Raw genomic sequence first — 230686 nt, forward strand, 5'->3', positions numbered from 1 at the left:
CTCAGAAAAGATAGGAGCCAAAGCTTTCGAGACTTCATCTTTGGACTCAGCTACCTGCGTCATTATTTCATGCGTGTGGGTGTCTATCTCAGCATTCACTGCCACTACAGATCTATTGATATTCCTCATTTGGCCAAGGATCTCTTGATTCTTGCCACTTTCGGATCCGGAAAAATGATCGGGAACATTAATGCCGTGAAGCTTCATGCCTTGGCTCTTCGTTCGCAGGAAATCAGCTGCTGCACGAAGCTTGTTTCGCTGCACCTCATCAACTATCTGCTGCGTAACGAAAATGTGAGATGCTTGTTCGGATAAAGGTGCCAGTAACTTGCGACCTTTATCTGTCCGATACAGATCCAGGTATTTGTTAGCATCAATCAGTAGCACTGCATCGATTTCTGACATCTACAATGGTGTCCTTTGCAGTAGTCCTTGTGCTTCAACAACAATTACGCAGCGCGCTTTATCATTGAAGAAATTTGACTGCGTCATTATTACTGACTTTGAACCATCAACCGCGCTGCACATCAATCAATAAAACAACAGGTTAGCCGAGCATGACTATTTCTGCCATATAATCATTCAGCGTATGCAATTTGCTCCGCCAATCACACTTGATGAAATGGCTGTGATTAGCTTGCACGCTCTGGGGGAAAGCTCTGACTCGAATGTCCGCTTTTGTTTAGCTGCTACGGTCGCAAAGCGAACATTCAGCTTGGAAGATAGCGCCAGCCTAACGGGCCGATTCGTGGAATTGCACTGGAACACTCTGGTCCAGTTGACGGACTTTTTGAACTCGGAGCATCCCTTTCGCACCATCAAGCGGCAGTTAAGTTATGCCAAAGTCCGCGATCGCAGCCTGTCGAAGAACACCAACCTGTTCTACCTGTTCGCGGCGCTCAGCAACATGCGGAGTGACAGGTTCGCCGTTTTTAAGCCATTTTATGCGTCCTTCACCGCAGTAGTTCTTGTACTCTTCCGCCACGTCGGGGCGGCGGCTGCTTCGAATGCTTCTTTGGTCTTCGTGACACGCGCATGGCCCTGTTCTTCATGGAGCATCCATTGGTCGTCGCCGTAGATAATAGGCAGGTCCATGAAGGTCTTAACCCTCCATTAACCACCTCCTAGATAGTCCGTATCCCGTCGTTTACCGCAGATTTGACCGCGCCCGAATGGACTTTACCTATGTATCGCTTGCCCTGCTCGAAAGTAGTGCTGACTGCTTTATGCTGCCTGGTTATTGCAGGCTGCAGTTCGTTGTCCACGAGAACGGACTATCTCGCTCAGGCCGATTCCGAGCGTCAGAACGTCGTCTCCAAGTTTGAGATGGAGGTTGGTCTCGAAACAGCCTACCTGAATGAGCTGGTCAACAGCCATGACCTGGACGCGCTTATTGTCGAAGCGCGCGCGGCCAATCCTGATTTCCAGCAAACACGGCTTTCACTCCAAATTCTCCGTGCTCAATACCGAGCGACTCAGGCGGATCAACTCCCCGACGTCGAGGCTGGATTCGTCGCGAATAACACTGACGGTCTAGATACTGCCTACACCGGCACCGTCAGCATCAGCTGGGAGCTGGATTTGTGGTCGAAGATTTCTGATGAGGCGTCGGCTGCCGCCAGTGACGTTGCTGAACAGCTGGCTCTCTACCAAGCTGCGCGGGATACGCTCGCAGCCGAGGTCATGCAGGGCTGGTTGAAACTGGTGAATCTGAATCGCTCCGTTGCCATCGAAAAGCAACGCGCGGAGCTATTGGAAAAAAACGAACAGTGGATTCTTCAGCGTTACCGCTCGGGACTGGGTGACCTTGAAGATCTGGACAGCGCCCAAAGCTCTGCGGCCAGTGCCAGGGCGACATTGATTGCAGTTCAGGAATCCCTGCAGCAACAGCAAAGGGCGTTGAACCTGTTGCTCGGGCGAAGCCAGGCTAGCACGGTCATTTCCGCCGACTATCCGCAGGTTCTTTTACCCCTGTCCGACCTTGCAGAGCAAACATTGCAGCGTCGCCCGGACCTTAAAGCGGCCTATATGGCTATCAGGGCAAATGATTTTCGAACGTCCGTTGCCTACAAGGACATGCTGCCATCCATCAACCTGGAAACAGCGCTTAGCGAAACAGGCACATCGCCCAGTGACGCCCTATTGCGCAACCCGGTGTGGTCATTGCTCGGTCAGCTAACGGCACCCCTGAGCCGTTTGCATGAGTTCTACTACGAATTACTGAAAGGTGAAGCCGGCCATTCATTCAGAAACGCATTTGGTGTTGGGAACGAAATCGCCCGCTCGATTGAGTTCCTGTCATCCAACCTGGACAAAACTGTCACAATTGAAGACCTGGCTGATCAGGCTGGCATGAGCCGGGCGGTGTTCCATCGCAAATTCAAACAGGCGACAAACATGTCGCCCATTCAGTTTCTGAAATCCATGCGGCTCAACAAGGCCGCGATGAAAATTGCTGAAGGCCAAAACGTCAGCGTTGCCGCCATGGACGTGGGTTACCTGAGCTCGTCTCAGTTCAGCCGGGAGTTCAAACGCCTGTATGGCCTGTCACCCAAGCAGTGGAGCCAAACTGAAAAAGCAAGCTGACGGCCGGCTCTGGTATGCCATGTCTATCGGGGTAGTTCCGTGATCGGAACGCATGGTTTGTTATACGAGCCGGTGAGTTGGAATTTACGTCAGGCAAAACCCTCCAGCACAATCTTGCCAACGGCGGTTCCTGATTCCAGTTCGGCGTGTGCGGCACGTAGATTCTCGGCGTTGATCGCTCCGAGGTGCTTCCCTGCAGTTGTGCGGATGAAGCCTTGATCTACAAGCCGTGAGACCTCATTCAACAAGTCGTGCTGAACCTGCATATCATCCGCCTGGTGCATTGAGCGGGCGAACATGAATTCAATGTGTAATGACAGACTCTTCGGCTTGATTTTCATTACGTCCAGACTTGCGGGATCGTCGATCATGGCAATCTTTCCAAACGGCCTAAGCACCGCCACATAATCGTCGAAGTATTGATCTGTGGCGTTAAGACTGGCCACATGGGTTACAGAACCAATTTTGCCAGCAGACACCAGTGTTTCGATCTGGGGCTGCAAGGGTTCACGGTGATTCAGAACAAAATCCGCACCCAATGATTCAACCCAGGCCTTCGATTCCGGGCGAGATGCCGTAGCGAGTACTTTCGCGCCTGTTAGCTGTTTGATCAATTGAACTAGAATTGAACCCACGCCTCCTGCGGCGCCAATCACAAGGACCACGTCGTCGCTTGGAGTGATGGACCCAGCCAACTGTCGCTCAAGTTGCAGGTGGTCAAACAGCATTTCCCATGCTGTTATCGTGGTCAGGGGCAACGCTGCAGCATCGGCGTCGGACAGGCTGGCAGGCTTCCGACCAACCAGACGCTCATCGACAACCTGGTATTCGGCGTTGCTGCCCTGACGGGTAACGTCACCGGCATAAAATACGGTGTCACCTTCTTTGAAGAGTGAAGCGCCCTCGCCTGTTGCCACTACCTCTCCAACGGCATCCCATCCAAGTACTTTGATCTGGCCTGGTTCCGGCTCCGCCCGCTGGCGTACCTTGAAGTCAACAGGGTTCATGCCGATGGCTTTGACTCTGACCAGCAGGTCCCGGCCTTTTGCGACGGGACGTTCCATCTCAACATTTTGCAGCGCATCAGGGTTTTCGATAGGAAGAGATTCCCGATATCCAACAGCTTTCATTATCTGTCTCCGCAATGACTTTCGAGTAGCGCACAGTATGGTCGCCGTTTACACTCGGATAAACGGGAAAATTTGTTAAACATATTCAAAGAATTTTTGAAAATGAGTCTTGATGATCTGATCGTGGTTTTGAGGGTCGCTGAATTCCGCAACATTACCGCTGCCGCCACCAGCCTTGATATGCGAGCTGCCACAGCCAGCGCCGCAGTAAAGCGCGTAGAACAGGAGCTGGGTGTAGAGTTATTCGTACGCTCCACGCGAAGGTTGCGGTTATCTGCCGCCGGCGAGAAATACTTGCCTCACTGCAAACAAGCGATTGACTTGTTGAGCCAGGCGCAACAGAACCTTCGATCTGAAGTTGACTCTGTAACAGGCGAAATCCGGCTTTCGGTTTCATCCGATCTTGGTCGTAACCGCGTTGTGCCCTGGATCGACGAATTGATGGCAACGCATCCAGGTTTGAATCTCAGAGTTCAGATTACTGACACCAACGTGGACTTTTACCGGGATTCGGTCGACATGGCGCTTCGCTACGGCGCGCCCAGTGACACCAACCTGTATGGCTTCAAAATTTGCGATGTGCCGCGCCTGCTTTGCGCATCTCCTGATTACCTTTCGCGTCATGGTCGCCCCATTCATCCTGATGACCTTGAGAACCACAACGGACTGTTCTATCAGTTGCAGGACATCCCATTTGACCTCTGGACGTTCAAACGGGGAGACGAGGAATATCGAGTCAAAATGACGGGCGATCGCGCCTCAAACGATGGCGATCTGGTTCGCCGGTGGTGCGTCGCTGGTCGCGGTCTTGCGATAAAATCGTGTCTTGATATGTCGGATGATCTGCTTGCAGGCCGTGTCACCACAATCATGCCGGACTATGCGCCGCCGGTATCCGAGCTGTGGCTGATTTGTCCTACCCGACAGTCAATAACGCCGGCAATGAGGTTGTTGAGGGATGACCTGCGTGCAAAAGTAGGCGAACTGATGAATGCAATGATTGCCGGAGGCTTTTTTCCTCCGGATCGCTTGTCCGGAGGAAAAAAAGACGCCTGAAAAACAGCGGGTGCGTTATTGATGATAAGCAATTCTCATTAACGTGCAGTACACCACTGGCAGCACCACTAACGTCAATACCGTTGCAACACCCAAACCGAACACGATAACCAGCGCCATGCTCGCGAAGAAGGCATCGCTGAACAGAGGAATCATTCCCAACATGGTGGTTACGGCCGCCATAAGCACAGGTCGTACCCGGCTTACCGCGGCCTCAACCACCGCAGTGAATGCATCATCCTGCTGTTCTAACTGAATATTGATCTCCTCAACCAGCACAATGGCATTCTTCAGTACCATACCGATCAGACTCAGAGTCCCGAGCAGCGCCATGAATGTAAAAGGCGCGCCGAGCAATACCAGTCCACCAATGATTCCAATCATCATGAGAGGAACAATCATCCAGATAGACAGAGCCTGTCGGAAGCTACCGAACAACAGCATCGAAATAATGAACATCCCCAGCAGTCCAAGAGGCAGCGAGGAGAAAAGCGAAGTCTGAGCTTCGGATGAGGTCTCGTACTCTCCACCCCACTCAATCGAATAGCCGTGGGGAAGCTCCAGCGCGTCGACCTGCGGGCGGATCCTCTCCAGCACACTCGCCGCCGTCTCCCCCGACAAAGGCATGGGTTCGGCATAAACCGCCAACATCCGCTCCCTGTTTCTGCGTTTTATCAACGGATCCCGCAGTTCCGTATTGATGGCATTGATGACGTTGCCCGCGCTGACATAGCGGCCCTGCTCTTCACTCCAGACATTGATCGAGGTAAGGTTTTCGATGTCAAAACGCTGCTCCTCTCTTAACCGCATAATGATCGGAATGAGGTCGCTCCCCTCACGGTACACTCCAACCTGCTGCCCCTGATTATTCAGCAACAACGCCTGGTGCAGTGATTCGCGAGATACGCCAAGGCGCCGGGCCTGTTCTTCGAGGAACTCCGGTACGATCACGGCTTCCCGATTACCCCAGGACAAGCGCACGCTGTCGGCCAGAGGTTCATTTTCAAAAATTGCCTGCACGCGCACACCGATTTTCCGGAGTTCTTCGGGATCTTCTCCAAAGATACGAGCTTCAAGACTGGCTTTGGCTGAGGGCCCCACCTGCAAAGCCTGCACTTTGTAATGCACGTTCGGGAAGTCTGTACGCAGTTGCTCAATGACTTCCTCCATACGGGCCTCTCTCGACGCCTTATCCCGGGTCTCTACGATCAATTGGCCAAAACTGGCGTATCGCTGCTCCGGTGAATACGTCAACGTAAAACGCTGGGCTCCGCCACCGGTGACACTGGTCACCTGAACGACCTGGTCCATGTCATTCACGCGCGATTCCAGCCGCTTTACGGTCTCTTCGGTTTGCAAGATGTCGGCGCCCTCGGGCAACCAAAGGTCAACAAAGAAGAGTGGCGTTGTGGCATTCGGGAAGAAAGCATTCTTAACCTGTCCCGAGAACGATAGAACCCCAGCCAGAAGCGCGATCGCAAGTGTTAATGTCACGAAGCGATAATGAATCGCGTAGGTCAGCAGGCGGCGGAAGACGACGAAAACAATTCCCTTATAGGGGTCGTTATCGGATGACTGCCCGACACTCTCGAGCTTGTCGGGATAGAACATATCAAAGAAAAACGGGGTCAGAGTGAGTGCCGTCAGCCAGCTCAGGAAAAGCGAGTAGCACAGAACCCAGAACAGGGAGCCAATGAATTCTCCGGTGGTGTCTGGTGAAAGGCCGATAGGAGCAAAGGCCGTAATGGCAATCACGGTAGCGCCGAGCAGCGGGTACCGGTTCTGCGAGACCACTTCTTTGGCTGCCTGCCTTTTGGACTTGCCCTTGGAAAGGCTAATCATCATGCCCTCGGTGACGACGATGGCATTATCGACCAGCATCCCCAGCGCAATGATCAGCGCACCCAATGAAATCTTCTGGAGCTGAATACCGTGTATTGCCATAAGCACGAATGTACCCATGATGGTAATCAGCAGGATCAGCCCCATGAGCAGGCCACTTCGCAGCCCCATGAACAGCAAAAGCACAATAATGACAATGCCCACCGCCTGAGCAAGGTTCATGAGAAAAGCAGATACTGCCTCCTCGACTACTTCAGGCTGGTTATACACTGTGTTCAGTGTCATGCCGATGGGTTGCTGTTTTTCCAGGCGTTTCAAAGCCTCATTGAGACTCTCACCTACATCAACAACGTTGGTGCCCTCTGCAAATGACACGCCGATGGTCAAAGCAGGCAATCCGTCAGAGTGGTAAAGCAAGGCGGGTGAGTCATTGGTCACCCTGCGAACTTCGGCCAGATCGCTGAGCCGGATAATACCCGAATCAGCGCTTCCAACTGCCAGTTGCTCAAGTGCCTGAACGGAATCAAGCTGACCGGTTGGCTGAACGGATAACGACAGCCCTTCACTGCGCAGGTGGCCAGCGTTGCCCACCGTATTCTGCGCATTCAGAAGGCTTGCCAGGTATTCTGGCGAGATGCCAAGAGCACGCATACGGTCACGGTCCAGTGACACGATCATCTGCTCGTCGACACGACCACCGATACTGACTTTTGCGACGCCCTCCAACAATCGCAGTTCTCGCTGAATGAGATCCGCATGGTCACCAAGATCTTTCAGCGAGTAGCCGTCACCACGCAACGTGAGCAGCAGGCCGAAGACATCGCCAAAGTCATCGTTCACGATGGACGTGTTCACGCCTGGTGGCAGACCAGGCTGGGCATCATTAATCTTTCGCCGAAGGATATCCCAATACTGGTCTAACTCCCCTTCTCTGACCGTCTTCTTGAGTTGGACAGTAATCTGCGACAAGCCGTCCGAGTTCACCGAAGTAATGTCATCGATGCCCGGCATCTGCTGGATCGCTTTTTCCAGAGGCAGCGTAACCTCCTCCTCGACTTCAAGAGGCGTTGCTCCGGGATATTGGGTGGTCACCAAGGCGGAACGTAACGTGAACTCCGGGAATTCAAGCTGGCCAAGACCCAGAAACGCGAACATGCCCCCAACCCCAAGCAACAGCGTGACCATCCAGCTGATGGACTTCCGATCAAGAAAATAATCGACCATCTCAGAGCCCGCCCTCTTTTTCCCAGGGACGGACCGAACGATCCCTGTTCATCCGGTGAGCGCCGGCAACCACGATTCTGTCGCCCGGGCTGAGCTCTCCCCGAACAAGCACGCCATCGTTCATTTTCTTACCCGGCTCGACATCCACCGGCTCGACGCTGCCCGTGTTATCGCCATTCTCACCATCGGCAGCAGCCACGTATCGCCAAACCACGCTAGTGCCGGGTTCTGCGTCAGGTGTTACAAGCGCCGCGGTTGGTATCAGCCACGACGGGGCGCTCTCTCCAGCCAATGTGCCGTAATCAAGCAGAACGGTCGCGCTCATCCCCGAAAGCACTGTGATGTCCTCGGGTTCAGGGAGCGTTACGGTAACCTCATAACTGAGCGACCCCTGAGAGGCATTGCTGTCATGCTCTTTGTAGCTCGCGGCGTAGCGTTTATCGGGAAGCTCGGGAAACTGTACCCACGCGATAGTGTTGCCATTGGCGCGAACGTTCCTGGATCTCTGTGGTTGAAGGCGGCGGACCTGTTGTTCAGGCATCTGGAACGAGACGTCGATAGAGCCGGGCCGTTGCAGTTCGGCAATGGCCTGCTGCGCTGATACAACCTGAAAGACATCCACCGGCACCCGTGAAATGACGCCATCAAATGGCGCTTTGAGAACGGTATAGGAAAGTTGGTCCTCCGCGCTGGCCAGTTGCGCTCTGGCAGAGAGGTACTCGGCCTCGGCCTCATCGAAACGGGCCTGACTGATGGCCTGGCGCTCCAACGATATTCGCATTCGCTCGAAGGTGGCCTGTGCCAGATTGAAATTTGACCGGGCGTTTTCCAGGCGGGTTCTTGCGTCCCGATCGTCCAGGCGGGCAACGACCTCCCCTTTTTCCACAGTGTCGCCTGCTTTAACGGCCAGCTCCGTCAGCTCTCCTCCCACTCTGAAAGAGAGTTCTGAATGGTCAGACGCCGAGACTCTGCCCGGATACTGATTGAGCGTGCCTGACTGCGCCTGCTCCAGCGTCATGAGCTTTACCGGGTAGACAGTTTGCTGTGTCAGAGGGGGCGCCTCCGCCGAACATCCCATCACCAGGAGGCTCGAAAGCATTGCAAGCGCTTGTAGGCCTCTCAAGGGCATGGCGGTACTGACTATCTTGAATTTCATAACGCGTCACTCTCCAGAAAAAATTAGGTATTCCGACGATCGGCAACCGCATCCCAAGCCATATTAAACGCTAATTCGATATGCTCATCGGTACCTTCGAACGACCCTTGCAGGCATCGTTGAACGAGGTGGTAAATCGGGCGGAACATAAACGTTTCGAGAAGTGGAAAAGGTACCGGTTTGATCAGCCCGGATTGCTTTCCCTGATCAACTGCATTCAAAAGATTTGCGGCTCGGCTTTCGTTTCGTGCCTGGATCTCGGGAGTCATCCAAGCAGAATGCGTGAACGTCTCGTGGTAGCGGAATAGTTCCGGACGCTCAAGGCCGATCCGGAACAGTGTGTGCCACTGGCGTCGCAGTCCTTCACGCAGATCTTTCCCGCGAGAAAAACTGTCCAGCGCCGCATCAATGACCTGATCGCTGACGTAATAAAATGTCGCCAATAAAAGCTGTTCTTTATCTTCGTAATAGATGTACAGCATCTTCGTAATAGATGTACAGCGTGGCTGGTGACAAACCCGCAGCCTTGGCTATCTTGCCAACCGAGGTTGCTGAAAAACCGTGATCTGCTACTTCCCTCACGGTAGCTTCCAGGAAGGCTATTCGTTTCGAGTCGTCTCTTTGCCGCATTTGTCTGCTCAACGCTTCAAATTGGTCGGCCTAAAATAAATGAACGTTCACTTATTTTCAAACCGAAAATATAGGCGTATACCGAAGTAGGTGCCCTACTGACTAAATTCCTGATCTTGCAACCTGGGGAATTGGCGCCGCGTTTGCCATCGGCTGGACACCCTGTATAGGCCCCATACTCGGGGCCATATTGGCGCTCAGCTCCACGCATGCCAATGCTGAGGCGGGCATGCTGTATCTGGCGGCGTATTCGTTGGGGTTGGCTCTTCCTTTTCTCGGAACCGCCCTGTTTATTGAACACTTTCGGCAACGAGTACGCTGGCTCAGTCGCTGGAGTAGACTGCTGAGAGCGCTTGCTGGCTTGGTGCTCGTTGTAATGGGAGTAATGGTGCTCACCGGTCGGATGACACTCTTTGCGTCGTGGATGTTGTCGACGTTTCCGGTTCTCGGAAGGCTTGGTTGAGCTTCCTACAGCCAAACTACAGGGAACGGTCCATGGCTTCATGCTCAAATACTGCGTATAAACAGGTTTCATGAACAAATGGGGCCGCTATTTCGTTAACTAATGGCTTTGCATTGCCGAACCATTGAAGCGGCTCATTGTTCTTCAGGACTGAATTAAAAACCGGTTCGCAGTGGAGGATCTTGAACGTTCGCTTTTGTTTAGGTGCTTCTGGTCGCAAAGCGAACGTTCAGGCAAATAGATTTTGGAATATGCGCAGTAGACGGGTAGGCACTCTGCGAATGATCGTGATAACCGGTAAAGACGTGATAGCAAGGTGCCAGGCCGAATCCTGGCACCTTGCTATCGGCGTTACTCACCAAGAGTTCGCTGTTTCCAGAGATAAAAGAGCACAGGAATCACCAGCAGCGCCAGAATGACAGCGGAAATCATACCGCCCACCATAGGTGCCGCAATCCGGCCCATCACCTCCGACCCTGTACCGGTGCCAATCATAATGGGCACAAGCCCCCCGATAATGGCGGCCGCCGTCATCATGATTGGCCGAACCCGCATACCGGCACCGTGTAGTACGGCATGGCGGAGGGTTTCTCGCCTTGGCGTCAGCCCTTTGTCATCACACGTTTCCAGCATTTCGTTATAAGCCTGATTCAAATACACCAGCATGATCACCCCAATCTCTACCGCTACGCCGGCCAGCGCAATGAAACCGACACCGACGGCTACCGAAAAATTATAACCAAGCAGATACATCAGCCAGATAGCACCGATCATCGCAAACGGTAGCGTGCCCATAATAATCCCCACTTCGGCAAAACGGCGGAAGTTAAGAAACAGCAGGATGACGATGATGGCCAGCGTTAACGGCACCACATAGGTCAGTTTTTCCTTCGCACGGAGCATGTACTCATACTGACCAGACCAGTTGATTGAATAACCGGGAGGTAGATCCAGCTCTTCACTCACGGTAACCATGGCCTGTTCAACATAGGTGCCTACATCGACACCCTCAATATCCACAAAGGTCCAGCCGTTCAGGCGGGCATTCTCACTCTTAATGGCCGGCGGGCCATCCTCCACGCCGATCTCCGCCACATCTGCCAGGGCAATGCGCTGGCCGGATGCGGTCACGATGGGCAGTTGCTCCAGCTTCTCGGGCGAATCCCGGTAGTCTTCCGGATAACGAAGATTAATGGGATACCGCTCAAGTCCCTCGATGGTTCTGGAAACGTTGATTCCACCAATAGCGGAGGCCACTACCTGCTGAACATCAGCGATATTCAGCCCATAACGAGCGGCACGCTCACGAACAATATCCACCTTGATGTAGCGGCCCCCAGCGACTCGCTCAGAGTAAACGGAGGCTGTACCGGGGATGTCGACCATGACTTCCTCAAGGCGTTTACCGATGTTCTGGATGACGGTAAGGTCCGGACCGGCAATCTTGATGCCCACCGGCGTTTTAATACCCGTTGCCAGCATATCGATGCGCGTGATGATCGGCATAACCCAGGCATTGGTTACCCCCGGGAACCGAATCAGAGTATTGAGCTCATGCTTCAGCTTTTCGGTGGTCATGCCTTCCCGCCATTGATCCCTCGGCTTGAGCTGGATGAAGGTCTCGATCATCGTCAATGGAGCCGGATCGGTAGCGGTATCCGCCCGCCCCACTTTGCCGAACACGGTTTCGACTTCGGGTACGGTGGCAATCAGCTTGTCCGTTTGCTGCAACAGTTCCCGAGCCTTACCAATGGAGATGCCCGGGTAGGTGGTGGGCATGTACATCAGGTCGCCTTCATCCAGTGGCGGGATGAATTCACTGCCGATTTTGGTGGCTGGCCAAAGGCCCACAGCCAATGCCAGCAACGCAACAATAACCGTCGTTTTCGGGAAGCGTAACACCAGCTTCAGCACCGGCATATAAACGCCAACCAGCAGGCGGTTCACGGGGTTCTTGTGCTCCGGCAGCACCTTGCCGCGAATGAAATAGCCCATCAGCACCGGCACCAGCGTCACCGCCAGGGCCGCACTCGCCGCCATGGCGTAGGTTTTGGTGAACGCCAGGGGAGAAAACATCCGCCCTTCCTGCGCCTCCAGGGCAAACACCGGCACAAAACTGACGGTAATGATCAGGAGCGAGAAAAACAGCGCGGGCCCGACCTCAGAGGCTGACCGTGCAACGACTTCCCATCGGTTCTCAGACGTTAACGGGGTTCGCTCCATGTGTTTGTGCATGTTCTCGATCATTACAATAGCACCATCAATCATGGCGCCGATAGCGATGGCAATCCCCCCGAGTGACATGATGTTGGCATTGATGCCTTGCCAGTGCATGACGATAAAGGCCGCCAGAATACCCACGGGAAGGCTAAGAATCGCCACCAGCGACGAGCGCACGTGGAACAGGAAGACGATGCACACCAGGCCCACCACCAGAAACTCTTCAAGCAGCTTGAAGCCGAGATTATTGACCGCCCGCTCAATCAGACCAGAGCGATCGTAAACCGTCACCACCTCGACGCCTTCAGGCAAACTGGATTTCAGGTCTTCCAGTTTCGCCTTCACGCCATTAATGGTTGCCTGAGCGTTCTCACCAAAGCGCATCACCACAACACCGCCGACGGTTTCACCTTCCCCATTCAGTTCGGCAACCCCACGCCGCATCTGCGGGCCAACTTCAACGGTGGCCACATCTTTCAGCAATATGGGGGTACCGTTGTCATCGAGTCCTAATGGAATCGACAGAAGATCCTCACGGGACTTTATATAGCCAGACGTGCGCACCATGTATTCCGCCTCGGCCATCTCGATGACGGAGGCGCCCACTTCCTGGTTGCCTCTCTTAATGGCGTTCTGGATGTGAGCCAGAGGAATTCCCAGCGCCCTGAGTTTTTCCGGGCTGACCTTGACCTGGTACTGCTTCACCATACCGCCTAGCGCAGCCACCTCAGAGACACCCGGCACCGTTTGCAGTTCGTACTTCAGGAACCAGTCCTGCAGGCTGCGCAACTGGCTTAGGTCCTGGTTCCCAGTGCGGTCTACCAGCGCATACAGGTAAACCCAGCCAACTCCGGTAGCGTCTGGCCCGAGCTGAGGCCTTGCAGAGTCTGGAAGGCTGGGCGCAACCTGGGACAGGTATTCCAGTACCCGGGAGCGGGCCCAGTACATGTCGGTGTCTTCATCGAAGATCACGTAAACATAGGAGTCACCGAAGAACGAGTATCCCCTGACCGTTTTCGCGCCCGGTACCGAGAGCATGGCTGTCGTCATCGGGTAGGTGACTTGGTCTTCCACCACCTGCGGCGCCTGGCCCGGGAAACTGGTTTTGATAATGACCTGCACATCGGACAGATCCGGCAGAGCATCCACCGGCGTTTGTTTCAGCGAATAAAGGCCGAGCCCTGTGATAAGCAACGTCGCCAGCAACACCAGGAAGCGGTTACGAATAGACCAGTGAATAATAGCGGCAATCATGACTCGCCCCCGCCATGGCTCATGGTGCTGTGATCCATGCCTTCATGATCCATCCCCTGCTCATCCATATCCTGAGGCGATGACATCCGTTGGAAGTCCGAGGTTTTGCTGGATTCCGAATCGATCAGGAACTGGGCGGATGTGACTACTGTGTCGCCCGGCGTGAGGCCATCGAGTATTTCCGCATACTTGTCGTCGACGCGCCCAACGGTCACGTTAACCGACTTGAAGGCGCCCTCGTCCATTGCCAGAACCAGTCGGTCGCTCTGCCCGGTGCGGATGACCGACTCCCGCGGCACCAGGAACTGCCGTTGTCCCCGTTCGCCCTGAACATCCAGGCGAGCGAACATACCTGGCATCAGGACACCATCAGCGTTATCAAAGCGCATCCGCACTTGCGCCGTCCGGGTTTTCGGGTTCACTTCGGGGTAGACGTAATCCACATTTCCGCGCCACTCGCGACCGGGCATGTAATCCAGTGTCATCTGCACCCGATTACCGGCCTCTACGGCGGAAAGCTGGCTTTCAAACACTTCGCCGATAACCCAGACCTCATCCAGTGCGGCAATGGATAAAACCCGGTTTCCGGGCTTGATGAACATACCCTCCCGAACATTCAGATTCTCGATCACCCCGGAACCCGGCGCGTAAACCGTCATGGTTCTCTGGACTTCGCGCTTCTGGCGCAGTTGGCTGATCAGGCTAGCCGGTACATTCAGCGCCACCAATCGCTCGGTTGCAGCATCAACCAGTCTCTGATTGCCGCGGTTCATTGCCAGAAGCAGTTCTTCCTGCGCATTTACAAGGGTGGGCGAGTACAGCGTGTACAGTGGCCTGCCTTGCTCAACAGGCTCGCCCTCGGCTTTGACATAGAGCGCTTCGATCCAGCCTTCAACACGAGGGTGCACGTGGGCCATCTCGTCTTCGTTGTACTGCACGTAGCCTACGGTAGTAATGTTGTTAGGCAGGCGCCCCTGAATCACCGGCTCCGTTCGAACCCCAAGGTTGTTGACGACCGTTGGTGAAATTCGGACCGTCCCGGCTGGATCCTCAGCTGACCCACCCTCCTCGTACACCGGGATTAGATCCATCCCCATCGGGGATTTCCCGGGTTTGTCACTTTTAAAATTGGGGTCCATCGGAGCTACCCAATACAGCGGCTCCTTTGGGCCAGAAGCTGCCATTTCAGCTGTAGGCGTCGAAGTCGCGTCAGTGTCAAGCCAGTACGTGGCCCCTGCGCCGGCGAGGCCGCCGAGCAATACAAAGCCCAAAGGGCGAGCAAAATTAGCCATGATGGTCAGTCCTGGTAACGATTCAGTGAAAAGGAAGGTATGTCGGAAGTGTCGGACGTCAGATAACGGAAACTCGCCAGATTCTTGGCCCGCTCGGCCATCATCTGTATCAATTCAACCTGGGTATCAAGCTCCGCAATTCGCGCTCGTACCGCCTCAGCGAAGTCGCCGTCATCGTTGTTGTAAGCAGTCAATGCTGCGCTTGCCTGCGCCTCCATTTGCGGCAGCAGGGTCTGTTCATAGAGCTCTATGCGGTCATCCAGTCGTTCGATCCGGGCTACGGCCGCACGGGCTTTGGCCTGAAGTCCCCGGATCTGCAAAATGCGTTCTGTTTTTACCGCCTCCAGTCGCGCCACTGATGCATTCAGTTTTCGATCCTGCCGGTTGCCCGTAAAGATCGGGAGATCAAAGCCAATGCCTACAGAAAACAGGTCGGCCCTGTCCTGACCGTTTGGTGCCCGCTCCCTGTATCCATACTGTGCAGATATTGACCATTCCGGCTTGTAGGCCTGGCGAGCCAAGTCAACGTCAACACTCTGGGCATCAATCAACTGATCAGTCGCGCGGATCGACGGATGACGGATCAGTGCCTCTGCGGATGTTTCAGCCCAGCCCAGAGGAAACACTCTCAGCAACTCGTTGGGTACATCTTTACTGACAGCCAGCTTGGCCTGGTCCGGGCCTATCCACTCTGCCAGCGCCTCGCGGTTTGATGCCTGTTGCGAATGCAGTACCGTCAGCCGGTCTTCAAGTCGAGTCAATTCTAGCGAGGCACGGATAACATCCTGCTGTCTGGAACCCATGCTTGCTGAGGCATACCCAGCCTCTGCGACATCCTCTAACTGTTGAAAAAGAGTGCGGTTATCTTCAATCAGCCCGATGCTTTGCTGGGATCGCCAGACCTCAAGCCAGAGATGGGTTACCGATTCCATGACCTGCGCCCGGCGGTTCTCGCGTCGAAAAGGCTGAACTCCTGCCATTTCCTGCTTTTTTTCACTGGCCAGCTGACGGCTATCACCTCGCGGAATTCGCTGGGTAAATCCAATGGTGGCCTGTGTCATTGCCTCCTGTCCGGTATCAAAAGTATCCGTGGGCAAATTCGCGGCACCAATCGTCATTCGGGGGTCCGGGAGTGCGCCATCGGCAACCGATTCTTCCAACAGAGCATCCTGCATCTGCACACTCTGGCGCAGCCAGGGATCGTTCTCGATGGCCGCATCAATTGCGCCCGTCAATTCAAGTCTGGGTGCCGCCCAACCGGGCAGACTGGTTAAAAGCAGAGCACCGAGGAAGGCCAGCTTTATCAGGCGAAGAAGAAGGGACAATATTATATCTCCATTGAATTATTTCTGAAACGCAATCTTATGGCGCTTGCCTGAAACCAAACTGAATTACAGAACAAAATGACTTAATTTGATTTATATCAAGATACTGTTATTGCTGAATAAAATTACTTTTTTTGAATTCTTTATCTTAATTTCAGGATCAATTCAGAAACCGGTGTTTTAATCAACTCACCAACCAATCAGGAGGTGTAAAAATGAAAACGTTACTTATATTTTCAGCAGCATTTACTCTTTCAACATCCGTGCTTGCTGGCAACATGTCAGACAGTAAGGGCATGAAGGAAATGCACAACCAAATGATGGACAAATCATCTATTGAAGAAATACTTCAGAATGAAGATATGCAACGCTTACACAGAGAAATGACACGTTATGCGATGTCTGAAGGGGGTTTTGAGGCTCGTGTACAAATGATGACAGAAGAAGGGCGTGCTTATCACAAAGCACTGGAGCAAAACCAAAAAAATACCGCAAGGTAACCCCTGCGGTAAAGCTAACTCGTGGAGACACAAGCGTCGGCTGGCTCGGGCTTCAAGCAGCCGACACCCTGATCAAGCTCAAGTAAACCACAGAAACCTGAAACTGAACTGAATTTCTTGAACGGTTCAAGGTAAATAAGGAGAGCATCATGAAAAAAATCATTATCGCTGCCGCAGCTGCCACTTTATTTTCGACCATGGCCACCGCCAATTCAGGATTGGCCGATCGGATCAATGAAGCGCGCACTTACCCAAATAAAACAGTCGAAACGAAAACCGAAATGATGACCTGCATGAAAGACATACAAGCTCACAAAGATTTTAGCGGGCCCAATGTTAATCGCCAGGAAAGAAAATCAGAAAGTAATACGCATCACAATCATAGTTAAATAAATACAGAACGTCAGAGCAAAACCCGTAGTCGACTGTCTCTTTGAAAGACAGTCGACTATTTATTATATTGATCATCCGGAATATAATTTACCTCAATTCCACGATGCCTCTTCGTTTGGCCCTCAGAGTAAACCATACAAGAAACATCCATTTTACAACCAGCACCGTTATCTGTGGCATGAAAACCCATTGGGCAAGAGGTAAACCGACAGGAAACGGGCTGGCCTTGACCAGATCGTCGTTGCTGAAGTTCCACCTCATCCTGGGTTGCCGGTCCAGTTCCCGGGTCCAGTATTCGGTTTTGATACGCATAATGAAACGGCCATGACTGCTGTCTACCGGCACAGCACCAATCAGAGCCCACTCCTTTTAGACCATGCCTCATAGATCCGCTTGTCCCATTTACTCTGAAAATAGGCAATAGCGGCTTTTTGATCGTCCTTTGAGAGCTTGCCATCAAAGGCTGGCATTTTTCCGCCCAGGGGAGCTCCTCCTTGCTTGATTGTAGCCATGAGCGTGTCGAATGAGTGGTGCCAGGCATGGCCCGTTCCGTTGAGGGGTGGCGGCGGATAAGAGCCATCCTTCAGGGCCTTTTTCCAATTAAAGGCTCCTTGAGCATTGCTGCCATGGCAGCTAGCGCAGTTGTCGTCAAAAACCACGGCACCGCGGTCAACCTGGGCCTGTGTGTACCAGCGGTCATCCACCGTCTTACCGCAGCCGCTGATTAGTGCGACCGCAAGAACGCCTACTGAGATAGTTACCACATGCATCATTCTTGTTCCTCGATTTCCTTGCGTCTCAAATTCCTCAATTGCGGAATAAAACGGGGAGTTCTGGCTGCATACGCCCGCCAATCGGAGCCGAACATTTTTTCTGTTTCACGCTCCTCATACAAAGACAGGCGCGAGTACATCCACACCAGCACCGGGAACATGGCCAGCGTCAGCAGCGTGGGCCATTGCAACAGAAAACCGAACATGATGAGCACAAAGCCGGAATATTGGGGGTGGCGAACGTGGGCATACAGGCCGGTTGTGGCCAACTGCCCTGCCTTTTGCGCGGCATACAGGGTACGCCAGCCAGCCGCAATCAGATAAAACCCGAGGCCAATAAACACTGTGCTCAAGAGATGAAACGGCCCAAAGTGTGGGGAACCCTTCCAACCAAACAGCATTTCCAGCAAGTGGCCACTGTCGTGAGCCAACCAGTTCACGTCGGGATACTGGCTCTGCAGCCAGCCGGAGAGGAAGTAGAGCGTCAGCGGGAACCCGTACATCTCGGTGAACAGTGCCACCAGAAACGCGCTGAAGGCACCAAACGAACGCCAGTCCCGGCGGGTCTTCGGTTTGAAAAAACTGAAGGCGAAGAATATGAAAATCGCCGAATTCAGCACCACTAGGCTCCAAAGGCCATAATCCGATGCACCATCAGTCATCACGCTGCTCTCCACTCTTTCCCGGTTGCTCTGCCTGGTGGTTATGTCCTCCATGCCCTCCATGCCCTCCGTGCATAAAAATATGGATCAGCGGACAAGCAAGCAGTATCAGCCAGGGCAAGGCGCCAAGCAGATGAACCTTGTGTTCTCCCCAGAGTAAAACCAGTGCGATAACGGCAAACATTGCCAAAGTAATTTTAAAGCGTCGATCCATGAGCGGTTCCTTTGCGAAAAAGCCAGTGTCAGAACAGAGTACTAATCGGCCTCAAGGGATATCTGATGGCCTATGCCGCTCAGCGCGATCTCATCCACCACATCGAGGGATTCCGGGTCGAGCACCCAAAGCTTGTTCTCTGCCCGACTGGTCACCAGTAGCTGGCCATCGTAGGGAGAGACCGCAAGATGATAGGGCGCAGGAGCCAGCGGCCTGGTGTGGCGGGCGCCGCTGGCTAGCTCAATCCGGACCACTTGGTTGCCGCCCTGGCTGGTGGCATAGAGGGTCTGGCCATCTGCGCTCAAGCCAACGCCATGGGGCGCCTCCCCAACCTCGTACCGGTTCGCCACCGCGCCTTTGGCAAGCTCAAGGACAAGAACCTGGCCGGATGCAGCATCATTCACGTAGAGCCGCTGGTTGCCGGGGGCAAGCACCATATGCTCTGGGTTGCCGCCAACCCGCAAATTGCGCTCGACGAACCAGTGCTCGGTATCCACTTCGCTGACCGTGCCATTACCGGTATTGCTGACCAGAAGGGATTGGCCGTCGTCGGTTTGCACCAGATAGTTGGGGGCCGGCCCCGTCGCCACAGTTTTGACCAACTGACCGGAATCCAGATCCACAACGCTGATACTGCCACTGGCAGGATGCGTGGAAACGGCATAGCGACCGTTGGAAGTCACCAGCACATGGTGCACAGGCCCCGGCACTTCCAGTTTGCGGTCAATCGTCTTTGTGGCCGTGTTCACCAAATAGAGCAGCCCGGTACTCCCTGCTTCCAATTCAGTAGACTTCCCGCCCCCATGATGAGCGGCGTGTTCATCTTCTGAAACGCCTTCGGGGCGACTAACCGGCTTCTGACGATCATGCGCCGACAAACTACCCACCACCAGATACCGGCCATCCGGGGTCAGTGCCGAACCGTGGGTATTCAAGGTGCCGCCAATGGACGACGTCACCTTGCGGTTTTCCAGATCAATAACGCCGACGGCATCCGCTGTGCCCATGGGAACAAATGCCCGGTTCGTGTCTGCGGCCACCATCAGCGAAAAACTCATAGCGACACTGGCCGTAATTCCAGCAATCCACTTCTTGCGCAACGAATGTTTCATAGCGTGCCCTTTTTGGTCAGAGGGTTTCAGTAAGATTTCCTCGCCCGGTAAGCAAGATCCCGAACAGGCATGGTCATTACTTGGCAGTCCATCACACCAAGCTGAAACAGGCCTGAAAACAGTTGCGAAACATGCATCCGTTTGACCAGAATCAAGGTGGAACGATTCACAATGACCATGGACGACCAATGCAAGACGTGCCCCAGGAAAACCAGCGAACAACCAAAACCCACGCCGACCAGCTCAACCGGCAGTGTTACTGCATCACCCTTGACCGAAAAGCGCTCACTGACAGCCTCCAGAAGCAGTTTTCAGAAACTGGGAACGGGGCACCGGCCACTCCCGAGATCCATCATCTCTTTTCAAACACGCCGGTTTTTGTTCCCCAGGCTGACATCGCGACGATGGAGCGGATTGTTCAGGCGATCGAATCCGCAGCCGAGCTTCCGCCCTATAAGGAAAGAGCTCTGTCCTGGGCGCCGGACATCGCCAGTTTTGATCCAGGCCCCATCGGGGCCTTCATGGGCTATGACTTTCACCTGGGCGAGAACGGGCCTCAGCTGATCGAAATCAACACCAACGCCGGCGGCGCATTTCTGAACACGGTATTGGCCCGGGCTCAACACCGATGCTGTGACCCGTCCCAGCTGACTGCTGGCACCAACCGTGCACTGGATGGGTTCGAGGACGCGGTGTTTGCCATGTTCCAGCAGGAGTGGCAACGGCAAGGTGGCGACTCGACACCCGGTTGCCTGGCCATTGTGGACGATGCCCCAGAATCCCAGTTTATGTTCCCGGAATTCCAACTGGCCCAGCAGTTATTCCAGGCCAGAGGCATTGAGACCTTGATCCTCGACCCATCGGAGCTTGAGTATGTTGATGGCGCTCTGAGCGCCCACGGCAAGCCTATTGACATGGTGTACAACCGCCTGGTGGATTTTGCCTTGGAGGCCCCGGCTCTTGGGGCGCTGAGGCGCGCCTACCTCGACGGCGCGGCGGTCGTCACGCCCAATCCACGCGCCCATGCGCTGATGGCCGACAAACGGAACCTGATCCTGCTATCTGATGCCCAAACCCTGCGCGACTGGGGCCTGAGTGAAACCGAGGCAGGATTTCTGGATAGAGCTGTACCGAAGACCCGGCTGGTTTCAGCAAGTGATGAGGCGGAGTTGTGGAGCAACCGGCGTAAACTGTTTTTCAAACCGGTAGCGGGCCATGGCAGCAAGGGCGTCTATCGGGGCGAAAAACTAACCCGCCGCGTTTTCGAAGAGATCCTGAAGGGTGATTACATCGCGCAGAACTTCGTTCCCGCCGGAGAACGCACCCTGAGAGTGGATGGCACGGTCACCACCAGAAAGGTCGATATCCGTTTGTACACCTATGCCGGGCAACATCTGCTTGCCGCTGCCCGTGTGTACCAGGGCCAGGCCACCAACTTTCGAACGCCGGGAGGTGGCTTTGCGCCCGTCTTTGAGGTGTGAAGGTGAGCCTCAATTGGAAACATTCAAAGGGATTAAGCCGTCAGCAAAAGTGCTCGGATCTCATAGATCCTGCATTCGGCCAACCTGACGAGCCAGTCTCATCGACTCATTTTCCTCCATCGCCAAAAGAGATTCGAACAGCTCTTTTGCTTCTGGAATTTCGGCTTTTCCAATCAGCGTTTTGTAGAGATCAATAATCTGATCATGAAAGTCGAACACTTCCCGGCAGATACCATCAAAATCAAGCTTCGCGTAAGGCTCGTCGCAGGTTCGATGAGTTTTGATCGGATTATGGGACAGGTAGTCGTACACCCGAGTTTCCAGTGCCTTCTTATCCCCTTGGTGCTCAAACTCGTTCACGATCCGCTCTATTTCCGATTCATGAGCTGCCAGATAATCCAAAAGCGCACGGGCCCGTTCTTCCTCGTGCTTTGTTGCGCAATGGGACAGACAGCTCGCCAGATGTGAGTGCAGATCGCGCGTCCAGTCGATCAGTTGTCCAAAAGTCTTTATATCCATATCTTTTTTCCTTTTTTCCTTTTTTCTTCTCCATAATATGACTGACATCAAATAGGTATCCCGTCGTCAAATGAGGAGTCCTATTTGCATTTCCAGTGTTCAGTTGGGCTATGCGCTCGCCTGGCTAATTCGCTAATCCATTGCAAACCGCAGGCACTGCAGCAAATCGACATCTTTGATAACTTGATCGATCGTGTATGACATAGCTACCTCCAATGATTCAGAAGTTCATTGCTTTGACCCGAGTTTCACCACCCTCAAACGCAGCGCATTCACAATCACGCTGACCGATGACAGCGACATGGCGGCCGCTGCAAAAATGGGCGACAGCAGTATCCCGAAAAACGGGTACAAAACCCCTGCCGCTATCGGAACACCGGCGGAGTTGTAAACGAAGGCGAAAAACAGGTTCTGACGGATATTGCGCATGGTCGCCAGAGACAAACGGCGCGCCTCGACAATGCCCATCAGGTCGCCGCGCAGCAGCGTAATGCCGGCGCTTTCGATGGCGACATCGGTCCCGGTGCCCATGGCCACACCGACATCCGCCGTTGCCAGTGCAGGCGCATCGTTTACGCCGTCACCCGCCATCACGACAACACGGCCTTCGTCTTTCAGGCGCTGGACGATCTTGCCCTTATCTTCCGGCAGGACTTCCGCTTCCACTTCGTCGATATGCAGTTTTCGGGCAACTGCTTCAGCTGAAGTGCGGTTATCGCCGGTCAGCATGACCACCCGGATGCCGTCTTTTTGCAGCGCGGAAATAGCGGCTTCGGTGGTTTCCTTGACCGGATCGGCAATCGCCAGCAACCCTGCGACGTTTCCGTCGACAGCAGCAAAAATCACGGTAGCACCATCTTTTCGGAGCTGGTCGGCGTCGCCGTCAAATCGCGTGGTGTCGACATTTTCCGACTCCATGAGAAGGCGGTTACCAAGTAGCACCCGCTTGCCGTCTATTCGACCGGTAACCCCTTTACCATTCGGAGAGTCAAAGTCTTCCGCATCCGGAAGCTTCAGGTCCATGCCCTTGGCTTTATCGAGTATGGCGTGAGCCAGTGGGTGCTCACTGCCTTTCTCCAGGCCACCTGCATAACGCATGAGACTACTGTCATCGAACCCGTTGGCCGCGACAAGCCGGGTGACTTGCGGCTTGCCCTCTGTCAGCGTGCCGGTTTTATCCACCACCACGGTGTCCACTTTCTCCATGCGCTCCAGTGCTTCTGCATCACGGATCAGCACACCACTCTGTGCGCCGCGCCCGACGCCAACCATAATGGACATAGGCGTTGCCAGACCTAGGGCGCAGGGGCACGCAATAATCAGCACGCTCACAGCAGCAATCAGACCGAATGCCATCGGGGGCGTCGGCCCAAGGAAGGACCAGGCAATGAAGGCGATAATGGCGATCACGATTACGGCTGGCACAAAGTATCCTGCCACCTTGTCTGCCAGCCCCTGGATGGGTGCACGGCTGCGTTGAGCGCTGGCCACCATCTGCACAATCTGGGACAGCATGGTGTCCCGACCGACCTTGTCGGCCCGCATGATAAAGCTGCCCTGCTGGTTGATACTGCCACCGATCACCTGATCGCCAGACTTTTTGCTGACGGCCAGAGGCTCCCCGGTCACCATGGACTCATCCACGTTGGAGCTGCCTTCGAGCACCTCGCCGTCCAGCGGCACCTTGTCGCCTGGGCGCACCCGTAGGCGGTCGCCGACCTTCACCTGATCCAGCGACACATCGGACTCACCGCCATCATCATCCAGTTTTCTGGCCGTTGCCGGCGCCAGATCCAACAGCGCCTTTATGGCACCGGAGGTTTTTTCCCGGGCTCGCAATTCCAGCACCTGGCCGAGCAATACCAACACCACAATGACCGCTGCCGCTTCGAAGTACACCGCCACCGATCCATCTTCCTGCCGGAAAGCGCCCGGGAATACCTGTGGAACAAGTGTGGCTACCAGGCTGTAGATCAGCGCTACGCCGGTGCCAATGGCAATCAGCGTGAACATGTTCAAATTTCGGCTAACCACGGATTTCCAGCCCCGGACGAAGAAGGGCCAGCCGCACCAAAGCACCACGGGCGTTGCCAGCACCAGTTGAATCCAGTTGGACATCTGCGGGGCTATAATGTGATCGAGTCCGGTGAGGTGCCCACCCATCTCCAGTACCAGTACAGGCAGGGCCAGCACCAGGCCGATCCAGAATCGGCGGGTCATGTCTTTGAGTTCTTCCGAAGGCCCGTCGTCCAGGCTTACCTGCTCGGGCTCTAGGGCCATGCCGCAGATTGGGCAGTCCCCTGGCCCTTGCTGCCGAGTCTCGGGGTGCATGGGACAGGTATACATAGTGCCCGGCGCTACCGGCTCTTGCTGTTTCTTTTCCCAATCGAGGTACTGCTCAGGGTCCTCGTCGAATTTGGACTGGCAACGCGACGAGCAGAAGTACCAGGTTTTACCGCCATGCTGGCTGCGGTGTTCCGCGGTATGCGGATCGACTGCCATGCCGCAAACCGGATCCTTGGCGGTGTGCCCGCCAGGTTCTTTATCGGCGTGGTGATCGTGGTCATGGGCGTGATGGTGCTCAGCCATTCTGATCTCCTGTTTTATCGGCGGGCCAGTCTGCAAATGCAATGAAATACAGCAGAACCAGATTGACGATAGGGATCAGTATCAGTACACCCATCCACCCCGGATACCCCGTGCGCTGGCAAATACGCCAGGCCGGAATGACGACCACAATGGCAATCACCAGCATCCACAGCCAGTGGCCTGCCCACATGGTGTTCCCGAACATGTTATCTCCCATCATGGCAATAGCCTCTCTTCCTGATTCAGATTAATGATGATGCGCATGACTCTCTTCCTGTTTCGCTTGCGCCGATTCCGGTGATCTTTTAAGGAAAATCTGCTCGGATACTGCAATCACGATCATGGTCACGACTGCCACGCTGATGACGAACGGGTCCGTATTAAGCTTTACCCAGACGAAGCCGCCCAGCGCCAAAAGATCCAACAAGATGGCTGTTGCTGGCACCCAGGTGTTGGCCTTAATGTCTTTGCGTAGATAACGGAGCACACCCCAGTGAATGGCAATGTCCATAATCAGATAAAACACGATACCCAACGCAGCAATGCGTGACAGGTCAAAGAAGGCGGTCAGAATCAGACCCAGGACAACGGTATACACCAGTGTGTGCTTCTGAATGCTGCCGGGCATCCCGAAATGCCGATGAGGAACCAGTTTCATCTCCGTCAGCATGGCCAACATGCGGGACACAGCAAATACACTGGCCAGAATTCCTCCCGCCGTGGCCATCATGGCAATCGCAACAGTAAACCAGACGCCGTATTCGCCGAGAGCGGGGCGTGCAGCAGCGGCGAGAGAGTAATCCTGCGTTTCGATAATTTCAGCCAGAGATAGATTGCTGGCGACCGCAAATCCCACCAGCGTGTAGATCACCACACAGGCGGCAATGGAAATCACGATGGCGCGCCCAACGTTTCGCTTTGGGTCTGTTACTTCCGAACCACTGTTGGTGATGGTCGTAAAGCCTTTGAACGCCAGAATCCCCAGTGCGGTTGCGCCCAGGAAGTTGCCCAGCGCTCCGGCTTCACCGGGCTCCGAAAAATCAACCGAGACTGAGTCGGCAATCCAGATCCCGACCAGACCGAAAATCAGTATGCCGCCGATTTTCAGGATCCCGATAAAGGAAGCCACCCCTTGAATCATCCGATTGCCCAGCAGGTTGATCAGAAAGGCCGCCAGAATGAGCGCCACGCCGAGAATGGGCACCATGCGGCCACTGTCATCCCCGCCAAAAAGTTGCATGGTGTAAGAGCCAAAGGTCCGGGCCAGGAAGCTCTGAGCGATGACCATGGAAAAATACATCAACAGGGCGTTGAAAGCCGTTGGCAGCCGGTTTCCGTAGGCCTTGTGCAGGTACATGCCGATACCGCCGGCGGAAGGGTAGGTATTGGAGATCTTGATGTAGGAATAGGCGCTGAAGCTCACAATCACCGCTGCAGCGAGAAAGGCCAGCGGGAATAGCACACCGGTCATCTGGGCCATCTGCCCGGTCAGAGCAAAAATACCGGCGCCAATCATGACGCCGGTACCCAGCATCACCGTCCCTGGCAGAGTGAGACTACCTTCCTGGTAGCGAGTGCTTCGATCTTCCTCCCTGCTCATTCAATCTCCTCTTATTTTTTCATGGGTGGAATCTTGGAACAGCAGAACGGCTCATGCTTGGCATTTGCCCGGACGTTGTCGTCGGTAAACCGGTACCAGGCCAGTTTGCGCCGGGTCCACCATCCGGTTTTCAATCGGCCACCGTAAGCCTTGATCAGTTCCAGTAATTCATCGACGGACCAGTGGGTTCCATCGTACGTCACCTGCAATGTGCCATTTGGCTTACGCTCGGCGAAATCAACGCATGGGTGGTGATTCAGATCGTGGATGAGCCCCTCCCACTGATCCTCTCCAAGCCCCTCGACGGTCATTTTTCGGCGCAACAAAAACTGCTCCTGGTTGGTTGCTTTGTGTGCTTTGGTCATGGGGTGACACCTCTCTTCCTGATGACTTCTCCCTGTATCAAAACACTTCAACCTGAACTGCGACTGAAAATGGACACATGCTTTCGGTGGATTTGAGTTACATCAAATCATAGACGAAAAAGGCCATCAGTTTCCCAATGGCCCTTCAACATCAACGTCAGAATGCAATTCGAGCGCCGATCACGGCAAACCAGTCTTCTGTGCTTCCGCCGCCGGTTTCAGCGAAATCCGCGGTATCACCGTATTTTTGTTCATGCACCACACCGACATAGGGCGAAAAGGCGCGATCAACCAAGTCATAACGCAGACGCAGCCCTGCTTCGGTGGACACCAGACCTTTGCCAACACCAATTTCACGATCCTCACTGAAGGCCACCGTTGCGTCCAGTGTCGCCGCGAGGATCCAATAATTGGTGAGCAATAATTCATACTCTGCGTCCAGCTCAGCGGACGTCTCACCTTCATCGCTCACATACAGGTTGGCATCAACCTCAAACCATTGGGGTGCAAGCCCAGCGACACCCAGTACGGCGTAAGTTCGATCCGGTCCTTCAGGGGTGTCAAAGCGAACACCCGCTTTGGCATCGAAGAATTTAGAGATGGGGATCTGGCCGACCAACTGGTTTTCCAGCGTTTCGTAGGCCTGCTCCTCTATTTCGTATTCGCCGGTTGTGAGCAACCGGACTTTAAAATCGTCGGTGCCATAAAAGGCATCCGCATTCCAGACGCCCAGTTCCTCATCATCGTCGCTGTAGCGGTATTCAAACTCCTCGAACTGAACCCCCCAAGTTGTGAGCGGCTGTTTACGAGCGGTAGTGTCAGAAATCATTTCCTGAGCTGTCACCGCCGTTGAGAAGCCAACAGAGGCAATAAGACTGACTGCGACAAGTGATCGAATACAGCTCATACCTCACCTCCATCTTCAGCAATCGCGTCTGTTTTCGCCTGGGTTGAATCCGGGCCACCTTCGACAATCACCTTACGGAACATTCCGGCCGCCGCGTGGTAGGAAAGGTGGCAATGGAACGCCCACTGCCCCGGGGCATCGACTTCGGTTTCCATGTACACAGTGGTGCCCGGATTCACGCTCACAGTGTGCTTGATGGGATTCCACTGGCCGGCGCCGACGTCCAAAATCGACCACATGCCGTGCAGGTGCATTGGATGCGTCATCATGGTTTCGTTAACAAACTTGAAGCGGACCCGCTCACCGTATTTCAGACGAATCGGATCGGCGTCTTCATACTTGACGCCATTAATGCTCCAGGTGTAACGCTCCATATTGCCGGTCAGGCGAAGCTCGATTTCCCGGGTCGGTTCGCGGTCTTCATACAACGGATCCTGAGCCTTCAGGTCGGCGTAAGACAGAAATTTACCGCCATTAGCAGCTTTGGGCATGAGGCCACTGCCCTTGGCATAGAAAGGATCGCTTTTATCTTCTTTTCCCATCGTCATGGAACCATGGTCCATACCTTCCATATTGGAATGATCCATGCTGTCCATGTTGGAGTGGTCCATTCCCTCCATTGAGGAGTGATCCATCCCGGACATATCTTCTGAGCTGCCCATATCCATGCCTCCATGATCCATCCCCGCCATGCTGCCATGGTCCATACCGGGCATACCGCTCATGTCTGCCATAGTCAGGCGCGCCGGATCACGCAGTTGCGGAACAGCCGCTTCCATACCTTCTTCGGGGGCCAACGTTGCCCTGGCATAGCCGGAACGCCCCATGGATTCAGCGAAAATGGTGTAGGCCTGCTCATCTTTCGGGTGGACGATCACATCATAGGTTTCCGCCACACCGATCCGGAACTCGTCCACGTTAACGGGCTGAACGTTGTTGCCATCGGCCTGTACAACCGTCATGTCCAGACCGGGAATCCGTATGTCGAAGTAGGTCATGGCCGAGGAGTTGATGAACCGCAGCCGGATGCGTTCGCCCGGCTCAAAAAGCCCAGTCCAGTTCTGGTCCGGCCCCTTACCGTTGATCAGACCCGTAAAGCCTTGCAGGTCCTCAACGTCCGCTTTCATCATGCGCATGTCGCCCCAGGCCATCCGGTCTCGGACCGTATTCATCAGGCCATTCTTTGACGCGTCCGAGAAAAACTCGCCCACGGTTTGCTGCTCGCGGTTGTAATAGTCCGGCATCATTTTCAGGTTGCGCATGATGCGGTCACCGGAATGGGGGTGTTTATCAGTCAGCTGTACCACGAATTCACGATCGTAGCGGAACGGCTCACGGCCCTCGGGCTCAATGACAATGGCACCATAGGCCCCGTCTGGCTCCTGAAAACCAGAGTGGCTATGAAACCAGTAGGTGCCTGCTTGCTGGATAGGGAATTCATAGGTGAACGTTTCACCCGGCTTGATGCCAGGGAAACTGATACCTGGCACACCGTCCTGATTGAAAGGCAGGATCAGACCGTGCCAGTGAATGGACGTCATCTCATCCAGGTTGTTGGTCACATTGATCTTGACGGTTTCACCTTCCTTGAAGCGCATCACCGGTCCCGGAGATGCACCGTTATAGCCAATACCTTCTTTCACGAAATCGCCGGTATCAATTTTTACCCGGTCGACCGTAAGGTCGTACTCACCGGCCAGAACCATGGCTGGCATCAGCAGGCTCAAAAGCCCTGTCAAAAAGCGTGGTTTCATCTGTGTTGCTCCGAACTACACGTCATTGAAGCCGGGCCGAGAAACGTGTCTCAGCCCCGCGCTCGCGGACCTCAGTTAAGCGAGTTACTCGAAATTGACCTCACCGTACATCCCGGCCTGATAGTGGCCCGGCACGTTGCAGGCAAATTCGATATTGCCTTTATCAGAGAACTTCCATACCACTTCTTTACTTTGGCCCGGTTCCAGCAACACGCTGTTCGGGTCGTCATGCTTCATGGAATGGCCATTCCCCATATCCATATTCATCATGTCGTGGTTCAGCTTGCCGCCCTGGATGACGCCATGCTCAACCATCATCATCATTTCCTCTTGATGAGCTTCGTGCATGTCGGGAGTGCCAACACTGAACTCATGGACGAGGTTTCCCTTGTTCTCCACCACGAAGCGAACGGTTTCACCCGGCTTTACACTGATTTCTTCGGGTTCGTAGTAGTTGTCGTACATCTCGACAGTTACGGTTCGGCTGGCCTCCGACGCTTTGCCAGGTTCACCGCTTGTAGCGCCGTGCCCGTGGCCACCATCATGGGCGCCAGCCGCAAACGCTGTTGCCGACATTGAAAGCGCCATACCCGCTACGAATAGTTTTGATGCATTCATCGTTTTATCCTCTGTAAAATATTGCTCGAAAAACACTGCCGGATTGAGCCCCAATCTTGAGCAATGTCCAGAATCGGTTGTTACCTTCTCTCACTAACCTGAATTCTTTCTGAAAAACTCGAACTATTTTCCGTTCAGGCTGAATTCAGGTTAATCAGTCACACTTTCGACCGCGGACCATACATAGAAGGAAAAACTCATGCGTTTACTGCTCGTCGAAGATGACCGCTTGCTTGCTGAGGGCCTGGTCAGGCAGTTGGGAAAAGCAGGTTTCAGCGTTGATACAACTCCCAGTGCCCGAGAAGCCGTCGTTCTGGGTGAGCAAGAGGATTACCGTGCTGTTGTTCTGGACCTGGGTCTACCTGATGCCAACGGGCTGGACGTATTGAGAAAGTGGCGAACGAATCACGTCAGCTGTCCGGTCTTGATTCTGACCGCGAGAGGCGATTGGCAGGATAAGGTTAACGGCTTAAAAGCCGGGGCAGACGATTACCTGGCAAAACCTTTTCAGACAGAAGAGCTAATCGCACGCCTCAACGCACTCGTGCGTCGAAGTGAAGGAAGGGTCCATGCTCAGGTTAAAGCCGGCCGCTTTGAACTGGACGAAAACCGCCAGAGTCTCAAGATGGACGACGGCGTGGAACATACACTTACCGGCACCGAATTCCGGCTGCTACGTTGTTTGATGAGCCGCCCTGGCCACGTCTTTTCCAAAGAACAACTAATGGAACAGCTTTACAACTTGAATGATAGCCCGAGCGAAAACGTCATTGAGGCGTATATTCGGAGGTTAAGGAAGCTAGTGGGCAGCGAAACCATCTCAACACGACGCGGCCAGGGGTACATTTTTAATGCGATTCCTTAAAAAGCCCGCCTCCGTAAAAGGAACGTTGCTTGCGCTGTTACTGCCCGCCGGGATTGGTCTGATGGGGATAGCGTGGTTGGTCCATGGTTTGCTACTCGAACGAATGTCCCGGGAATTCGTTGAAAGCCGACTGAAAGACGAAGTCGCTTTCCTGGAACACCAGATTCGCGACGCGGACGGTCAAGTTGACACTCTCCAGACGGGTGATTATTTCCAGGATGTTTTTCATCATGCCTTCGCCATACATACACCCGAACACACCATCATTTCACCGGCTGCCTGGGAGCCCCTATTGAGGCCCCTGATCGATAACCAAGAGGATGGAACTCTTCGCGTAGAGGATGCCGAAAACCCTGATACTCCCTCAGACATTCTCGCCTACCGAAAGTCTTTTCAAATCGACGAAACGCCCATCGTCGTGATCGTATCTGAGGATCTGGGTGCGCTGAAACGCAGCCAGGCAGCACTGCATGCCTGGACCGCCGTCGTATCCATTCTGTTGATCATGCTCCTGGTAGCCGTCCTCTGGTTCGGTATCACGTTATCTATGCGACCCGTTGTAACACTGAAAGCCGCATTGAAAAGACTTCAGGATGGCGAGATCTCCCGAATCAACGTTCAGTCTCCAGAGGAGTTTCACCCCCTCGTTCTTCAGCTAAATCAGTTGCTGGACTCCTTGGATCAGCGACTGGAGCGCTCACGAGAAGCTCTTGCAAATTTGTCTCATAGTGTCAAAACCCCCATCGCAGCAGTTCGGCAGATACTGGAAGATGACACCCGTCCCCTCGACACTAACCTTAGGCGCCAGATGGCGGAGCGATTAGACGATATCGACAAGCAACTAGAGGCGGAAATGCGCCGAAGCCGTTTTGCCGGGCCTCAGGTTGGGAAAAGCGCTTATCCCCTAAAGCAGGCACGGGATCTTCTGTGGATGCTCGGGCGCTTGTACCCCGAAAAGTCGTTTGAGCTATCGAGTTCCCTGCCTGATGATTGCCGCTGGCCGATAGAAGAGCATGACTTGAATGAAGTACTGGGTAATCTGCTCGACAATGCCGGAAAGTGGTCTTCACGATGCGTAGAGCTGTTGATAGAACAAGGCAGTGATTTAAAACGAATCGTTGTTACCGACGATGGTCCAGGGGTTGATGAGGACAATTTGGACAGCTTGGGCCAGCGGGGACTGCGACTTGACGAGCAAACACCCGGGCACGGTCTCGGCCTTGCTATCGTCCGGGATATAGTGACCCGCTATGAGGGCAAAATCAGCTTTACGGCGGAACCGCAACGCGGCTTGTGCGTTACGATCGAGTTTTATAGGTAATTTAGATCAACCGATATAGAAGGTTGGATGCTGGCCACTCAATTCCTTTCACGGGCACTTAACTTGAACAGAGGCTCAGGTGCTTGCTCCACTTAGCAGATTATACCTCGCGGTCTTCTGACAAAAGGTGACTGCTTGTTCTTCCAGTCGTTACAGCGCTTGCCCGGCCGGCCCCAGCCAAAATTACAAAAATCTGACATCACAAAACTCTAAGCCCGACGCAAATACCGATATCAAGGCACCGTAAAAGGTCGGCTTTGTGGTCAATTCGATCGTTTCTGAATGTTCGCCTTTGAAATTACCATACAAGCCGCTATACACAACGGGCCCCGAGGTACAAGGATATACACGGGCGTGTAAAGACATTAAGCTTACTTAAGCGATTGAAAAAGCGGAGTTTTAAGAAGGTATCAGGATGTGTGCGGGTATCGGTTTGGAGCGGGCGATGGGAATCGAACCCACGTCGTAGGCTTGGGAAGCCTCTGCTCTACCATTGAGCTACGCCCGCCTGCATAATGAGTGCCACAGCAATATAGGCCCGAACTCGCATTTCGGGCAAGTCTTTTGGTCTGGAGTCTGATGGATCCTACGCTTACCCTGATTGGTGCCCTGATGCTGGTGATCAGCATCGTTTTGAGCCCCTTGTCCAGCCGGGTCGGTATGCCGGTGCTGCTGATTTTCCTGGTGGTCGGTATGCTGATGGGGGAGGACGGCATCGGGGGCATCGAGTTCGATAACTTCGAGCTGGCGTTCCTGGTGGCCAACCTGGCCCTGGGGGTAATCCTGCTGGATGGCGGCATGCGCACCCGGGTGGAAACCTTTCGGGTGGGGTTGCGGCCCGCATTGGTGCTGGCCACCGTGGGCGTGGCCCTGACCGCAGGTGGGGCCGCCATTGTGGCCTGGTGGGTGTTCGACCTGCACTGGCTAATGGCGCTGCTGATCGGCGCGATTATCTCCTCAACCGATGCCGCTGCGGTATTCTCGTTGCTTCAGGGGCGCGGCCTGAACCTGAACGAACGGGTGAGCGCCACCCTGGAAATCGAATCGGGCAGCAACGACCCGATGGCCATCTTCCTTACCCTGATGCTGGTAACGCTTATTGCCAGCCATGAAGAACACGCCCTGCTACAGGGCCTGCTGATGCTGGTGCAACAGTTCGGTATCGGCACCGTCGCCGGGGTTATTGGCGGCTTTTTGGTGGTGCAGCTGGCCAATCGGATTCGGCTAACCCCCCCGCTGTACCCTCTGCTGGTGGCGGCTGGCGGTATCGCGGTATTCTCGGCCACCAACTTCCTCGGCGGTAGCGGCTTTCTGGCCATCTATCTGGCGGGTGTGGTGATTGGCAACCGGCGGGTAAAAATGATGCCGATGATTCTGCAGGTGCACGACGGGCTGGCCTGGCTGGCACAGCTGTGCCTGTTCCTGATTCTGGGGTTGCTGGTGAACCCGTCGGATCTGATTCCGCTGGCTGGTGCTGGCCTGGTGCTGGCACTGACGTTGATTTTCATCATTCGGCCGGCGGCAGTGCTGCTTCTGCTCTGGCCTTTTGGCTTCAATCGCCGGGAACTGGGCTTTATCAGCTGGGTCGGGTTGCGCGGTGCGGTGCCCATTGTGCTGGCCCTGTTCCCGGTGATTGCAGGCCTTCCCGATGCCCAACTGGTGTTCCATGCGGCCTTCTTTATTGTGCTGGTCTCGCTGCTGGTACAGGGCACCACCATGACACCCCTGGCAAGATGGCTGAAACTGGAAGTGCCTGCCGGAGACGAGCCGTTCCGCCGCCTGCCACTGGATGCTCCCGCCACGGGTGATCACGAACTGATGCTGTTCCCGCTGCGGGGTACCAACTGGGAGACTCCCAGGGCGCTGGGGCAGCTGCGGTTACCAGACAACACTGCCGTAGCCGGTGTATTTCGCAACCGAATATGTCTGCAGCCAACCAAAGATCTGCAAGTCTCGTCCGGCGATGTGGTGGCCATGTTCGCCACCCCTTCGGTGTTAACAGATCTCGGCAAAGCACTGAGCGGCCGCCAGGCACCAAGGCACCTGGCCGAGCGGGCGTTTTTCGGGGACTTCGTGCTCAATGGCGATGCCCTGTTGGGGGATGTCGAGCAGGTGTATGGCATCGAGATTGAAGAATTTCCAGCCGAGCTGTCTCTGGCCGAGTGCTTTGCCCGGCGCACCAAAGGCCATCCGGTGGTGGGCGACAAGGTGGTTCTGGGCCCGGTTACCCTGGTGGCCAGGGCCACCGATGCCGACCGGGTAGTGAAGGTTGGCCTGAAAATGGATGACTGAAACACACCGGCAGCCATGAATCGTTAACGTCGGTAACACAATCAGCGAGCAACAGTGCCAGCGGATATGATATAAATGATGAATAAAATTTAGTCGTTCCAAGAGCCCTGTATCCGCCATGACTTTTCGAGCACTGTTCGCCCTGTTTCTGGCGCTGACAGCCGTGTCTGCCCATGCATCTGAACTCATCGCCCGGGCCGACACCCGCATGCTGCCGACGCAAACAGACACAAACAGCATTAACGACACTCAGACAGTTACCGAAGTGCTGGTGCGCAAAAGCGATCGGCGCCTGGTCTTGCTAAGCAATGACAAACCGGTACGCAGCTACCGGATTTCTCTGGGAGACAACCCGGAAGGACACAAACTGTACGAAGGCGACAAGCGAACACCTGAAGGCGAGTATGTCCTCGACTGGCGAAACGCCAACAGTGATTTTTACAAATCCATCCATATATCCTACCCCAACCCCGAAGACCGTGAGCTGGCGGCGGCCTGGGGCCTGAACCCCGGAGGCAGCATCATGATCCACGGGCTGCCCAACAATGCCGGTGACATGGCGTTCGCCTACGCCGGGCTGGACTGGACGGATGGCTGCATCGCCGTCAACAACGAAGCTATGGATGAAATCTGGCAGCTGGTTCAGAATGGCACGCCTATCCGCATCCTGCCGTAAACGGCCGCTCTGCCGAGGATGGCAATCATCTTGTCCGGTGCATGAACCGCAGATTAAGTTGCTGTCATAAGCTATGGAAAATTACGTATCCTTAGTTAACATTTCCGCTCAGAGTGTTTTACACTGTTTTACGACGCCGGTAGTCAAAGGGTCTGCCTATCGGGCCGAGTAGAAGGAAGCCGTCTTTATCGGTTTCCGGATCACAGGAAATAAAACGACCAATAAGGGGATTTACAATGCGTAAACTGACGATCGCGGGTTTTGCACTGGCTACTGCTCTGACTGCAGGCTGTGCCACTACCGATCAGAACGGCATCGATGAAGCGAATGCAACTGCCAGCTCCGCCGAGCAGACTGCTAACAACGCACTGAATACTGCTAACAGCGCCGCCCGCGACGCTCGTACTGCCCAGAAGACTGCTGAAGAAGCACTGGCTGCTGCCCGTGCCGCTCAAAAGTCTGCTGATGAGGCAAACGAGCGCGCCAAGCGTATGCTGCAGCGTGCCAGCCAGAAGTAAGGCTGCCGTTTAGCGAAAAAGGCCGGTTTAACCCGGCCTTTTTTTATTTTCCCTGTCCGCTTTTGTTTTCCGGCCCCGATTGTCCGGGTGGTTGCTTGCCGGACGATTCCATAAAGGTCTTCATCAAATCCATCGGCAACGGAAAAACAATGGTCGATGAATTGTTGTTGCTCATATCCGCCAGGGTTTGCAGATATCGCAGCTGCATGGCACCTGCATCCTCCGACATCACCCGGGCAGCCTCAACCAGCTTTTCTGACGCCTGCAGCTCACCCTCTGCATGGATGACCTTGGCCCGCCGCTCGCGTTCTGCTTCCGCTTACCCGTACATGGCCGCCGTAGCCCTCTTGGTTGGCGGTAAACTCATCCAGCGTGAAACCCCGCTCATGAACCATCTGTTCACTGCCGCTAACGGGGGGCTGGCAATGACGTTCTTTTCCAGGGCTTCGCTCGCCCCCAGGTTCACCGCTTCGCGAACTGCCTGTTCTGCCCAGTCGGCATTGCGGTTGTGTCGTTCTGCCAAGCCACGGATGTAACTGACGGCGTCTTCCAGAACCTTGCGCTCCATGGCGGTGTCACCCCGGCGCTTGGTGTTGTCAGGCGAGGTTCCGGACCCCGAATTCTCACTCTCGCGGTCGGCGTCTGGGGCAGAGTCCGGCTCCGGTGTGCCCGGCAGCCCACCCATCTGCACAGGCGTTGCGGAGCCAAGATTGGTGGCCGGTGCCATAGCGGCAATATGGCTGGCGTAGAGGATATAGGTTCCGGCACTCGCGGCGCGGGCGCCCTGGGGTGACACATAGGTCGCTACGGGCACCTCGGACGCTAGAATGGCTTTGACGATTTCCCGCGTGGAATCCATCAGACCGCCAGGAGTGTCCAGTTCCATCACCAGTAACCCCGCATTCTCTTTCTCGGCCCGCTCTATGCCCCGGGAGATGTAATCCATGGTTGCCGGGCCGATCGCACCTTCCACCGAAAGCACCAGCGCCACAGAACTGCGAACCTGCTGCGCTTGCGCCTGAAGGGCCATCACCAGCGCAAGAACAGCGCCAGCAACGAACAGGATTGTCCAGGCCGCGAGTGCTCGGGGTCGCGGTCGGTTTCCGGATGTATTCATCAACACATCGTGCCCTCCCATAGATTTGGCAGGGCCTGATTGCCGGATCGGTATCCGGTAGCCTTAAGCAGCTACCCGATCAGAAGTATAACGTTTGCTCCGGCTGGCCTTCAGGCTCTGCCCCGGGTGATGACGCACTTTCGTCTGCCGCCATCCGGGTGAGTTTTTCCCCCACCATAATGGGTAAGCCATTCGCCTGATCCACGGCAATTTCAATGGATTTTCGGCGCACCTGGACTTCCGGGTGCTGCTGGCGGAACTGATCAACTTTCTCACTCACTTGCTGCCACAGGCGCTCCCGATCCCGGGCAGAGTACTCTTCATGGGGCCGGTGCACCTCTAACCAGACCTCTCCACCGGATATACCGATTTTGACCGGTTCCCGGATCACCTGAACCGGCGTTCCTTTACCCACCTGGTAGACAAACCGGGAAATGTCCTCGTTGTACATCCGGAAGCAACCATGGCTCACGGCCATGCCCACGCCAAACTGCTTGTTGGTGCCGTGAATCAGATAGCCCTTTTCGCTCAACAACAAGGCATGGGTACCCAGCGGATTACCCGGGCCGGGCGGAATCATTTTAGGCAGATACTCACCAGAGGCCTCATACTCAGCGCGAATGCTCGCAGGGGGATACCAGGCAGGCGACTCCAGTGGCATGGTCACCTGAGCCTTGGTTAAGGGCGACGGGTTCTCTTCAGTGCCGACCCCCACCGGGTACACCTGAACGCCTTCCGGCGAGAAGTAATACAACCGGTATTCCGCCAGATTGATCACGATACCCTCCCGGGCTACATCCGGCAGCACGTAATGTCTGGGCAGGGTAATCAGCGTACCCTCACCGGGCAGCCAGGGGTCGACGCCGGGATTGGCCTTCACCAGTTCAAGAAAACCCAGAGCCTGCTCATTTCCGATTCCGGCAAAGGTATCCTCATATACCGTACTGAACACCTGTAACTCACCCGCCAGATCGCCATCCGGCTTGAATGTTGGCACACGCGGCGCACGATCCGGAGCACTTTCCACCCTGGCGGCTGCGCTCTGCGGCTGACTGGATGCCTGTGCCATCGCGGGCAGGGCAAGGGCCATACCCAGCATCAGGAACAAACCGAATTTCCACTGCATAACTCACGATTCCCGTAGGTTTCTGAAACACACGGCCCATGCTGACAGACCGGCAACCGGCTCAGGAGTTCATTAACACTGTCCGGATCGTCATAATGGCCAAAGCAAAAAACAGAAAACTGGCCGTCATCCGGATCATCGTCAACGGTAAGCGCTCCATCAACCAGCGCCCTGCCATGATAACCGGGACGTTCGCCAGCAGCATGCCGATAGTTGTACCGATGATAACCCAGACAACATCGGTATATCTTGCCGCCAACAGGACGGTCGCGACCTGGGTCTTATCGCCGATTTCCGCCAGAAAAAACAGAACCGTTGTGGCGGCAAACGCCCCGAGCCCCATCCAGGGCGATTGCTCAAAGGTGTCTTTATCCGGAACCAGCAACCAGAGCGCCATGATGATAAAACTGGCGACAAGAATCCAACCCAACCAGACCTCGGGCAACCGGTTGGCAACCCAGGAGCCCAACCAGGCCGAAAGCGCATGATTAACGACTGTTGCGACAAGAATGCCGAAAATAATGGGGGTTCGTTTGCCATACCGGGCTACAAGAACCAGAGACAACAGCTGGGTTTTGTCGCCGATTTCAGCAATGGCAACAGCGAGGGTCGATGCCAGAAACGCATCCATAATGCAGAACCTCAGGGCGGAGCAAGACAGACAAGAGACAGCCCACCTTCCGCCCACTGGAGATGTTCTGCCTCAGGTCTTGCCAATTCCGGTCCGGAACACGATGACCATGCAGATTGAGCTGCAAGTATGTTGATCATCGTCCACCCCGCAGTACGAAGTGGAGGCTACTCCCCCGAAGGAGTGGCCATACTAGAGCATGGTGACAAATAGTGCAATCGGCCAGCGGAGGGCGCAGGCGCCTCTGCTCATCGCAGCTTATTTCTGCTGTTCGGCGTTTTCCATAATGGTATTGAACACGTCCAGCGCGTTGGCGATCTGGGCATCAGACAGGCCCGCCAGCATTTCGTCTCTAAGCACATCGGCCCGCGCACTCAACTCTTCCATAAAATCCTTACCGGCATCGGTCAGATGCAAACGGCGCGCACGGCGGTCATTGGGGCAGAGGCGACGTTCAATCAGGCCTTGCTGCTCCAGGCTGTCCAGCAACCGTACCAGCGTCGGGTTTTCAATGGCCATCAGGCTGGCCAGCTCACGCTGGGTCAGACCTTCACCGCCTTCCTGCAGGTACACCATGGTGCTCCAGCGGGCCTGGGTAACGCCCAGGTCTTTCAGCCGTTCGTCCAGCATTTTTCGCCACCGGCGGGTAACCCTGGCGACTGCAAAGGGAAACTGATCTCTCATGATTCAATACTCCTGGTGGCACTCCGGCATGGACTCATAAGCACCACCCCGAAAACCGACAAATGAATAACCTTGTTCAACGCCTAACACTAGCAAGCTAACCGTTGACATAAAAACAGATGTGGAGTCTAAAATAAAATGGGGGAAAACCGAAAGGGTATTCAGTTTTTATGTTCCGCCTCGGCCTGCATTTGTTCCACTTCCGGTGATTCGTGAAAATCCTCGTTTCGCGGATCCATCTCGGTGAGTACCACGGAGGTTTCAGGCATTGCCGCTACGAAGTGCTCCTGATCGCCCACCGGCACATCATCGGTATGCACGATACGGTAGCTGGTAATCACCGCCAGTATCAGCAGAAATCCCGCATTACCATAGAACAGGCCAGACGGCCCCAGCAGATTGATCAGCTCTGCCATCACAACTGGGCCAATCACACTGCCAATACCGTAGCTCAGCAGCAGTGTCGCACTGGCCGCAACAATTCGATTGCTGTCCATACGGTCGTTGGTGATCGCCACAGCAATGGGGTAAACGGTGGCCGACAAACCGGTAAAGAGCCCCACCAGCAAGGTCAGCAGAGCAACATCTGCGGCACCGATAGTGGCCACACCACCGGCAGCGGCAGCCGCCGCGATAGCCACCCAGAACATCACCCGCCGGCGATCAAAACGGTCGCACAGCATGCCGAGGGGCCAGGCCAGAATCATCGCGGCGATAATGGCACTCGCCATAAATGTAGATGTACGGGCAACATCCAGCCCCACCAGCGTGGCGTAAACGGGGCCAAGAGCGTAAAAGCCACCGATCAGCACGCCACAGATTACTGCGCCTGCCACACCAGAGAAGGATTCGCGGCCAAGTTTGAACACAGACATCCGGCTAACCTCGGAAATCTCCGGAGCCTCCATGCGGGTCAGGGACAAAGGTATCAGCGCCAGGGTCAGCAGGATGGCCGCGAGGGAAAAGGGCAGAAAATTGGCCGGATCTCCAACGTTGACAATCAACTGCCCGCTGGCAGCCGACAGATAGAAAACGATCTGGTACACCGCGAACAGGGCACCGCGGTTGGCGTTGGTTGCCCGGCTGGAGAACCAGCTTTCAATCACCACCAGCACACCTGCCATGCTGAAACCGGACAACACACGCAGCAGAGCCCAGAAACCCATGGAGATGGCCATGGGATACAGCAAGGCCACGACGGCCGCCATGGCCGCAAAAACCGCAAAAGCACGAATATGACCAACACGGCTGATCACTTTCTGCACCTGGAGCGTACCCACTACAAAACCTACGGAGTAGCACACCAATACCCAGCCAATGGTGTCGGGCGATACCTGTTCAAGGCTTAACCGTATGCCCAGCAATGTCATCAGGAAGGCGTTGCCGCTGACCAGAAAAACGATGCTGAGAATGAGTGCCGAAAGAGATGCCACCATTCGGGTCATGAACGATTCCGCCTGCAGGGATACACGGGGTATACTGTGAAAAAGATAGCAAGATCAAAAGTTGTTGCTAACCTTATTTAATCAGTCCTGCAGAATTCTCGCCATTAGGGATTTGCCGAGGGTTCCCGGTATCGCTGTCCATTGTTTTGACAGAATTTTACATTAATGGCCCGTAACAGACCCTCGGGGAATGAGCGGGTAACATATTTACCATGCAATCTACTGGACCGTGAGTGCCTGGTTATGAAGAAAACAGAATGGCCCATTCGATGGGATCTGCTGCTGCGCTATCGCCTGATTGAGATCATTGCGCTCTGGGAAGGTCGCCTGACCACAAATCACCTTTGTCATAGCTTCGGCATTGGCCGGCAGCAGGCCTCGAAGGACATCAATACCTATCTGCGTGAACTGGCTCCCGGCAACCTGGTTTACGACCGACACCTGAAAGGCTATGTACCGTCATCCGACTTCAAGCCCGTTGTCACCCGTGGCACTGCCAGTGAATATCAGGACGTTCTGGCCAGGCAGCAAAGCCTCAGCAGCACCTTCGCTGATCTCGCTCTGGGTTTGCCCGGCAGCGTCGTTTCGTCCTGTCCGTCACTGAGTATCGAGCCGGAAGTGATGAGAGCGGTGGTGCACGCCACCCGCTATCAAAAACAGATGCGCGCAAGCTATGTCTCTTTGAGCCGTCCGGAAGCCGTGGAATCCACTCTGGAGCCCCACACCCTGGTCTGCGTTGGCAACAGCTGGCATTTGCGGGCCTGGTGTAACGCCAACCGGGAGTTCCGGGACTTTGCACTCAGCCGCTTCCAGGGCAAGACCGAAGCCCTTCGCCAGAAGGCCAAACACGATGCCCGCGAAGACGCTGACTGGCAACGCCTGGTCACTCTGGATATCACGCCCGACCAGCGCCTGACTCCCGCCCAACAAGACATCATCGCCCGTGACTATGGCATGACCCGCGGCGTTCTGCAGGTGGAAACCAGAGCCGCCCTGGCACCCTATGTGCTGTCCCAGCTCGGCATTACCTTCGAGAACAGTCATCCGGATCCGCTGGTGCAACAGCTGGAGCTGGCCAACCCGGATCAGCTGGGGTTTGGCAGCAAACGGGAACAGGCACTGAAAGCCGTTGCCGGCTTGTCCTGACCGGCGCCAGTGTACCTGATTCCGGCAAGAGCCCGGGCAATAGCATTGCCGGGGCTGCTGGCAGTCATTTCCGCATCAGGGCTGGCCCGGGCAGACGCCTGCGGCGATGCCGCCATGCCAATTCATCAGGTTCAGGGGCAGCGGGAACAATCGCCGTTGGCTGGCAAGACGGTCACCGTCGAAGGAGTCATGACCCTCGATACCCGTTACCGCGGTGGTTTTGGCGGCTTTTACCTGCAGCAGTCCGATGCCACAGCCGACGACAACCCGGCCACCTCCGAAGGGTTGTTTATCTATACCCGGAACAACCAGGGCAAGGTGGGTGAGCAGGTTAGGGTGACCGGCCAGATCAAGGAGTTTCACGGCCTGACCGAGATGGTCAGGGTAAACTCCCTGAAAACCTGCGGCACGGCCCCGCTACCTGCCCCAGTGCCGCTGACTCTGCCCTGGCACGCTAATCCGGAGCGTTTCGAGAATATGCGGGTAGCTTTCAGCCAGCCATTAACCATCATTGACAACTATCTGCTCGGGCGCTTTGGCGAAATCACGCTGGCGGTCACGGACCCCGTAATCGCAACGGAATACGCAGCCCCGGGTTCCCATAACCCTGCCGGTGCTGTCGAATACGATACGATCACCCTAGATGACGGCCATAGCTCCCGGAACCCCACAGCAATTGCATGGCTATCAACGCTGTCCGAAGCACGGGCAGGAAACCAGGTGCAAGATCTGACAGGCGTTCTGGACTACCGTTTCGGGCAATGGCGATTGCAACCCGAGCAGGCCCCGGGCTTTATTATCCGCAACCCACGGCCGCCCGCCCCTGAAAAAGGGCCAGGCAATCTGCGGATTATGAGCTTGAACCTGCAAAACTACTTCAATGGCAACGGCCAAGGTGATGGTTTTCCCACCCCCAGGGGTGCCGACAGCCTGACTGCGTTCAACGCCCAAACTCAAAGGCTGGTGCGTGCCGTGCAGATGGCTGCGCCCGATGTACTGGCGGTTACCGAGCTGGAAAACGATGGTTACGACGAGGACAGCGCTGCGGCGGAGCTGGCACGCGCACTGGGCGCTTCCTGGCGCCTGGTCAAAACACCCGGAATGGATGGTAGCGATGCCATTCGCAATGTCTTGCTGTATCGGAAAGATACCGTCTCACCCGCCCGGCCAGCTGACCGGCCAGCTCCAGGCGGATTCACTTACAGCGGGCGACCGCCGCTGGCGCAGGACTTCCTGGTCAATGGTCGCGGCAAGCCCTTGCGGGTAGTGGTTACCCACTTCAAATCCCGCTCCTGCCGCAACGCCAGTGCCAAAAACCGGGATCAGCACGATGGCCAGGGCTGCTTCAATGGCCGCCGTATCGCCAGCGCGCAGGCCATGATGACCTGGCTCTCACAGGTTGCCGCCAAGGCGGGATCTGCGCCTACGCTGATTACCGGGGATTTCAACAGCTATTCCCGGGAGCAGCCAATCGCCCACATCGAAAGTGGCGGCTATACCAATCTGCTGCCGCACTTCCATCCCTGTACACCGGCACAGTGCAGCCACTATAGCTACCGCTACCGCGGCCGGCGAGGCAACCTTGACCACGCACTGGCCAGCTCGTCTCTGCTGCCAAACATTACCCGGGCGGTCAGCTGGAATATCAACGCCGATGAACCCCCGATGACGGGCTACCGGCAAAGCCCGATGCAACAGGGCCCCTGGCGGGCATCGGATCATAACCCGATAATCGTAGACATCAACACCGGCCTCTGATTTGCTGCAATGCCGCCGGGCTCCGGCATTCCGGCAATAGCCAGATGACCGGCCAGCACTAGACTGATAACAGAAATTTTTCCCACCGGGAGACTGTTATGGGAACCTCCGCCACCAACGCGCGGGATCCGGGGATACCAGCCATTTACCTGCACACACTGGCCCGGCTCCTGGGCGAGATGGGGCTTGACGCAACCGCATTATTGCTCGCGGTGGGGCTGGATCCGAATCGGTTGAATGCCACTGAACGACGGGTTTGCCGATCCCAGGCCAATGAATTCATCACCCGGGCCATGGTTGAGAGCGGAGAGCCAGGCCTTGGTGTTCTGCTGGCCCGGGAGCTGAGGCTGCCACTGCACGGCGTTTTGGGTAGCGCGGCCATGAGCAGCCAGACTCTGGAAGAGGCATTTGAACTGGTTACCCGCTACCTGGGCTTGCGGGTTCCCGGGCTGGACATACGAAAACAGTACACTGGTGGCTACGTCCATTATCGGGTTACCTGCGACTATGCGTCAGAGCCGCTACAGCGGTTTATTATGGACACCCTGCTATTTGGCTGGGCGCTCATAAGCACGCAACTTGCCGGTGCACCCGTGCAAGGTATGCGCATTCTCAGAAGGGGGCCTGAACCCGGCTATCTGAAACGCCTGATACCGCCCCCGGGGATCGCCATAACCTACCAGGCCAGCGGGGATGCTCTGGTGGTGCCCGCCAGTCAGCTCGGCCGACAGATCCGGTTCAGCAACCCTGAACTGGCCGTCACTTCCCGGGCGCAGTGCGAATCCGCCTGGCGCCAACTGAATCGGGGCAGCGGGTTCTCGCTGCAGGTAAAGCAGATCATCGATAGCAGCCATCCGTTCCCCGCCAGACTGACCCGGGTCGCAGGGATTCTGTTCGTATCGGAGCGGACACTAAAGCGCCGTTTGCACGAAGAACACGCCAGTTTTCAGGCACTGGTGGATGAAGTGCGCCTGGAAAGATCCTGGGAACTGCTTGACGACTCCCGAATAAAACTGAGCCAGGTGGCAAGCCGGCTGGGGTACGCTGATGCGGCAAACTTTACCCGGGCGTTCAAGCGCTGGACCGGAGTCAGCCCGAGCGAATTCCGCTCCGGAAAGTCACCCTGGGAGCCTGCGCGGTAGAAGGTCGCAGACTCCCGGCAGGCCCTGGCCAGAATCAGTCAATACCCAGAATTTTGTGCATCTGCAGGGTCAGCCGCCACTGAGGATGGGCCAGGCAGTAATCCGTCGCTTTGCGGGTGTTGCTCTGTTTAATGGCATCGGGCTCGTGATCGGGCACAGCAGGAGACGCCATGGGTGACAGAAAATAATGCTTTGCCCGAACCGATAAGAATCGCTCAGGTGGGGCCAACGGTTGCGGGTAAACCAGCTTAAGCTCATCGCAATCCGTGATCACAACAGGCGCGTCCGCCTTTGGGCTGACGCACAACCAGTCAATCCCTTCGGGGGCTGGCAGGGTGCCGTTGGTTTCTACACCGACCTCGAAACCGACCTCATGAAGCGCCTGAATCAGCGGTTCATCCAGCTGCAACAACGGCTCACCACCGGTACAGACCACGTAGGGTGCGCCGGGGGCATCAGGCCACAGGGCGAGAATGTGAGCCGCCAGTGCCTGCGGGCTGTCAAAGCACCCGCCATTCTGGCCATCCGTACCAACAAAGTCCGTATCGCAGAAGTTGCACACCGCCGAGGCCCGATCTTTTTCCCGGCCGTTCCACAGATTGCACTTGCTGAACCGGCAGAACACAGCAGCCCGCCCGGCCTGGGCACCTTCACCCTGCAAGGTATAGAACGCTTCCTTCACCCGGTACATCAGGCCAGCTCCTCATAGGCCAGAGGGTCAGCCAGACCATTGCTGGCAAAAGCTTCCAGCCGCTCGACACAGGAGCCGCAACGTCCACAGGCTTTGTCGCGCCCGTTATAGCAGGTCCAGGTACGGCCGTAATCCAACCCCAGGGCCAGCCCCTCTGCCAGAATCTGCCCTTTGTCCATAGCAATCAGGGGAGCATCGATCGTGACCGGCTCATAATTGGCAATTCTGCAAACCGCATCCATTTTTTCCACAAACTCAGGCCGGCAATCGGGATAAATGGCATGATCACCGCCATGGGCCCCATACCAGACCGCACCCGCCCCGACAGTCACCGCATACCCGGTCGCCAGCGACAGCAGAATCATATTGCGGTTGGGAACCACCGTTGCCTTCATAGACTCCTCTTCGTAGTCCCCCTCCGGTACCGCCACCTCGGACGTCAGGGCAGAGCCGGACATTACATCACTCATGGCACGGATATCGATCACCTTGTGGGGAATTCCCTCCGCCTTGCAGACAGCCCGTGCAACCTCAAGCTCACGGACATGGCGCTGGCCATAGTTAAAGGAAAGAGCATGAACGTCCAGGCCACGTGCTCGCGCCATATGCAGCAATGTGAACGAGTCCATGCCGCCGGAATAAATTACGACAACGGTATCAGTCATGGGTTAATCCAGTGTTCAGAAGATAGGAGCCGGAATAGCTTCGCGCATTGGCCCATTGTACCAGTGCAATACCGACTTGCGTTCGCGTCTGTAACGGATCGGCGGTAAACTCGGGCACAAACACCAACAACCAACGCAATGAAATGATCCCAGAGCAGACTCCGGCCTTTATCGACTTCGAAGCATCCAGCCTGGATCTGATCAACAGCTATCCGATCGAGGTAGGCGTCTGCATGCCAGACGGGAAGTTGCACAACTGGCTGATCCGGCCGGATGATCACTGGCACGACTGGTCAGACAGCGCCGAGGCCATACACGGCATTAGCAGGCTACGGTTGGCTAAAGAAGGGCGGCCGGTGGCAGAGGTAGCCAGACAACTCAATCAGCTGTTATCCGGGCAGGTATTTTGCGATGCCTGGACCTTCGACAGTTTCTGGTTGCATCGACTGTTCAGGGCGGCCGGGGAGCCCGCAGCCTTCCAGCTTGAATCCGTCACGGTGTTACTGCAACCGGGCCAGGTTGAGTGCTGGCCCGGTATTCGTGAGCAGGTGATTGCAGAGCTTGGGCTTCCTGTTCACCGGGCGGCAAACGATGCGCTGATTCTGCAAAAAACCTGGCAGCGAGTTATTTGCCGGGGCGAAGCCGCAGAGCAATAACTTCCAGGCCGTCACGGGCCGTGTGCAGCGTCCAGTAGGTGGCCAGCGCCATCAAGCCTGCGCCAAGCACAGTAAAGGACAGGTTTTCTCCGACAGTCTGCCCCTGGGCAAAAACCAGGTACACGGCGACTGCGATAACCAGTGCAATTTCAACGAAAAAATCAGAGCGGAACTTGTTGCGGGCAGGTCCGGGGTCTTCGGGCATTTTCTTAGGTTTCAACCTCTGAGAGTCAGTTAAGCCAACGTGGTGAATCAACAACACCATTGTCGGCCAGGCGGGCTCAAAAAGCTGTAAGGACTAGTGGCTACGGGGTTTCCGAGACGAAAAAAAACGCAGCCAACCGGCTGCGTAGAAAGGAGAGATCCATCAGATGCCTGTCAGAAGACATCGAGGATTGCACAACGTAAAAACACGTGACAGGGAACATTATGGCCAAGGACGTAGAACCGGTCTGTACGGGTTTGCCGAATCGACGGAGCTATTGCAAAGCAAAAGTTTACCGATACACTGATGCATGAACCGAATCCATTTAGCCGTCAGGATCAGAATGCGTTTATCAGACACCCAATACTCAGCCGCCATTCGCCCAGTTGGGCAGCATGTGCGTGCCATGGTGAAAGAAGACATCTAACGGCTTTCGGTCAGTCCCGGGAGCCTTTGCAGCGACCGGGACAGCCTCTCCGCCAGACCCCGGTTGCCTGTCAAGGTGCCGGGGTTTTGTTTTTGCATTTGCAAAACGACAAGGAGAACATCATGAGAAGACATCCGACACAGCGCGCCGCCAACCAGCCTATGGGCAACCGCCAGCCCCAGCAGATCAAGCGCCCGGAAAAGCTGCCCCTGCTGGATGCCATTTGCAAGAAACTGAACCAGCGCGTAAATCTGGACGACGAGCAACGTGTACTCGGCGTTTATGAGCGCGGCTGGATTTTCAAGGGTGTTCTGAGCAACCTTGACGGTGCAGAAGCGCGTTACGTACGCGCCCTTGCAACCCGTTACAATTCCTGGATTGCAAGGCAAGTGGCGTAGCACTTGCCTGAAACCCGGGCTGAATCCGTCAATGAGTAGGATTCGGCCCGGCCGATCCCGCCGTTACCCCGCCATGCACCATGGCAAAATTATTGACCACATCATTGATCTTTTCCTGGGAGTAAGGCTTTACCACGTAGCCATTGGCGCCCACATTGATGGCACGCTGGATACTGTCAATGGAATCATCCGCCGTCACTAGTACTATGTGCTGATCATCTCTTATCTGCTTGAACTGCATCATCAGTTCGTGCCCGTCGCCATCCGGCAAACCGAGGTCAAGCAGGATGATGTGAAACTCGCTGACATCAAAAGCTGCCCGCGCCGACGCAGCGTCGATACACTCGGTGATCTCAGTGGCTCCGGCTTTACCCAGCATATTCACCAGGCGTGCGCGCATAACCGGTTCATCCTCCACCACCATTACCCTGAGGTCTGTCATCTGTTCCCTCCTGCTTTATAGATTCAGCTCAGTAACCGTCACTTCCTGTTCGCCGGGGCAAGTCCAGAGGTGCGGGCCGAGGTTGTTGTCGACCGGCACCGGTAGTGTGCCCGTTTTCGGCACCGGTTACCGCCAGATTCTGTGCTGAGTGCCCCAGAATATTGGCAATGCTGACCGCTGTTGTATACAGGGAAATGGCAACGATCAGCAGCACCGGCTGAACAAAGGCCACAAACCCGGGCGCCTTGGCGCCGCCACTCAGGCTCAGTATCAGGATGATCGCCGGCCCAAGCACCAGAAACAGGGTCAGCGCGATAAAAAAGACAATCCGCTCTTTATAGCGGCCAAGGTCACGGTGAATCACCAACCCGAGCACAAACTTGCCGATTGCCAACCCCGCCAGTATCGCCGCCGCTATACTCAGATCCGGCCGCAGCAGGGTCTGGTAGAGATTGCCGTCCCACATTCTCTGGATCGCAATCACAAGAAAGGGGAAAAGCACAAACAGGATGTCCGCATAGGTGCCGTACATCATACTTAATGCATTGTGTTCCTGATGATCATTGTTGTTCATTGGTTTTTCCCTGTGGTGCCGCCTGTATGGACTGATCGTCATCGATTGCCCGGTCAATAATACTGTGCAGACGTTCCAGCTCTCTGCTGATGGTTGCGTCAGGCTCGCCGGTATTGCGAAGACAACGCTCCAGAACCGCAGCCTGTTCGGTCATGGCCGGATACCCCATGGCACCTGCTGTGCCCTTGATCTGGTGGCACTCGGCCAGCAAACTGGCCAGATCCTGCTGTTGCCATGCCCGGTTCATCAGCCTCCGGCGCTCGCCCAACCCTTCCAGAAAGCTGGTCACCAGAGCATCAATGTTGTCGTCCTCCGGCTCCGGCTCTGCGGATGACAGCGGCAAGTAGCGCAACAACAATGTATCCAGGTGGCTGCTGTCGATGGGTTTGTTCAATACAGCCTCGCAACCTGCCGCCATCAGCTCCTCAGTCTCCTGCTGGTCACCTGCGGTAAAGGCAACAATGGGCCGCCGAAAACCCGCCTGGCGCAGCAACCGGGTGGCTGCCACGCCATCCATCCGCGGCATATGCCGATCCATCAGAACCAGATGAATGCTGTCGGATAGCGCCCGACGCACCGCCTCCTCTCCATCAACCACCAGCACGGGCTCCACACCGGTACGCCGCAACATGCGCTCCACCAACCGGCGATTGTCGTCGTTGTCCTCCGCCACCAGAACCGAACCCTGATGGCGGCCTGTACGGTCAGCACCGGTGGAAAGGTAGCGGGAAAGCACCGCATAAAACCGTTCCCTGTCGATGGGTTTGGCCAGGTGATCGTTACAGCCTACAAGCCGGTATTCGGCAATATCCTCCGTCATGACGTTGGCCGTCAGCGCAATGATGGGCGTATTTACGCCCGCCTCCCTCAAGGCACGGGTCGCATCCCGGCCATTCATGACCGGCATCTGAATATCCATCAGGATCAGATCGAACGCTTCCCGACTGGCCCGCTCCAGCGCCTCTGCGCCGTTGGCAACATGCACCAGGCCCGCGCCCGTTTTGCCCACCAGAAGTGAAACCAGACGGCGGTTCAGGTCATTGTCTTCGGCACACAGTATGCGGCCCCGTAGCCGGGGTGCAGGCACTACTGGCAGCGAATTTGACCGCCGACAAAATTCCGAAGCATCCCGCAGGAAATGCACCCCCTCCAGACTCCCGGTACCGATAGTCACCTCGAACTCGCTGCCCTCACCGTAGGTGCTGGTTGCCCGGATATCACCGCCCAGCAACTCCGCCAGGCGCCGGGAAATGCTGAGCCCCAGCCCGGTACCTCCGTATTGCCGGGCAATGGCATTGCTGCCCTGGGCAAAGGGGTCGAACAGGCGTTGTTGCTGCTCGGGCTTCATACCGATACCGGTATCCACCACCCGGGTATACAGCGTTTCACGCTCCGAATCACAACGCACCACCAGCGATATGGTGCCCTGTTCGGTGAACTTCAACGCATTTCCGCAGAGGTTGATAATGATTTGCCGGTAGCGGGTGGGATCGGTCTGAATGCGTTCCGGCAGCGGGTAGTCACAAATGATCTCGAATTCCAGACCCTTTTCCCTGGCCCTCGGCGCGAAGAACGCCCGGATCTCATCCAGCAACTCCGGTAAGTTGACCTGCACCACATCCACATCGAGCTTGTTCGCATCGATTTTCGAATGATCGAGAATATCGTTGACCAGTTCCAGTAGATGTCGCCCGCTGCGCACCACTGTCTCGGCACTGCTGCGTTTTTCCGCTTCACTCAGATCCGGCTCCAGAAGGGTTTCGCCATAACCGATGATGGCGGCCAGAGGGGTACGGATTTCATGGCTCATATTGGCCAGAAACTGGCTTTTGGCCCGCGCCGAATTGCGCGCCAGTTCCTTTTCCAGACGCTCCTGTTCCCGTTCGCGCTCAACCTGCAGGCGCTGGTGACTCTCGGTTGAATCAATGCAGGTGCCCTCCAGATGTGTAGGCTCACCTTCGGCGTCGTATGCCGTGTGCAGTGAAATAATGGCCCAGCGCTCGTTTCCCTGGCGGCTGAGGTAGCGCGCCTCAAAGCCTTTGATTGTGCCTTTTGTTTCCAGCTGGGTAATCACCGAGCGCCGGAGTTGGTGGTCAGCAATACAAGTCTCCAGGACATCCGGATCTTCATTTAGTAACTGCTGGCTGTTGTCGAACCCCAGAAGCTCTGCCATGGCAGGGTTGGCTGTCAGGAACCGGCGGTCGGGCGACATCTGGAACACGCCCTCAACGGCATTGTCGAACAGTGACTGATAGCGGCTCAGGTTGGCCAGCGCCTTCTGGTTCCAGGCCAGCGCCTCGCCCTGCACCTGCTTGATCCGATCTGCCAGGGAAAACGAGAACAGGATAATCTGGGCAGTCAGGCCGATCTGCGGGGAATAGCTGGTGAAGGTGTTCAATGGCAGATAGCCCATCACCGTCAAGGCATAGATTCCGAAACCAGTGAGTGCCAGGGTCCAGGCGAAAAAGTAGGAACGGGCTGCAGGATTGTAGTAGCGCCAGGACAGGTAACTGACCACTATCAGAATCACGCTCAAAAGCATGGAGCCCATGACCACCCATTCCATGGCGACGGCGTAGGGCATGAACAATGACAACACAAAGGTGGCCACTACTGAGAACAGGCACAGCCGCAAGGTCTGATCCAGATCCGGTGACCGCTGCCGGGTTTCCAGCAGCGAACGGGCCATCAACAAACCAAAAAACCAGGTCAGCACAATCTGGTAGTGCAGGTAAGCCTTGTTCAGTATCGCGGGCCGGGAGTCCAGCAACTGCACACCATGCACCTGTTCTGTTCCGATGAAGACCGCTGCGCACACCAGATAGAGCACGTAGTAAATATTACTGCGCTCGCGTACCGACACCGCCACAAACAGGTTGTACGCCAGAATCGCCAGAATGGCGCCAAGCAGCATGCCCCGCACCAACTCATCGATGGACACTTTTTCGATGTAGGTGTCCGGATGCCAGAGCGTAACCGGAAGGCGAAAAGTGTTGGTATTGGTAATGCGTAAATAAACCGTGGTTACGGAATCCGGCGGCAGGCTCAGGCGAAAGGTCGGATTGGGCACCGACAGATCCCGCCGCTCCCAACTTTCCTGGTAGCCGGTCTGGCGCTGCTCTATCAGCTGCCCGTCGCGTACCAGATACAGCCGAACGTCGTCCACCAGCGGCAGGGCCAGCTCCAGCACCCAATCAGACCGGGCATCCAGGCGGCGGGTACTCAGATTGAAGCGGGTCCAGTAGGCCGAGTCGGTGTAACCGAAATTCAGCACGCCGCCATCATGGCGGATCATTTTTTCCGGGCCTGCACGCAGATCGTCAAGCACGAGCGACTGCTCCGGATCTTCCCGGTACCACAAACAACCGCCCAGTTCCGGCACACTGGCGGTGCTCCGATCCAGAATAATGTCACCGCCCCGACAATCGGTGTTGGCGTGAACCAGACCCGGCACCAACAAAACAACCAGTACCAGAATCCGAACCAGCAACCGGGTGCCGGTTAACCATTGCTGCAAAATGTGACCCCCGCGCGGGTAGCTGAATGCTTTATCGTTTATTGTCAGCATCGTGCCCTGGCTGGCGCACAGACAGGCCAGGAGTCTGGTCACTTTAGCCGTTCGTTATCCGTTTCGCACCAGGGGGTCGCCTGAAATGAGACATGCCCGCGTTTTTGCTGTTGCCACCTTATCCGCACTGGTTGCGGCTGGCTGCCAGATGGAAAGCAGCAGCGGTTCGTCCACTCTGAACCCGGCAACCGATGTTAACGTCACTTTCTCCAGCTTCGAGCTGAACCAGCAACCGGAAACCTTTCTCTTCACCGATCTGATCCTGGCCATCGAACCAAACGCCAATGCGCCGGAGGCCAGCGAAGCCCGCCAGCAGGCAGCGGCGATACGGGCAGAAATCGCGCGCTTTGCTGGCCTCTCGTACAACCAGGAGTCGCCGCCTCGAATCTCCTCGGTGCGCAACCCACTCGACCTGATACACCGGGTAATCGGTGCCAATGAAATCCAGAATTTTACCGAAGCCCGCCAGTATATGGTGCAGCGGATACAGGCAGGCGAAGCAGGCGAGTACAACAACCGGACCAACCAGGTGTCCATCCGGTTTACCGACCTCAAGGCGTTTGAAGAAGGCAAGGCTTTGCAGGACTACGAATGGAAATACCCGATTGCCAAGTGGGTGTACACGCCGGACTCTTCCAACCGGGTTACCCGGGTGCTCACCTGGGTTGCCTCCGGCAGCTTCGCTGACAACACCACCCGGCCCAGCGCAACCCTGGCCACCCAGTTTGCCCCCGAAAGCTTCCGCGCATCCGGTTACAATGAACTGGGCCAGCTCTACACCGAGGGCACTCTGGTGATCGAAGGCGAAAGGGAAATGTCATTCGCCAGGCAATACGAAGGCCTGAACTCTGACACTCTGATTATTGACGGCACCAAGCTGGGCACGGCAAACGATACCGCTGGCGGGCCGGTGTTCGAGTTCAACAACCAGGCCGTCGACTGCCTGAAAATAGAAATGGACTACAGTGCGCCAGAGTTGCGGATATTCCGCTCCCTGGACGAGCCACCCACAAGCCCAGACTATTGCTCAAAAAAAGCAGCACCCGATACCCGCTACGCCACCCGGGTAACCGGTCTGCGCAAGTGATCGCAGCGGCCAGGCGTTTACATATCCCAGTTTTGCAAAAATCCCTTTTTGCGGCCGATCATTCGTTGATACGTGGAAATCATGATCGCCGCGTGGGGCGCCCCGGTCAGGCGCAGCGCTTCAATACGCTGTTCCAGGCGAGCGACTTCGTCACAGATCTGTTGCTGAACATGGCTGCGTACACTCTCGTGTTCGTCCAGCTTTACTGAACGACTTGAGCCGATTGCGGTTTTTGAATTTTCCATGAAACACCTCATCCAATGAGCGAGGAAAACATCCCTGATATCAATGGCCAAGTTTGCCGGACTGTCCGATCGGGCGCAATTGCCATGAACAAGCTTTCACTGTTTTTAACATCCGCCTGGCGTGTTCACGCGGCAGCCCAGCCCCACTGGCCCTTCGGCAACAATGGAAACTGTTCACCTACGGTATAGACGAAACGGGCCAGTGCTGGCAAGTGATGGCCGACAATCGGGAAGCCGGTGTTCAGCAGGCTTACCGAAATTCCCCGGGCAGGGTCGGCCCAGCAAAGTTTGTTGATCAGCCCCACATGCCCGAATGCGTGACGGCTACGCTGACCCCAGAGCCCCACCGGGTTTCCACCCAGCATCATGCCCGCACTGAAGCGCACAGGCAGTAACATCGTCCGATCCAGCTGCAACGAACCAAACTGCTGGATCGCCCGGCGCACCGTTACCTCGCTGCAGATGCGCTTGCCATTCCACAGGCCACCATTGAGCATCATCTGGAAAAACCGGCCCATTTCTTCCGCCGTGCCACAGAGGTTGCCCGCCGGAATAACCGCCTCCTGAAACCGGGGATCGTTTGTTACCCGAGCCACCGTGTTGATATCGCCACCAAGTGCCCGGTTTATGATCCAGGACACCGGAAATCTGGGGGTCGGGCCAGTAGCATAATTACAGGCCAGTTCGGACAACTGATCGGTCTCCACACCGAAGGTAAACCATTTCATACCCATGGGTTTGCGCAGATAGCGATCAAGATAGGCCTCGATGGAATCTCCTGTGACTTTTTCCAGCACCCGCTGCAGCACGAAGCCACCGGTGATGGCGTGGTAGGCCACTTTTCCTCCATCCACCGCTACCGGTCGAGCGGCACAGAGCAGGCGCCAGACTTCATTCCGGTTCCAGAGCACATCGATCGGCGTGTCCCGAGGAATGGCCGGGATCCCGCCCCGGTGAGACAGAATCTGGTGGACGGTGATGGTGCGTTTGCCGTTATGACCGAATTCCGGGCAGTAATAGGACACCGGATCCATCAGATTAACCAACCCCTGCTCCGACAGCAGGTGCATCAGCAACGCAGTAACCGCCTTCGACGCCGAGAAATAGCACACAGGCGTGTCGGTCGTCATCGGCACACGGGCAACCTGCGCCTCATCCTCCGGCCCGTTACCCCTGGCATGGCCAATGGCGCGGTGCAATACCTGCTCACCACGGTAGCGCAGCGACAATTGCATACCCGGATGCACACCGGTTTTGTAAAGCGCCTGCGCGCTGTGCCAGACGGTATCCGTTACCTGCGGGTTCAGCCCAACCCGCTCCGGGTGTTCATTATCCGTGTCCCGACAGCTTATAGCTTCAAGATCGGAGGGCACCCTGCAGGTATGCAGCACACGTCTGGTCAATGAATGCATGGTATGGCCAATCTCCCCGGAAACGCTTTTCAACATCTGCCATTATGACCAGCTCAACTGGCCTGCGCCATAACCGCACAGTTACGCCCTTGTTTTTTGGCCCGATACATCGCCTTGTCGGCAGCCGCGCAAAGTTCCTCCTGTGTCTGGCCATGATCCGGAAAAGCGGCAACACCGATACTGATGGTCAGAGAGACGGTTTCACCGCCCGGCAGTGTCACAACCTGGCGGCCAACCTGTTCCCGCAACCGCTCGGCAACCTCCCGGGCCTCTTCCGCGCCCATCTCCGGAAGAATCACGATGAACTCCTCACCACCAAAACGGCCAACCGTATCGACGCTGCGCACACTGTCCCGCAGCAGGTCACTCACCGCACACAACACCTGATCACCGGCGGCATGACCCCAGGTATCATTGATGCGTTTGAAATGATCAATATCCGCCCAGAGCAATGCCAGTGGGCGACGGTACCGGCTGGCCCGTGCCTGCTCCTCTGCCAGAACACGGGCGCTCTCTCGCCGGTTCAACAGGCCTGTGAGCGAATCCCGGGTGGCGAGAACTTCCAGTTCCTGTTCCAGGGCCTTGCGGTCGGATATATCCAGAATGATGCCTTCCACAAACCGCACACCGCTTTCGTCCTCCACGCTGCAGCCGCGCTCCCACACCCAGATACGCTCGCCGTCCTTGCGGGTGAGTGCATACTCCACGGAAAACGCACCATCCCTGTCAACCGCCTTCTCTACTGCCAGCGCAATCTCCGGCTGGCTGGCCTCATCGATCAGTGAAGCGAAACTCACAGACCGGTTGTTAACCAGTTCGTCAGATTGATAGCCGGTCAGATCGGCGCAGCCTGCCGAGACAAACGACATGGTCCAGTGTTCATCGGGGTGGCATCGATACGCCATCCCAGGCAGGTTATTCATCAGGACGGTAAGCTGGCGTTCGCGAAAGCGCAGGGCGCGGCGCTGTTCATATTGAAGTGATAGTAGCGCCCGGTCATGATTGAGCTGGCGATAGATAACATAAAATAACACCAGCCCGGTAACCAGGAAGAACAGAACGCCTTTCCAGGTTTGTAACAGTACGAGCAACTCGACATTGGCAACCAGAGAGCCAATCAGCCTGTCTGACAGCACAATCCAGACAACACCGGTCAGCACATAAACCAGAGTAACCCATCCCGCTCGGCGCATCGGGCTGTGATTGTCTCTGAGTTGTCGTAACTGCCAATCTTCCGGTGAACCGGGCTCCATGGATTTATCTCTGACCCATACTCGTCTCTAAAGAATGTTAGCCAGTCAACATTCCCACGTCGAGAAATTTGCAGCAACGATTGCTGGCAGACCAGCAACTCGCGCAAAGCCAGCGGGTTCATCTGCTATGAACCCCAGATCAAAAAGCGCCTGGCCGGTGCTGTCGCAGGGGTGAATCTGGCAGCGACACATGGTTTAATTCCGTGTCTGCCGAAGCACCACAGGAAACTCCATGACCCCTGCCATCAAGGCCGCCCAGAAGGCGAAGATTCGCTACACCCTTCATGAGTACGACCATGATCCCGCCGCCGAAAGCTACGGCGAAGAAGCGGTGGAAAAAACCGGGGCGGCACCGGGGCAGGTGTTCAAAACCCTGGTCGTTAGCCTGGACGGCAAGGAGCTGGCGGTAGGCATTGTGCCGGTGAGTGCCATGCTGGGCCTGAAACAGATTGCCCGGGCGGCGGGTGCCAAGAAAGCGGCCATGGCCGACAAGCAACTGGTGCAACGCACCACCGGCTATGTGCTGGGTGGGGTCAGCCCGCTGGGGCAGAAAAAACAACTGAAAACCTTTATCGATCAGAGTGCCGAGGCTTTCAAAACCGTTTTCGTGAGCGCTGGCAGGCGGGGCCTGGAAATCGAGCTGGCCCCGGCCGATCTGGCCCGACTGACCGGCGCCCAGATGGTTCCCCTGCAACAGGACTGAGCAACCCGCAGAACAGCGGCCACAAAAAACCCGATGAACCGGCGGCCCATCGGGTTTTCAGGGATCACACCGGGCCAGGGCCCGGCTGACTCACCGTATTACTGAACCGATGCCTGAGCGTCCGCCAGGATCTTGTTCAGGGTTTCGCTTGGCTGCATCACCGCGCACACCTTTTCCATCGGCGCGTGGTAGTAACCGCCGATATCCGCTTCGTGGCCCTGAACCACAGTCATTTCTTCCAGGATCTTGTCCTTGTTCTCTTCCAGCTGTGCAGACAGCTTGGTAAAGAAGGTCTGCAGCTCCTGGTCATCAGACTGCTTGGACAGCTCCTCTGCCCAGTAACGGGCCAGATGGAAGTGGGAACCCCGGTTATCCAGCTCGCCGGTCACACGGGACGGCGACTGGTTGTTCTCCAGTAGACGCTCGGTGGCCTTGTCCAGGGTCTGACCCAGCATGCGTGCGCGCTGATTGTTCTGCTTCTCACCCAGCTCATCCAGAGACACCGCCGTGGCCAGGAACTCACCCAGAGAATCCCAACGCAGGTGGTTTTCCTGAATCAGCTGCTGTACGTGCTTGGGTGCGGAACCGCCAGCACCGGTCTCGTACAGACCACCGCCGTTCAGCAGCGGCACGATCGACAGCATCTTGGCGCTGGTGCCCAGCTCCAGAATCGGGAACAGGTCGGTCAGGTAGTCACGCAATACGTTGCCGGTGACGGAAATGGTGTCCAGGCCACGAATCAGGCGCTCCATGGTCCAGCGAATGGCGCGCACCGGGCTCTTGATCTGAATATCCAGACCCTCGGTATCCAGCTCGGCCAGGTACTTCTCGACCTTCTTGATCAGCTGGGCGTCGTGGGCACGCTCGTCGTCCAGCCAGAACAGTGCCGGCATGCCGCTGGAACGTGAGCGGTTTACCGCCAGCTTGACCCAGTCGCGAATCGGCAGATCCTTGGTCTGGCAGGCTCGCCAGATGTCGCCTTCCTCAACCTTGTGCTCGGTCAGCACGGTGCCGTCTTCCGCCACAACCCGCACGATACCGTCTTCCTTCATTTCGAAGGTCTTGTCGTGAGAGCCGTATTCTTCGGCTTTCTGCGCCATCAGACCAACGTTGGGTACGGTACCCATGGTGGTGGGATCGAACGCGCCGTGGGTCTTACAGAAGTTGATCACTTCCTGGTAGATGGTGGCGTAGGTGGACTCGGGCATCACTGCCTTGGTGTCCTTGAGCTTGCCATCACGAGCCCACATCTTGCCGGAGTTACGAATCATCGCGGGCATAGAGGCGTCGACGATGATGTCACTGGGCACGTGCAGGTTGGTGATGCCCTTCACGGAATCAACCATGGCGATTTCCGGACGGTGCTCGTAACAGGCGTGCAGATCTTCCTGAATCTGCTCCTGCTTGGATTCCGGCAACAGCTTGACCTTCTCGATCACCGACGACAGGCCGTTGTTCGGGTTAACGCCGATTTCCTTGAACAGGTCACCGTACTTTTCGAACAGCTCTTTGTAGAAAACCTTCACCGCGTGACCAAACACGATCGGGTGGGAGATTTTCATCATGGTGGCTTTCACGTGCAGTGAGAACATCACGCCGGTCTTTTCGCAATCTTCGATCGCGTCTTCGAAAAACTTCACCAGTGCATTCTTGCTCATGAACATGCCGTCCAGCACTTCACCTTCCTGCAACGGCAGGTCGGCCTTCAGAACGGTCTGCTCGCCTTTCTTGTTCTCGAACACGATGCGGGCATTGGTCGCCTTGTCGAGGGTGACCGACTGCTCGCTGGAATAAAAATCACCGCCGCGCATGTGCGCCACGTGCGTCCGGGAGGCCGGGCTCCACTCACCCATGCTGTGGGGGAATTTGCGGGCAAACGCCTTCACCGCGGCCGGGGCACGACGGTCGGAGTTGCCTTCACGCAATACCGGGTTAACCGCACTGCCCAGCACCTTGGAGTAGCGGGCGTGGATTTCTTTCTCTTCGTCGGTTTCCGGGTGTTCCTTGAACTCGGGCACTTTGTAGCCCTGATCGTTCAGCTCCTTGATAGCGGCCCGAAGCTGCGGGATGGACGCAGAAATGTTCGGCAGCTTGATGATGTTGGCGTCCGGATCTTTGGTGTACTCACCCAATTCCGCCAGAGCGTCCGGAACCCGCTGATTTTCCTCCAGGTGATCCGGGAAGTTCGCCAGGATACGCGCCGCGAGAGAGATGTCGCTGGTTTCGAAATCAATACCAGCCGGCTTGGCAAAGGTTTCCAGGATAGGAAGCAGTGACCGGGTGGCGAGGGCAGGTGCCTCGTCGGTCAATGTGTAGACAATCTTGGCTTTGGATGATGTCATTTTCGTCCTCAGGCTATTGGATGGGTTCAGGACGGCCACCGCAGGGTCTGGCGTCTTGTGAACGCTCGGCCGCGTCAGTGACTGATTCGGAACTTTTGATAGGCTTATTAAGATAGCATTTTTCAGGGAACATTGGTTACGATCTTAGTATAAGAACGTACGGATAATACCTGATCGTCGGTCAGAGGCTGTTGAAACGACGGGAATTTACGAAACTTTCTAACATCAATCAGATGGGTGAAATTGCAGCGCTGGCGCGGTGCGGGCAAGCCTGACCACCGCGATGTCGCTGATTCTGCAGAAATCCCGGCGTTGCGCCGCCGGGGGTTATCCACAGATTTTGTTAACAATCATCAAGCCGGAAGCAGGCCTTCCTCCTGCAAACGCCGGCGAATCTGATCCAGCGCTTCCGGGTTGCCGAGGGCATCCCGGTTGTCGGCTTTTTTCGAGCCGTTGATCAGCCGGGCCACCGCCAGCTCCACTTTCTTGCCGCTGCGGGTGTAGGGAATGTCCGGCACCTGGACAATGTGCCGGGGCACATGGCGGGGGCTGGCACCTTCGCGGATGCGGGTTTTCAGGGTTTTCGCCAGTTCAGAATTAACCTCCTGGCCCTCGGCCGGAACCACCAGCAGCACCACTTCCACATCGCCGTCGATCTGGCGGCCCACCACCAGGCTGTCTTTGACCTGTTCGATGGTCTCCACCTGGCGGTAGATTTCGGCGGTTCCGATGCGAACGCCGCCCGGGTTCAGGGTGGCGTCTGAACGGCCATAGATGATGGCGCCGCCATGCTCGGTAAACTCGATAAAGTCACCGTGGGCCCAGACGCCAGGGAAGGTATCGAAGTAGGCTTCGCGATAGCGCTCGCCGTCCGGATCCTGCCAGAAACTGACCGGCATCGACGGCAGTGGCTGACGACAGACCAGCTCGCCCCGGCCGTCGGACACCGGTGTGCCGTCATCGTCGTAGGCCACGGCATCCACCCCCAGCAGGCGGCACTGGATTTCGCCACGGCGCACCGGTAGCAGCGGTGTGGCGCCGACAAAACAGCCACAGATATCGGTGCCGCCGGCAATGGAACCCAGCAACGCCTGGGGTGCACCGTCGGTGTACATCCAGTCGTAGTCTTCCGGCAACAGCGGTGAGCCGGTGGAAAAGACCACTCGCAGGTGGCTTTGATCGAGCGTCTGTGCAGGCTTGAGTTCGGCCTTGCGACAACCGGCGATAAACCGGGCACTGGTGCCGTAATGGGTTACCCGCTCCCCGGCGACCGTCTCCCAAAGGGCGTTCAAGCTGGGATAACCCGGCGAACCATCAACGGTGATTACGGCAGCGCCGGTCATCAATACCGACACCTGCCAGTTCCACATCATCCAGCCACAGGTGGTGAAGTAGAGGAACCGGTCATCAGGCCCGACATCGCCATGCAGCATCAGCTCTTTGGCGTGGTTCACCAGCAGGCCGCCGGTGCCGTGCACGATGCACTTGGGCTTGCCGGTGGTGCCGGAAGAAAACAGGATGTACACCGGGTGCTCCGGATCTACCGGCGTGAACGATGGCGCTTCGCCCGCGCCCGCAGCTAAAGCCTCGTCCCAGCCGGTAACCAGCGGGCCCGCCAGGTGGGGCTGGTCGGGCAGTTGCTGAACGCTAACCACGGTTTTCAGGGTTGGCAGCTTGCTCACCAGATCAGCGAACTCCTGCTGTCGCGCAAACACCTTGCCGCCATAGCCGTAGCCGTTCACCACAATCAGTGCAGCAGGCTCGATCTGGCCGAAGCGATCCAGGATGGCGCCAGCACCAAAATCCGGAGACGCGGAGCTCCAGATGGCGCCCAGACTGGTGGCCGCCAGCATACCGACAATGGCCTCGTAACCGTTGGTGACCACGCCCGCAACCCGGTCACCCTTGGCAACACCTTTGCTACGCAGGAAGGCTTCCAGGGCACCGGCATCGGCTTTCAACTGGGCATAGGTTTTACGCAGAACCGGGCGGGTTTCACAGTAGGCCACCACCGCTTCCCGGTCGCCATGATCACCGTCGGCCAGGCGCAACAGGTTGGCGGCAAAGTTCAGTTTCATACCCGGGAACCACTGGGCGCCTGGCATGGAACGATCGCCAAGCACCCGCTCAGCCGGGGTGTCGCACACCAGACCGCAATAGTCCCAGACCTTGCCCCAGAAAGTTTCCAGGTCATCGATAGACCACTGGTGCAGGGCGTGATAATCGGCAAAGGGCCCGAGGCCATCCTGTTCCAGCCAGCGCCTGAACTGGCCCATGCGGGATTGGGCCAGGGTGTTTCCGGTCGGGGTCCAGACAACCGGTGATGGTTCTGCGTTACTCATGTTCTCTCCAGATATTTACAGCATATGCCAACCGTGACTCACCACGATCGACTGGCCAGTCAGTGCAGCAGACGGGAAAGCAGCCAGATGCACCGCCACTTCGGAAACGTCTTCCTGGGTAGTGAACTGCCCGTCTACGGTATTTTTGAGCATGATCTTGCTGATCACCTCTTGTTCAGAGATACCCAGCTCTTTGGCCTGTTCGGGTATCTGCTTGTCCACCAGCGGTGTGCGCACGAATCCTGGGCAAATAATATTGCTGCGCACACCATGTTCCGCGCCCTCTTTGGCAACCGCCCGGCATAGCCCGAGCATGCCATGCTTGGCGGCCACGTAGGGTGACTTCAGCGGCGACGCCTCCAGAGAGTGTACGGAGCCCATGTACAGCATAGTACCCCCACCTTGGGCGTACATCTGGCGCAAGGCCGCCCGGGTAACCAGGAACGCGCCATCCAGATGCACGCTCATCACCTTGCTCCAGTCGGCAAAGGCCAGTTTGTGTACCGGGTCTATGTGCTGGATACCGGCATTCGCCAGGGCAATATCGAGGCGCCCCCACTGTCGCACAATGGCGTCAACACCCTGGTCAACCGCCTGCTCGTCGGTTACGTCCATGGCCAGTGCCATGGCGGTTCCGCCTGCCTGTTCAATGGCCGCCACAGTGTCGGCAGCCGTGTCGGCGGTGAGGTCGGCCACCGCTACCCGGGCACCTTCACGGGCGTAATGTTCAGCAATGGCGCGGCCAATCCCACGGCCAGCCCCGGTAATCAGGGCTACTTGGTTTTGAAGACGCATGGTCTCAGTCTCCTTGAGCTCAGCTCTTGTTATTGGAATTCAGTAACGGGGCCAGGTCAGCCCCCTCCGTACACCTCGTTAGGCAGCCAGGTCGCCAGGGGCTCGAACCAGAACACCAGGGCCAGGGCCAGCAACTGCAGGCCGATAAACGGCAGTACGCCCAGATAGATATGGCGGGTGGTAATACCCGGCGGGCACACCCCTTTGATGTAGAACAGCGAAAAGCCTACCGGTGGGGTCAGGAACGAGGTCTGCAGGCAGATCGCAAACATGATCGCAAACCACACTGGCTCCACGCCCATCTTGAACAGCACCGGCGCCACCAGCGGCAGGATGATCAGCGTGATCTCCACCCAGTCCAGGAAGAAGCCCAACAGGAAGGTAATGAACAGCACCGTCAACAGCACTCCGGTGGTGCCGAACGGCAACCCGGTGATGGCACTTTCGATCACCTCATCGCCGCCCAGGCCACGCAATACCGAGGCAAACACCGTGGCACCGATGAAGATGCCGAAGATGAACGCCGAGGTGCGGCTGGTCTGATACAGCGACTCCTTCAGCGTCTTCATATCCAGGCGCTTGCTGACAAACGCCATCAGCATGGCGCCACCGGCACCCACCGCCGAGGCTTCCGTGGTGGTGGCAATACCGAAAAAGATGGAGCCCAGAACCGCAATAATCAGGGCCATCGGCGGCAAAACCGCTTTCAATACGTCCAGCCAGGCACGGGCATCCAGGGGCTCGCGATTTTTCGGGGCAGGCGCCAGGTCTTTTTTGATGAAGGAGGCAATGATGATGTACAGAATGTACATGGTGCCGAGCATTACGCCGGGAATCAGCGCGCCCATGAACAGCTTGCCTACCGACGCATCAGACGTACCCAAGCGATCAGCCATCAGCACCAGCATGATGCTGGGTGGCACCAGGATGCCCAGGGTGCCGACCGAGCAGGCCGTACCCACGGCCAGAGATTTGTTGTACTGGGCCTGCATCATCGGCCCCAGAGACAGCATACCCAGCAGCACCACCGAGGCGCCGACAATGCCGGTGGACGCCGCCAGCAGTACGCCGACAATCACCACGGTAATGGCGTAACCACCCCGCAGCGGTCCCAACACCCGCACCAGGCTGTGCATCAGTTTTTCCGCAATACCGGAACGGTCCAGCATGATGCCCATGAAGATAAACATGGGCAGGGCCACCATCAGTTCGTTGGCGACAATACCGTAGATCCGGGCATCCAGCACCCCCATGGTTCCCTGCCAGGTAAACCACAGCGATGAATCAAAATACTCCACCATGACGTGCCCGACAATCGCGAACACCAGGCCAATACCCGCCAGTGACCAGGCCACCGGGAATCCCAGCAGCAACAGCACCATGAAGCTGGCGAACATGGCGATAACAAGAATCGCTTCTACACCCATGACGTCGGCCTCTTGAATCAGGGATTGGGATGGCCGACAGAGCGGCGATCGTTTTTCGGGGGAGTGACTGCCCGGGGAAACCCGAACAGAAAGGTCATGCAACGCAAGGCCCGGGAGAACAGGGCAATCATCACGAAAATCAGGCCCAAGGGCAGCATGCTTTTAAAGATAAACCGGTAGGGCAAACCACTGGGCGCCTGGGAGCGCTCCTGGTAGATCCAGGCCTTCCAGGCGTAGGGCACCAGCACCTCAACCATCAGGTACACCACCGGCAAGGCCAGGATGGCAATACCGAGCAACTCGATGGTGGCCTGAGTGCGGGGTGAAAACTTTTCTTTCAGCACGTCGACACGCACGTGGTCATCACGCACCACCGCGTACCCGAGGGTGAGCATGGTTGCCGCGCCAAACAGGTGCCAGGAAAGCTCTTCCAGTGCAATGGAGCCCTGGGAAAGCACATATCGGGAAAACACGTTAATCAGCACGACAATAAGGACGCCAATCCAGAGCCAGGAGCTGAAACGCCCGACTGCGACCACCAGCCGGTCCAGGCGCCACGCCAGCGCGTTGGTCGGCAGCAAGTCGTCGTCCTGCGCAGGGGGCTGGTTCGCCCCGGATACGTTGGGTTCAGTCACAAAAACCTCGAATAGTCCGGATGCCTAGGGGAATGCGGGCGGCACAGGGCCGCCCGCGAGGGTCATCATCCGTGGATCAGTCGTACTTGTAGAACGTCCGCGGCAGGTAGCCTTTGGAGTGCCATACTGAATGGTGCTCCATGAACTCACGCTGACTGGTGAGTACGCGGTTGAACATTTTGTCCTCGGCGGCGATCTCGTCCAGCACCTCGTTGGTCACCTTCTGCAGTTCGCGCAGCACTGGCTCCGGCAGGGTCTGGGCCGTTACGCCTTCTTTCGCGTATTCACGCAGTGCGGTCGGCTGGGCCCACTCACTCTCGGCAAAGCCTTTCAGAGTGGCGGATTCGCAGCCCATTTCGATCAGGGCGCGGGTACCAGGCTGCAGCTTTTCCCAGGCATCCTTGTTCACCAGCAGGTGCGAGGTGGTCAGAGTCTGGTGCCAGCCGGGCATGATGTAATTCTTGATGATCTGATCCAGGCCCAGCATCTTATCGATGGCTGGCTGCGAGAATTCTGTTGCATCAATGGTCTTGCGCTCCAGGGCCTGATAGATCTCGCCACCCGGCACCATGGTCACCGACGCACCCAGCTTCTCCAGCACCTTGCCACCGATACCGGCAAAACGGATCTTCAGGCCATCAAAATCTTTCATGCCAGTAATTGGCTTGGCGAACCAGCCAGCACCTTCAGGGCCGATGATAGAGCAGAGCATGGGGTGGATATTGCGCTCGGCGTAGATTTCCTGGAGCAGCTCACGACCGTCGCCCTGGTAGTACCAGGCCAGATACGCAGGCGGTTCCATATTGAACGGTGCGCCGGAATACAGTGGCAGGGCCGGAATAGTGCCCTGGTCGTAACCCACCCAGGTATAACCGGCGGGATACTTACCGCTGCCCACGGCATCCATGATTTCAAATGGCGGCACCAGCTCGCCCGGCTCGTAATAACGCAGTTGAATGTCGCCACCAGAGATCGTTTTCAGGTTTTCGGTAAGGTGCTTGACCGGTGACGTCAGGCCAATCAGGTGCGACGGGAAGGCAAGCGGCACCTGCCAGCGTACTTTCTCTGCCGCCATTGCGTCCGATGTGGCCAGTCCGCCGGTGATCACGGCCGCCGCGGTCATTCCATAGGTCAACTTTGAAAGCTTTTGCTTGATCGACATGAAGCGAATCCTTCTTGTTGTTGTCGTACAGCCACCAGATCTGTGCCAGTGGTCTTGGTCTGAAAAAGTCAGACAACGCAGGAAACTAGGGCTGACAAAGGCTCGGGTCCAACGGGGTTACGCCAGCCTTGTTTTCTTACGTTGTTCTGACGTCCTGCCACTCAGGCTTAGCAGATACCATGCCACCGCCTGAATTTTATTATTTTTCATGAACTTAAATAAAACCCACTCACCCGAACACGCTTCTTTGTCCGGAAATCCGGACAATCAACGACATTGGTCGTACGTAAATGTACGGATCACGGGACAGGCGTCCGGAAATCAGGACATCTTTGCCAACTTCTCGTACAGCACGGAGCGGGAAATACCCAGCAGGCGTGCCGCCTTGGTGCGATTGCCCCGGCAAGCCACCAGTGCCTCCTCAATGGCCTGCGCCTCGGCGTCTGCAACGATCCTGGCCAGCGGCCGCACAGCCCGTGCTGGCGTTTGTGCAACCGGGCGCTGACCGCCTTTGGGCAGCACCTTGAAGATGGCATCGGCATCCAGCAGATCGCCGTCCTCACTCATTGTGAGCGCGCGTTCAAGCACGTTACGCAGTTCGCGGATGTTGCCCGGCCAGTCGTAATTGGCCAGGGCGGCCACACCGGCATCGGTAATTTCCCCCCGCAGATCCTGGCCTTCACAAATTTCGCCCAGCAGAGCCTCGCACAGCACGCCGAGATCGCCCAGGCGCTCCCGTAACGGCGGAATCGACACCTCCAGCACGTTCAGGCGGTAATACAGATCCGAACGGAAGCTGCCATCAGCGATCATTGCCTCCAGGTTGCGGCTGGTGGCGGCAATCAGGCGCACATCCACACTGACCACCTTGTTCGAGCCCAGAGGCTCGATTTCGCCTTCCTGCAGAGCCCTCAGCAGCTTGGCCTGCAACGGCAGAGGCATATCTCCCACCTCATCCAGAAACAGGGTGCCGCCGTTGGCCAGTTGGAATTTGCCATCGCGGGTACGCCGGTCGGCACCGGTATAGGCGCCTGGTGCCACCCCGAAAAACTCGGCCTCAAGCAGGTTTTCGGGCACCGCCGCCAGGTTAACCCCGACAAAGGGTTTTTCTGCCCGGGCCGATACCGCATGGATGGCCTGGGCGAGGACTTCCTTACCGGTGCCGGTCTCGCCCAGCAACAAAACGGGCATGTCCCGTCCGGCCGCCAGGCGCGCCTTGCGTTTGACTTCCAGCGCTTCCGGGCTGCCGCCGACAAAGTCGCCAAGGCTGTAGCGGGTACCCCGGGCCTTTTTCGCCAGCGCTTTGCGGGCAGCGGCCAGATCCTGGTGCAGCCGGCGATATTTCGACACCAGTGGCGTCAGGGGTTGCAGGTCGTCGTACAGCACAAAAGCAACCGCACCGACAATAGCGCCAGCTTCGTCGTAGTAGGGCAGACGGGTAACCACAAGTTGTTGCTGGTTATGCTCCATAATATCGAGTAACAACGGTTTGCCGGTCTGTACCACCTCCGGCATCCGGGTGTGAGGGATCACCTGACGTACCGGTTTGCCAATCACCTTGGCGGCATCGTCCAGCCCCAGAAGATGCGAGTAGCTGGTATTGATCCAGGTAATTTGAGAATCCCGGTCTACCGCAATCGCCCCGGCACTGGCTTCCTCGAACATCGGAAACAGGGCTTCGATCAGATTGCGGGTAAGGCCACTCTTGTTCTTGTTGATAAACAGCTCAGACATGTACCGCATACTCACGGGTCGGGATGAATTCATAAACGAACCTTGAGCGTCCGGCATTCCGGACGCTGACTTGAGAGTATAGGAAGCCCCCGGGGCGGGGGCAAACGGTAAAATTGCCCGGCTGTGACAGGCCGGGCGGAAGCCGGCTATTCCGGGATGCGCAGTTCGCCATCGGCAAACAGGATTCGGTCACTGTCGTCCGGCGTCATGGCGATAGGAGTCAGGTGGGTTTCATCAAGCGGTGTCGCCATGTCACCCCGCGGTGTGGTGCGCACCACCTGGCTGGGTGGCAGCGGCTGCTGCCCGCTCAGGTGGTTCCATACCAGGTCAAGCGCCTGGAAATAGTAATGATGCAGGGGCACATAGCGGTTGCCAACGCCGGCAAGCCCGTTCAGTACATCCAGGTGATGCGCGTTCAGGATTTCGTAGTAGCGCAACTGGCTGCGGTCACCCTCCACCTGCTGGTTCAGACCATAGTAAGGCCGGGAAGTATGGTTGATCGGCAAAATGGCATCGGCCCGGCCGGTCACAAACACCGCAGGTTTGCCCTGAAGGTTGCCCGTAGCCCGCACCGCTGCAATGCCTTCTGCAATCTCTTCGGCAAGTTCGGCCTGCTCGCCCGTCAGGGCTGCACCGGATACCGGGTCGGCACCCGCTGCCAGTCCACGCAGGCACAGCAGGGCATCCAGACCATAGTCCGCCTGGCTGGAACTGGCCGAGACACTGGCATTGAGGTTGGTTGGCTGGCCTTCGGCATTGTCGTAAACAATATTCACCCCCGCGGTCGGCGGAATGCCATTACTGGCAGAGAACAGGGCGGCTTCGGCAGCCCCCGCCAGCGGAATCACCGCACCACTGGCATCGGTGGCCGCCAGGCTCAGGCCGCATACCCGATCCTCTACATCTGCTTCGCCATAGGCATTGGCGTAGGTCATGGATATGCTCTGAGCCACCGCCAGGCCGAAATGCACGGGAGCCAGCAGGTTCTGCTCCGGCTGTATGCCGAATTCTTCGTTCAAAATCCGCAGCGCGTCTGTCGCCCTGTCTTCAGTGGTTGCACCGGTCACTAGACCTTTGTTAGCCAGTGAGGCACAAATGGCTTCACCCACAACCGGCGGCACAAAAACGCCGTTCAATGGCGCCTCTGCACTGATTGCCGGTGCCAGGTTGGCGCAGCCCTGATACACCGCCAGAGCAGTGGTGTAGTCCAGCAGGCTTCGGCTGTGCTCCGCTAACGCGGGGCCCTCGCCCTGCCGGATACTGAAACTGCGATCCACCGTCGGGTTCAGGTTGGGCTCAGACACCGCAATTCCGTCAATCAGGCCTTCGGTATCCTGCTCGGCCGCCCGGACAGAAGCGCCCCCGCCGTTGGATACGCTGGAGGCAATCACCAGAGTGTTGTCCGGCGTGATGGTATTCAGGCGCCGGCCCTCACCTCCCGCCTCTCCGTGCAACTGGTTCAGCGCGTAAAATCCGAAACGGATGGACTGCAGCACGTGCTGACCCCAGTCCGCTTCCGGGTTGTCACCGGAGTGGGCGTGTTTCCAGGCAAAGCGATCCGGCCACTGGCTGTTGAACGCCTCACGCTCGGCCGCGCTGAGATCTGCCCGGAACATGGCATCGTCTTCACTGGTCAGCGTGCCATCAATGCGCTGGGCGGTGTTGGTGGCCAGATTGTGGGCGCCGGTGCCTGTGCCCTTGTCGGTATACACCACGGCGCAGCCTTTCTTCAGCCCCCATCCACCGGCCGTCCCAATAGCGCCATAGATACCACGGGAGCCAGACGAAGGCGCGGTCACCATACACGGAGATCCCGGATCAAAACTGTCAGGCACCTGAGCCATCAGGGTAATAGGTGACCGGGCCCCGGGCACCGAAGCGCGGGCGATAAACTCGTGCCCGGCAATCAGCCCCTCGCCGGACGATCCGACCGCAGGGCCAAAGAACGTGCCGTAGCCGCCACCGGGTGCGGTATCCACCAGGGCGCGGTAGTTGTTGTAGATGGCCAGGCGCCGCAGGTCGCGAGCGCCGGGATTCAACGGGTCGGTAAAGGCAGGTGCCGCGCCTGCCAGACCACTGGCGCCAAGCCCGGCTGTCAGCAGGTCATCGGTGATGCCATCGTACATGGTTTGCTGAACGTCACCCAAAATGAAATCTGGCAACTCATTGAAAGACTGCGATGTGTTGCCGCTATCGCTGTTACAGGCAGTCAGCGCCACAGACGCAGCGCCGATCAGGGCACAAAGCGTTATCGGATTCATGGTCATTCCTTGTTTGTTGTTGTTCACATGGCCTCGTGGGCAGGAACGACCGAGCGGATTCTATGCCAATATTTTAAGCCGTTGATTTAATTGACAAATAAATAATAAAAACGGAAGGATAAACAGCCAGCATCCGGATTACCGGACAACACGGGCGCTCCCAAAAGACCTATATATCTGATCTATATTATTTTTATTGAATTTCGTCCGTATTCACGGACATTGTTCGAGTTTCGGGACACTTCGTCAGCCCAGGCGCAAAAACGGCAGCAAGCTAAAGCCCGCAATCACCAAAATCGCCAGGCAGGCCGCCAGTGTGCGCAGCGGATGACGGCGCAGCAAAGCCCAGGGCCCGGTCTCGCCACGGGCCTGCTGCTCAAGAAAAGCCTCCCGCTGTGTTTGGTGTCTGGCGCGCTGATATTCCGCCAGCAGCTGTCGGGCACGTTCGGCTTCGTCGTCGTCATGCACCCAGAAGCCCCCCATGCTGATCCCCCAACGGCTGGGCGGCGTTTCGTAGTAACGCACGTGGTTGGCCTCGAACAGATCGCGAATCTCGTCCGCCTCGTCATCGGGCACGTATCGAAGGTTCATCAAATGATGGGGCATGGCTTTGTGGCTGGCCTCGTTGGCGTGGTTGGCTATATCCTAACAGGAAAGCCAAACCGACCGAATGCACAGGATTCTGCATGAGCCAACACCCCCTTCGTCTGCTGCTGGATTTCGAGGAACAGATCCAGCGCGACAGGGATCATAGTCCAGCCTTTCTGCATCGCCGTGACCGTCGGTTTGCCCTGGCGTGTGAAGCCAACCACACGGAGGCTGATGTCATCGACTGGCTGGCCCATATCAAGAATTTGAGTGGCCCGGCCAAAACAACCGCAGCCAGTGAATCTGCATTCCGGCAATGGCGACAAATCCATTCCGGCTTTGCCATGGCCGGCGCATTGCTGGGGGTTCTCACCATGTCCGGCCTGCTGTTTTTCGATGGTGGCTCCCGCATCAACATCACCGGCATACTCGGCTTTGTGCTGCTGCAACTGCTGCTGGCATTGGCCACCAGCATCCAGTCTCTGGTGGGCTGGCAACCCTGGCGCTGGCTGCTGGTGCGATGGCAGAAAACACCTGCCAGCCCCACCAGCAGGCAGTTACAGCCCTTACTGATGGCTCGTGCCGCCCATACCGGCGGTGCCTTGTTCGGCCTCGGCGGACTGGCGACGCTGCTGATGCTGTTGGTGGTACAGGATCTGGCCTTTGGCTGGAGCACCACTCTGGATACCGCGGCCGACAGCTACCACAGGCTCATTGAATGGCTTGCCATGCCCTGGCAAGCGCTATGGCCTGCGGCGGTGCCGTCTCTGGAACTGGTGGAGGCAACCCGGTTTTTCCGGGCCGATCCCTCGGCAGTCACCACCACGGCTGCCCAATGGGGCCAGTGGTGGCCGTTTGTGGTCATGCTCTGGCTGGGCTGGGTGGTACTGCCCCGCCTGCTGCTACTGGCGCTGGCCCAACTGGCGTTGCGTGGAAAAGCGCGCAGGCTGCTGGCGAGCCATCCAGGTTTACACGCGCTGCAATACCGGCTGGAAACCCCGACCCTGGATACCGGCAACCAGCACAACGACGCACACGACCTGCCAGACACCCGCACCGGCACAACACCGGAGCCACTCCCGGAGGCCCATTTTCTGGTTTGCTGGGCTGGCGCTGGCAAACCGCAGCTACCGGAGGCACTTACCGGCCAGGACATTCCAGGCTTTCAAGCGGGCGGCCAGGCGAGCCTTGGTGAAGACGATGACGTTATCGCAACCATCGCCCGGCTATCCCCGCCACACCAGGTATCGCTGCGACAGCAATCTGCCACGGTGCTGGTGATTACCCAAAGCTGGCAGCCACCCACCGGCGAACTGCAGGATTTTCTGGAACAGGCCCACGACGCCTGGCCCGAAGGCACCCGGATCGCGCTGCTGCCTCTGGCACCGGTTCCGGATCAGGCACCGGAACCCCATCTGCTGCAACCCTGGCTGCGCTTTGCCAACCGGCTACCGGCCCACTTTGCACGGGTAGTCGCACTGCCCGAACAACAACACCGGAACCAGGAGGCCAGATCATGACCCGGGCCCCCATGTTTGCCGTGGTCGGCCACCCCAACAAAGGCAAATCCAGCGTGGTGGCCACCTTATCCCAGAACGACGCCATCGCCATTGCCCTGGAACCCGGCACCACCAAAGCCCGCCAGGCCTACCCGCTCACCGTCGACGGCAATACCCTGTACACCCTGGTGGACACCCCTGGCTTCCAGCGGCCCCGGCGGGTGCTGCAATGGCTTGAAGCCCACAGCCTGTCGGCCTCTGATCACCCGGAGACGGTACGCGCCTTCGTTACCCAGCATCAGGGCGACGGCCGGTTCGTTGATGAGTGCGAGTTGCTGGCGCCGGTTCTGGATGGTGCAGGCATTATTTACGTGGTCGACGGGTCGGTGCCCTACAGTGCAGAGCACGAAGCGGAAATGACCATTCTGCGCTGGACAGGGCGGCCCAGCCTGGCGCTGATCAACAGTATTGGCAGCGGCGACTACAGCGACACCTGGCAAAGCGCCTTGGGCCAGTTTTTTCAGGTTGTCCGCAAGTTCGATGCCGTTCGCGCCCCGTTCGAGCAACACCTGAGCCTTCTGAAAGCCTTTGGCCAGCTAGAGCCGGATTGGGAGCAGCCTCTGGAGCAGGCCACCCGGCTACTGGCGGAGCAACGCCAGCAACGGCACCTGCAGTCCTCAAAACTGATTGCCAGCGCACTGGAAGAGCTGATGTCCTGGCAGGAAAAACGCCTGCTGACCCACCATCAGATCGCCGGGGTCAGCGACCATCAGCTGGCACAGACCCTGCGCGACCGATGGTATGATCATCAGCGCCGAAGAGAACAAGCGCTGCGGGCCGACATTGAATACCTGTACCAACACCAGCGCATTCAGCGCCAGGAAGCGGAATTGTCCTGGGCCAGTGAACACGATCTGTTCTCGGAAGATACCCGTAAACACTGGGCGGTCAGCCGCAAATACCTGGCTACGGCCGGGTTTGGCGCCGGGGCGGTGGGCGGCGCGGGCATCGACGCCGTCACCCTCGGTTCTTCACTGGGCACCGGGGCGCTGATCGGCGGATTGATTGGCGCTGCAGGCAGTTATTTCTACGGCGACAAACTGGTGCTGCCCGCCCTCAATATTGGCCCCCTGAAGGATGGCCTGAAAACCGCCAGTTTCGGCCCGGTACAGGACAGCCAGTTCGGTTATATCGTGCTCGGGCGGGCAGTCGACCACTGGTGGCACATCAGCCACCGCAATCACGCCGGGCGTGATCTTCTGGAGTTGGAACCGGCGGATCATCACTGGCTCAGCGAACTGGATAAAGCCAACCGAAAAGCCATACAGCAGGCCTTCGACCAGTGCCGGAAACAGAAGGCGCTGAGCCCGTCACAGCAGGAAAATCTGGCCCACGCCGTCGCCAGCGCCATGGCCGTCTACGACCACTGGCGGTTGAACCGGCCCTGACTGCCATGTTTATACTGTTTGGCTATTCCATCACATAACGGGGAATGCAAATGAAAATTGTACGTGTGCAAGACATCATCGGTACCGAGCGCGAAGTTCACGGCCCGGGCTGGACCAGCCGTCGGATGCTGCTGAAAAAAGACGGCATGGGATTCTCTTTCCACGAAACCATCATCCCGGCGGGCGCCGAACTGAACCTGTGGTACAAGCACCACCTGGAAGCCGTGTATTGCGTGGCCGGTAACGGCACCATCACCGACAAGGCCACCGGCGAAACCCACGAGATCAGCGACGGCACCCTGTACGCGCTCGACCAGCACGACCAGCACACGCTGCGTGGCGGCACGGAAGACATGCGCCTGATCTGCGCCTTCAACCCGCCGGTCACCGGCCGCGAAGTTCACGACGAAGACGGCGCTTACCTGCCCGACACCAGCGAAGACTGATCCCTGTGTCTGTCGCTGCCCAATCGGCGACCACTGCATCGCCACCGCCAGCACGCCTGCTGCCGGTGGCGATCTTGCTCTGGTTTGCCGGTGTTTACCTGCGTATCCCGGTGCTGGTGGCTCCACCACTGGCGCCGTTTATCGGCGACGATCTCGCACTGTCCCAAACCCTGACCGGCGCCCTCACTACTCTGCCCATCCTGATGCTGGCCATTGGTGCCATGCCCGGCTCTCTGGCAATTTCACGCATTGGCCCAAGAAACACCCTGGCATTAGCCATGGTCATTATGGTGGTCGGCTCGGCCGGGCGGGGCCTGGTGCCCGATACTCTGACACTGATGATTGCCAGTGCGGTCATGGGCCTGGGGGTGGCAATGATGCAACCGGCGTTACCAGCACTGCTGCCCCGCTGGTTGCAGCCACACCACATAGCGCTGGGCTCGGCCATTTACATGAACGGCCTGTTGATGGGCGAATTTATCGGCGCGGGTATTACTCTGCCGCTGGTCATGCCTCTGTTCGACAACAGTTGGCGAGCCACACTGATCGCCTGGTCGCTGCCCGCGCTGGTGGTGGCGGCCGCGCTGTATCTGCCGAAGCGGGATTTCGCTCCGCCCACCCGCAGGGGCGCCTGGCTGCCCGACTGGAAGAACCCGCTGACGCTGCGCCTCGGCCTGCTGCTGGGATTGTCCGGCTGTATGTTTTTTGGCCTGAATGCCTACATGGGCAATCTGTTGGAGCAACAAGGGCAGTTCGACCGACTGCCGGAAGCGCTGTTCTGGTTCAACGTAGCCCAGGTGGCAGCCTCTCTGCTTATGCTGAAAATGGCCAGGGCCTGGGTCGGCCAGCGCGAACCCATCATTGTTCTGGCCAGCCTGAGCATTGCCGGCACCATTGGTATCTTGTTGCTGGATGGCTGGTGGTCCATTGCCAGCGCCGCCTTCATGAGTTGTGTCGCAGGCATGCTGCTGATTCTGATGGTGGCCCTGCCACCGCTTCTGGTGAGTTCATCGGAAACCGGGCGGCTATCGGCAGGCACCTTCCTCGTGGGCTACACCATGGCCTTCTCGGTGCCTATGCTTGGGGGCGTTATCGCTGACTGGTCCGGCGACACCCGCCACGCCATTCTTACCATGATTGCCTATAGCCTGCTGGTGCTGCCGCTGGCCTTTACGCTGGATCTGACACGAAAAAAGGATCAGCCCGCAGACTGATCCTTTCCAGGTTTCATCGTCAGGCTCTGGCCGTTGGGCCAGAGCACTGATTCAGAGGTAATAATCTTTCAACGGAGGAAAGCCGTTAAACTCGATGGCGCTGTAGGTGGTGGTGTAGGCGCCGGTCGATAGCCAGTACATCCGGTCGCCAATCGCCAGGTTCAGCGGCAGCGGGTACTTGTGGTGCTCATACATGATGTCGGCACTGTCACAGGTCGGCCCGGCAATAACACAGTCCTCGCCTTCACCGGTCTTCTCGGTCCAGATCGGGAACTTGATGGCCTCATCCAGCGTCTCGATCAGCCCCGAAAACTTGCCCACATCGGTAAACACCCACCGGTGCAGCGCGGTACGGGATTTCCGGGAAATCAGCACCACCTCGCTCACCAATACTCCGGCATTGGAAATCAGTGACCGCCCCGGCTCAATAATGATCTCCGGCAGTTCGTCGCCGAAATCCTCATGCAGGAACCGGGCGATTTCCTCCGCGTACACCGCCAGTTCGTTGGTGCGGGTGATGTAGTTGGCCGGAAAACCACCGCCCATATTGATCATTTTCAGCTCGATGCCGTCTTCTTCTTTCAGGCGCTCGAAGATCACCTTTACCTTGTTCAGGGCCGCGTCCCAGGCACCGATTTCCCGCTGCTGGGAACCCACATGGAAAGACACGCCATAGGGCACCAGCCCCAGATCCCGGGCCAGAATCAGCAGATCCATGGCCATGTCGGTCTGGCAGCCAAACTTGCGGGACAGCGGCCAGTCGGCGGTCAGGGTGCCTTCCGTGAGGATACGCACATACACCTTCGAACCCGGTGCCGCCTTGGCAATGTTGCGCAGGTCCGCCTCGGAATCGGTGGCAAACAGGCGCACGCCCTTTTCATAGAAGGTGCGGATGTCCTTTGCCTTCTTGATGGTATTGCCGTAACTGATGCGATCCCCGGTTACCCCCAGCGCCATCACCTTGTCCAGCTCATACACCGACGCAATGTCGAAATTCGCCCCCTTGTCCCGCAGCATGGTCAGAATCTGCGGGGCCGGGTTGGCCTTCACCGCGTAGTACACACTGGCGTAGGGAAAGCCTTCCACCAGCTCCTGGTACTGGCGGTCGATGGTCTGGGTATCGATCACCACAAACGGCGTTTCCTTGCCATCGGCAAAGTCTTTGATCCGCTTGAAGGTCTCGGCGCTGTAGTAATCGGCAATATCGGCGTTGGGGGTCTGGAGCATGGGTGGTGTGTCCCTCCCTGGGGCAAACAACCATAGAAAAAGGCACTGCAGACAGACCGCAGCGCCGGTAAGATTTCGCGAGTTTCGGGCTTTTTTTCTGCGCGGCAAATGCGCAGTTATACCCATCAAGATTAGCTCAAATTTACCGGGTCGCACGCTTCGCGACCGGCGGCATCAAACCGCCACCGGCCAAAGGGGTGGGGGCTCAACCGGGCCATCCGGATCTCGCGGACAACTCTGGCTGTGCAGGTACGCCAGAATCGCCGCCTGCAGCTCGTTCCCCTGGCCCAGCCCCTGATTGCCGAACAAGCGGTTGAATTCCAGCACATAGGGGTAACCCTCCACCAGGGCAATATCAAAGCCTGCGTGATCCACACCTAACGCCCGGGCCAGGCGCAACGCCAGTTCCGTTGCTGCCAACGGCACCTCGCCGGTCACAATCTGGCCGCCTTTCGCCACGTTGTTGTAGAAACCCTGTTCCGCCTGGGTTCGCCAGTAGGCCGTCACCACCTGATCCCCGATGATAACCACCCGCACGTCCCGGTCGATAGGCAGGTATTCCTGCACGTAGAGCACGTCGGTGCGCTCACAGTATCTCTGCCAGTCGGCGCGGGATTCAATCAACCACACACCGTCACCCATACTGGCTTTCGGCAGCTTGGCAACAAACGGCAGGGCCATGGCCTCCCAGAGCGATTCCCGCTCCCGCGGGCCGTTAGCCTCGATGATTGTCCAGGGCGTGTGCTCGGGCGCCACGGTCTGGAAAGCCCGGGTCATTTCCACCTTGTCGTGACCAATGCGGTAGCTGGCAACACTGGGAAAAATCCGGCATTTCAGGCCATGTACCAGCGCACTGATCTGCCAGTATTCGGGAAACAACACCCAGTCGGCCTCTCTGAGCAGAGGTTTATGGTTCAGAAAGTGCTCAGGCTTGAGCACGGTGGTGTCGGGAAATCCCAGAGTACGAAACACGTTGAAGGAGACAAGTTGCATGGAAGGCGCCACACAAAAGGAAGAAATTGGCGGCATTTTATCCAGCTTTTTGCCGCTGGCAAGCAGTATTTTTGCGCCAACTTGACTGATCTCATGGCGGCAGCAAAACAAAGTAATAATAATTTGCATTACAGATAACCATTGAGGAATTCTCCATGAAAACACCGTTTATGCTGGCCGCTGCCACCGCCGCTCTGATGTTCACTCTGCCAGCGGCTGCCGATGACGAGTACAGCCATTTCAAAGGCGAACCGTCGAAAACCCTGGCTCAGGCCGTGGCCAATTTCTCGGAGTACAACCACCGCCTGGAGCAGGTTCTGGCAGGCGAGCTGACGCCGGAAGCCATGAACGAGGTTCATCAGCTGACTTACACGCTGGAGAATGCTCTGGGCAAACTGGATGACGAACTGGAAGACATTGCCGAACGGCTGGAAAAAGTCCACAAGGCCTCCGAGCACGCAGCCCCGGATACGGTCAGGCAGCAGGGCGCCGTGTACCTGGAGAAAAGCCGCACCATCATCCGCTGAAGCGCGTTATTCAGGGCGCCGGGCGTTTCTTGGTGCCCTGCTGGGCCGGGGCGGTGAGCGGATCTTCCGGCCAGGGGTGTTTGGGGTAACGGCCCCGCAGTTCCTTGCGAACCTCCGGGTAGGCGTTCTGCCAGAAACTGGCCAGATCCGCCGTCACCGCCAGCGGCCGCTGCGCGGGTGACAACAGATGAATCACCACCGGCACCTGACCACCCGCCACAGTCGGGGTGTCGGTCCAGCCGAACAACGCCTGCAGTTTCGCCGCCAGCACCGGGCCATGATCCTGAGTGTAATCCAGCGACACTTTCTGTCCCGTGGGAATACTCAGGGCCCGGGGTGCCAGGCTTTCCAGCTGTTGCTGCCGGGGATAATCCAGCAATGAAGCCAGTGCCGGAAGCAGATCCAGCCGGGTAATGTCCGCCCACCGCTGCGAACCCGCCAGAAAAGGGCCCAGCCAATGTTCAAGGCTATCCAGCAGAGCCTGATCGTCCACGTCAGGCCAGTCACCCGGGAACCGGTTGGCCAGCAACCGCACCCGGGCCTGCCATTGGCGGCTGGCATCGGTCCAGGGCAGGCTGTCCAGGCCCTTGCGCCGAATAGCGTCCAGCAAGCCCTGCTGAATGAGCTCCGGGGCCACCTGAGCCAGCGGCTGCTCCGCCAGAATGAGCGCACCCAGCTTGCGCACCTCACGGGCCACAACGCGGCCCCGGTGGTCATCCCAGAAGGCCTCGTCGCCGTACTGGATGTGCCCGGCCAAGTCCTGTTCCAGATCCGCAAGGCTCACCGGTGCTGCCAGATAAATCGTTGCCTCCCGGGCCTTGCCATCCAGATCCGCCGCCACCAGCCAGTCTTCCCGGGCCAGGGGATCGTCGTCCCGCAGCAGGGCACCTTTGCCGTTACTCAGCTGATAGCGGGGCGCCGAACCTGCCCGGCGACGGGCAATGCGATCGGGATAAGCCTGGGCCAGCACCCGGCCAACCTCAGTGGCCGAGGGTAGGTCGGTTTTCAGGGCAGCCCGGCACAGCCGCTTGACCGCCTGTCGCAGCGCCTTTAAGCGGGCTGCATCCAGCCCCCGGGGCCCGGCTTCCCCCCGCAGTAGCCGCACCCGTTCCTGCAGATCGGCCCCGGCACCAGGGCCCAGAAGATCCCGTTCTTCCAACAAGGCCGCCAGTTCCGCCGCCAACTGGCCCAGCCCCAGGGCGCGGCCCCGAAGCACCATATGGGCCAGGCGCGGGTGCAGGCCAAGCTCCCGAGCAGCCTTGCCATGTTCGGTGATGGCGCCCTCGGCATCGAGCATATCCAGCCATTGCAGCAAACCCACCGCCTGTTGCCAGTGGGCCGCCGGGGGCGGATCAACCCAGGCCACCTGTTCCGGCGCCCGGGCACCCCATTGGGCCAGTTCCAGCACCAGGGGCGCCAGATCCGCCGACTGGATTTCTGGCGGCGTGTAGTCCGCCAGCCCAAACTGCTCCGACTCGCTCCACAACCGGTAACACACCCCCGGTTCCACCCGGCCCGCCCGGCCCTTGCGCTGCTCAGCCGAAGCTTTCGACACCCGGCCGGTGATCAGCCGGGTCATGCCGCTGTTGGCATCGAACACCGCCCGGCGCTGCTGGCCAGCGTCAATCACCACCCGAATACCTTCGATGGTCAGGCTGGTCTCGGCGATGGCGGTGGCCAGTACCACCTTGCGGGTGCCCTCCGGCGCCGGGGCGATGGCACGGTCCTGCTCGTCGGATTTCAGATTGCCGTACAGCGGCGCCAGCCGGGTATTACCGGGCAGCTGCCCCGCCAGTTGCTGCGCGACCCGGCGAATTTCACCGGCACCGGGCAGAAACACCAGCAATGAACCAGGCTGGCTTTGCAGGGCCTCCTGAATAACTTGCACTGTATGCTCCACTGGCCGGGTGTTGCGGGGCATTGGCTGATAGATTTCCGCCACCGGAAACGCCCGGCCCGCACTGGTAATCACCGGCACCTCGCCCAGTACCCGGGCAATAGGCGCCGTATCCAGCGTCGCCGACATCACCAGCAGACGAAGGTCTTCCCGCAATGCCTGCTGGCTTTCCCGCACCAGGGCCAGGCCCAGATCCGCCTGCAGAGATCGTTCATGGAACTCGTCAAACAGCACCGCCGCGTAGTCTTCCAGCATGGGGTCGTTCTGGATCAGGCGGGTGAGAATGCCCTCGGTCACCACTTCAATCCGGGTGTTGGCGGACACCCGGGTATCCAGACGGGTGCGGTAGCCCACGGTCTGGCCGGCGGTTTCACCCAGTTGCTGGGCCATAAAGCGCGCAGCAGACCGGGCGGCCAGGCGCCGGGGTTCCAGCATCAGGATTTTTCGATCGCCGCGCCAGGGTGCGTCCAGCAACGCCAGCGGCACCCGGGTGGTTTTACCGGCGCCGGGCGGCGCCTGGAGCAGCACCGTGGTGGTGCGGGCCAGGGTTTGAGTCAGTTCGGGAAGAATCGAGTCTATCGGAAGCATGACGCTGAGTTTCGGCCGGAATGAGACGGCAGTTTATCATGCCAGTGCTGGCTCATGAGCGGCTGTGCCAGGCCTCCGGCCGGGGCACAAAGAACGCGAACAGCAATCCGAACGCCAACGCTGCTACCCCGATGCCGAAAGCCGACACCAGTGTGCCACCGGCATCGAGCCACTGCTTGGTCAGCCAGGGGCCGACCATCTGGGTGAAGCCGTAGAGCGCGACCATGGCCGCCGACAAACGCGGCCCCTGGTGCGGGTGCAGGGCGCGGCCGATGCGCTGGGTCAGTAAGACCGTCCCAACAAAGGTGCTGCCCACCAGCAAGCCACAGAGCACCAGGCCCAATGGCCCTGGCCAGATCACCGATGCCACCACCCCCGCCAGCTGAATGATGAAATTAAGGCGCAGGGCTGGCAAATCGCCCATTTTCGCGCCCAGCTTGTTCCATATCCACGGGGCCGGAATGGTACACAGGGCAACGATCACCCAGGTACCGTCCAGCAAGGCGTGTTCATCTGGCAGCACCTGTTTCGCCAACAGCGGCAGAAAGGTCATGGGCAGGATATAACCGAGCCCGGCACCGGCATAGGACAGAAACAGCGGGATGCTGGCCCGGTCAAGTAAGGGAGTATTCACTACCGCCTGGCCGGTATCGGTTTGCTGGCGTACCGGCACATCCAGTTGGCGCAGTTTCATGGCGCCCCACCAGGCCAGCGGAATCGACAGCAGGGCCGCTGGCCACCAGCGCTCGGCCCCGGTCAGCAGGTCGGCGGTGCCAGTTACCAGGCCGCTGGATATCAGCAGCCCCATACCAACACCGATGTACACCAGACCACTCAGGGATGCCCGGTTGCGCCAGACCAGCCATTCCAGAATCAGCGCCGGTGCCTGCACGAACACCACGCCATTGGCAACACCATTGAGCCAGCGAATGAACGAAATCAGGGTGAGCTGGTCTGTTTGCGTGGTCACCAGCGTGGTCACCACATGCACGGCCATAAACAGCGGTAACATCACCCGTATCTGGTCAATACGATGCCAGCGAATGGCCAGCATGGCCCCCATCAGATAGCCCAGGTAGTTCCAGGTGGCCACAGCGGCGCCGTCGGCGGCATCAAACTGGTTATCCGCTACCAGATAGGGCAACAGGGGCGTGTATATGAACCGGCCAAGACCGTGCACTACCATCAACACCAGGCCGCCCGCCAGCAATACGGTAAACAGTTGTCTGGGTGTGGTGTTCGGTGCCGAAGTCATGGATGCCCGCCGTGAGGTTGACGAAACCGGGCAGTGTAGAGAAGGAATGCAGGTTTGTCAGTGTGACCTTGGCCTTAATCCCGCCAGCTTCAGCCCTTGCGGTTGGCATCCGCCCATTGATAAATGCGCTCAAACGCCTTGGCCAGTTCCGCCGGTTTATGCGGCGGCTGGATCAGTGCCTGCACTTCGCCCCGGGGGTTCAGCAGCGCAAAATGGCCACTGTGATCCACCAGCAACTGGCCATCCACTTCGCGATGGACAAATACCGCGCTGACGCTCTTGGCAACGGCCCTCAGCATATCCAGATCGCCGGTCAGGCCATGGAAGTGTTCGCCAAAGAACCCGGTATAGGCTTTCAGTTTTTCCGGGGTGTCGTGTTCCGGATCAGCGGTAATCAGCAGGTAGTCCGGCTGGGGGAGTTCTGCTGGCAACAGTTGATCGGTGCGCCGGAGGTTGGCCATGGCGGCCGGGCAGATATCGGGGCAGTTGGTGTAACCCACAAACACGAACGTCCAGCGGCCCTTGAGGTCTTCGCGGGTAACGGTCTCACCCTGCTCGTTGGTGAGGGTAAACTCAGTAAGTGGCCGGGGCTGGTCATAGACATAGGCGTTGTACTGGCTCAGGTCCGGCGCCGGTGAAGGTTCACTGCCGACCAGAAACACCTGGCGCCCCACCGACAGGCCAAACACCAGCACCACCAGCAACAACAGAACAAACAAGGTAATCCGAATCGACCGCCCCATGGGGCCTCCCTGACAAGCCCGCTCCGGCCGTCAGGCCGGAATCAAGACATAGTGATCTACCAGCAACACCACAAACAGCGCCATCAGATAGGTGATAGAGTATTTGAAGGTGTTCAGTGCAACCCGCCGGTCATCCCCGCGCAACAGGCGTACGGCGTACTGCAGAAACCGCAAGCCTAGCGCCAGTGCGCCCACCAGGTAAATAGCGCCGGACATACCTGTGACAAAGGGTAGCAGGCTGACCGCCAGCAGCATCAGGGTGTACAGCAGAATGTGCAGTTCGGTGTAACGGTTGCCGTGGGTGACCGGAAGCATGGGGATACCGGCCTTGGCGTATTCTTCCTTGCGGTGAATGGCCAGTGCCCAGAAGTGCGGGGGAGTCCAGGCGAAGATAATCAGCACCAGCAGCAGCGCATGGCCATCCACCTGGCCGGTCACCGCCGTCCAGCCCAGCAAGGGCGGCATGGCACCGGCCAGACCACCAATAACAATGTTCTGGGGCGTCGCCCGTTTCAGAAACAGGGTATAAACACCGGCATAACCCACCAGGGATGCCAGGGTCAGCCAGGCGGTCAGTTCATTCACCTGCCAGATCAGTACTACCATTCCCAGTGCAGCCAGGCCGGAGGCGAACAATAAGGCATCCACAGTGGCAATGCGACCCGTTGCCACCGGGCGTTTGCGGGTGCGGGCCATCACGGTGTCGATTTTCCGATCCACCACATGATTAACCACCGCCGCCGCCCCGGCCAGCAGGGCAATGCCCAGATTACCGAACAGCAGTACCGACCAACCGGGAATTGCCGGGGTTGCCAGCAACATACCGATCACCGAGGTCAGGATCATCAGGGCCACCACCCGGGGCTTGGTAAGCTCCAGATAATCCCGCCAGGACAGCCCGGCTGCCTGGCTGGCGCTGCGCACCGATAGAACTTTGGCGTGCTCACTCATGCCGTTACCTCCCGTTTTATGGTTGTTTTGGGGATCGCGGATAGGCTGGCGGGCTGCTCCCGTTGATGGTGCTGCCACAGCAGGTTGACCATGGATAACAACAGCCCGGCACCCATGGCGTTATGGGCCACGGCAACCGCCAGCGGAATGTGCAGCCAGACGTTCGCCAGGCCCAGTGAAAACTGCATCAGCAAGACCACCGCCACCAGGGCAACACTGCCCTTTAGCCCGGTCTCCGCACGGCGGCGCCAGAGCGCGGCCAGCATAGCGCCGAGATACCCCAGCACGATAACCGCACCCAGGCGATGGCTAACATGGATCGCGGTGCGGCCATCGCCGTTCAGCTGGCCGCCCAGATAGTTGGGACCCACCTGCTGGGTAATATCAAAGCCATGGCGGAAATCCATACCCTCGGGCCACCATTGTCCGTGGCAGGTGGGCAGATCGGTGCAGGCCACAGCGGCATAATTGGCGGCAGTCCAGGCGCCCAGGGCAATCTGCAGGATCACAAGCAGCAACCCGCCGTACAGCCAGGGGCGCATCCGGTCAGCGCCAACAAAACGCCGGGCTTTGGCGGAGACGGGTGAGCGGGCCTGCTTGCGCAGGCGGAGCGTCAGTAACAACAACAGGCTCAGGGTGGTAAAGCCCCCCAGCAGGTGCAACGCCACCACCTGGGGCCAGAGTTTCAGGGTCACCGTCCACATACCGAAAGCCGCCTGCAACACCACAAAACCGGCGATGAACAGAGGCAACTTTACCGGCACGCCATTGTGACGGGTACGGACTGAGGCGATGGTCAGCCCAAACACCAGCAAACCCAGTGTGCCAGCGGCGTAACGATGGATCATTTCCGGCCAGCCCTTGGAGACATCCACCGGAGTTTCCGGGAATCGGGCATTGGCCAGGGCAATGTGGGTTTCAGATTGAGGCACTGACAGAAAGCCGTAACAGCCCGGCCAGTCCGGGCAGCCCAGGCCTGCGTGTACCAGCCGGGTCCAGGCGCCCAGGGTAATCACCAATACCGCCAGCAGGCACGCGCAGGTTGACCAGACGGCAAGCCTGCGGGCCACGGCACGGTGTTCGTCCGATGCTTGGGCCACCATCGTACCCCCCGAGGATTCAGCCGATCTGGGACAGTTTCAGCAGGTGCTTGAGATCCTTGAGCATCTGCTTACCAGTGTGTTCCACGCCGTAGTGCATGACGATGTTGCCGTTGGGGTCCACCAGCAACAAGCGGGCGTTTTGCGCTGGCCGGATACCGGCTGGCCAGGCGGGCGACTGGCCAGACTGCGCCTGCAGCCGCTCCATCAGGTTGTATTCCCGGGCCCAGCGGCGCTCCAGATCGGTGGGCCGTGCGTCCAGATAAGCCGCCCGGCCAACCCGGGGTGCATTCTTGCCCAGTGCGATATTCACCTGGCGAGCCAGATACAGTAACTGCTCGCAATCGTCGCCACAGGTGCCGGATACCACCAGCATCAACCACTTGGCATCGGTGTTCTCCACACCAAACCGGGTTTCCAGAGGCTGGCCATTGAGGGTTTCAAGATGCAGCGCCTGCACCGGCACCACCGGCTGCAGCAGGTCGCCTTCGTTGGTCTGGCTGGCCGGGTTCAGCCAACCGGTGTAATACATCAAGGTTGCCAGCAGCATGGGACCAAAGCCCACGGCGAACAGCAGCATGGCGGTGCGCCGGCCACGGGACACCTGTTCCGGGGTCGGGCCATCAATATCCGGAATCGAATCAGCCGTTGTCGTTGTCATTATCGGCTCCTGCCTGTGAGTCTTTCGTTGTTTTTTTATAGCTCGCCACCAAGGTCAATATAGTCAGCACCGCCGCCAAAGCAAACCACTGGCTTGCATACCCGTAGTGGGTCTGGGGACCCATCACGTCGGGAGCCTTGTCTGCACGATAGGCGCCCGGCTGCTGGCTGTCTGCCAGTAATAGCAGTCTAGTTGACGGATCGGCGACCTGCGAACTCACCCGGCTTCTGGGTAACGCCTGCACCCGCCGGGGCCAGCCGGAAGGCGACGGTTCCGGCTGGCCCAACACCGGCGGTTCCGGATAATCCGCCACCCGGCCCTGCAAGGTGAACACTCCCTCTGGTGTCGTCACAACAGGCAACTGGGCACGGGTTGGCGGCGCAGGCACCCAGCCCCGGTTGATCACCACCGGCGGGCCGTCGATGGGCTGAAACAGGGTAAGCACCTCGTACCCGGCCCGGCCGTCGCGAGTGCGGTTATCCAGCAACCAGGTGGCTTCATCGTACCAGCCAGTTACCGCCACCCGCTGGCCGGTCTGCAGTTGCGTCTCCGGCACACTGGCCCAGACCAGTACGCTGTCGCGGCTTTGCCAGGCCTCCAGCAACAGTGTTTTTTCTCCGGCCCGTTGCAGTTGCCAGACTCCAAGACTGAGCAACAGCGGCAACATCAAGCCTGTGAACAACAGCAAGCGCCAGTCGAATTGCCAGCGGCCGGACATCACGCGTAGGTTTTCCACGTTCGGGCGGCGGCACAGTCTGCTATATTGTCAGGGTCATTTTTCGCGCTGCGGCGGTGCCAGGCACCAGAGCACAACTCTGCATCAGAAATCGGGTTCACCATGCTGAAACTTGCGATTGTCGTCTTGCTGTTTGCGGTCATTGTCAGCTTGTTCAGCGGTCTGTTTTTCCTGATCCGTGATCAGGGCAAAACCCATCGGGTGGTCAACTCGCTGGCGGTTCGCGTGGCACTGAGCGTGGTGCTGCTGGTGTTGATCGCCGTTGCCCTGTGGACCGGCGATCTCAACCTGAACCCCACGCCCTGAGCATTGCTCATAGCACGTACACAAACACAAACAACCCCAGCCAGACCACATCCACAAAATGCCAGTACCAGGACGCGGCTTCAAAGCCGAAGTGCTGATCTTTGGTGAAGTGCCCCTTGTGGATGCGGATCAGCATGGTAACCAGCATGACGGTGCCCAGAACCACGTGGGCACCGTGAAAGCCGGTCAGCATGAAGAAGGTGCTGCCGTAGATGCCGGAGCGCAGGGTCAGATCCAGGTCCTGATAGGCATGGCTGTACTCATAGCCCTGCACGAACACGAACACGATTGCCAGGGCCACAGTGGCCGTCAGCCAGAGCTTTACCCCGGCGCGATTTCCCGCCTTCAGGGCGTGGTGGGCAATGGTCACGGTGATCGACGACGTCACCAACAGCAAGGTGTTGATCAGTGGCAGGCCCCAGGGGCCAATCACTTCGCGCGGCCCGGGATAGGCCTGTGGGTCCGGATTATTCACCAGTGGCCAGCTGGCCTGGAAGCCTTCCCAGAGCATGTTGCTGCTGCCCCGGTCGCCTTCCCCTCCCAGCCAGGGCACCACAAACACCCGGACATAGAACAGCGCCCCAAAGAAGGCGGCGAAGAACATCACCTCGGAAAAAATAAACCAGCTCATCCCCCAGCGGAACGACCGATCCATCTGGTCACTGTACAGGCCTGCCCGACTTTCCCGGATAACACTGCCGAACCAGCCAAACAGCATATAGGCCATAATCAGCGCCCCAATCCAGAACACCACCCAGGAGCCGGTGGTGCTCTGCCCCTGGTTGCCGTTGACCATAATGGCTGCGGCGCCGTACAGGGTGACCCCCAACCCGACCGTTGCAACGATCGGCCACTTACTCTGCTCGGGAACATAGTAGTTCTGATGATCCGCCATAGCTGTCTCCGATGGCTTAGCCGTTCTTGTTGGTTGATGCACCCGCCCCCACCGGGCCGGACACCTCGATGTGCTGGCTCTGGTCATAAAGGGTGTAGGACAAGGTCAACTTGGTGATGTATTCGGGTAACTCCGGATCAACAATAAACACCAGAGGCATCTCGGTACTCTCGCCAGCCTCCAGAGGCTGCTGGTTAAAGCAGAAACACTCGGTTTTATGAAAGTAGGGCGTGCCCTCAGACGGCGACAGGCTGGGCACCGCCTGGCCTACCATGGGTGTGTCACCCGGGTTCTGGGCAAAGAAATTCACCGTTACCGGCTCCCCCGGATGCACCTTGATGCTGCGGGTAACCGGCCGGAACTCCCAGGACATACCTGGGCCGTTGCTGGCCAGAAACTGGACGGTCACGGTGCGGTCTGCATCCACCTGGCCCGTCGACGACGCTTCATAGCGGCCGCCGGTTTTGCCATTGATGCCGGTAATCTCGCAGAACACGTCGTACAGCGGCACCAGCGCAAACCCGAAGGCAAACATACCCACCACCCCGGTCATGCACCAGGCTATGACCCGGCGATTGCTGCGCCGGGGAGTCGGGGACGTGTCGGAATTCGCATCAGCCATGGCCGGGCCTCCCGATTATTTGATGTCCGGTGGTGTGGTGAAGGTGTGATAGGGCGCCGGTGAGGGCAGTGTCCACTCCAGCCCCTCGGCGCCGTCCCAGGGTTTGGCGGGTGCTTTCTCACCGCCCCGGGCACACTTGACCACAATAAACAGGAACAGCAACTGGGTGGCGCCGAACATAAACGCCCCGATGCTCGACACCATGTTGAAGTCGGCAAACTGCAGCGCGTAATCCGGAATGCGCCGGGGCATACCCGCCAGCCCGAGGAAATGCATGGGGAAGAACGCCAGGTTCATGCCAATGAACGACAGCCAGAAGTGAGTTTTGGCCAGGGTTTCATCGTACATGTGGCCGGTCCATTTCGGCAGCCAGAAATAGGCCGAGGCAAAAATCCCGAAGATCGCCCCTGGCACCAGCACATAGTGAAAATGTGCCACCACAAAGTAGGTGTCGTGATACTGGAAATCTGCCGGGGCGATCGCCAGCATCAGGCCGGAGAAGCCCCCGATGGAGAACAGAATGATAAAGGCCACCGCAAACAGCATGGGCGCCTCGAAGGTCAGCGAGCCCCGGAACATGGTGGTCACCCAGTTGAACACCTTCACCCCGGTGGGCACGGCAATCAGCATGGTGGCGTACATAAAGAACAACTGGCCCGCCAGAGGCACGCCCACCGTGAACATATGGTGGGCCCAGACAATGAATGAGAGCAGGGCAATGGCACCCACCGCATACACCATGGAGGCATAGCCGAACAGAGGCTTGCGGGAAAACGCCGAGACAATGTGGGAGATGGCCCCGAACGCCGGCAGGATCATAATGTAGACTTCCGGATGGCCGAAGAACCAGAACACGTGCTGGAACAGCACCGGATCACCACCGCCGGAGGCGTCAAAGAAGCTGGTGCCGAAGTTGATGTCCATCAGCATCATGGTGACCGCCCCGGCCAGCACCGGCATCACCGCAATCAGCAAAAAGGCGGTAATCAGCCAGGTCCAGACAAACAACGGCATTTTCATCAGGGTCATGCCGGGTGCCCGCAGGTTCATGATGGTGGCGATGATATTGATCGCCCCCATGATCGAAGACACCCCCATAATATGAATGGCAAAAATGAAGAAGGTGGTACTGGGTGGCCCATAGGTGGTCGACAGGGGCGCGTAGAAGGTCCAGCCGAAGTTGGGTGCGCCACCTTCCATAAACAGAGTCGACACCAGAATCAGGAAAGCGCAGGGCAGCAGCCAGAAACTCCAGTTGTTCATGCGCGGCAGGGCCATGTCCGGCGCCCCGATCATCAACGGCAGCATCCAGTTAGCCAGGCCGACGAAGGCGGGCATCACCGCCCCGAACACCATGATCAACCCGTGCATGGTGGTCATCTGGTTAAAGAACTCCGGCTGCACAATCTGCAGCCCGGGCTGAAACAACTCGGCCCGGATGACCATGGCCATGCTGCCGCCGAGCAGGAACATGGCAAAGCTGAAAATCAGGTACATCGAGCCGATGTCTTTGTGGTTGGTGGTCAGCAGCCACCGGCTGATGCCTTTGGCCGGGCCGTGGTGATGTTCCTGGCTGTGGGTATCTGCAACCGCACTCATGAAAACCCCCGTTACCGCCATTGCGCTGGCTGGTGATTGTTGTTATCTGGCGTCGATTACTCCCGAAAGCCGTTACTGGCTTCCCTGGTTCTTGTAATCAAAAATTTCCTTGGGTGTGACCATCTCACCGGTGTTATTGCCCCAGGCGTTACGCTCGTAGGTAATCACCGCGGCCAGATCCACTTCACTCAACTGGCCGCCAAAGGCCTGCATGGCGGTACCGGATTTGCCATTGACCACAATGTCAATGTGGGCGGCCATGTCGCTGGTAGCAATCGGGCTGCCCTTAAGCGCCGGGAATGCGGGCGGCATACCCGTGCCGTCCGGCTGGTGACAGCTGGCACAGGCGGTCTGGTAGGCTTTTTCGCCACGCACCATCAGCTCGTCCAGCGTCCAGTCTTTCTGGGTCAGCTGGCGCTCTTTTTCGGCCGCTTCACGCTGCGACGCCACCCAGGCGTTGTACTCTTCCTCGGGCACAGCCTCCACCACCACCGGCATGAAGCCATGGTCTTTGCCGCACAACTCGGTACACTGCCCGCGGTAGGTACCGGGCTTGTCGACCCGGGTCCAGGTTTCATTGATGAACCCGGGGATGGCGTCTTTCTTCACACCGAAATCGGGCACCCACCAGGAGTGAATGACATCGTTGGCGGTCAGCAGGAAGCGCACTTTCTTGCCCACCGGAATAACCAGTGGGTTGTCTACTTCCAGCAGGTAATTTTCGCCCTTGGCCTGGCGGTTCTCGATTTGCGCCCGGGGCGTGGAAAGACTGGAGAAGTAACCAAAGTCTTCGTTGATGTATTCGTACTGCCAGCGCCACTGGTACCCGGTCACTTTGATGTCCACATCCGACTCGGTGGTGTCGTACATCTCGATCAGGGTGGCGGTGGCGGGAATCGCCATGGCCACCAGAATGGCGAACGGGATGATGGTCCAGATCACCTCGATCACGGTGTGCTCATGGAAGTTGGCCGCCTTGTGGCCCCTGGACTTTCTGTGAGCAAAGATCGACCAGAACATGACTCCGAACACCACCACGCCGATCACGACGCAGATCCAGAGAATGGTCATGTGAAGGCTGAAAATCTGGTTACTGATGCCGGTGACCCCGGGCGTCATGTTCATGGTCCAGTCGGCCATGACCACAGACGATGACGACAGACCGGCAGCGAGGGCGGTGGCCCGCTTGGCATACGCACGCATACTGTGTCTCCACAGAGTGTTATTCTTGTCGGATTTTGCGTTATCGCTCCGGAAAACCGGGGGTATGGTCGCGAAGCCCCTGAGGCCCGGAGTAAAAGCCTGCTTACGGATACATCAAAATCGAGTATAGACACAGATCAAAAAAAGACTAAAAACGCATTAAACCTAAATGGGATAACAACGCCGTTTTGAGAGAGTTTAAGAATATGTGGCCGAATTTCAGCACCATTGACCGGCGGCTGTGGGTTCTGGCCTGGCCCTTGATGCTGACCAATCTGACCGTGCCTCTGCTGGGCCTGGTCGACACGGCCGTACTCGGCCATCTGGACAGCCCGGAATACCTGGGCGCCGTGGCCATCGGCGCCAACCTGTTCAGCATTTTGTACTGGACCTTCGGCTTTATGCGCATGGGCACCACCGGGCTGGCGGCCCAGGCCTGGGGCAAACGGGATCGCTTCGCCCAGACTGCCCTGCTGCTGCGCTCCCTGCTGCTGGCAGTTGGCATCGGGCTGTTGCTGATCCTGTTCCACCGGCCACTGATTGCCATCGGGCTGCAGTTGATGGACCCCAGCCCGGACGTGACCGGGCTGGCCGCTGAATATGCCGCCATTCGCATCTGGAGCGCACCCGCGGTGCTGTGCCAGTACACCCTGGTGGGCTGGCTGATTGGCACCCAGTTTCCCCGAGGGCCGATGGTGATGCTGATTGTCGCCAATGGCATCAACATCGTTCTGGACGTGTTGTTTGTTACCGTTCTGGGCTGGAACAGCCGGGGCGTGGCCATAGCCACGGTGATGGCCGAATACAGTGCTGCCGCCATCGGCGTTCTGATTGTGCTGCGCCGGGTTCCCACAGGCCAGGCGCTGTCCCGGGAGCTTCTGGGCAGGCTGGCGGATTACCTGCGCATTCTTCAGGTAAACCGCTATATCATGGTGCGCACCATTGCGCTGCTGCTGGCGCTGGCTTTTTTTACCGCCCAGGGCGCGCGCCAGGGTGACGTGGTACTGGCGGCAAACGCGGTGCTGATCACCTTCCTGCTGATTATCTCCAACGCTCTGGATGGTTTTGCCAATGCCGCCGAAGCCTTGATCGGCGAAGCCGTTGGTCTGAACAGCCAGCGCAGGTTCCGACAGGTATTTTTCAGCGCTCTGCGCTGGTCAATCTGGGGTGCGTTGATTCTGACCCTTGGCTTTGTGCTGGGTGGCCACTGGCTGATCAGCCTGCTGACCGGGATCGAAGAAGTCCGGCATACCGCCTGGCAATACCTGCCCTGGCTCTGCCTGCTGCCCTTTACCGCCGTGTGGGGGTTTCTGTTCGACGGCGTGTTTATTGGCGCCACCCGCACCCGTGAAATGCAAAACACCATGCTGTTTTCTGCCGTGTGCGTGTTCCTGCCGGTGTGGTGGCTAACCTCCGGGTGGGGCAACCACGGGCTCTGGCTATCCCTGATCAGCCTGATGTTGGCCCGGGCCGCCAGCATGGGTTGGTTGTGCTGGCGTTACACCAGGGATGGCAAGTGGTTTCTCCGGTAATCCCGGCGGCGATGCCAGAACCCTGTGCAATGGCCGTGTTTATTAAATTATTACCACGGGCCGCACAGGGGGAAATCTTGGCTACACTTGTCAAAAAAGGCAGGCCGGTTGCGGTAGCCCGCCACGTTGTGCCTGCCACGGCTTTTCCCCGACAACACAGGAGGCGCCTTGCGTCCTCAATTTTTAAAAACACCGGCAACTCCTGCAATGACACCACAGATCGTACTTGAGATTATCGATCAGGCCCGGCGTCAGGAGGCACGCTCCGGCGCGTTCCTGCAACAGCTGAAGAGCACCTGTGCCCGCCTGCCGGAATCGGTGGTGGTAGACGGCTATCAACCCGCCACTTCGCTCTTCCAGTTTGCTGTGGAGTACATCGAAATGGCTCCCCGGCTAGTAGAGTGCGTGGATGCCTGTGCCCGGGAAGCCGGTGTCAGCCGCCTGTTCCAACCCTTTCTGGATGCGGCCATCCGCTACTTTACCCAGCCCTCGGTATTACTGGTTCGGTTTGACGGCCTGGACGGCTTGCTGATCCGGGCCTATCTGTGTCATCGGCTGATGGAAGAAATGCACGACAGCAACCGGTCGATCCGCGCCAGCGAGTTGATCGACCTGGAGGCCACTCGGGCCAACCTGCTGGCACACGAACTGATTGGCGAACCTTTCGCCAATGAACTGGACGATTCCATTACCGTCACTGTGCTGCAAATTGCCGGAACGCCGGATTATTATAATCTCGATCTGGATCCCTTCATTGATCAGGTGAATAATCGCGCCTGGGACTGGATGCGCCAGTACTGGGAGAGCCTGCTTGAGCGCAATCACATCCACTTTTCCCTGGGGTCCGGCTATTTCTGACAGCTGTAAACGGAATGAACCTTATCAACAAGCTGACACTTCCAGAGACCGGCCCGGATCCCGCCAGAGACCTTGCAAGGGTGGCCGGGGAACTGGCCGCCCGCCGGCAGGAACTCATGCCACGCCAAGTCTGATAAACTCCCGCGCACACCGTTTCACCCGGGCCAGCTCAAACCCGGCCTGACCAACAGGAGTATCCATCTTGCTCGACAATGCTGATCTCGGAAAGCTGATCCTCAGGGTAACTCTCGGGGGGCTGCTGCTGTTTCACGGTATCGCAAAACTGTTCAACGGCATCGGTTTTATCGAAAGCCAGCTGGCCAGCCACCACCTGCCCACGGTACTGGCCTACGGCGTTTACATCGGCGAGATCATTGCCCCGCTGATGGTTTTGCTGGGCTACCACACCCGCATCGGCGCCCTGATCATCATCTTCAACATGATCGTTGCCATTGCCCTGGTGCATGGTCACCAGCTTCTTGCCCTCAGCAGCAACGGCGGCTGGGCATTGGAGCTGCAGGGTTTCTTCCTGTTCAATGCCCTGGCTCTGGTGTTTCTTGGCCCGGGCCGATACAAGCTTAAAAGCTGAACCGGGCCACCGCTCAGGGCCTCGGCGTCACCGGTTGTGGCTGCCAGGCTTCAACCCGGTTACGGCCCGCATCCTTGGCGGCATACAAAGCCTCATCGGCCCGCCGCACCAGCTCCTGGGTATGGGTGTCGGCAGACGGTGCCAAAGTGGCCACGCCAACGCTGATGGTCAGGTGAACCGGTGCCGCCTGCTCACCGCTGTTCACCGGTGTCGCCGCCACTGCCGTGCGCATCTGCTCGGCCACCCGCCGGGCACCGGCCAGGTCGGTTGCGGGCAAGAGAACCGCAAATTCCTCACCACCGTAGCGGGCGACCAGATCCCCGGAGCGCTGGGTACCGTTTTTCAGAATCCAGGCCAGCGCCACCAGGCAATCATCCCCCACCAGGTGGCCACGCTCGTCATTCACCGCCTTGAAGTGGTCAATGTCGATCATCAACAGGCTCAATTTATGCCCGTGCCGCAAAGCCCGGTGCCACTCGGCTTCCAGTTTTTCGTCAAACTGCCTGCGGTTCGCTACCCGGGTAAGGCCGTCGGTCAGACTGATGGCCCGCAACTGTTCGTTGGCCCGCTGTAATTCCTCGGTACGCTCCCGAACCCGGGTTTCCAGCGTGAGATTGGCCTGCCGCTGTACGTCCAGCAAATGCTCCTGGGCCTCAAGCCTGCGCTTGCGCTCGATGTTGATGCGATAGGCCAGCGCCAGGGACAACAGAATCACCTCCAGTGCCACACCGGCCTGGGGTGCCAGCTCTGTCCAGGGGCTTCGCGGTATCCAGCCAAGTTTGCTCACCGCCAGCACCAGGTGCCCCAGCAGCAAGGGTGTCCAGGCCAGCACATAAAAGCCCCCGAGAATCTGGCCACTGCGCCAGACCGCCAGCCCGACTACCCAGGCGGCCAGCGTAACCGCAGCGCCCAGTGCGCTCACCAGAACAATACCGCTCTGATAGCTGCCAACAAAACCATAGCCAACGCTGAACAGACTGATTACCAGCAACCCCTGCAACACCCGATAGCCTGCCGGGGCAAAGCGCTTTACCGACAAGAAATGGATAATAAACAACAGAACCGTAGACAAGGCCAGGCCAACTGCAGGTGCCGTAAAGTACCGGTTTATGGAAGGCGAATCGGGCCAGAGCCACTGAAACAGCAAGCCGTTGAAATTGAGTTGCACCGCGCCCGTGCACAGTACCGCCAAAACGTACCAGAGATAGGCCTGATGGCGAACCATCAGGTACAGAATCAAATTATAGAACGCCAGAGCTACCACAATGCCCAGGAACATCGCCTGCCAGCCGTAGGCAATCTGTTCGTTGGCCAGAAACTGTGCCGACGGGGTAATGGCAACGGGAATCTGCACCGAGCCGCCGGTTTTCACCCGAATCCACGCGGTCAGCGGCTCGGTATGGGAGGGCACCAGAAAAACAAAATTGCGGTGAATAATCGGCCGGCTGCTGAAAGGCAGGGTATCACCGGTCTGGTAAGACTGGACAATCTCTCCGGCCTGCTCCCAGTAAACCGACACTTCATCCAGTAAAGGGTAGCCAACTTCCAGAATCCGGTTGGCAGAATCCGGGGCAACGGCTACCCGCAGCCAAAACGCACGGTCGCTGAAACCCTGATTCAGAACATCCCCCGCAGCCACGGTTTGCCAGGGTTCAGCGGCACCCGCCCGGATTGCGCTCAGATTATCCTCACTCCCCGCTGCCGTGCGCCACTCGAACGCAACCGGAGCCCCATGGCCAACAAGCGGCAGGGTGGCCATCAGTACCACAAAGAATAGGCAAAAAAACCGGGATATGCGCCCGTTCATCGGTCTCTCATTTTCCGGCAGGGACAAGTTGAACTACACTATGCACTGGCAACCGGCCCGGATCAGCCAACTGCCGATACTTCGAGTGTAGCCGGATATCCCGGCTACGGCTGCCATTTCCGCAAGTTCTTCCTCCGACTCACGCAGAGTAACCAGCATGTCTGAACGCAAACAAAAGGTACAACCCGGCCGCTACCGCCACTATAAAGGTAAGGATTACGAAGTCATCGGTGTCGCCCATCACAGCGAAACCGAAGAACCCCTGGTGGTGTACCGGTGCCTGTACGGCGACTACAGCCTCTGGGTAAGACCACTGGCCATGTTCCGGGAAACCGTCGACGTTGCTGGCGAACAGGTTCCGCGCTTCATGCCGCTCAGCGAGAATCCGTGAGAACCCGACCTCTTTTGACTGCTGCGTTCATTTCCTGCACATTACCGACCTTTTCGTGATGGCCGCGCGCTGAATAGTCGCTGGTCTGCAGTCCAAACCTACCGGAGTTAGCCATGAATGCCGTTGTAGCCGCGGTACTGGTCATGCTCGTACTGAGCCTGTGCCGTATCCATGTTGTTGTTGCCCTGATCATCGGAGCCGTGTCCGGCGGCCTGATTGCCGGGATGTCCCTGGAAGCCACCATTAACGCCTTCAATAGCGGCCTGGGCGGAGGTGCCACCGTCGCCCTGTCTTACGCCACCCTGGGTGCCTTTGCCGTCGCCATCGGCAAATCCGGCCTGGCCCATGCCCTGGCGGACAAAGCGCTGGCCATGGTCGGCAAACAACAAGATGGCGCCAGCAACGGCCTGCGGTTCATGATCATTGGTCTGCTGGTGGCCATTGCCATGTCGTCCCAGAACATTCTGCCGATTCACATTGCCTTCATTCCGCTGGTGGTACCGCCGCTGCTGTATGTGATGGCGAAACTGCACATGGACCGGCGGCTGGTGGCCTGTGCGCTCACCTTTGGTCTGATCACACCCTACATGTTCCTGCCGGTGGGCTTTGGCGGTATTTATCTGAAGGAAATCCTGCTGGCCAACGTCACCGACAATGGTGTCGACGTATCGGGCCTGAGCGTGATGTCGGCAATGGCGCTGCCGGCACTGGGCATGCTCGTGGGCCTGTTGATCGCGGTGTTTTTCAGCTATCGCGGTGGCCGCGGCTACGACCTCAAGCGCATCGAACAGACCGAGCGGGTGGATGTGAAGTACAGCCCGAAAACCCTGGTCATGGCGCTGGTCGCCATTGTCGTCGCCTTCGTAGTTCAGCTCTGGCTGGGCTCGATGATTCTGGGCGCCCTGGCGGGCTTTGTGCTGTTCAATCTGTCCGGCGTGGTGAAGTGGAAAGAGGCCGATGACCTGTTCACCGAAGGCATGAAGATGCTGGCGATGATTGGCTTCATCATGATTGCCGCCAACGGCTTTGCCGAGGTGATGCGGGAAACCGGCGAAATCGCCAGCCTGGTGGAGAGCTCGGTGGGTGCCATCGGCGACAACAAAGCCCTGGCGGCGTTGCTGATGCTCGCGGTGGGCCTGCTGATTACCATCGGTATCGGCTCGTCCTTCTCTACCATTCCCATCATCGCCGCACTCTATGTGCCGCTGGCGCTGCAGCTGGGCTTCAGCCCGCTGGCGATTGTCGCTCTGGTGGGTACCGCTGGTGCGCTGGGTGACGCGGGCTCACCGGCGTCTGACTCCACCCTCGGGCCAACCGCGGGCCTGAACGTGGATGGCCAGCACAACCACATCTGGGACACCGTGGTGCCCACCTTCCTGCACTACAACCTGCCACTGCTTGCCTTCGGCTGGCTGGCAGCCATGGTGCTCTGACTCGGGGTTTGACCCTCTGTTCACGCAGCCTGCCGGTTTTGGGGGCTGCAAGGTCATGCTAGATCTTTCTGGTGGAAGAACCATTTACTTCGATCAGAACCCACTACCTAAACACAAACAACGGCTACCGCTAGGCAATAACAAGAATTTCACCCACCAAAAACTTGCGCCCGCTCGTTAAACCAATTATTTTCAACAACGTTGATTGTCATTCAAGGATGTAGTGTTCAATGAAACGGATATTCACGCTATTACTACTGCTGGCCTTTTCCATGTCATCACACTCTCATATCGAGACTGTGCAGTTTGAAGGTTTGTCTTTTCCGATTGCCCCTGCTTGGTTCAACTTAACGATTACGTCTTTCGGCTTTGGTCTGAACATTGACAAAGTTAACCGGCCAACAGGGCACGGGACACTGTCAGCATCTTCACTAGACCCTGACGATTACATTATTGAACTGGAGAGTGGTGAAGAGATTTCAACTGTCACACTGTTGAAGAACTTCTTGCAGGGACATCACGTTACTGATGTAGCACCATCCAACATAGCGTCAGCTATCAGCGCAGGCTTTTCAAGCGCTAGCCAACTCAAGCGCGATGATCTTGTAATTTTTCTTGAAGAAGAGCCCTACCTGCCTAACCAGTTTAAGGCTTATATCATTCCCAAAAACCGCGATATTGTCGAGATTTCTGCAACGATGGATCGCCGCAGTTTTTCCAATTACTTGATGAAAATTCAACCAGTCGAGTAAAAAATAAGGATATCACATGCTAGATCAAGAAGATCTTGAGAACCTACAATTCATACTTAAACAGATGTATCCAGATATAAAAGAGTTCGAAAACAAAGAGCCAACAATTCGAACCATGGAGATATATCTTCGCGCCTTGAAGGGCAACTTGTTCTGCCATCAGGCTATGACAGAATTAACAACAGGTTTAGTAGCTGGCCCGGGCGGCTACCTTTACCGCGGCCCAATGAAGCGGCTTGTTAGAAAGATATTAAAAAAGGTTCGAGATCAGTATCGCGAAAAAGGCCTTAACTTTTACATTTGCAACCAAGCTGTAAAATTAAAGTATCGATCTCCTCTAACTCTATCTTTGAAAGGAAATCCTGGCGCATAACGGTTCTATCTAAAAAATCATACATTAGAAAATGTGTGAGCCTCTCCAGTGTTATATAAGCAAAGATGCTCACTTTTCAAGTGTAATATGTATAGCGCGGGGCTGCTCAAGACGCCTATCAGGTATCGCCTTTTTGAGGCACTACGAAGATTGCAGAGCTTTGGCAGTGCTTCATTTCATGATTTGATATTGAGGCCGTGGGGAGTTTTTTTTCCCAGAAGAAAAATATATCGCCGCGGCCTCGAACACCTCCACACCAGCAGGCTAAAGTCTTTAGTCCTCACTCCCAGCCTTAAAGAAAACAACCTGCTTAACCGTGTGATCATCAGTGTTATCACGCTGATTAACCCGAGTCTCCAGTTCAGGATTTTCAGGCTGCTCAGCATCCGATATGGCATCGGTGAAACCGCAAGCTACACACTCACGAATTTGCTCGTCGTTGTCGTCGGTGAACATCATAATCTTGTCCATCTCCGCGCAACGGGGACAAACCGCACCGGCTATAAAACGCTTTGGGGTCGCCATAACGTACCTCCAGATTAAAGTCTCCGGTGGCTGCAGAACCACCGGAATGGATTGGCTCAGGCCGCTTCTTCTGCGATGCCGGTCTGCTTCAACAAGGCATCCACCTCCGGCTCCCGGCCCCGGAACGCCTTGAACAACGCCATCGGCTCCTGCGAACCGCCTTTTTCCAAGATGTGGTGCAGGAAGGCCTTGCCGGTCTCCGGGTCAAAAATGCCATTTTCCTCAAACAATGAGAAAGCATCTGCTGCCAGCACTTCTGCCCACTTGTAGCTGTAGTAGCCCGCTGCATACCCACCAGCAAAGATGTGGGAAAACGCATTGGGAAAGCGGTTAAATTCCGGCGCCTGAACCACCGCAATGTCTTCCCGCACCTTGCGGTGCATGTCCAACGGGTTCGTGGGCGCCTCGCCCGTGAATTCTGCGTGCAGACGGAAATCGAACAGTGAAAACTCCAACTGCCGAACCATCGCCATGCCCGACTGGAAGTTCTTCGCCGCCAGCAACTTCTGCAACAGATCTTCCGGCAACGGCTCGCCAGTTTCATGGTGGCTGGCAATCAGCGCCAGCGATTCGGGGTTCCAGCACCAGTTCTCCAGGAACTGGCTGGGCAGCTCCACCGCATCCCAGGCCACGCCATTGATACCAGACACATCCATCACCTCCACCTGGGTCAGCATGTGGTGCAGGCCATGGCCGAACTCGTGGAACAGGGTGGTCACTTCATCGTGGGTCAGCAGCGACGGCTTGCCATCCACCGGCGGTGTGAAGTTGCAGGTCAGGAAGGCTACCGGCAGCTGCAGCTTGCCGCGCTGGTCGCGCCAGCGCACCCGGCAGTCCGCCATCCAGGCACCGCCCCGCTTGCCCTGGCGGGTAAACAGATCCAGATAGAACCAGGCAATCGGCTGGCCGCCCCGGCTGATACAATACGCCTTGGCGTCCTCATGCCAGGTTTCCACCTCCGGGTGCGCCTCGATCTGCACATCAAAGAGCTTCTCGGCCACCCGGAACAGGCCCGGCACCACCTTGTCCACCGGGAACCAGGGGCGCAGGGTTTCCGGCGAAATGTCATAGCGCTTCTGGCGCAGCTTTTCGCTGTAATAACCCACATCCCAGGCCTGCAGATCCTCCAGGCCGTGTTCGGCTTTCACAAACGCCTTCAGCTCGGCAAATTCCTTCTCCGCCTGGGGCTTGGACTTTGCCGCCAGCTGATTCAGAAACGCCATCACCTCATCGACACTGCGGGCCATCTTGGTGGCCAGCGAACGCTCGGCGTAGTTGTCAAAACCCAGCAGCTGGGCCAGATCGTGCCTGCGCTTGAGAATCTCCGCCATCACCGGTGTGTTGTCCCAGGTGCCCGCATCCGGGCCCTGATCCGACGCCCGGGTCACAAACGCCTCGTACACCTCCCGGCGCAGCTCGCGGTTATCGCTGTAGGTCATTACCGGATAGAAGCTGGGGAAATCCAGGGTGATCACATAGCCCTCAAGTTCCTTCTGCCGGGCCGCCTGCCTGGCGCCTTCAATCGCCGTTTCCGGCAGTCCGGCCAGCTCTGCAACATCGGTAATCTGCTTGTACCAGTGCTGGGTGGCGTCCAGCACGTTATCGCTGAACTTGTTAGACAACTCCGCCAGCTCCCGGGACAGATCCGCGTAACGCTTTTTCTTGTCCTCCGGCAGATCGACACCGCCCAGGCGGAAATCCCGCAGGATATTCTCGATGGACTTGCGCTGGGGTTCACTCAGATTGTGGAAATCGTCACGGGCGGCCAGCTTCTTGTAGGCCTCGCACAGCGCCCCGTTCTGGCTGACTTCGGTGCTGTATTCGGTGAGCTTCTCCAGACAGTTTTTATACACCTTGCGCAAGTCGTCGTTGTTCATCACCCCGTTCAGGTGGGAAATCACCGACCAGGCGTTGCTCAGCTTGTTTTCCAGCGCCTGCATGGGCTGCGCCAGCGTGTCCCAGGTGGGGTCGTCCTGCTGGGCCAGCGTCTGGATCTTCATCCGGTTCTCGCTGAGAATCTGGTCGATGGCCGTTTCCATGTGCTCGGTACGGATGTGGCCGAACTTCGGCAACAGATCGTCAGTCAGTAGCGGGTTATTCATAGGTCCCCTTCTCAGCTGTTCAGGTTTAGGGTAGCTTCCCGGTATTCATAGTTGGTGCAAGGCGCGTGTGGGGAAGGCCTTTCCAAAACACGCTGTGAAGACATCCCTGTACGCTCCGCTCCGCCATCCATGGCTCCGCAGGGTTTTGGAAAGACCGTCCCCACACGCACCCCCAACCTTCGGGTAAATGCGATCAAAAGGTATATGTAATGGCGAATGTACGAACTCACAAGGGTATCACACCAGAATTCGGCGAACGCAGCTGGGTAGACGACAGCGCCGTGGTCATCGGCGATGTGAAAATGGGCGACGACTGCTCGGTATGGCCCATGACCGTGATCCGCGGCGACATGCACAAAATCCGCATTGGCAGCCGCTGCAGCATTCAGGATGGCTCGGTACTGCACATCACCCACGCCAGCGACTACAACCCCGGCGGCTGGCCGCTGATTATCGGAGACGATGTGACCGTCGGCCACAAAGCCCTGCTGCATGGCTGCACAATAGGCAGCCGGGTGCTGGTGGGTATGGGTTGCACCGTGATGGACGGCGCCGTGGTGGAAGACGACGTGATCATCGGGGCCGGTACCCTGGTACCTCCGGGCAAGCGGCTGGAATCCGGCTACCTGTACGTGGGCTCGCCCTGCAAGCAGGCGCGGGCCCTGAGCGACAAAGAAAAATCCTTCTTTAAATATACCGCCGCCAACTACGTCAAGCTGAAAGACGAATACCTGAATCCGTCCGCGTAAACTGCCTCCCCATAGCCCCTGATCCAGGTCAAATTCTGATCAGGGCCCCCTTGAAAAATATCCACCGGAACCTACTTTCCTGAGTAGCAGAAGTTCACGGAGTCCATCCGGGGCACCCCCGGATCGGAGCTGTTCCGCGAGCGAAGCTGATGACAATCTCAGATTCGTAATCGTCAAAGGAGGAGTTCCCATGAGCAACATTACACGCTGGAATCCGATCAGTGAGTTCGATGACCTGATGAACCGCTACAACCGAATGCTCGGCCTGGCCCGGACGAACGGTGACAGGGAAGGCAAGGATCTATTTAGCCGCAGTGACTGGGCACCGGCGGTGGATATCAAAGAAACACCGGAAGCATTTACCGTCGAAGCCGAATTGCCGGGCATGACTAAAGATGATGTGAAAGTAACCGTGCATGACGGTGTGCTCACCATTCAGGGTGAGCGCAAGAGTGAAGAGGAAACCAAAGACAAAAAGCTACACCGTATCGAGCGCTTCTATGGCAGCTTTCTGCGCCGCTTCACGCTGCCCGACAATGTCGATGAGAATGGTGTAAAAGCCAGTTTTAAGGACGGCCTTCTGAAGCTGAGCATTCAGAAAGCCGAGCCGAAAGAGCCCAAGGCCATAGAGGTCGACGTCCAGTAAGCCAAGACCGTCAGTCTACCCTCGAAGCGAGGTCGGGCTCATTGCCCGGCCTCTGCCGTTGTTACAGCACCCGAGGCTTCCAGGGCCCGAGCGTAATCCAGGCTCCGGCGGTGGCGTGAAATCCGATCCAGAATGGTGTGGCCTTGCGGATTCTCCGCATTCAGATCCCGGCCCGCTTCAACAAAGAAGCCAACAAAACGCTCGAAATCCTCGGCCCGCATGGCCTCGTAGGCCCGATCCAGCACAAAATAATCCGGGTTAACCGAGGCATCCCAGGGGGTGAGATTCAGGTAACTTCTAACCCGGTCATCACTCCACTCTTCACCGATCACTTTCGGTTTGTCCGGTCCGCTCATGCTGCCTCTCCTGCTGCGTTGATTATCAGCGCATAGTATAAGCGTTTGAAAGACCCAAGGGTTATAAGAATCCTGCATGAGCATCTATGCCAGCGGCATAAGCCCAGCCCGCTATCAGGGCAGAATGTCCACCGGCAAATCCGAGGTAGGTACAGAGTCATCACACTCCGGATTACGGATGGCAATTTCCACCCGGCGGTTCATCGACCGGTTCGCTGGTGTGTCGTTATCGGCCAGGGGCCGGGTTTCGGCCCGCCCTGCCGCAACCACCCGCTCAGCGGGAATCTCCCGGTTCAGCACCAGCTCATGCACCACTGACACCGCCCGGGCGGCCGACAGATCCCAGTTGGAACGGTAGCGACTGCTGGAAATCGGCCGGTCGTCAGAGTGGCCCGACACCACCACATCACCGGAGCACACCGCCAGCACATTCACCACCCGCTCGATAATCGGGATCATCTCCGGTTTGATTTCGGCGTCTCCGGAGCGGAAGGTGGCTTCTTCGGAGAAGCGAATCACCACCTGGTCTTCGTCGTAATTGATATGCAGGGCTTCGGAGGCGACCTCGGCCTGCAGCTCCCGCACCAGCCGGCCCGCCAGATCCAGAACACCGCCGGGTATCTGCCGGGTCTGGGAGCGCTCGGTACGCTCATCAATAAACTCCGGCTGGTCCTGCAGCGACTCCGATGGCTCCGGCAAGGAAACTGTGTCTGATTCCACCAGAGTCAGGGGAGAGCCGCCCACGTCTTCAGCTATCACGTTGCTGGAGCCGAACGCCAGTGCCATGGAGTTGGCCATGGCGCGATACTTCTCGATATCCATCTCGGCAAACGACAGCAACAGGATAAAGAAGGTCAGCAGCAGGGTGGCAAGATCGGCAAAGGTGACAATCCAGTCCGGGGTGGTGTTCTTACTGCGCTTTTTCTTTACAGGCCGGACCGGAAGCACACTCAGGCCTCCCGCTCAGGCTCAAGACCGGTGCGATGTTCCGGCGATACATAGGACGAAAGCAGTTCGGTCATCACCCGGGGGTTTTCGCCGCGCATGATGCTCTTGATCGAAGTAATGATCAGCATCTGGTTGCGGGCGTCATCCTCGGCCTTGAGCTGGAGCTTGTCCGCCAGGGGCAGGGCCATCAGCTGAGCGATAAAGGCGCCGTAAAGAGTCGTCAGAAGGGCAACGGCCATAGCAGGCCCGATGGATGAAGGGTCATCGAGTGTGTTGAGCATCTGCACCAGCCCCACCAGGGTACCAAGCATGCCGATCGCGGGCGCGGATTCACCAATACCCCGGAACACCCGTTCTGCCACTTCGTAACGCTCGGCGGACTGCTGGGTGTCCTGTAACAACGCTTCCTCCACCAGTTCCGGCGGATGGCCGTCGACACAGAGGTTGATGGCTTTTTTCAGAAACTCGTCCCTGGTGTCGTGATTTTCCAGCCCCAGAATGCCTTCTTTACGGACCACGCGGGCCAGCACACCGACTTCCCGAATCAGCTCTGCCGGCCGGGCCAGGCGATCGGTGAACACGGTACGAAAGGCCAGGCGAAAGGCGCTGATCACCGACGGCATGCGGAACTTGATCAACGTAACCGCAAAGGTGCCACCCAGCACGATGGCCAGGCCCGGCAGGTTCAGAAATGTCAGCGCCGATGCGTTCGCCAGCATGGCAAGAATCACGATCAGGGTTCCTGCCAACAATCCGACAAGCGTTAGAATGTCCATGGCTATCCTTTCCTATTGGTCTCTTGGCGATCCACCTGAATAATCCGGCTCAGTCTGTTCTCAGTTCGTCAACCACAGCCGGGGTGTCTGGCTGAACCCCCCGCCACACACGAAAGGCTTCCGCCGCCTGCTCCACCAGCATGCCCAGACCATCAAACACCCGCACCGCGCCCTGATCCAGCGCCCACTGGTTGAACGTGGTGGTCTGCAAAGAATACATCATGTCGTAGATCACCGTATCAGCGGTAACCACGGCGGCCGGAACGGGCGGCAGATCGCCCTGCAGGCTGGCGCTGGTGCCATTGATGACCAGATCAAAACTTCCGGTTACCTGCTCAAAACCACAGGCGGTTACAGGGATATTGCTGTGATGACGGCCAAACAGCCGGGCCAGAGCCTCTGCCCTGGCTGGCGTGCGGTTGGCAATCACCAGGCTGGCGGGCTGCTCTTCCAGCAAGGGCCCCAGCACACCACGCACGGCACCGCCCGCGCCCAGCACCAGAACCCGCGCACCGGCAATCGCAACACCCTGGTTATCACGCAAATCCCGAACAAGCCCGATACCATCTGTATTATCGGCCACCAATCGATCTTCTTGATCCCGGAAAAGGGTATTGGCGGCCCCGGCCAACTCTGCCCGGGGGGTGCGGCGGTCTGCCAGCGTCCAGGCCTGCTCTTTAAAGGGTACCGTTACGTTCAGCCCCTTGCCGCCACGATTAAAAAACTCGTGAACAGTGCCGGTAAAATCATCAAGCGGCGCCTGAATGGCGGTGTATTCCACCGGTTCTCCGGTCTGCCGGGCAAACAAGCTGTGAATCCGGGGTGATTTACTGTGGCTGATCGGGTGCCCCACCACCGCGTACAGATCGTTACTCATCATGGCCCTCCAGCCAGTTTCGGCCGGTCAGGAAATAATCCGTCAAACGTGCTTCCTCGCTGCCCGGTTCCGGCTGCCGGTCGTAGTCCCAGCGAACCAGTGGCGGCAGGGACATCAGAATAGATTCGGTGCGCCCGCCAGACTGCAAGCCAAACAGGGTGCCCCGGTCGTACACCAGGTTGAATTCCACATAGCGGCCCCGGCGGTAAAGCTGGAATTCCCGCTCCCGCTCGCCCCAGGGTTGGGCCTTCCGGCGCTGCACAATCGGCTCATAGGCTTCGATGTAGCTGTCACCCACCGCCTGCATGAAGGCAAAATCCCTGTCGAAATCCCCGGTGTTGTAGTCGTCGAAGAACAGGCCGCCCACGCCTCGGGGCTCCTGCCGGTGCTTCAGGTAAAAGTAGTCGTCGCACCAGCGTTTGTAATCCCCGTACACTGAATCGCCAAAGGGCTGGCAGGCGTTGCGGGCCGTTTGGTGCCAATGCACGCAGTCCTCATCGAAACCGTAATAAGGGGTGAGATCGTAGCCACCACCAAACCAGTACACCGGCTCAGCGTTTTCCGGCGTGGCAATAAAGAACCGCACATTCGCATGGGACGTCGGTACGTAAGGGTTTTCCGGATGAATCACCAGCGACACGCCCATGGCCTGCCAGGGTGCGCCCGCCAGGTGAGGGCGGTGAGCCGTGGCCGACGGCGGCATAGTGGCGCCCATCACATGGGAAAAGTTCACCCCGCCTTTTTCGATAACATCACCTTCAGAGATCACCCGGCTGATGCCACCACCGCCTTCCGGCCTGTCCCAACTGTCCCGGATGAACGAGGCCTGGCCATCCACCGCCTCCAGTCTCTGGCAAATGCGTTCCTGAAGGCCAATGAGGTATTCCTTGACCGCTCGGGTATCCGGCTGTTGCGACATGACGACTCCTAACGAAACTGTTGTCCGGTAACAATATCAATAATTCGGCTGGGCTTGCGATTCTGCCCCAGGGCGCCAGGCACAACCCGATCCACCTGATCACCAAAATAGCGCCGCACCTGCCAGATAGCTCGGGCGGGCTGTCTGCCTGCAGGATTACACGATGTGCTCACCAGCGGCATGGCCGTGGCATGGCACAGCGCCCGAACCACCGGGTGGTCACTGACCCTGACCGCAATGGAGGAGTGCTTGCCCCGCACCCACTCGGGAATCTGCCGGTTCACATCCGGCAACAGGCAGGTAACAGGCCCCGGCCAGTGTTTCAGGGCCTGCTGCTGCAAATCCTCGGGCAGCGGATCGAGCAAAAAGCGGATCTGCGCTACCGACCCGGCCACCAGGATCACACCCTTTTCCACCGGCCGCTGTTTCAGCTGCAGAATCTGTTCAACCGCCTCATGATTCCAGGGATCACAGCCCAGCCCCCACACGGCTTCTGTGGGGTAGGCAATAACGCCCCCGGACAGCACGGTTTGCCGGGCCAGCGCCAACTGCAGAAAACTTGGATTAGAGGGTTTCGCCATAACGACTTTGCGACCTGTCTGCGGAACATCGGCAATGCTCTAAGCCGTGCGCTGATAGCCGCCGGGGCAGGGATGGGCAAAGCCCTCCAGTTCCAGAATCAACAGCGACTGCATCAACTGATCGGCGGGTAAACCCGTGGCCAGGCCCAGTGCATCGGTAGACTGGGGATCATACCCCAAAGCCTCGTATACCGCGATTTCCCGTGCATCCAGGGCCCGGGTATCCCTGCCGGTATCCGATGCCTCCGGCGGGGCACTCAGGCCGTCGGTCATGGACCACCAGGTTCCCAGCTCTTCCAGCACATCGTCGGCGGTTTCCACCAGGCGGGCGCCCTGACGAATCAGCTGATGGCAACCACGAGCCACCGGGCTATGTACCGAGCCGGGAATGGCAAATACCTCCCGCCCTTGCTCCAGCGCGGTTCTGGCGGTAATCAGCGAGCCACTCTTCAGGCTGGCCTCCACCACCAGCACACCCCGGCTGAGGCCACTGATAATGCGATTGCGCTGAGGAAAATAGGCGGCGCGCGCCTGGGTACCCGGCGGGTATTCAGACACAATCAACCCCTGTTCGATAATACGGTGGGCCAGAGGCCGATGCTGTGCCGGGTACAGCCTGTCCAGACCACAGCCCACCACCGCCAGGGTGGGCGCCCCGGCATCCAGTGCACCGGCATGGGCCGCGCCATCGATACCCAGGGCCAGCCCGCTGGTGATCAGCAGGCCCCGGCGGCTGAGCTCGGCGGCAAAGCTCCGGGCATGATCCAGCCCCGCCCGGGTCGCATTCCGGCTGCCCACCACACCCAGCTGATCACGTTGCAGCAGCCGGGTATCGCCAAGGGTATACAGCAGCAGGGGCGCATCGTGAATATGCCGCAGACACTCCGGAAACCCTGACTCCCCCTGACCCAGCAACCCGATGCCATGGCCCCGGCACTGCTCGAGAACAGACAGGGCACGGGCAATCACCGGGTTGTCGACGTCCGAGCGCTGCCAGGCGCAAATGGCCTCGATGGCCGCAGGGGTCAACCCCATGGCGGTCAGAGTGGCAGGGTTCATTGACAGAATGTCGGCCAGCGAATCAACCGAATCCAGTAGCCGCTCGCGCAGGGGAATTCCGAATTTAGGCAGTAGAGACAGCACCAGCCATTGCCCGGACGGTGCCTTCAAACAGGGGGATTGAGACATGTTCTCTTCCTTGAAAACAACAATGGCCGGGCAATCCCGCCCGGCCATTCATTGACAGAGTAAACCCGAAACCAGAGTCAACCGGTTATCAGGGGTTGGCCACCTTGTCACCCACCGATAGTGGGCGCGTGGCCTGCAATACCAGGCCGTAGCTCATCTTTTCGTAGGCCTGGAACACCATCAGCAAGCCGGCACGCTCAGACGGCAGCTCGATCGTCTCGCCGGTGATCGGATCGCGCACCATGTTGCCAGCTTTCAATACCGCCAGCACATTGCCCGCTTTCAGGCCTTCACGTTCGCCCCGGTTGATGGCCACCACGTTATACTGGCCAATCTGGCTGACACCGCCGTCGACGGAAATCATCTTGCCTTCAATCTCTTCATCAGGCGAGCTGGGCACGAAGCTGGTGGTCAGGCGGCGGTCTTCGCTGACCAGAAGACGGTCACCAATGCGGACTTCCTCGTTGGAGCGGGTAATGCCCACCGTCAGAACGTCTCCGTTTTCGGCATTGATGTTGCCGCGCGCTATGCTGCGGGCCTCCAGGCCGAGAAACTCACCGGTATCCGGATCGACAAACTCCTGGCTGCGACGGAAGATACCCACGCGGTCAGCAGGCTTGGTACCGCGGGCATAGATACGATCGCCAGCGCCGGTAATGATCCGGCCATCGGCACCCTCAAGCACATAGGGAGCGCCGTTAATGTCGTCTGGCGTTACAATGCGGGTGTCGGTCAGGAAGCTGGCAATGGCATCCAGCGGAATGGCAGGAATGGGCGTATCGATTGCCTCGGAGCGCACTTTCGGCGACAGCTTGACGATATCGTTGGAGGACACTTTGGTCACCCGAGGCTTACCGTCAATGTAGACCAGCGCGAGCTTGTCGCCCGGGTAGATCAGATGAGGGTTGGCAACCTGCGGGTTCACGTGCCAGATCTCCGGCCAGTACCAGGGTTTGTTCAGAAAACGCCCGGAAATGTCCCAGAGTGTATCCCCCTTTACGACGGTGTAACGCTCAGGGTGATCAGTCCTCAACTCCGGTTGCGCCTGAGCCCAAGAGGTAAACAGCAGCGCCGAAGCTGCCAGAGCGTACAACAATTTCCTCATCGTGTATGTCCTTGATCGCGTGCCTTGAATCTTTGCGTTCGGTAATCTCGCCGCAGTCTGACCGCAGGATATTACGTTGCCATTCCCGTTACTATAGAAGATGTCCGGGAATTTGTGATGTTATCTTTTGTTCTTCCAGTGGTTTCTGCAGGCCGCATCGGCTTTTGGCCGGAAAAACCTGCCCATTGGCTGATCAGTTTGTACTCAATCGCCGAATTCGTGGATAATAACGGTAATCGGCAGGTTTTGCGGTCTCCAACGGGGAACTCCGGCATCCGTTACTGTCCAAACAATCGGGTCTGTCGCTGCCATAATAGGTAGCCGAAGAAAAAATGCGCAGTACGCTGTCGCATTTCCGACGACGGTTTCAGAGCGTTACAAATGGTAAACTAACGAACTGAAGCCGGGCTGCCGGGCGCAGACCGCCAAAGACACACAGGCCAGAAGCACGAGCGCTATGATACGAGAGATTCTTGAATACCCGGACCCGCGCCTTCGCACCATCGCCAAGCCGGTGGAAGAAGTCACCGACGAGATCCGGACACTGATCGACGATATGTTCGAGACCATGTACGATGCCAACGGTATTGGCCTGGCCGCCAGCCAGATAGACGTACACCAGCAGGTTATTGTGATGGATCTGTCCGAAGACAGATCCGAACCCCGGGTGTTTATTAACCCGTCGCTGGAAATCCTGGACGGCGACCTGGAAGCCATGCAGGAAGGCTGCCTGTCGGTACCCGGCTTCTATGAAGACGTAAAACGCATCGAACACTGCCGGATTACGGCCCGGGATCGCAACGGCGAGGAGTTCACGCTCGAAGCCGAAGGCCTGCTGGCCGTGTGCATCCAGCACGAGATGGATCACCTGAACGGCAAGCTGTTTGTGGATTACCTGAGCCAGCTCAAGCGCAATCGCATTCGCAAGAAGCTGGAAAAACTGCACAAGCAAAGCGCCTGACGGTGCCTGAGCCAGCAGCCAAAGATTCAAGGACCGGGTTTCGACCCGGTTTTTTCGTCTAAACAATACAGAGAAACAGCCAACGTGCGCATCGTCTTTGCCGGAACACCGGATTTTGCCGCCACCGCCCTGAAAGCCCTGCTGGATGCTGGCCATCAGGTTATCGGAGTCTACTCTCAGCCTGACCGCCCCGCCGGTCGCGGCCGCAAGCTACAACCTAGCCCGGTCAAGCAGGTAGCCCTGGAAGCAGGCCTGCCGGTGTACCAGCCGGAGTCCCTGAGAGCCGAGGACGCCCGGCAGCAACTGGCAGTGCTGAAACCCGATGTGATGATTGTCGCCGCCTATGGCCTGATCCTGCCAAAAGCCGTGTTGGAAATTCCGGTGCAGGGCTGCTTGAACATCCACGCCTCTCTGCTGCCTCGCTGGCGTGGCGCAGCACCTATCCAGCGGGCCATTGCCGCGGGCGATGCGGAAACCGGCATCACCATCATGCAGATGGATGAGGGCCTGGATACCGGCGACATGCTGCTGAAGTCTGCCACGCCTATTCTGCCGGACGACACCGGCGGCAGCCTGCACGACCGGCTGGCAGAGCTTGGCGGCAAGGCTATTGTTGAAGCGCTGGCACTGCTGGCCGACAACCGGTTAGCCGGTGAGGCCCAGAACAACGCAAACGCCAACTACGCCCACAAACTCAGCAAAGACGAAGGCCATATCGACTGGCAGCAAAGCGCCGAGGCCATCGCCCGGCTGATCCGCGCCTTCAATCCCTGGCCTGGCACCTACACCGACCTGGGTACCCAGCGGGTGCGCATTCACCAGGCACAGGCCATGGCTGGCGATTCTGGAAAAGCCCCCGGTACGGTCCTGAGCCGGGAGCGAGACGGTATTGATATCGCCTGCGGTGAAGGCACCCTGCGGGTCACCCGGATACAGCTGCCCGGCAGCAAGGCGCAAAGCATCAACGATCTGATCAACGGCGGCAAGCAGGTACTCCTGCCCGGCCAGGAGTTGCACTGACCATGGCTCAAGCTCTGCCCATTCGCGCCCTGGCGGCCCGGGTTCTGTTATCCGTAGAAAACGGCCAGTCTCTGAACCAGTGCCTGCCCCCGGCGCTGAACCAGTTGGCTCCGGAGCAGCGGCCCCAGCTGCAGGCCCTGTGCTATGGCAGCTGCCGCTGGTTCCATCGGCTCGACGGTGAACTCCATCACCGGCTGAACAAACCACTGCGCAAATCCGACCGGGTGGTACACCACCTGATGCTGGTGGCGCTGTTCCAGCTCCGGTTCAGCGAACAAGCCACCTACGCCGTGCTCAACGAAACCGTGGAAGCCTGTCGGGCGCTGTCCAAGCCCCACCTGACCGGGCTAGTGAACGGCGTACTGCGGGCGGCGGAAAGGGAAGGCGCTCCGGAGCTAGAAGCCATCAGCAGCCGCTTCAGCCATCCGGACTGGATGGTGGAAAAATTACGCCACAACTGGCCCGACGACTGGCAGGCCATACTCGCCGCCAACAACCTGCAGGCGCCGATGACGCTGCGGGTCAACGCCCTGCGGTTTGACCGCGACCAGTACCTGAAACTGCTGGATGAAGCAGGCATTGGCGCCAAAGCCACCCGTTTTGCCCGCCACGGCATACAACTGGAGCAGCCGGTGCCGGTAGATCGCCTGCCCTGGTTCGACGACGGTGCCGTGAGTGTTCAGGACGAAGCCGCCCAGCTGTGTACCCAGTTACTGGACTTGCAGGCGGGGCAGCGGGTACTCGATGCCTGCGCCGCCCCGGGCGGCAAAACCTGCGCGATTCTGGAGGCCTGCAACGGGCTGGCGGAAGTCGTCGCCATTGATGAGTCTGCCGAACGCCTGCCCCGGGTGCAGGAAAACCTGGATCGGCTAGATCTGCATGCCACCCTGACCGAGGCCGATGCCGCCGACACCGCCAGCTGGTGGAACGGCGAACGCTTCGACCGCATTCTGCTGGATGTGCCCTGCAGCGCCACCGGGGTGATTCGCCGCCACCCGGACATCAAACTGCTACGCAGGGAGTCCGACATCGTGCCCCTGGCAGGCATCCAGCTAGGCCTTCTGCAGGCCATGTGGGAGATACTGCAGCCGGGCGGGCGCCTGGTGTACGCCACCTGCTCGGTGTTTCCGCAGGAAAACCACCGCATTATCCAGCGTTTCCTGAAACAGCAGGATACCGCCACATTAGTCCCGATTAGCGCCGACTGGGGCCGGGACATGACCACCGGGCGCCAACTGTTACCAGACCCGGACAGCCATGATGGCTTCTTCTACGCCGTTCTGGAGAAACCCCGAACATGAAAATCCTGATTCTCGGTGCCGGCCAGGTGGGTGGCACCCTGGCCGAAAACCTCGCTAACGAGGCCAATGACATCACCGTGGTGGACAACGACAGCGCCCGCCTGCGGGAACTGCAGGATCGCCTCGACATCCGCACCATGCACGGCCGTGCCTCTTACCCCACGGTGCTTCGCCAGGCGGGCGCCGAAGACGCCGAGATGGTGATCGCCGTTACCAACAGCGACGAAACCAACATGGTGGCCTGCCAGGTCAGCAAACTGCTGTACAAAACGCCCACCACTATCTGCCGGGTGCGGGCCGGGGCGTACCTGGCAAAGCCCGCACTGTTCTACAACCGCGACACGGTGAAAGACCTGGACAGCCTGCGGGGCTTTCCCATTGACGTGCTGATCAGCCCGGAACACCTGGTGACCCAGCACATCACCCGGCTGATCGAATACCCGGGCGCCCTGCAGGTGCTGGAGTTCTCCAAGGGCCTGACCCGGCTGGTGGCCATCCAGGCCATCGAAGGCGGGCCACTGGTGGGCCAGGAACTGTCGTACCTGCGAACTCACATGCCCAAGATCGAAACCCGGGTTGCCGCCATCTTCCGCAAGGACCGGGCGATCATGCCCCAGGGCGACACCGTGATCGAAGACGGCGACGAGGTGTTTTTCATTGCCGCCTCCGACCACATCCGCTCGGTAATGAGCGAACTCCAGCCACTGGAAAAACCTTACAAACGCATCTTCATTTGCGGCGGCGGCAACATCGGCTACCGGCTGGCCAACACCCTGGAAGACCGGTATCAGGTGAAAATACTGGAGCGGGATCATGAACGCTGTGTGATGCTCTCCGAGCGGCTACGCAAGAGCGTGGTGCTTGAAGGCAGCGCCACCAACAAGGACATCCTGCTGGAAGAAAACATCGAGAACACCGATGTGTTCTGCGCCGTCACCAACGACGACGACGCCAACATCATGGCCTCCATGCTGGCCAAGCGCCTGGGTGCCCGCCGGGTGTTCACCCTGATCAACAACCCGGATTACGTGGATCTGATCCAGGGCGGCGACATCGACGTGGCCATTTCGCCCCAGCAGACCACCATCGGCAGCCTGCTGACCCACGTACGCCGGGGCGACGTGGTGAACGTACACGCCCTGCGCCGGGGTGCCGCCGAAGCCATCGAGGCCATTGCCCACGGCGACCACCGTTCCTCGAAGGTCGTCGGCAAACGGCTGGATGAAATCAAACTGCCGCCCGGCACCACCATCGGTGCCATCGTACGCCACAACGAAGTGCTGATCGCCCATGACCACCTTCGCGTGCAGCCGGACGACCACCTGATTCTGTTCCTGGTAGACAAAACCCGGATCCGGGAAGTGGAAAAGCTGTTCCAGGTGGGCCTCACGTTCTTTTAATTGATCTGAATAAACAAGCATCTGGCTTTCACTTCGAAATGCCGGACAAGCCAGCGTATAATGCGCGTTTTCATTCTCAGGAGTGCCTGAATACTTCAGGCGCCACACACAGACTGACCAGCAGGCATACGTCGTGACAGACAAGGCAAGCAACAACTCCGCGCCAGACCTCCAGACCTTCCAGGGTCTGATTCTGGCATTGCAGAATTTCTGGGCGCAGCACGGCTGCGTGGTACTCCAGCCCCTGGATATGGAAGTGGGCGCCGGTACTTTCCACCCGGCTACCTTCCTGCGCTCCATTGGCCCGGAAACCTGGAACTCGGCCTACGTGCAACCCAGCCGTCGCCCCACCGACGGCCGTTACGGCGAAAACCCCAACCGCCTGCAGCACTACTACCAGTTTCAGGTGGTGCTGAAGCCATCGCCAGACAACATCCAGGAGCTGTATCTGGATTCTCTGCGCGCGCTGGGGCTGGATCCGCTGGTGCACGACATCCGGTTTGTGGAAGACAACTGGGAATCCCCAACGCTGGGTGCCTGGGGTCTGGGTTGGGAAATCTGGCTGAACGGCATGGAAGTCACCCAGTTCACCTACTTCCAGCAAGTCGGCGGCCTGGAATGCTATCCGGTGACCGGTGAGCTGACTTACGGTCTTGAGCGCCTGGCCATGTACATCCAGGGCGTGGACAGTGTCTACGATCTGGTCTGGACCAAAGGCCCGGACGGCGTGGTCACCTACGGCGACGTGTTCCACCAGAACGAAGTGGAGCAATCCACCTACAACTTCGAACACGCCGACACCGAGTTCCTGTTCCACAGCTTCGACGTGCACGAGCGGGAAAGCGCCCGCCTGATCGAAGCCGGGCTGCCGCTGCCTGCGTACGAGCAGGTGCTCAAGGCCTCCCACACGTTCAACCTTCTGGATGCCCGCCACGCCATTTCCGTAACCGAGCGCCAGCGCTTTATCCTGCGGGTTCGCACCCTGGCACGCTCTGTCGCCCAGGCCTACTTCGACAGCCGCCGCAAGCTCGGCTTCCCGCTAGCGCCGGAGGCATTGCGCAAGGAAGTACTGGCCAACGTTGAGGCCGCTGAGGCCAAGGCCAATAAGAAAGGCAAAAAAGCAAAGCAGGCACCGCAGGAACAGGGGAACGCATAATCATGGCAACACAGGATTTTCTGGTTGAACTGGGCACTGAAGAGCTGCCACCCAAGGCCCTGAAACCGTTATCAGACGCCTTCACCCAGGGCATCGTAAAAGGCCTTGAAGACGCAGGCGTTAGCTTCGGCCAGGTGGAAAGCTTCGCCGCACCCCGCCGCCTGGCGGTACGTATTCGCGACCTGGCCGACGCCCAGCCGGACAAAGCCGTGGAAAAGCGTGGCCCGGCGGTGAAGGCCGCCTTTGACGACGCTGGCAACCCCACCCGCGCGCTGACCGGTTTTGCTACCTCTCTGGGCATTAGCCCGGATCAACTCGACACCATGGAAACCGATAAAGGCGCCTGGCTGGTATATCGCACCGTGGAGCAAGGCAAGCCCACCGTCGACCTGATGCCCGGCCTGGTGGAAAAATCCCTGGCCGCGCTGCCCATCCCCAAGCGGATGCGCTGGGGTGCCTACAAAACCGAATTCGTGCGCCCGGTGCACTGGCTGATTCTGCTGTTCGGTAACAAGGTGATCGACACCCCGGTGATGAACCTCAAGCCCGGCAACAAGACCCGTGGCCACCGTTTCCACTGCCCGAAAGAGCTGATTGTTCCCACCCCGGCCGACTACGAGGTGGTGTTGCAGCAGGAAGGCTATGTGATGGCCGACTTCGCCGAGCGCCGGGAGCAGATCCGCACCGGTGTTGCCGCGCTGGCCGAAAAAGAAGCCGGTGGCCGTGCGGTGATCGACGACGACCTGCTGGACGAAGTCACCGCCCTGAACGAATGGCCGGTGCCGCTGATGGGGCGCTTTGAAGAGCGTTTCCTGGAAGTTCCGGCCGAAGCACTGATCTCCTCCATGGAAGAACACCAAAAATACTTCCACGTGGTAGACAGCAACAACCGAATCATGCCGCTGTTCATTACCGTCGCCAACCTGGAGAGTAAAGACCCGGCCCAGGTGATTGCCGGTAACGAGAAGGTGATTCGCCCGCGCCTGTCCGACGCCGCTTTCTTCTACGAAACCGACCGCAAGAGCAAGCTTGAAGCCCGCATCGACGCGCTCAAGCCCATTGTCTTCCAGGAAAAGCTGGGTAGCCTGTACGACAAGTCTGTGCGGGTAGCGGCGCTGGCGAAGAAGATCGCCGACACCATCGGCAGCGACCCGGCCCTGGCCGAGCGTGCCGCGATGCTGGCCAAGACCGACCTGTGTACCGAAATGGTGCTGGAATTCACCGACCTGCAGGGCATCATGGGCCAGTACTACGCCACCAACGACGGCGAGCACGCCGACGTGGCTAAGGCCTTGAACGAGCAGTACATGCCGCGCTTTGCCGGCGACGACCTGCCGTCCACACTGACCGGCTGCGCCGTGGCCATTGCCGACCGGATCGACTCGCTAGTAGGTCTGTTTGGCATCAACCAGCCGCCCTCAGGCACCCGTGACCCGTTCGCCCTGCGCCGTGCCTCCCTGGGCGTGCTGCGCATCATCATTGAACGGCAACTGCCGCTGGATCTGCAAACCCTGTGCGAGTGGGCCGAGCAGAACTTCACCGTACTGACCGAGCAGAACACCGCCAGCACTGTGGTGGATTACATGCTGGAGCGGTTCCGCGCCCACTACGACGAGCAAGGTATCGGTGCCGAGGTTTACCTGGCGGTACACGCCCGCCGGCCGACCAAACCGTTGGATTTCGACCGCCGGGTGAAAGCCGTGGAAGCCTTCCGCCAGCTGCCAGAGGCCCTGGCCCTGGCCGGTGCCAACAAACGGGTATCGAACATCCTCACCAAGCAGGGCGATGACAGTGTCGGCGAAACAGTAGACACGGCCAAGCTGCAGGACGACGCCGAGAAGGTACTGGCCCAGAAAGTGGAAGAACAGGCCGGTAAGGTGCTGCCACTGTTCGAGCAGGGCGATTACGCCAGCGCCCTGAGCTCCCTGGCCAGCCTGCGGGAGCCTGTGGATAACTTCTTTGACGAAGTGATGGTGATGGCCGACGATGAATCAGTACGCAACAACCGCCTGGCCCTGCTGAACCGGTTGCGTAATCTGTTCCTGCGGGTCGCCGACATTTCTCTGCTGCCAACCGCCGGGTAAACCGGCCTTTAGCAGATGGTCGCGTGAAATTCCCAGGGAAGGGGGTTTCAAAACGGTCGGCAATCCGTATAATACCGGCCGTTGATCGGCGTGTGGCGCAGCTTGGTAGCGCACTTCGTTCGGGACGAAGGGGTCGCAGGTTCGAATCCTGCCACGCCGACCACTTTCCCGCTTTAGCTCACCCTGTTATCTCACTTCCGTTTGTGTTTTCCAGCACTTCACGTTTTCACGAAACCCAAATCCGCTACTTTTCCACATAGTACCGATTCCGGCCTGCCCGTTTGGCCTCGTACATTGCAGTGTCCGCACGCTCCATCATCTGTTCTGCCGTGACACCGTAACCATGGGCCACAACAATTCCGATACTAACACCGACCCGGGCTTCACCCTCCGGCAAGTAAACAGGTTGTGCAACCGCGTTCAAAATCTTTGTGGCCACCCGCTCGGCATCATCCGGGCTGGCGATTTCCGGCAACAGAATAATAAACTCATCGCCGCCCATCCTGGCCACCGTATCGGCTTTGCGCAGGCAGCCTATCATGCGGCTGGCGATCTCTTTTAACAATAAGTCACCGGCATCGTGGCCATAGGTATCGTTCACTTCCTTGAAATGATCAAGATCCAGAAACATCAGTGCCAGAGACCAGCCGTGCCGTTCAGATAAAGCACAGGCCTGGCGCAGGCGCTCATCGAGTACACGCCGGTTGGGCAACCCGGTCAGCGTGTCCTGGAATGCCAGCTGGCGAATCTCTTCCTGGTAAGCCTGAATCTCGCTGAAATCCTGAAACGACACCACCACCCCCTCCACGCCAGCATCGTTCACCAGAGGCGCGGCGTTCAAACTCACCGGAATCGTGCGGCCATCCTTGCAGCGAAACATCTCCTGCATACTGCGGTACATTTGCCCGCTACCCATAACCGCAAGAACCCGGCAATCCGATTTATCATCGTGGGCATGGAACAGCTCATGGCCCCGGAGGTTAACCAGTTCATCAGCCCGCCAGCCCAGAACCTGCTCGGCCTCCGGGTTCACGTAGGTCACCACACCGGCGGTATCCATCACAATCAGGCCTTCGCCCAGCACACTCGAAATATCCTGAAACCGCGTTGCCTGCCTGGCAATTTCACGCCGGAGTTGCTGGCGCCGGAAACGGGTGAAGCAAAAATAGACAATCAACAAGAACAAGCCCACGGCACCGGCCGAATAGCCCGCCATCAGCCAGGGCTGGCGGTAAAAATCCGTCATCGGCAACTGACTCGCCGGGACAAACGTAACGGTTTTCCAGAAGTAACTGTCTGCAGAAGCGCTGGCAGAACCTGGCGCAGGCAGGGCAGCAATACGCTCCAGGGGGTACACGGTATCGAACAGAAACAGCCCGGCATCCACCAGCACCGAACCGGAATCCACCTGTTGCATTCCCGCCCAGGCCCGGGGGTAGTCATTGGCGAACGCGGGGGGCAGATCGAACATAAAACCCCAGGAACGGCTCTCATCGGGCCCGTGCAGAATATGCCCGCCGCTGTTCAGCAAAAAGGCCTGATGCCGGGTGGTCATACTGAAGCGGAAGGTATCTAGCAGCAGTTCGCCGCCCACGTTCAGCACCACCAGACCACGGTGACCGGAATCCGGATCGGTAACCGGCACACTGAAGCGAACCGTGGGCAGGTAAGGCACATCAACAGCGCCGTTCTCCACATTCAGATCCAGCGGCGAAACATAAAGCTCACCTTCGGCCAGCGCCCGGGCGCCTGCCACATAGTAACGCCCCGATTTCACCTGCAACTGATGCTCCGGCGTTACCAGCACTCTGTTGTATAGCCTGTCCAAACGCACTTTTTCGGCACCGTCCAGCCCGATGAAGCGCAGTTGGCTGTACGTGTGTTTCTGGCCCAGCTGAACCCGGAAACTCTGCTCCAGCCGGGCTTTGTCTTCCGCACTCCGGGTCCGGTTATACGAACGGGTTGCGGGCATCCGGGCGAACGCCTGAACGTCGTTGGCTGCATGGTCGAAAGCCTGGGTCAGCAACCACCGGGTTAGCTGCAAGCGGGCCTGCTCGCGGGCTTTCAGCACCTCCAGCTCCTTCCAGGCCCAGTATTCCAGGGTGCCGAATACCACACCGGTGAACACCAACACCCCGGTAACACCAAGCACCAGGGCCGATCTGAGAAACTTCCGAAAATGCCGCCGTGAATCCGCCATGCCGTCCAACAGTTTAATATTGATAAATCACAAGAATGGCCGGGATTGTATAGTAATTTATATTAAAAGACTTTTTTCGGCCAGAACCAGACAACGAATTACAGAAAAGCCATGCGGACACCGGCTGCCATATAACGGATAAGTCTGCTAATGTTCTCCCGTGCTACTGTCGCGGAGGGATACATTGAACAAGGCAACGGAATTCAAGTCCGGCAACTTTTCGTTTTTGTCAGAGCACGATTCCTTATTCGTGGAGCTGGCCGAATCCGCCGAGCGTGCCTTCGCCAGCGACCCGAACACCACCCTGATCAAACTCCGCCAGCTTGGCGAAGCCCTGGCCCAGCACCTGGCTGCGCTCTCCGGCATCGAGTTTGACGAACAAACCAGCCAGTCCGAACTGCTCTACCGGCTGAACCGCGAATTACGGCTGGAACCGCAGATCAAAGAGCTGTTCCACATCCTGCGCATTGAAGGCAACAAGGCCACCCACCAGTTCCGCACCCGGCACAAAGAAGCCATGGATGGCCTGAAAGTGGCCCGCACGCTGGCTATCTGGTTTCACCGTTCCTTTGGTAAAGCTGGCGCCAGCTTCAAGCCCGGACCCTTTGTACCGCCTGCCGACCCCAGCGCCCAGTTACGCCAGCTCCAGAGCGACATTGAAAAACTCCGCCACGACCTGCAACAGGCCAACATGGCCCTGGACAGCAGCCAGCAGCTCAGCCAGCTGATCGAGCAGGAAAAATCTGAATACGAAGCCCTGGCCGTGGCCATGGACGAAGAATCCCGGGCGCTGGCCGAACAGGCCCGCCAGCACGAACAGGCGCTGAACCAGCAACAACAGGCCTACGAGCAGAAGATCAAAGCCCTGCAGCAACAGCTCACGGAGCAGAGCGAGCAAACGGTTAACCAGCAACGCCAGCAGGTGGCGAAACAAACCAAAGCTGCCACCGACACCCTGGTACTGAACGAAGAACTCACCCGCATCCTCATCGACCAGCAACTGCAGGAAGCGGGCTGGGAAGCCGACAGCCAGGATATCACCTTCCAGAAAGGCGCCCGCCCGGAGAAAGGCACCTATCGCGCGATTGCTGAATGGCCCACCAACCATAACGGCGAGAAGGGTCGGGCCGATTACGTGCTGTTTGTCGGGCTTACGCCTATCGCCGTGGTGGAAGCCAAGAAAGAAAACACCAACGTGGCCGGTAAAATTCGCCAGGCCGAGCGTTACAGCAAAGGCTTTAAAGTGGAAGCTCCGTTACTCGGCGCCTGGGAGTTGATGGGCCGCACCATCGCATGGCCCGCAGACGAAAGCGGCCATTACCACGTGCCCTTCGTGTATTCCTGCAACGGCCGGCCCTATGTACCGCAACTGGCGGAGCAGTCCGGTACCTGGTTCCGGGATGTGCGCGAACCCAGCAACCTGCGCCGCGCACTTCCGCAGTTCCACACCCCCGGCGGCTTGCTGGATTTGCTGGAACGAGACAAGGCCAACGCCGAAAAGCTGTTAAAAGACGAGCCCTTCGGCTACCTGAAACTGCGGGACTACCAGCAAAAGGCCATAGTCGCCACCGAGAATGCCCTGGCTCGCGGTGTTCGCACCGCACTGCTGGCCATGGCCACCGGCACCGGTAAAACCCGCACCATCATCGGGTTGATGTACCGGTTTCTGAAAGCCGAGCGCTTCCACCGTATTTTGTTCCTGGTGGACCGCACCGCGCTGGGGCAGCAAGCCATCGACGCCTTCAACGAAGCCCCGCTGGAGCAGAACCACACCCTCAGCAAGATCTACAACGTGGCGGAGCTGGGCGACATGGCGGCGGAAGCGGAAACCCGCATCCAGGTGGCCACCGTGCAGGCCATGGTCAAACGCATCTTCATGAGTGACACCCCGCCGGCCATTGACCAGTTCGACTGCATCATCGTCGACGAAGCCCACCGGGGCTACACCCTGGACCAGGAAATGACCGAAGGCGAACTAGCGCTGCGGGACACCAGCCAGTACCTGTCCAGCTACCGGCGGGTGCTGGATTACTTCGATGCCGTGAAAATCGGCCTCACCGCCACCCCGGCCAAACACACCAGCGAGATTTTCGGCAAACCCGTGTACACCTACTCCTACCGGGAAGCGGTGGCCGACGACTGGCTGATCGACCACGAACCACCCATCCGCTACGAAACCCTGCTCACCCAGAACGGCATTACCTTTGAGAAGGGCAAGCCGGTGGAAGTCATCAACCGCCAGACCGGAGAAGTGGACACCACCGAGCTGGAAGACGAACTGACCTTCGAGGTGGACACCTTCAACCGCCGCGTCATCAACGAGAATTTCAACCGGGTGATCTGCGAACAGCTGGTGCAGGAACTGGACCCGTTCGGCGACGAAAAAACCATGATCTTTTGTGCCACCGACCTGCACGCCGATATGGTGAAAAGCCAGCTCGACAAGGCCTTCAAGGGTCTCTACAACGGCCAGTACAACGAAGCCGCGGTGGCCAAGATCACCGGCCAGAGCGACAAGGTGGACCAGCTTATCCGCCGCTACAAGAACGAGCGCTACCCCAACATCGCCATCACCGTGGATTTGCTGACCACCGGCATCGACGTTCCGCCCATCTGCAACCTGGTGTTCCTGCGCCGGGTGCGCTCACGCATTCTGTACGAACAAATGATCGGCCGCGCCACCCGCCGCTGCGACGAGATCGGCAAAACCGTATTCCGCATTTACGACCCTGTGGATATCTATGCCGCGCTGCAGGATGTGAACACCATGAAGCCCCTGGTAAAAGACCCCAACATCACCCTGGAGCAACTGGTGGACGAGCTCACCGACGACGAGCTACTGGAAACCGCCCTCAACAGCCCCGGCGACGCGCCCGACGAAAGCCAGGCCGACGTGGTGCTCAGCCAGCTCAGCCAGAAGCTCATGCGGGTACTGCGCAAGGCCGACAACAAAGCCGAAAACCGCCCGGAACTGAAACAGAAACTGGACGAGCTGCACCAGAGCTGGGGCGTGGAGCCTAAATCCCTGCATACCCACCTGCACCAGCTCGGCCCCCGCCAGGCGTCTGAGTTCATCAAGCAACACAGCGGTTTGCTGAACCAGCTGACAGAAGTGAAAAGCCTGGTCGGCAGCGAATATATGCCGCTGATTTCCGACCACGAAGACGAAATCCGCGAACGTATCCAGAGCTACGGTGTACACGACAAGCCGGAAGACTACCTGGACAGCTTCAACGAGTTCATCAAACAACAGCTCAATCAGTCCGCCGCACTCGCAGTCGTGGTCAACAAACCCCGGGACCTCACCCGGGAACAGCTACGGGAAGTAAAACTGCTGCTGGACAACCACGGCTACTCCGAAGCCCACCTGCAAAGCGCCGTGCGCAATCAGACCAACAAAGACATCGCCGCCAGCATCCTCGGCTACATCCGCCGCGCCGCCCTGGGCGAGCCGCTGATTCCTTTTGAACAGCGGGTAGCCCAGGCCATGGATCGCATCCTCACCCAGCACAACTGGACGCCCAACCAACGCAAATGGCTGGAGCGCCTGGCCAAGCAACTGGTGCACGAAGTCATCATCGACCGGGAATTTGTAAACCACCGCTTTGCCGATGACGGCGGTGCGAAGCAGATGGACAAGGTGCTGGGCGCGCAGCTGGACGTGGTGCTGGAGGAGTTGAATGAGGCGATGTGGCCGGAGCGGAGTGCCTGATCAGGCAATGTTTACGGCATCGACATAGACTCGATCTATGTCGATTTTTTGAGGTTTTTTCGACATAGCCGGAACCACATGTATAGAAAATCAGCTTTTCTATACATGTCGCCAGCAACGTGCATACGATTTTCCGTTTTTTGTACATGAAGCGCTCACCAACGGGTGCCGAGCAGACTTTCCAGGTAATTTGCTTGATTTGAAAATGCTAAAAGCCCAGAATCAACGAAAACACGTTGAAACAGCGATAATATGATCAAGAATTTGAGCTTTAGAAATTTCTATAGCTTTGCAGACGAAGCCGTGATCGACTTTGCGTTGGGCAAAAAACCCACCCCATCAGGTTACGACATTACGATCGATGGCGAACGCTATAACAAAGCCGTTGCCGTCGTCGGTGCAAACGGCTCAGGCAAAACCCAGTTTCTGAAACCACTTGCGTTTCTTCGCTGGTTTATCAGCGAATCCTTTCTGGGGATGGCCCCTGACCGAACCATTCCCTTCTTTCCCCATCAATTGCACCGCGATGAATCCAGCTATTTTGAGCTTGAGTTTATGCTCAAAGGCGTCGATTACCGTTATCAACTGGAACTGACTCCGGAAGCCATAATTTCCGAAGCGTTGTACGAAAAAACCAGTTCACAGTTCAGCTACCTGTTCAAAAGAGAAAAAACCGAGCAAGGTTATCGGTTCAGACAAAAAGGCTTCCCTTTTTCCAAGGCACAGGCTGAAAAACTGCGTGGTAACGCCTCTCTGCTGGCCGCTGCCCACAGCTATGATGTCGCCGAAGCACGCCCTTTTATCGAGTTTTTCAATCGGATTGAGTCGAACGTCATCAGCTCAGGGCGCCGTCATTTCGAGCATGGCGCTCTTATCGAGACCGCAGAGCGATTCAGAAAGGCGCCGGAACTGGCCAAAAAAATGTCTGTTGCCATGAGCCAGTTTGATCTGGGCTTGGATGCTGTGGAGATCAGGGAAATGACGGGCCTGGATGAAACCGGTAAAGAGGAGAAGGTATTCCTTCCTTTCGGCATGCACAAAGCAGGCGATGGGCAAAACTTCGAACTTCCCTTCTTCGAAGAGTCCAGCGGTACTCAGTCCGCCTTCGTACTGCTTGGTCCGGTCCTGAAAACTCTTCAGTATGGCGGTATTGCCGTCATAGACGAGCTGGATAATGACCTGCATCCGCATTTGGTTCCGCTTCTTCTCGAGTGGTTCGAATTCGACCACAGTAACCCGCACCAGGCGCAGCTGATCTTCACCTGTCACACGCCTGAAGTCTTGAACTTACTGCAAAAACATCAGGTATATCTGGTCGAAAAACGCAACCAGAACAGTGAAGCCTGGCGCCTGGATGATATGACGGGCCTTCGCGCTGATGACAACCTGTACGCGAAATACATGGCCGGGGCCCTCGGCGCCACCCCGGAGTTGTAACACCCTATGGCAAGGAAGCGCACGCAGCGGACTCAACACCGCCAAGCCAGCAGAACAACTCTGCTGATTGTAGGTGAAGGCCCGGATGATCAGGCCTTTATCAAGCACATGAACCAACAGTTCCGGGCTGACAATGCCAGCGTAAAACCAACGATAGAAAAACAATCCGGCGGCTCACCCGGTAATATTATTACCAACGCCGCGAGAAAGTATGGTCACTTGCCCTTTGATCAGCGGTTCTTTGTGCTGGACTCTGATATTCCAATCAGCCAGCAAGACCATGACAAAGCTAAAAAGCACGGCTATCACATCATTCTTTGGTCGCCGATATGCCTGGAGGGCGCACTACTGGATGTATTGGGTGAAAAGATCGGTAGCGATGAACCTGCTGCCTCATTAAAAAAGCGACTTCACCCGTTGCTAGACGGGCACCACACAGATAGTAATGCATACCAAAGCCGCTTCCCCAGAGCCGTACTCGAAAAGGCCACCAATGAATCGGTAGTCGCGGTAAAAAAGGCACTTGTGAAGGAATCCGCCTGACTCTTGGCCTCAGCCTAAAATAATCGGAAGCCTTAGTTCATCTTCCGGCCCAACCTAAAATAGTGAGCACCATGACCAACAACGACATCGTCCAAAAACTCTGGAACCTCTGCGACGTGCTGCGGGACGACGGCATCAACTACTCGGATTACGTCACCGAACTGGTACTGCTGCTGTTCATCAAAATGGTGCACGAGAACACCGAAGCCGGCACCCTGAAAAAGCACCCGCTCCCCGAGGGCTGCCGCTGGACCGACCTGAACGGCAAATCCGGCATCAACCTGCTGAACGACTACAAACGCATCCTGCTCAGCCTGTCCACCGGCAAGGACGGCGACGGAACACTGGTACACGAAGACCCGCTGATCAGCGCCATCTACGCCGACGCCCAAACCCGCCTGCGGGAACCCCGGCACCTGGAACAGATGATCAAAACCCTGGACCAGATTGACTGGTTCAGCGCCCAGAAAGACGGCCTGGGCGATCTGTACGAAGGCCTGCTGGAAAAGAACGCCAACGAAACCAAATCCGGCGCTGGCCAGTACTTCACCCCCCGCGCTTTGATCAACACCATGGTGCGCTGCCTGAAGCCCCAGCCCGGGGAGATCATTCAGGACCCGGCAGCGGGCACGGCTGGCTTTCTGATCGCCGCCCACGAATACATCAAAAGCCAGACTGACGACCTGTATACGCTAAACGCCAAAGACAAAACCTTCCAGACCACCAAGGCTTACGTGGGCATAGAACTGGTACCTGGCACCCGCCGCCTGGCCCTGATGAACTGCCTGCTGCACGGCATGGAAGGGGATGCCGAAGGCGTAGTACACCTGGGCAACGCCTTGGGCCAGACCGGCGCCGGGCTGGCAAAGGCCGATGTTATCCTCGCCAACCCACCCTTCGGCACCAGCAAAGGCGGCGACGCCAGCATCACCCGGGACGACCTGACCTACAAAACCAGCAACAAACAACTGGCCTTCTTGCAGCACATCTACCGCAACCTCAAACCCGGTGGCCGCGCCGCCGTGGTACTGCCGGATAACGTTTTGTTCGAAGCCGGCGTGGGCACCGACGTGCGCCGGGATTTAATGAACAAATGCAACCTGCACACCATCCTGCGCCTGCCCACCGGCATCTTCTACGCCCAGGGGGTGAAAACCAACGTGCTGTTCTTCACCAAAGGCAGCGAGAAAGACAAATATCAAGAAGAACACTGCACCGAAAACGTCTGGGTGTACGACCTGCGCACCAACATGCCCAGCTTCGGCAAACGCACCCCCTTCGGCGAAAAACACCTCGCTCCCTTCGAAGCGGTCTTTTCTCCCTCTCCCCTCGCGGGAGAGGGCCGGGGAGAGGGGGCTGCGTCCACCGCCCACCCCTCAGCCCGCACCGAAGGCGAATACAGCTTCCACTCCGAAGCCATAGACCTGCCCGAACACAGCGACGAAAACGAAGGCATCGACCCGCGCCTGGCTCACAGCCGGTGGCGCTGCTTCAGCCGCCAGTGGATTGCCGAGAACAAAGGCGACTCGCTGGATATTGCCTGGCTGAAAGACAGTGACAGTGTGGATGCGGCTAACTTGCCGGAGCCGAGTGTGTTGGCGGGTGAGGCGATGGGGGAGTTGGTGCAGGCGTTGGGCGAGCTGGATGCGTTGATGCGGGAATTGGGGGCTGAGGAGGAGGCTGATGGGGCTCGGGTGCTTTTGGGGGAAGTGATGGGTGGTGTAGACCAATGACAGACTCTATTACTCCTCCGCAATGGCTTACTGTGCCGTTAGAAAATGTAATCCTGAGAATCGTTGGCGGAGGAACACCAAGTAAGTCGAAGCCTGAGTATTATCAGGGTGAAATACCGTGGATGAGTGTCAAGGACATGAACAAGCATGCCCTCCAAGATACCGCCGACCATATTTCACAGGCGGCTGTGGATAACAGCAGCACCAATGTCATCCCCGCTGGCACCCCAATTGTCGCCACACGAATGAGCTTGGGGAAGATTGTCGTCGCGGATTTCGACTCCGCAATCAACCAAGACCTCAAAGCCCTCTTTCTGCCCTCGGAAATTCATCGGAATTACCTTGTTTATTGGTATCGCTCAGTAGCACGACAAATTGAGCAGATGGGCACAGGTACAACAGTAAAGGGAATCCGGCTAGAGGTTTTGAAAGGTTTGGAGTTTGCTCTGCCTCCCCTCGCCGAACAAAAAGTCATCGCCGACAAACTCGACACCCTGCTGGCCCAGGTGGAAAACACCAAAGCCCGCCTCGAGCGCACCCCGCAAATCCTCAAACGCTTCCGCCAGTCCGTGCTGGCTGCGGCGGTGAGTGGGCGGTTGACGGAGGAGTGGCGGGGAAAGTTAGCAGAACACGATGAATGGCGCCAAGTATCCCTCGGAGACCTTATCGAGAATGGCCCTCAGAATGGAATCTACAAGCCAACGAATCTCTATGGTTCTGGGTGTTTGATAATTCGAATTGACAGTTTTTATGACGGGATAATCGCTGACTGGAGCAAACTAAAAAGAGTTCAACTCGACGCGCCTGAAATCGAAAAGTGGCACGTTAATCAGGGCGACATTCTGGTTAACCGCGTCAATAGCATTGAATACCTCGGAAAGAGTGCACTCGTTAATGAACTAACAGAGCCTGCAGTCTTCGAAAGCAACATCATGCGCCTGTCCATCAAAAAAGATTTCGCTAAGCCTGAGTTTGTCTCGCTATTTTTAAGGAGCCCGGTAGGGCTAGAGCGGCTCAGGGCCAATGCCAAACTTGCGGTAAACCAAGCAAGCATTAATCAAAATGATGTAAAAGGTTGTTTGCTGATATTGCCAACGCTGAGTGAACAATCCGAAATCGTCCACCGAGTAGACCAACTCTTCGCCCACGCCGACCGCATCGAACAACAAGTCAACAACGCGCTAGCCCGCGTCAACAACCTCACTCAGTCCATCCTGGCCAAGGCCTTCCGGGGTGAACTCACCGAGCAATGGCGCAAGGACAACCCGAAACTGATCAGCGGGGAGAACAGTGCGGAGGCATTGCTGGACAGGATCAAGGCCGAGCGGGCGGCTACCGCAAAACCCAAACGCCGTAAAGCGAAAACATGATTAAAGTAATCACCTACAAGGAGTGTAAGTAATGGATAAACAATTGCAGCAACTGCATCAAAACCTGAACCAACGCCTGCAACGCCCGGATGAGCAATCAGATATTGAGTTCTGGTTTGCCCGCGACCTTCAGCAGCCACTGGGATACGCCCGCTGGGAGAACTTTCTTACCGTCATCAACAAGGCTATGGCCGCCTGTGAGGGCACCGGAGTCAGCGTCGATGACCATTTTCGTGGCGTCACGAAAATGGTCACCCTGGGTAGCGGTTCTGAGCGTCCGGTCGAAGATTTCATGCTCACTCGCTATGCGTGCTACCTGATTGCTCAGAATGGTGACCCGCGTAAACCGGAAATCGCCTTTGCCCAAAGCTACTTCGCCGTTCAAACACGCAAGCAGGAAATCATTGAAGACCGGATGAAACTCCAGGCCCGGCTGGAAGCCAGAGATCGCCTCCGGGAATCCGAAAAGGCTCTGTCACAAAGTATCTATGAGCGTGGAGTTGATGACGCTGGTTTTGGCCGCATTCGTTCCAAGGGCGATCAGGCGTTATTCGGCGGTCGCACAACCCAAGCCATGAAAGAGCGCTATGGAATTGTAAAGAGCAGGCCACTGGCAGATTTCCTACCCACTCTGACCATCGCTGCAAAAAACCTGGCCACGGAGATGACCAACCATAACGTCAATCAGGAAGACTTGAAGGGCGAGCAGGCCATTACTCGGGAGCATGTACAGAACAACAAAAGTGTCCGAGGCATGCTCGACCAGCGCGGTATCCAGCCAGAGCATTTGCCCGCAGAGGAAGACCTCAAGAAGCTCGAGCGAAGGGTCAAATCCGAAGAGAAGAAGCTCAGTAAGCAAACGCCGGGGCTACCCAAGGATGAGCGGGATTCCTGACGCTGATTAAATGCTCTAGCTCGTTCATCAACCCGAACCAAGACCGCCTTGGTCTCTGGATCGGTAAGGCCCGTTGTGTTCGGGGCAAGAATCTGGATCAGGATGTTGTTGTCGACTAATAATCTCAAATCAGCCTCTCAGGTCCCTGGCTACTCCATGCGGGTCTTCCATGTCCGCCCATCTCAAACCACCAATCGACTGAAGCCTGGAAACCACATCACTTACCTTGGCGGTATCCAGCTCCTGGAATGATTCAACTTTGAGCTTCTTGAGCTTCCACGTTCCTTCAGGCGAACGCTCCCAGATACCGGGACCGCTCACTCTCACCTGCTTGAACAGCAGAGCTGAGAGCCGCTGAGCCATCTCGGTACTGGCCTCGCAATACAGAGTCTCACCACTGGCTCCCTCAAGTCGAACCGGGACCGTTTCATCTTTACCACCAACCAGATACAGGCGGCCCTGGACGGATCCAGACTTGTTGACCACTAGCGGCTTTTCATCGTCTGGCCGCTTTCTGAACCGCAAAACCGGCGCGTCCGCGTTGTCCAAAATCGCACCCCCTGTGCCGTCTTCATCCATGAGTTGTTGCAGAGCTCGGTAGGCAGATCGCTGCTTTTTCGCACCCATGCCATTCGGAACTTCCCGCACGTGGGTGAGAACCTTTTGATAGTGGAGGTCCTCAATATTCACGTTCAGCATTGCGCTGCCTTTACTAACCGCAGAAAAATGCACATGCTCTACCTCCCCAAGCATGTCAGAGAGATGGGCCAGATACTGCCCCAACCGCTTCATAGGAAGCGTCTCCGGGCTGCAGTCATTTAACTTCAGGGTTAGCTTTTTCATAATGGTGATTATAGAAGGCTGGCAGTCCACTTGCTACCGAACGCAATATGGAACGAGTAAGTCGGTATTCGCTGACCTGAAGGACAACTACCGCGTTGCCAAAAGCCTATGCACAGGGGCTGGAAAAAACCCGGAAGCAACCGTTGCTGCATTGTTCAACTACTATGTTGATCGCCTCACTGCTCCACCACAATCAACTCCCCAAGCTCAAACCCCTCCGCCTCGGCCCGGGCCTTGAACGCCTCCAGCACCTCGTCGCTCACCTCCGGCGTGCGCGACATCAGCCACAGGTAATCCCGGTTGTAGCTGGTCAGGTAAGCCGTGGTGTAGTCTTCATCCAGCCCGAACACCACGTAAGAGCCATAGAAAGGCCCGAAGAAGGACACTTTCAGGTGGCCCACATCACTGTCACCGACAAACTTTGCCCGGCCTTCGGCCTCTTCCCATTCGCCTTTTTCTTCGTTATAGCCCCTGTTGATAACTTTGACGCTACCGTCGTCGTTCAGGGTGTATTCGGCGGTAACCTGGCTCAGGCCCTCTTCGAACGAGTGATCCAACCGGGCGATCTCGTACCAGGTGCCCAGGTAGCGCTGCTGGTCAAAACCGGTCACTGGTTCAATGCCCTTGGGCACACCGGTGCAGCCCGTCATCAGAAACAGTAACGCGATTACAGCCAATCCAGTCTTCATGACAAACTCCCAAAGAACCGTCGTGAACCAACCTTAGCAAAGCCACAGGCAAAGATCGTCGAACAGGTGTTAAGCTCTAAAACACCCTGGCGCTCGTATACCCAGCGCTAACCAACCAAGGAGTCGAATATGATCGGATACGTCACACTCGGAGTCAGCGATATGGGCCGGGCCAAGCAGTTCTATACGGAGCTGCTGGCAGATCTGGGCGCCAAGGTGCTGATGGACATGGAGCGAATTGCGTTTATTGGCAAGAGCATGGGCGCCCCCATGCTGGCCGTCTGCACCCCGTTCAATGGTGAACCCAATCATCCCGGCAACGGCAACATGGTGGCCATCCCGGCGGGCTCCAAAGAAGCCGTGGATAAGTTTTACCACAAGGCCATTGAACTGGGCGCCACCTGCGATGGCGAACCGGGGCAGCGCATTCCGGACATGTTCTACGGTGCCTATGTGCGCGATCCGGACGGTAACAAGCTGGCGTTCTTCGAATTCGGCTAAGCGTCAACCGCCACCACCCCGGTTGGGTGGTGGCCTTACCGGCTTACACCGAGAGATGGCGACGGAAGAGTAACAACGCCGCCGTGAAGAACACCCCGCCAATGGCCATCAGGGCCAGCATCTGTGGCCAAACCACCTCCAGCCCCGCACCCCGGTACAGAATGGCCTGAGCCATGCTGACAAAGTGGGTGGTGGGCGCCGCCAGCATCAGATCCTGCACCAGCTGGGGCATGCTTTCCCGGGGCGTGATACCGCCCGACAACAGCTGCAAGGGCAGGATGGTGAGAATCAGCAGCAGGCCAAACTGGGGCATGGTTCGGGCCACGGTGCCGATCAAAATGCCTATGGCGGTGGTGGAAAACAGGTGAATCAGGGCGCCGAGCAGAAACAGCAACACCGACCCTGCCACCGGCACCTGTAGCCAACCCTGGATCACCAGCGTTATCGACAGCGCCGCGGCCAGCAGCACTACCAGACCATTGGCCCACACCTTGGACGCCATGATTTCAAAAGGCCGCAACGGCATCACCATCAGATGCTCCACAGTGCCGTGCTCCCGCTCCCGGATCAGTGCGGCCCCGGTAAGAATGATGCTGATCAGGGTCACCTGGGTAATCAGCTCCATGACACCGCCAAACCAGGTTCCGTCCAGATTGGGGTTGTAACTTACCCGGGTGACCAGCTCGATCGGTAGCCCGGTGCTGGCAGAGCTACCCGGTTGCAGAAACTCCGCCACTTCCGCCATCGCAAAGCGCTGAATGTAATTGGTGCCAATAAAGGCCTGGCTCATGCGGGTGGCGTCGATGTTCAGCTGCAACGCCACCGGGTTGCCCTGCCGGACATCCCGCTCAAAGCCTTCGGGGATCACCAGGGCAAAGGTATGGCTGCCCTTGTCCAGCAGGTCGTCAATGTCGCCGTAGGCCACCAGATCCGGCGTCAGAAACCATGGCTGCTGGAGCGAATTGATGATGCGGCCGGACAACACCGTCTGATCTTCGTCCACCACGGCGATCGGTGCGTTGTGAAGCTCCATGGAGCCGGCGGAACCTGCGGTGTAGATCATCACCGTAAACGCCACCAGCACAAACACCATCAATGCCTTGTCCTGCCACAGGCTGCGCAGTTCCTTGATGCCGAGGTGCCAGATGTTGCGTAAGGATTTCATGTCAGCGCCCCTGTTTTCTGAGCAGCGCCACCGCCATTACGGTCAGCACCGGAACGAACGCCGCCAGGGCCAGGAACGCGCCCTGCATATCCGCCAGCGACAGGCCTTTGGTAAACACGCCACGGCTGATCTGCAGGAACCAGGTCGCCGGCCAGAGCGGACCGATCAACGCGCCTGCACCGCTCAGGGACGACACCGGTTCGGTCAGGCCGGAAAACTGTACGGTCGGCAGTATGGTGAGAATCGCAGTGGCCGCCAGGGCGGCAATCTGGGTCGAGGCAAAGGTCGACATTACCTGACCGAGGGCCGTGGTGGCGGTCACAAAGAGCAGGGCGCCGAAGGTGAGCGTCAGCAGGCTGCCTTTGATCGCGACATCAAACACGTACACCGCCAGCAAGACCAGGCTCACGTAGCTGATCATGCTGAACGCGATGTAAGGCAACTGTTTGCCCAGCAAGAATTCCACACGGGTAACCGGAGTGACGTACAGGTTGGTGATGGAGCCCAGTTCCTTTTCCCGAACGATGCCCAGGGCCATCAGAATGGCGGGGATGAAGATCAGCAGAATGGGGATAACCGCTGGCACCATCGCATCCAGGCTCCGGAAGCCCTGGTTGTAGCGATACCGATCCTCCAGTGTGACCAGTGTCAGCGTGGGTACCACGCCAAGAGTGCGCTGGGCCAGCTCCGTCAGGTAACTGATGTGCATGCCTTCAACGTAACCCAGGATGGTCTCGCCCCGGAAGGGCATGGCACCATCCACCCAAACCGCCATTTCCGTCGGTCGTCCCCGTTTCAGGTCTTTGCCAAAGCCTGGAGGAATCTCGATCGCCAGGCTCAGCTCGCCGGAGCGCATGCGTTGTTCCAGCTCCTGGATATTCTGCAACTCCGGTTGTTGCAGGAAATACCGGGAGCCGGACACCGCCGCAATGTAATCCCGGCTCTGGGGTGTCTGGTCCCGATCCAGCACGGCGAACGACAGGTCTTCGACATCCAGGGTAATGCCGTAACCCAGGATCAGCATCAACAACGCAGAACCGATAAAGGCGAAGGCCATTCGAATGGGGTCCCGCAACAGTTCCCTCGCTTCCCGGGTGGCGTAAGCAAGCAAGCGCCGGGGACTGAACACGGTCGGCCGGTCACCATGGCTGGCGGGCTCCAGAGCCAGTTGGTCGGCGCCGGTCTCCGGCTCTTTATCCACCGCTTCCAGGGTTTTCATGAACGCGCCTTCCAGGCTGTCGGTGCCGGAGGCTTCAACCAGTCGATCGGGCGTATCGCAAGCCAATACTTCGCCCGCGTGCATGAGCGAAATCCGGTCGCAGCGCTCACCCTCGTTCATGAAATGGGTGGAGATAAAAATGGTCACGCCATCTTCCCGGGACAGGCGCATCAACAATTGCCAGAACCGGTTGCGGGCCGCCGGGTCGACGCCTGAGGTAGGTTCATCCAGGATCAGCAATTCGGGCTCGTGCACCACGGCCACGGCCAGGGACAGCCGCTGGCGAACCCCAAGTGGCAGGGCGCCTGCTCGCTGGTCCAGTACATCTTCAAGACCGAACTCCCGAACCAGCACCGAAATACGCTCCGGTATTCTGGTGTCCGGCAGGTGAAACAGCCGGGCATGCAGATCCAGATTCTGGCGCACGGTGAGTTCGCCATAGAGCGAAAAGGCCTGGGACATGTAGCCCACCTTCTGCCGGGTAGCCAGGTCTTTGGCATCCAGTGGTTCACCGAACAGCCGGACTTCGCCTTCTGTTGGGGTCAGCAACCCGGTGAGCATTTTCATGGTGGTGGTCTTGCCACAACCGTTGGATCCCAGAAAACCGAAGATCTCGCCTTTCGGGATGGAAAAGCTGACGTTACGAACCGCCGTAAAGCTGCCAAACCGCAGGGTCAGATGCTCAGCCTCAATGGCCGGCGTCTGGTTTTCCCCGATTGGCTCTCGCTGCGCAGCATTGGCTGTATCGCCGCTTTCCTGCTCCTGTCGGTTTTCGGGTAACAGTGCGATGAAGGCATCGTCCAGCGTCTCGGTATTGGTCTGCTCACGGAGTTCTGCCGGTGAGCCTGTGGCCAGTACCTTGCCCTCGTCCATGGCCACCAGCCAGTCGTAACGCTCGGCTTCTTCCATATAGGCCGTGGCCACCAACACGCTCATACCGCTGCGTTGCCGGCGAATGGTATCGATCAGGTCCCAGAAACGCCTGCGGGAGAGCGGGTCCACGCCGGTGGTGGGTTCATCCAGAATCAGCAGATCGGGGCTGTGGATAAGGGCACAGCACAGCCCCAGCTTCTGTTTCATACCGCCGGACAGCTTGCCGGCGGGACGATCCCGGAAGCGCAACAAGCCAGTGGCTTCCAGCAACCGGTCAATCTGATCCTTCCTGGTGGGGCCTCGCAAACCAAACAGATCGGCGAAGAAGGCGATGTTCTCGTCCACCGTCAGCGTATGGTAGAGATTACCGCCCAGGCCCTGGGGCATATAGGCAATGCGGGGGGCGACCCGGTTACGAAACCGCTGGCTGCGCATATCGCCGCCAAGCACCTGCAACTCGCCGGCCTGCAACTCACGGGCACCGGCAAGCAGGCCCAACAGTGTGGATTTGCCCACCCCGTCCGGGCCGATCAGCCCAACCATGCAGCCAGACGGAAACGCCAGGGTGATATCAGACAGCGCATCGGTTTCCCCGTAGCGATGGCTGACTCCCTCCAGCCGGGCCACGGTCTCAGTCATTGGGCAAAGCCACTTTCAAGCTCTCGGGCCAGGGCTGGCCCTCATCCAGTCGAACGGAGGCTTCGCCGGGTACGCCGGTTTTCACCCGGTCCCGATAGGCTTTGAGCAACTCCGGATCAATCCGGATACGAACCCGGAACATCAGCTTCTCCCGCTCGCTGCGGGTTTCCACAGACTTCGGCGTGAACTGGGCTTCGGCGGCGACGAAGCTGACTTCCGCTGGCACCACATAGTCCGGCAGGGCATCAAGAACGATCCGGGCTTCAGAGCCAACCCGGACTTTGCCCGCCTGGGCTGTGGGCAGGAAGATGGTCATATATACGTCGGTGACATCCAGCACGGTGGCCACTTTGCCACCGGCGGCCAGCACTTCTCCCGGCTCCGCCAGCCGATACAGAACCCGCCCACCCACCGGCGTGGTCAACTGACTGTCATCAATATTGGTCTGGATACGGCGGACACTGGCTTTGGCGGCTTCGATACTGGCATCGGCAGACGCCACTTGCACTCTGGCGGCCTGCAATGCCGCCTCGGCGGTTTCCGCCGCGGTACGGGCGCGGTCCAACTGCTCCTGAGAGGCATGGCCCCGATCGGCCAGCGATTCAATACGGGCCAGTTCGGCTTGGGCATACCGACGCTCGCTTTCCCGTTGGGCCACCACGGCCTCGGCCAGTCTCCGGCTCTGCTCGGCCTGGTGCAAACTGGCTTGCGCCGCTGCCAGGCTGGCCTCAAGTTCGTCGGTATCCATCACAGCCAGCAACATGCCGGCTTCAACCATGTCTCCCTCGCGGACTTCGAAGGATTCCAGGCGCCCGGGTATTCGGGTGGCAATGTCGACTTCGGTGGCTTCAATACGGCCGTTACCGGAGCCAATATGCTCTGGCAGCTCATCGCCCTTCGGCATCAGATACCAGGCGGCAACGGCAATCAATGCCACAATCAGCACAACAAGAAGAAGTTTGGATGCGGTTTTGGCGCTGCTATCGGCCATGTGTCGTCCTTGAGGGGAAGAAGATGTTTGACAAGGGAAGTGTAGAGCAGAAGTGTGACGTTTAGGCTGACGGGGATCAAGATAGCTTCCAATCTATCCCGCCCGTCAGCTTGCCACTAACTCAGTATACGCCGCGGATCAGCTCGATACCCGGCTTAAGTACTTCACGCCAGGCCTGCTGTAGCTCCGGCGTCCACTCCGGGTCGTGGGCCCGCACGGTTTTCAGCAGGGATTGCTCCCACAGGTCGTACCATTCCGGTTTGATGTCGTAGTTGTGGCGGTTATGGCTTTCGCCCAGGTCCCGCAGCTTGCGATCAGACATACCCCGGGCCACCAGGATGATCTGCATTACACCGTTGCGAAGCAGGTGGCGCTGGGCGGCCATGTCGGTGTCGACAAAGCGGTTGCGAATGGCGTCAGAACTGGACATGAAGAAGTCGTAGAAATCCACGAAGAATTCATCTTTGCGGCAGCATCGACCATAACTCTGAAAAACCAGGTCAGTATTGTTCATTTGCAATGGGTGTCCTTGAAACGGGCGGAATGATGTGATGATGGCGCGCATTCTAAGCTTGCGACCGAATATAGCCATAGCGGCATCCCGCTACTACCAATGGCTGTACCAATGGCTGCGACAAAATGCCGCCACAGCAGGGGGCTCAGGGCAGGCGATCAGTGGCTGTCGGAAAACCACCAGCGAGGGAGCAGGCGGTTAACGCCAGATTGCAGAAAACGGTCATCAATCAGCCAGATTACGCCCCGGTCGTCCGGGGTGCGGATCACCCGGCCGGCGGCCTGGGCCACTTTCTGCAGGCCGGGGATCAGGTAGGTGTAGTTATAGCCTTCGCCAAATCGTTGTTGCAGGCGCTCTTTGAGGATTTCATGCCAGGCATCAAACGGTGGCAGGCCCAGGGTGGCCACGAAGGCGCCGATCAGCTGGTCGCCGGGCAGGTCGATACCCTCACTGAACACGCCGCCGAGTACTGCGAAGGCAACTGAGCCTTCCGGTTTCTGGAATTCTGCCAGGAACTGCCGGCGCTGCTCCGGGCTCATGCCCGGCTTTTGCGAACGTTGGGGGATGTCCGGTGCCTGTTCTGCCAGCGTATCGCTCACTTCTTTGGCGTATTTGAAGCTGCTGAAGAACGCCAGGTAATGGCCGGGCCGTTCCCGGTACTGTTTGGCGATCAGTTCGGCGATGGGGTGCAGGCTGGCTTCACGATGCACCTGCCGGGTGCTGATGCCGGGCGTGAATTCAACCTTCAGTTGCTCCGCGCTGAACGGGCTGGGCAGGGAGGTGAAGCGGGTGTCTTCCGGCAAACCAAGCAAGTCCCGGTAATAAACGCCGGGGCTGAGGGTGGCGGAAAACAACAGCACCGAGTGGGCGGCCCTGAAGCGCTCGGTGAGGAAATCCGCCGGGATCAGGTTCTGGAGGGTCAGGCTGGCCCGGCCTCGGCCGCTGCGCTGGAATTCGCACAGGGAATGATCGCCAAAGCCGTCCGCCAATTTCATAAAGGCCACGCTTTCGAACAAGACTTCCTGCAGGGCGAGGTCTGGCGGGTTGTCGGCCAGGTAATCGGTAATCACCGACACCATGGCCTGCAACGCGCCCAGCAATTGCGCCGGCAGGGTGGCCAGGAACACCGGCTGCGCCTGTTCGCCATGGTCCCGAATCAGCGCCTGCCAGGCCCGGGCAGTGCGGTCCAGAGCTGCTTTTACCGGTTTCGGGGCGGTCTTCTTCAGTTTCAATAACCGCTGTTGTTCCAACTGCACCGAGTACATGCCCCGGGCACGATCCACCAGGTTGTGAGCTTCGTCCACCAGCACGCTGGCCTGCCAGTTGTTCTGACGGATCAGGCCGTGGAGCAACGCAGATTGATCAAACAGGCGGTTGACGTCGCCCACCACCAAGTCACTCCAACGGGCCATTTCCTGGGCCAGAAAGTAGGGACATATGTCGTGACCTGCCGCGATTGTCGCCAAATTCTGCTGATTTAACGGTTCTTTGCTCTGCACCGCCTCGGCCCGGGCATCCGGCAGGCGGTCGAAAAACCCTTTCGCCAGCGGGCAGGACTCGCCGTGGCAGGCTTTGTCCGGGTGTTCACAGGCATCGTCTTTGGCCACCAGTTCGAGGGTACGCAAGGGAAAGGCCTGCAACTCATCCTGGGCCTGACGCAACTTATCCACAGCCTCCAGCGCCAGCTGCCGGGCGGTGTTGCGGCAGGTCAGGTAGAACAGCCGGTCCTGCCGGGCGGCGGGCAGGGCCATCAGCGCCGGAAACAAGGTGCCCAGGGTCTTGCCCAGGCCGGTGGGTGCTTCCAGCAACAGGGTGCCGCCCCGGACTGCGTTTTTATACACCGTTTCCGCCAGGTGGCGCTGCCGGGGCCGAAAATCCGGGAAGGGAAAGCACAGGTTGGCCAGCAAGGCGTTGCGCTGTTCCCGATGGTGTTCCTCCTGCTCGGCCCAGGCCCGGTAACTCTGGCAGAGCTTTTCCAGGCCCTGCCAGAGTTCATCGGCGCTGGCAGTTTCAGTGAAGGTGGTTTCTTTATCCCGGCTGGCGTCGTAGTACACCAGTGCCAGTTCCAGCTTCTTGCGTTTTTCCTGGCGGCACAACAAAGCTCCATAGGCCCGTAACTGGGCCAGATGCAGGGCCCGCTGATGGGGCCGAATGCGGGACACATCGCCCCGGTGTGTCTTGATCTCTTCCAGCCGGTTTTTATAAGGATGGTAGCCATCCGCTCTACCGGAAAGCTCTAATCCCAGGCAACTCCCGGTCAGTGAATACTCGCTTTTGTAGCCGTAGCCACGCCGGGCCTGCAACGCCTGGTGACCGGCAATGCCTTCCTCAGCACTGGGTGCCGGGGTGTAGCGGAAATCCAGGTCACCGGCGCGGGCGGCGAACTCGCACAGGGTACGTACCGCCACCTTCATTCGGCCACGCCTGCGCCCTCTTGCCAGCGCAGATAACACACGCTGGCGGGTATACCTTGCTTGGCAAAGAAGGTCAGCCAGCGGATCTGGTGATCCTGCAATCGGTCGCCCGGGCCTTTTACTTCAATCATTTCATAACGCCGTTCGGGGTTTTCCGCCGTTGGCAGAAAGCGGATCAGATCGGGAAAGCCGCTGCGATGCTCTTTGATGTTCTGGAGCAGCCTGCGAAAGAGGCATTCAAGGTGGTTTGCCGGAATGCAGGCCAAAGCCAGCTGCAGCAAGGGCTCGTTCAGTACCGACCAGACCACAAACGGGTTGGCGATTCCCTGTTTTGCCCGAAAGGTATCGAGTATCGGCTGGTGATGGTCGCCGGTTTGCAACAGGGTAAGGCGGGCCTCGAAGGCCGATTGCCGACGGCTGACGAAATCCTCTCGGGTGAGATCTGCGGGCCCGGTGTGGAACGGATGGAAAAAGGCCCCCGGCATCGGCTGAAAAATCACCGGCCAGCACAGCAGGCCGAACAGGCCGTTGATCAGGGTGTTCTCCACATAGAACACCGGTGCTTCCCCGCTTGTTAGGGCGTTGAGGGCCGCCAACTCGACGCTGCCCATGGTCGGTTTTGGTAGATTCAGGTGGTGTTCTCTTAATGGCAGGTTATCCACAGGCCGGGGCCGCTCGGCGCCCACTTTCGGGGCCAGCCGTTTCAATACCCGGGCCAGGCCCTGGGCCTCGGCGTCGCTCAACTCTCCGGTTTGCCATTGGCAGGCCAGTTGCCAGGCCTGTGGATATCGTTTCAACCGTTCCAGCAATCGCAGGCGCTTGAGCATCGCCTGGCGGTGGCCACTGGCGGCCCAGGCTTGCAACGCCAGTTCCGGGTCGCCCTGGCGATCGGCCTGGCGGCCCAGTTCCAGTAACAAGCGGTCACGCCGACTGCTCAGCCAGGGGTTATCCACAGGGCCGGGCACGGCCTGCCAGACTTCGCGTGGGGTTGCACCGGCATCCAGCCATTCTCGGCAATGGTGCATCTGCAGATAGCAGTCGACCTGCTCCCGGCACTGAAAGGCCCGGGCATCGGGAGTGAAGGGCACCGGTTCAAACCGTTGCAGGCCCAGTTCCACCAGTACAAAGTCGCTCCAGTTTTGGCGCAGGTTGCCGAAGAACATCAACCTTACCCGGTCGAACAAAGCCATGCCCTGCAACTGCACCACCTTCGCCTTGGGCCGGGCCAGCCATTGCTCAAGGGGTTGAGCCTTTGGGTAGAGAGGCTGGAGGCCTTCAAGCAACCGGCCTTTGGGCAGGCTGGCGGCCAGCCCCGCCTGTTGCAGAACTGGCGCCAGGCCCTGGCGCAATTCCGCCAGGGTGAACAGTCGGAATAGATCGTCCAGAGACAGCTTGGGAGATGCCTCAAGCCAGCCTTCTGCCAACAAATCGGCCAGTGCCTCGGATTCCGGGCCGCCCAATTCCGGGTACCGGAGTTTATCGGTGCGAAACAGCTCGCCGGTGCGCATCACCAGCCGGGTTAACAGCGCCCGGGCGGGCACCGACACGGTCGAGAAACCCGCCAGCCTGGCCTGTTCCTGCCGGGTCAGCAAATCCCGGTGGTGGGTCAGCACCCAGTCCACCAGGGTTTGCATGTTTTTCAGGTAGTACAACGGGTCTTGCAGGTCTGCCGTTGCCGGTCGTTTATCCATTCACAGGGCTTTCAGATTCCCGGGGCCGCCGGATGCACCCGCACCCCGGCAATTTTCCAGTCGCCTTCGATCAGCACCATGCGGTAATAGGCCTGCCAGCGTTTGCCATCTGGCCCGCGCAATTTCACCGCCTGTATCTCGAACACGCCGTGCGGCACCCTCTCGGTAAATTCAATGGCGGTGGCTTGGTGCACCGCCGGATACGCCTGGCGCACCATATCGACAAACACCTGAGCCGATTTGAAACGCCGCTTGATGCCGATGGACGCCTCTGCCCAGGCCAGTTCCCGGTCGTCGTTCGCAAAGGCTTCTATCTGGCGCAGGATAGTGTCGCGAATCTGCGCGTCCTTGTCACTGGCGGTGGCCGGTGCGGGCGGAAGAAACAGCAAGGCCAGGGCGGTGCCCAGGGCCAGCAGCAACAGTCGCGTTTTGAATGTGGTTCGGTAGCACATAGTGGCCCCCGATGTTGTTCGCTACCTAAAACTTTACGGGCAGGCGGGCACTTCAGATTCCTCTCTAAAATTCTCTCTAGATTCTTCTCTGAAAGCATAGTCCGAAGCCCAGTTGCGCGCCATTGTCAGGCGGCACGCTCTGCTGTGTCGCCGCGCCGTTCACAGCCCGTCAGTCAACAAATTTTCAGGTTGACCTTGCCAAGCCCTTCAATGATAACTATTATCATTTGCATCAAGACAAGGAGGAAGCCATGAAATTTCTGTGCCCACGTCATCGCCGGATGTTCGCCAACCTGTCCCTGAAAGAACAAAACGACCTGTGGATGTTCTGGATGGAAAATGCCTTCACTTTCTGCGAAAACCGTGACACGGAGAAAGTCATCATGGTAACCGGCAGCGCCTTTGATCTGGCCTGCCTGGCCCGCAGCCGCCATCCGAACACCATGCATGTTGAATTAACCCTGTCTGCCATTCTGCTGTGCCGGGCGCTTCGGGATAACCACGATCTGGCCGCCGCCGACGAGGTTTTGCTGCGGGCCCTGGACAGCCTGCAGTCTGTCGAGCCGGGCCAGTACAGCCCCAGCGGTGGTTACAACACCGACCAATGCATCGAAATTCTGCTGGACAGGTCTCGCCACCCCGGGTTCTTTGCCCAGTATCTGAATTGGCCCGAATTTCCATTCAGCGATGACACCAGAGCGGCCCGGCGTGCGCGCCCCCGACGCCTGCTCTGGCCAACCGGGCCAGCGCCCATGATGGTTCACTAATCGCCAGGAGGAACTATGGGAATGCTCTTCCACTGCCCGGACACCCACGCCGCCCAAAGGCTGGCAGGCACTCCACAAACGCCGCAGCCACATCCTGCACGGCTGACTATCGGTATAGATATCGACAGCCTGGCCCGACTGCTGAGAGCCCGGCAGTTGCATGTTGAAGATATTTCCTGCAACGACCCGGCCAGCAAGGCAATGATCCGTCAACTGTTGTTGGCGGTGGCACTGAACCCCTGAGCAGGCGGCTGTCGGAGACTGACTCGAAATTCCACATCAGCGACCCTTCCTGTCGTCAGACCCGGTTAGGTTGATTTGCCCAACCGCCACAGGCCTCCTATACAATAGCCGGTGGTAATCCGCTTCGACCGACTGCAGACAAGGAACCTCATGGCCGCGCCCTCTGCCATTGCACCCGGCTTTCATGCCATTCACGCCAACCATCTGGAAGACCTGCGCCGCGCCGTGGTCTACCTGTGCCGGCAGAACCCCATGCCGCCGCTGCAAAGCGAGACCTTTCTGGTGCAGAGTAACGGCATTGCCCAATGGCTGAAGCTGGCACTGGCTGAAAGCCCGGGTGATGAACACAGCGCCGGGGGGCTGGGCATTGCCGCCGGTATGGATTTCCTGTTCCCGGCGCGCTTTATCTGGCAGGCCTACCGGGCGGTGCTGCCCGAGGGTGAAGTGCCGGAGCAGTCACCGTTCGACAAGCACCAGCTGGTGTGGCGGCTGTACCGGATGCTGCCAAAACTGGTGGGGCAGGACGACGCCTTTGCCCCCCTGGCACGGTTTCTGGAGGGCACAGACACCGAGCTTCGCAACTTCCAGCTGGCGGAGAAAATCGCCGATCTGTTCGACCAGTATCAGGTGTTCCGGGCCGACTGGCTGGCGGCCTGGGAAGCCGGGCGTAATACCCTGACCACCGCCCGGGGCGAAGAAAAGCCGCTGTCAGCCGAAACCCTCTGGCAACCACTGTTATGGCGGGCGCTGGTGGCGGATGTCGATACCCAGGCACACACCAGCCGATCACAGATTCACACCCGCTTCATGGAGCAGGGCCAGCACCTGGCCGCCCCGGCCAACCCGGCCCGGCTGCCGCCGCGGATTGTGGTGTTCGGGGTCTCATCCTTGCCGCGCCAGGCACTGGAAGCCCTGTATGTGCTCAGCCGGTTCAGCCAGGTGGTGCTCTGCGTTCACAACCCCTGCCAGTTCTACTGGGCCGACATCATCAGCGACCGGGAACTGCTGACCGCCGAGCGCAAACGGGGCAAGGCGCATCCGCTGCTGAGCGGGCTGGACGACGACCACCTGCACCAGCACGCCAACCCGCTGCTGGCCGCCTGGGGCAAGCAGGGCCGGGATTACATCCGGTTGCTGGATGAATTCGATAACCCCGAGGATTACCAGGCCCGTTTTCAGACCTCGGGGCAGAAAATCGATATTTTCTCTGACCATGGCGATGCCGAGGCCCCGCAACTGCTGCATCAGTTACAGAACGATATCCACAACCTGACGCCGCTGCTGGAAATTCGAAAACAACAGCGCCTGGTCGATCCGGCACAGGATCACTCCCTAGTATTCCACAGCGCCCACAGCGCCCAGCGCGAGGTGGAAATCCTGCACGACCAGCTGCTGGCCGCCTTCAATGCCGACCCGACCCTGCGGCCCCGGGACGTGATGGTGATGGTGCCCGACATTAATGTGTATGCGCCCCACATTCAGGCGGTGTTTGGCCGCTACGAAGCAGGCCGCAAGCGGCATATTCCGTTCACCATCTCCGATCAGGGCCAGCGCCACCATGAACCCGTGCTGATTGCCCTGGAAACCCTGATGTCGCTGCCCCGCAGCCGATTCGGGGTGAGCGAAATCCTCAGCCTGCTGGAAGTCCCCGGTGTGCGGGCACGCTTTGACATTGCCGAAGACGACATTCCCCTGGCCCGGCAGTGGGTGGAGGGCGCCAACATCCGCTGGGGCCTGCACGGTGCGCACCGGCAAAGCCTGGATTTACCGGCGGCGCTGGAACGCAATACCTGGCAGGCGGGATTACAGGCCATGCTGCTGGGTTACAGCATGGGGGAAGATGAAGCCTGGGCGGAGGTGGAACCCTACGGTGAAATTGGCGGCTTGCAGGCCAGCCTGGCGGGCAAACTGGCAGATTTCGTGCATCAGTTGGAGACACTCTGGCAGGCTTTGCAAACCAGCCGCAGCCCGGAACACTGGGAAGCCCTGTTTTCCGATATGCTGGCGCAGTTTTTCCACCGGGTGACCGGCACCGACCTGTTGCTGCTCAACCGGTTCCGCCGCCAGCTGGAACAATGGCTCGACGACGCGCAGGCGGCGGGGCTGGCAGAGCAACCCCTGCCGCTGAACATCGTCCGGGATGTGCTGTTGCAGGGGCTGGATGAAGGCGGCCTGAACCAGCGTTTTCTGGCTGGCAAGGTGAATTTCGCCACCCTGATGCCGATGCGCGCCATTCCGTTTCGCCGGGTCTGTCTGTTGGGCATGAACGACGGGGATTACCCCCGCTCCCGGCCACCGGTGGATTTCGACCTGATGGCCCAGGATTACCGGCCCGGCGACCGCTCTCGGCGGGAAGACGACCGCTACCTGTTCCTAGAAGCCATACTATCGGCCCGGGAGCAGCTCTACATCAGCTGGGTGGGGCGCAGCATCCGGGACGATTCCGAGCGGCCACCCTCGGTATTGATCGGCCAGTTGCAGGATCACCTGGACAGCCTGTGGCAGGTGACGAGGCAGGCCGATGTTCCCTGCACCCGGGCACTGACCACCCGACACCCGCTGCAGCCCTTCAGCCGGGACTATTTTCCCCTGGCGAATGGCCAGGGCGAGGGCGACGAACAGCAACCCCGGCCGCTGGCAGACATCCTGCAGGCACGGCGCCTGTTCACCTACGAGCGGGAATGGCGCAGCGCCCATGGCGCAGAAGCGGGCGAGCAGGGTCAAGCTCCGCTGCCCTTCCAGCCTTTGGAAGAGCCGATCAGCCTGAACGATTTGGCCGGATTCCTGAAAAAGCCCATCGACAGTTTTTATCAGCGGCGTTTGCAGGTGCGGTTTGACGAGGTGGACGACGAAGACACCGACACCGAGAACTTCGAGCTGACCGGGCTGGATCGCTGGCGCCTGGACAATGAACTGGTAAGCCAGGCAGTGCTCAAGGCCGCCAGCGACGAGGAATTGCAGGATCGCCTGGCAACTACCCTGGATCGCATGGCCCGCCGGGGTGATCTGGGCATGGGCGTGACCGAACATCGGTTGCGGGCGGAATTGGCCGGGCGCATGCCGGATCTGTTTTCCCGCTATCGGGAGGCGCTGGCCCAGTGGCCCGAAGCCCTGGAAGAACCCCAGGCCTTCGAATACCGGTTTCAAAACAGCACCGGGCACCTGGAGGTGGTGGATCTGATCGACAACCTGCGCCGCAACGCCAGCGGCCAGCAGTGTCGGCTGGTGGTCGCCAACTCGGGCCTGCTGAGCAGCTCTGGCCATGGCAAGAAAGTCCGCTACGCCAACCTGTTGCGGGACTGGGTGATTCACCTGGCCGGGCAACTTGGCGGGCAACCCTTTGAAACCCTGATTCTGGGCAAGGAAGAAGACCGCAAATTCCGCTTCCCCATCATGGCTCCGGAGCAGGCCCGGCACCATTTCGAGGCCATTCTGGAAGCCTGGCTGGACGCCACCACCCGGGCGCTGCCGCTGCACTGCGAGGCCGGATTTGCCTGGATTACCAGTTTCTACGGCGGCAAAAAGTACCAGGGGGATCACGAACGGGCCAACAGCGAGGCCGAACAGGCGTACCAGAACGCCTTGGAACGGGATACCGGCTACCTGGGCCGCAGTTTTGAAGACGTTAACGCGCTGTTCGCCAGCGGCGAATTTGAGGCCCTGCTGAATCAACTGTACCTGCCTTTATGGGAAGCCGAGCATGACTAATCGCAACCCCGCACTCGACCCGCTGACGCTGCCGCTGAAAGGCAGCGCGCTGATTGAGGCCAGTGCCGGTACCGGCAAAACCTTCACCATTGCCATTCTGTATGTGCGCCTGATTTTGGGCCATGGCCAGACCAATGACAGCCCGCTGCAGAACCTGTTGCCGCCGAACCTGCTGGTGGTCACCTTCACCGACGCCGCCACCAAGGAACTGCGTGATCGCATCCGCACCCGGCTGACCCAGGCCGCCGAGGTGTTCTCGGAGCAGGCCGATACGCTGCAACCGAGCGCCGAAACGGCACTTATCCACAAGCTGCGGGATGACAGCTATCCCGACCCGGCAAGCTGGCCGGAATGCCGGAAAAAACTGCTGCTGGCCGCCGAATGGATGGACGAAGCGGCGGTGTCCACCATCCATGGCTGGTGCCACCGGATGCTCAGTGAACACGCCTTCGACAGCGGCAGCCTGTTCAAGCTCACCCTGGAAACCGACCAGAGCGAACTGCTGGAGCAAGTGGCCCGGGATTACTGGCGCACCTTTGTGTATCCGCTACCCGCGGCGCTGATGGAAGAAGTGCTGGATCACTGGAAGACACCGGCCAATCTGCGCCAGGCGACACGTAACCTGATTGAGGACCCGGCCGCCCTGGGCCCGGCCCCAGACGATGTACAGCAGGCCATTGAGCAGGTGGTGGGCCAGCGACGGGAAACCATCGAAGCGTTGAAAGCCCACCCCTGGGCCAGCTGGCAACCGGAAGTTGCCGACCTGCTGGCGGGCCTGAACAAAAGCAAGCGACTGCACGGTGCCAGCCGCAACGCCATGCTCAAGGTGTGGGAATTCCTGCTGGCCTGGGCGCAATCGGATGAGCTGTTACCGGAAAAACTGGACAGCGCCGCCGGCTATCGCAACCAGACCCCCGAAGGCCTGCAAGCCGTGTTGAAAGGCGAAGACCCGGCACCGGAACACCCGGCCTTTGACGCCGTTCGCGACTTGCTGGCGTTTGGCCAGCAACCGCCCAGCGCCAAAGTCGATATTCTGCGGCACGCCAGCCACTGGATTGCCCGGCGCCTGGAAGCCGAAAAACAGCAACGCTCGGAAATGGGTTTTGATGACCTGCTCACCCGCCTGGACGATGCCCTGCAGGGCCCCCGGGGCGAGCAACTGGCGGCCACCATCCGGCGCCAGTTCCCGGTGGCGCTGATTGATGAATTCCAGGACACCGACCCGGTGCAGTACCGGATTTTCGACCGCATCTATCGGGTGGCCGAGCATCAGCCGGACACCTGCCTGTTGATGATTGGCGACCCGAAACAGGCCATCTACGGCTTTCGGGGCGCAGATATCTACACCTACCTGCAGGCCCGCGAAGGCGTTCAGGAACGTACCTGGACTCTGGGCACCAACTACCGCTCGGCCCAGACCATGGTCAGCGCGGTCAACCGGGTGTTCGAGTACAGCGACCAGCACAGCCCCGCCGGCGCCTTTCTGTTTGGCAAAGGCGACACCACCCCCTTGCCGTTCCAGGGCGTGGCCGCCAACGGCACCAAACGGGAATGGGTGGTGCAGGGCCAGAGCCAACCCAGCCTGACCTTCTGGTGCCACCAATCCGACGACACCGACAAAGCCGGTAATCCCAAAGCCCTGGCCAAAGGCACTGCCACCCTGGAGGTGGCGGAGAGCTGTGCCAGCCAGATAGCCCGGCTGCTGCGCCTGGGCCAGGCGGCGGAGGCAGGCTTTGCCCGGCCCGACAACCCGGCGGATCTGCAGCCGCTGCAACCCGCCGACATCGCCATTCTGGTGAACAATCGCAACGAAGCAGCGGCGGTGCGGAACGCCCTCGGCCAACGCCGGATCAAAAGCGTGTACCTGTCCGACCGGGACTCGGTGCTGCACTCCCGGGAGGCGAAAGAGGTGCTGTGCTGGCTGAAAGCCTGTGCTGAACCCCGGCAACTGGGCCTGACCCGGGCTGCCCTGGCGACTCCGACCCTGGGCCAGTCCTGGCAGGCCCTGGACAGATTGCTGACGGATGAACAGGCCCTCGAGCAGGAAATCGAACGTTTTCTGGGTTATCAACAGCAGTGGCAGAGCCGTGGCGTACTGCCCATGCTGCGCAGCCTGCTGATGGATTTCGAGGTGCCCGGCCAGTTACTGCAGCGGGCCGACGGCGAACGGCGGCTCACCAACCTTCTGCACATCGCCGAACTGCTGCAGCAGGACAGCCTGCAACTGGATGGTGAGCACGCCCTGGTGCATCACTTCACGCAGATTCTGCGGGCCGCCGACGAGGAAGACGAACATCGGACACTGCGCCTGGAAAGCGATGCCGGACTGGTGAAAGTGATTACCGTGCATAAATCCAAAGGCCTGGAATACCCGCTGGTGTTTCTGCCCTTTGGCACCGCCCATCGCAGCGAAAGCGAAAAACAGGCCTATGTGCGTTACCACGACGATCAGGGCCGGTTGGTAACGGTGTTCGAACCCGAGCCGGAGGAGGTCGCTCGAGCCGACGACGAACGCCTGGGTGAAGACATCCGCAAACTCTATGTTGCACTGACCCGGGCCCGGTTCGCCACCTGGGTGGGGGCTGCCGCCCTGGACAACTGGCACCGCAGCGGGCTGGGCTATCTGCTCGCAGGGGAGACCGGGCAATCCATCGCCCAGAGCCTGGCACCCCTCGCCCAGAGCCTGGCACCCCTCGCCCAGGGGCATCCGGAAATTGCCGTGCTGCCACTGCCGGGCGCCGACGATGAGCCTTACCTGGAGCAGGCGCCACAAGCCCTGGGGCCAGCGCTGGTGTCCCGGCGCGCCGCAAAAGAAGACTGGTGGATTGCCAGCTACTCCACCATTGAATACACCGGCATGGCCGGTACCGGCATCACCTTTTCCGGTGAGGTGGAAGACGCCCAGACCCAGAACCTGCTGGAGGAAAGCCACCAGGACAGCGACGGCGACCAGGAAGGCGCCGGAGACCCCAACGCCAGCCAACCGGCCCCGCTGGCCCGGGATCAGCACCAGTTCCCCAAAGGCGCCAACCCTGGCACCTTTTTACACGAACTGCTGGAATGGTGCTGCCAGCAGGGCTTCCAGCGCATCCAGCAGCAACCGCAATTGCTGGCTGAACAGTTACAGCGCCGCTGCCGAACCCGGGGCTGGGACGACTGGGCCGAGCCCCTGCAGCGCTGGTTGCTGGCGCTGATCAGCAGGCCCCTGAGGCTCGACCGCAGCGGCCATCGCCACGCCAGTCTGGCCGAACTGACCAGCCTGAAACCCGAGCTGGAATTCTGGTTCGAAAGCCGCAACGTCGACATACGGCAACTCGATTCGCTGGTTCGAGCACACACCCTGGAGGGCGCCGACCGGCCACAGGCCCGGGCCAACCGTTTCAATGGCATGCTCAAGGGCTTTATCGATCTGGTGTTCGAACACCAGGGGCAGTATTACGTGCTCGACTACAAATCCAATACCCTGGGCGACAACGACCGTGCCTACACCGACCAGGCCATGGGCACGGCCATTCTCGAAAAGCGCTACGACCTGCAGTACGTGCTGTACCTGCTGGCTCTGCACCGGCTGCTGAAAGCTCGCCTGCCAGACTATGACTACGACCGCCACATTGGTGGCGCTATCTACCTGTTCCTGCGGGGCGTTGACAGCCCCGGCGCCGGGGCCTTTACCGACAAGCCACCCCGACGACTGATGGAACAACTGGACGCCCTGTTCGAGGGTCAGCCACTGAATTCGGAGGTCAGCGCATGAACCCTGGGGATAACCCGGATTATCCACAACAGATTGGCCTGGAGTTTGGGGATAACCCACCTGTGGATAACGAAGCGCCGCTATCTGTGGATAATGCCGTTGCCTTATCCACACCGGAGCAGACCACCACTCTGCTGCAACAATGGCAAGACGCTGGCTGGTTACGGCCACTGGACACCGGCTTTGCCCGCCTGATCGGCGATCTGTGCTGGCAACAGGGCGAGCACACGGCCCCACTGGTGCTGCTGCTGGCGGCCCTGGTGTCTCATCAGGTCGGGCGGGGCCACGTGTGTATCGATTTGTCTGCGCTACTGGCCGATGCCGACAATACCCTGGCACTGCCACCAGAAGACACCCCGAAATCCCCGGCGGTTGCCCCGGCGCCGCTGGCGCGGCCTCAGGCTTTACTGGCGCGCATCCCCCTGGCCGATTGCCAGGCGGCACTGGCAGGCTCATCGGCGGTCAGTGACGGCCGCCAAGCGACACCGCTGGTGTTCGAAGGCAACCGGCTGTATCTGCGGCGACTGTGGCGTTATGAACAGGGCATTGCCGAGGGCATTCGCCTGCGCCTGTCGCTGCCATCGGCATTGGCAGACGCTGACAGTTCTGCGGCGAACACCTTGTCCCGGGCCTTGCAGGTATTGTTTCGACCCTCCGATGCCGTGAACTACCAGAAACTGGCCTGCGCCCTGGCCGCCCGCAACCGCTTTGCCGTGGTCACCGGCGGGCCAGGCACCGGCAAGACCACCACCGTGGTCAATCTGCTGGCGGCGCTGCAGGCGGTGGCGGGCGAAATTCCCGAACGGGCCGGGCGAAAGTACCGCATCCGCCTGGCCGCGCCCACTGGTAAAGCAGCGGCACGCCTGAACGAATCCATCGGCGGCGCCGTGCGCCAATTGCCCCTGGCCGAATTGCCGGGGCAGGTGACTCTGGAGGACATTCCCACCAGGGTGACCACCCTGCACCGGTTGCTGGGCAGCCGCCCGGATACCCGCAAGTTCCGCCATCACCAGGATAATCCCCTGCCTGTGGATATCCTGGTGATCGACGAAGCCTCTATGGTGGATGTGGATCTGATGGCCTCGGTATTCGCGGCGCTGCCGGCCCGGGCCCACCTGATTTTGCTGGGCGACAAGGATCAGCTGGCCTCAGTAGATGCTGGTGCGGTACTGGGCGAGCTCTGCCAACGGGCACCCAGGGCACATTACACACCGGCCACCGCCGACTGGCTGGCCCGGATTACCGGCGAACAACTACCTGAACAACTTGTGGATAGCTGTGGACAAGTGCTGGATCAGGCCGTCGCCATGCTGCGAAAAAGCTACCGGTTCAGCGACGACAGCGGCATCCGCCAGCTGGCGGAAGCGGTTAACACCAACACCCTGAACCCGACCATTCTGCAGCAGGCCAGCAACGCCGCTTTCGACGACGTAATCTGGCTGAACGGCCTCACCCCGCAACCGGAACCGGACGCCACCCGGGCTCTGATCGCCCGGCACCTTCTCGACGGCACCCCCCAGGCTTTCCGTCAGCAGGGGCAGGGCAGAACCAACGCCAACGGCGACCCGCTGCCGCCGCCGGTCGGTTATGGCCACTATCTGCAATTGCTGCACAATCATCAGCTTACCCACGCCAGCCCCCTGAGTGACTGGGACGCTCTGGCCCGAACCGTGCTCGAAGCCTTTGGCGAGTTCCAGATACTCTGTGCGCTAAGGCGCGGGCCCTGGGGCGTGGAGGGGCTGAATCAGCAGATTGCCGGGGAGCTGAACCGGCTGAAGTTGATTGAACGCACCGAGGGCTGGTACCAGGGCCGACCGGTGTTGATTACCGGCAACGACTACAACCTGGGCCTGATGAACGGGGATATCGGCATCACTTTCGACTGGCCCGACCCGGCTGCGGCCCCGAATAAAGAGCCACAACGCCGGGTAGCCTTTCCCAGCAACGACGGCAGCGAGGGCATCCGCTGGATTTCCCCCAGCCGCCTGCAACAACTGGAGACGGTGTACGCCATGACCGTGCACAAGTCGCAAGGCTCGGAGTTCAACCACACCTGCCTGGTGCTGCCGGATCGCCTCAGCCCGGTACTTACCCGGGAGCTGGTCTACACCGGCATCACCCGGGCTCGGAACTGGTTCAGCCTGATCACCGGCGATGCTCAGGTATTCCAGGACAGCGTGGAACAGCAGGTGGTGCGGGCGTCCGGGCTGGCGCTTCGGCTGGTGGAGCAATAGTCCCGGGCATCAGGTAACCTGATGCTCCAAGCTTTCAGCTGTCCTCACTCCGATGTTGCTGCTGCCACAAGTGCGCGTAGTGTCCACCGGCCGCCAGCAGTTCGTTATGGCTGCCACTTTCCACAATCCGGCCGCCGTCCATCACCAGAATGGTGTTGGCATCACGAACTGTGGATAACCTGTGGGCAATCACCAGGGTGGTGCGCTGGCGACTGACCTCTTTCAGCGCCCCGAGGATGGCCTGTTCAGACAAGGAGTCCAGGGACGAGGTTGCTTCGTCCAGGATCAGTATTGGCGGGTTTTTCAGGATCACGCGGGCAATCGCCACGCGCTGTTTTTCGCCTCCGGACAGCTTGAGTCCACGCTCGCCTACCTTGGTTTCGTAGCCGTCTGCCAAGCTGTGGATAAAATTTTCCAGATGGGCCAGTTTCGCCGCCCGGTGTACCTCTTCTTCGGAGGCCTCTGGCCGACCGTACGCCAGGTTGCGGTACAGGGTGTCGTTGAACAATACGGTGTCCTGAGGCACCACGCCAATGGCCGAACGCAGGCTGTCCTGGGTAACGGTGCGGATGTCCTGGCCATCAATCCGGATAGCCCCGTTATCCACATCGTAAAACCGGAACAACAGCCGGGCCAGGGTCGACTTGCCAGCGCCGCTGGCGCCCACCACGGCCACAGTGTGGCCAGCGGGAATGGTTAAATCCACGTCCTGTAGAATGGGCCGGTCTGGCCGGTAGGCAAAGTGAATATGCTCGAAACGCACTTCGCCGTTATCCACAGCCAGCGGCCTGGCGTCCGGGGCATCCTGAATCGCCGGCGCATCCCCCAGCAGCTTGAACAACCGCTCCACGTTCACCAGCGCCTGGCGAATCTCCCGGTAGACAAACCCCAGAGCGTTCAGGGGAATGAACAACTGCAGCAGGTAGGCGTTGATCATGGTGAAATCCCCCAGGGTAATCTCACCGCTGGCCACTTCAGACACCGCCATGGCCATGATCACCATCAGCGCCACGCCGATTATCAGCGCCTGACCGGCGTTGAGCGTGGCCAGCGACAAGCGGTTTTTCAGCCGCGCCTGCTCCCACTCGTCCAGATCCCGATCGTACAGCTCGGCTTCGTAGCGCTCGTTGTTGAAGTATTTGACGGTTTCGTAGTTCAACAGGCTGTCGATGGCCCGGGAGTTGGACTGGTTATCCCGGGCGTTGGCCTCGCGCACGAATTTGGTTCGCCATTCGGTGATTTTGATGGAGAACACCACGTACACAATCACTGCCACCAGGATGGCCAGCACGTAGCCAACGTTGAACACCACCAGCAGAATGCCCGCCACCAGCAGGATTTCCAGAATGGTGGGTACAATGTTGAACAGGGTAAAACGCAACAGAAAACTGATGCCGTTGGTGCCGCGCTCGATGTCCCGAGCCAGGCCACCGGTTTTGCGGTCCAGGTGAAAGCCCAGTTCCCGCTGGTGCAGGTGTTCAAACACCCGCAGTGATACCCGCCGCATGGCCCGCTCCGCTACCCGGGCGAAGACAGCGTCGCGCAGCTCGCTGAACAGGGTGGCGCCGAAGCGCAGGGAGCCATAGGCCACCACCAGAATAACCGGAATCCACAGCAGCATATCCGCGCCACGATTCTGATCCAGGTAGTCGACGATGTATTTCAGTGCAATGGGGGTGGCCACCGTAGCCAGCTTGGCCAGCACCAGCAGGGCCATGGCCAGCACCACCCGGCCCCGGAATTCCAGCAGGTAGGGCCATAAACCGGAAATGAGTGACCAGTCCGGTTTGTGGTCGGCGGGGTAATCGTTGTCGGCGTAGGCGCGCAAAGCTACATCCTTCATCGTTGGGAGATGTCGAGCGCCCGGCAGGACTTCCCAATCCCGAGCACTCTCGCAAACGGTTATGATACGTCCTGATGCGAGAAAAAACCGTATCAACCCAGATTCAGCAACTTATCCACAGCATCCCGAAGGCCCACCATCAACCCGAATCATCGCACCCCCCCTGAAACGGGTCATCGCCCCATTCTGTTTTTCGGTCGCCGGGTGAGGGCACTCTCCCGGCTGAGCCATTATTGGTCGGTTTGTGTCCTGCCGCCGTAAACCCTACACTGAAAACAGACCTTCGATTTTTCAGACAGGGAGACGCTTACCGTGAGTAACCAGGAATTACAGGCACTCAAAGAACGGTATGTCGCAGCCGGTGCGGCAAGCCCCAACGAGCAGTTCGCAGATCACGCGCTGAATGCGGAGATCTGGGATGCCGATGGCAAACGGATGATCGACTTTGCCGGCGGTATCGGTGTACTGAACATCGGCCATCGGCACCCGAAGGTGGTCGAGGCGGTGAAGGCTCAGCTCGACAAGCTGATGCACACCTGCCAGACGGTGATGCCCTATGAAGGCTACGTGAAGGTTGCCCAGAAACTGAGTGAACTGGTACCGGTACGTGGCCACGGCAAGGTGATGCTGGCCAACTCCGGTGCCGAGGCGCTGGAGAACGCGGTGAAGATTGCCCGTGCCGCCACTGGCAAGACCAACGTGATCTGCTTCGACGGTGGCTACCACGGCCGCACCTTCTTCACCATGGCCATGAACGGCAAAGCCGCACCCTACCAGACCTCGTTCGGCCCCATGCCCGGCATGGTGTACCGGGCACCGTATCCGGTGCCTTACCATGGAATTTCTGAGGACGACGCCCTGCGTGGTCTGCAGATGACCATGAAAGCCGATTCCCCGGCCCACGAGACCGCGGCCATTGTGCTGGAACCGGTACTCGGGGAAGGGGGCTTTTATCCCGCGCCGGTCAGCTTTCTGAAAAAGCTGCGCCAGGTCTGCGACGACAACGGCATTCTGCTGATTGTCGACGAAGTGCAAAGCGGGTTCGGCCGCACCGGCAAACTGTTTGCCATCGAACACAGTGGCGTGGAGCCGGACATCATGACCATGGCCAAATCCATGGCTGATGGCATGCCGATCTCTGCCGTGGTGGGCACCGACAAGATCATGGATTCTTCCGGGCCAAATTCTCTGGGTGGCACCTACACCGGCAGTCCGACGGCTTGCGCGGCAGCATTAGCGGTGTTCCAGGTGTTCGAAGAAGATAATATTGTGGAAAAAAGCCAGCAACTGGGCAGCAAGCTGAAAGATCGTTTCGGCCAGTGGCAGGATCAGTTTGCCCATGTGGATAACGCCCGTTGCATGGGCTCCATGGCGGCCTTTGAGCTGGTAGAGAGCAAACAGTCCCGCAAACCCATGCCGGAGTTGGCCGCGAAGATAACCGCCAAGGCCAAGGAAAAGGGCCTGATTCTGCTAAGCTGCGGCATGTATGGGAACACGCTGCGTTTTCTGATGCCGGTAACCATCGAGGATGAGGTTCTGGCCGAAGGCCTGGATATCGTTGAACAGTGTCTGAAAGACGTGGGCGCCTGATCCGGCGTTCACTGTTTGAGGCATAATTGCTGACAGCGGGGTCGGCTCTGATTCTCGCTGTCGGCTACCCGCTCCTCGCTTGCCCGCAACCCGCTTCGCTTACCCTGCGCTTTTGATTCGTCGTATACTGCCGGTGATCCGTACCGGCAGTTGCTTTAACTGTCGGTTATAGACCCCATCTATCAGGCGGTAACCATGAACTCCCCGAATACTCAGACGCACCCCGATCACCAACCCCGTCCCTGGGTGGATTTGCTGGTCAGTATCGTCATTCCCTCTGTCATTCTGATGAAGTTCAGTGGCGACGAACACCTAGGCAGTGTCAACGCACTGATCATTGGCCTGGCCTTTCCGTTGGGCTGGGGGCTGTTTGAACTGGTGCGTTATCGCAAAAAGAACTTCATTGCGCTACTGGGCCTGATCAGTGTTGCACTCACCGGTGGCATCGGCCTGCTGGAGCTGGACGCGGGCTGGCTGGCGATCAAGGAGGCGGCGGTTCCGGCGGTTATTGGTCTGGCGGTTCTGGCCTCAACCCGCACCCGCTACCCGCTGGTGCGAACGCTGCTGTACAACCCTAATGTGCTGGATGTGGATAAAATCCATGCGTCCCTGGACGCAAAAGGCTGTGTTGATGAGTTCGAAGCCCGCCTGCTGAATGCCAGCTACTTTTTTGCCGGAACATTTCTGTTTTCGTCGATCATGAATTATGTGCTGGCGAAGTGGATTGTGGTCAGCCCGGCGGGCACCACAGCCTTCAATGAAGAACTGGGGCGCATGACGCTGGTGAGTTACCCGATGATCGCCATTCCCTCCATGGTGATGATGATCCTGATTTTCTACTACTTGTGGCGCAGCATCCGACGCCTGACTGGCCATACACTGGAAGAAGTGATGGCGCCCCATCTGGTGGAAAAAGAAAAGGAGAAGGAACGGAAGCGGGCAGAGTCCTCCAAGTAGTCCGTTCCAGAACAGCATCACGCTAAACAAAAAACGGTGGGCTCCGAAGAGACCCACCGTTTTTTTATGCCGGTAAGGCAACCCGCATCAAACGTCCAGGTTATGGACTTCCAGGGCGTGGGTCTGGATAAAATCGCGCCGGGGCTCCACATCATCGCCCATCAGGGTGGTGAAAATCTGGTCAGCGGCAATCGCATCCTCGATGGTCACTTTCATCATGCGGCGAGTCTCCGGGTCCATGGTGGTCTCCCACAACTGCTCCGGGTTCATCTCGCCCAGCCCCTTATAGCGCTGGATGTTCAGGCCGCGCTGGGCTTCTTTCATCAGCCAGTCCAGAGCTCCCTTGAATGACAGCACCGGCTGTTTACGCTCGCCCCGCTGAATGTAGGCTCCTTCTTCAATCAGGCCGTCCAGCGTCTCGCCCAGGCGCGCGATCGCCGTATAGGACGATGATTCAAAGAAGTCGTGGCCAAACACATGGTCGGTGGGAATGCCGTGCACATAGATGGTCACTTTCGGCAGATACAGGCCCCGCTCTTCATCACGGGTCACCGAGAAGGTGTACTTGGTGCCGGTACGGGTATCCAGTTGCAGCCCTTCGCCCAGGGCCGCTGCCCAGCGTGTAACCTCGGCTTCATCCTTCAGGTGCTCCGCTTTCAGGGTGCTGTTGTACACCATCTGATTGAGAACCGCAGCAGGGTAGGCCCGGGACAGGCGCTCGATCATGGCCATCACCGCCTGGTAATCCATCACCATGGTTTCCAGCGCAGAATCTTTGATTGCCGGAGCATCCGGATTCACGAACAACTGTGCGCCATCCAGAGCCGTCTGGGTGAGGTAAACCTCTTTGGCCTTTTCATCTTTCAGGTACTGTTCCTGCTTGCCGCGCTTGACCTTGTACAGGGGCGGCATGGCAATGAAGACATGGCCGCGTTCGATGATTTCCCGCATCTGGCGGAACAGGAACGTCAATAGCAGCGTGCGGATGTGGGAGCCGTCCACATCGGCATCCGTCATAATGATGATGGAGTGATAACGCAGTTTGTCGGCGTCGAACTCTTCACGGCCGATGCCACAGCCCAGGGCCGTGATCAAGGTGCCGACTTCCGCGGAGGACAGCATCTTATCGAACCGGGCTTTCTCCACGTTCAGGATCTTACCTTTCAGCGGCAGAATAGCCTGAGTCTTGCGTTCCCGCCCCTGCTTGGCACTGCCACCCGCTGAATCACCCTCCACAATGAACAGTTCAGAGAGGGCAGGGTCTTTTTCCTGGCAGTCCGCCAGTTTTCCGGGCAGGCCGGCAATGTCCAGCGCGCCCTTGCGTCGGGTCATGTCCCGGGCTTTACGGGCGGCTTCCCGGGCACGGGCCGCTTCAATCATCTTGTTCACAATCTGCTTGGCTTCGCTCGGCTGCTCCTGCAGGTACTCGGCAAAGCTCTGATACAACTCCTGCTCCACGGCGGTTTTCACCTCCGAGGACACCAGCTTGTCTTTGGTCTGGGAGGAGAACTTGGGGTCAGGTACTTTCACACTGACGATGGCCGTCAGGCCTTCCCGGGCATCGTCACCGGAGGTAGAGACCTTGGATTTCTTGCCCAATCCCTCATGCTCGATGTAGTTGTTCAGAGAACGGGTAAGCGCCGCCCGGAAACCGGCCAGGTGCGTACCGCCGTCGCGCTGGGGAATATTGTTGGTGAAGCAGTAGATATTTTCCTGGAAGGCATCGTTCCACTGCATCGCCACTTCCACCGAAATACCGTCTTCGCGCTCACGGTTGAAGTGAAACACGCGGTTGATGGGCGTTTTGGCCGTATTGAGGTGCTCAACAAAGGCTCGCAGACCGCCTTCATACTCGAACACTTCTTCCTTACCCGAGCGTTCGTCGGTCAGCCGGATACGCACGCCACTGTTCAGGAACGCCAGTTCCCGCAGGCGCTTGGCCAGGATGTCGTAGTGGAACTGAATGTTGGTGAAGGTCTCAGGGGACGGAATAAAGTGCACCTTGGTGCCTGAGGCATCGGTGGTGCCCACTTCACTCAGTGGCGCCTTGGGCACCCCGTGCTCGTACACCTGCTCCCAAACCTTGCCATCCCGGCGAATGGTCAGGGTGAGGGTAGAGGACAAGGCATTAACCACGGAAACACCAACACCGTGCAGGCCGCCAGACACTTTGTAGGTGTTGTCATCAAACTTACCACCGGCGTGCAATACGGTCATGATGACTTCCGCCGCCGACACACCTTCTTCTTCGTGGAGATCCACAGGGATGCCCCGGCCATTATCCTGAACGGTAATGGACTCATCGGGATGGATCAGAATGCCGATTTCCGAACAGTAACCAGCCAGAGCCTCGTCGATGGAGTTATCCACAAGTTCGAACACCATGTGGTGCAGGCCAGTGCCATCGTCGGTATCGCCAATGTACATGCCCGGCCGCTTACGTACCGCGTCCAGTCCTTTCAAAACCTTGATACTGGAGGAATTGTAATTCGCTTCACTCATTACTAGAGACTCCTGGAGGTGACTCCGGCTACGGCGGATCCCGTCGGGGACGGCCGCTTCGGTCAGTCTATTCTTCCGTCAAATTTCCATGTTCCACGTGGAACATTCTGTATTCCGGAGCTGATCCATCCCGCCATAACATCTCTGGCTCCGGATGCTCAATGGACGTAATAAACACCTGGCATCGCAGTGCCTGAAGCTTTCGCGCCAGCACGATGCGATGATGGATATCCAGCTCAGCGTTGATATCGTCTAACAGAAAGGTGACCTGCTTTCCCTGATCACTTAACACTTTGCCCTGAGCGATTTTCATCAGAATCACCAGGGTCTTTTGCTGGCCTCTGGACAGGGTTTCCGAAACCGGTCGCCCACCAAATTTGAGCCTTATATCTGCGCGATTTGGCCCGTACAGTGTATGCCCCATACGACGCTCCTGGTCGCGATGCTCCGCGAGTACCCGGGTCAGCGGTATGGCTCTGTCCCACCCCAGGTAAAACTCCATTTTCAGCCCTTTAAGCCAGGGCGCCTCCAACTCGGACAGTACTGAGTCGAACGCCGCCTTGAACTGGCTAAACACTGCGCTTCGGGTATCACTGAGGGTTTCCGCCAGACTGCCAAACTGGGAATCCCATACCCGCATAAGCGATTCGTCCAGTCTACCATTTCTGAGCATTTGATTCCGCTGTGACGTGACTCTTTGCACCTGTTGCCACGACGAGGAAAAGGAAGGTTCCACGTGGAACACTAACCAATCCAGAAACTGACGGCGCTTTCCCGGCCCTCCCGCCACAATATCGAACACGCCCGGATCGATCACCGAGACCGGCAGGTGCATCGCCAGTGCCGAGAGATTGCGTACGGCTTCACCGTCTACCCGCAACTGGGTTTCCTTGGCCCCGATATCACGTGAAATACCAACCCGATGACGAATCTCATCAGCGTGTCCCTGGGGCCTTTGCCCGAGCCCTGAATCCAGTGCTCCAAACACCGTCAGCTTCTGGGCGCCATGGGCAACCACCGCCTGATGTCGGTTAATTCGGAAGGAACGTCCGAGCCCTAGATACCCGATAGCCTCCAACAGGCTGGACTTGCCGCTGCCATTACTGCCGTAGATCAGGTTGAAGGAGGGGGAAAAGGCCACCGGTACTGACGCCAGGTTCCGGAAATTCTGTGTCTGGAGTTTGACTAGCGCCATATTAATGGAGGGCCCGATAATCGCAGAAGGTGAACGCCGTACCCGAAAAGAAAAGGCAACACCCACCGGGCATTGCCTCTTTCAAGTGTACTAGAAAGCCAGTGACAGGAGTTAATGCAACATCGTCAGCCGGTCATCCAGAAACATATCCATCTCTGGGGCCAGAATGTGTACGTAACGGTCGAAATACAAAAACTGTTTCAACAGCAGGGCAAACTCTCTTGGAAAGTGCAGTCCATGGCTTTCGCCAACTTTGACCATGTCCATCAGGATATGATTAACGTCGTCTTCCGCCCGATCCATATCGTAGGGCGCTTCATCCGGCACCATGCCATCCATCTGTCGATACAGGCGCTGCAAATCGGCAGCAAGATCCGACACTTTCACCGCTTGTCGGGTAATCCCGATGCGCACCATGGCATCGGCCATACCCTCAAAGTTGCCCACCATAATCGCGGAAATAAAATCACTGACTGCCTGCCAGGTATCCGGTTTGATTCGACCTACAATGCCAAAATCGATAAAACCCACCCGTCCATCCTTCAACACCATCAGATTGCCCGCGTGCACGTCGGCGTGAAAAAATTCGCACTGAGTCAGGCTGGCAAACCAGGTGTTCATGGCGGTAATCAGGGTACGTTCCGGATCCCGGGCAAAGCCACGAATGCTCTCCAGATCTGTGAGCGGCACCCCGTGAAAACGCTCCATCGTCAGAATCCGGCGACTGCTGCAATGCTCATACACCCGAGGTACTGTGGCGTCTTCGTTATGGGTATTGTGCAGGAACTCGCGGAATACCTTCAGGTTGTTGGCTTCCTTGATGAAGTCGCACTCCTCCATCATGGTCTTCTGAATTTCATCAACAATACCGGACATCGAAGTCCAGGACAGTTTCGGCGCCAGGGTTTCCAGAACCCGCGCCGAAACGTACAGAAAGTTCAAATCCGTCAGCAGAATGTTCTCCACACCCGGCTTTTGCACCTTGATCACCACGTCTTCGCCGGTGACCAGGCGCGCCGCGTGAACCTGGGCAATCGATGCCGACGCCAGCGCCACCGGATCAATCTCCGCAAACACCTGGTCAATGGGGCGGCCAAGCTCTTCACGAATGATCGTTTTGATCACGCTGAAGGGCAGGCTGGGGGTTTTATCGAGACAATACTGAAACTCTTCCACGTATTCCTTGGAGAAGAAGGTGGGGGAGCTGGCGATAAACTGCCCCAGCTTGATATAGGTTGCGCCCAGGTTTTCGAACGTCTGTCGCAATAACCGGGGAGCCGGGGGGCGCTCCCCCCGCAGCCAGTTAACGCCCGTGCGACCCAGTACCGACAGGGTCTGCCCGATTCGAAATGCACCCTTGATTCCATTCACCAGTGTATTCATCTCTGTCTCCGGAGCCGATTACAATCGCATGGGCATAACCACATACAAGCAGCGGCTGTCGTTCTGCGACTCGATCAGGGCGCTGCTATTCGGGTTCGACAAGGTGAGTTTTACCTGATCATCATCCAGCGCGTTCATCACATCTACCAGATAGCCCACGTTGAAACCAATCTGCAGGGATTCACCCTGGTACTCCACCGGCAGCGCGTCTTCTGCCTGCTCCTGATCCGGGTTATTGGCAAACACCTGCAACTGATTCGGTGACAGGTTCAGACGCACACCGCGAATGTTTTCGTGGGACAGGATACCCGCACGCTGCAGGGTATTCTTCAGGGTAGCCCTGTCGGCCAGTACCACCTTGTCGCCACCGCGCGGAATCACCCGGTTGTAATCCGGGAACTTGCCTTCAATCAGCTTAGAGGTGAACGTGAAACTGCCCACCGTGGCCCGGATGTGGTTATCTCCGATCACCAGAGTCACTTCCGATTCTGCATCATCCAGCAGCCGCGCCAGTTCCAGTACGCCTTTACGGGGCACAATTACCTGACGCAATTCGGGGCAACCGGTATCCAGATCAAACTGGGCCATCGCCAGGCGATGGCCATCGGTGGCCACTACCCGGGCGTGGCCACTATCCACTTCCAGCAACAAACCGTTCAGATAGTAACGCACATCCTGCTGGGCCATGGCGAAGGCCGTAGCATCCAGCATCCGGCCCAACTCTTTCTGGGGCAGCGCCAGCCGAAAACTTTCCGCCTCGTCTTCCACATTCGGGAAGTGCTCGGCCGGGAGGGTCGACAGGGTGAAGTGGGAGTTACCGGAACGCAGATGCAACCGATCACCTTCCAATGCCAGATCAATCGGGGTCTCGTCTCCCAGCGCCCGGCAGATATCCGCCAGTTTGCGCGCCGGCACAGTAATCCGACCGGGCTGATCCACATGAACCGGCGTTACTCTGGCCACCAGTTCCACTTCCATATTGGTGCCGGTCAGGGTCAAGGTGTTGTCTTCCGCATCCAGCAGAATATTGGACAACACAGGCATGGTCTGTTTCTTTTCCACAACGCCTGCAATGCTCTGCAGCGGAGTAAGCAAGGATTCACGGCTGATGGTCAGTTTCATGGCACTCGGCTTCAATTATCGGAAGTGAATGTTCGTTTGTTTCGCCACCCGGAATCAGGTGGTCAGCAATCTCATAAAATTCTGATAGTCCTCCCGGATACCCGGGTCGGTTTCCTGCAACTCAACAATCTTCTTACAGGCATGCAACACCGTGGTGTGATCCCGGCCGCCAAAGGCGTCGCCGATCTCCGGAAGACTGTGGTTGGTCAACTCTTTCGACAGCGACATAGCCACCTGGCGCGGGCGGGTCACTGTGCGGGTACGGCGCTTCGACAACAGATCGGCCACTTTGATCTTGTAGTACTCCGCCACGGTTCTCTGGATGTTATCAATACTGACCTGCTTTTCGTGCAGCGCCAGCAGATCCTTGAGACTTTCCCGGATAAACGGCGGGGTAATTTCAGACCCAGTGAAGTGAGCATTCGCTATCACCAAACGCAGCGCGCCTTCGAGCTCCCGCACGTTGGAACGGATCTTTTGGGCGATAAAAAAGGCAGCCTCGCTGCTCAGCTTCACATTGGCCTGATCGGCCTTTTTCATCAAAATCGCCACCCGGGTTTCCAGCTCCGGCGGTTCCACCATCACGGTCAGCCCCCACCCGAAGCGAGACTTCAGGCGCTCTTCCATATCGACGATTTCTTTCGGGAAACGGTCGCAGGTCACAATCACCTGCTGCCCCCCTTCAAGCAGGGCATTGAAGGTATGGAAAAACTCTTCCTGGGAGCGCTCCTTGCGGGCAAAAAACTGGATGTCGTCAATCAGCAGCGCATCCACCGAGCGGTAGTAGCGCTTGAATTCGTTAATCGCGTTGAGTTGCAACGCCTTGACCATGTCGGCAACAAACCGCTCGGAGCGCAGATAGGCCACCTTCGCCCGGGGATTACGTCGGACAATCTCATTACCAATGGCATGCATCAGGTGAGTCTTGCCCAGACCCACCCCGCCATACAGGAACAGCGGGTTATAGGCGCCACCAGGATTCTCGGCCACCTGCATCGACGCGGCCCGGGCCAGCTGGTTTGACTTGCCCTCAACAAAGGTTTCAAAAGTGAAGGTTTCGTTCAGGAAGCTCTGGTGCTTGATGTCACCTTCTACCTGCACCGGCCGCCTCTCGCTGGCAGCACTCGGTGGCGGGGGTGTCGGTGCCGGGGCAGGAACAGGCTCACTGGCAACTGTGGCCGCCACACTCTTTTCTTCTTCTGTAACTGTTAATCCCGGCTCTTCGGAAATTCTCACCGGAGCGGGCTCCGATCTTGCCACTTTTTCAGAGGCTTTCGGCGCAGAGCCCACCTTCATCTGAACTCTGGGCGCCTGGCCCCCGTTCAGATCCTTGAGCACTTCTTCTATACGGCGCAGATACTTTTCGTTGACCCAATCCATCACAAACCGGTTCGGCGCCAGCAACATCAGCAATCCATCACGCTGATCAGACTGCAAAGGTCTTAACCAGGTATTGAACTGTTGTGCGGGAAACTCGTCCCGGAGTACTTCAAGACATTGATGCCACATGCTATTCGGCACGACCGCCTGCTCCCGAAAACCTGACTTAGCCAATATCGGCCTCATTTTCTGATGTCCGACGTTGGAATAACCGCAGATTCTACCCTGCAGAGGGCGCCAGTAAAAGGCCGCACAACCACTTCATAAACAGCCTGTGGAAACTTCTTACCATTTATTTCAATCTATTACAGACCTATCTACAGGCTTGTGTACAGATATCATGTGAAAAAAAGTTATACACAGAACCTTGTGAAAACCAGGGGGTCTGTCCTGTGCAAAGGCCGGGGGTCCGTCAATGAACAACTTCACCAGAACCTCAGCAGGGGACTTATCCACAATTCGTCGTAGCGCCTTCCACAGGCCTCAGTGGCACTTGTCAAAACCCTTGTGATTGCCCGATCTTTCTGTTTTTAATGAACTTTTATGGCTTATACACAGAAATCATGGCGCCTAATAACAGTAATATTTATCTTTCAAAGAGATTAAAAAAAGACTTATAGATTCTGTTACCTGAGCTGTCGGTTTCTACTCACCACCAAAACACAACCTGATCATTCCATAACCATTGATCTCCGGACGGTATTTGACTAAAATGCCGCTCCTGTTTTGGCTGACTATTTTCCAGCCAGTGATCAATGTCCATCGACGATTTGTGAGAACATCACCATGAAAAGAACATTCCAGCCGAGCGTCCTGAAGCGTAAGCGCGTTCACGGTTTCCGTGCCCGCATGGCCACAGCTAATGGCCGTAAGGTACTGTCTCGTCGCCGTGCCAAAGGCCGTGCTCGCCTGTCCGCGTAACTTTAAGCGAGTCTGATGAAGCCCCTGGGCTTTCCGAAGTCTCATCGTTTGTTGAAACCTTCGGATTACAGCAGGGTCTTCAATGACGTTCAGCTAAAAGTTCCGCACAGGAATTTTCTTATCCTGGCCACCCCAAACCATCAGGGATGTGCCAGGATTGGACTCATTTTCTCCAAGAAGAATTTGCGTCTGGCTGTACAGCGAAACCGGATCAAACGGCAGATCAGAGAAAGTTTTCGCCAACAGGATCATTGGCCAGCCGTTGATATTGTTGTGCTTGGCCGACAAGGTCTGGATAAGCTGGATAACGCCGCCGTGCGTCTCGCACTGGACGATATGTGGCGTCGATTGAAGAAAAAACACCAGCAGTCTTGTTCCTCGTCTTCCAACGACAAGGTCAGAGGTTCGGGTTAATGCGTCAGCTCCTGCTCTTGCCCATCCGCTTCTACCAGTATGCCATCAGCCCATTAATGGCCAGTCATTGCCGCCATTACCCAACTTGCTCACAGTATGCGATTGAAGCCATACAGTTTCATGGACCTGTGAAAGGTAGCTATCTGGCAACATCACGGCTGTTAAGGTGTCATCCCTGGGCAGAAGGCGGCTATGATCCCGTGCCTGGAACCGTTCAGCCAACAGATGGCACCGGATCCGAACACGAAACACCCGAAGACTCTGCTTCCACTTATCAAATCAGACACTAGGTTTATGGATATTCAACGCATTGTTTTGTTTGCCGGCCTCGCCATTGTCAGTTACCTGATGGTACTTGCCTGGAATGAGGACTATCACCAGCCTCAGACAGAACAGGTCGCTCAGACTCAGACAAACAATGGCAATCCAGTACCTGCTGATGAGCTGACACTGCCTGAAAATCAATCAGACACAGCCGTTGATGGAGAGTTTTCCACACCTGAAAACCCCTCGGTTTCCGGTATTGAAAACACTACAAACGACGCTATCGGCAATCGCTTGGTAACCGTTAAAACCGACGTCTTCGAACTGAAAATTGACCGTCTTGGCGGCAATATCGTTGAAAGCTCGCTTCTGGACTACGACAAATCCCTGGACAGCGAACAGCCCCTGAAACTACTCACTAACAGCCAGAATCGTACCTATCTTCTGGAAAGTGGTTTGATCGGGCGCGATGGACCGGATGGCAGAAAAAACGGAAAAGCACCGGTTTTTACCGCAACCAGCAATCAATTTGAGCTATCTGACGAGCAACAGGAACTGACGGTTGATCTGGTACACACCACCGAACAGGGCGTGGTCATCACCAAGCGTTTTCATATCGAACGGGACAGCTACCAAATCGATATCCGCTATTTAATCAATAACCAGTCAGCCAGTGACTGGCAAGCGAACTTCACCGGCAAGATTGTCCGTGATCAGGCTCCGGATCCTACCTCGCAGGCCAGTATGGGTATTCGCGCCTATCTGGGCATGGTGATAAGCACGCCTGACGATCCTTACGAGAAATACGACTTTGATGACCTGTCAGAAAAACGTGTGAACGAATCCGTAACCAACGGGTGGCTGGCATTTCTGCAACACTATTTCCTGACCGCCTGGGTGCCAGAACCGGATCAACAGGCACAGTTCCAGACCACGCGCCGCGGCAACCTGCATGTGATGGGATTTGTTTATCCGGCAACGACGGTTGCACCGGGGGAGAGTGCTGAAATTGGCGCTACCGCCTATGTTGGGCCAAAGATTATTGACCGTCTTGAAGCGCTGGCACCCAACCTCGACCGAACCGTCGATTTCGGCTGGCTGTTCTTTATTTCGCTGCCCCTGTTCTACATTCTGGAGTGGTTCTTCGGCCTGGTTGGTAACTGGGGTGTGGCCATCATTCTGCTGACAGTGCTGGTAAAAGCGGTATTTTTCCACTTGTCTGCCACCAGTTATCGCTCCATGGCCAAGATGCGTGCGGTCGCCCCCCAATTGACCCGCCTGAAGGAACTCTATGGCGATGACCGCCAGCGCATGTCTCAGGAAATGATGGCGCTGTACAAGCGGGAGAAAATCAATCCGCTGGGTGGTTGTTTGCCCATTCTGGTGCAAATGCCGGTATTTATTTCCCTGTACTGGGTGCTGTTTGAAAGTGTTCAGTTGCGCCATGCGCCGTTTATGTTGTGGATTCAGGATCTGTCCCAGATGGATCCGTACTTCATCCTGCCGATCCTGATGGGCGCGAGCATGTTCCTGCAGATGCACCTGAACCCGACCCCGCCGGACCCCATGCAGGCCAAGATCATGAAGATGATGCCGCTGATCTTCACGGTCTTCTTCCTGTGGTTCCCGTCTGGCCTGGTACTCTACTGGCTGGTGAACAACATTTTGTCGATCTCTCAGCAGTGGTACATTACCCGCAAGATCGAAGCCGAAGTCGCAGGCAAGAAATACTGATAGTCTGGTAATTCCGACCTGACAAAGGCTCCCACAGGGAGCCTTTTGTTTTTATCTGCAGGAAACAGGTTTATGCATTCAAGCACCGACACCATTGCTGCGATCGCCACGGCACCCGGCCAGGCGGGCGTGGGGATTGTCCGGGTTTCCGGCCCGGATGCCCGGCATATCGCCAGCCAGGTTCTCGGGTTCGAACCCAGGCCCAGGTACGCCCATTACGGGCCATTCCGGGACGGGCAAGGTGATCTTATCGATGAGGGCATCGGCCTGTTTTTCCCCAATCCCCACTCGTTTACCGGCGAAGATGTGTTCGAACTCCAAGGCCACGGCGGCACGGTGATTCTGGATATGCTGTTACGGGCTGTCTGCAACCTTGGTGCCCGGCTGGCTCGCCCGGGGGAATTCTCTGAACGCGCCTTTCTTAACGATAAACTGGACCTGGCCCAGGCCGAGGCGATTGCGGATCTGATCGAAAGCAGCTCGGAACAAGCGGCACGTTGTGCCGTGCGCTCCATGCAGGGTGTTTTTTCACAACGTGTGGATAACCTGGTGGAGGCTATCACGCACCTGCGAATCTATGTTGAAGCCGCAATTGATTTCCCGGAAGAGGAAATCGATTTTCTGGCGGATGGCAAAGTGGCGTCGGATCTTGCCGAACTATTAGAGTCTGTGGATAAGATTTTTTCTGAAGCACAACAGGGCAGCATCCTGCGGGATGGCATGAAGGTTGTGATTGCGGGCCGCCCCAATGCCGGTAAATCCAGCCTGCTTAACGCCCTGGCCGGGCGGGAAGCAGCCATTGTAACTGCCATTGAAGGTACTACCCGGGATGTCTTGCGGGAACATATTCACATTGATGGTATGCCCCTGCACATTATCGACACCGCCGGTTTGCGCGAGAGCCCGGATGAGGTCGAGCAGATTGGTATTGCCAGGGCCTGGGAAGAAATCCGCCAGGCGGATCGTATTTTGCTGATGGTGGATGGCACCACCACTGACAAAACCGAGCCCCACGAGATCTGGCCGGATTTCATCGACCGGCTGCCAGCCAGTGCGCCGGTAACCGTGATACGTAACAAAGTCGACTTATCTGGAGAAGTGCCCGGTATTGCCGCAGAGCCTGGCCAGAGTGCGCCGGTGATTCGGCTGGCCGCGAAATCCGCTAATGGCCTGGAGTTGCTGCGCGAACACCTGAAGCAGTGCATGGGCTTTGTGACCACCACCGAAGGCGGTTTTCTTGCCCGGCGCCGGCACCTGGATGCCCTGGCTCGTGCCCGGGATTCCCTGCTACAGGGGCAGGGCCAACTGCAAGGTTACGGGGCTGGCGAACTGTTGGCAGAAGACCTGCGTGCCGCCCAGGATGCATTGGGAGAGATCACAGGGCATCTGACCCCGGATGATTTGTTGGGCAAGATTTTCAGCAGTTTTTGTATTGGGAAGTGAAACGGCCAAAAAGATCGAAAAGCATCCAATAAAATATAAATAAGACGTTGTTTTATAAAGAAATTTATTCTATTTCTTTGCAGGCAATTTGATCCGTTTTGCCCCCTCTTGCTCCGTGTGTGCTCCGAGTATAAGTTTTCGGAGCACTCGGAGCACAAAAGGAGCAAAACATGAAAATCACTATCCAGAAACGCGAACCAGACAAGAACGGCCACCGTGCCTTGCGACTGGTCTACTACCACGGTTCCAAGACAGGCCAGAACGGTTCTCGGGCGCAGAAGCGCTCGTATGAGCCCCTGAACCTGTTCCTCTACGACAAACCCCGCCTTCCGGCGGAGCGTGAGCACAACAAGACGGTGAATCAGAAGGCTGAGGCCATCAGGGCAAAGCGGCTGTTGGAAATCGAGTCGTCACGACATGGATTGGATGATCGGACCAAGCTTTCGGCCAGCTTCTTCGATTACTTCGACCAGTTGACCGACGAGAAGGCTTCCGGGAGCAAATCCAATCATTCGATCTGGATCTCCACCCGTCATCACCTGCATCGCTACCATGGCTTGTCTGAACTGACCTTTGAACAAGTCGATAAGCGATTCCTGGAGGGGTTCCGGCACTACCTTCAGCATGAAGCCACCACCAAATCTGGAACCAAACTGGCCAAGAACACGACCAGCAGTTACTTCAACAAGGTTCGGGCAGCGCTCAACCAGGCCTATCGGGATGGCATTGTCCGCGACAACCCGGTTCAACAGGTCAAGTCCATCAAACCGGAGAACACCAAACGAACGTATTTGACCCTCGAAGAGGTCCGGGCTCTGACCAAAGCCGAGTGCCGGTATGACGTGCTGAGGCGGGCTTTCCTGTTTTCCTGCACTACCGGCCTTCGCTGGTCAGATATCCACAAGCTGGTCTGGGGTGAGATAGAGGAATTCGCGGATGGCCACTACCGCATCATTTTTCGGCAAAAGAAGCTTGTGAACGCCGGGAACTCACTGCAATACCTGGATCTTCCAGACTCGGCTGTGAGATTGCTAAACCTGGAGAATCGCGGCAATCCGGGTGATCGCGTATTCAAAGGTCTGAAGTATGACTCCTACACCAACGTTGCATTGGCGCAATGGGTCATGCGAGCGGGTATCACCAAGAGTGTGACTTTCCATGCTGGACGGCACACCTTTGCGGTCAATCAACTGGCCAGGGGTGTGGATATCTACTCGTTGTCCCGGCTTCTGGGCCACAGCGAACTAAGAACCACAGAGATCTACGCCGACATACTCGAAACTCGCCGTACAGAGGCCATGAGGAGTTTTCCTGACATATTTGAGGAGACACTGGACGAGGTTGGGGAATGTGCAGCCTAAGTGACGAGAGGGGCTTTCAAAGCCCCTCTTTACACTTGTCCCACATCAAACACTCCGTCGTCCTGGCCTTCGGTGACTCACCAGATGCTGAGCTGCCGACCGTTCGATCTCTTCCGCCGTCGCGATCCGGTTGGACTGGAGCCATTTCAGGATATCTGCACGGCGAAAGAAAATCCTGTGACCATTTGGCTTGAAGTGAGGGATCTTCTTTTGAGAGGTTAACTGGTACAGCGTGCTTTTCTTCAGCCCCGTGTATTCCGCACAGTCTTCAAGGCTCATGATCTCCTTGTCGACCTCCGGAGCCTTGCTGCCACCGATATGGTCTAAAATGATTTTTTTGAGAACCATCATGTCCTGCAACACCCGTTGCAGCATTTCTTTTTCTGTCATCGCTCTACCCCTACACCGCCATAACCAAAGTGGGAAAACTGGGAAATTGGGAACACCGTGTCAGTCCTCATGTTCAATCCTCTCCAGTTCTTCAAGTTGCCGCCTAACTTGGTCAGGCCTGAGCGCGAAAAACCGCTGCAAATCTCCATTGACCCTGGTTTTGTAGGTCCCCCGGGAGCGCTCATTGCTCACCAGGCAGTCACGCTGTAACAGCACCTCCACTTCCCTCATGTAATGGGTCGGCAGCCCGAGCCGCTTTAGGAAGTGCGATTTATAGATCAACCACAACTCGCGCCCCTCGTGTGAGCGTCGAAAACCCGCTCCGCCCTGGGCACTCGCTTGTTCAATATCACTGAGACTGCGCTCCCAGACTTTCATGGCCCGCTCCAGCGCTTTGAGAAGCCGGAATTCCTCGGAATTTCTGGAGTGGCCTCTATTATCCAGCCAAGCTTTCAAGGTTCGGTGGACGGCTGCCAAGGACTCTTCCTCGCTCCACGGGAGAATGAAATTCCTGCTACCGAGACAAAGTGCTGAACCAATCAAGGCAAAACGCCGGATGACACGTTGCACCTGGGATGCCATCTGATCGTTTGCCCAAGCACCGCTCAGACGACCAACCTCATGATTTAGATACTGACTGAGCTCAGTGTGACGTTCGGTCAGCAACGACACCCACTCCCGAATGACAGAGCCGTGGTAGCGCTGACAAGACGATTTCAGCTCGTCCACAAATTGTTGAGGATGCTTGTGACCATGCAATTCGTCGAACGCACCATAGGTTCCAAACACCGGGAGCTCCACCAGTCGAATCTGCTGGCCTGCGCGTAACGGTTTACCTATCTGCTGAAGCAGCTCTGCAATCCAGACTTCGCCGCTACTCAACACCAGCGTTCGCCAATGGGAGGTTGCAGCCAGCTCGCCGGAGACGTTAGCCCGTAATTTTCCTGATCCGTTCATGATCTGATAGATCGCCGTATCGATGTCTTCTGGGCGAGCCATGCCGATTTCATCCAACGGCAACAACATGTCGTTGTGCTCTGATGAGACTGCCGCTAACCCGTTACTGGTTGAGATCCAACTGCGAACATAGCGGTTTCCCCCATACACGCTAGCCGCCAACTGCAACAGCGTCGTCTTTCCGGTCGACGATGCTCCAACCAAGTGGATGGCGCCATTTTCCATCCCAGCCGACGCAATCAACGGCGCAGCCAGCGCCGTTCCAATACTGAATATTGCTAACGGGTTGCCTCGGCATAGCTGCCCGACATAAGTCTGCCAGTCGCTGAGACTTCCAGACTCCTCTAACGTCGGAGAGCCTGATAATTGGCCTACGAAATGGTACGGTTCTTCAGCTGAGCCGATCGTCCAGTTACTGGTGGCAAATACTCCACCGTGCCAACCCGTTCGATTAACCACTGTCGCCGGTTCGGCCAGAGCCATCTGTTCCAACAGATAGTGCTGAAGCCGGCTCCAGCTCGCCTGCCCGGGTGTCAGTGGATAACCGGTATCAACCAGCATATCCCGTACCTGCCGGGCATTGTCACTGTTGAGATCTCGCGCATACACGACCTCGCGTAACTTCACACCATCGAAATTCTGCCATTCCAGCAACGCTCCGTGCCCGTGCCGTTTGTCAGTTAGCCTGGTGCGAGCCATTACCTGAATCCAGCCACCGACACGCTGCCAATGGTCCCCTGATAAGGCATAGAGCCCGTCATCTTGCAGTTTGTATTGCATATCACGCAGCCCCTCTCACAGCTTGTCCAGCCACGCTTTTACATCCTGGTAGCGAAAGCGAACGGCTCGGCCATTGGGATTTGGCTTCACTGGTGCCGGAAACCGGCCTTGCTTTACGTAGCGCCGTAAAGTTGCCTGTGACATTTTCAAAACAGTGCAAACTTCCTCATAGGTCAGCAAACACTCTTTTGAGGTGGTTATCTGTTTCTTCATGACTACTCCTGATTTTTTGTGAATCAATCGGGGGTAATCATCGGAAATATTCGTCTTGGGGGAGAACCGTGGAATTGCCCTTAAAGGGCACAAAGGCGAGGGTGGATGATAACTTGTTGATAATTAATAGATAAAAATCAAAATAAATTAAAAAAAACAAGTCATTACTGGAAATTTATGGCTTGCGCGAGTGGGTTTTGCGCATTTTATGATCAAATTAGCTATGTGTCTTTCACATGTGAAAGTCAGTGCTCGTTATCAGCTGCATTTTTTGATGCACTGAAACTGATAACCACTTTCTACATCAGCCACTAACCTGAAAATGGTAGCTGTTTACCATCTGACACTTCGGTAATGCCTATTCCCGCTAGAAAGCCGAAGAGCAACGAACAAAAAATCAATGACAAGGTAAACCAAAATAGTACACTTCGTTTTGTAGCTCCCATTGCCATAGCAAATGCGGCCGCAGCATGGACCCCAATAAGAAAAGGACCAAGAAAAGCTAAGCCAGGAACACCGAACTTTTCAAGAATTCGGTGTTTTCTGTCTTTACGTTCAGGTACGGATTCAGCTATATCATCAGTTTCAGATTTTTTTAGCCAACGGCGGACAAAAGCAGTTACTTTTTCACTGGCGTAGATAATCGGTAGTAAAGATACAAGGTTGCCGATAAAGCCAACCATAGCTGCGGGGAACCACGGCAAACCGGCCACTACTCCTAAAGGTACGGCAATCCACACTTCCAGAACCGGAATCGCGGCCCCAACAAATACACTTACATAAAGCATCAACTCATTCATGAAAAAGTTCCTACGCGTTCGCGCTCTTTTTATTAAAAAACAGTACATACAGGCTTGGAACAACGATAAAAGATGCCACGGTTCCCGAGATAAGTCCGCCCATAATTACAACATTAAACGATCTCCATAAGGGATCATTCGCTATGAGTAACGGAAGAAGTCCAAGTATCGTTGTTATTTGGGTTAACATAATTGGACGAAATCGTTCCATCAAAGCCGATTTAAGGGAATCGAGCTCAGATTTCCCCGATTCTTTTTCAATATCGACCTGCTCAATAATTAACATAGCATTCGATACAATAATCCCTATTAAGGCGAATATGGCCAGATTCGCCATAAAATCGAAAGGAAGACGGAAGATAACTAGCGCGAGCAGCAAGCCGATGGCACAAAAAGGTACGCTCAAGACGATAATTGTCACTTTTCTAAACGAATTATACTTATAAATAAACAGTATAATCATTGCTAAGATACACAATGGTAAGAAAGCAAATATCGCTTCTGCTGTAACTTCACTTTCTTCAATCTCACCACCAAACTGTACTTGAACGCCAAATTGCTCTTTTACTTCATCAATAGTGTTTGATATGGAGTTAACTAATTCTTTTGATGTCATTGAAGGATTCAATGCTGTCACCGTGACCGTCGGTGTTAGGTTGCGCTTCTTAATAAGTGACGGATCATGCCTGGTTTCAATGATCGCTATATCAGATAGATATACCGGTTTAGACGAGGACTCGGGGAATACTTGGATATTCTCCAATTGAGATAATGATAAATTCTCCGATAAATTCGTGCTCAGTACGATTGGAATTTGATACTCGCCCTCCCGAAGTACTGAGGCATTTTCTCCCAAACTATGTTCACGGAGTGCTAATAAGATATCCTCACGAGTCACCCCTGTGGATAGAGCTGCGGGACGATCAACCTTTACCAGAAAGTTCGTAACGGAACGTTCCCAATCTTGCTTTACGTTAATAGTGTGCTCTACCTCGTTGAGAGCTCCTTGAATAGCATCTGAAGCCTTTAGAATATTCGATTGCTTGTTACCAATAAGACGAATAGCGGCCTCTCCTGGCGGCGTGGAGCCCATAAAGAACGGGTTGATTTCGAGTTCGGCAAAAGGATACTCAGGAGGCATTTCTGCTCTTAGTTTATCGACAAACTCGCTGACAAGCGTATCTTTGGTGACGTTTACAACAAAATATGCCGAGTGAGGTGCTGGTTCAGGAGGGTTTAAACCAAGGATAAAGCGCGGTCCGCCTTCACTTACATAAGCTGTTGCACCTGTAATTTCCGGGAACCGATCATCATTACTTAGCCACTGAGTCATCTCTTCAGCTACAGCAGCCGTTTGTTCCGCTGGCGTGTTCGCTGGCAGCTCAACAGAAATCTGTAGTTGAGAACGTTCTGAAGGCGGGAAGAACGCCTCTGGGATGGTGCTTGACACAAACAATGCCACTACAAGACTTAAAACCGAAGCACTTAGAAACAACTTCGGACGCGAAATAACCTTGTCCCAAAAGGAAGACATTACGTTCATTACATAGGAAGGTTTACCGCCAGAGATCCCCCGGGTCTTGGACGATTGATTGATAAACCATTTAGCCATGATTGGTGTTAACATCGTAGCGACAAACCATGAAACAAGCAGCATCACACCAATGACAATAGTTAGTGTCTGCATATAAATAGCAGTAATATTGTCAGTGAACACCGGGGGAGCAAAAGCCAATATCACGGTTAAACTAGCAATAAGAATGGGCGTCCCCAGAGTCTTTCCCGCAGATAAAGCAGCCGACTCTCTCTCCTCGCCTTGCGCTACCCTTTTTGAGATGTCTTCAACAATGACCATGGGATTGTCAACGAGTATACCTAAGGCAATGATGAACGACGCAATGCTTACTTCGTTGAGTTCTACGCCAAAAATTCTTAGAAAAACTAACGTGATAACACCCGTGACAGGAACAGCCAGTGCCACCAAAGATCCCGCACGAAGACCCAAGGCAAGTACAGTGACGATCGTCACCACTAGAATAGTTTCGAGCAGCGTTGAAATCATTTTCGATATCACTTGATCAACGACTTTCCCCTGATCAGTGATGGTTTTCATTTGGTAACCTACCGGTAGCTCACTCTCCCATTCGTCCAGCTTACGGCGCAGTTGCTTGTTAAAATCCACCATATTAAGCCCAGGCGCCATATAACCAGCAACAACAATGGCCTGATCACCATCAAGGTATGCTGCACTATTCAGAGGTCTAGCCGGAACTCTGGTGACATCGGCAAGATTTTTCAACGGAAGCATAGATCCGTCTGGTAGCGATATCACGGTTTCCTTAACTTCAGCCAGTTCGTCATAACTGCTCTCAACAAAAATTCGGCTTTGCTGAGTATCAAAATTGATACGCGCTACTTCCCCGAGAGAATTGCTCTTACTCAGTTGTAAAAAGATGTCATTAGGGTTCAGCGCATACTGTGATGCCACAAACGGCTTAAGTTCTATTGATATCTGTTCATCGGCAACACCGTGCAACGTAACTTTGTCCATCCCTGGAATACTATAAAGATAATTGCGAAGCTCATTTGCCTTGTCCCTCAACTCTCTAAAAGAATAATCCGTTGCACTTAGCGCTACTGTCATCACGGCTACCGCATCGTAATTATCATTAACGAATGGCCCTGATACCCCCTCCGGCAACTCAGTAAGTACATCGTGCATTCTCGCTCTGACTCTAAGCCAGGCATGCGAATAACTTGGCGTACCATCTTTTATTTCAAGAGAGAGATAAATTTCTCCTGCCCTTATTGAGGTCGTAATATTTTTCGTTTCTTCTAATTCTCGCAACGCTCGCTCAATTGGTCGTGCAATAAGGGCTTCTGTTTCATAAACATCTAAGGCTGGGTGGTAAGCCGTTATGATGGTTTGGTTGATAGGTAAGGTGGGCTCCTCCCGAGAAGGGTAATCCGGATATAATGCCAGACCCGTGATCGTTAGTATTATGAAAATAAATAAAACAAGTCGGCTGTTTTTTATCGAAAAAGCAGTAATAGACATTATCGTACTTCCTCAGCCGGTCGAACCTTCTGACCCTCACTGATAAAGGCAGCACCCGCAGCAACATACGAATCTCCTTTCTGAAGATCACTTTTAATCCAGTAGCCACCTTCTTCAGCGTTAACAATACGGATGCCTGCTTTACTAACTCTCCCGGTTTTTTCGTTGTACTGGTAAACAAAAGGATTCCCATCAGTAGGCTCAGCAACAACAGCACTGTGAGGCACAAATATCGCGCCTTCTCCGTCGGGCATTCGATAACTGACGCTAACCACTAATCCTGGCAAAGGGCGTTTTTCTCGGGAAGTGTCGAGACGAAGTCTAACGGGGAAATTTAATCCCTCGTTTGCTCGCTCACCCAAATGCTCGACGGTGGCATTAAAATATGACCCCCGATAGTTCACTGTGATCTCTAGTTCTTTGTCATTTGATATATACTCTGCCAGATCACCGGGAATTGATGAGTCAACGATGAACTTCTCCATGCCGTCAAATGTAAAAGCGACTTGATTTGCAGTGACTTCTTCGAAGGGTTCGACACTACGACTTGAAATGACCCCATCATAGGGTGCCTTGATAGCGGTTTTAGAAAGGTTTCGCTCTGCAAGCCTGATTTGTGCCAGGGCATCACGGAGCGTCGATTGAGCGTTTTCGTATGTCGATCTGGCAGCATCTAAATTCTGTTCAGATACAGAGTTATTTTCACGCAACCGCACGAGTCGCTCATAATTTGTTTTAGCTTCTTCAAATGTAACCCGCGCTTTCTCAGCTTCAGAGCGAGCGCTCTCAAGGGCAAGCCTATAGGGCTCCTGATCCAGAACAGCCATCACATCTCCGGTGTTGAGCTGCGCGCCAATATCGAAGAGAACGTAGTTCACTGTACCATCAACACCAAAAGACAATTGGCTTCGGTTTTCTGTCTGTGTCACTCCTGGAAAACGAATGCTCTTAACATAAGCATCGTCGGCCACACTGTTAATCGATACGGCTCTTACGTTTTCTGTAGCAGTTTGGGTCGGTTCTTCACTACAGCCCTGTAACAGCAGTAAAGTACAAATAAGCATGCCTAATACGAAAACTCGATTAGCCCGTGCATAATAAATATGTAACTGATCATTTATATAAATAAGCGATGTCAATTTGTGAAGTCCTATAAACGAAAATACTAAGGTCGAGGTCTTAAAAGCGTTTGTATAAACAGCCTTAACATGTCAGGCGAATACTCGGCGTCAGCCGTTGCAATATGGCAGGATATTCCGTCAATATATGCGAAAATAAAATGAGTTATCTGTTCAGGCGTTAGGTGATTACTAATTACGCCCGTGTCTTGTGACTTTTTAAACATCGAGCACGAAACATCATAAAGCTCCTTGCTTGAATTAAGTACAATCTTCTTTATCTCGGGGTTTCTAGACGATTCCGCGAGTATTTCTAAGTACATAATTGTTCCGGTCGTGTCACCGGTGAGGTGCGCTTCTTTCTCCAGAGCTGTTTGAAAGTCGTCGGCGCTTTCTACTCTTTTGAGGGCAGCCATGTCTCTTGAAAAATATCGCTTGGCGATTTCCAAGATCAACTCATTTTTTGAGGAAAAATATTGGTAGAGGCTAGCTTGACTAACGCCAGCCATTCGAGAAATCTCAGCGATTCCAGCCCCGTGAAAGCCTTTCTTAACGAAGCACTGGATGGCACCATTAATGATTCGCTCTATTTTCGCTTCACGAGCAGCATAATTGATTGGACGGCCAATATTCGACATCTTCACACCTTAATTAAGTGAATAATCATTTATATAATATACCGGTAGCATTGTCAACCATAAAGGTCCTTTCAGAGCCCCATTCAAGCCCTATTAGTAAACATCTACACCAACAATCGCGCAAAGAGTCCTTTTCGAGGCTCTTAAGAGAGGGAGAAGTGCTGGCAGGGAGGTTACTGGACTGAGAGCACGTCGTTTCCACCTGATTTGGAAAAACCACGCACTGGGATTCCGGCGACAACTTATCCAGATTAGTAGCGTATGTGCTGCTCATATCTCCAAGAGGCGACCTATTAGAGCGCATGGAATGGGCTCAAAGTTATCCAAATCAGATAGGTATGTGTAGCGATTGGAAAGTCCTCCAGGAGAGTCCCCGACCGCTGTTGGAGAACTCTCGCTCATTGTGATCGTCCAGCCACTACTTTCCGCCCCAGTTGCCGGGGCGCTGTTCCCACTGCTCAATCAGCATCGTTCCCCATCTGCTTTTCGAACGCCTGTCGAATGAGCCCCATTACATAGGCCAGCTCAGATTCCTCACTTAACCCTACTTCTACATCGCCATTTCCCCAACGTCCGAGGTTGGTCACGTCACGAGCCATCCCTTTCGGATCGCTCAACTCGTGAAACGGCATATTCAGAGACAGTCGCAAACGGGTCTTTTGCGGGACCACATCGACAAAGTTCGTCTCGGCTTTGAACGCTATATAGAGCTTGAGAACTTCTTCAGTGACGCTCGGGTCGAGCGCCTGGACTTCCTTTCGGAGCTGCTCAAATAGAGCGCGCATTGGGGTCCCGTTTGCTAGTTGAGGGTGATCCTCAAGATTGTAGGCTTCTGGTTTGACGGCCACGTTGCGGTAGGTATCGAGGATCTCGTCCGGCAATACCGGAGCCGCCCAAACCCGCACCGCTTCCTGGGCCAGCTTGGCGGCCCGATTCTTAATTGAGTCCTCATTCCATGCTTCTACAGCTCCCAGGCCCTCGTTGAGCCGTAGAGGGCTTTGTTTGAATCCGCCCTGCATATCGCGCTTCTCGATGAAAGCTCGGTCGCTGTACTCTGAGTTGTAGCCCGTAAGAGTCAGGTTACCCAGCGTATGCAGCCAGGTTTCATGCACACGCTTCCATTCCGGACCTAGCTCATCCTTCCATCTAGCAGACAGATTCTCATTCTGCGGCATGATGTGTTCAATCGTGTATTCGTCGACCGGAACCCGCTCCTTGCGCTCGAAATTCTCCAGGCGGCGTAACCAGTAACTCCGGCTGCGGAAATTATAGAGATCGCGTACTGCCAGTTCCCTTTTGAACTCTTCGTCATTCGGAAAACGCCGGTATGACTTCAAACCGAGCAGGTGAGCCTTGACGCTCTCCAGGTAACGGTTCTTCTGCAATGATTTGTGAAAGGTCGCAAAGGTCTTGTTCAGCGAGTTTGTGGGGATGGCACAAACGGCACGACGGAACACATAAGCCTCGATCAGCCGAATAGCGCTATGAAAGTCATCTTGGGACAGATTGTCCTGTTGGTAATCATGGTAAAGTTCCAACAGAAACGGATATGCCACATCGACTTTGAGTTCACGCAGATCTTTAAATGCCATTCCGAGCTGTTTATCTGTTTCTTTCCCCAATGCCATCGCACAAAAATACCGAGCGAAAGCATGTATTTCGGCAACCAATGAATCGACACCAGCACTCGCAACTTCGGCGCGACGTGAATGCTGTTTGAAAGCCTCGTACACTTCATCTAACCGTGGAATTTCCCCGGTTTTAACCGTGAGGTAGTGACGCATGAAGCTGTCAAAGTAAACGCCATAGCCTTCTTGCCCGAATTCCACCTCCATCGGACGCCAGTGGTCGCGATAGAGCCGAGTTTGATGCTCCGGCTCCAGTCCCATCAGCACATAGTTCCGGATCAGGTCAGCCTGGCTCAAAGCTTTTCCTGTGGAATTCATGCTCTCAAAAATGAGTTGCGGGTTATCCTGGTCTCGGCTCAGCGCAATATCAACGATGATGAGCTTTGAAAGGCCCCGGCAGAGGGTTTCCAGTTCCCCGTTTAGCCGCTCAATCTGGCTGTTGAAGAACTCGAAGTTTTCTTGGATTCGAAGAGAACCGTCATCAGGTAACGGCTTCTGCGTGACCAACGCCAGCAGGCTCTCTTTGTCCGTCTGGGTCAATAGCAGTTTGTAAGCTCGCTCACCGTCTTCCAACGGGTTAAGCAGGTAGTAATTGCGCAGCTTCTTAGCCGAAAACCCCTCCAGAGTCTCTGTGTTCCCAAGGTGTCGAGATAGCGCCTCAAGAATCAGCATGGTGGTAGTCAGTCGCTGTTGCCCATCAATGACCAGCAATGGTGATTGACTGGACACCTGATAAAGCCCCTTCTCGATGTAGACCACCGAGCCAATGAAATGTGCTGATATACCATCGTTGGTGCCGGCTCGCATAATGTCGTCCCACAGTTGGCGACATTGCTGTTCAGACCAGGAATACGTTCTCTGGTAAATCGGAATGACAAATTGTGGCGACTTCTTCAGGAAGTCGAGCAACTTGGCTTCTGTAGCTTTCATAACGGACGTTATCCCTTTTTTGTTCTGTTACTGTGATTCAACGCTGGTTTTGACCTGGTTATACACAGCCCGCATCAGGTACTGAGAAGCGATATTGCGGAAGGATTCGTCGTTCATCAAGCGTATGAAGATGTCTTCGTTGCCGTCCATTCGCTCTACAAACAAATTCTCAAGCTGCTTGTTAAATACCGGTTCGAAATTCTCCAGGCTGTTGGCCATGACGGCCTGCCGTAGCTGTTCGTTGGCAACAGCGGTTCCCTTCACCTGATCGAAGAACAGCTGATCCGCCGGGGTAAATTCAGTACCAAATCGCTCGTTGAGCTTGTCGACCAGCGTCGATAACTGCACCTCTTCCTCTCCCTGGCCGGTGCCGACCTCGATCGGGCCTTAAGTTGTCCTTATCGCTTGAAAGCGTACTTACGCTCTCGCTCTTCGAATGCAAGTTGCCCCCCCTCTAGAACCTCGCAAATATGCTCTCTAATGCCGAATTTCTTAAGCAATGAAGGCGCATCTGGTTCGAAAAACGTGCACTCCATGGCGCCGGAAACATATTCGAATCTAAATTGCTCGTTTTCCATATCATGCTGCTGGCCAGCCTGATTCGCGACGATAACACATTCGGAATCCGTGGATACAACCATATTAGCGTTGTGAGTGACCATGATGATTTGTCTTTTCTCTTTCCTTTCCCTAATAAAGTCGCGGAGTTCATTATAAACTGTTCGGTTATCTAAATTATCTTCAGGCTGATCTATAAGTATAGGGTGAGAGGAATTGCTCAAGTGTAGTATGAGATGGAGAAGCACCAGTCCTCGCTTACCGGGCGACATGCTGATAATGTCGTCATTTTTATAAAGCAAGTTAAAAGATATGTAAAAGCAATCCTGAAGTAGATTTCTAAGGATTAGTTCCTCGTTCGCACTCTTTCGAACTTTATGGGCGATCTGGGAGAAATCTCGAACCTTCTCGCTCAGGGTGAATATAGAGTCTAAATGCGTGTCTTTTGAGTAAATATAATTGTTTTCACTATCAATCGAGTCGCCTAGAATACTTGCAAGGCTTCCTCTGGCATCAAAACAGTTTATGAAAGAATCGAAACTATTGTGATCGAATTCTAGGCTAGCTTGAAGCGTTATATTTTCATTGTCTATCTTCGCAGCACCATTGAAAAGCGCCTCTATTTCACCATATGTGTCAAACAACTGCTCATACAGGGCTTTAAGCTGATCAGAAGCTGCTTTTCCTTGTTCGAGAGTGCTTTTGACCTTCTTGCCTGCTTCTTGAATAGCTCTAAGCTTAGCTTCTTCCCGTTTTTGCGCCTCTAGAAGTCCTTTCAATTCGTTTTGGCTTTTTACTTTAGACGAGAATTTTTCAAGACTTTCCGTGGTATTTATAATTCTTTCATCTAGCGAGCCTATCAAGCTATTAGCGCGGCGAATGTTCTTTCCCGCTTCTATTGGCAGGTCATCAATAATTTTCTGAATCTTAGCCAGTGTTATCTGAACAAGGCGGCTTCCAGTGTGAAACCGTTTTTTTTCTGACTCTTCAGAATTCGTCATAAGAGCTACGTTTCTAAACGAGTCTTCCATCTCTCTTACTAATTCATTTTTTAGCTCAGTGTGTATTTCAATATATCTTAAAAGAGACGAACGCCTTTTTTCACTAACTGACAATCTGTCGCTAAGCTTTTTATAAATCTTGCTTTCTTCAGGAGTAAAACCTGATGATTTTTTTATTTTTTCTATTTTTTCTTTTATTTTTTCTCTTTCATTATTTACCGAATTCTCAGCTCCTATTTTTTCCTTTTCGCTCTTTTCTTTTGCATACTTGTGTCTGAGGGATACAAGTTTTGTAACCTGTGTACTGATGCTCTCATTCAACGAATCACATTTTTTAAAAAGCTCTTCAGCATCTAGCTTTATTTCCCTGTCTTGATATAGAATTTCGAGTACAAGCTCATTGAGTTGATCTCGACCACTTTCCTCGGCTAATTTATTTATATATAGCTGAGGTATATAGGTTATTGGTCGTTGGTCGTTTGTTTCTCTAAAGCTTTGTTTAGTGTTGTCGTTCCAAGTGATTTCAAAGTCGAAATTTGATTCATTTTCAAATTCTGGATAAGTACTTGCCTTTGCTAGATCACACTTCTTTACGGTTTCCTCTTTGTTTGCCGTCCTTGAAATATGATAGAGTAAAAGCGATTTCCCTGAGGATTTGCCACCAATAATCGAATTTAAATCCGAATTTAATTCTATTTTATATTCAGGAAAAATATTTTTCCCACTGGAATCTTTGAATCGAACAGAGTCTATAACTTCATAGCTTACCTTATCGCCAGGGCAGGTATCTTGAATAGCAACCCGTGACCTCGGCTCAAATACTACCTGCTTGAGGCCCTCAAAAGTAAGATCAGCCTTTATCCAAGTGTTATTTTCTTCGTCAGGCTCAAAAAGTGTGTCGTATGCATGTGCATCAGAACCCCATATACAAGCTTTAGGTAAGCCAAATTCTTTTCTGAAAGAGGTAGGATTATCGTGATAATCTCCGAGCAAGAAGCTTCTCGTACGCTTGTTAGATGAGAATATCAGTTGGCTCTGTTGAATAAGTGTCTTCCGAGTACCGTGACCGGCCGAGTTCCAACTTACTCTGCTGAGGTCTTCGTCACACGGCAAAGCTAACAAGTAGTTTTTTTTGAATCTTCCATCTTCGGTGAGCAGTTCTGCTATTTCGCTTGTATTGACCGAGGCATTGCAGATCCCTACCGCAAGGGCAGATTGGCCTCTAAACTCGGGGTGTTCTTCAATTAGTCTTTCACCATATTCTATCAAGTTTTCTTTGGTTAAGGCTCTTCTCTCTGCTTTAAGCCCTGTTTCAGCGTGAGTTTCAAACTGTATTCTAGATAAAAACTCTCTTTGGATTAATGTGGGAGACAATTCATTGGAAAGGATAACGTGGAAGTTGGTCCGCCTATTCCATTTTAAGTCGACCTCTTTGCCTACTACGAGTTTGTCCAAGCGAAACTCGAGATTTGGGAAAATAGCAATATTCTTAATTTTCCTGATTTCATCCTCATCAAATAGCTCAGATAGTTTATCATCGTTGAGAATATAGTCTTCGACTACTTTTTTATAGCCGTCAAGAAGGCAATAGTCGGTCAGGCCAATGGCACTTACATTATGATCTATTGCTGACCGAAAGAGTTTTCTGACGTAATTGTCAAAGTCGTCGCCGAACTGGTTGTTCAGAATTGAAAATGGGGTATGGACATGGAGGTCCCACTTTCTCCAAATTGATCCTTTTGAGCAGTTTTTCACATATCCCTCGCAGTCAACCGTAAGAATTGCTTTTTATTGTCAAACTATCGTATACACAGGTCGGTGCGAATACAAAAAAATCTAGGTCTTTCGACAAATCTTGTACCCAGAGGATTACGTAGTTCAAGCCAAATACTGTTTGTAATCATCCACTAAAATAGATGCATAAAGCCCGTCGGAAAGGGACGGGCCTGAACGATTTTTTGTTTAGGATTCTGGAGGCCGAAGGCCATCGAAGTGCGCCTCCAAACTGTCCAACTGCTTCAGGTTTGCCCTGACGAGACGGCGCATGTGAGTGAGGTTTGCATTCATGATACGCACTATCTCAAACCCGGCTTCGGTCTCCTCAATGATGGGCCTTTCCCAGTCGTGAGCGCGGTTAAATGCGGGTTTTGAGTACCGGTGTTTCAGGGCACGGCGGATGTGTTCACTGAAAACCGCATGTCCCTTACCGTTTTTCACTCTTACGAAGGTGTTGTAGTACCAGTGCATTTCCAAGCTGCCGTGCAGCATTCTCACCCGGCAGCCGTGATGGCCAGGATAGCCTCTCGTTTCTTTGGTTCGATGAGCCTCATTATGCGCCCAGAAATGGTCCGACAGTCGCTGAGCGAGATAGCGAAGGCGCGCTCGCTCCATATCCAGGCTTTTGGAAAGTGATTGTAGATACTGTCTGCATTGACCAAGTGCCATTCGGCGCCCCTGATGATGGTCAAACTCCCCGGCGCGCGCCACCTCATGCCACTTATCGGTGATTTCCTGAATGGTTTTGGGTTTGCTCATTAGCATTCTCCTGTTGGTTGATGTTCAAGAGAAATGCTACTGGCCGCAGAGACAAACCCACGGGTCTGTAATTTGCCAATTTGGGCAAAAGTAGCCGTTTACCCCAGATTATCTGGAATTTTTATCGATCTGGCGGCGTGCTTTAAGCTTCCGGTTGAGAAATGCTTCCAGCTTGTCAGCATTCAGGTATGTGATGCCGCAGATCGCCAGGATAACGGCGACAAAGCCGAGGAAAGCAATGAGTGTGACGAACATATCGATCATGTGAGTTCTCCTGTTTTCGTTCTTTGATTGCAAATTGCAGCCTATGCTGCACCTGACTGCTTTTGTTCCTTTGCGACAGAGGCAATCAGATGGCGCGAACAACCCAAGATGTCCTGGATTTCGTTATAGCTATGGCCAGTGCGCAGTAAACTGGCGATGTGTTGCCGCCTCTTCAGATCAGGTTGACGCCCCTGATACTTACCCTCGCTGCGAGCCTTGTTGATCCCTTGATTCTGTCGGCGACGTCTGTCCTCATAGTCTTTCCGGGCTACCGCTGCCAACATGTCGAGCATCATGCTGTTGACCGCCTGCAAGATAGATTCGGTAAAGCCGGTGTCGTCTTTCTTGTCCAGAGCCAGCCAACTCGTTGGTAACTCGGGCGAGACAATCGCCAACCGCTTGGCTGCCAGCTTCTGTTTGAGCGTATCCCAGTCCTGCTGTTTAAGGCGGGCAAGCCGGTCTATCTGCTCTACCAGTACAATGTCACCTTCACCAGATTCGGCAATCAGTCGCATCAGTTCGGGACGATGCAATGTGGCACCGGAGACGTTCTCGGTATAAAAGGCAGCAATGCGCTGACCGTGTTGCTCGGCAAACTGGATTAGCGATGCTTTGGCCCGCTCGGCATTTTGTTCCTGGGTCGATGCTCTCAAATAGGCGCGTATAAACATTCATGCCTCCTCAGTCTGTTATAAGTGGTTCCGTTTGGCCGGTCTGTTTTAAATGGTTACTTGTCATGGTAAGCGGCCTGAGCAGTTGGTTCCCCTGATGTGTACCCATCAGGAACCACCTCAAGAGTCGAAAAACTCCCCGAACGGATCATCCTCTCGGAGGATCGGATTGACTCTGAAGTCATCGAACAGATCGCCTGCGCCTTCTTGACTCCCGGTGCCAGAGGTTGTCGTGCTGCTTGGACCGTTTTCTTCCCTACCACCACCTCGACTAAACGACGCCATCTTTTTCTCGAATTCAGGAAACGTCATTTGCCCATCGGGTCCCTTAGTAAAAACTGTCTTGTAAGCATCGACTGCGGCCATTGCGAAGCGAATGAGCAGTAGGATCACCCAGAGCACCAACAATAGATACCATGCGTAGAGCGATGCATCGGTACCCCTTAAGGCGAGCTCCACAACGCCGATCCCGGCGAGTCCCACTGCTACTATTTTTGTTACCTTCACCATGGTTTCAGTCCCCGATAGTTCTTTACTTCGAAGCTATCAGAACCTGAGAAAATGCAAGTTTCGACCGGCGTCAGGCCGCACTGGCTCGCCCGGCGAGCCATGGCACTTTCAACTTGCTGTAGGCATCATTTGTCATCGACCTCAAATCTCCCGCATCAAGGTGTGGAACCAGCCACGCACTGCCTTGGTATCGAACTCTCGGGTAATTGGATGGCTGGAATACGCCATGAGGGAGGTCGTCCTCATCGCCCAGCCACTGCCTGAGCCGGATATCGATACTCCAGCCCTGTTCGAGCTCGATCCAACAATGGGGAGCAGTGACCATTAGGCTCAGTCGGTCCTCTGCGTATCCGATACGGCATTGATGGAAGATGCCTTGCTCGCTCAGGGCATTGCTGATCACAGAGGTCATGCAGTCGCTATCGATTTTGGCGTCTTCAAGCGGCAACAGCGCGAACTCCAGTTCATCATGCCAGTCACTCATGATCTGGCTCCTTGAACATCAGTCGCTGCCCCTGCTCGTACAGCACAGGGTACGGTAGCGGTTCGCCATCCTGGGTGACGGTGCCGGGAGGAAAGTACACCACCATCCAGGATGGTAAGGCACCACTGATCGTGCGGTAGAACTCGTCCACAGGGAAGCTGAGTTGCTCATCTGACTGCCGGAAAACAAGGCGGGAATAATTCTCTGGATGATTGGCCGCAATGTTGTAGCTTTCAGGCTCAGCGCCTTCCACGTAGGCCGGAGACTTCCAGCGATTCGGCGTTTTGATGTTGTAAGCAACCACACATTGACCAGCACCGCATCCATGCTCAGTGCTTTCAATCGACCAGAGCATCAGTGGATGGCCGTCAATCTCAGGCGTTTCCACGTTACTGAGTTTGGTGGCACTCAACGCCATATCATTGGCAGCTACCCGGATGGCCTGGTCAACCAGATTTACATACTGCTCATAGGCCTGAGCCTCTGAAGTGGCCATCGACGCAGGCATCCATCCCATCAGGCTTGGTCTCGCCGATGGATTGTCCGGTGTCATCAGGATGTCGGTAGCGTTGAACAAAAACGTTTGGTTACCCGATAGATGTCGAAGCGGTGCACCGAATGAGGTCGCCAGGCTGGCGAGATCCAGTAATGGCACCAACATGCCTTTATTGTAGGAGCGGGTACCATCCTCAGAATCCCGCAAGTCCATATCGTAGATGCCACCGGCTCTCGCCAGGTTTAAGGCCCGAGACTCTTCCGGATTGTAAGCTCGTGGGGTAGCCGCGCAGCCAGCCAGGGCAGCGGCCAATATTGCCGTAGTTAAGGGTGCTAATCTTTTCATTATGTCCTCCTGCTTTCATTAAATATTCTCATGAGGTTGAGAATATGCAAGAGGAAAAATAAAAATAATCTTTATAAATCAATAGTTTGTACTGATAGAACAAAGTTCCTTTCGCTCAAACATATAACGACAGACACACTGCCGTTACGTTGAAGCTCATGTGTTGTAAAACACTATAAAATGGTAGATGGTAACGGCGAGGAACGTACCAAATTACATAGTAGATACAAGTGCATAAATCGGGGCAAGAATGAATAAAGCGTTTAAAGACAATAAGGTCAGCACAACATTAAAAGACCTAATAGGTGACACTAGGCTGGCTCGCTTATTCTACGGTGATCCTCGGCCATGCGCTGTACAGCTTTGGATTCTTCAAGTTCATTCCACAGAAACGACTAAAAACCGGATTATCTATGGTCGTGTAGTACCATACTCACATTCTAATAATTCTTGGTCTTTCAGCAATAATGACAAATTTACGAATCTTGAACATTGCAGAGCGAAAATAACCCGGCTTAATCTGTACATCGGTAGCAATTTATTAAGTGATTTTCTGGAAATGCTTTGTGATGGAGTTAATATTTCCACGATAAGCGATACTTTAGGTCTTGAGCGAAAAAATAAGTTTGATGAGAAGTTTGGCACAATATTTTTAGATCCAAAAAAATTAGTTTATAAACCCGTAATATATCTTCTTAACAAGGATGCGTTCGAACTTCACTCGACTACTAGCCCCCATGGAGCAGCGGGTGCCATTAGCGCATCGATCACTCAAGTAGATAAATCATCTCTCTTCCAGGACAACCATAATTATCGTTCCGACCTTACAAAGTTTATCGTCGAACATCTAAATTTTGACACTGGATTGAACTTTGAAGATAACGATAAAGTGCGATTTGGTGATATTGAGTTTCTCGTTTTTCCGACTTTAGATGAAAAAGAGAAAAATTTACTTGAAGTTGTTTGGGGCGATGAAAGACGGAAATTAAGCGTTAAATTCGACGCCAAGAATCTTCCTAACTACCCTGATTTTCTATTCAACATTAAGATCTATAACAGCGGTCAAATTATATACTCAAGGATTGCAAATGCGAAACAGTACGACAACCGCATATATATGCGCGAGTTTGATATTGATAGAACAGTTAGATCCATCGCTGACTCTACTGAACTAGAAATCTATGGTTTTAATGTCGAAGATAGCGAAGAAAATATATTATGTTGCAGGTGGCGCACTGGATATATTCGAGAAATAAATTTTCAAGCTAATGTGGTCGGTGGTAATTCAAGCTCTGTTAAATTTGATTGGTTAGAGAACACGGTCAAAGAAAAGCAATCTAGCCGCGTGAAAGCAGTATTAACTAAAAACACAGGAAACCATGGGTTTGCTAGCCAAGTGGGCGGCCGGGAGGCTGACCCTTGGGTTGCTGTAAACCGCGAGCTAAGCCCTATTTTTAATAAACTGCACCCAAAAAAATCGGATGCAAGGTTTTTCGAACGTTATGGACCAAGCGATGGTGAAGGCCGTTTACAATTTGTCGAATGGTTCAAAGCTCTCTTTTCAAAATATAACGACAGCCAAATAATAATTTTCGATCCCTATTTTGATTCGGCTGGATTATCGTTGCTTTCTTTATATGCTGCGCCTAAGTGTAGCTACATAGTATTTACCTCACTACCAAAACAAAAAGGTGACGAGGAAAACCCTACTAATCGTAATAGAGTAGACGATCTAGTTACTGCTTGTGAAAACAATAAACGAACCCTTTCAAAAATAAACCTCAGAATCATTGGCTTAAAAGACGGAAAGCTCCACGACCGATATATCCTGATTATAGGAAGCGATGGCTTACCAATAGTTGGCTTTAATTTATCAAATTCCTTGCAGAAAGTGGCAGAGAACTATCCCTTACTTATTACGCCGATACCATCTGATACTTTGTTAGAGGTTGAAAAATATAAAAGTGGCCTTTTGAAGGACTTAGAGGCAAAAACATCTGATTCTGAAGAAAACAACCCTGGATTAAGCAAACTATATGTTTCTTCCGAAGCTCCAGGGAAAAATGTAAGATACGAGCCACTAAAAATACTGAATAATGAATTAGCAGGCGACATCCTATCAATATGGGCTAACGAGCCTTCATTAACAGGATTATACGGTGCACCACTGAAAGACAAGTTGATATCTCTTGAGCTATTAGAAGGGGACTCACTTAACTTGATCGATCCTCAGGGGTTCTTAGCCTGGGTAAAGAAAAAGGTCAGCTCTGAAGATTTCATGGATCAATGGGAAGTGGTTGGTGAATTTTTGGCAAACTCTAGAGCTGGTGATACAGATTTTCAAGAAATATTAAGTGAAACCTCGTTCTTACAGAATCTCATGGGGTACCTTACTAAATCGATACAGCGCACCCATAAAGATCTGGATACTGATATAACTGTCTTAGAACCTCACCTATTTCAAAGACCAATTGAAAAGCTGCTGTGTAGCTCTTACCAGCTTCATCATATGTGCCATATGACTAAATATACAGCACTTACTTGGTCAGAATATTTTGCAATAAAACTGCTTTGGTCATATGACCCAAAATCATTGTTAGAACTGGTTGCTGAAGAATCGCCTAAAATTCCGAAAGAGCCGGATCATGCTGACATAATTAGGCTGTCATTGTTAAGCCAAATTGTTAGCGAGATCTCCCTATCCATAGAGCTGCTACCAAACTATTCCCGCACATGCACTTTATTGAATAGTTGTAACGGTTTAATTCGATGGATGGGCTTATATGCTCTAGAGCAGATGATTGATCAAACTAAGGACGTCACATCAGAGCTGGGCTTGCTTTCAAGATTTGACCGCACGGAAAAGGTAAGATATTTAGGTTGGTTGGTGAACAGATCGGCAAATGATGAAAGAAAACGTGATCAATACGAGAAATTATTAGTCGCACTCAAAAGCGAACTACCAGAACAGCTATCTGGAAGTGATTTGAGGCACGTAATCGATTCGATGAGAGGCCATATGCGCCAATTACCATGGACAGAACCGTGGTTGTTTCGGGATCTAGTTTTACCTCTACTTCAAAGTGAGCAAGCTGATACGGATGATGCTTGCAAAATCTGGATCGAGGAAATCGTTTCATTGATAGGCCCAGCTGAAAGCAGGAATTCAAGACTGTTCCAACTTTCACGGGAAGGGCAGATGACAAATACTTGTGCATTTATCGTCGCTCATAGTACGCCTGAGCAACAAAGACAAGTAATTGAATTGATCAGACCCATTTTAAATAAGCAGAAAAGAGTTTTACAACAACCTCTGGCAAGTACGTCTAACTGGTCTTGTTGGAACGATGCTTTGGTAGTCTCAATGTGGATATTGGCATTCACTAGGTGGTGTCAATACTATTTAACCGAAATGAAGCAAGCTAATGTAGAATTAGATAACTTGTCAGGAGAAGCAAGCGCCCTTGCAATGTTAAGGCCTATGGAAGAATGGGAGTCAGAGGGGACAGGAAAAGACAGAGACCTGGCCTCATTCCTATCCCAAGCTGAAGATCTTCTTTCGCAGTCGGAGTAACTCTGCTGTCATAGGGGCGAACAACTTGGCAGTCGGTCATACCATTCAATTAAGAGTGGATATTGACAGATGCAGAATAATCGAACAGGAGATACTTTATGTTCCCAGTTTCCCACTTTTCCCAGGTCCTTAATGGGGAATCAGCATTCGGATCTACAGAAACTTGCAAATATTTAGACTTTTTTCGCAAATTTCAGCACTCCGAGAGTGCTCCGAAAAACTTACAAGGTACTGTTTTTAAAAGAAAACAAATATTCTGTATCGGGAAGTAAGCGCCTGGGTTACGGTCAGGTTGAGAAAATTTGGCAATACGCAATCGCCCTTACGAAAACACACAGTTTAGATGTGAAAAGCTGTCAGGTACTCAGGTACACTCTTTATCAGTTACTGACATCACTGTTTATTGTGGGTTAAGTTATTATTATGAAAGGAGAAACATCGTGAAGAAGATTGCTGGCCTGTGGGCCGTGATGTTGGCTTTCAGTGTTTTTTCGATCCCTGTCTGGGGTTCGGAAAAATTGTATATCTATACCGAGAATTTCCCTCCCTACAACATGAGTTCCACCGGCCTGGCCTTTGAGCACAATGGTGAGGGGGTTGATGGCCTGTGTACCGAGCGGGTGAAAGCCATTCTGAAAGCAGCCAGTGTCGACCACGTCATCAAACTGCGAAACTGGGACTATGGCTATAATCGGGCGCAGAACAAGAAAAATCACGGTATTTTCTGCACCACCTACACTGAAAGCCGGGCGTCTCAGTTCAAATGGGTGGGTCCGCTGGCCAGTAACCTCTGGACGATCTTCGCCCCCCCCGGCACGAATCTTAAGATCGATAAATTGGAAGATACCCGAGGTATGCTTTACGCCGGTTATCGTGGTGATGTGATGACTGAGTACCTGAAAGAGCGTGGCTACAAGGTTTCGGAGATGGAAAGTGACGACCTCAACCCGAAGCGTCTGGAGCTTGGACAGGTAGACCTGTGGATTGCTGAACGTCTGGCCGGACCGTTCTTTGCGTCTCAGCAGAATGTTGAGGGCCTGGTGCCGGTGTTTTCATTCAATAATGTCGATCTTTATCTGGCGATGAATCTGGATACGCCAGATGATGTTATTCAGAAGCTGAATGAAGGCCTGGAGATCATCAAGAAAAACGGATTGTATGAGGCGATTGGCACCAAATACGGGCTTTGATCTCATCGCTCAAGTGTAAGACCCGGGGGAAGCATCGGCTTCCCCCTTTCTCATTCCGGTCTGTGGAATAGTGCTTTACCCGGTAAACGCCATATCGTCTGCCGCCACCTGCATCAGGTTGCGGGTGGGGCTCAGCATGCTGGTGGCATGGGTAAGCGTTCATTCCACGACGTTCTGCCACCCCGGTGAATTTGTCCCTACAGTAACCTCACATTTTCCAACAAGAGGTTACTCCCATGAGAAAGCACCGCACACCAGAACAGTGGCAGACTCTGGTTGATCAGCAGCGCGACAGTGGTCTTTCAGCACCGCAATTTTGTAAACAGGAAAATATCGGTTACGCCAGTTTTTGCAACTGGCGCAAACGCCTTTCTGACCCGTCGACTGATGAGTCGTCAGGTCCCGGTGAAGCCGGTTTTCTGGATCTCTCGTCGTTGATGGGCACCTCTTCATCCTCCGGCCCAGGCTGGAACATTGTGCTCAGCCTCGGCAACGGCGTCGAATTGCGGCTGAGCCAGAACGGATGATCGGGCTCGATAGTCAGGCGCGCATCTGGCTGTGCACCGAGCCCACGGATATGCGCAAATCGTTCCGGGGCCTGAGCGCCCTGGTCCGGAATCAGTTGAAGCACGACCCACTCAGTGGCCAGTATTTCGTCTTCGTCAATCGTCGCAAGACCCAGATGAAGATGCTGTATTTTACCGCTACCGGTTATTGCCTGTGGGCCAAGCGCCTGGAGCAGGGACAGTTCCGGGTGCCGTTATCCGCCTCCGGTCAGCGAGCCCTGACCCTGACGGATCTGCAACTACTGATCGATGGCATCGAGGTGCAGAAATACCGCCAATTCAAGCGTTTTCGAGGGGTATAGAAGACGGACTTCCGGTATAATATCGGCCATGAATTCAACGGCTTCCGACCCCCAACCCAATGCACCTTCCTACTCGGCCCTGGCCGAGGAAAATGCGTTGCAGCGCGAGCAGTTGGAGGCCCAGGCGGAATCCATTCGGCAGTTGAAACACCAGTTAGACTGGTTCAAGAAGCAGCTGTTCGGCCCCAAATCCGAGAAACAGGTTTACGATATTCCGGAACAGGACAACCTGTTCCAACCGGATGACGCACCGCTACCGGAACAGCCTGCCGAGGAAGAAAAGCGCACCATCAAGGCCTACCAGCGCGGCACCGGCAAAAAGCAGCGCGATGACGACTGCCTGAACGACACCGGCCTGCGCTTTACGGCGGATGTACCGGTGGAAGTGATCGAGCAACTGCCGCCGGAGCTGACCGGGCCGGACGCCGACCAATACGACATCATCGGCACCAAAACCACCTACCGTCTGGCCCAGCGGGCCTCCAGCTATGTGGTGCTCAAATGCGAACGCCCGGTGTTCCGTCGTAAGGGCACGGATCAAAAACCTGTGACAACACCAGCCCCGTTCAACGTGCTGGACAACAGCCTGGCCGATGTCAGCCTGCTGGCCGGGTTGCTGGTGGACAAGTTCCAGTTCCACCTGCCGCTGTATCGCCAGCACCAGCGCATTCAACAAGCGGGTATTACCCTCAGCCGCAGCACCCTGACGAACCTGGTGAAGCGGGCCATCGACCTGCTTCGGCCCATTGTGGACGCCCAGACCGACAACGTGCTGCGCAGCCGGGTGCTAGCCATGGACGAAACACCCATCAAAGCGGGCCACCAGGGCCGGGCAGGCCCGCAGAAAGGCAAGATGAAAACAGGCTGGTTCTGGCCCCTATACGGTGATGACGACGAAGTGGTGTTTACCTACTCGAACAGTCGGGGCCGACTGCACATCGAGCAGGTTCTGAACGACCAATTCAGTGGCACTCTGATCAGCGATGGTTATGCCGCATATGCCCGCTATGCCGCGGCCCAGAAAGGCATTACTCATGCTCAATGCTGGGTGCATAGTCGCCGTTGCTTCGTTGAGGCCCAAAAGGATCATCTTGAGAAGGCCACCGAAGCCCTGCAACAGATCGCGAAGCTGTACCAGATTGAAGATACCATTAAGGAAAAGGAGCTCACCGGCGAGAAGAAGCGTCAATACCGGCTGGACCATGCGAAGCCGGTCGTCAGCGGCTTCTTCCAATGGTGCCGGGATCAGTTGGCGCAAGGCGGCCTGTTACCCAGTGAACCGTTAACCAAAGCCCTGAATTACGTGCTCGGCCGGGAAACGAGCCTGACGGTGTTCCTGGAAGATCCGGACGTACAACCCGATACCAATCACCTGGAACGGGCCCTACGGCCCATCCCCATGGGCAAGAAAAACTGGATGTTCTGCTGGACCGAACTGGGCGCGGAACACCTGGGCATCATCCAGAGCCTGATCAGCACCTGCAAGCTGCACGATATTACCCCCTACACCTACCTGGTGGACGTGCTGCAACGCATCAGCCAGCATCCGGCCAGTGACGTCAGCGACCTGACGCCTCGTCTCTGGAAAACTCGGTTCGCCGAGAACCCGTTGCGGGCGCTGATCGACCCACGCCACCCTGATCGACAGAGCAAACAGCCGGAGACCACCGTTCATGCGCATTGAGGACATGAGCATCGACCAGTTGCTGGAATTGAATCAATACGTCTGCCGGCGCATCGACGAACTGAGGGATCAGGAAAATCTGCAGGCACTGAGTCAGTTGCGGGTGGGCCTGAAAGTAACCTTCGAGGGCCGGGAAGGCCCGGTGCTGGGGATCGTCACCAAGATCAACCGCAAGAGTGTGATTGTTCTGGCCGAGGACGGCACCAAACAGTACAAGGTCTCGCCGGAGTTATTGAGGCCCCTCCGTGACGTGAAGTAGGTCAACTACGTCGTGGAATGAACGCTTACGGTGGCATGGGCCTGGGCCCTCGGCAGCAGGCGCTCGTAATAGAACTCGGCGGTATGCAGCTTGGTCTGGTAGAAGGCGCTGGATTCCGTGCCACCGTTGGCCAACTTATCCACAGCCACGGTAGCCTGGCGTAGCCACATATACGCCATGGTCACGTAGCCGCTGTACATCAGGAAGTCGTTGGCCGCTGCGCTTACCGCGTCCCGATCCTTGCGGGCGGCAAGCATCACCCGCACCGTCAGGAAATTCCATTGTGCCGTGAGTTTCAGCAGCTCCACTGCCATCGGTCGCAGCTGTTTGTTGGTCAGTTGTTTGCGGGCGAAGTTGGCAATCTTGAAGGTAAATTCACGCACGGCACCTCCCTGAGTGCTGAGCAACACCTTCCGTCCTAACAGGTCCAGAGCCTGGATGCCGGTGGTGCCTTCATAGAGAGTGGCAATCCTGGTGTCTCGGACAATCTGCTCCATACCATGTTCACGAATGTAGCCGTGTCCGCCAAACACCTGCATGCCAAGGTTTGTTGCCTCGTAGCCCATTTCGGTGAGGAAGCCTTTGAGAATTGGGGTCAGAAAACCCAGCTTGTTGTCGTACTTGTCTGCCAGTTTATGGTTGCCTTGGGTGTTTGCCTCTACCATGTGATCCGCCAGTTTCGCGGCGTAATACAGCATCGCACGGCCACCCTCGGCGATGGCTTTCTGGGTCAGCAGCATGCGCCGGACGTCGGCATGATGGATCAGGCTGTCAGCGTCCTGATCCGGTTCTTTCTTGCCGGACAGAGCCCGCATCGAGCGGCGCTCCCGGGCGTAGTCGAGCGCCCATTGATAGGAAAGCTCAGCCGGGCCGACACCCTGGATGGCGGTGCCGATGCGGGCGGTGTTCATAAAGGTAAACATACACTCCAGGCCCCGGTTTTCCGATCCGATCAGGTAACCGGTGGCGCCATCAAAATTCATCACACAGGTGGCTGAGGCCTTGATGCCCATTTTCTTTTCCAGCGCGCCGCAATGCACGGCGTTGCGTTCGCCAACCCCGCCTTGGCCATCGGGCAGGAACTTGGGCACAATAAACAGGCTGATGCCGCGGGTACCCCGGGGCGCATCCGGCAGCCGTGCAAGTACTATGTGGACAATGTTCTCGGTCAGATCGTGATCGCCCGAGGAAATGAAAATCTTGGTGCCGGACAGTCTGTAGCTGCTATCGAGCTGAGGTTCCGCCCGGGTTTTCACCTGCCCCAGATCAGTGCCGCACTGGGGTTCGGTCAGGCACATGGTGCCCCCCCAACGGCCTTCGGTAAGTGGTACCAGGTAGGTTTGTTGCTGTTGCTCATCCCCGTGCAGTTGAATCGTGTTCATGGCTCCCAGGGACAGGCCCGGGTACATGGCAAACGACCAGTTGGCGGTACCCATCATTTCCTGCTTGAACAGGCCCATGGAGGTGGGTAGTCCCTGGCCGCCGAACGCTTCCGGTGCAGACAGACCCTGCCAGCCACCCGCCAGATACTGGCTGTAGGCCTCTTTATAACCTTTCGGTGTGGTTACTAAACCGTTGTTGAGCTGACAACCCTCTTCGTCGCCGCTCTGGTACAGCGGGCTGAGTACCTGTTCGCAAAACCTGCCGCACTCGCTCAGGATTGCGTCGACAATATCTGGCGTGGCATTGCCCCCGGAGCTCAAGGACTGGTAGTGGCCCGGATAATCGAACACGTCGTTGAGCAGAAACTTCATATCCCTCAGGGGGGCTTTATACACAGGCATATCCTGTCCTCGTTTGGGCGGTATCGTCAGTTTGTTCTGGGGCTGCAGGCCCTCTCAGGTTGCAGTTGTACGGCAATACCGGCCAACTGCCATTGACGAAAACTGCCACTTGCTGTGTCAGATTGGGCAATGGGGCAGCAGATAAAAGGGGCTTCGGGATGATCGGCACCCATACCTGGCCCGTAACCTGAACCATAGCCTTGGTTTCCCGTCTGCTTGGATCAGGAGTGTAAAAAATATGCAAAAACATCATTATCCACAGGTATTCAATGGCCTTTACCGTGCGGCTCTTATACTGTTGTTGATAACTTTCGTGACCGGTTGTGCCGGGCCGTCACTGGAGGATTATTCGGAGCAAACGCCAGCCCTGGTGCCCTCGGAGTTTTTCCAGGGCGAACTTTCAGCAAGGGGCGCGGTCAAGGACTACTCCGGCACCGTTATCCGTACCTTCGATGCCAGCATCCAGGCAAGCTGGGACACCAACGGTGTGGGTACCCTCGATGAAGTATTCCGGTTCAACGATGGAGAGGTGCAAACCCGGGTCTGGACTCTGACGCCACGGGCACAGGGATACCATGCCACGGCGGGTGATGTGGCAGACCCCGGGATTATGCGTTGGCAGGGCAATGCCATTCATATGAATTACGTGCTTCGGGTTGCCTACGGAGACGGTACCATTGACGTAACAATGGATGACTGGATGTATCTGGTGACGCCGGACACCCTGATCAATCAGACCACTATGAGCAAGTGGGGTGTCGATGTGGGCGAGGTGGTGCTGGTGATACAGAAACTTGAGAGCGGGCAGGGCCCGCAAGACTGAACACAATCAAGGTTGGCATAGCGGATGTGGAAACAGTGGGTCATTGCAGCAGTTCTGATTGCGTTCGCTGCCGCCGGGGCCGGGTGGTACCTGTCGTTTTCGTCTTCACCGGCAGACACCTCTTCCGGTGCGGCCCGGGTGAGCAAGGTGAGTGCGGTGACGCCGGAAGTCCGAATCCTGCGTGACGAAGTGGCGGCGGTTGCCAACCTGAAAGCGGCAGATGCTGTGGAGCTGGTGGCAGAAGCCAGCGGACGGGTGGTGGAATTCAATCTCGCGCCCGGTCAACGAATTCCACGGGGCACTCTCATCCTCCGGCTCGACGACCGCCAGGCCCGGGCCGATGTCGCGGTCATTGAAGCCGAACTGGAGGATGCCCGTAAACAGCTACAGCGGGCCCGTAGCCTGCGCTCCAGCAACAGTGTTGCCCAGTCCCGGGTTGATGAGCTGGTCACTGTGGTGAGCGTGGCCGAGGCCAGGCTGTCTGCTGCCCGTGTGCGCCTGCAGAACCATAGCATTATCGCACCGTTTGATGGCGTGGCCGGTCTGTCCGATGTGGGTGAGGGCACCTACCTGCAGATGGGGGATGTCATTACCACCCTGGACAACACCGACCGGATGGAACTCCGGTTCGCCATTCCCGAGCGGTTTCTCGGCCAGGTGCGGCCCGGGCAGGCAGTGCGCGCCACCTCGTCCGCGTTCCCGGATATCCGGTTTACAGGTGAGTTGGTGCAGCTTGATAGCCGGGTGAACGAGTTAAGCCGGAGCTTGTCGGCGCGTGCCCTGATCGATAATCGTGATGGCCGGTTGCGCCCTGGCCAGTTCATGTCGGCATCACTGACTCTGGCACAGCGCGAGGGGCTGGTGATACCGGAGCAGGCGGTGATGATTCGCGGTAATGACAAATACGTTTTTGTGGCAGAAGACGGTGTTGCCCGCCGGGTGTCGGTGCAGACCGGCGCCCGGTTGCCCGGGTTGGTGGAAGTTATGGATGGCCTGAGCCCGACAGATTCGGTGGTGGTGACCGGTCAGGATCGCCTGAGCACCGGAGAGCGGGTAGAAGTGCTTGACCCGGGCCAGGCCATTCCGCCCAACCGGTTTGTTGGCAGTCTGGAGCCCTGATCATGGTGGTATCCGATGTTTCGATCAAGCGGCCGGTGTTTGCGACGGTTCTGAGCCTGTTGATTGTGGTGTTCGGCGTGGCTGCACTGCAGGGATTGCCGGTTCGCGAGTATCCCGACATAGATCCGCCGATTGTGTCTGTGTCTACTAATTATACCGGCGCTGCGGCCGAGGTGGTGGACACCCAGGTTACCCAGGTGCTTGAGGGCGCGATCAGCGGTATTGAAGGTATTCGTTCGATCGAGTCTTCCACAGAACAGGGGGAGTCCCGCACTACCATCGAGTTTGATACCGGCCGGGATATTGATATCGCGGCCAACGACGTTCGGGATGCGGTCTCCCGGGTACTCAGTCAGTTGCCAGACGAAGCCGACGCTCCGGTTGTCCGCAAGGCGGATTCCGATGCCCGGCCGATGATGTGGGTTACGCTGACCAGTGACGTCTGGGACAGTGCCGAACTGAGTGACTATGCAGACAGGGTGCTGGCAGACCGTCTGGCGGTGCTTGATGGCGTGGCAGACGTTCGCATTGGCGGGGAGCGGCGCTATGCCATCAGAATCTGGCTCGACCGCACCCGGCTGGCGGCCCGTAACGTAACAGTGGCGGAGGTTGAACAGGCGCTGCGCCAGAACAACGTGGAATTACCGGCAGGCTCCATCGACTCGGCTACCCGTAACTTTACAGTGCGTGCCGAAGGCAGGTTATCCACAGCCGATGAATTCCGCAAACTGGTCATCCGGCGTGAGGGCAACGATCTGCTGCGCCTGGCTGATGTCGCCAAGGTCGGGGTGGGCGTGGAGTCCGATGTTGGTCGCTTGCGTGCCAATGGCGAAACCGCGATTGGCATGGGGGTGATCCGCCAGTCCAAAGCCAACACGGTGGCGGTATCTAACGCGGTTCAGGCTGAACTGGATAAGATTCGACAGACCCTGCCACCGGAAGTCAGTATACGCGAGAGTTACGACGAGTCCCTGTTCATTCGCGCCTCCATTGAGGAAGTGCTGACCACTCTGGCCATTGCTGTTTCCCTGGTCATTCTGGTGATTTTCCTGTTTTTGAGATCCTGGCGGGCAACGCTGATTCCGGCGGTGACCATACCGGTGGCAGTGATCGGAGCCTTCATTGGGCTGGGGTTTCTGGGTTTCTCCATCAATGTTCTGACTTTACTGGCAATCATTCTTGCCATAGGCCTGGTGGTGGACGACGCCATCGTGATGCTGGAGAACATTCAGCGCCGGATTGACGAAGGCGAGCCGCCCTTGCTGGCGGCTTTCCGGGGTGCCCGACAGGTGGCGTTTGCGGTGGTGGCCACTACTCTGACGCTGGTGGCCGTGTTCGTACCGATCTCGTTCATGGGCGGGAACGTGGGCCGGTTATTTGCCGAGTTCGGTTTTACCCTGGCTGCGGCCGTGGTGGTGTCCAGCCTGGTGGCGCTCACACTGGCGCCTATGCTGTGTTCCAAATGGCTTAGGCACAGCCCGGAAACGGCGGAAGGCCATCGCTTGTGGGCGTTCAGTGAATCAGTGTTGACTGGCCTTACCCGGGGCTATGAAAAACTGCTGAGATTTTCCCTGAGCCAGCCCGGACTGCTGTTGGGCCTGGGAGTGGTTGGCTTGCTGGTGGCTGGTGTGATTTATCCACAGTTGCCCGAAGAGCTCTCGCCCAGTGAAGACCGGGGCGCTATTATCATGCCGGTCAGTGCCCCCCGGGGAGCGACCGTTGAGTATACGGATCATTTTGTATTGCAGGCCGAGGAACGCCTGCTGCCCTACCTGGAAGAGGGGATTGCCCAGCGTTTTCTGTCGATTGTCGGGTTCCGCAATGAAGAAGACAGCGCGTTCATGATTATGGGGTTGGTGCCCTGGGAGGATCGAACCGTCCAGCAACAGCAGGTGACTTCGGATATCCGGGCAAAACTGTCTGATATTTCCGGTGTCCGGATCAACGTGATTAACCCCGCCGGACTGGGGCAGAGGGGGTTCAGCCAGTCTGTGCAGTTCGTGATTGCCGGGCCGGACTACCCCTCGGTTCAGGCGTGGAGTGAAGAGATTGTCGAGCGGGCCAAAGCCAACCCCAACCTGCTGAATGTCGACACGGATTTTGAGCTCACCCGCCCGGAGCTTCGGGTTCAGATAGACCGGGATCGAGCGGCCGATCTGGACATTACCATTCAGGATGTGGGCCTTACGCTGCAGACCATGCTGGCTTCGCGCAAGGTGACTACCTACCTTGATCGGGGCCGGGAATACGATGTCATCCTGCAGGCCGATGATGCGGATCGGGCCCGCCCAGCCGATCTGGAGGAGATTTTCATGCGGCCCCGAGCCGGAGGTGAGTTGATTCCCTTAAAGGCGTTGGTGGCAGTGGAGGAGGTTGGTGCCAACCCGGATTTGCGACGGATTGATCGCCTGCCGGCTGTGGTGGTGAGTGCCTCACTGGCAGAAGGCTATGACCTTGGCAGCGCACTGGCGTACCTGAATAATCTGGCTGTGGATAACTTGCCGTCAGAGGCCAGGTTGAGCTTTCAGGGGCTATCCCGGGAATTCCAGGAATCATCCAGCGCTATCTACCTGACCTTCGGTCTGGCTTTCATCATCGTGTTTCTGGTGTTGGCAGCCCAGTTTGAAAGCTGGATCCATCCGTTGATCATAATGCTATCGGTGCCTCTGGCGGTCACCGGTGCGCTGCTGGCACTGGCGTGGACCGGCATCAGTCTGAATATCTACAGCCAGATCGGCATCATCATGTTGCTGGGCCTGATGGCCAAGAATGGCATTTTGATCGTCGAGTTCGCCAATCAGCTGAGGGACAAGGGTTACAGTGTGCGGGACGCCATTCTCGAAGGTGCCATCCTGCGTTTCCGGCCCGTATTGATGACCACCATATCCACGGTGTTCGGTGCCGTGCCTTTGGTGCTGGCCACCGGGGCTGGCGCCGAGAGCCGGGCGGCCATTGGTGTTGTTATCCTTGGTGGCCTGGTATTTGCCACCACGCTGACCCTGTTCATCATTCCGGTGCTATATAACCTGCTGGCTCGATTTGCCAAATCTTCCAACGCGGTAGAGAAGGAGCTGGAACGGCTGTCTGTGGATAATCACAGGGATAATTCGTTGAGAAATCCGGGGTAAATTTAAAGAACACATAATTATCAGAGCTTTAAGTCTGTTTGTAAGCGATTTTGGGTTGCTGATTCTTGTGGATAACTTTTTGAATACTTTTATAAGGTATGATCAACAACAGTATGAATTATCAGGTTTTTCAATTTGCAACCTGAGTGAATTCCGAGACCGGGTCCTGATCTGATCAAAAAATGCACATTTCACCTGCAATTTGGCCGGTGAAACGTTATACTCGCCGCCCTGTTTTTCTACCCTTGTTTCCAGCCCGATTTCCGAGGTGAATAGTGGAGTTTCCGACCCGTTTCGATGTCATTGTCATTGGTGGCGGCCATGCCGGTACTGAAGCCGCGCTGGCGGCGGCACGCATGGGTTCGCAAACCCTGCTGCTGACCCACAACATTGAGACTTTGGGCCAGATGTCCTGTAATCCGGCCATCGGCGGTATCGGTAAAAGCCACCTGGTGAAGGAAATCGATGCCTTGGGCGGTGCCATGGCCCGGGCCACCGACCAGGCCGGTATCCAGTTCCGGGTACTGAATAGCCGCAAAGGCCCGGCGGTTCGGGCAACCCGGGCCCAGGCCGATCGGGTGCTTTACAAGGCGGCGATTCGCCAGGTGCTGGAAAACCAGCCCAACCTGACCCTGTTCCAGCAGGCGGCAGACGATCTGATTGTGGAAAACGATCAGGTCACCGGCGTGGTCACCCAGACGGGTATCCGCTTTAACGCCAAAACCGTGGTACTGACCACCGGCACCTTTCTGGGTGGCGTTATCCACATTGGTATGCAGAATCATGCTGGTGGCCGGGCTGGCGATGCTCCGGCCAACGCCCTGGCCAGACGTCTGCGGGAACTGCCGTTTAATGTCGGTCGCCTGAAAACCGGCACGCCGCCCAGGATTGACGCCCGCACGGTGGATTTCTCGGTGATGCAGGAGCAGTGGGGCGACGACCCGACACCGGTGATGTCGTTTATCGGCAGTCGCGGTGAGCATCCGCGGCAGATTTGCTGTTACGTTACCCGCACCACCGAAGAGACCCACGATATCATCCGCAGTGGCTTTGACCGGTCGCCCATGTTTGCCGGTAATATCGAAGGTGTCGGGCCGCGTTATTGCCCATCCATTGAAGACAAGGTAAATCGTTTTGCCGACAAGGACTCGCACCAGATTTTTGTTGAGCCGGAAGGCCTGACTACCAACGAGCTGTACCCGAACGGGATATCCACAAGCCTGCCATTTGATATCCAGCTCAAGGCGGTGCGCTCCATTCCCGGTTTCGAGAACGCCCACATTCTGCGCCCGGGTTACGCCATTGAGTACGACTATCTGAATCCGCAGGATCTGCGCCATACCCTGGAAACCAAATTTATCCACAGCCTGTATTTTGCCGGGCAGATCAACGGCACCACGGGTTATGAAGAGGCCGGTGCCCAGGGTTTGCTGGCCGGTATCAATGCATCCCTGCGCGCCCAGGAAAAAGACGAGTGGTACCCGCGCCGGGATGAGGCCTATCTGGGTGTGCTGGTGGACGACCTGATCACCATGGGTACTCAGGAGCCCTACCGGATGTTCACCAGCCGGGCCGAGTACCGGCTGATTCTACGGGAAGACAACGCCGATCTCCGGTTGACCGAAACCGGCCGCAAGCTGGGGCTGGTGGACGATGAGCGCTGGCAGAAGTTCAGCGACAAGTGCGACGGCATCAGTAAAGAGCGCCGCCGCCTGGAAAGTACCCGTATTCACCCGAATACCGATGCCGGCGAGCGGGCCAACGTGTATCTCAAGCAGCCGATGACCCGCGACCAGTCTCTGGCGGAACTGTTACGACGCCCGGAAATCGTCTACGACCACATTGCCGACATCGGTGCCGACCGAGCAGCCAGCCAGGATGTGGCCGATCAGGTGGAAATCGAGATCAAGTACGAAGGGTATATTTCCCGTCAGACTGACGAAATCGAACGTTTGCGCAAGAACGAGAACACGGCCTTACCGCTGGAGTTGGACTACGACGTGATCGGCGGTCTGTCCAATGAAATAAAGCAGAAGCTCAAGGACGTGCGGCCGGAGACAGTGGCTCAGGCGTCGCGTATACCCGGGGTAACACCGGCCGCGGTGAGCCAGATTCTGGTGTACCTGAAAAAACGCGATCTACTGAAGAAACAGAGCGCCTGACATGAGTTATCCACAATGGCCGGCCCAGCTCCGTGACGGGCTGGCGGCAATGGCGCTTGAACAGACCGAAGCACAGCAGCAACAATTACTGGCATTTCTGGGACTGCTGGAAAAGTGGAATAAGGCCTATAACCTGACAGCGGTACGTGATCCGCGGGAGATGGTGTCACGGCAGCTACTCGACAGCCTGAGCATTCTGCCCTGGGTGACCGCCGACCATTTGCTGGATGTCGGCGCCGGTGGTGGCCTGCCGGGCATTCCCCTGGCCATTGCCTTACCGGACACCCGTTTTACCCTGCTCGACAGCAATGGCAAGAAAACCCGCTTTCTGAATCAGTGTGTTCTCGAGCTGGGCCTGAGTAATGTCGAGGTTATCCACGGCCGTGCCGAGGATTGCCAGCCCGAGACGCCATTTCGCCAGATCAGCAGCCGGGCCTTCACCGCACTGGCCAATCTGGTGCACTGGTGTGACGACCTGCTGGCCAACGACGGCGAGTTCCTTGCCATGAAAGGCCAGTTTCCGGATGATGAGGTGGCTGCCCTTCCGGGCCTCTGGCAGGTAGAATCCAGCCATTCCCTGTCTGTCCCCGGAGCCGATGGCGAACGCCATCTGCTGATTATCCAACGGACAGGCACTCATCAGTAACCCGCAACAGGAGGCACACATGGCGCGCGTGATTGCTGTGACCAATCAAAAAGGCGGTGTCGGAAAGACCACCACCTGCGTCAATCTTGCGGCGTCGCTGGCAGCGACTAAACGGCGGGTCTTGCTGGTGGATATGGATCCTCAGGGTAACGCCACCATGGGCAGTGGTGTGGATAAAAATACCCTGGCACGGTCTGGCTATGATCTTCTGACCAAGCGAGCCACGCCGGAAGAGGTGATCCTGTTTGCCGAGTCTGCAGGCTATGACCTGCTACCAGCCAATGGTGACCTGACTGCAGCAGAAGTGGAGCTGATGAATGAGATCGGCCGAGAGCACCGGTTAAGGCTGATGCTGAACACTATGCATGATCGATACGATTACATTCTGATTGACTGCCCGCCGTCACTCAGCCTGTTAACAGTTAATGCCCTGTCTGCATCGGATTCGGTTCTGATTCCGATGCAATGCGAGTATTACGCACTGGAAGGGCTGGCTGCGCTGATGAATACCGTGGAGCAGATTCAGGAAACGGTGAATCCGAATCTGGAGATCGAGGGCATATTGAGAACCATGTATGATCCACGCAACAGCCTCACCCTGGATGTGTCCTCTCAGCTGAACGAATTTTTCGGGGAAAAAGTTTATCGTGCGGTGATCCCGCGCAACGTCCGCCTGGCCGAAGCGCCGAGCTATGGCATGCCTGCCTTGAAGTACGACCGTACCTCCAAGGGGGCCGTCGCTTATCTGGCACTGGCCGGAGAAATGGTTCGCCGGCACGGCTCCAGAAAGGCATCGGCGGCGGTAGCGGTTTAACAACAGGCGCCTTGGGGCTAACATGCCCTCTTCATTGTGATTGCGATTTCAACAGGAAGAATGACAGATACCATGGCGGCGAAAAAGCGAGGGTTGGGCGAACGGGGGCTGGGGGCGTTACTCCAGGGCTCGAAAGTGAATCTGAACCCGGAGACCGCAGACCAGGACGGTGAACTGCGCGAGATTCCGGTGGATCTTATCCAGCGTGGCCGTTACCAGCCCCGTCGCGATATGGATCCGACGGCGTTACAGGAACTCGCGGAGTCCATTCGCCAGCAGGGCGTGATGCAGCCGGTGGTCGTGCGCCCTTTGGGGGAAGGCCGGTTTGAGCTGATTGCCGGGGAGCGCCGGTGGCGGGCAACCCAGATGGCAGAATTGGATCGTATACCGGCCATTATCCGTGATGTACCCGATGAAGCCGCCATCGCCATGGCGCTGATTGAGAACATCCAGCGCGAGAACCTGAATCCGATAGAAGAAGCTTTTGCCCTGCAGCGGTTGCAGGACGAATTTGGCCTCACTCAGGCCCAGGTGGCCGAGGCGGTTGGCAAGAGCCGCACCACCATCACCAACCTGCTACGGCTGATTGGCCTGACCGAAGACGTTAGGGTGATGCTTGAGCATGGTGATCTGGATATGGGGCATGGTCGTGCCATGCTTACCCTGCCACCGGAGTTACAGTTGCAGGTAGCACGGCAGGTAGTCTCCAGGTCTCTTTCTGTTCGCCAGACCGAAGAGCTTGTCAGCCAGATACAGCAAGCTGGCCCGGACAATGTGAAAAAACAGGACAAGCCCGCTCTGGATCCGAATATCCGGGCATTACAGGATGACCTGTCCGAGCGCCTGGGTGCGCGGGTGGCCATTAATCATGGCAAGCGCGGTAAGGGCAAACTGGTAATCGAGTACAGTTCACTGGATGAGCTGGACGGTATCCTTGGCCATATCCGCTGACGGTTACAGAAAAGCCCAAAATCATCCTAAAGTCCCGTATTGCCGGTAAAACACCACATGTGGTTGTGGTTCTGAGTGCAAGGCACAACCTGTGTAAAGATCAGCGTTTTAGTGTGAGTTTTTGTTCACTTTTTCGCCATGTTTTCCGTTTGGCCATGTTGAACCGCTATCCGTTAACACATATAATTCCGCGCGCTTGGAATGACTGCTGGTGATATGAACCGTTCTGCAAGAGCCATCACACACGTACCACTGGGCAAGTGGTTGTCCATAGAGATGGCGGTTCTTCTCGTTCTGAGCCTGTGTTGGTTACAGGAAAGTCGTTTGGCCGGTTATTCCGCGTTGATTGGCGGTCTTATTTTCATCATCCCAAACGCCTATTTTGCTCATCGCACCTATCGTTATCAGGGTGCCAGGCGCATGCACCAGGCGGTGAGCAACATGTTCAGGGCCGCAAGCATCAAGCTGGCCCTTACCGCAGTGTTCTTTGCGGCCGTTTTCACTTTAATGGAGCCAGTGCATGCACCGGCTCTGTTATTCACTTTTGCTGTGATGGTTCTGGTGGGTACAGCCTTGCGCTGGCTCATCCGGCCGCAACCACAGCGATGACTGGACGAGAGCAGTATGGCAGCTGATAACTCAAACGAGTCAGTAGAGTATATAAAACACCACTTGACCAACCTTACCTATGGCAAGCTTCCGGCTGGCTATGAGCGGGCAGACGGCACTGTAGTACAGGAAGCCAGCTGGACTATGGCTCATACTGCGCAGGAAGCGACGGACATGGGTTTCATGGCGATCCACGTGGATACCATGGGCTGGTCTATCGCAATGGGTCTGTTGTTTCTGGGCTTATTCCGTTTTGCCGCCTCCCGGGTAACCGAAGGCGTGCCAACCGGGTTACAGAACCTGGTAGAGGTTTGCTTCGAGTTTATTCAGGGCCTGGTACGCGACGTGTTCCACGGTAAGAACCCGCTGATTGCTCCCCTGGCGCTGACGATTTTTGTCTGGATTTTCCTGATGAACCTCCTGAAGCTGATCCCGGTGGACTTCATTCCTGGCCTTGCTCACGCGATGGGGTTGGAATACTTCAAGATTGTACCGACCACCGACCCGAACGCAACGTTCGGCATGTCTTTTGGCGTGTTCCTGCTGATTCTGTTCTATAGCTTCAAAGTGAAAGGCGTTAGCGGGTTTTCCAAGGAGCTGGCCCTTAATCCGTTCAATCATTGGATCATGATACCGTTCAACCTACTGCTGGAAATCTTGGCATTGATCATCAAGCCGATCAGTCTGGCACTGCGTTTGTTCGGCAACATGTACGCCGGTGAAGTTGTCTTTATTCTGATTGCGCTGTTGCCGCTGTGGATCCAGTGGACGTTAAACGTGCCCTGGGCGATTTTCCATATTCTGGTTATTCCGCTTCAGGCCTTTATTTTCACTGTGCTGACTGTGGTTTACCTCAGTGCGGCGCACGAAGATCACTGATTTACCCTTAAATACACAAACCCTTAACTATCTGAAAAACTGAGGAGTTCTCAATGGAAATGGTATTTATCGCAGCTGCGCTGATCATCGGTCTGGGTGCCCTGGGCGCTGGTATCGGCTTTGGTCTGCTGGGCGGCAAGCTGCTCGAGTCCACTGCACGTCAGCCGGAAATGGCCAACCAACTGCAAACCAAAGCCTTCATTATGGCGGGTCTGCTTGACGCGGTTCCCATGATCGGTGTTGGTATTGCGATGTACCTGATCTTCGTTGTTGCTGGTTAATCAGGCCGTAAACATCGGGCGTGTAGCTGATACGCGCCCTGCTTTACGGACACCAGGACGCAACGAATAGCAAGAGGTATATCGCCGTGAATATAAACCTTACGTTGATAGGGCAATCGATTGCCTTCGCTATTTTCGTCTGGTTCTGCGTCAAATATGTATGGCCGCCGATTACGGCCGCCATGGAAGCGCGCCAGAAGAAAATTGCAGATGGTCTTTCCGCGGCCGATCGGGCTTCCCTCGATCTGGAACTGGCCCAGGAAAAAGCCACCAAAGAACTGCAAAAGGCGAAAGAAGAAGCTGCAGCCCTGATTGACCAGGCCAACAAGCGTGCCGCCCAGATTGTGGAAGCCTCCAAAGAGGACGCCCGCACTGAAGGCGAAAAGCTTATTGAACAGGCCAGGGCGGAAATTCAACAGGAGCGTGTTCAGGCTCGCGACGCACTCAGAGCAGAAGTGGCCACCCTGGCCGTTGCCGGTGCTGAGAAGATTCTGGAAACCTCTGTAGACGCCAAAGCTCACAGCGAGATGCTGGACAAGCTGGCCGCAGAACTCTAATCGAGGGTCATCATGGCAGAACTGACGACGTTAGCCCGACCCTACGCGAAGGCCGTGTTTGATGCCGCGCAGGACCAGAACGCCGTTGATCAGTGGGATCAGGCACTGGCTTTTGCCGCGCAGGTGGCGGCTGACCAAGAGGTAAAGAACATCCTGGCCAACCCGGGCCTGTCTGAGCAACGCAAGGCGGAACTCTTCGCTGACTGTTTTGAAGAGCCGCTGCCCGAAGCACTCAGAAACTTCCTGTTGATTCTTGCTGAAAACAAGCGTCTGGCCCTGTTGCCATACGTTTCTTCCCTGTTCCGTCTGTTCCGTGCGGATCTCGACAAGTCAGTACACCTGACCATCGACACCGCGTTCGAACTGGGCGCAGACGAGCGGCAGAAACTGATCGACGCACTGTCCAAAAAGCTGGAGCGCAAGGTCGAACTTGAAACCGCCGTGGATCAGTCTCTGATCGGTGGCGTGATAGTACGCACAGGCGACCTGGTTATCGACGCTTCAGTCCGAGGCAAGCTGGCCAGAATGGCCAGGGCTCTGGGCTCCTGATTTCAGCACAAGGTTTGAGGACAAAGGCATGCAGCAACTGAATCCATCCGAGATCAGTGACATCATCAAGAAGAGAATCGAGAAGCTCGACATCTCTTCCGAAGCAAAGAATGAAGGTACTATTCTGTCGGTATCCGACGGTATCGTACTGATCCACGGTCTTGCCGACGTTATGTACGGTGAGATGATTGAATTTGCCAACGGCATCTACGGCATGGCGCTGAACCTGGAGCGTGATTCTGTTGGTGCGGTTGTTCTGGGTGATTACGAAGGTCTGGCGGAAGGCCAGAAGGTACGTTGTACCGGTCGTATCCTGGAAGTACCGGTTGGCCGCGAACTCCTGGGCCGTGTTGTTGACTCCCTGGGTAACCCGATTGACGGTAAAGGCGAGCTGGGCAACAGCCTGACCTCCCCGGTCGAGAAGGTTGCACCTGGCGTAATCGCCCGTCAGTCGGTTGACGAGCCGGTGCAGACTGGTATGAAAGCGATCGACACCATGGTTCCGATCGGTCGTGGTCAGCGTGAGCTGATCATCGGTGACCGTCAGATCGGTAAGACCGCTGTGGCTATCGACGCGATCATCAACCAGAAGAACACCGGCATCAAGTGTATCTACGTTGCCGTTGGCCAGAAGCAGTCTTCAATTGCTGCGGTTGTGCGCAAGCTCGAAGAGCACGGCGCCATGGCACACACCACGGTAGTTGCTGCCGGTGCGGCCGATCCGGCCGCCATGCAGTTCCTGGCGCCTTACGCCGGTACCTCCATGGGTGAGTTCTTCCGTGACCGCGGTGAAGACGCGCTGATCGTATACGACGATCTCTCCAAGCAAGCGGTGGCTTACCGTCAGATTTCCCTGTTGCTGCGTCGTCCGCCAGGACGTGAAGCATTCCCGGGTGACGTGTTCTATCTGCACTCCCGTCTGCTGGAGCGTGCGTCCCGTGTTAACGCCGACTACGTTGAAGAGTTCACCAAGGGTGAAGTGAAAGGCAAGACCGGTTCTCTGACCGCGCTGCCGATCATTGAAACCCAGGCGGGCGACGTATCTGCATTCGTACCGACCAACGTGATCTCCATCACCGATGGTCAGATCTTCCTGGAAACCAACCTGTTCAACTCCGGCATCCGTCCGGCAATGAACGCCGGCATCTCGGTATCCCGGGTAGGTGGCGCGGCCCAGACCAAGATCATGAAAAAGCTTGGCGGTAACATCCGTCTGGCTCTGGCCCAGTATCGGGAGCTGGCGGCATTCGCCCAGTTCGCTTCCGACCTTGACGAAGCAACCCGTAAGCAGCTGGAGCACGGTCAGCGCGTTACCGAGCTGATGAAGCAGAACCAGTACAGCCCGATGTCGGTTGCCGAAATGGGCACCGTACTGTTCGCAGCGAACGAAGGCTTCCTGGACGATGTGGATGTCAACAAGGTTGTGGATTTTGAAGCACAACTGTTGGACTGGATGCGTTCCGAGCAGAAAGAACTGCTGGATCAGATCGGCCCCGAGGGCAAGTTCAACGACGACATCGCTGCCGGCCTTAAAGCTGCTCTGGAGAAATTCAAGACCACTCAGAGCTGGTAAATCCAAAGGGCCCGCCACTGTGCGGGCCTGCTGGTCCCTTTGAGTGTCTAACTTGAAAAGGCAGTGACTTATGGCCGTCGGAAAAGAAATACGTAACCAGATCGGAAGCATCAAGAGCACGCAGAAGATCACGTCTGCCATGGAAATGGTAGCCGCGAGCAAGATGCGCAAGGCTCAGGAGCGTATGCAGGCGACTCGCCCCTACGCGGAAAAGATGCGCCAGGTAATCGGACACATTGCGAAGTCCAATAAAGATTACCGTCATCCGTTCATGCAGGAGCGCGAGGTCAAGCGGGTAGGCTACATTGTGGTCTCCTCCGATCGCGGGCTTTGCGGTGGTTTGAACACCAATGCGTTCAAACTGCTCGTGAGAGAAATGCGTGAGTGGAAACAGAAAGGTATTGAGACCGATATCTGTGCCATTGGCCAGAAGGGTGCTTCCTTTTTCCGCAACTACGGCGGAAACGTGGTGGCAGCCATCACGCACTTGGGTGATCAGCCCAGTGCGGAACAGCTGATTGGCAGCGTCAAGGTAATGCTGGATTCGTTTGAGCAGGGCAAGATCGATCGCCTTTATCTGATCAGTAACGAATTCGTCAACACCATGACTCAGAGCCCCAAAGCAGAGCAGTTGTTGCCTCTGCCGGAAAGCGATGACGACATCGGTCGCCAGTGGGATTACATCTACGAGCCGGATTCCCGTCCGATTCTTGACGGGCTGATGCCACGTTATATCGAATCCCAGGTGTATCAGGGTGTGGTAGAAAATCTGGCCTGTGAGCAGGCTGCCCGGATGATTGCCATGAAGAGCGCGACAGACAACGCTGGCAGCATCATTGACGAGCTTCAACTGGCCTATAACAAGGCCCGTCAGGCAGCGATCACACAAGAGATTTCGGAGATTGTGAGCGGCGCAGCATCTGTTGGTTAACGCTCACAGACCTACTGGTTTTATTGACTATCAAGATAACGAGGAACCGAGCATGAGTAGCGGACACATCGTTCAGATCATTGGCGCGGTTATCGACGTGGAATTTCCACGTGACTCCGTGCCAAGCGTTTACGACGCACTGCTGCTTGAAGGTGGCGAAACAACTCTGGAAGTCCAGCAGCAGCTGGGTGACGGCATTGTTCGTACCATCGCCATGGGCAGCACCGAGGGCCTGAAGCGTGGCCTGACAGCAGAAAACACCGGCAAGCCGATCTCTGTACCGGTTGGCACCCAGACTCTGGGCCGGATCATGGACGTTCTGGGTCGTCCCATCGACGAGCAGGGCGATATCGGTGAAGAAGAGCGCTGGGCTATCCACCGCAAGGCACCGGGCTACGCCGACCAGGCAGCGTCTGCAGACCTGCTGGAAACCGGAATCAAGGTTATCGACCTGATCTGCCCGTTTGCCAAAGGTGGTAAGGTAGGCCTGTTCGGTGGTGCCGGCGTAGGCAAAACCGTAAACATGATGGAGCTGATCAACAACATCGCGAAAGAGCACTCCGGTCTCTCCGTATTCGCGGGTGTTGGTGAGCGGACCCGGGAAGGTAACGACTTCTACTACGAGATGAAGGAGTCTAACGTTCTCGATAAGGTTGCCATGGTCTACGGCCAGATGAACGAGCCCCCCGGAAACCGTCTGCGTGTGGCCCTGACCGGCCTCACCATGGCAGAGAAGTTCCGTGACGAAGGTCGTGACGTTCTGCTGTTCGTTGACAACATCTACCGTTACACCCTGGCCGGTACTGAAGTGTCTGCACTGCTGGGCCGTATGCCTTCAGCGGTAGGTTACCAGCCGACCCTGGCGGAAGAGATGGGTCAGCTGCAGGAGCGGATCACCTCCACCAAGACAGGTTCTATCACGTCTATCCAGGCGGTCTACGTACCGGCGGATGACTTGACTGACCCGTCGCCGGCCACCACCTTCTCGCACCTCGATGCGACTGTGGTACTGAGCCGTGACATCGCCTCCAAGGGTATCTACCCGGCGATCGATCCGCTGGATTCCACCTCCCGTCAGCTGGATCCGCTGGTGATTGGTGAACAGCACTACCGTGTGGCCCGTGGTGTACAGAACGTTCTGCAGCGTTACAAGGAACTGAAAGACATCATCGCGATTCTGGGTATGGACGAACTGTCGGAAGACGACAAGCTGACCGTTGCCCGCGCCCGTAAAATCGAGCGTTTCCTGTCGCAGCCATTCCATGTTGCTGAAGTCTTTACCGGCGCGCCGGGCAAGTACGTTTCCCTGAAGGAGACCATTGCCAGCTTCGAAGGTATTCTCAACGGTGACTACGACGACATGCCGGAACAGGCGTTCTACATGTGTGGCGGCATCGAAGAAGCGATTGAGAAAGCTAAGGCAATGAAAGAGAAAGAAGGCAAGTAAGCTTCCTTCTTGTCTTTCAGACCCAAGAGGCGTAAGAAATGGCTATGACCGTACATTGTGACGTCGTAAGTGCCGAGGAGAAAATTTACTCCGGTCTGGTGGAGATGCTGATCGCCACCGGTACCGAGGGTGAGTTAGGCATCCAGTATGGCCATGCTCCGCTGCTGTCCGGGCTCAAGCCTGGCGCAGTGCGGATCATCAAGCAGGGTGGCGGTGAGGAGATTCTGTACGTATCCGGGGGTTACCTCGAAGTGCAGCCGAACCTGGTGACTCTGATGGCCGATACCGCTGTTCGTGCCAAGGATGTGGACGAAGCCGCAGCGCTGGAAGCCCAGAAAGAAGCCGAGAAGGCACTGGCGAACAAAGCAGGCGAGTTCGAATACTCCCGTGCTGCTGCCGAGCTGGCTGAAGCAGCCGCTCAGCTGCGCACCATTCAGAAGCTGCGTAAGCACCTGCGTTAAGCAAGACTTGCGTCAGCGCCTGAACTGGCCTGACAGCGAACCGCATCCCGAGGCGGCATTCCCTGTGTTCCGGAACCGGAGTACAGTGGCTTGCTTCGGGGTGCGGTTTTTTTATATGTGCATCCAGACAAGACGGGAGTGCGTTGCCCCATGAGTCCTTTACACGTTGTGATCCTGGCGGCTGGCCAGGGTTCCCGAATGAAATCCGCCCTGCCGAAGGTGCTGCATCCGGTTGCTGGCAAGCCCATGCTGCACCACGTGGTGGATACGGCAACACGACTGGGCGCGGAGAAGATTCACACCGTCATCGGGCACGGGGCAGATCAGGTAAGAGCGTCTCTGAATAATGAATCGGTAAACTGGGTGCTGCAAACGGAACAGCTGGGAACCGGCCATGCCGTTGCCCAGGCCTTGCCGGATCTTCCGGAAGACGCCCGGGTACTGGTGCTCTACGGGGACGTGCCGCTGACCCGAGCGGAAACTCTGGCGGGTATGGTGGATCACCTTGGCGAGGACAACCTGGCGCTGCTAACGGTCACTATGGACGACCCCAAGGGCTATGGTCGTATTGTGCGCGGCAATGATGACAGAGTGCAGGCGATTGTTGAGCATAAAGATGCGTCTGCCGAGCAGTTGGCTATCCGCGAAGTGAACACCGGAATTCTGGCTGTCTCGGCCCGCAGGTTGAGAAGCTGGTTGCCCGCGCTGTCGAACCGCAATGCCCAGGGCGAGTATTATCTCACCGACATTATTGCCATGGCCGTTGAGCACGGCTTGTCGGTGAATGTCGCCCAGCCGGACAATGTGTTTGAAGTTCAGGGTGTGAACAATCGCGTGCAATTGGCAGAAATGGAACGCTGGTACCAGGCGCAACAGGCGGAAAGGTTATTGACCGAAGGCGCGAGTCTGGCAGACCCGGCCCGGATAGACGTGCGTGGCAAACTGACCATTGGCACCGATCTCTGGATCGATGTAAATGTGGTGTTTGAAGGTGAGGTTACACTGGGCAGTCGTGTGGTGATCGGGCCGAATTGTGTGATCCGGAACAGCCGCATTGGTGATGGCACGGAAATCAAAGCCAACAGTGTGATCGAAGACTCCGTGATCGGTGACCAGGCAGAAATTGGCCCCTTCGCCCGTTTGCGGCCGGGTACCGAACTGGCCAATCGCACCAAGGTGGGGAACTTCGTTGAAACCAAGAAGGCTAAGGTGGGTGAGGGCAGCAAGATCAACCACCTGAGTTATGTGGGTGATGCTACTCTGGGAGAACGGGTGAACGTGGGGGCCGGCACCATCACCTGCAACTACGATGGTGTGAACAAGCATCAGACGGTCATCGGCAACGGCGTATTCGTCGGATCCAATACCTCACTGGTGGCTCCGGTAGCCGTAGCGGAAGGTGCTACTATCGGCGCAGGCTCTACAATTACACGGGATGTCGGCAGGCAGGAGTTGGCGGTAGCCCGGGGTAAACAGCGGAATATCCAAGGCTGGGAACGGCCAGAGAAAACCCGATAACGATTGATATTTGAACAGGTGTATGCGGCATGTGCGGGATTGTAGGTGCGGTTTCCGAGCGGGACGTCCAGGGCATTCTTCTGGAAGGTTTGCGTCGTCTTGAGTACCGGGGTTATGACTCGGCCGGGATGGCGGTGATCAACAATGAACCCCGTATCCAGAGGGCCCGGGAGGTCGGCAAAGTGGCCGCACTGGCCGACGCCATTGCCCGGCATCCGGCATCGGGTACCCTAGGCATCGCCCACACCCGTTGGGCCACTCACGGCGAGCCTTCCCAGGTGAATGCGCACCCGCACATGTCTGGTGAACGCCTGGCTATGGTGCATAACGGCATTATCGAAAACTACCAGGAACTGCGGGATCAGCTCCGCGGTGAAGGCTTTGAATTCACCTCTCAGACCGATACCGAGGTGGTGGCCCACCTGATCGGGAAGTACTTCCGGGAAACCGGCAAACTGTACGACGCCGTAAAGGCAGCCATTGCCCACCTGCGTGGAGCCTATGCCTTGGCAGTGGTGCATGCCGACGAGCCGGATCACATGGTGGTTTGCCGTGAAGGCAGCCCGCTGGTGGTGGGTGTCGGTATTGGCGAGAACTTCATCGCTTCTGATCAGCTGGCGTTGCTGCCGGTAACCGATCGCTTCATGTTTTTGGAAGAAGGCGACATCGCCGACATCCGAAAGGGCAGCGTGACCATTCACGATCGTTCCGGTGCCCCGGTGGAGCGGGCTGTAACCCGCTTCGAACACGGCACAGACTCTGCCGACAAGGGCGAATACCGGCACTACATGCTCAAGGAAATCTATGAGCAGCCAAAAGTGATCAAAGCCACCACCGAAGGCCGGATTACCGACAGCAAAGTGCTTGAACAGGCCCTTGGAACAGACGCGGCTAACCTGTTGGAAAACGTTCGTCACGTACAGATCATTGCCTGTGGCACGTCCTATCACGCGGGGATGGTCGCCCGTTACTGGATTGAAGAACTGGCCGGTGTGCCCTGTTCAGTGGAAGTCGCCTCCGAGTTCCGCTACCGCAAGCATGTTATTCAACCCGACACCCTGTTTTTGTGTATTTCCCAGTCCGGGGAAACTGCGGACACTCTGGCGGCTCTGCGTCAGGCCAAAAAAGCCGGTTTCCGTGCGGCAATGGCCATCTGCAACGTGGCTGGCAGCTCACTGGTGCGGGAGTCCGACCTGGTCATCATGACCCAGGCAGGCCCTGAAATCGGTGTCGCGTCTACCAAGGCCTTTACCACACAGCTAACCGCATTGCTCATGTTCTCGCTGGCTCTGGCGCGCCATAACGGCCTGAGTGAAGAGCGGGAAGCGGATATCGTCCGGGCCATCCACCAGGTACCGGGGCAGGTAAACGACGTTCTGGCGCTGAATTCTGAAATTGAAGAGATGTCCAAGGCGTTTATGGACAAAAACCACAGCTTGTTCCTGGGCCGCGGCTCTCAGTATCCGGTGGCGATGGAAGGCGCCCTGAAGCTCAAGGAAATCTCCTATATCCATGCCGAAGCCTACCCGGCCGGCGAGCTCAAGCACGGCCCTCTGGCGCTGGTGGACAGCGAGATGCCGGTTGTGACCGTCGCACCGAACAACGAGTTGGTTGAAAAGCTCAAGTCCAACCTGGAAGAAGTCCGCGCCCGGGGCGGCGAGCTGTTTGTGTTCGCCGACAGGGCGGCGGATGTGAAAGCCGAGGCCGGGCTGCACGTAATGCAGCTGCCTTCGGTACACGAAATTACCGCGCCGATTGTGTACACCGTGCCTTTGCAGCTGCTGTCGTATCACGTAGCGGTGCTTAAGGGTACCGACGTGGATCAGCCGAGGAACCTGGCCAAGAGTGTGACGGTGGAGTAACACGCAGCTGGGGAGCGTCACCAGGATCAATCGCAAGAGCGTGATCGTGCTGGAGGGAAGCAGTACAAGGTCTGCGGAAAGATAACGAAGGATTCAGTCGGGTTTCGTCAAAATTCTGAGGTTTCATCTATTCGACGTTGGCCTCCTATCTATTTATAATAATGAGTCTTGCAGGAGAGAGGGCCGTTGGCCCCGCCGAAGGCGCAAACTCCCATAAACGCTCAGGCACAGGTACTGCAAGGCACCATTTAAAGCCGTCTGGAGAGCGACTGCTAAAGCAGTCCACCGAAGGGGCAAGCAGACCAGGCTCTGTAAACTCTCAGGTATCAGGGACAGGGGGAGAGGCCACAGAAACACAGGAGCCCTGTGTGCTGATCTCTATCTATATGATTGCCATTACCGCTGAAGCCATGTCAGGCGCACTCGCTGCCGGGCGGAGAAATATGGATATCTTCGGTGTTGTTGTCATTGCTTTTTTTACTGCCCTGGGTGGCGGAACTGTCCGGGACATTCTCTTGGGTAACTTTCCTGTTACCTGGACCCAGCATCCACGCTATATCTACATGACCATTATGGGCGGACTGGTAACGATCGTGATCGCCCGCTTTATGCGCCACCTTCATCAGCTATTCCTGGTGCTGGATGCCATAGGCCTAGTGGCTTTCACGGTTATTGGTTGCAATGTTGCCCTTGAACTGGGCTATGACACAGTCGTTGTTGTGATGGCTGGCATCACCACCGGCATATTTGGCGGTATCATCCGAGACATCATGTGCAATCGAACCCCGCAGGTATTGCGCCATGAACTTTATGCCAGCGTTTCACTGGTGGTTGCTTTTTTGTACCTGACCCTGCTTAGTCAGGGAGTGAATGAGAATGTGACCCTACTTGCCGCATTCAGCCTGGGTCTCCTGCTCCGTATGGCCGCCATTCGATGGCGGTTGTCGTTGCCAGTGTTCAGCTATTCCCAGGCTCGGTGGGAGTGACGGATCCTCGGCTCCTTGTTTTGCAGAATTTGGGCAACCGGGTGTTGGGCCAGCGCGCGCTACACCCGCATCACTTGATCATCTGCCAGCCACATCAAATGCCTGGCCAGTGCAATGCACTTAACTGAAAGCGGTAAAAGCGCTGAGCGGTAAGTTTCAGAGTTTGTTATTCAAACCTGTCCCAGTAAGGTGGGTTGCCAAAAAAACCATCGATAAAGTCAATAAAGCTACGAACTTTGCTCGCCAACAATTGGCGATGTGCGTACACCGCGTAGAGAGCCATAGGTTCCGGCTCGTATTCGGGCAGAATGATCTTCAACTTGCCTTCCTTTATTGCAGGGCCAGCAATGAAGGTGGGTTGTAGGGCAATTCCGGCCCCGGCACTAGCGGCCTCTATAAGTACATCGCCGTTGTTGCTACTTATCCCTCTTGTGTGTTCGCGACTCCTGTCAAGAAGCCATTTTTCCAGCGAATGAGAGCTATCCGTGTTCATGTAACTGTAACGCAGATACCTGTGCTCTCTTAGGTCTTCTGGCCGCTGGGGGGTGCCATATTGCTCAAGGTAGGCAGGTGACGCGCACAGAACCAGTCGTACCGAAGCCAGTCGTTTCGCAATCAGTGAGGAGCTCTTAAGGTGGCCGATCCTCAACGCGATATCGAACCCCTCTTCCAGGATGTCGACTTTCCGGTCATTCAGTTGCAGATCAATGCCAACGGCGGGGTGTTTCTTTTGGAATTCGCACAGTAGAAGGGCCAGATGGCGGATGGCAAACGAGACCGGTGCACTTATGCGTAACAGGCCCTGAGCCTCGGTTTGCAGATTACCGAGCTGATTTTCCATGTCATCGATGTCGTTGAGTACCTGTTGGGCGCGCTGGTGATAATGAGTGCCAGCTTCCGTCAGGTGAATTCTCCGAGTGGTGCGGTTAAGCAGTCGCACCCCTAGATGTTTTTCAAGCTGCGAAACGTATTTGCTGATCAGTTGTGGCGATATCTTCAGCCGGTCCGCGGCGCGGGTGAAGGTGCCCTCACTGACCACGGTGACAAACGCACGCATGGCTTCAATTCGATCCATTGACTTGTCCTGCAGAGTGCATTTTATTTAACAACATTTTGTTGATAATAAAGCAACGAAAGCCATCTTATTCTTTCTATTTGGTGATAGTAAGGTGTTCATATCGCTTGAAGCAGAAGCTTCGGGATTAATTAACCAGAGAAAGATTCGAGGTGGCTATCATGAACAATCAATTTGTACAGGCATTATTTCAATCCAACGGCGGGTTTGCCGCACTGGTTCTGCGGGTGCCGGTTGGCCTGATCCTCGCTGCCCACGGCGCTCAGAAGCTCTTTGGCTGGTTGGGTGGCTACGGACTGGAAGGCACCGGGCAATGGTTGGCAAGTATTGGGCTGGAGCCGGGTTACCTGATGGCGCTACTGGCTGGCAGTGCCGAGTTCTTTGGCGGCCTCGCGCTGGTGCTTGGTCTGCTGACACGCCCTGCGGCTGTGATCGCGGCTTTCACCATGCTTGTCGCCATATTTTCTGTCCATATCGGAAACGGGCTGTTCATGTCCAATAACGGTTATGAGTATGCCCTTACCCTGTTTGTCGTCACTCTGGCGCTGGTGATTCAGGGCGGTGGCCGGTTTGCGCTGGATAACCTGTTTCAAAAAGAGGGCTGAACCATGCTGGTAAACGGAGTCTGGAAGGAAAACTGGCAGCCTGTGCAGGCCAAAGATGAGGAAGGGCGCTTTGTTCGGCAGACCTCGCCCTTTCGTAACTGGATTACGCCGGATGGCGCCCCGGGACTGACTGGGGTAGGAGGCTTCAAGGCGGAACAAGGGCGTTATCACCTGTATGTGGCCTATATTTGCCCCTGGGCGTCGCGAGCATTGATGGCTCGCGAGCTGAAAGGACTTAAAGACGTGATTGGTGTGACTGTTGTCAATCCCCTGCTGACCGATCAGGGCTGGCAGTTCGGAGGTTATCCGGGTGCGGAAGAGGACGCTCTGAACGGTGCTCGTTATATGCATGAGCTATACACCCGGGCGAATCCTAAAATTTCGGGTCGTGCCACTGTACCGGTGCTCTGGGATAAACACACAGGCACTATTGTCAATAACGAGTCTGCGGATATTCTGCGTATGCTGAACAGTGCCTTCGCCGGGATTGTTAACGAAGGGCCAAATTTGTATCCCGAATCGCTGTCCGGCGAAATCGACAGTCTCAACGAGTATTTGTACACAGACCTGAATAACGGCGTGTACCAAGCGGGCTTTGCCTCCAGCCAGGCGGCATACGACGAAGCGTATACCAAAGTGTTTGCTGCCCTGGATGCCGTGGATTCCAGGTTGGCCGACGGGCGCATTTATCTGTTTGGTGATCAGCTGACAGAAACCGATATACGTCTGTTCGTCACCCTGGTGCGTTTTGACGCTGCCTATCACGGCTTGTTCAAGTGCAACCGGAATACCTTGAGAGCCATGCCGCGCTTGCATGACTACATGCACCGCATATTGGCGCTTGACGGCATTTCAGATACGGTAAATCTTGAACATATCAAGGCCGGTTACTATTCCATCAAGGCTTTGAATCCGAGTGGCATTGTCCCGGCAGGGCCAGGAGAACTCTGAGTACAGGAGTGACCGCTATGAACACTGTAACCGATGTTCTGTTTATCTCGCATGGGGGTGGGCCGATGCCCCTCCTGGGGGATCCGGGGCACCGAGAAATGGTGACCCGATTAACGGAGATTGCCGGTAAACTTCGCAAACCCTCTGCGATACTGGTTGTCAGCGCGCATTGGGAGGCACCGGTACCGACGATCACCTCTGGCGCCAGACCTCCGCTCATCTTTGATTATTCTGGCTTCCCACCTGAGGCTTACAACATCCAATACCCCTGCCCCGGAGAACCGGAGCTGGCGCGTCAGGTATACCAGGCGCTGGATCAGGCCGGTATCCGCGCCCGGCTTGACGGCCAAAGGGGATTTGATCATGGCCTGTTCGTGCCGCTGAAACTGATGTACCCGCAGGCGGATATTCCATGCGTTCAGCTCTCTTTGGTAAACAGTCTGGATGCGAGTACTCACCTGGCTATTGGTAAGGCGTTGCAGGCGCTGGACGTCGATAACCTACTGGTGATTGGCTCCGGCTTCTCATTCCATAACATGCGGGCATTTTTCTCCGCGAATACGTCGGAGGTTCAGGCTCGTAACCAGGCGTTTGAAGACTGGCTGGAGGAGACGTGTACCGATAGTTCAATGCCGGAATCAGAGCGGGTAGAGCGCCTGACTCATTGGGAACTGGCCCCGTCTGCCCGCTTTTGCCATCCGCGGGAAGAGCACCTTTTGCCTTTGCATGTTTGCTATGGCCTAGCGAACAAAGCGAGCGATGATCATATCTCGGCAACTATTCTCGGTAAAAAATCAGGAATGTTTTATTGGCGAATAGAGAACAGTTAAATCTGTCAGGTGTGGATGTTTTTTTGTTTAAGGTACGCAAAACCACCTGATTTCGGCAAAGATCAGTCGCTCTTGTGAGAAACGGCAGTTTTGATTTATCAAAACTGCCGTTAAAGGAGGAATCATGATCAGTCCTGTTGAAATCAAAGATCGCGCCGTAGGTTCCATAGTGGTGGGCTTTATTGGCAATGCACTTGCGCTCGCAGACACCCCCAAGACAGGCTAAACTGCGCATCGACTCAGGGTTGACTCCGCGTACGCCTAATTGGGGGCTTTTCTACCACCTTTGAGCCATTACCCCGGTCATAAATATCAAGGAAGATCACAGCTTCCTGTTGCATACTTCCTTGGCAGCTACCTCTAACGAAAAGAAACGAGCAATGCCCAATTCTGTGTTTGCTGGCTTTACCCAGAACTTCCTTGGTAAAGCCCCCGTCTGGTACAAGCAGGTTATCCTGCTGTTTTTGATTGCCAACCCTGTTGTTATGTATACCCTGGGCCCGGGAGTGACGGGGTGGTTACTGATAGCAGAGTTTATTTTTACCCTGGCGATGGCCCTGAAATGCTACCCTTTGTTGCCCGGTGGCCTGTTGGCGGTTGAGTCTTTGCTGATCGGTCTAACCACCGCCGATGCGGTCTACCATGAAGTGCTGACCAACTTTCCGGTGATTCTGCTGCTGATGTTCATGGTGGCAGGGATTTATTTCATGAAAGAACTGTTGCTGGTCACCTTTACCCAGATTCTGGTGGGGGTGCGTTCCAAGTCGGCCTTGTCTATGTTGTTTTGCAGTGCTGCTGCCCTGTTGTCGGCATTTCTGGATGCGCTCACCGTTACCGCGGTCATAATCAGTGTGGCGGTGGGTTTCTTCTCGGTGTATCACAAGGTGGCCTCGGGCAAGGGCTACCAGCAGAAAGACCACAACGCCAACAGCGATGAAGAAGTGATCGAACTGCACCGCGGCGACCTGGAGAACTTCCGGGCGTTTTTGCGCAGTTTGTTGATGCACGGCGCCATTGGTACCGCGCTGGGTGGCGTGGCGACCATGGTGGGCGAGCCGCAAAACCTGTTGATTGCGAAAGTGGTGGGCTGGGATTTCATTGGCTTTTTCCTGCACATGGCGCCGGTGAGTGTTCCGGTATTGGTGGCCGGGCTGGCCACCTGCTGGGCGCTGGAGAAGCTGCGCTGGTTCGGATATGGCGGTCGCCTGCCCAAGCCGGTACGCCAGGTATTGGAAGAGTTTGCAGAGAATGAACGCTCCCGGCGCACCAAGGCAGATCAGGCCGCCCTTTGGGTTCAGGCTATTGCTGCGGGGATACTGGTGTGTGGCCTGGCGTTTCACATTGCCGAGGTGGGCCTGATCGGTTTGCTGGTGATTATTCTGGTTACTTCGTTTACCGGTGTGACCGATGAGCACCAGATTGGCAAGGCGTTCCAGGAGTCGCTGCCGTTTACGTCGCTGCTGGTGGTGTTCTTTGCCGTGGTGGCGGTTATACACGAGCAGCACCTGTTCAAGCCGGTGATCGACTATGTCTTGAGCCTACCTGAGCACCAGCAGCCGGGTATGTTCTTTATTGCCAACGGCTTGTTGTCGATGATCAGTGACAATGTGTTTGTGGCAACGGTGTACATCAGCGAAGTAAAACAGGCGTTGGAAGCCGGCAGCATCAGCTACGAGCATTTCCAGACTCTGGCGGTGGCGATCAATACCGGCACCAACTTGCCCAGTGTCGCTACGCCAAACGGCCAGGCGGCCTTCCTGTTCCTGCTGACCTCGGCCATTGCCCCGCTGGTACGCCTGTCGTACGGGCGTATGGTGATCATGGCCTTACCCTATACGGTGGTCATGGGTGGTGTGGGGCTGTACATGGTTACCCACGCTTTCTGAGCCGGATTTTTGCAGTATTCGGCGTAGTGTTGTTCCGGTTATCTGTTAGGCTTGATAGAAACAGGTAACCGAAGCAGCGACTATGATCTCCGGCCCCAGCTTTTTCTTTATCCCTGCCCGGCGGGTGGCGCGAGCCCTTTTTCTTGCGCTGCTCTGCGCCCTGATTTCCTTCACGGTAAGTGCCGCAGACGCAACCAGCGATGACGGAAAGACCCTGCGGGTTGCCTATGTAGAATTTCCTCCCATCACTTACCGAAACAGCGCGGGCGAGCCCATGGGTGAAATGGTGGGGGTGCTCGACAAGCTGGCGGCGGAGGCGGGATACCGTATCGAATATCTGTATTTGCCGGTGGCACGGGCATATCTATACCTGAAAAACGGCACCATCGACATGATGATGGGCCTGACCAAGGTTCCGGCGGTGCAGCATGATGTGCTGGAAAGCTGGGTTAACCCGGTGAGCATGCAGCTGAGTGCCTGGTACCTCGACGCTACCGAGCCGATTGATCACCTGGATCGTTTGCGCAATAAAACCGTCATCCTGATCAACGGCTACACCTACGGAGGGCTCCGGAACTGGCTAATAGCACAACCGGATATCCGGGTGTCTGAAGCCCCCAATCATCGCTCCGCTCTGGATATGCTCAAGCTCGGGCGCGGTGACTATCTGCTCGACTATCGCAAGCCCATCCGCCAGGTAATGGCAGATCCGGGCTACAATATGATCCGTGAATCTCCGATTCGGACCCGCCACGGCGCCTGGTTGTTTTCACTGGCCAATCCCCGGGCAGCACTCCTGCGTGAAGAGTTTGACGATGCCTACCTCAGGCTGGCCGAAAAGGGGGAGGTGGCTCCGGTACAAAGGTACCCGAATACCTACGTGGTACCCGGATTTCCGCTACAGTACCGGTAATTTTTCGCTGGATGACCGGGACAGAATCAGGTCGCCATACCAGGCTGCGGCCTGCTCACCGGTATTATCTGCATCGGTCATGATGGCCACGCCAACAATGGCAGGTGGTGCGTTTCTTAAGGCGCTGCCGTTAGCGGTAGCACGCACCACTTGCCGGCCATCTTCAACCACCAACTCATAGTGGGTATGGCGATCGATGTTGGGAAATTCCAGGGGCTCCCAGCCGTCCTGGAGGGACGTTATGGCAGAGAAGGGGGGAAGCAGCGGGGGGATTGCCTGCAACCCCAGAGTGGCGAACAGCAGCGTTGTGCAGAGGCAGACTGTGGAACGGCGAAAAGTCACGTTATTCTCCTGAACAATAAGATTGACCGGGCTAGAACGTTTAACCCTTAGCCATCATCTTGTGTTGCTGGTACAGGGTGTATATAGTGACCCCGTCCTTGGTCAACTACCATATATTGTGATCAAACTCTGATCATCTTGTTTATAGGGTAGTCGGGAATCCGGTGAGAATCCGGAACTGACGCGCAGCGGTATTGGGGAACGAGCGTGGTATTACGACACTGGTGCAAACCGGGAAGTCGCCGCGCAAGGCAGAACAAAAGGTTCATGCCCCTGAGTCCGAAGACCTGCCAGGGAACAGAAGCCCATGGGGTTTCTGCACTGCACCTTCGCGATTCAAGGGTGAGCAGACTGGTCAGGCCTGCCCGTGCCTTGGGTAAGGTGTGCCGCTGCATTCGCGAAGGATTTAACGGAATCAACGCGAATTCAGGAGAGCACCATGACAGCCGCCACCCTCGCCGAGCCCTCGGTCAGCCAAACTCAATCCCTGCAAGTTATTAAACGCAACGGCACCCTGGTGGGATTTAACCCGGCCAAGATCAGTGTTGCGGTTACCAAGGCGTTTCTGGCGGTGGAAGGTGACCAGTCGGCCGGTTCCGCGCGCATCAACGACGCCGTACACCGGGTCACCGAGCAGGTAATGCAGGCCATCAGCCGTCGCCTGAAAGCGGGTGGCAAGGTGCATATTGAAGACATTCAGGACCAGGTGGAACTGGCACTGATGCGCGCGGAAGAGCAGAAAGTGGCCCGGGCCTACGTACTCTACCGGGAAGAACACGCCCGCCAGCGTGCTGTTGAAGAACCGATGGAAGCCCACCCGCACCTGACCGTGAAAAAGAGCGACGGCAGCATCGCCCCGCTTGATCTGGGCCTGATGAAACAGCAGGTGGAGCAAGCCGCCACTGGCCTTGAAGGCATTGACGGTGAATCCCTGGTGGAAGACGCGCTGCGCAACCTGTACGACGGCATCGAGGGCACCGAAGTGCTGACCGCGCTGATCATGACCGCCCGCGGTCGCATCGAGCGGGAGCCGGACTACAGCGCCGTCACCGCCCGCCTACTGCTGGAACAGCTGCGGCTGGAAAACGCCGATGCCCTGGGCCTGCCCCGCAACCAGACGCTGGCGGAGACTTATCCACAGGCGCTGACGGCGTTTATCCACGCCGGTATCCGTTACGAATTGCTGGACGAAGCCCTGGCGGCCTTTGATCTGGAGCGCCTGGCCGAAGCCCTGAAGCCCGAGCGGGATCTGCAATTTGGCTTCCTCGGCCTGCAAACTCTCTACGACCGCTACTTCCTGCACTGGAACCAGGCCCGCCTGGAACTGCCCCAGGTATTCTTCATGCGCGTGGCCATGGGCCTGGCGCTGCGCGAGGACGACCCCAACGCTCGCGCCATCGAATTCTATGAGCTGCTTTCCAGCTTCGATTACATGGCCAGTACGCCCACCCTGTTCAACAGCGGCACCCGCCATTCCCAGCTGTCGTCCTGCTACCTGACCACGGTCGGCGACGACCTGGAAGACATCTATGGCGCCATCAAAGACAACGCCCTGTTGTCGAAATGGGCTGGCGGCCTGGGCAACGACTGGACCCCGGTGCGGGCGCTGGGTTCGCACATCAAGGGCACCAACGGCCAGAGCCAGGGCGTGGTGCCATTCTTGAAAGTAGTGAACGACACTGCGGTGGCGGTGAACCAGGGCGGCAAGCGCAAGGGCGCGGTCTGCGCCTATCTGGAAAGTTGGCACCTGGACATCGAGGAATTCCTCGAACTGCGCAAGAACACCGGCGATGAGCGCCGCCGCACCCACGACATGAATACCGCCAACTGGGTACCGGATCTGCTGATCGAGCGTATGCGCGAAGACCGCGACTGGACCCTATTTTCCCCTAGCGGTGTGCCGGATCTGCACGACCTGTACGGCAACGCATTCCGCGAACGCTACCAGCACTACGAGGCGCTGGCGGAGCAGGGCAAAATCAAGCTGTTCAAGAAGATTCCGGCCAAGCAGTTGTGGCGCAAGATGCTGACCGTGCTGTTCGAAACCGGGCACCCCTGGATCACCTTCAAAGATCCGTGCAATCTGCGCTCGCCCCAGCAGCATCAGGGCGTGGTGCACAGCTCAAATTTGTGCACCGAAATCACCCTGAACACCAGCGCCGACGAAATCGCCGTGTGTAACCTGGGCTCGGTGAACCTGGCTGCCCACATCAAAGACGGCGAGTTGGATGTGGCGCGCCTGGAGCGAACCGTCACCACCGCCGTGCGCATGCTCGATAACGTGATCGACATTAACTTCTACGCCGTGCCCCAGGCCCGCAATTCCAACCTTCAGCACCGCCCCGTGGGCCTGGGCCTGATGGGCTTCCAGGATGCCTTGTATCAACTGGGTCTGCCGTACACCAGCGCGGAAGCGGTGGAGTTTGCCGATGTCGCCATGGAGCAGCTGAGCTACTTCGCCCTGCGTGCCTCGGCCACCCTGGCCGGTGAGCGTGGCGCTTACGAAACCTACGAAGGCTCCCTGTGGAGCCAGGGCATTCTGCCGATTGATTCGATCCAGAACCTGAAAGACGCCCGTCGTGAGGGAGACCTTTCGGTGAACACCGACAGCCGTCTGGACTGGACGCCGGTGCGCGAGCTGATCGCCAAACACGGCATGCGCAACAGTAATGTGATGGCCATTGCGCCCACCGCCACCATCTCCAACATTGTCGGGGTGTCGCAATCCATCGAACCGGCTTACCAGAACTTGTTTGTGAAATCGAACCTGTCTGGCGAGTTCACCGTGGTGAACCCCTCCCTGGTGCGGGATCTCAAGGCCGAAGGCTTGTGGGACAACGTGATGGTGAACGACCTGAAATACTTCGACGGCAGCGTACAGCAGATCGACCGCATTCCCACCGAACTCAAGGCCCGCTACGCCACCGCCTTTGAAATCGACGCCCGCTGGCTGGTGGAAGCCGCGTCCCGACGCCAGAAGTGGCTCGACCAGGCCCAGAGTCTGAACCTGTACATGGCCGAACCCAGCGGCAAAAAGCTGGATGCGTTGTACCAGCTGGCCTGGGAACGCGGTCTGAAAACCACCTATTACCTACGCTCTTTGGGGGCCACCGGTGCCGAGAAATCCGCCCCCGTGGCCGCGCCGCAGCCGCAGGTGTGCTCGATTGATGAGCCGGACTGCGAAGCGTGTCAGTAACCACTCACTGTGTCAGGAGATAGCACCATGCTGGACTGGGATGACGAATCTAAAGCCGCCACCAAGCCAGCCGCCACCGGCGGCCCGGCGCCCGTGAATGTGGATGACAAGCGGGTGATCAACGGCGAGACCGACATCAACCAATTGGCACCGTTCAAGTACCCCTGGGCCTGGGAGTACTTCATGAACGCCAACAAGAACCACTGGACGCCGCTGGACGTGAACATGGCGCAAGACGTTCACGACTACCACCACCGGCTGACCCCGGCGGAAAAGCACGTGTACGAAAACGTGCTGGCGTACCTGACCACCTCCGATATTCTTGCCATGCGCAACATCGGCCTGGCGGTGATGGAAAAAATGAGCGCCCCGGAGCTGCAGATTTATCAGGCCCGGCAGGTATACGAAGAAGCCCTGCACACCTGGACCTACCAGCACTGCATCGAGACCCTGAACCTGGACCAGAGCGAGATCTACAACCGCTACCGGGTGGTGCCGGAGATCAATGGCAAAATCCAGCTGGCCAACCGCCGCCTGGACGCCGCCATGCGCTCCGACATGAACCTGCGCAACCCGGACGAGCTGCAAGACTTCGTGATGTCGTACCTGTTCTTCGCCGCCGTGTTCGAAGGCTGCTGGTTCTACAACGGCTTCAGCCCCATCTTCGCCCTGCAGCGCAGAGGTCTGATGCGCGGCACCGGCGAACAACTCCAGTACATCCTGCGGGACGAAGCCATGCACTTCTCATTTGGCTTGAAAGTGGTCAACCAGATTCTGGAAGAAGAGAAAATCACCCTGGATCCGAAAGCCGTGCGCGAGATGTGGGACGAATCCGAAGCGGCGGAAATGGCCTACGCCAACTACGTGCTGCGGGACCCCATCCTGGGCTACTCGGCCGAATACCACAGCGAGCAGTTCCGCTTTGTGGCCAACCGCCGGGCCCGCACCGTGGGCCTGGAAGAACCCTTCCCCGGGGCGAAAAACGTATCACCCTGGCTGGACGAGCAGGCTACCCTGCGCAAAGAGAAAAACTTCTTTGAAACCCGGGTGATCGAATATCAGACCGGGGCGCAGCTGGAGTGGTGAGTGTTTGCGAATATAAGGTAAGGCGCCTTGAGGCATACCGGGAGTCAGGCTGCTTCCGGTTCAGGAAGCAAAGCTTGCCAGAAACGCCCGGTATTCCCGCAGCACAGATTCACCGCTGCGGGCGACCAGCCTGACTTCCTGCCCGGGCAGGCACTGGGCCAGCCGGGAGACAGACAGCGGCGAAAGCGCACCCAGTCTCGGATAGCCTCCGATGGTCTGACGGTCGTTGAGTAATACGATCGGCTGGCCATCGGGTGGCACCTGGACTCCGCCAAGGTTGATGCCCTCTGAAATCAGCGATCGGATTCGGCACTGTAATTTGGGGCCGGCGAGGCGCACACCCATGCGGTCTGCCCGGTCATCCACCCGCCACCAGGTGTTGAAAGCGTCAAACAGGCTGCGACCGGTGAATTCGGCAATCTGCGCACCTGGCAGCAGATCGAGCTGCGGCGGCTCCCGGAAATCAGGGCGGGCATGCGGCGGGGCCTGGGTGATGCCCGGTGCTGCGGTGATACCCGGTTTGAACGTGCTTAACCTGTCGTCATCCGCCAGCTTGCGGCCGTGGCCATCAAAGCCGCCCAGTTGCTCCCGGGCGACACAGGCTACGCTGCCCATCGCTGGCGGAGCCGCAAAGCCACCGCGTACAGACAGATACGCCCGCAGCCCGCTTACCGGGGTGCCAAACGTCAGTTTCTGGCCTTCGGACCAGCGTACCCGTTGCCAAAGCGGAACCGGATGGCCCTCCAGCGTGGCGCCAAGATCGGCTCCGGCGATGGCAATATCAAGATCGCGTTCCGCCACCAGTTGCAGTCCGCCAAAGGTGATTTCAAGGCTTGCCGAGCCCCACGGATTACCGGCCAGCCGGTTGGCCCAGGCCCAGGAGTACAGGTCGGCTGGCCCGCCCTGAGTGACTCCCAGGTGCCGGACGCCAAAGCGGCCGCGATCCTGAAGCAGCGCAAGCGGCCCGGCCCGGAGCACCCGGATCGCGATGTCGCTCTGGGGTAGGGTGGTCATTGGCATGCCTCCATGGGGGTAATGTCGCCTCCGCTACGCTCAAACGCCTCTCGAGAGGCCGGAACAAAGCGTACCTGGTCGCCCACATTCAGCAGGCTGAAACCTTCTCTTTTTCGGTCGAACAGGCGGGCACTGGTGCGACCCAGAAGGTTCCAGCCGCCTGGGGTGGCGGTGGGGTATGCGGCGGTCTGGCGCGCGGCAATGGCCACGCTGCCCACCGGGACTTTCTTACGGGGCGTGTCGAGCCTCGGGCATTCCAGCTGTGGGGCCGTCAGGCCCATGAAGGCAAAGCCTGGCGCAAAGCCCAGGGCAAAGACGCGGTAGGTTTTCTGGCTGTGGCACGCGATGACCTCAGCCACCGACAGTCCCGTATGTTCCGCGACCCGCTCAAGGTCTGGCCCAACGCTGGCATGGTAGAACGTTGGCAGTTCATGTATCTGGCTGGTGCCGGAGCTGCCCTCCGGTGTCAGGTCCGTGAGCAGGCTGGTGATCTTCTGTTGCGCTTCCAACGGACTCAGTTGCACGGGATCGAAAACCACCAGCAAGGTGGTGTAGGACGGCACCAGGTCCACCACCGCCGTTCCGAACGCCGATTCGCAGCGCTGCAGCAAGGCGGTGATCCAGGGCAGGTTGGTTTCCTCAATGCTATCGAACAGTCTTACCATCCAGCCGTCCAGGCCCGCAGATTCCAGCCGGGGCAGGGTTGTGACGGAGCCTGTGTTCATGTCTGGCTTCCAAGCGCCTGAATGGCTTCCCGAATGGACTGGATGGCAGCAATGGATTCGTTGTTGTCACCATGCACGCACAAGGTGTCGGCTTGCAAAACGATCTTGCTGCCGTCGCTGGCGGTGAGTGGTTCACCTTTAGCGATCGTAATGGCCTGTGCTAGGATTTCCTTTGGGTCTTCATGAACGGCACCGGGCTGCCGCCTGGACACCAGATGCCCGTGCTGATCATAAGCGCGATCCGCAAAGGCCTCAAACCAGAGGTTTATGCCATATCGGTCGGCAATTTCCTGTGCCATCGACGTGTCACAGGCTGCCATAGTCATCAGGGGCAGAGAGGCATCGAAATCTTTGACCGCCCTGACCACGGCTTCAAACAAAGCCGGATCCCGGATCATATCGTTGTACAGTGCGCCGTGGGGTTTCACGTAATGTAGCCACAGACCTTCAGCCCGACAAAGCCCGGACAGCGCCCCGATCTGGTACAGCACAAGGTCTTCCACTTCAGCAGGTGAGCAAGCCATAGAGCGTCGGCCAAAACCCACCAGATCCGGATAGGATGGGTGAGCGCCGACCTTCACCTGATGGGCTTTGGCCAGGCGCAGGGTACGCCGGATAACGTGAGGGTCGGATGCGTGAAAGCCGCAGGCTACGTTGGCAAGATCCACGTGGGGCATGACATGCTCATCCATTCCCATGACCCAGGGGCCGAAGCTTTCACCCATATCGGCATTGATCAAAAGCGTGCTCATATAGCCTCTCCTGTTTTAACCATGCGGTAACGCCACTGGCTTAAGACAAAAATTCCCAGGCTCACTGCCATCGAGGCAGCCAATGCCACGGCAAAAGTGGCCATAGGAGGCAAAGTGTCTACCACCAGTGCCAGCGCCAGTGCAAAGGCTACGAGGCTGAGCATGCCTTTCTGGGCCATGCTTACCGTTGCTCTTGCCACTTCCGGGCCGTAGCGCTCGTAGAGTGTCCAGCCAATCGTGAACAAAC

The 230686-nt window shown here is 56.7% G+C and carries 196 protein-coding genes, 2 tRNA genes, 4 pseudogenes and 4 riboswitches (2 of these 206 cut by a window edge); of the genes and pseudogenes, 93 read left to right on the forward strand and 109 right to left on the reverse strand.

Going from position 1 to position 230686, the window contains the following annotated elements:
- Window positions 1-405 carry the 5' portion of a PIN domain-containing protein gene (locus tag C7H09_RS02105; protein ID WP_106760997.1) on the reverse strand. The gene continues 732 nt to the left of window position 1, outside the view, so 405 of the gene's 1137 nt are visible here — the first part of the coding sequence; the start codon lies at window positions 403-405; the stop codon falls past the left edge of the window.
- A gap of 394 nt (window positions 406-799) precedes the next feature.
- Here C7H09_RS02105 and C7H09_RS20515 point away from each other — a divergent pair.
- Window positions 800-910, forward strand: a pseudogene (locus C7H09_RS20515) (IS5/IS1182 family transposase); the annotation flags it as partial.
- 275 nt (window positions 911-1185) lie between these two features.
- The gene (locus C7H09_RS02110; RefSeq protein WP_106760998.1) at window positions 1186-2586 is read left to right on the forward strand and encodes a TolC family protein; all 1401 of its coding nucleotides are present in this window, start codon (window positions 1186-1188) and stop codon (window positions 2584-2586) included.
- A gap of 89 nt (window positions 2587-2675) precedes the next feature.
- On the opposite strand, the gene C7H09_RS02115 is transcribed toward C7H09_RS02110, so the two are convergent.
- Window positions 2676-3716, reverse strand: a complete 1041-nt coding sequence (locus C7H09_RS02115) for a zinc-binding alcohol dehydrogenase family protein (RefSeq protein WP_008172298.1) — start codon at window positions 3714-3716, stop codon at window positions 2676-2678.
- Window positions 3717-3818: 102 nt separating this feature from the next.
- Between C7H09_RS02115 and C7H09_RS02120 the strand changes: the two genes are divergently transcribed.
- The gene (locus tag C7H09_RS02120) at window positions 3819-4772 is read left to right on the forward strand and encodes a LysR family transcriptional regulator (protein WP_008172295.1); all 954 of its coding nucleotides are present in this window, start codon (window positions 3819-3821) and stop codon (window positions 4770-4772) included.
- A 15-nt stretch (window positions 4773-4787) separates the two neighbouring features.
- Here the strand turns inward: C7H09_RS02120 and C7H09_RS02125 are convergent, their stop codons facing one another.
- From C7H09_RS02125 to C7H09_RS20475, 4 genes are read right to left on the reverse strand one after another with little or no spacing between them, the layout of a single operon-like run.
- Window positions 4788-7838 (reverse strand): efflux RND transporter permease subunit, encoded by a 3051-nt coding sequence (locus C7H09_RS02125; protein ID WP_106760999.1) that lies wholly within the window; start codon window positions 7836-7838, stop codon window positions 4788-4790.
- 1 nt (window position 7839) lies between these two features.
- Window positions 7840-8994 carry an efflux RND transporter periplasmic adaptor subunit gene (locus tag C7H09_RS02130; protein ID WP_106761000.1) on the reverse strand — a complete coding sequence of 385 codons (1155 nt, stop codon included), beginning with the start codon at window positions 8992-8994 and terminating at the stop codon, window positions 7840-7842.
- Window positions 8995-9017: 23 nt separating this feature from the next.
- Window positions 9018-9476: a TetR family transcriptional regulator C-terminal domain-containing protein gene (locus C7H09_RS02135; protein WP_240616482.1), complete on the reverse strand. Its 459-nt coding sequence runs from the start codon at window positions 9474-9476 to the stop codon at window positions 9018-9020.
- Entirely contained in the window at window positions 9451-9624 is a 174-nt protein-coding gene (locus C7H09_RS20475) for a helix-turn-helix domain-containing protein (protein WP_338064009.1), read from the reverse strand. Before C7H09_RS20475 ends, C7H09_RS02135 begins: the two co-directional genes overlap by 26 nt.
- A gap of 133 nt (window positions 9625-9757) precedes the next feature.
- On the opposite strand from C7H09_RS20475, the pseudogene C7H09_RS02145 reads away from it, so the two are divergent.
- A pseudogene (locus tag C7H09_RS02145) lies at window positions 9758-10087 on the forward strand (cytochrome c biogenesis CcdA family protein); the annotation flags it as partial.
- 351 nt (window positions 10088-10438) lie between these two features.
- On the opposite strand, the gene C7H09_RS02155 reads toward C7H09_RS02145, so the two are convergent.
- The 3 genes from C7H09_RS02155 to C7H09_RS02165 are packed head-to-tail and all read right to left on the reverse strand — an operon-like array spanning window position 10439 to window position 16178.
- Window positions 10439-13561: an efflux RND transporter permease subunit gene (locus C7H09_RS02155; RefSeq protein ID WP_106761001.1), complete on the reverse strand. Its 3123-nt coding sequence runs from the start codon at window positions 13559-13561 to the stop codon at window positions 10439-10441.
- Window positions 13558-14853 (reverse strand): efflux RND transporter periplasmic adaptor subunit, encoded by a 1296-nt coding sequence (locus C7H09_RS02160; protein ID WP_106761002.1) that lies wholly within the window; start codon window positions 14851-14853, stop codon window positions 13558-13560. The genes C7H09_RS02155 and C7H09_RS02160 overlap by 4 nt, the downstream gene beginning before the upstream one ends.
- A 5-nt stretch (window positions 14854-14858) precedes the next feature.
- Window positions 14859-16178, reverse strand: coding sequence for a TolC family protein (locus C7H09_RS02165; RefSeq protein WP_106761003.1), 1320 nt, complete (start codon window positions 16176-16178; stop codon window positions 14859-14861).
- 215 nt (window positions 16179-16393) lie between these two features.
- On the opposite strand from C7H09_RS02165, the gene C7H09_RS02170 reads away from it, so the two are divergent.
- Together C7H09_RS02170 and C7H09_RS19825 are read left to right on the forward strand one after the other, a co-directional pair.
- Window positions 16394-16678, forward strand: a complete 285-nt coding sequence (locus C7H09_RS02170; RefSeq protein WP_106761004.1) for a hypothetical protein — start codon at window positions 16394-16396, stop codon at window positions 16676-16678.
- A 149-nt stretch (window positions 16679-16827) separates the two neighbouring features.
- Window positions 16828-17067, forward strand: a complete 240-nt coding sequence (locus C7H09_RS19825; RefSeq protein WP_165794763.1) for a hypothetical protein — start codon at window positions 16828-16830, stop codon at window positions 17065-17067.
- A 357-nt stretch (window positions 17068-17424) separates the two neighbouring features.
- Here the strand turns inward: C7H09_RS19825 and C7H09_RS02185 are convergent, their stop codons facing one another.
- The 4 genes from C7H09_RS02185 to C7H09_RS02200 are packed head-to-tail and all read right to left on the reverse strand — an operon-like array spanning window position 17425 to window position 19832.
- Window positions 17425-17844, reverse strand: a complete 420-nt coding sequence (locus C7H09_RS02185; RefSeq protein WP_240616483.1) for a c-type cytochrome — start codon at window positions 17842-17844, stop codon at window positions 17425-17427.
- Window positions 17841-18506, reverse strand: a complete 666-nt coding sequence (locus C7H09_RS02190; RefSeq protein ID WP_106761007.1) for an isoprenylcysteine carboxylmethyltransferase family protein — start codon at window positions 18504-18506, stop codon at window positions 17841-17843. Before C7H09_RS02190 ends, C7H09_RS02185 begins: the two co-directional genes overlap by 4 nt.
- Window positions 18499-18720, reverse strand: coding sequence for a DUF2933 domain-containing protein (locus C7H09_RS02195; protein ID WP_061331757.1), 222 nt, complete (start codon window positions 18718-18720; stop codon window positions 18499-18501). Before C7H09_RS02195 ends, C7H09_RS02190 begins: the two co-directional genes overlap by 8 nt.
- Window positions 18721-18761: 41 nt before the next feature.
- Window positions 18762-19832 (reverse strand): YncE family protein, encoded by a 1071-nt coding sequence (locus tag C7H09_RS02200; RefSeq protein WP_106761008.1) that lies wholly within the window; start codon window positions 19830-19832, stop codon window positions 18762-18764.
- Between the two features lie 188 nt (window positions 19833-20020).
- On the opposite strand from C7H09_RS02200, the gene C7H09_RS02205 reads away from it, so the two are divergent.
- Complete coding sequence (locus C7H09_RS02205) at window positions 20021-21313, forward strand: ATP-grasp domain-containing protein (RefSeq protein ID WP_106761009.1); 1293 nt, start codon at window positions 20021-20023, stop codon at window positions 21311-21313.
- Between the two features lie 60 nt (window positions 21314-21373).
- Here the strand turns inward: C7H09_RS02205 and C7H09_RS02210 are convergent, their stop codons facing one another.
- The 8 genes from C7H09_RS02210 to C7H09_RS02245 form a co-directional block, all read right to left on the reverse strand.
- Window positions 21374-21832 (reverse strand): hypothetical protein, encoded by a 459-nt coding sequence (locus tag C7H09_RS02210; protein WP_022990672.1) that lies wholly within the window; start codon window positions 21830-21832, stop codon window positions 21374-21376.
- 228 nt (window positions 21833-22060) lie between these two features.
- Window positions 22061-24421: a heavy metal translocating P-type ATPase gene (locus tag C7H09_RS02215; RefSeq protein WP_106761010.1), complete on the reverse strand. Its 2361-nt coding sequence runs from the start codon at window positions 24419-24421 to the stop codon at window positions 22061-22063.
- Window positions 24414-24641 (reverse strand): DUF805 domain-containing protein, encoded by a 228-nt coding sequence (locus C7H09_RS02220; protein WP_022990675.1) that lies wholly within the window; start codon window positions 24639-24641, stop codon window positions 24414-24416. Before C7H09_RS02220 ends, C7H09_RS02215 begins: the two co-directional genes overlap by 8 nt.
- A 27-nt stretch (window positions 24642-24668) precedes the next feature.
- Window positions 24669-26021 (reverse strand): APC family permease, encoded by a 1353-nt coding sequence (locus C7H09_RS02225; protein WP_106761011.1) that lies wholly within the window; start codon window positions 26019-26021, stop codon window positions 24669-24671.
- 11 nt (window positions 26022-26032) lie between these two features.
- Entirely contained in the window at window positions 26033-26386 is a 354-nt protein-coding gene (locus C7H09_RS02230) for a hypothetical protein (protein WP_048496392.1), read from the reverse strand.
- A gap of 157 nt (window positions 26387-26543) precedes the next feature.
- Complete coding sequence (locus C7H09_RS02235) at window positions 26544-27293, reverse strand: copper resistance protein B (protein ID WP_106761012.1); 750 nt, start codon at window positions 27291-27293, stop codon at window positions 26544-26546.
- On the reverse strand, window positions 27290-29047 hold the full coding sequence (locus C7H09_RS02240; protein ID WP_106761013.1) for a copper resistance system multicopper oxidase: 1758 nt from the start codon (window positions 29045-29047) through the stop codon (window positions 27290-27292). Before C7H09_RS02240 ends, C7H09_RS02235 begins: the two co-directional genes overlap by 4 nt.
- A gap of 84 nt (window positions 29048-29131) precedes the next feature.
- Window positions 29132-29665 carry a cupredoxin domain-containing protein gene (locus tag C7H09_RS02245; RefSeq protein WP_106761014.1) on the reverse strand — a complete coding sequence of 178 codons (534 nt, stop codon included), beginning with the start codon at window positions 29663-29665 and terminating at the stop codon, window positions 29132-29134.
- 199 nt (window positions 29666-29864) lie between these two features.
- Here C7H09_RS02245 and C7H09_RS02250 point away from each other — a divergent pair, with 199 nt between their 5' ends.
- Together C7H09_RS02250 and C7H09_RS02255 are read left to right on the forward strand one after the other, a co-directional pair.
- Window positions 29865-30530, forward strand: a complete 666-nt coding sequence (locus tag C7H09_RS02250) for a response regulator transcription factor (RefSeq protein ID WP_106761015.1) — start codon at window positions 29865-29867, stop codon at window positions 30528-30530.
- On the forward strand, window positions 30517-31851 hold the full coding sequence (locus tag C7H09_RS02255; RefSeq protein ID WP_106761016.1) for an ATP-binding protein: 1335 nt from the start codon (window positions 30517-30519) through the stop codon (window positions 31849-31851). The genes C7H09_RS02250 and C7H09_RS02255 overlap by 14 nt, the downstream gene beginning before the upstream one ends.
- A 434-nt stretch (window positions 31852-32285) precedes the next feature.
- Here C7H09_RS02255 and C7H09_RS02260 read toward each other — a convergent pair.
- Window positions 32286-32359: transfer RNA gene (locus tag C7H09_RS02260), tRNA-Gly, on the reverse strand.
- 71 nt (window positions 32360-32430) lie between these two features.
- Between C7H09_RS02260 and C7H09_RS02265 the strand changes: the two genes are divergently transcribed.
- The 3 genes from C7H09_RS02265 to C7H09_RS02275 all read left to right on the forward strand — a co-directional run bounded on the left by C7H09_RS02265 (window position 32431) and on the right by C7H09_RS02275 (window position 35337).
- Entirely contained in the window at window positions 32431-34143 is a 1713-nt protein-coding gene (locus tag C7H09_RS02265; protein ID WP_106761017.1) for a potassium/proton antiporter, read from the forward strand.
- A 118-nt stretch (window positions 34144-34261) separates the two neighbouring features.
- A complete protein-coding gene (locus C7H09_RS02270; RefSeq protein ID WP_106761018.1) occupies window positions 34262-34819 on the forward strand; it encodes a L,D-transpeptidase family protein in 558 nt (185 codons plus the stop codon).
- 236 nt (window positions 34820-35055) lie between these two features.
- On the forward strand, window positions 35056-35337 hold the full coding sequence (locus C7H09_RS02275) for an Lpp/OprI family alanine-zipper lipoprotein (RefSeq protein WP_106761019.1): 282 nt from the start codon (window positions 35056-35058) through the stop codon (window positions 35335-35337).
- A 43-nt stretch (window positions 35338-35380) separates the two neighbouring features.
- Here the strand turns inward: C7H09_RS02275 and C7H09_RS02280 are convergent.
- The 6 genes and pseudogenes from C7H09_RS02280 to C7H09_RS02305 all read right to left on the reverse strand — a co-directional run.
- Window positions 35381-35656, reverse strand: a pseudogene (locus C7H09_RS02280) (slipin family protein); the annotation flags it as partial.
- A 105-nt stretch (window positions 35657-35761) separates the two neighbouring features.
- Window positions 35762-36454, reverse strand: a pseudogene (locus C7H09_RS02285) (NfeD family protein); the annotation flags it as partial.
- A 79-nt stretch (window positions 36455-36533) separates the two neighbouring features.
- Window positions 36534-37523: a L,D-transpeptidase family protein gene (locus C7H09_RS02290; protein WP_240616492.1), complete on the reverse strand. Its 990-nt coding sequence runs from the start codon at window positions 37521-37523 to the stop codon at window positions 36534-36536.
- A gap of 118 nt (window positions 37524-37641) precedes the next feature.
- On the reverse strand, window positions 37642-38211 hold the full coding sequence (locus C7H09_RS02295; protein WP_106761020.1) for a TMEM165/GDT1 family protein: 570 nt from the start codon (window positions 38209-38211) through the stop codon (window positions 37642-37644).
- A gap of 14 nt (window positions 38212-38225) precedes the next feature.
- Window positions 38226-38393, reverse strand: a riboswitch (yybP-ykoY riboswitch).
- A gap of 76 nt (window positions 38394-38469) precedes the next feature.
- A complete protein-coding gene (locus C7H09_RS02300; protein ID WP_106761021.1) occupies window positions 38470-38895 on the reverse strand; it encodes a MarR family transcriptional regulator in 426 nt (141 codons plus the stop codon).
- Window positions 38896-39056: 161 nt separating this feature from the next.
- Window positions 39057-40340 carry an MFS transporter gene (locus tag C7H09_RS02305; protein WP_106761022.1) on the reverse strand — a complete coding sequence of 428 codons (1284 nt, stop codon included), beginning with the start codon at window positions 40338-40340 and terminating at the stop codon, window positions 39057-39059.
- A gap of 243 nt (window positions 40341-40583) precedes the next feature.
- Between C7H09_RS02305 and C7H09_RS02310 the strand changes: the two genes are divergently transcribed.
- From C7H09_RS02310 to C7H09_RS02320, 3 genes are all read left to right on the forward strand, one after another.
- Complete coding sequence (locus tag C7H09_RS02310; protein ID WP_106761023.1) at window positions 40584-41486, forward strand: helix-turn-helix transcriptional regulator; 903 nt, start codon at window positions 40584-40586, stop codon at window positions 41484-41486.
- Between the two features lie 9 nt (window positions 41487-41495).
- Window positions 41496-43244, forward strand: a complete 1749-nt coding sequence (locus C7H09_RS02315) for an ExeM/NucH family extracellular endonuclease (RefSeq protein ID WP_338064011.1) — start codon at window positions 41496-41498, stop codon at window positions 43242-43244.
- A gap of 98 nt (window positions 43245-43342) precedes the next feature.
- Window positions 43343-44386: an AraC family transcriptional regulator gene (locus tag C7H09_RS02320; RefSeq protein WP_106761024.1), complete on the forward strand. Its 1044-nt coding sequence runs from the start codon at window positions 43343-43345 to the stop codon at window positions 44384-44386.
- Window positions 44387-44420: 34 nt separating this feature from the next.
- Here C7H09_RS02320 and queE read toward each other — a convergent pair whose 3' ends face one another.
- Together queE and queC are read right to left on the reverse strand one after the other, a co-directional pair.
- Window positions 44421-45077, reverse strand: a complete 657-nt coding sequence (queE, locus tag C7H09_RS02325) for a 7-carboxy-7-deazaguanine synthase (RefSeq protein WP_106761025.1) — start codon at window positions 45075-45077, stop codon at window positions 44421-44423.
- Entirely contained in the window at window positions 45077-45742 is a 666-nt protein-coding gene (gene queC, locus C7H09_RS02330) for a 7-cyano-7-deazaguanine synthase QueC (protein WP_106761026.1), read from the reverse strand. The genes queE and queC overlap by 1 nt, the downstream gene beginning before the upstream one ends.
- A gap of 143 nt (window positions 45743-45885) precedes the next feature.
- Between queC and C7H09_RS02335 the strand changes: the two genes are divergently transcribed.
- Complete coding sequence (locus C7H09_RS02335; RefSeq protein ID WP_106761027.1) at window positions 45886-46398, forward strand: 3'-5' exonuclease; 513 nt, start codon at window positions 45886-45888, stop codon at window positions 46396-46398.
- Here C7H09_RS02335 and C7H09_RS02340 read toward each other — a convergent pair.
- Window positions 46367-46603 (reverse strand): hypothetical protein, encoded by a 237-nt coding sequence (locus C7H09_RS02340; protein ID WP_106761028.1) that lies wholly within the window; start codon window positions 46601-46603, stop codon window positions 46367-46369. The two genes, C7H09_RS02335 and C7H09_RS02340, sit on opposite strands and share 32 nt — an antisense overlap.
- A gap of 549 nt (window positions 46604-47152) precedes the next feature.
- Here C7H09_RS02340 and C7H09_RS02345 point away from each other — a divergent pair.
- The gene (locus C7H09_RS02345) at window positions 47153-47428 is read left to right on the forward strand and encodes a hypothetical protein (RefSeq protein WP_106761029.1); all 276 of its coding nucleotides are present in this window, start codon (window positions 47153-47155) and stop codon (window positions 47426-47428) included.
- 28 nt (window positions 47429-47456) lie between these two features.
- On the opposite strand, the gene C7H09_RS02350 is transcribed toward C7H09_RS02345, so the two are convergent.
- The 3 genes from C7H09_RS02350 to C7H09_RS02360 are packed head-to-tail and all read right to left on the reverse strand — an operon-like array spanning window position 47457 to window position 52012.
- The gene (locus C7H09_RS02350) at window positions 47457-47870 is read right to left on the reverse strand and encodes a response regulator (protein ID WP_106761030.1); all 414 of its coding nucleotides are present in this window, start codon (window positions 47868-47870) and stop codon (window positions 47457-47459) included.
- Between the two features lie 28 nt (window positions 47871-47898).
- A complete protein-coding gene (locus C7H09_RS02355; protein ID WP_106761031.1) occupies window positions 47899-48444 on the reverse strand; it encodes a hypothetical protein in 546 nt (181 codons plus the stop codon).
- Window positions 48431-52012, reverse strand: a complete 3582-nt coding sequence (locus tag C7H09_RS02360; protein ID WP_106761183.1) for a response regulator — start codon at window positions 52010-52012, stop codon at window positions 48431-48433. Before C7H09_RS02360 ends, C7H09_RS02355 begins: the two co-directional genes overlap by 14 nt.
- An 85-nt stretch (window positions 52013-52097) precedes the next feature.
- Here C7H09_RS02360 and C7H09_RS02365 point away from each other — a divergent pair, with 85 nt between their 5' ends.
- Window positions 52098-53099, forward strand: coding sequence for a hypothetical protein (locus tag C7H09_RS02365; protein ID WP_106761032.1), 1002 nt, complete (start codon window positions 52098-52100; stop codon window positions 53097-53099).
- 17 nt (window positions 53100-53116) lie between these two features.
- Here the strand turns inward: C7H09_RS02365 and C7H09_RS02370 are convergent, their stop codons facing one another.
- From C7H09_RS02370 to C7H09_RS02380, 3 genes are all read right to left on the reverse strand, one after another.
- The gene (locus C7H09_RS02370) at window positions 53117-53344 is read right to left on the reverse strand and encodes a hypothetical protein (RefSeq protein WP_106761033.1); all 228 of its coding nucleotides are present in this window, start codon (window positions 53342-53344) and stop codon (window positions 53117-53119) included.
- Window positions 53345-53469: 125 nt separating this feature from the next.
- Window positions 53470-54756 (reverse strand): serine hydrolase domain-containing protein, encoded by a 1287-nt coding sequence (locus C7H09_RS02375; protein WP_106761184.1) that lies wholly within the window; start codon window positions 54754-54756, stop codon window positions 53470-53472.
- Window positions 54757-54809: 53 nt separating this feature from the next.
- Window positions 54810-56009, reverse strand: coding sequence for a GGDEF domain-containing protein (locus tag C7H09_RS02380; protein ID WP_106761034.1), 1200 nt, complete (start codon window positions 56007-56009; stop codon window positions 54810-54812).
- A gap of 232 nt (window positions 56010-56241) precedes the next feature.
- Here C7H09_RS02380 and ybaK point away from each other — a divergent pair, with 232 nt between their 5' ends.
- Window positions 56242-56712, forward strand: coding sequence for a Cys-tRNA(Pro) deacylase (gene ybaK, locus C7H09_RS02385; protein ID WP_106761035.1), 471 nt, complete (start codon window positions 56242-56244; stop codon window positions 56710-56712).
- A 98-nt stretch (window positions 56713-56810) separates the two neighbouring features.
- Here ybaK and C7H09_RS02390 read toward each other — a convergent pair whose 3' ends face one another.
- From C7H09_RS02390 to C7H09_RS02430, 9 genes are all read right to left on the reverse strand, one after another.
- Window positions 56811-59054 (reverse strand): NADP-dependent isocitrate dehydrogenase, encoded by a 2244-nt coding sequence (locus C7H09_RS02390; protein ID WP_106761036.1) that lies wholly within the window; start codon window positions 59052-59054, stop codon window positions 56811-56813.
- Between the two features lie 353 nt (window positions 59055-59407).
- Entirely contained in the window at window positions 59408-61396 is a 1989-nt protein-coding gene (locus tag C7H09_RS02395; protein ID WP_106761037.1) for an acetoacetate--CoA ligase, read from the reverse strand.
- A 15-nt stretch (window positions 61397-61411) separates the two neighbouring features.
- On the reverse strand, window positions 61412-62191 hold the full coding sequence (locus C7H09_RS02400) for a 3-hydroxybutyrate dehydrogenase (protein WP_106761038.1): 780 nt from the start codon (window positions 62189-62191) through the stop codon (window positions 61412-61414).
- Window positions 62192-62247: 56 nt separating this feature from the next.
- Complete coding sequence (locus C7H09_RS02405; RefSeq protein ID WP_106761039.1) at window positions 62248-63618, reverse strand: TRAP transporter large permease; 1371 nt, start codon at window positions 63616-63618, stop codon at window positions 62248-62250.
- Between the two features lie 17 nt (window positions 63619-63635).
- Window positions 63636-64253 (reverse strand): TRAP transporter small permease subunit, encoded by a 618-nt coding sequence (locus tag C7H09_RS02410; RefSeq protein ID WP_106761040.1) that lies wholly within the window; start codon window positions 64251-64253, stop codon window positions 63636-63638.
- 76 nt (window positions 64254-64329) lie between these two features.
- On the reverse strand, window positions 64330-65415 hold the full coding sequence (locus C7H09_RS02415) for a TRAP transporter substrate-binding protein (RefSeq protein ID WP_106761041.1): 1086 nt from the start codon (window positions 65413-65415) through the stop codon (window positions 64330-64332).
- A 321-nt stretch (window positions 65416-65736) separates the two neighbouring features.
- A complete protein-coding gene (locus tag C7H09_RS02420) occupies window positions 65737-67149 on the reverse strand; it encodes a sigma-54 interaction domain-containing protein (protein WP_106761185.1) in 1413 nt (470 codons plus the stop codon).
- Window positions 67150-67295: 146 nt separating this feature from the next.
- A complete protein-coding gene (locus tag C7H09_RS02425) occupies window positions 67296-69410 on the reverse strand; it encodes a 3-hydroxybutyrate oligomer hydrolase family protein (RefSeq protein WP_106761042.1) in 2115 nt (704 codons plus the stop codon).
- 246 nt (window positions 69411-69656) lie between these two features.
- Window positions 69657-70016 carry a DUF6164 family protein gene (locus C7H09_RS02430; protein WP_106761043.1) on the reverse strand — a complete coding sequence of 120 codons (360 nt, stop codon included), beginning with the start codon at window positions 70014-70016 and terminating at the stop codon, window positions 69657-69659.
- Between the two features lie 80 nt (window positions 70017-70096).
- Between C7H09_RS02430 and C7H09_RS02435 the strand changes: the two genes are divergently transcribed.
- Genes C7H09_RS02435 through C7H09_RS02450 form a run of 4 tightly spaced genes read left to right on the forward strand, consistent with a single transcriptional unit; the run spans window position 70097 to window position 74605 of the window.
- Window positions 70097-71518 (forward strand): DUF2868 domain-containing protein, encoded by a 1422-nt coding sequence (locus C7H09_RS02435; RefSeq protein ID WP_106761044.1) that lies wholly within the window; start codon window positions 70097-70099, stop codon window positions 71516-71518.
- Complete coding sequence (locus C7H09_RS02440; protein WP_106761045.1) at window positions 71515-72945, forward strand: GTPase/DUF3482 domain-containing protein; 1431 nt, start codon at window positions 71515-71517, stop codon at window positions 72943-72945. The genes C7H09_RS02435 and C7H09_RS02440 overlap by 4 nt, the downstream gene beginning before the upstream one ends.
- A gap of 50 nt (window positions 72946-72995) precedes the next feature.
- Entirely contained in the window at window positions 72996-73391 is a 396-nt protein-coding gene (locus C7H09_RS02445) for an ectoine synthase (RefSeq protein ID WP_106761046.1), read from the forward strand.
- A 5-nt stretch (window positions 73392-73396) separates the two neighbouring features.
- Window positions 73397-74605, forward strand: a complete 1209-nt coding sequence (locus C7H09_RS02450) for an MFS transporter (protein ID WP_106761047.1) — start codon at window positions 73397-73399, stop codon at window positions 74603-74605.
- Window positions 74606-74656: 51 nt separating this feature from the next.
- On the opposite strand, the gene C7H09_RS02455 is transcribed toward C7H09_RS02450, so the two are convergent.
- On the reverse strand, window positions 74657-75832 hold the full coding sequence (locus tag C7H09_RS02455) for a type III PLP-dependent enzyme (RefSeq protein ID WP_106761048.1): 1176 nt from the start codon (window positions 75830-75832) through the stop codon (window positions 74657-74659).
- A 174-nt stretch (window positions 75833-76006) separates the two neighbouring features.
- Window positions 76007-76825: an ATP-grasp domain-containing protein gene (locus C7H09_RS02460; protein WP_106761186.1), complete on the reverse strand. Its 819-nt coding sequence runs from the start codon at window positions 76823-76825 to the stop codon at window positions 76007-76009.
- Window positions 76826-76980: 155 nt separating this feature from the next.
- On the opposite strand from C7H09_RS02460, the gene C7H09_RS02465 reads away from it, so the two are divergent.
- On the forward strand, window positions 76981-77352 hold the full coding sequence (locus C7H09_RS02465) for a DUF6746 family protein (protein WP_106761049.1): 372 nt from the start codon (window positions 76981-76983) through the stop codon (window positions 77350-77352).
- A 10-nt stretch (window positions 77353-77362) separates the two neighbouring features.
- Here the strand turns inward: C7H09_RS02465 and hrpB are convergent, their stop codons facing one another.
- The 7 genes from hrpB to C7H09_RS02500 form a co-directional block, all read right to left on the reverse strand.
- Window positions 77363-79837, reverse strand: a complete 2475-nt coding sequence (hrpB, locus tag C7H09_RS02470) for an ATP-dependent helicase HrpB (protein ID WP_106761050.1) — start codon at window positions 79835-79837, stop codon at window positions 77363-77365.
- A gap of 52 nt (window positions 79838-79889) precedes the next feature.
- The gene (locus C7H09_RS02475; protein ID WP_106761051.1) at window positions 79890-81092 is read right to left on the reverse strand and encodes a YbfB/YjiJ family MFS transporter; all 1203 of its coding nucleotides are present in this window, start codon (window positions 81090-81092) and stop codon (window positions 79890-79892) included.
- An 89-nt stretch (window positions 81093-81181) separates the two neighbouring features.
- A complete protein-coding gene (locus C7H09_RS02480; protein ID WP_106761052.1) occupies window positions 81182-81835 on the reverse strand; it encodes an SCO family protein in 654 nt (217 codons plus the stop codon).
- A 30-nt stretch (window positions 81836-81865) separates the two neighbouring features.
- A complete protein-coding gene (cyoE, locus tag C7H09_RS02485) occupies window positions 81866-82786 on the reverse strand; it encodes a heme o synthase (protein ID WP_106761053.1) in 921 nt (306 codons plus the stop codon).
- On the reverse strand, window positions 82783-83889 hold the full coding sequence (locus C7H09_RS02490) for a COX15/CtaA family protein (protein ID WP_106761054.1): 1107 nt from the start codon (window positions 83887-83889) through the stop codon (window positions 82783-82785). Before C7H09_RS02490 ends, cyoE begins: the two co-directional genes overlap by 4 nt.
- 16 nt (window positions 83890-83905) lie before the next feature.
- Window positions 83906-84547 carry a hypothetical protein gene (locus C7H09_RS02495; protein ID WP_106761055.1) on the reverse strand — a complete coding sequence of 214 codons (642 nt, stop codon included), beginning with the start codon at window positions 84545-84547 and terminating at the stop codon, window positions 83906-83908.
- On the reverse strand, window positions 84528-85283 hold the full coding sequence (locus tag C7H09_RS02500; RefSeq protein WP_276309296.1) for an SURF1 family protein: 756 nt from the start codon (window positions 85281-85283) through the stop codon (window positions 84528-84530). The genes C7H09_RS02495 and C7H09_RS02500 overlap by 20 nt, the downstream gene beginning before the upstream one ends.
- Window positions 85284-85385: 102 nt before the next feature.
- Here C7H09_RS02500 and C7H09_RS02505 point away from each other — a divergent pair, with 102 nt between their 5' ends.
- Window positions 85386-85589: a twin transmembrane helix small protein gene (locus tag C7H09_RS02505; RefSeq protein WP_106761057.1), complete on the forward strand. Its 204-nt coding sequence runs from the start codon at window positions 85386-85388 to the stop codon at window positions 85587-85589.
- Between the two features lie 7 nt (window positions 85590-85596).
- Here the strand turns inward: C7H09_RS02505 and C7H09_RS02510 are convergent, their stop codons facing one another.
- From C7H09_RS02510 to coxB, 4 genes are all read right to left on the reverse strand, one after another.
- Window positions 85597-86484 (reverse strand): cytochrome c oxidase subunit 3, encoded by an 888-nt coding sequence (locus C7H09_RS02510; protein WP_106761058.1) that lies wholly within the window; start codon window positions 86482-86484, stop codon window positions 85597-85599.
- Between the two features lie 16 nt (window positions 86485-86500).
- Complete coding sequence (locus tag C7H09_RS02515; protein ID WP_106761059.1) at window positions 86501-87106, reverse strand: cytochrome c oxidase assembly protein; 606 nt, start codon at window positions 87104-87106, stop codon at window positions 86501-86503.
- Between the two features lie 15 nt (window positions 87107-87121).
- The gene (gene ctaD, locus C7H09_RS02520) at window positions 87122-88705 is read right to left on the reverse strand and encodes a cytochrome c oxidase subunit I (RefSeq protein ID WP_106761060.1); all 1584 of its coding nucleotides are present in this window, start codon (window positions 88703-88705) and stop codon (window positions 87122-87124) included.
- Between the two features lie 72 nt (window positions 88706-88777).
- A complete protein-coding gene (gene coxB, locus C7H09_RS02525) occupies window positions 88778-89908 on the reverse strand; it encodes a cytochrome c oxidase subunit II (protein WP_106761061.1) in 1131 nt (376 codons plus the stop codon).
- Window positions 89909-90114: 206 nt separating this feature from the next.
- Between coxB and C7H09_RS02530 the strand changes: the two genes are divergently transcribed.
- The 3 genes from C7H09_RS02530 to C7H09_RS02540 all read left to right on the forward strand — a co-directional run bounded on the left by C7H09_RS02530 (window position 90115) and on the right by C7H09_RS02540 (window position 92887).
- Window positions 90115-91440, forward strand: coding sequence for an MATE family efflux transporter (locus C7H09_RS02530; RefSeq protein ID WP_106761062.1), 1326 nt, complete (start codon window positions 90115-90117; stop codon window positions 91438-91440).
- Window positions 91441-91647: 207 nt separating this feature from the next.
- On the forward strand, window positions 91648-92298 hold the full coding sequence (locus C7H09_RS02535) for a hypothetical protein (RefSeq protein WP_106761063.1): 651 nt from the start codon (window positions 91648-91650) through the stop codon (window positions 92296-92298).
- Window positions 92299-92500: 202 nt separating this feature from the next.
- The gene (locus tag C7H09_RS02540) at window positions 92501-92887 is read left to right on the forward strand and encodes a DoxX family protein (protein WP_106761064.1); all 387 of its coding nucleotides are present in this window, start codon (window positions 92501-92503) and stop codon (window positions 92885-92887) included.
- A gap of 13 nt (window positions 92888-92900) precedes the next feature.
- Here C7H09_RS02540 and C7H09_RS02545 read toward each other — a convergent pair whose 3' ends face one another.
- Window positions 92901-94694 (reverse strand): sensor domain-containing diguanylate cyclase, encoded by a 1794-nt coding sequence (locus C7H09_RS02545; protein WP_240616484.1) that lies wholly within the window; start codon window positions 94692-94694, stop codon window positions 92901-92903.
- A gap of 157 nt (window positions 94695-94851) precedes the next feature.
- Here C7H09_RS02545 and C7H09_RS02550 point away from each other — a divergent pair, with 157 nt between their 5' ends.
- The 4 genes from C7H09_RS02550 (at window position 94852) to C7H09_RS02565 (ending at window position 97643) form a co-directional block, all read left to right on the forward strand.
- A complete protein-coding gene (locus tag C7H09_RS02550; protein ID WP_106761065.1) occupies window positions 94852-95085 on the forward strand; it encodes a DUF1653 domain-containing protein in 234 nt (77 codons plus the stop codon).
- A 113-nt stretch (window positions 95086-95198) separates the two neighbouring features.
- On the forward strand, window positions 95199-96518 hold the full coding sequence (locus C7H09_RS02555; protein WP_106761066.1) for a Na+/H+ antiporter family protein: 1320 nt from the start codon (window positions 95199-95201) through the stop codon (window positions 96516-96518).
- A 230-nt stretch (window positions 96519-96748) separates the two neighbouring features.
- Entirely contained in the window at window positions 96749-97270 is a 522-nt protein-coding gene (locus C7H09_RS02560) for a hypothetical protein (RefSeq protein ID WP_106761067.1), read from the forward strand.
- Between the two features lie 16 nt (window positions 97271-97286).
- Window positions 97287-97643 (forward strand): hypothetical protein, encoded by a 357-nt coding sequence (locus C7H09_RS02565; RefSeq protein ID WP_106761068.1) that lies wholly within the window; start codon window positions 97287-97289, stop codon window positions 97641-97643.
- A gap of 273 nt (window positions 97644-97916) precedes the next feature.
- Here C7H09_RS02565 and C7H09_RS02570 read toward each other — a convergent pair whose 3' ends face one another.
- Window positions 97917-98168, reverse strand: coding sequence for a YheV family putative zinc ribbon protein (locus C7H09_RS02570; protein ID WP_106761069.1), 252 nt, complete (start codon window positions 98166-98168; stop codon window positions 97917-97919).
- A 56-nt stretch (window positions 98169-98224) separates the two neighbouring features.
- Complete coding sequence (gene prlC / locus C7H09_RS02575; protein WP_106761070.1) at window positions 98225-100270, reverse strand: oligopeptidase A; 2046 nt, start codon at window positions 100268-100270, stop codon at window positions 98225-98227.
- A gap of 209 nt (window positions 100271-100479) precedes the next feature.
- Between prlC and C7H09_RS02580 the strand changes: the two genes are divergently transcribed.
- Both C7H09_RS02580 and C7H09_RS02585 read left to right on the forward strand, forming a co-directional pair.
- Window positions 100480-101019, forward strand: a complete 540-nt coding sequence (locus C7H09_RS02580; protein WP_106761071.1) for a gamma carbonic anhydrase family protein — start codon at window positions 100480-100482, stop codon at window positions 101017-101019.
- Window positions 101020-101209: 190 nt separating this feature from the next.
- Window positions 101210-101665 (forward strand): Hsp20/alpha crystallin family protein, encoded by a 456-nt coding sequence (locus C7H09_RS02585; protein WP_106761072.1) that lies wholly within the window; start codon window positions 101210-101212, stop codon window positions 101663-101665.
- A gap of 38 nt (window positions 101666-101703) precedes the next feature.
- Here C7H09_RS02585 and C7H09_RS02590 read toward each other — a convergent pair whose 3' ends face one another.
- The 8 genes from C7H09_RS02590 to C7H09_RS02625 all read right to left on the reverse strand — a co-directional run bounded on the left by C7H09_RS02590 (window position 101704) and on the right by C7H09_RS02625 (window position 108415).
- Complete coding sequence (locus C7H09_RS02590; RefSeq protein ID WP_106761073.1) at window positions 101704-102021, reverse strand: PA4642 family protein; 318 nt, start codon at window positions 102019-102021, stop codon at window positions 101704-101706.
- A gap of 114 nt (window positions 102022-102135) precedes the next feature.
- A complete protein-coding gene (locus tag C7H09_RS02595) occupies window positions 102136-102969 on the reverse strand; it encodes a flagellar motor protein MotB (protein WP_106761074.1) in 834 nt (277 codons plus the stop codon).
- Between the two features lie 2 nt (window positions 102970-102971).
- Window positions 102972-103745, reverse strand: coding sequence for a motility protein A (locus tag C7H09_RS02600; RefSeq protein WP_106761075.1), 774 nt, complete (start codon window positions 103743-103745; stop codon window positions 102972-102974).
- A gap of 49 nt (window positions 103746-103794) precedes the next feature.
- Window positions 103795-104622, reverse strand: coding sequence for a shikimate dehydrogenase (gene aroE, locus C7H09_RS02605; protein WP_106761076.1), 828 nt, complete (start codon window positions 104620-104622; stop codon window positions 103795-103797).
- On the reverse strand, window positions 104615-105541 hold the full coding sequence (gene hemF / locus C7H09_RS02610) for an oxygen-dependent coproporphyrinogen oxidase (RefSeq protein WP_106761077.1): 927 nt from the start codon (window positions 105539-105541) through the stop codon (window positions 104615-104617). The genes aroE and hemF overlap by 8 nt, the downstream gene beginning before the upstream one ends.
- Window positions 105542-105549: 8 nt before the next feature.
- Complete coding sequence (gene tsaC / locus C7H09_RS02615) at window positions 105550-106122, reverse strand: L-threonylcarbamoyladenylate synthase type 1 TsaC (protein WP_106761078.1); 573 nt, start codon at window positions 106120-106122, stop codon at window positions 105550-105552.
- Between the two features lie 39 nt (window positions 106123-106161).
- Window positions 106162-107310: a DNA-processing protein DprA gene (gene dprA, locus C7H09_RS02620; protein ID WP_240616485.1), complete on the reverse strand. Its 1149-nt coding sequence runs from the start codon at window positions 107308-107310 to the stop codon at window positions 106162-106164.
- An 88-nt stretch (window positions 107311-107398) separates the two neighbouring features.
- Window positions 107399-108415, reverse strand: coding sequence for a LysM peptidoglycan-binding domain-containing protein (locus C7H09_RS02625; RefSeq protein WP_106761080.1), 1017 nt, complete (start codon window positions 108413-108415; stop codon window positions 107399-107401).
- A gap of 457 nt (window positions 108416-108872) precedes the next feature.
- On the opposite strand from C7H09_RS02625, the gene def reads away from it, so the two are divergent.
- The 7 genes from def to C7H09_RS02660 all read left to right on the forward strand — a co-directional run bounded on the left by def (window position 108873) and on the right by C7H09_RS02660 (window position 116500).
- Entirely contained in the window at window positions 108873-109376 is a 504-nt protein-coding gene (def, locus tag C7H09_RS02630) for a peptide deformylase (RefSeq protein ID WP_106761081.1), read from the forward strand.
- A gap of 84 nt (window positions 109377-109460) precedes the next feature.
- A complete protein-coding gene (fmt, locus tag C7H09_RS02635; RefSeq protein ID WP_106761082.1) occupies window positions 109461-110396 on the forward strand; it encodes a methionyl-tRNA formyltransferase in 936 nt (311 codons plus the stop codon).
- A 2-nt stretch (window positions 110397-110398) separates the two neighbouring features.
- Window positions 110399-111697 (forward strand): 16S rRNA (cytosine(967)-C(5))-methyltransferase RsmB, encoded by a 1299-nt coding sequence (rsmB, locus tag C7H09_RS02640; RefSeq protein ID WP_106761083.1) that lies wholly within the window; start codon window positions 110399-110401, stop codon window positions 111695-111697.
- Window positions 111694-113097, forward strand: coding sequence for a Trk system potassium transporter TrkA (trkA, locus tag C7H09_RS02645; protein WP_106761084.1), 1404 nt, complete (start codon window positions 111694-111696; stop codon window positions 113095-113097). Before rsmB ends, trkA begins: the two co-directional genes overlap by 4 nt.
- Before the next feature lie 133 nt (window positions 113098-113230).
- Entirely contained in the window at window positions 113231-114253 is a 1023-nt protein-coding gene (glyQ, locus tag C7H09_RS02650) for a glycine--tRNA ligase subunit alpha (protein ID WP_106761085.1), read from the forward strand.
- A 2-nt stretch (window positions 114254-114255) separates the two neighbouring features.
- On the forward strand, window positions 114256-116337 hold the full coding sequence (gene glyS, locus C7H09_RS02655) for a glycine--tRNA ligase subunit beta (protein WP_106761086.1): 2082 nt from the start codon (window positions 114256-114258) through the stop codon (window positions 116335-116337).
- Between the two features lie 86 nt (window positions 116338-116423).
- A tRNA-Pro gene (locus C7H09_RS02660) sits at window positions 116424-116500 on the forward strand.
- A gap of 81 nt (window positions 116501-116581) precedes the next feature.
- On the opposite strand, the gene C7H09_RS02665 is transcribed toward C7H09_RS02660, so the two are convergent.
- Window positions 116582-118537: a sensor domain-containing diguanylate cyclase gene (locus C7H09_RS02665; protein ID WP_133166195.1), complete on the reverse strand. Its 1956-nt coding sequence runs from the start codon at window positions 118535-118537 to the stop codon at window positions 116582-116584.
- Between the two features lie 184 nt (window positions 118538-118721).
- Here C7H09_RS02665 and hsdR point away from each other — a divergent pair, with 184 nt between their 5' ends.
- From hsdR to dinD, 6 genes are all read left to right on the forward strand, one after another.
- On the forward strand, window positions 118722-122249 hold the full coding sequence (hsdR, locus tag C7H09_RS02670) for a type I restriction-modification system endonuclease (protein ID WP_106761088.1): 3528 nt from the start codon (window positions 118722-118724) through the stop codon (window positions 122247-122249).
- A 252-nt stretch (window positions 122250-122501) separates the two neighbouring features.
- Window positions 122502-123686, forward strand: coding sequence for an AAA family ATPase (locus C7H09_RS02675; protein ID WP_106761089.1), 1185 nt, complete (start codon window positions 122502-122504; stop codon window positions 123684-123686).
- Window positions 123687-123692: 6 nt separating this feature from the next.
- Window positions 123693-124229: a hypothetical protein gene (locus C7H09_RS02680; protein ID WP_106761090.1), complete on the forward strand. Its 537-nt coding sequence runs from the start codon at window positions 123693-123695 to the stop codon at window positions 124227-124229.
- Between the two features lie 71 nt (window positions 124230-124300).
- Window positions 124301-125962: a class I SAM-dependent DNA methyltransferase gene (locus tag C7H09_RS02685; protein WP_106761091.1), complete on the forward strand. Its 1662-nt coding sequence runs from the start codon at window positions 124301-124303 to the stop codon at window positions 125960-125962.
- A complete protein-coding gene (locus C7H09_RS02690) occupies window positions 125959-127332 on the forward strand; it encodes a restriction endonuclease subunit S (protein WP_106761092.1) in 1374 nt (457 codons plus the stop codon). Before C7H09_RS02685 ends, C7H09_RS02690 begins: the two co-directional genes overlap by 4 nt.
- Window positions 127333-127363: 31 nt before the next feature.
- Window positions 127364-128227, forward strand: a complete 864-nt coding sequence (gene dinD / locus C7H09_RS02695) for a DNA damage-inducible protein D (protein ID WP_106761093.1) — start codon at window positions 127364-127366, stop codon at window positions 128225-128227.
- Between the two features lie 129 nt (window positions 128228-128356).
- On the opposite strand, the gene C7H09_RS02700 is transcribed toward dinD, so the two are convergent.
- Together C7H09_RS02700 and C7H09_RS02705 are read right to left on the reverse strand one after the other, a co-directional pair.
- The gene (locus C7H09_RS02700; RefSeq protein ID WP_165794769.1) at window positions 128357-129070 is read right to left on the reverse strand and encodes a hypothetical protein; all 714 of its coding nucleotides are present in this window, start codon (window positions 129068-129070) and stop codon (window positions 128357-128359) included.
- Window positions 129071-129246: 176 nt separating this feature from the next.
- Window positions 129247-129759, reverse strand: a complete 513-nt coding sequence (locus tag C7H09_RS02705; protein WP_106761095.1) for a lipocalin family protein — start codon at window positions 129757-129759, stop codon at window positions 129247-129249.
- 129 nt (window positions 129760-129888) lie between these two features.
- On the opposite strand from C7H09_RS02705, the gene C7H09_RS02710 reads away from it, so the two are divergent.
- On the forward strand, window positions 129889-130260 hold the full coding sequence (locus C7H09_RS02710) for a VOC family protein (RefSeq protein WP_014420015.1): 372 nt from the start codon (window positions 129889-129891) through the stop codon (window positions 130258-130260).
- Window positions 130261-130303: 43 nt separating this feature from the next.
- On the opposite strand, the gene C7H09_RS02715 is transcribed toward C7H09_RS02710, so the two are convergent.
- The 7 genes from C7H09_RS02715 to C7H09_RS02745 form a co-directional block, all read right to left on the reverse strand.
- Window positions 130304-131425 (reverse strand): ABC transporter permease, encoded by a 1122-nt coding sequence (locus tag C7H09_RS02715; protein WP_106761096.1) that lies wholly within the window; start codon window positions 131423-131425, stop codon window positions 130304-130306.
- A gap of 1 nt (window position 131426) precedes the next feature.
- The gene (gene rbbA, locus C7H09_RS02720) at window positions 131427-134156 is read right to left on the reverse strand and encodes a ribosome-associated ATPase/putative transporter RbbA (RefSeq protein ID WP_106761097.1); all 2730 of its coding nucleotides are present in this window, start codon (window positions 134154-134156) and stop codon (window positions 131427-131429) included.
- Window positions 134149-135147: an HlyD family secretion protein gene (locus C7H09_RS02725; protein ID WP_106761098.1), complete on the reverse strand. Its 999-nt coding sequence runs from the start codon at window positions 135145-135147 to the stop codon at window positions 134149-134151. The genes rbbA and C7H09_RS02725 overlap by 8 nt, the downstream gene beginning before the upstream one ends.
- A gap of 121 nt (window positions 135148-135268) precedes the next feature.
- Window positions 135269-135661: a globin domain-containing protein gene (locus C7H09_RS02730; RefSeq protein ID WP_106761099.1), complete on the reverse strand. Its 393-nt coding sequence runs from the start codon at window positions 135659-135661 to the stop codon at window positions 135269-135271.
- Window positions 135662-135819: 158 nt separating this feature from the next.
- Window positions 135820-138075, reverse strand: a complete 2256-nt coding sequence (locus C7H09_RS02735) for an ATP-dependent DNA helicase (protein WP_106761100.1) — start codon at window positions 138073-138075, stop codon at window positions 135820-135822.
- On the reverse strand, window positions 138072-139766 hold the full coding sequence (locus C7H09_RS02740) for a VRR-NUC domain-containing protein (RefSeq protein ID WP_106761101.1): 1695 nt from the start codon (window positions 139764-139766) through the stop codon (window positions 138072-138074). Before C7H09_RS02740 ends, C7H09_RS02735 begins: the two co-directional genes overlap by 4 nt.
- Window positions 139767-139777: 11 nt before the next feature.
- Window positions 139778-140218 (reverse strand): DUF4864 domain-containing protein, encoded by a 441-nt coding sequence (locus C7H09_RS02745; protein WP_106761102.1) that lies wholly within the window; start codon window positions 140216-140218, stop codon window positions 139778-139780.
- 251 nt (window positions 140219-140469) lie between these two features.
- On the opposite strand from C7H09_RS02745, the gene C7H09_RS02750 reads away from it, so the two are divergent.
- The 5 genes from C7H09_RS02750 to recD all read left to right on the forward strand — a co-directional run bounded on the left by C7H09_RS02750 (window position 140470) and on the right by recD (window position 150924).
- Window positions 140470-140985: a hypothetical protein gene (locus C7H09_RS02750; RefSeq protein ID WP_206074251.1), complete on the forward strand. Its 516-nt coding sequence runs from the start codon at window positions 140470-140472 to the stop codon at window positions 140983-140985.
- Window positions 140986-141000: 15 nt separating this feature from the next.
- Window positions 141001-141228: a hypothetical protein gene (locus tag C7H09_RS02755; protein ID WP_106761103.1), complete on the forward strand. Its 228-nt coding sequence runs from the start codon at window positions 141001-141003 to the stop codon at window positions 141226-141228.
- Window positions 141229-141378: 150 nt separating this feature from the next.
- Window positions 141379-144936, forward strand: a complete 3558-nt coding sequence (gene recC, locus C7H09_RS02760) for an exodeoxyribonuclease V subunit gamma (RefSeq protein WP_106761104.1) — start codon at window positions 141379-141381, stop codon at window positions 144934-144936.
- Entirely contained in the window at window positions 144929-148690 is a 3762-nt protein-coding gene (gene recB, locus C7H09_RS02765) for an exodeoxyribonuclease V subunit beta (protein WP_106761105.1), read from the forward strand. Before recC ends, recB begins: the two co-directional genes overlap by 8 nt.
- Window positions 148687-150924 (forward strand): exodeoxyribonuclease V subunit alpha, encoded by a 2238-nt coding sequence (gene recD, locus C7H09_RS02770; protein ID WP_106761106.1) that lies wholly within the window; start codon window positions 148687-148689, stop codon window positions 150922-150924. Before recB ends, recD begins: the two co-directional genes overlap by 4 nt.
- A gap of 34 nt (window positions 150925-150958) precedes the next feature.
- On the opposite strand, the gene C7H09_RS02775 is transcribed toward recD, so the two are convergent.
- Window positions 150959-152752 (reverse strand): ABCB family ABC transporter ATP-binding protein/permease, encoded by a 1794-nt coding sequence (locus C7H09_RS02775; protein WP_106761107.1) that lies wholly within the window; start codon window positions 152750-152752, stop codon window positions 150959-150961.
- 327 nt (window positions 152753-153079) lie between these two features.
- On the opposite strand from C7H09_RS02775, the gene gabT reads away from it, so the two are divergent.
- Both gabT and C7H09_RS02785 read left to right on the forward strand, forming a co-directional pair.
- Window positions 153080-154357, forward strand: coding sequence for a 4-aminobutyrate--2-oxoglutarate transaminase (gene gabT, locus C7H09_RS02780; RefSeq protein WP_106761108.1), 1278 nt, complete (start codon window positions 153080-153082; stop codon window positions 154355-154357).
- A gap of 195 nt (window positions 154358-154552) precedes the next feature.
- Entirely contained in the window at window positions 154553-155314 is a 762-nt protein-coding gene (locus C7H09_RS02785) for a VC0807 family protein (protein WP_106761109.1), read from the forward strand.
- A gap of 87 nt (window positions 155315-155401) precedes the next feature.
- Here the strand turns inward: C7H09_RS02785 and gyrB are convergent, their stop codons facing one another.
- The 5 genes from gyrB to dnaA form a co-directional block, all read right to left on the reverse strand.
- Window positions 155402-157816: a DNA topoisomerase (ATP-hydrolyzing) subunit B gene (gyrB, locus tag C7H09_RS02790; protein ID WP_106761110.1), complete on the reverse strand. Its 2415-nt coding sequence runs from the start codon at window positions 157814-157816 to the stop codon at window positions 155402-155404.
- A gap of 67 nt (window positions 157817-157883) precedes the next feature.
- Complete coding sequence (gene recF / locus C7H09_RS02795; RefSeq protein ID WP_106761111.1) at window positions 157884-159011, reverse strand: DNA replication/repair protein RecF; 1128 nt, start codon at window positions 159009-159011, stop codon at window positions 157884-157886.
- A 111-nt stretch (window positions 159012-159122) separates the two neighbouring features.
- Window positions 159123-160394, reverse strand: coding sequence for an ABC1 kinase family protein (locus C7H09_RS02800; protein WP_106761112.1), 1272 nt, complete (start codon window positions 160392-160394; stop codon window positions 159123-159125).
- A gap of 18 nt (window positions 160395-160412) precedes the next feature.
- Window positions 160413-161516, reverse strand: coding sequence for a DNA polymerase III subunit beta (gene dnaN / locus C7H09_RS02805; protein ID WP_106761113.1), 1104 nt, complete (start codon window positions 161514-161516; stop codon window positions 160413-160415).
- Between the two features lie 54 nt (window positions 161517-161570).
- A complete protein-coding gene (gene dnaA, locus C7H09_RS02810; protein WP_106761188.1) occupies window positions 161571-163037 on the reverse strand; it encodes a chromosomal replication initiator protein DnaA in 1467 nt (488 codons plus the stop codon).
- 645 nt (window positions 163038-163682) lie between these two features.
- On the opposite strand from dnaA, the gene rpmH reads away from it, so the two are divergent.
- The 6 genes from rpmH (at window position 163683) to C7H09_RS02840 (ending at window position 169033) form a co-directional block, all read left to right on the forward strand.
- Window positions 163683-163817 carry a 50S ribosomal protein L34 gene (gene rpmH, locus C7H09_RS02815; protein ID WP_008940054.1) on the forward strand — a complete coding sequence of 45 codons (135 nt, stop codon included), beginning with the start codon at window positions 163683-163685 and terminating at the stop codon, window positions 163815-163817.
- A 15-nt stretch (window positions 163818-163832) separates the two neighbouring features.
- A complete protein-coding gene (rnpA, locus tag C7H09_RS02820; RefSeq protein WP_106761114.1) occupies window positions 163833-164231 on the forward strand; it encodes a ribonuclease P protein component in 399 nt (132 codons plus the stop codon).
- The gene (gene yidD, locus C7H09_RS02825; RefSeq protein ID WP_240616486.1) at window positions 164231-164521 is read left to right on the forward strand and encodes a membrane protein insertion efficiency factor YidD; all 291 of its coding nucleotides are present in this window, start codon (window positions 164231-164233) and stop codon (window positions 164519-164521) included. Before rnpA ends, yidD begins: the two co-directional genes overlap by 1 nt.
- Before the next feature lie 4 nt (window positions 164522-164525).
- Entirely contained in the window at window positions 164526-166229 is a 1704-nt protein-coding gene (yidC, locus tag C7H09_RS02830; protein ID WP_106761115.1) for a membrane protein insertase YidC, read from the forward strand.
- A 72-nt stretch (window positions 166230-166301) separates the two neighbouring features.
- The gene (gene mnmE, locus C7H09_RS02835) at window positions 166302-167672 is read left to right on the forward strand and encodes a tRNA uridine-5-carboxymethylaminomethyl(34) synthesis GTPase MnmE (protein ID WP_106761116.1); all 1371 of its coding nucleotides are present in this window, start codon (window positions 166302-166304) and stop codon (window positions 167670-167672) included.
- A gap of 170 nt (window positions 167673-167842) precedes the next feature.
- Window positions 167843-169033: a site-specific integrase gene (locus C7H09_RS02840; protein WP_106761117.1), complete on the forward strand. Its 1191-nt coding sequence runs from the start codon at window positions 167843-167845 to the stop codon at window positions 169031-169033.
- 45 nt (window positions 169034-169078) lie between these two features.
- Here the strand turns inward: C7H09_RS02840 and C7H09_RS02845 are convergent, their stop codons facing one another.
- From C7H09_RS02845 to C7H09_RS02915, 16 genes are all read right to left on the reverse strand, one after another.
- Window positions 169079-169423: a helix-turn-helix transcriptional regulator gene (locus C7H09_RS02845; RefSeq protein WP_106761118.1), complete on the reverse strand. Its 345-nt coding sequence runs from the start codon at window positions 169421-169423 to the stop codon at window positions 169079-169081.
- A 60-nt stretch (window positions 169424-169483) separates the two neighbouring features.
- Window positions 169484-171160, reverse strand: coding sequence for a DUF927 domain-containing protein (locus C7H09_RS02850; RefSeq protein ID WP_106761119.1), 1677 nt, complete (start codon window positions 171158-171160; stop codon window positions 169484-169486).
- 15 nt (window positions 171161-171175) lie between these two features.
- The gene (locus C7H09_RS02855; RefSeq protein WP_104417155.1) at window positions 171176-171373 is read right to left on the reverse strand and encodes a helix-turn-helix transcriptional regulator; all 198 of its coding nucleotides are present in this window, start codon (window positions 171371-171373) and stop codon (window positions 171176-171178) included.
- A 311-nt stretch (window positions 171374-171684) separates the two neighbouring features.
- Complete coding sequence (locus C7H09_RS02860; RefSeq protein ID WP_165794770.1) at window positions 171685-172173, reverse strand: small multi-drug export protein; 489 nt, start codon at window positions 172171-172173, stop codon at window positions 171685-171687.
- A 10-nt stretch (window positions 172174-172183) separates the two neighbouring features.
- A complete protein-coding gene (locus C7H09_RS02865) occupies window positions 172184-175231 on the reverse strand; it encodes an efflux RND transporter permease subunit (RefSeq protein WP_106761120.1) in 3048 nt (1015 codons plus the stop codon).
- Window positions 175231-176370, reverse strand: coding sequence for an efflux RND transporter periplasmic adaptor subunit (locus C7H09_RS02870; RefSeq protein WP_133166196.1), 1140 nt, complete (start codon window positions 176368-176370; stop codon window positions 175231-175233). Before C7H09_RS02870 ends, C7H09_RS02865 begins: the two co-directional genes overlap by 1 nt.
- Window positions 176371-176396: 26 nt before the next feature.
- Window positions 176397-176987, reverse strand: coding sequence for a TetR/AcrR family transcriptional regulator (locus C7H09_RS02875; protein WP_104417159.1), 591 nt, complete (start codon window positions 176985-176987; stop codon window positions 176397-176399).
- A 458-nt stretch (window positions 176988-177445) separates the two neighbouring features.
- Window positions 177446-179545: a GmrSD restriction endonuclease domain-containing protein gene (locus C7H09_RS02880; protein WP_104417160.1), complete on the reverse strand. Its 2100-nt coding sequence runs from the start codon at window positions 179543-179545 to the stop codon at window positions 177446-177448.
- A gap of 27 nt (window positions 179546-179572) precedes the next feature.
- The gene (locus C7H09_RS02885; protein WP_104417161.1) at window positions 179573-179893 is read right to left on the reverse strand and encodes a helicase; all 321 of its coding nucleotides are present in this window, start codon (window positions 179891-179893) and stop codon (window positions 179573-179575) included.
- Window positions 179894-179943: 50 nt separating this feature from the next.
- On the reverse strand, window positions 179944-182859 hold the full coding sequence (locus C7H09_RS02890; RefSeq protein WP_104417162.1) for a TrlF family AAA-like ATPase: 2916 nt from the start codon (window positions 182857-182859) through the stop codon (window positions 179944-179946).
- A gap of 207 nt (window positions 182860-183066) precedes the next feature.
- Window positions 183067-183639 carry a conjugative transfer protein MobI(A/C) gene (mobI, locus tag C7H09_RS02895; RefSeq protein WP_104417163.1) on the reverse strand — a complete coding sequence of 191 codons (573 nt, stop codon included), beginning with the start codon at window positions 183637-183639 and terminating at the stop codon, window positions 183067-183069.
- A gap of 108 nt (window positions 183640-183747) precedes the next feature.
- The gene (locus tag C7H09_RS19830; RefSeq protein WP_165794771.1) at window positions 183748-183903 is read right to left on the reverse strand and encodes a hypothetical protein; all 156 of its coding nucleotides are present in this window, start codon (window positions 183901-183903) and stop codon (window positions 183748-183750) included.
- Window positions 183904-183944: 41 nt separating this feature from the next.
- Window positions 183945-184574: a recombinase family protein gene (locus tag C7H09_RS02900; protein WP_104417164.1), complete on the reverse strand. Its 630-nt coding sequence runs from the start codon at window positions 184572-184574 to the stop codon at window positions 183945-183947.
- Window positions 184575-184694: 120 nt separating this feature from the next.
- Window positions 184695-185084, reverse strand: a complete 390-nt coding sequence (locus C7H09_RS02905) for a hypothetical protein (RefSeq protein ID WP_106761122.1) — start codon at window positions 185082-185084, stop codon at window positions 184695-184697.
- Between the two features lie 70 nt (window positions 185085-185154).
- Entirely contained in the window at window positions 185155-185568 is a 414-nt protein-coding gene (locus tag C7H09_RS02910; RefSeq protein WP_106761123.1) for a hypothetical protein, read from the reverse strand.
- The gene (locus tag C7H09_RS02915) at window positions 185561-186409 is read right to left on the reverse strand and encodes a hypothetical protein (RefSeq protein WP_106761124.1); all 849 of its coding nucleotides are present in this window, start codon (window positions 186407-186409) and stop codon (window positions 185561-185563) included. The genes C7H09_RS02910 and C7H09_RS02915 overlap by 8 nt, the downstream gene beginning before the upstream one ends.
- 250 nt (window positions 186410-186659) lie before the next feature.
- On the opposite strand from C7H09_RS02915, the gene C7H09_RS02920 reads away from it, so the two are divergent.
- The 6 genes from C7H09_RS02920 to C7H09_RS02945 all read left to right on the forward strand — a co-directional run bounded on the left by C7H09_RS02920 (window position 186660) and on the right by C7H09_RS02945 (window position 193984).
- Window positions 186660-189983, forward strand: a complete 3324-nt coding sequence (locus C7H09_RS02920) for a VPA1262 family protein (protein WP_133166197.1) — start codon at window positions 186660-186662, stop codon at window positions 189981-189983.
- Window positions 189984-190423: 440 nt separating this feature from the next.
- The gene (locus C7H09_RS02925) at window positions 190424-191173 is read left to right on the forward strand and encodes a substrate-binding periplasmic protein (RefSeq protein WP_240616487.1); all 750 of its coding nucleotides are present in this window, start codon (window positions 190424-190426) and stop codon (window positions 191171-191173) included.
- A gap of 236 nt (window positions 191174-191409) precedes the next feature.
- A complete protein-coding gene (gene tnpA / locus C7H09_RS02930) occupies window positions 191410-191700 on the forward strand; it encodes an IS66 family insertion sequence element accessory protein TnpA (RefSeq protein WP_106761126.1) in 291 nt (96 codons plus the stop codon).
- Entirely contained in the window at window positions 191697-192041 is a 345-nt protein-coding gene (tnpB, locus tag C7H09_RS02935; protein ID WP_016915087.1) for an IS66 family insertion sequence element accessory protein TnpB, read from the forward strand. The genes tnpA and tnpB overlap by 4 nt, the downstream gene beginning before the upstream one ends.
- Window positions 192042-192069: 28 nt before the next feature.
- Window positions 192070-193725 (forward strand): IS66 family transposase, encoded by a 1656-nt coding sequence (tnpC, locus tag C7H09_RS02940; protein ID WP_206074252.1) that lies wholly within the window; start codon window positions 192070-192072, stop codon window positions 193723-193725.
- On the forward strand, window positions 193715-193984 hold the full coding sequence (locus C7H09_RS02945) for a hypothetical protein (protein ID WP_011783506.1): 270 nt from the start codon (window positions 193715-193717) through the stop codon (window positions 193982-193984). The genes tnpC and C7H09_RS02945 overlap by 11 nt, the downstream gene beginning before the upstream one ends.
- A 5-nt stretch (window positions 193985-193989) precedes the next feature.
- Here the strand turns inward: C7H09_RS02945 and C7H09_RS02950 are convergent, their stop codons facing one another.
- Window positions 193990-195768, reverse strand: a complete 1779-nt coding sequence (locus tag C7H09_RS02950; protein ID WP_106761127.1) for an acyl-CoA dehydrogenase C-terminal domain-containing protein — start codon at window positions 195766-195768, stop codon at window positions 193990-193992.
- A 238-nt stretch (window positions 195769-196006) separates the two neighbouring features.
- On the opposite strand from C7H09_RS02950, the gene C7H09_RS02955 reads away from it, so the two are divergent.
- From C7H09_RS02955 to C7H09_RS03045, 19 genes are all read left to right on the forward strand, one after another.
- Complete coding sequence (locus C7H09_RS02955) at window positions 196007-196591, forward strand: DUF3833 domain-containing protein (protein ID WP_106761128.1); 585 nt, start codon at window positions 196007-196009, stop codon at window positions 196589-196591.
- Window positions 196592-196615: 24 nt separating this feature from the next.
- The gene (locus C7H09_RS02960; RefSeq protein ID WP_106761129.1) at window positions 196616-197710 is read left to right on the forward strand and encodes an efflux RND transporter periplasmic adaptor subunit; all 1095 of its coding nucleotides are present in this window, start codon (window positions 196616-196618) and stop codon (window positions 197708-197710) included.
- Between the two features lie 2 nt (window positions 197711-197712).
- A complete protein-coding gene (locus tag C7H09_RS02965; protein WP_106761130.1) occupies window positions 197713-200838 on the forward strand; it encodes an efflux RND transporter permease subunit in 3126 nt (1041 codons plus the stop codon).
- Window positions 200839-201110: 272 nt separating this feature from the next.
- A complete protein-coding gene (gene mnmG / locus C7H09_RS02970; protein WP_240616493.1) occupies window positions 201111-203000 on the forward strand; it encodes a tRNA uridine-5-carboxymethylaminomethyl(34) synthesis enzyme MnmG in 1890 nt (629 codons plus the stop codon).
- A 1-nt stretch (window position 203001) separates the two neighbouring features.
- Complete coding sequence (gene rsmG / locus C7H09_RS02975; protein ID WP_106761132.1) at window positions 203002-203646, forward strand: 16S rRNA (guanine(527)-N(7))-methyltransferase RsmG; 645 nt, start codon at window positions 203002-203004, stop codon at window positions 203644-203646.
- Between the two features lie 19 nt (window positions 203647-203665).
- The gene (locus C7H09_RS02980) at window positions 203666-204460 is read left to right on the forward strand and encodes a ParA family protein (protein WP_106761133.1); all 795 of its coding nucleotides are present in this window, start codon (window positions 203666-203668) and stop codon (window positions 204458-204460) included.
- 72 nt (window positions 204461-204532) lie between these two features.
- Window positions 204533-205411 (forward strand): ParB/RepB/Spo0J family partition protein, encoded by an 879-nt coding sequence (locus C7H09_RS02985; protein ID WP_106761191.1) that lies wholly within the window; start codon window positions 204533-204535, stop codon window positions 205409-205411.
- Window positions 205412-205627: 216 nt separating this feature from the next.
- Entirely contained in the window at window positions 205628-206020 is a 393-nt protein-coding gene (locus tag C7H09_RS02990) for an ATP synthase subunit I (RefSeq protein WP_240616488.1), read from the forward strand.
- A gap of 15 nt (window positions 206021-206035) precedes the next feature.
- Entirely contained in the window at window positions 206036-206899 is an 864-nt protein-coding gene (atpB, locus tag C7H09_RS02995) for a F0F1 ATP synthase subunit A (RefSeq protein ID WP_106761135.1), read from the forward strand.
- Between the two features lie 53 nt (window positions 206900-206952).
- Window positions 206953-207180, forward strand: coding sequence for a F0F1 ATP synthase subunit C (gene atpE / locus C7H09_RS03000; protein WP_014423137.1), 228 nt, complete (start codon window positions 206953-206955; stop codon window positions 207178-207180).
- 86 nt (window positions 207181-207266) lie between these two features.
- Window positions 207267-207737: a F0F1 ATP synthase subunit B gene (locus tag C7H09_RS03005; RefSeq protein WP_106761136.1), complete on the forward strand. Its 471-nt coding sequence runs from the start codon at window positions 207267-207269 to the stop codon at window positions 207735-207737.
- A 12-nt stretch (window positions 207738-207749) separates the two neighbouring features.
- Window positions 207750-208286, forward strand: coding sequence for a F0F1 ATP synthase subunit delta (locus C7H09_RS03010; protein WP_106761137.1), 537 nt, complete (start codon window positions 207750-207752; stop codon window positions 208284-208286).
- Between the two features lie 28 nt (window positions 208287-208314).
- Window positions 208315-209859, forward strand: coding sequence for a F0F1 ATP synthase subunit alpha (gene atpA, locus C7H09_RS03015; protein WP_106761138.1), 1545 nt, complete (start codon window positions 208315-208317; stop codon window positions 209857-209859).
- Between the two features lie 70 nt (window positions 209860-209929).
- Window positions 209930-210790, forward strand: coding sequence for a F0F1 ATP synthase subunit gamma (gene atpG, locus C7H09_RS03020; protein WP_106761139.1), 861 nt, complete (start codon window positions 209930-209932; stop codon window positions 210788-210790).
- A gap of 52 nt (window positions 210791-210842) precedes the next feature.
- Window positions 210843-212237 carry a F0F1 ATP synthase subunit beta gene (gene atpD / locus C7H09_RS03025; RefSeq protein WP_106761140.1) on the forward strand — a complete coding sequence of 465 codons (1395 nt, stop codon included), beginning with the start codon at window positions 210843-210845 and terminating at the stop codon, window positions 212235-212237.
- Window positions 212238-212275: 38 nt separating this feature from the next.
- Window positions 212276-212698, forward strand: a complete 423-nt coding sequence (locus C7H09_RS03030; protein ID WP_106761141.1) for a F0F1 ATP synthase subunit epsilon — start codon at window positions 212276-212278, stop codon at window positions 212696-212698.
- Window positions 212699-212848: 150 nt separating this feature from the next.
- On the forward strand, window positions 212849-214216 hold the full coding sequence (gene glmU, locus C7H09_RS03035; RefSeq protein ID WP_106761142.1) for a bifunctional UDP-N-acetylglucosamine diphosphorylase/glucosamine-1-phosphate N-acetyltransferase GlmU: 1368 nt from the start codon (window positions 212849-212851) through the stop codon (window positions 214214-214216).
- Between the two features lie 29 nt (window positions 214217-214245).
- Window positions 214246-216078, forward strand: a complete 1833-nt coding sequence (glmS, locus tag C7H09_RS03040; RefSeq protein WP_106761143.1) for a glutamine--fructose-6-phosphate transaminase (isomerizing) — start codon at window positions 214246-214248, stop codon at window positions 216076-216078.
- 161 nt (window positions 216079-216239) lie between these two features.
- Window positions 216240-216325, forward strand: a riboswitch (glycine riboswitch).
- Between the two features lies 1 nt (window position 216326).
- Window positions 216327-216424, forward strand: a riboswitch (glycine riboswitch).
- Window positions 216425-216446: 22 nt separating this feature from the next.
- Window positions 216447-217064, forward strand: coding sequence for a trimeric intracellular cation channel family protein (locus C7H09_RS03045; RefSeq protein WP_106761144.1), 618 nt, complete (start codon window positions 216447-216449; stop codon window positions 217062-217064).
- Window positions 217065-217230: 166 nt separating this feature from the next.
- On the opposite strand, the gene C7H09_RS03050 is transcribed toward C7H09_RS03045, so the two are convergent.
- Complete coding sequence (locus C7H09_RS03050; protein ID WP_106761145.1) at window positions 217231-218139, reverse strand: LysR family transcriptional regulator; 909 nt, start codon at window positions 218137-218139, stop codon at window positions 217231-217233.
- Between the two features lie 161 nt (window positions 218140-218300).
- On the opposite strand from C7H09_RS03050, the gene C7H09_RS03055 reads away from it, so the two are divergent.
- The 5 genes from C7H09_RS03055 to C7H09_RS03075 all read left to right on the forward strand — a co-directional run bounded on the left by C7H09_RS03055 (window position 218301) and on the right by C7H09_RS03075 (window position 223324).
- Window positions 218301-218744: a DoxX family protein gene (locus C7H09_RS03055; RefSeq protein WP_106761146.1), complete on the forward strand. Its 444-nt coding sequence runs from the start codon at window positions 218301-218303 to the stop codon at window positions 218742-218744.
- Window positions 218745-218747: 3 nt separating this feature from the next.
- Window positions 218748-219695 (forward strand): glutathione S-transferase family protein, encoded by a 948-nt coding sequence (locus C7H09_RS03060; protein ID WP_106761147.1) that lies wholly within the window; start codon window positions 218748-218750, stop codon window positions 219693-219695.
- Between the two features lie 17 nt (window positions 219696-219712).
- Entirely contained in the window at window positions 219713-220525 is an 813-nt protein-coding gene (locus tag C7H09_RS03065) for a DODA-type extradiol aromatic ring-opening family dioxygenase (RefSeq protein ID WP_106761148.1), read from the forward strand.
- Between the two features lie 380 nt (window positions 220526-220905).
- On the forward strand, window positions 220906-222411 hold the full coding sequence (gene nhaB / locus C7H09_RS03070; RefSeq protein WP_106761149.1) for a sodium/proton antiporter NhaB: 1506 nt from the start codon (window positions 220906-220908) through the stop codon (window positions 222409-222411).
- Window positions 222412-222493: 82 nt separating this feature from the next.
- Entirely contained in the window at window positions 222494-223324 is an 831-nt protein-coding gene (locus C7H09_RS03075) for a substrate-binding periplasmic protein (RefSeq protein WP_106761150.1), read from the forward strand.
- Here the strand turns inward: C7H09_RS03075 and C7H09_RS03080 are convergent.
- A complete protein-coding gene (locus C7H09_RS03080; protein WP_165794772.1) occupies window positions 223310-223666 on the reverse strand; it encodes a DUF3047 domain-containing protein in 357 nt (118 codons plus the stop codon). The genes C7H09_RS03075 and C7H09_RS03080 overlap by 15 nt on opposite strands.
- Window positions 223667-223779: 113 nt before the next feature.
- A riboswitch (cobalamin riboswitch) is annotated at window positions 223780-223975 on the forward strand.
- A gap of 115 nt (window positions 223976-224090) precedes the next feature.
- Here C7H09_RS03080 and C7H09_RS03085 point away from each other — a divergent pair.
- Window positions 224091-226862 carry a ribonucleoside-diphosphate reductase subunit alpha gene (locus C7H09_RS03085; RefSeq protein ID WP_276309301.1) on the forward strand — a complete coding sequence of 924 codons (2772 nt, stop codon included), beginning with the start codon at window positions 224091-224093 and terminating at the stop codon, window positions 226860-226862.
- 27 nt (window positions 226863-226889) lie between these two features.
- Window positions 226890-227948 carry a ribonucleotide-diphosphate reductase subunit beta gene (locus C7H09_RS03090; protein ID WP_106761152.1) on the forward strand — a complete coding sequence of 353 codons (1059 nt, stop codon included), beginning with the start codon at window positions 226890-226892 and terminating at the stop codon, window positions 227946-227948.
- Window positions 227949-228008: 60 nt separating this feature from the next.
- Here C7H09_RS03090 and C7H09_RS03095 read toward each other — a convergent pair whose 3' ends face one another.
- The 4 genes in view from C7H09_RS03095 to C7H09_RS03110 are tightly spaced (each overlapping or abutting the next) and all read right to left on the reverse strand, a layout consistent with a single transcriptional unit that may run on beyond the window.
- A complete protein-coding gene (locus tag C7H09_RS03095; protein ID WP_106761153.1) occupies window positions 228009-228962 on the reverse strand; it encodes a 5-oxoprolinase subunit C family protein in 954 nt (317 codons plus the stop codon).
- The gene (gene pxpB / locus C7H09_RS03100) at window positions 228959-229687 is read right to left on the reverse strand and encodes a 5-oxoprolinase subunit PxpB (protein ID WP_106761154.1); all 729 of its coding nucleotides are present in this window, start codon (window positions 229685-229687) and stop codon (window positions 228959-228961) included. Before pxpB ends, C7H09_RS03095 begins: the two co-directional genes overlap by 4 nt.
- Entirely contained in the window at window positions 229684-230439 is a 756-nt protein-coding gene (locus C7H09_RS03105) for a 5-oxoprolinase subunit PxpA (RefSeq protein WP_106761155.1), read from the reverse strand. Before C7H09_RS03105 ends, pxpB begins: the two co-directional genes overlap by 4 nt.
- Window positions 230436-230686, reverse strand: the final stretch of a protein-coding gene (locus C7H09_RS03110) for a hypothetical protein (RefSeq protein WP_089675830.1). It continues 550 nt past the right edge of the window; only the last 251 of its 801 coding nucleotides appear in the window; its start codon lies off the right edge, out of view — the gene reads right to left on this strand; its stop codon occupies window positions 230436-230438. Before C7H09_RS03110 ends, C7H09_RS03105 begins: the two co-directional genes overlap by 4 nt.

Source organism: Marinobacter fuscus, assembly GCF_003007675.1.
Lineage (GTDB): Bacteria > Pseudomonadota > Gammaproteobacteria > Pseudomonadales > Oleiphilaceae > Marinobacter > Marinobacter fuscus.

Coding starts and splice junctions, on each gene's coding strand:
- C7H09_RS02425 (WP_106761042.1), bottom strand. CDS start 69,410: ATGAATCCGATAACGCTTTGTGCCCTGATCGGCGCTGCGTCTGTGGCG.
- C7H09_RS02960 (WP_106761129.1), top strand. CDS start 196,616: ATGTGGAAACAGTGGGTCATTGCAGCAGTTCTGATTGCGTTCGCTGCC.
- C7H09_RS02535 (WP_106761063.1), top strand. CDS start 91,648: ATGACACCACAGATCGTACTTGAGATTATCGATCAGGCCCGGCGTCAG.
- C7H09_RS03030 (WP_106761141.1), top strand. CDS start 212,276: ATGGCTATGACCGTACATTGTGACGTCGTAAGTGCCGAGGAGAAAATT.
- C7H09_RS02675 (WP_106761089.1), top strand. CDS start 122,502: ATGATCAAGAATTTGAGCTTTAGAAATTTCTATAGCTTTGCAGACGAA.
- dinD (WP_106761093.1), top strand. CDS start 127,364: ATGGATAAACAATTGCAGCAACTGCATCAAAACCTGAACCAACGCCTG.
- prlC (WP_106761070.1), bottom strand. CDS start 100,270: ATGAATAACCCGCTACTGACTGACGATCTGTTGCCGAAGTTCGGCCAC.
- C7H09_RS02235 (WP_106761012.1), bottom strand. CDS start 27,293: ATGAGCTGTATTCGATCACTTGTCGCAGTCAGTCTTATTGCCTCTGTT.
- C7H09_RS02875 (WP_104417159.1), bottom strand. CDS start 176,987: ATGTCGAATATTGGCCGTCCAATCAATTATGCTGCTCGTGAAGCGAAA.
- glmU (WP_106761142.1), top strand. CDS start 212,849: ATGAGTCCTTTACACGTTGTGATCCTGGCGGCTGGCCAGGGTTCCCGA.
- C7H09_RS02855 (WP_104417155.1), bottom strand. CDS start 171,373: ATGAAGAAACAGATAACCACCTCAAAAGAGTGTTTGCTGACCTATGAG.
- C7H09_RS02850 (WP_106761119.1), bottom strand. CDS start 171,160: ATGCAATACAAACTGCAAGATGACGGGCTCTATGCCTTATCAGGGGAC.
- C7H09_RS02335 (WP_106761027.1), top strand. CDS start 45,886: ATGATCCCAGAGCAGACTCCGGCCTTTATCGACTTCGAAGCATCCAGC.
- glmS (WP_106761143.1), top strand. CDS start 214,246: ATGTGCGGGATTGTAGGTGCGGTTTCCGAGCGGGACGTCCAGGGCATT.
- C7H09_RS02550 (WP_106761065.1), top strand. CDS start 94,852: ATGTCTGAACGCAAACAAAAGGTACAACCCGGCCGCTACCGCCACTAT.
- C7H09_RS02245 (WP_106761014.1), bottom strand. CDS start 29,665: ATGAATGCATCAAAACTATTCGTAGCGGGTATGGCGCTTTCAATGTCG.
- C7H09_RS02155 (WP_106761001.1), bottom strand. CDS start 13,561: ATGATTGCCGCTATTATTCACTGGTCTATTCGTAACCGCTTCCTGGTG.
- C7H09_RS02310 (WP_106761023.1), top strand. CDS start 40,584: ATGAAGAAAACAGAATGGCCCATTCGATGGGATCTGCTGCTGCGCTAT.
- C7H09_RS02730 (WP_106761099.1), bottom strand. CDS start 135,661: ATGAACAATACTGACCTGGTTTTTCAGAGTTATGGTCGATGCTGCCGC.
- C7H09_RS02205 (WP_106761009.1), top strand. CDS start 20,021: ATGCAAGACGTGCCCCAGGAAAACCAGCGAACAACCAAAACCCACGCC.
- C7H09_RS02755 (WP_106761103.1), top strand. CDS start 141,001: ATGGGAATGCTCTTCCACTGCCCGGACACCCACGCCGCCCAAAGGCTG.
- C7H09_RS02480 (WP_106761052.1), bottom strand. CDS start 81,835: ATGGGGCGGTCGATTCGGATTACCTTGTTTGTTCTGTTGTTGCTGGTG.
- C7H09_RS02160 (WP_106761002.1), bottom strand. CDS start 14,853: ATGGCTAATTTTGCTCGCCCTTTGGGCTTTGTATTGCTCGGCGGCCTC.
- C7H09_RS02560 (WP_106761067.1), top strand. CDS start 96,749: ATGAAACGGATATTCACGCTATTACTACTGCTGGCCTTTTCCATGTCA.
- C7H09_RS02590 (WP_106761073.1), bottom strand. CDS start 102,021: ATGAGCGGACCGGACAAACCGAAAGTGATCGGTGAAGAGTGGAGTGAT.
- atpD (WP_106761140.1), top strand. CDS start 210,843: ATGAGTAGCGGACACATCGTTCAGATCATTGGCGCGGTTATCGACGTG.
- pxpB (WP_106761154.1), bottom strand. CDS start 229,687: ATGAACACAGGCTCCGTCACAACCCTGCCCCGGCTGGAATCTGCGGGC.
- dnaN (WP_106761113.1), bottom strand. CDS start 161,516: ATGAAACTGACCATCAGCCGTGAATCCTTGCTTACTCCGCTGCAGAGC.
- C7H09_RS02750 (WP_206074251.1), top strand. CDS start 140,470: ATGAAATTTCTGTGCCCACGTCATCGCCGGATGTTCGCCAACCTGTCC.
- C7H09_RS02275 (WP_106761019.1), top strand. CDS start 35,056: ATGCGTAAACTGACGATCGCGGGTTTTGCACTGGCTACTGCTCTGACT.
- C7H09_RS02860 (WP_165794770.1), bottom strand. CDS start 172,173: ATGAATGAGTTGATGCTTTATGTAAGTGTATTTGTTGGGGCCGCGATT.
- C7H09_RS02985 (WP_106761191.1), top strand. CDS start 204,533: ATGGCGGCGAAAAAGCGAGGGTTGGGCGAACGGGGGCTGGGGGCGTTA.
- C7H09_RS02255 (WP_106761016.1), top strand. CDS start 30,517: ATGCGATTCCTTAAAAAGCCCGCCTCCGTAAAAGGAACGTTGCTTGCG.
- C7H09_RS02965 (WP_106761130.1), top strand. CDS start 197,713: ATGGTGGTATCCGATGTTTCGATCAAGCGGCCGGTGTTTGCGACGGTT.
- C7H09_RS02840 (WP_106761117.1), top strand. CDS start 167,843: ATGAAAATCACTATCCAGAAACGCGAACCAGACAAGAACGGCCACCGT.
- C7H09_RS19830 (WP_165794771.1), bottom strand. CDS start 183,903: ATGATCGATATGTTCGTCACACTCATTGCTTTCCTCGGCTTTGTCGCC.
- C7H09_RS02710 (WP_014420015.1), top strand. CDS start 129,889: ATGATCGGATACGTCACACTCGGAGTCAGCGATATGGGCCGGGCCAAG.
- C7H09_RS02195 (WP_061331757.1), bottom strand. CDS start 18,720: ATGGATCGACGCTTTAAAATTACTTTGGCAATGTTTGCCGTTATCGCA.
- C7H09_RS02955 (WP_106761128.1), top strand. CDS start 196,007: ATGCAAAAACATCATTATCCACAGGTATTCAATGGCCTTTACCGTGCG.
- C7H09_RS02375 (WP_106761184.1), bottom strand. CDS start 54,756: ATGCATTCATTGACCAGACGTGTGCTGCATACCTGCAGGGTGCCCTCC.
- C7H09_RS02685 (WP_106761091.1), top strand. CDS start 124,301: ATGACCAACAACGACATCGTCCAAAAACTCTGGAACCTCTGCGACGTG.
- C7H09_RS02665 (WP_133166195.1), bottom strand. CDS start 118,537: ATGGCGGATTCACGGCGGCATTTTCGGAAGTTTCTCAGATCGGCCCTG.
- C7H09_RS02365 (WP_106761032.1), top strand. CDS start 52,098: ATGAGACATGCCCGCGTTTTTGCTGTTGCCACCTTATCCGCACTGGTT.
- C7H09_RS02115 (WP_008172298.1), bottom strand. CDS start 3,716: ATGAAAGCTGTTGGATATCGGGAATCTCTTCCTATCGAAAACCCTGAT.
- C7H09_RS02690 (WP_106761092.1), top strand. CDS start 125,959: ATGACAGACTCTATTACTCCTCCGCAATGGCTTACTGTGCCGTTAGAA.
- C7H09_RS02585 (WP_106761072.1), top strand. CDS start 101,210: ATGAGCAACATTACACGCTGGAATCCGATCAGTGAGTTCGATGACCTG.
- C7H09_RS02735 (WP_106761100.1), bottom strand. CDS start 138,075: ATGAAGGTGGCGGTACGTACCCTGTGCGAGTTCGCCGCCCGCGCCGGT.
- recC (WP_106761104.1), top strand. CDS start 141,379: ATGGCCGCGCCCTCTGCCATTGCACCCGGCTTTCATGCCATTCACGCC.
- C7H09_RS02920 (WP_133166197.1), top strand. CDS start 186,660: ATGAATAAAGCGTTTAAAGACAATAAGGTCAGCACAACATTAAAAGAC.
- dprA (WP_240616485.1), bottom strand. CDS start 107,310: ATGTCTCAATCCCCCTGTTTGAAGGCACCGTCCGGGCAATGGCTGGTG.
- def (WP_106761081.1), top strand. CDS start 108,873: ATGATACGAGAGATTCTTGAATACCCGGACCCGCGCCTTCGCACCATC.
- C7H09_RS02435 (WP_106761044.1), top strand. CDS start 70,097: ATGAGCCAACACCCCCTTCGTCTGCTGCTGGATTTCGAGGAACAGATC.
- C7H09_RS02125 (WP_106760999.1), bottom strand. CDS start 7,838: ATGGTCGATTATTTTCTTGATCGGAAGTCCATCAGCTGGATGGTCACG.
- C7H09_RS02265 (WP_106761017.1), top strand. CDS start 32,431: ATGGATCCTACGCTTACCCTGATTGGTGCCCTGATGCTGGTGATCAGC.
- C7H09_RS03060 (WP_106761147.1), top strand. CDS start 218,748: ATGCTGGTAAACGGAGTCTGGAAGGAAAACTGGCAGCCTGTGCAGGCC.
- C7H09_RS02290 (WP_240616492.1), bottom strand. CDS start 37,523: ATGGCACAGGCATCCAGTCAGCCGCAGAGCGCAGCCGCCAGGGTGGAA.
- C7H09_RS02490 (WP_106761054.1), bottom strand. CDS start 83,889: ATGGTGGCCCAAGCATCGGACGAACACCGTGCCGTGGCCCGCAGGCTT.
- C7H09_RS02220 (WP_022990675.1), bottom strand. CDS start 24,641: ATGATGGGAGATAACATGTTCGGGAACACCATGTGGGCAGGCCACTGG.
- C7H09_RS02475 (WP_106761051.1), bottom strand. CDS start 81,092: ATGACTTCGGCACCGAACACCACACCCAGACAACTGTTTACCGTATTG.
- C7H09_RS02320 (WP_106761024.1), top strand. CDS start 43,343: ATGGGAACCTCCGCCACCAACGCGCGGGATCCGGGGATACCAGCCATT.
- yidC (WP_106761115.1), top strand. CDS start 164,526: ATGGATATTCAACGCATTGTTTTGTTTGCCGGCCTCGCCATTGTCAGT.
- C7H09_RS02725 (WP_106761098.1), bottom strand. CDS start 135,147: ATGGCCGATAGCAGCGCCAAAACCGCATCCAAACTTCTTCTTGTTGTG.
- C7H09_RS02980 (WP_106761133.1), top strand. CDS start 203,666: ATGGCGCGCGTGATTGCTGTGACCAATCAAAAAGGCGGTGTCGGAAAG.
- glyS (WP_106761086.1), top strand. CDS start 114,256: ATGGCAACACAGGATTTTCTGGTTGAACTGGGCACTGAAGAGCTGCCA.
- hrpB (WP_106761050.1), bottom strand. CDS start 79,837: ATGCTTCCGATAGACTCGATTCTTCCCGAACTGACTCAAACCCTGGCC.
- C7H09_RS02570 (WP_106761069.1), bottom strand. CDS start 98,168: ATGGCGACCCCAAAGCGTTTTATAGCCGGTGCGGTTTGTCCCCGTTGC.
- nhaB (WP_106761149.1), top strand. CDS start 220,906: ATGCCCAATTCTGTGTTTGCTGGCTTTACCCAGAACTTCCTTGGTAAA.
- C7H09_RS03105 (WP_106761155.1), bottom strand. CDS start 230,439: ATGAGCACGCTTTTGATCAATGCCGATATGGGTGAAAGCTTCGGCCCC.
- C7H09_RS02785 (WP_106761109.1), top strand. CDS start 154,553: ATGAACTCCCCGAATACTCAGACGCACCCCGATCACCAACCCCGTCCC.
- C7H09_RS02715 (WP_106761096.1), bottom strand. CDS start 131,425: ATGAAATCCTTACGCAACATCTGGCACCTCGGCATCAAGGAACTGCGC.
- C7H09_RS02545 (WP_240616484.1), bottom strand. CDS start 94,694: ATGAACGGGCGCATATCCCGGTTTTTTTGCCTATTCTTTGTGGTACTG.
- ctaD (WP_106761060.1), bottom strand. CDS start 88,705: ATGAGTGCGGTTGCAGATACCCACAGCCAGGAACATCACCACGGCCCG.
- atpB (WP_106761135.1), top strand. CDS start 206,036: ATGGCAGCTGATAACTCAAACGAGTCAGTAGAGTATATAAAACACCAC.
- C7H09_RS20475 (WP_338064009.1), bottom strand. CDS start 9,624: ATGCGGCAAAGAGACGACTCGAAACGAATAGCCTTCCTGGAAGCTACC.
- C7H09_RS02705 (WP_106761095.1), bottom strand. CDS start 129,759: ATGAAGACTGGATTGGCTGTAATCGCGTTACTGTTTCTGATGACGGGC.
- rnpA (WP_106761114.1), top strand. CDS start 163,833: ATGAAGCCCCTGGGCTTTCCGAAGTCTCATCGTTTGTTGAAACCTTCG.
- rsmG (WP_106761132.1), top strand. CDS start 203,002: ATGAGTTATCCACAATGGCCGGCCCAGCTCCGTGACGGGCTGGCGGCA.
- recD (WP_106761106.1), top strand. CDS start 148,687: ATGAACCCTGGGGATAACCCGGATTATCCACAACAGATTGGCCTGGAG.
- C7H09_RS02505 (WP_106761057.1), top strand. CDS start 85,386: ATGCTGAAACTTGCGATTGTCGTCTTGCTGTTTGCGGTCATTGTCAGC.
- C7H09_RS02130 (WP_106761000.1), bottom strand. CDS start 8,994: ATGAAATTCAAGATAGTCAGTACCGCCATGCCCTTGAGAGGCCTACAA.
- C7H09_RS19825 (WP_165794763.1), top strand. CDS start 16,828: ATGAAAAAAATCATTATCGCTGCCGCAGCTGCCACTTTATTTTCGACC.
- C7H09_RS03065 (WP_106761148.1), top strand. CDS start 219,713: ATGAACACTGTAACCGATGTTCTGTTTATCTCGCATGGGGGTGGGCCG.
- gyrB (WP_106761110.1), bottom strand. CDS start 157,816: ATGAGTGAAGCGAATTACAATTCCTCCAGTATCAAGGTTTTGAAAGGA.
- C7H09_RS03090 (WP_106761152.1), top strand. CDS start 226,890: ATGCTGGACTGGGATGACGAATCTAAAGCCGCCACCAAGCCAGCCGCC.
- C7H09_RS02440 (WP_106761045.1), top strand. CDS start 71,515: ATGACCCGGGCCCCCATGTTTGCCGTGGTCGGCCACCCCAACAAAGGC.
- C7H09_RS02580 (WP_106761071.1), top strand. CDS start 100,480: ATGGCGAATGTACGAACTCACAAGGGTATCACACCAGAATTCGGCGAA.
- C7H09_RS02455 (WP_106761048.1), bottom strand. CDS start 75,832: ATGCTCCAGACCCCCAACGCCGATATTGCCGATTACTACAGCGCCGAG.
- rsmB (WP_106761083.1), top strand. CDS start 110,399: ATGGCTCAAGCTCTGCCCATTCGCGCCCTGGCGGCCCGGGTTCTGTTA.
- rbbA (WP_106761097.1), bottom strand. CDS start 134,156: ATGACTGAGACCGTGGCCCGGCTGGAGGGAGTCAGCCATCGCTACGGG.
- cyoE (WP_106761053.1), bottom strand. CDS start 82,786: ATGAGTGAGCACGCCAAAGTTCTATCGGTGCGCAGCGCCAGCCAGGCA.
- C7H09_RS02405 (WP_106761039.1), bottom strand. CDS start 63,618: ATGGGTGTAGAAGCGATTCTTGTTATCGCCATGTTCGCCAGCTTCATG.
- C7H09_RS02700 (WP_165794769.1), bottom strand. CDS start 129,070: ATGAAAAAGCTAACCCTGAAGTTAAATGACTGCAGCCCGGAGACGCTT.
- C7H09_RS02200 (WP_106761008.1), bottom strand. CDS start 19,832: ATGAAACATTCGTTGCGCAAGAAGTGGATTGCTGGAATTACGGCCAGT.
- C7H09_RS02495 (WP_106761055.1), bottom strand. CDS start 84,547: ATGACAACGACAACGGCTGATTCGATTCCGGATATTGATGGCCCGACC.
- C7H09_RS02515 (WP_106761059.1), bottom strand. CDS start 87,106: ATGGCTGATGCGAATTCCGACACGTCCCCGACTCCCCGGCGCAGCAAT.
- C7H09_RS02880 (WP_104417160.1), bottom strand. CDS start 179,545: ATGAAAGCTACAGAAGCCAAGTTGCTCGACTTCCTGAAGAAGTCGCCA.
- C7H09_RS02210 (WP_022990672.1), bottom strand. CDS start 21,832: ATGGATATAAAGACTTTTGGACAACTGATCGACTGGACGCGCGATCTG.
- C7H09_RS02420 (WP_106761185.1), bottom strand. CDS start 67,149: ATGTCTGAGCTGTTTATCAACAAGAACAAGAGTGGCCTTACCCGCAAT.
- C7H09_RS02230 (WP_048496392.1), bottom strand. CDS start 26,386: ATGACCAAAGCACACAAAGCAACCAACCAGGAGCAGTTTTTGTTGCGC.
- C7H09_RS02945 (WP_011783506.1), top strand. CDS start 193,715: ATGCGCATTGAGGACATGAGCATCGACCAGTTGCTGGAATTGAATCAA.
- tnpC (WP_206074252.1), top strand. CDS start 192,070: ATGAATTCAACGGCTTCCGACCCCCAACCCAATGCACCTTCCTACTCG.
- C7H09_RS02345 (WP_106761029.1), top strand. CDS start 47,153: ATGAGAAGACATCCGACACAGCGCGCCGCCAACCAGCCTATGGGCAAC.
- C7H09_RS02565 (WP_106761068.1), top strand. CDS start 97,287: ATGCTAGATCAAGAAGATCTTGAGAACCTACAATTCATACTTAAACAG.
- mnmE (WP_106761116.1), top strand. CDS start 166,302: ATGCATTCAAGCACCGACACCATTGCTGCGATCGCCACGGCACCCGGC.
- C7H09_RS02370 (WP_106761033.1), bottom strand. CDS start 53,344: ATGGAAAATTCAAAAACCGCAATCGGCTCAAGTCGTTCAGTAAAGCTG.
- C7H09_RS02625 (WP_106761080.1), bottom strand. CDS start 108,415: ATGAGGAAATTGTTGTACGCTCTGGCAGCTTCGGCGCTGCTGTTTACC.
- C7H09_RS02800 (WP_106761112.1), bottom strand. CDS start 160,394: ATGAATACACTGGTGAATGGAATCAAGGGTGCATTTCGAATCGGGCAG.
- recB (WP_106761105.1), top strand. CDS start 144,929: ATGACTAATCGCAACCCCGCACTCGACCCGCTGACGCTGCCGCTGAAA.
- C7H09_RS02380 (WP_106761034.1), bottom strand. CDS start 56,009: ATGGAGCCCGGTTCACCGGAAGATTGGCAGTTACGACAACTCAGAGAC.
- C7H09_RS02170 (WP_106761004.1), top strand. CDS start 16,394: ATGAAAACGTTACTTATATTTTCAGCAGCATTTACTCTTTCAACATCC.
- C7H09_RS02460 (WP_106761186.1), bottom strand. CDS start 76,825: ATGCAACTTGTCTCCTTCAACGTGTTTCGTACTCTGGGATTTCCCGAC.
- atpA (WP_106761138.1), top strand. CDS start 208,315: ATGCAGCAACTGAATCCATCCGAGATCAGTGACATCATCAAGAAGAGA.
- yidD (WP_240616486.1), top strand. CDS start 164,231: ATGCGTCAGCTCCTGCTCTTGCCCATCCGCTTCTACCAGTATGCCATC.
- C7H09_RS02900 (WP_104417164.1), bottom strand. CDS start 184,574: ATGTTTATACGCGCCTATTTGAGAGCATCGACCCAGGAACAAAATGCC.
- ybaK (WP_106761035.1), top strand. CDS start 56,242: ATGACCCCTGCCATCAAGGCCGCCCAGAAGGCGAAGATTCGCTACACC.
- queE (WP_106761025.1), bottom strand. CDS start 45,077: ATGTACCGGGTGAAGGAAGCGTTCTATACCTTGCAGGGTGAAGGTGCC.
- C7H09_RS02680 (WP_106761090.1), top strand. CDS start 123,693: ATGGCAAGGAAGCGCACGCAGCGGACTCAACACCGCCAAGCCAGCAGA.
- C7H09_RS02300 (WP_106761021.1), bottom strand. CDS start 38,895: ATGAGAGATCAGTTTCCCTTTGCAGTCGCCAGGGTTACCCGCCGGTGG.
- C7H09_RS02915 (WP_106761124.1), bottom strand. CDS start 186,409: ATGAAAAGATTAGCACCCTTAACTACGGCAATATTGGCCGCTGCCCTG.
- C7H09_RS02600 (WP_106761075.1), bottom strand. CDS start 103,745: ATGGACATTCTAACGCTTGTCGGATTGTTGGCAGGAACCCTGATCGTG.
- C7H09_RS02745 (WP_106761102.1), bottom strand. CDS start 140,218: ATGTGCTACCGAACCACATTCAAAACGCGACTGTTGCTGCTGGCCCTG.
- coxB (WP_106761061.1), bottom strand. CDS start 89,908: ATGCGTGCGTATGCCAAGCGGGCCACCGCCCTCGCTGCCGGTCTGTCG.
- C7H09_RS02295 (WP_106761020.1), bottom strand. CDS start 38,211: ATGGATGCGTTTCTGGCATCGACCCTCGCTGTTGCCATTGCTGAAATC.
- C7H09_RS02305 (WP_106761022.1), bottom strand. CDS start 40,340: ATGACCCGAATGGTGGCATCTCTTTCGGCACTCATTCTCAGCATCGTT.
- hemF (WP_106761077.1), bottom strand. CDS start 105,541: ATGTCGCAACAGCCGGATACCCGAGCGGTCAAGGAATACCTCATTGGC.
- recF (WP_106761111.1), bottom strand. CDS start 159,011: ATGGCGCTAGTCAAACTCCAGACACAGAATTTCCGGAACCTGGCGTCA.
- C7H09_RS02910 (WP_106761123.1), bottom strand. CDS start 185,568: ATGAGTGACTGGCATGATGAACTGGAGTTCGCGCTGTTGCCGCTTGAA.
- atpG (WP_106761139.1), top strand. CDS start 209,930: ATGGCCGTCGGAAAAGAAATACGTAACCAGATCGGAAGCATCAAGAGC.
- C7H09_RS02135 (WP_240616482.1), bottom strand. CDS start 9,476: ATGCTGTACATCTATTACGAAGATAAAGAACAGCTTTTATTGGCGACA.
- C7H09_RS02360 (WP_106761183.1), bottom strand. CDS start 52,012: ATGCTGACAATAAACGATAAAGCATTCAGCTACCCGCGCGGGGGTCAC.
- C7H09_RS02465 (WP_106761049.1), top strand. CDS start 76,981: ATGAAAACACCGTTTATGCTGGCCGCTGCCACCGCCGCTCTGATGTTC.
- C7H09_RS02240 (WP_106761013.1), bottom strand. CDS start 29,047: ATGAAACCACGCTTTTTGACAGGGCTTTTGAGCCTGCTGATGCCAGCC.
- tnpB (WP_016915087.1), top strand. CDS start 191,697: ATGATCGGGCTCGATAGTCAGGCGCGCATCTGGCTGTGCACCGAGCCC.
- mobI (WP_104417163.1), bottom strand. CDS start 183,639: ATGAGCAAACCCAAAACCATTCAGGAAATCACCGATAAGTGGCATGAG.
- tnpA (WP_106761126.1), top strand. CDS start 191,410: ATGAGAAAGCACCGCACACCAGAACAGTGGCAGACTCTGGTTGATCAG.
- C7H09_RS03055 (WP_106761146.1), top strand. CDS start 218,301: ATGAACAATCAATTTGTACAGGCATTATTTCAATCCAACGGCGGGTTT.
- C7H09_RS02225 (WP_106761011.1), bottom strand. CDS start 26,021: ATGAGCAGGGAGGAAGATCGAAGCACTCGCTACCAGGAAGGTAGTCTC.
- C7H09_RS03075 (WP_106761150.1), top strand. CDS start 222,494: ATGATCTCCGGCCCCAGCTTTTTCTTTATCCCTGCCCGGCGGGTGGCG.
- trkA (WP_106761084.1), top strand. CDS start 111,694: ATGAAAATCCTGATTCTCGGTGCCGGCCAGGTGGGTGGCACCCTGGCC.
- C7H09_RS02190 (WP_106761007.1), bottom strand. CDS start 18,506: ATGACTGATGGTGCATCGGATTATGGCCTTTGGAGCCTAGTGGTGCTG.
- C7H09_RS02390 (WP_106761036.1), bottom strand. CDS start 59,054: ATGACATCATCCAAAGCCAAGATTGTCTACACATTGACCGACGAGGCA.
- C7H09_RS02950 (WP_106761127.1), bottom strand. CDS start 195,768: ATGCCTGTGTATAAAGCCCCCCTGAGGGATATGAAGTTTCTGCTCAAC.
- C7H09_RS02340 (WP_106761028.1), bottom strand. CDS start 46,603: ATGCCCGAAGACCCCGGACCTGCCCGCAACAAGTTCCGCTCTGATTTT.
- C7H09_RS02110 (WP_106760998.1), top strand. CDS start 1,186: ATGTATCGCTTGCCCTGCTCGAAAGTAGTGCTGACTGCTTTATGCTGC.
- C7H09_RS02350 (WP_106761030.1), bottom strand. CDS start 47,870: ATGACAGACCTCAGGGTAATGGTGGTGGAGGATGAACCGGTTATGCGC.
- aroE (WP_106761076.1), bottom strand. CDS start 104,622: ATGAGTAACGATCTGTACGCGGTGGTGGGGCACCCGATCAGCCACAGT.
- C7H09_RS02215 (WP_106761010.1), bottom strand. CDS start 24,421: ATGGCTGAGCACCATCACGCCCATGACCACGATCACCACGCCGATAAA.
- C7H09_RS02250 (WP_106761015.1), top strand. CDS start 29,865: ATGCGTTTACTGCTCGTCGAAGATGACCGCTTGCTTGCTGAGGGCCTG.
- C7H09_RS03050 (WP_106761145.1), bottom strand. CDS start 218,139: ATGGATCGAATTGAAGCCATGCGTGCGTTTGTCACCGTGGTCAGTGAG.
- C7H09_RS02400 (WP_106761038.1), bottom strand. CDS start 62,191: ATGCGTCTTCAAAACCAAGTAGCCCTGATTACCGGGGCTGGCCGTGGG.
- C7H09_RS02355 (WP_106761031.1), bottom strand. CDS start 48,444: ATGAACAACAATGATCATCAGGAACACAATGCATTAAGTATGATGTAC.
- C7H09_RS02270 (WP_106761018.1), top strand. CDS start 34,262: ATGACTTTTCGAGCACTGTTCGCCCTGTTTCTGGCGCTGACAGCCGTG.
- C7H09_RS02415 (WP_106761041.1), bottom strand. CDS start 65,415: ATGTCGATCAAGCAAAAGCTTTCAAAGTTGACCTATGGAATGACCGCG.
- C7H09_RS02555 (WP_106761066.1), top strand. CDS start 95,199: ATGAATGCCGTTGTAGCCGCGGTACTGGTCATGCTCGTACTGAGCCTG.
- C7H09_RS02530 (WP_106761062.1), top strand. CDS start 90,115: ATGTGGCCGAATTTCAGCACCATTGACCGGCGGCTGTGGGTTCTGGCC.
- C7H09_RS02740 (WP_106761101.1), bottom strand. CDS start 139,766: ATGGATAAACGACCGGCAACGGCAGACCTGCAAGACCCGTTGTACTAC.
- C7H09_RS02510 (WP_106761058.1), bottom strand. CDS start 86,484: ATGGCGGATCATCAGAACTACTATGTTCCCGAGCAGAGTAAGTGGCCG.
- C7H09_RS03095 (WP_106761153.1), bottom strand. CDS start 228,962: ATGACCACCCTACCCCAGAGCGACATCGCGATCCGGGTGCTCCGGGCC.
- queC (WP_106761026.1), bottom strand. CDS start 45,742: ATGACTGATACCGTTGTCGTAATTTATTCCGGCGGCATGGACTCGTTC.
- rpmH (WP_008940054.1), top strand. CDS start 163,683: ATGAAAAGAACATTCCAGCCGAGCGTCCTGAAGCGTAAGCGCGTTCAC.
- atpE (WP_014423137.1), top strand. CDS start 206,953: ATGGAAATGGTATTTATCGCAGCTGCGCTGATCATCGGTCTGGGTGCC.
- C7H09_RS02845 (WP_106761118.1), bottom strand. CDS start 169,423: ATGACAGAAAAAGAAATGCTGCAACGGGTGTTGCAGGACATGATGGTT.
- C7H09_RS02865 (WP_106761120.1), bottom strand. CDS start 175,231: ATGTCTATTACTGCTTTTTCGATAAAAAACAGCCGACTTGTTTTATTT.
- C7H09_RS02395 (WP_106761037.1), bottom strand. CDS start 61,396: ATGAGTAACGCAGAACCATCACCGGTTGTCTGGACCCCGACCGGAAAC.
- C7H09_RS02120 (WP_008172295.1), top strand. CDS start 3,819: ATGAGTCTTGATGATCTGATCGTGGTTTTGAGGGTCGCTGAATTCCGC.
- tsaC (WP_106761078.1), bottom strand. CDS start 106,122: ATGGCGAAACCCTCTAATCCAAGTTTTCTGCAGTTGGCGCTGGCCCGG.
- C7H09_RS02185 (WP_240616483.1), bottom strand. CDS start 17,844: ATGATGCATGTGGTAACTATCTCAGTAGGCGTTCTTGCGGTCGCACTA.
- C7H09_RS03010 (WP_106761137.1), top strand. CDS start 207,750: ATGGCAGAACTGACGACGTTAGCCCGACCCTACGCGAAGGCCGTGTTT.
- C7H09_RS02905 (WP_106761122.1), bottom strand. CDS start 185,084: ATGGTGAAGGTAACAAAAATAGTAGCAGTGGGACTCGCCGGGATCGGC.
- C7H09_RS02430 (WP_106761043.1), bottom strand. CDS start 70,016: ATGCCCCATCATTTGATGAACCTTCGATACGTGCCCGATGACGAGGCG.
- C7H09_RS02990 (WP_240616488.1), top strand. CDS start 205,628: ATGAACCGTTCTGCAAGAGCCATCACACACGTACCACTGGGCAAGTGG.
- C7H09_RS02445 (WP_106761046.1), top strand. CDS start 72,996: ATGAAAATTGTACGTGTGCAAGACATCATCGGTACCGAGCGCGAAGTT.